The sequence below is a fragment of the Bacillus sp. FSL W8-1143 genome (assembly GCF_037965155.1).
GTDB classification, from domain to species: Bacteria; Bacillota; Bacilli; order Bacillales; family Bacillaceae; genus Bacillus; species Bacillus pumilus.
This window is the reverse complement of the sequence record NZ_CP150182.1, coordinates 1-230,686: the sequence shown is the minus strand read 5'-3', so window position 1 is coordinate 230,686 and position 230,686 is coordinate 1. Positions and strand designations below refer to the sequence as shown.

The window sequence follows — 230,686 nt, the reverse complement described above, 5'->3', positions numbered from 1 at the left end:
AATGCGCTGGTAGCACAATCAATTCTTTCGAAAGTGCTCTATACCGGTCATAAAGTGTTTCTCTCAAATCACCTACCCAGTCCTCCGCCATTCCAGCAAGGTCAGGTCTTCCAATCGAATCCACGAACAAAATATCACCTGAAAGAAGATATTGCTGATCCACGATAAAAGATGTTGAACCAATCGTATGCCCCGGCGAGTAAAGGGGGTGAATATCAATGGAAGCCGCTCCAATCGTCATCCGCTTTCCTTCTTCTAGCCGTTTATATTCAAAGGTCACCTCTTCTGCATCTTTTGGTGGCAGCCAGTAGTTGGCACCAGTCTGTTCAGCCAGTTTTTTCCCACCAGAAATATGATCTGCATGAAGATGAGTATCGAGCACATGCGTCACAGTGACATCGAGCTTTTTAGCAAAATGGATATAGACATCCGTCATTCTAGCTGCATCTACAATTGCGGCTTCTCCATTTGACATGATCATATAGGACAGGCAGCCTTTGCCCATCCGCACAAATTGATACAACTCTCCACCGCCGCTTAAATCCCCTATCTTCACTGGCTCTAGATGCTCACTCCACGCCTTCATGCCGCCTTCTAAATAATGGACCGTTCTACCCGCCTCTGACAGCATCTCCGCGATCATAATAGAGGAGCCTTCCTTGGCACAAACCACCAACACTTCACGATCATGAGGAATGTCATGCAAAATGCCCTCTACTCCTTCAAGGAGATCAAAATAAGGCACATTCATATGAACGATTGCTTCCCCTTCGATCTTCCAATCCTGAACATCCGCTTGATTTCGCACATCTAGCAAAAAGAGCGGTTCCTTGCTCACGATCTTTTTTGTTAACTGCTCTGCGTTCATCGCTGTTACCGTCATGTCTCATTCAGCTCCTATTTTTCAATCGCTCCTGTCCAGCTATTCATGCCTGGCACGATATTCATCAATTGATGAAATCCTTGTTCTTTTAACTTTTGCGCAGCTAATTCACTTCTTCTGCCTGAATGACAGATCAGGTAAATGTCCGTCTCCCGGCTCAATTCCTCCGCACGTTGTTCAACCTCACCAAGAGGAATATGAACAGCTCCTGGAATATGCCCCGCCTCGTATTCATCCAGCTCTCGCACATCTAAAATAAACAAAGATGGATCTTCTTTTACTTTCTGTTGAAAAGTCTCCAAAGACATTTCCGAAATCATGGACTTCCCTTCTTTCTCTTGTTCTCCGCCCTTACGAATCAAATGATGAAGCACCTGGCCTTCTACTTTTGTTCCTAAAAATTCGTGACCGGCACTTTTTGACCATGCCGCTAGATCCGCTGATGATCCTTTATCAGTAGCCTGCACTTCAAGTACGTCTCCTGGTAAGAGCTCATTCATTTGTTTTTTTGTTTTCACAATCGGCATCGGGCATGCCAGTCCTTTTGCATCTAAAATGACAGTTGGTTGCTGCATGTCATGTCCTCCTTCATATAGGGGTGGGGGTATATTTTGTTGCGCATTTAATACCAAGCATTCATGCCACCCTTGATGTTTGTAATCTGAGTAAATCCTTGCTTCTTCAATATTTTCGCTGCCTGCATACTTCTCATCCCGCTTTGACATATCACATAAACCTCTTCATTTTTCTCAAGCTGAGAAGCTCGATTCTTCAAATGAGGCAACGGAATGTTTTGAAAGCCTTTGATATGATTTGTTTGAAATTCACTAGGAGAGCGCACATCAATGAGCTGTTGACCTCTGCTTTTCAGCTTCTTTTTCATATGAGCTGCATCCATTTGCTTCACACCTCGAACCGGCAGAAAGCGGCTCACGAGTAATCCAATTACGATGATGAGTAAAATCGTCTGCACCATCCTGCTTCACCTCACTAGATAAATAAATTCACACGTCCAATTTCAGCCTCTGCTAAATATGCCGCTACACCAGCATATTGAATGTCATCTAATAATTCTTTCTCCTGTAATCCTAAAAGATCCATCGTCATTGTACATGCCACGAGGTTAATATCCTGCTCCTTCGCCATCTCAATGAGCTGCGGCAAGGTCATGGCATTGTGCTTTTTGATCACATGCTTAATCATTTTCGGTCCCATTCCCGCAAAATTCATCTTGGAAATCCCCATGCGATCAGCCCCGCGCGGCATCATCTTGCCGAACATTTTTTCTAAAAATCCTTTTTTCATCGGTACCATCTCATCCTTACGCAAGGCATTCAGTCCCCAAAACGTATGGAAAATGGTCACCTCATGATCATAAGCTGCTGCACCATTGGCAATAATGTAAGCTGCCATCGCTTTATCATAATCTCCACTGAATAACACAATCGTCGTGCGTTTTTTCTGTTCTTCCATTCTGCTCCTCCTTCAACAATTACCTATGGGGGTATATAAAAATAAAAAATATATACATATACCGGTAATGGTATATTACATTAAGTAAAAAAATCCGTCAACCTCCAAAGGCTGAGGAATTTCTTACCGGCTTTTCACCAATAGCTCAACTGCCTCTTTCACAAGACCTTCCGTATCTTTGCCTTGTTCAAGACTTTCACGAACACATTGCTCAAGGTTTGTACTCACAATCACACCCATTGCCCGATCAATGGCATTACGTGATGCAGACAGCTGCGTGACCACCTCGCGGCAATCCTTGCCTTGCTCCATCATCGCAAGAACCCCTTTAATCTGCCCTTCAATCCGGCGAAGACGATTCTTCATCTGCTGATTATACTCCATGAATAAGGACTCCTTTCTATTCTTTCTAGATAGTATACCCTAAGAGGTATTTAGTCAAACATGATGATATTAAAAAAGAAGAACTACTGATATAAATGTCACAGTAGCTCCTCATTTTTAAGTACTTTAACTCTCCTTAGAACGGGTAAATGTAGATTTCAAGTCTACAGGATAATATATTGTTATAAAATATCATTCCATTTCGGTATCACTTATTAAATCATACTTAGTTAGATAAATTCCTCCAACTACTGAAAGAACAATACAAAGAATAGGTACTATAATTAGTGTAATACTAATAGAGACAACTGGAGATAAACCAAACATAGGGTGCCTAATCAGCATAAATTCATTTCCAAGCAGCAGTGGGTTGTCTGAGAAAATTGAAAGGAATAAAATACAGATACAAACTATGAAACTATAAATTGTTTTAACAATTAATGATAATAAGGCATAGATAAAGGTGAAAAGAAATGTCCCAGCTATATTTAAGAGAATTGAATAAACAATAATTTGACTATAAGAGAATTGGAATGAGGAATATCTTAAAATACTTTCACCGTAATCTGTCAAGTTATTTACTGTACCTCCACTCAATTTCCATACAACCCAGGTTAGGGAAAATATTAATATGTAAAAGAACAATATTGCAGTACAACAAAATAATAGTTTGCTTACCCACAATTTAAATATTGACTTTGTTCTAACTCTAATAAATGCACTATGGGCAAATAAATCTTCTTTTATAAAAGTATTGACCAATATTGCACCACTTAATTGAAATATAATCCATCCAAAGGGAAATTCAATTGTTTGTTGTTGAACAAGTTCAAAGGGAACTCCCGCAAAGGTTTTACCAATAACATCCCAAAACGCAACATTACTTTTGGATAAACTAATATGCAGAAAGTAAAGGTAGTATAGAAAATTAAATAAGCCTAGAATAACTATAATGATAAAGATCTTTGCAGTTCTATGAAACCCAAGAATCATATCTCTTTTAAAAAGTAATAATAAACCAATCATGCATAAAACCCTCTCTTATCAACTAACTAGAACATAGCATAACATAACGTTTAAGTTAAAAAAATGCAAAAAAAGGTGTATTTTTCTTTATTTTATTGTATAATCTTCACGTGCCGGTACAAATTATGGTTTTAGTGGGGAAAAATAGTGAAAAAGATATTTACATTTTTTTTAATTTTATTAATGATATCTTTGATTAGTGCTTGTCAATCAAATAAGTTCAATAACACAATAAAAGACAAAGCTCCAGATCCTTCTGTAAGTATAAAAGATTTGGATAATAGTACAAAGGATGAACCAAAACTATTCTATTTTGATACTGAACAAAAGCAAAGTCTTTTCAAAGTTATATTTTGGGAAAACCTGAAAGAGGACCGTTATTATCAAGGTCAGATTAAGAATAATGATGTCGCAATTGAGAATGTTTTCAAAGGAGAGGACCTCGAAGTTGGACCACTTCCTAAAAATTATGAATTAGCGATGACCTTTAGTCAAAAAGAACCTACCCCAACAAAAATTTTAGGAAAATTGAAAGATGATAGGGGTATTACACATCAATGGGAGCAATCTTATGATATCCCAGATGCTGATCACGATTTTTTAATTAATTTACCAAAATTCAAAGGTCAGAAAGCAGAAATAGCATTAAGAATGATTTGGCTAAATAAAGATAATAATTGCATAGGTGTTGCAGATAAATATTTTGTTGTAAGTAAACAGTGAGGAGAAGACCGTTGAAAAATAAAATAATCATTACCCTAACTTTAATTCTAGGAGTAACCTTTTCTACTATAGGAATTGTGCATGTCTATGCAGGAGAACCAAGTGGCAACTATAAAGATACTAATTATAATTTTAGATTTCTAAAAGGAAATCCATATGATGAGACAACATCTAGAACAAAATTTACTAAATCCTGGTATTATATGAACAGTGAAAAGAATAATACTTCTTATGTAGCCTGGGCCAGATCTAAAGGAAAAGATGTTTCAGATGGCCACTATTATACAATTAAGAAAAATTATAAAGGAGTACAACTCCTATACAATTTGGCAGTTGAAAAAACATTCTTGGGAATAGGATATCCGCCTGTTTCGATTGGTGCTAAGAAGAATGCAGCTGGTTATGCTAATGGCGTATGGAGTCCCGATTACGATCGAAACAGCCCTTGATTCTATTAGGCTCTTTAAATTCAAAAGAGAGCTATATGACACAGCGACTCAGAATTAACTGAGTCGCTTCTACATTTATTTTTAAATAAACGAAATGGAGAGATACATGTTTTATTTGCTTATATTACGATTAATAAAACGCCCATCTTTTTACATATCATTAGCCATAGGTGCAATTCTAGCAATTGCATATTTTTGGACAGAAGAAATGCCACTAAAAGAACATTTAGAACTTACTGGAGGAATTTCTTTTACCCCTTATACAAAATGGATGGGGATTGGTGGAATATCAGATTATCCAGCACTTTACATGTTCTTATTACCAATTTTAGCAACACTTCCATTTTCAGATCTGTACTCAAGAGATCGATCAACTGGTTTTATTCGCTTTTTAATTATTAGAGGAAAACAAAAACAATATTTCTTTAGTTTGTTTCTTATAAACTTTTTAGCAGGTATGCTCACAGCTGTCTTTCCTCTATTATTAAATATTTATTTGTCTTTCATGAGACTTCCAAATATAAAACCTGATAGAGCGATTAACAATGAGATGCCTTTAGACTCTGATAATACTTTCTTACCAGATCTATATTATACACATCCCTTTGTTCATATGCTTTTATATGTAATATTGATTGGTATTTTCTCTGGTATGTTCGCAAGTATAGCTTTGGGATTTGGAATGTTTATTAAAAAATCATTTGTTGTTCTAATTACACCTTTTGCAAGTTTATATGTCATAAACATGGTACTTTCAACACTAGGGCATCAGGAAATGATATCAACAAGCTTCTTGCAACAACAGGCTACAGATGGTGTGAGTCTAGCAAGTCTTGTTTTACACTTGTTTATCGGATTTATGTTAAGTTTTTCATTATACATTCTAGGGGTTAAAAAGAATGTTATTCATTAAAGAACTACATATCGTTTTACTCGACATATACCGTTATAAAGTGCGATTATTCATTTGGTTTTTTTGTTATTTGCTCTGTATTTTATATTTAGTCAAAGAAAGTTTACCGCAACATGGAATAATGGGAATACCACAATCTTTAAATTTATTTTTCTCTTCCTATACATTTATTTTTCCCGTATTACCCCTTTTTCTAATGTTTTTTTCATTTGGAATCGTACCTTTTTTTGACTCTTCTCGTTTTGTTCGTTATCAAAAAAGAGAAAAAGTATTTTTATCGTTATTATTACGTGTCTTTTGGATCTGTCTAATATTCACTCTCATATACCTAATCGGTGGTTTCCTTCTGGGTGGCTTCCTGTCAGGAAGGTGGGACAACGTTTGGCTGTCTACAAAAGGAGCTCCGTACTTAATATATGGCGATCAACTACCTTTAGATGAATACTTTTCATCTAATATCATGTTAATTAGATATCTGATTACAAGTTTATTGGTATTCTATCTGATCGGATTATTTGTTGTGGTTTGCTATTTGTTAAGTAAAAATTATATATACAGCTTTATTATCATTTCATCTACTTTAATTCTTGATAAAATGCTTAATATTTATTTTGGTTTTTCTTTCATTAATGACTCTCTGTCATTAGAAATGACATCTTGGCTTATACCAGGTTTATTTTCTAGAATGATTTATTTATTTAGTGGTTTTGGATTACTTTTTACTTTTCTTGCATATAAAATTTTTATCAAACAAGATTTTTTAAATGAATACGGTATTGATCATGAAAAAGAATGTTAATCGAGGTGAAACTCATGTCAGAAGAATATATTAAAATTGAGGCATTAAACAAATTTATTAAAAAAAACCACGTCCTTAAGAATATTAACTTATCATTAAAAAAGGGGAATATTTATGGTTTTCGTGGACCTAATGGATCCGGAAAAACAATGTTGTTTCGTGTATTATCCGGATTAGTAAAACCAAGTGATGGAAAAGTAACTGTAGGTGGGAAACAATTACACAGAGACATCTCATTTCCCGAAAATGTTGGAATATTAATAGAGTATCCTGGTTTTATCCCAGAATATACTGGTTTTGCTAACCTAAAATTACTCTCTATGATTCAGAATAAAATTAACGATAACGAAATTTCTGCTGTCATTTCTCGTGTAGGGCTTGATCCAAATGACAAAAGAAAGTTTAAAAAGTATTCTCTTGGAATGAAACAACGTTTGGGAATAGCTCAAGCAATTATGGAAAAACCGGATTTGCTCATTTTAGATGAACCTACTAATGCTTTAGATGAGAAAGCAGTCGAAATAGTACATCAATTACTCGTAACATTAAAAAATGAAGGTAAAACAATTTTGATCGCTAGCCATGATAAAGAAACTCTTCAAAAGGTTTCAGATACGATTTATGATATTGAATCTGGTGAAATTATAAAAGAAACGATTGTTGATAGGGATAAAGAAAAATGAGAAAAAAAGTAATAGTAATTTCAGTAATGACTATAATTTTTATCTTAATCAGCATGTTCCGCTATCAACAAGTGAATAGTGAATACTCCAAATATAAAGTAACAGAAAAAAACCTTACGACAAATGAAACATTTGAATTTCTAAAAATAAGTCATACGTTTAAAAAAGCTAAGAAAATTAATACCATTGATGAAATGAGAAATAAAATAACTGAATACCGCATACCATTTACATTAAAAAATCAAACAAACGATAAACTACCCCTCCATCCTGAATTTTATAGAATGATGAGGGGAGAGGAAGAAACCCAGACAATAGATTTTATTAATAATAAAACAGGGAAAAGAATTAAAGATATAAATCCTCATCAATATATAAGCGGTACAGTCACCTTTACATTTGGAAATAATGGTGAGAAAAATTTAAAAACTCCTAAACTCCATATGATTGGGAGCGATGGAATATCAGTTGAAAAATTCATTGTGAAAATTGATTACTTCAAGTAACATATACTATTCATATTAAAAGAAATACGTCCTATTGTCCTCTTCTACTTTTAGAGGATTTTTTTATATAAAAAGACGAAGTTTCGCTAAAGGTAAAGTACGCAGGAAATTAATATATGAAAGCAGGTGAACTCATGACAAACAAAAAATGCTCAACCGATTAATCACTGAAAGTCGCCATATCTTCTCCAACAAGCCTATAATCGGGTCAACTGGTACACATGGTCAGACGAAGGATTCAAGAAAGCGAAACGCGAAAACAAACCAGTTTTCGTATCGATTGAGTATGGATAACCAAAGGAACTTGTCACTGATAGCATAGGATCTATTTTATATTAAATACACTCAATAACTTCATCCAAACGATAGCTAGCTTTCAATCAAACGTTTTAACTTAAGCTCAGTTTCAGTATCCTCAACTGGAGTATAGACACTGCATCTTAAATCAGTATCCCCATACACTTGTAATGAAGTGAGATTAAACAACATTTTACCTGCCTTAGCATGACGAAATTCAATTAATACTTCAGGCGCATAGCTGATCTCATTTTCATTCCATATTTTACGAAACTCAGGATATGCCTGCTCCATTTCTTCTATAAATTGCTCATACCAGTCATCAGCCACATACTGTCCATAATACGTTCTAAATATGGCGATATATCCTCTAACAAAATGCTCCCAATTCACGGCTAAACTTTTAAATTCCTTTCTTGCGAATAGTAAGCGTATGATATTCCTTTCTGCCGGGATGATCTGTTCAAAGTCCAAAAAGACATTAGCTGCTGCTTGATTCCACCCAACAATCTGACTTCTTCTATCAGATATAATTGTTGGACAATAACGAAGCTCCTGCAAAATTTTCACTAAAGCCGGACTGATTTCCTTCTCATCCTCAATGATAAAAGATTGTTTCACACCTTCCTCTAACGCTAAAGCGTACAAATATCTTCTTTCATCGTTATTTAATTGTAATGCTCGAGAAATAGCATCTAATACCGAAGTAGAAACTTTTATATCTCTGCCTTGTTCTAACCATGTATACCAAGTAAGACTCACACCGGCTAGTTGAGCTACTTCTTCTCTTCTAAGTCCTGGTGTTCTTCTTCGGGTTCCTACAGGTAAACCAACCATTTGGGGCGTAATTTTCGAACGCTGATTTTTGAGAAATTCTGATAATGCTTGAAGTCTTGTTTCAGGTTTCATAAAGAGCTCCCTTTAAAATATTATTAATTATACTAGGATAAACAACAACTTGTAATAGGATAACACAATGGCTAAAGTTAATAAAAACAAGGAGGGAATGATCATGAAAAGAGTTGTCATTACTGGAATGGGAGTTATTTCTCCACTAGGAAATGATATAGATAGCTTTTGGAATCAACTAGTGAAAGGACAATCGGGAATATCTCTCATTGATTCTTTTGATACGACTGATTATAAAACAAAAATAGCTGGAATCGTTCGTGATTTCGATGCAGATGAAATATTGGGGAGAAAAGAAGCAAAACGATTAGATCGTTTTAGTCAGTTTGCCTTAGCAGCAGCCGAACAAGCATTAAAAAATTCAAAATTACAGTTAGACCATGTTGATCTTGAACGTTTAGGCGTATATGTTGGTTCAGGAATCGGGGGCATCCAATCGCTTGTTGATAATGTGAATGTATTAGATAAACGAGGCCCCTCGAGAGTAAGCCCGAGTCTTGTACCCATGATGATTTCAAATGCAGCTGCGGCCCAAATCAGCATAAAATTAGGAGCACAAGGGCCATCAATGTCACCAGTCACTGCTTGTTCTATTGGGAACACCTCTATCGGTGAAGCTTTCAATGCGATCCGAAATGATGATGCAGATATTATATTTGCCGGTGGAGCAGAAGCTGCCGTCTCACAGATATCTTTAGCTAGTTTTGGAAACGCACATGCACTATCTACTAGAAACCAAGATCCAAGTCGAGCCAGCCGTCCATTTGATACAGATAGAGATGGATTTGTTATGAGTGAAGGTGCAGGTATCTTAGTATTAGAATCATTAGAAAACGCTATTCTTAGAGATGCGCCGATACTATGTGAAGTAGTGGGATACGGAGCTAGTTCAGATGCTCATCATATGGTAGCATCACACCCAGAAGGTAAGGGTGCCTACTTAGCCATGAAAAAAGCATTGAGAAGTGCAAATATATCAACAGATGAAATCGATGTTATTAGCGCTCATGCAACAAGTACTCAAGTAGGGGATCGTTCAGAAGTTCTAGCTATTAAGACATTATTTGGTGAACGTTCCCGTGAAATTCCAACAACGGCGAACAAGTCAATGACTGGGCATATGTTTGGTGCTGCCGGTGGAGTAGAAGCCATTGCTTTAGTGGAAAGTTTGAGACGAGGAATGATTCCACCCACTATTAATGTAGAGAAGCAAGATCCAGATTGCAACTTAGACGTTGTATTAGAAGCGAGACAGCTTCCTTTGAAATACGGGCTATCCAATTCTTTTGGTTTTGGAGGACATAATTCAGCCATCTTGTTAAAACATTACAATTGAAGTAGTTAAAGATGAAATAAAGAATCGATCAAGGGTTTATAGCCCTTGTTTTTTTCATTTTAGGAATACCTTACAGACAAGTTATGACGTGCCTCAGCAATCTGATATATTAAATGGAGAAAAGAAAATACGAAAAAACATTTAGAAAGCAGGTGACCCATGCCAAACAACCAAACATCCAACACACTCATCACTGAAAAATCACCATACCTCCTTCAACACGCTTACAACCCAGTTCACTGGTACCCGTGGGGGCAAGAAGCCTTCAACAAAGCCAAGCGTGAAAATAAACCCGTGCTTGTCAGTATTGGCTATGCCACTTGCCACTGGTGCCACGTCATGGCGCACGAAAGCTTCGAAGATCAGCAAGTTGCTGACATCTTAAATGAGCATTTCATTTCAATCAAAGTCGATCGTGAGGAGCGTCCAGATATCGACTCGATGTATATGTCTGTTTGTCAGATGATGACGGGGCAAGGCGGCTGGCCGCTCAACGTGTTTGTCACGCCTGATCAAAAGCCTTTTTATGCGGGGACGTACTTTCCAAAGAGAAGTGCTTACGGGCGTCCTGGCTTCATCGAGGCACTGACACAATTGCTGGATGCGTACCATAACGATCGCGATCATATCGAATCATTGGCAGAGAAGGCGACAAATAATCTGCGGATCAAAGCAGCAGGGCAGACGGAAAATACGCTCACCCAAGAGGCGATCCACAAAGCCTATTATCAGCTCATGAGTAGCTTTGATACGCTGCACGGCGGATTCGGCTCTGCGCCAAAATTTCCTGCACCTCATATGCTTTCATTCTTGATGCGCTATTACGAATGGACTGGGCAGGAAAATGCGCTCTATGCAGTCACAAAAACGTTAGATGGAATGGCAAATGGCGGTATATACGACCATGTCGGTTCAGGCTTTTCTCGTTATTCAACAGACGAAAAATGGCTTGTGCCTCATTTTGAAAAAATGCTGTATGATAACGCCTTACTGATGGAAGCCTACACAGAAGCGTATCAGCTCACTCAACAACCTGAATATGAAAAGCTTGTCCACCGCCTGATCCACTTTATCAAGCGAGATATGATGAATCCGAGTAGCTCCTTTTATTCAGCGATAGATGCAGATTCTGAAGGGAAAGAAGGACAATATTACGTTTGGTCAAAAAATGAGATCATGACTCATTTAGGCGAGGATCTCGGCGCATTATTCTGCGCTGTCTATCACATCACAGAAGAGGGGAACTTTGAAGGGGCGAACATCCCTCATACCATTTCAACCTCTTTTGATGACATTAAAGCCTCTTTTTCGATTGATGACCATACGCTTCAATCTAATCTGCAAGAAGCTCGTCACATTTTACAATCTGTCAGACAGCAGCGACCCGCGCCGCTTGTCGATGACAAGGTACTCACATCATGGAATGCACTGATGACCTCTGCGCTCGCCAAAGCAGGAAGGGTATTTGGTGCAGAGGAAGCGATCCGTATGGCGAAACAGGCGATGTCTTTTCTAGAAACACACCTCGTCCAACATGAGCGGCTCATGGTCCGCTATAGAGAAGGAGACGTAAAGCATTTCGGCTTTATCGAGGATTATGCGCATATGCTAAAAGCGTATATGTCTTTATACGAAGCGACCTTTGAATTAGAATGGCTGGAAAAAGCGACAGCCATTGCTGAGAACATGTTTGAGCTGTTTTGGGACAAGGAAAAAGGGGGCTTTTTCTTCTCAGGATCAGATGCGGAAGCGCTCATCGTTCGAGAAAAAGAAGTATACGACGGCGCCATGCCTTCTGGTAACAGCACCGCACTCAAGCAGCTTCTCATGCTAAGCAGACTGACCGGACGTCAGGATTGGCTGGACACATTAGAGCAAATGTTCAAAGCCTTTTATGTCGATGTCTCTTCCTATCCAAGCGGGCACACAGCGTTTCTGCAAGGGCTCCTCGGTCAATATGCAACGAAAAGAGAAATCATCATTCTCGGGAAAAACGGCGACTCTCAAAAAGAACAGCTTTTACAGGCGCTTCAAAAACGCTTCATGCCCTTTGATATCATATTGACTGCCGAAACAGGGGAGGAATTAGCAAAACTCGCGTCCTTTACAAAAGATTACAAAACGATCGATGGCAAAACCACCGTGTATATTTGTGAAAACTACAGCTGCCGCCAGCCAATCACCAATATCGACGAAGCGATGGAACAATTATTCCGCGATTGAGTCTGTCATAAGATGACTATGAGAAGACAAAATGAGGACAAACAGATAAAAAACATGTCAATCCGCTAACAAATTGTCTGTACGGTTTTATTTTTCATAAAAAACGGTTAGAATGCGCACTAGATGTTCTCATACCGAAGGGAGAGAAAATGATGAAAAAGGTATCATACACACTCATCGCTTGTTTGTTATCTGTTGGGCTTGCAGCCTGCTCGTCAAACGATGCCAAACAAGATAAGCAAAACGACTCAGCCAAAAACAAGGAAACAACACAGGCTGACCAAAAAGAACAGCAAAAGCAAATGGAAGAGATGCAAAAGAAATTAGACGCACAAAAAATCGATGATCAAAAGGTCGTTGCGACCGTCAACCAAGACAAAATCACAGGTAATGAATATAATAGCGCTCTATCAACCATTCAAGGACAGCTTCAGCAATCTGGGCAAGACCCAACATCTAAAGAAGGCGCAAAAGCAGTTAAGAAACAAACCATTGATGCGCTCGTAGGTCAAGAGCTTATCCTGCAAGATGCTGAGAAGAAAGGCATCAAAGCCTCTGACAAGCAGGTAGATAAACAGCTAAAAGAAGAAAAGAAACAATTCAAGGACAACGCTCAATTTGAAGAAGCCCTTAAGAAAAGTGGACTCACAATGGATCAGCTGAAAAGTGACATTGCCGACAGCATCAAATACAGCCAGTATGTCGACAAAGAAATCAAATCAGCCTCCGTCTCTGAAAAGGATGTTAAAGCGTACTATGATCAATACGCAGATGAAATGAAAAAACAAAAGCAAAAAGCACCAGAGTACAAAGAGGTTAAATCACAAATTAAAAAACAGCTAGAATCTCAAGAAAAACAGAAAGAAGTACAAAAAGAAATTGAAAAACTAAAGAAATCTGCGAAAATTAATGTGTCTCTGTAACAGCTAAGAAAAATCCGCCATTGTGCGGATTTTTTTCGTTACTTGATGAACTATTTTTCCAAAATAATGACAAAAGCCTCATCATAAACGTCTCTTCCATCCGATATGATGGGAGTACAAAAGAAAGCGTTATCAATTCTTTTGTCTCTTAAAAAGTACAAGATCAAACGCTGATCTCGTACTTTTGCTTCAGTCAATCGGACAACGACAAGAGGAGGATCTTTATGTTCAAATGGTTTAAACCCGCTCCGCATATCGACAGGCTCGATGATGCCAAGACAGATGAGACGTATAAGCGGCTGCGGCTGCAAGTCTTTTTAGGCATCTTTATCGGGTATGCGGGCTACTATTTGCTACGAAAAAATTTCGCTTTTGCTATTCCTTATCTACAGGAAGAAGGGTTCACGAAAAGTGAATTAGGCTTTGTACTCGCAGCTGTCTCTATCGCCTATGGCTTTAGTAAATTCATCATGGGGATGATCTCAGACCGCTGTAACCCAAGATACTTTTTAGCCACCGGACTCTTTCTATCAGCCCTTATCAATATCCTATTTGTCTCATTTCCATGGGTGACGTCAAGTGTATGGATCATGTTCTTATTCATGTTTTTAAACGGCTGGTTCCAGGGCATGGGATGGCCGCCATGCGGACGGACGATGGCGCATTGGTTTTCGGTTAGTGAACGTGGAACGAAAATGTCCATTTGGAACGTCGCTCACAATATTGGCGGGGGAATTCTTGCACCGCTCATCACCTTAGGGATCGTGCTGTTTGCGACGTGGAAAAGTATCTTTTTCTTCCCTGCCATCATTGCTATTATCGTCTCCTTCGTGATCATTCTTCTCGTCCGGGATACCCCGCAATCCGCTGGTCTTCCGCCAATTGAGGAATATCGCAATGACTATCCGGCACAACAATATGAAGATCAAGAAAAAGAATTAACAGTGAAAGAGATTTTATTTAAGTATGTACTCAACAATAAATTCCTTTGGTATATCGCCATTGCCAACGTCTTTGTGTACTTCGTCCGTTACGGTGTCGTGGACTGGGCGCCGACCTACTTAACAGAAGCAAAGGGCTTTTCACCAGAGCATTCGCGCTGGTCATATTTTCTTTATGAATATGCAGGCATTCCTGGCACATTATTGTGCGGCTGGATCAGTGACCGCTTCTTTAGAAGCCGCCGTGCACCAGCAGGCGTCCTCTTTATGGCTGGGGTGTTAATTGCGGTGCTTGTTTACTGGTTAAACCCTGCTGGCAATCCAATGGTCGATAACATCGCCCTCATCAGCATCGGCTTTTTAATTTACGGACCTGTCATGCTCATTGGACTTCAAGCCATTGACCTCGCTCCGAAAAAAGCGGCTGGCACTGCGGCTGGACTCACAGGCTTCTTCGGCTATATTGGCGGCTCTGCCTTCGCCAATGCGATGATGGGCGTCGTCGTGGACCATTACGACTGGACAGGAGGCTTTATTTTATTGGTTGGTTCTTGTGTGCTTGCGATTGTCTTCCTAGCGATGACATGGAATACAGGGAAGCGCGTAGAGCAAGCTTAATGAAAATCATATAAAAGATTCATATCCACCCAACATGCCCTTTACATCTATTTCTTATGATGAAGACAGTTACCGTTAAAGGAGGATAAAATATGAAGAAAAGTAGATTACTTGCTTTCGTGTTGCTCTCTTTTGCTTTACTGTCTATTGCGTGGGTGCCGGCCACCGTATCGGCACATGAACATCTTTTATCTCCAGATCGTATTCTAACCGTTGCACATCGCGGAGCATCAGGGTATGCACCAGAGCATACCCTGGCTTCTTACAAACTCGCCACAAAGATGAATGCGGATTACCTCGAACTCGACCTTCAAATGACAAAGGATGGACATCTCATCGTCATGCACGATGAAACCGTTGACCGCACCACAAACGGAACAGGCTGGGTCAAAGACCTCACACTTGCCGAAATCAAACAGCTTGATGCCGGTACTTGGTTTAATGAAGTCAATCCCGACAGACAAAATGCCAACTATATCGGACAGCGAGTCCTCACATTAGATGAAGTGCTGCGCTATTTCGGCAAACGAGAAAATTATTATATTGAAACAAAAAAACCAGACATCTATCCGCAAATGGAAGAAAAGCTATTGGCGACCCTAAAAAAACATCATCTTCTCGGGAAACACACAAGAAAAGGGCAGGTCATCATTCAATCCTTTAGCCAAGACAGCCTGCTAAAGCTACAGACATTAGCTCCACGCCTTCCAAAAGTACAGCTTTTAGACAGAACACAAATGACGTCCATCACAGATGATCAGCTCGATTTCATCAAATCTTATGCAGTGGGTGTCGGACCGAATTTTAGAGCATTGACACTTGAAAACGTACAACAGGTCAGAAGCCACGGACTCCTCCTCCACCCATATACGGTCAACAATGAAGCCGACATGACCCGTTTACTGCAATACGGCGTCACCGGTCTTTTCACCAACTTTCCAGATGTCTTTAACCGTGTAAAAGCTTCACTCTAAACAAAAAAAGCCTTGCGGTCTATCCCGCAAGGCCTTTGATTATTTTACCGTTTGATCAGAAGAAGCTGTTTCGATCGGCTTCCGTTTCCCGATCCCAAAAACATAGAAGCTAAGCGCTACTACAATTAAGAACCCAATTGCCACAATCAGAGAAATACGCGTATCCTGATTAATGAGCATAAATACAAGCACCATTAGTAAGAAACCGATTGTAAGATAATTAGAAAACGGCGCTAGCGGCATTTTGAATGGATGCTGATCAAGCGCAGCTCCCTTCGCCTTTCTAAAGCCGATATGACTAATCAAAATCACAAACCATGGCACCATACCAGGAAGTACACTCGCACTATACACATAGACGAAAATGTTTGGTGGCGCAACATAATTGAGGACAACTCCTACTGCTAGACCAATCAGCACAGCGAATGTCCCAAAATACGGTACACCATTCTTCGAAATTTTGGTGAAGAAAGCAGGCGCCTGCCCATTCACACCTAATGTATAAAGCATACGTCCCGCACTGAAAATCCCACTATTACAGCCGGACATCGCTGCTGTAATGACGACAAAGTTAATAATACCAGCGGCTGCTGTAATCCCAATTTTCGCAAACGTCGCCACAAATGGACTGCCAAGGGTATTCAGCTGATCCCAAGGATACACTGTCACAATGACAAAGATTGCACCGATATAGAAAATCAAAATACGCCAGATGATACTTTTGATGGCATTGGTCAGCGTCTTTTCTGGATTTTGTGCTTCACCTGCTGTAATCCCAATCAGCTCTACACCCTGATAGGCAGCAATGACGAGCGACAACGCAAACAAGAATCCGGTAAATCCACCTGTAAAGAACCCGCCGTGCGCCCACAGATTAGACAAGCCAATAGGCGTCCCGCCATTTCCAAATCCAAAGAAAATAATGCCTAGACCTGCAATGATCATTAAAATAATCGTCACAATCTTGATCATTGCAAACCAAAATTCGAACTCACCGAACGATTTAACCGAAATCAAGTTGGCCGCTCCCAAAATAATCATCGCAATTAATCCTGGAATCCACGCTGGCAGCTCCGGAAACCAATATTTCATATAAGCGCCTACGGCAATAATTTCCGACATCCCAACAATGACCCACTGGAACCAGTTACTCCAAGCTGTCATATACCCCGCAAGCGGATGAATATATTGATGACCAAATGTAGCAAATGAACCTGTACTCGGTTCAACGTACAACATTTCTCCCATCGCACGCATAATAAAAAAGATAAAGATACCACATACTGCGTACGCGAGAAGAACCGATGGACCTGTCCATTGAATGGCCTTGGCTGACCCCATAAATAAGCCAACACCAATCGTGCCGCCAAGTGCGATCATTTGAATATGGCGGGCACTTAACCCTCTCTTTAATTCCTTTTGAGCCACTTTTCTTCCCCCTCATCAACAAACAACATAAAAAATAAAAATCAGAATGTTCATTCTGATTGAGAAACATCAATCTTTCGATGTATATTATCATAATAAATCTACCCTTAAAAAACAATTGTTTTTTTGAGAGAAACACTATTATCAAAATATTCCGACATATAAAGAGATGCTCAAATTGTTTTATATTGATATATTGAATCAAGGGATGAAAGTCATTTCAAAGCTGATGACGTAATAAAAACTGACCGCCTCTTATATCAACCTCAAAGGATCGCAGTCCATTTTTATGCACCATTTTGTCCTTCTCTCGATGACAAGAAAAGTCATTCCGGAAAGCACCGGATCTTTTCTTTACATAACAAGTAAACCCATCATTTTCCGGTATCGTCACTTTAACATTTGCTCCAGTTGAAGTAGATTTAAGTGAATTTAGCATGTTTGTAGAATGAATCTGCATCCTTCTACCTGTTACATGCAGATCAACGTCAGAAAAGGCACCCGACAACTCAACTTTTGACGATGTGGCGTGCAGTAATAATCTTTTTGCGGTCAGTTGCCGACTAGAAATAAGCCCACCTACTGTCTCTAAATGAAGATGCTTGATTTCACCTGATAGCATTGCTTTTCCAGACGTTAAATGACAAGAGGCATTTTCCACCTTCAATCTCTCTGCCTGAAGATTTGCTCCTTTACAACGAATGGAAATGGACTGTAATTGTTGTTTAGGGAGAAAAATAGCGACATCAGTTTTATAAAGTTGAAGCCCAAAGCTGAGTATTTTTTTTCGTCTATCTTGAATGAACAGTCGTCCATCTTTTACCTGATGATGCATCAAATAACGCTTTGGAAACACTTGATTGGTCGTTTGACGAATGATGAGATAAGGATGATCATGGTGTTGAATACACACCTCTCCGAGCAACCAATCCAACGATAATTCTACGACCGATTCTTCAATTTGAATCGTATGCTCCATATGTCTCCCTCCTTGTATACTCGCTTATCTCGCTTGAAGCCGGGTCATGCGGCCCCATAACTCCAAGATCACAATGAGGACCGCTATCATCATGACTCCTGACAAAATGACATTCATTTGATCATTTCCATAAACAGCGATTAATACGTTTCCTAAAACAGCACATAGAACAATCGCAGTCAGAATGGTCATGAAAGTAGACCTCTTCATTACCCCCACTCTCATCGCAATCATGCCAATTCCATTGATACAGCAAGTAAACACTAGGTACGTTTTGATCACAGTGAACATCACATCAGCTGTCAGCGCATCTTGAACTATAGGGAAGAATGTTTCAGTGACACTAAACACAACAAATGAAGGAATGATACTACACAGCATGACAATTGTAGAAAAGCACAGCATCCAAACCATTCTCGAAAGGAGGGATGACTTCATACTTAATGAATGAGATTCATGTTCTTTCAATGCGGTCACTATTACTCGACAATACATCATGGCTGTGACGATCGAAAAAAAGATCATCCATACTATACTCGTCAACAAATAGATATTCGGATATTGCTGAAAACCTATTTCCTGTTCAACCTGTGCAACAAACGCGACAAAATAAATAAACACCAGCAGTACAATACTGATAATCATACTAGCTTGAATATAATGTTTCATATGACTTTTTCTTAGCTCAAGTTTTACGAAGTGAAGCATAAGGGATCCTCCTATGAAATGAATTTTGCTTTTGACTCTTTTCTGGCCATTTAGGTTCCAGGCTGATCATATCCACCAATCCCAGCATAATGCGCTGTGACCTTTTGAATAAATAGATCACTCACCACATCCACTCCGAGACCTTTCATCATCTGTTGTAAAAACAGTAAACGCTGACTAGTTTCCTGCTCATCACGAGCAAATAACGTTGGGTTCAGCCATATATTCACGAGAAGCATAAACACTTCTGCCACTTCACCAGGAAATGCAGTTGTCATCGAACCATCATCAATTCCTTCAAGAATCAGCTGTTTGATTTTAAGCGCATCCTGATTGACTCCTGCCTTCATCCCTTCAACCACAAATTGCGGGTTTTTGATCTGGTCAACCAAGATCCCATCAATCGAATGAGATTTTGGATCTGCCACTAGCTGCTCTAAAATACGCTGCAGCTTCTCTTTTGCATGCGCTGCTTCTGTATGCTTAATCAGATCTTCAAGCTTCTCAGTCGCATGACGAAATTGCCTCTCCATCACGGCACGTAATATTTCTTCCTTCGATTTGAAATGATGATAAATAGCCCCTTTAGACATGTTCAATTCTTGGATGATATCCTGCAAACTCGTCTTTTCGAATCCTTTTTCCTGAAACAGCTTTGTCGACACATCTAAAATTTGCTTGATTGTCTTTTCTGGATATTTATTTCTGGCCAAATGAAACGCCTCCTCTTACATACCGACCGTCGGTATGTATTTTAATCTACTTCATGATAAACTGTCAATATAGGTTCTTTATATAAAAAAAGACCGCTCACACGGTCTCTATTTTTTAACTTGGGTCACTAGATGATGCCGGGATGGTATATTACTAACGATGACTCTCGTTGTTAGATAGAAACTCTCTAAAATCATCTGCGATTTCCTTTGATTTCGTATGATGCAAATAATGGCCGCCTTTGAAAGTAACTACTTTGCCGTGATCTACATTTTTCAATAGCTCTTCATGCATTGGTTTCCAGTTTGGTGTTTCTTTCTCCGTTTGATCTGCTAGATAGAAAACTACAGGGAGCTTTTTAGGAAAATGTAGGCGTTGAGCGTTTTTAAAATTGTTTCTAAAGTTTTCTGCCTCACTAGCTTGGCTTTCATCCATGAAATTTCGGAAGGTCAGCATTTTAATCTGATCTTTCGTTTGATCATCTACTTTAGGCATCACCAGTTGATCTGGATTCACTTTCAATAACAATCTGTAAAGGCCAGATTGATTGAGCAGTTGCAAACTGGAAACCGGCAATTCATCCGTTTCCTGCTTAGGAACACTATTATCAATTCCAACAAATGCTTTCACTTCTTTTTCATATTGATTCACATATTCTAATCCATAAATGCCAAAAATCGAATGCCCCATCAACGTATACTCATTAATGTTGAGCTTCTGCAAACATTCATGAATCTCATCTACAATGTTTTGACTTGTCCGTGCTTTATCTGTATCGTCACTTAAACCATAGCCAAATGGTTCAATTACTACGACTCTATAATAAGGTGATAATTCATCTACTAGCGGCTTAAAATCTAGCACTGGCGAAGCAGTTCCATAGCCTGGCAGAAGTACAATCGTTTCTTTCCCATCGCCTTGAATGAGCACATTCATTTGCTTCCCATCCACCAAGACCTTTTGCCCATAAGCTTCTATTTTCCCCTTCTCCCGTTCATTACTAATGAGGTTTACAAAATAAACAGTAGCTAGAAAAACAACCATGACCGTGATAATGGTACATATAGATATCAGCATGATTCTCAATATTTTTTTCATTGGTTTTCTCTTCCCTTCATGATGAAGAACTCTAGCTTACATCCATCGATGAAAATTAATATTTTCTTTCACAATAGATGATACCGATTGTATTTGCGCAAACACTTGATACATACATAAAAGTAATCGCTATATAAAACCACTCTGTTGGAGATGAAAATTGATGGACTAAAGATTGAATGATAACAACTAATAGATAAGCTAAAGCAACACCTACAATAGAAAAACTTCCGGCTTTCGCTAAAATAAATTGACCCCGTTCATCCTGCTTATATTCACGGCTTTTCTTATATTGAAAGGCCGTACTTAAGATAGAAAGGATAATCAGAGAATAAAGTATGATCGTCGTCATCATCGTTGTTCCTCCTTGTCGACCTCTTGAAATACGTCATATAAATCAACTTCAAATGTTCTCGCAATTTGAAATGCTAGTTTTAAGGACAAAGAATATTTACCATTTTCAATCGCTGCCACAGTTTGACGAGTCACACCTAACTTCTCTGCCAAATCCTTTTGTGTCCAGTCTTTTTCTGCCCGTAATACCTTAATTCTATTTTTAATCTCCATTTCAAATTCCTTTCTTAAAGGATGATTTATTTAACAATATGTTAAAAATAATTAACATTATGTTAATTAACAATAACCTCTTTTCTTCTGTATGTCAATTTCACCGGATGCAAAAAAAAGAATCATCCATTTTGAAAGGCCTACCTCAAAATGAATGATTCTCTATAAATGATGTGATCATCTGATTTAAAACACTTTCCTCTGGTAAATCGCAGTAGAAAGCCCCCAAGACAGCAAGTAGATGAGCATAATCAGCACAGTTGACCCCGTATATACAATCGGGATCGATAAATTCATGATAAAATCAGTGATCCCACTGAATTGCTCTGCTAAATAGAGAAAAACAGGCGGTCCCATAGTAGATAATAGGATAAAGCCAATGAGCACTACCGTTGTGATATAACCAGGCTTTAAGATATAAAATAATGGAAACGTACACGCCGCAAACAATAAAAACAACCCGCTGCCAAGAGCAATATCCGTTATCGAAAACAGCTTCCCAAAACTAAAGAAAGCAGCACTTGTCAGCCCGATCGCAATGACCATATAAAAAACGGCACCAAGATAACGAGCTGCAATAATTTCATTCCGTGTATAAGGCAAAGAATTTAAGAGAATATTCGTTTCTGCCATTTCATCATAAGCATATGTGTTAAATGGAATGAAGACACTAGCGACTAGAAACGTTAATACTGGATGGACATCCATGAAAATAAAAAACAAGATAAACGGAATAAAAATAAGTAACTGCTTCTTTTGCAAAATCACATCACGCTTAATTAAATGAAACATGCGCAACCCCGCCTTTCAAATAAAACATGATATCCTCAAGCGACGCCGGTTCAATCACAACAGCATCCCCAAAAATAAGTTTCACCTCATCAATCCGATCTGTTAATGCTTCAAATCCGGCTGCCGTACGCTGAATATGGATAAACGCCTTTTCTGTGTCTCGATCCAACAAATCCAGACTCCCCTTCACAAGCGCATAATTCTCCGCTACCTCGTGAATCGACTGTTGAAAGACCAATCTTCCATTTTGTATAAACGCAATATAATCCGCGATGCGATCTAAATCAGTCGTCATATGCGTCGAGAAAAAAATCGTTCGATTTCCATCAATCAGCAATTCTTGTAACGTACCGAGCAGCTCTCTTCTAAAGACCGGATCCAACCCAGCAGTTGGTTCATCCATGATAATCAGCTCTGCATGATGCGACAGCGCAATCGCAAGTGACGCCTTCATCTGCATCCCTTTTGAAAATGTTTTGATCGCTTTATTCAGCGGCAGACCAAACTGTTCAATATATTGATAAAAAAGCTGGTCATCCCAGCGTTTATAGGCAGGTGCCACAATTCGTTTAATGTCTTTTAAATTCAATCCTGGGAAAAAAACGTTAGCATCGTAAACAAAGCCGATTCGTTCCTTAATCTCTTTTTCATGGGTGCGATAATCTAAACCGAAAATTTTAACCTCACCCGAATCTGGTTTTAACAAATTCATAATCATTTTAATCGTGGTCGACTTACCAGCGCCATTTTCTCCAATAAACCCTGTAACAAAGCCTTTTTTGACCTGTAAATCAAGATTCTGAACAGAAAAGTCCTTGAATCGTTTTGATACTCCTTTGAATTCAATCACGTGCTCCACTCATCTCACTCCTCATACAAGAACTTTAATAACTGCTGCAATTCATCAAAAGATAAGCCTAATTCCTTGCCGTTTGTGACAACTGCTCCAAGCTGTTCCTCAATCACCTTCAATTTTTTCTCTCTCATGACCTCTAGGTTTTGCTCCGCAACAAATGATCCCTTACCGACAATCGAATAAATAAATCCTGCCTTCTCTAACTCTTCATATGCTCGCTTTGTTGTGATGACGCTGATTTGTAAATCCTTCGCCAGCTTTCGAATAGACGGCAGTGCCGCGCCTTCCGCCAGCTCACTCGTTAAAATCATCGATTTGATTTGATTCGTAATTTGCTCATAGATGGGCTCCTTAGAGTAGTTTGAAATCGTAATTTGCATATAAAAACCTCTTTTTTCTGATAGTTGGAACAAAATATTGTATATACACTATATATACATTATATACACACTAAAATAATATTCAACCATTTTAAAAATGTTCTCCTCATTTTTTTAAAATAGAATGCAATTAAAAAACCGCACAGCCCTTAAGCAATGCGGTCCTTTTATCTTTTGCATTTGAATTCATTCGACGAGCAATGAGTGTAAATAAAGAGCATATTGTTATAAGTAATGTGGAATTCTCCACTTATCTTGAGTTGATAATAGGGCTTATCGCTGAACAATTATTCTTTTTTAACTTTGTTTTACCTTGGCATCACTTTATAAAATTAGTCTCTAAATTTTTCACTGTCTATGGTTTTTGTTGCTCTGTATTTGGCCTTGCTCCCCTTAGCGCTTACGATTACAAAAATTAACTCTGATGTTTGTATTAGGTAATTTTATATAAAAAAAGGGGGGAGTCATTAGAAAACTGAAAAATGGTGACTCCTCCTCTTATCATAACGTTGGGTCTCCATCAGCGTTTAATGAAGAAATATCAACTTGTACACACCTACCATTTGTCTAAGTTCCAAAGACTTGTTTAAACTTATTGCAATCATTAAAGAAAAGAAAGCTCGCTCGATTTATCGAATAAAAACCCTTATAGTCATTTTTTACTCACTGTCATGGCTGGTGTAAATCGATTGGAGTGAGATTACTCACATATCACGTTCAGCGCTTTATAAATCTATTGCACTTCATTTTGTGGAATTTCTATAAAAGGGTAATTATTAACTAGCGTTTACTTTTAAACTATCAAGATTGCGTAATAAAACTTCTCCTATAAATATTCCTATATTTTTTCACTGAAATTGTCTATAAACATTGAAAATACCAATAATTTAGAATAAAATATATTTGGGATTTATAGAAATAAATCCCTTTATACAAAATAACGGAAAGGTGCTTGGTAATTATGAACTCTTCTGTAATTAGTAAAGAAAATGCTGTTAACAAATCATTTATCTTCACTCTAAGTGATGAGGAACGAGACTTTTTATTTAACGAATTAAATCAGATTCAGTACGATCCAACAGGAAATACAGATTACATAACAGAAGTTCGAATGGCAGCAATGCGAGCTCTTCCGAAAGAAATTGTGAAATTTCTCAATCAACAGAAAACCTCATTGAAACCAGCTCCATATATTATTTTCGAAAATCTTCCAACAGATAAAGAAGTTAGATTCACACCAGATTCTCAAGATATCCCCCTAGAGGCTAAGTCAGGATTTATAAGTGAAAACCTCATAATTGCGATTGGATCACTAATTGGAGAACCTTATTCCATGTTTCATGAAGGCCAAAATATTGTTAATAACTTAATACCCAGCCTAAAAGCAAAAAAAGAATATACAGGACTTGGTTCTGAGTTTGAGTTGGATTTTCATATTGAAAATGCTGCATTAAAGTTTATGGGAAATAATAATTTTTCACCATCTGGATTACTTCTTACAGGTGTAAATAACGATCCAAAAAAGCCTCTTACACGTTTGTCTGACGCACGGGAAGCATTAAGACTTTTGTCCGAGCAAGATATTGAACAATTAAGTCAGCCTCTTTATCGAATTAAAGTCCCGTATCGCTGGAGAGTTTCAACGCCGGTCGAATTACAAGAGACAAGTCCTTCACCAATTATAAAAGGAACAATTGATTTACCAGAGGTTACAGCTGCATTTTATCCAGATATGGTAGCACCTATTAATAACTTAGCAGCTACATCATTAGAGAAATTTAGAAATGCGATTCGTAAAGTTTCATTTGGTATTGATGTTAATCCAGGTCGTCTAGTGTATATTAATAATCGATTTACATTTCATTCAAGAGATGCCTTCAAACCTACTTTGGATAAATCAGGTAACCCAATTCGGTGGTTGCAGCGGATTTTTATAGCACCTGATTTATGGAATCACCGTACTCTAGAACCTGTTAAAGATCGAGTTTTTAAACTTGCTTTAAATCACTAACGAGTGTGAAAACGCCATAGAATGAAAATTAGCATTCTATGGCGTTTTTTTCTATTTTAAAGGTTGTTTTCAGTTTCTTTTTGTGTTTGACATTTATTGTTTCTTTCCGATAAGTTAAGCCATATACCCCCTATTGATATAAACAATATTAATAGGAAGAACGGTAGTTTATATCCATTAAAATAGTCCACTGATAAGCCAAATAGGGAGGGTGCCAGCACAATAAAAATTTGATTTAAAGTTAAACCAAAGCTTACAGTTAATCCAATAAACTCTTTATCTGCTTTTTCAGATATTAGCACAATAAATAAACTGTACCATCCCACTCCTAAAAAACCTAAAATGAAACAAATTATATAAAGTCCCCATAGTGGAAGATAATTCAAAAAGTAGACTAGAACAATTAAAATAATGACAGTTAATAATATTGTAAGTTGTAATGGCTTACTTCTATCTCCATTAAACAAATTGTCACTCATCCATGCTAACAATATCCGTCCAATTGCACCGCCAATTAAAACCACACTTAACAACGTTCCAGAAATACTTAATGATATATGTAAGGTATTGCTTAGATAACTCATCAGGTGAGCTAATATGATTAATTGTAAAGAAATCATACTCATTCCAATAAAAAATACTGGATAAAGACTCGATTTTGCTTTGATCTTATTAATTTTCTCAAAAAAACGATCATTCTGTTGTCTTTGCGCAGTCATTCCATGATCTTTGTAGAAAATTGAAAAGATTATACCACCTGCAATTGCTACAATAGCTTGTGTTAATTTAACTGAAGATAAACCATAATTATAAAAGAAAAAAGGTAGGGATGTTGAAGCTAAAGCACCACCAAGTGGTATTCCAGTTTGACGAATCCCCATTGCAAGTCCTCTGTTTTTGTTTTTAGGGAACCAATTGATGATTGCACTGCTCCCCCCTGGTTGAGCCGTCCCATACCAAACCCCGACAAAAGCAAGAACAATCAAAAGGTATACATATTCATTAATAGGAATTGTTATTAACATGGTAAGTCCTAGTAAGATTGAGCCTATTCCTACAACCCACCGCTCACCGTATTTATCCATTATGTTACCGAATATTAGCATAGAAAATATAGGGCCAATATTTACAGCTGATACAATTAAACCTGTTTGAAATTGTGATAAGTTATATATTTCTTGACAAAATGTTGCTAAAGGACCTACTCCGTAATTTACAAATGTTGCACACGTTTGTGAAAAGGTAGCTATTATGAGTATAACCCATCTATAGCTCCCCTTTTCATGATTAGCTTTAATTTGTGACATGTAACCCACCTCTCTTTTTATTCTAAATATGTAAACTTTATGTCATTATCTCAAAAATAAAAAGAAGTTAGAATGGGATTTTTAAATTTTCTATCCGCTTTAAAATATACTGGATGAATGTTATATAACGGTGACCTGTATAAGTGTCAGAGAAAATCATAAAATTCAATCATCACCCTAGTAGGGATAGTTCTTAGATTCAATTAAAATGGAACCCGTATTTATACATATTTATTTTTTCCAATACTCATAATTAGTAAAAATTAATTTTAAGGATTTCTAAAAGAGTCATAGGAGATTACAGTCTTAAAGTGCTCTATTCTCAATAGTAAACTCCTTACCTGTTCACGTTTTAATAAAACATTTATCTCCAATACACCCATTTTCCCATCATCCACTCCACCGGACCTCTTCTCCATTTTTTCAAATAGAGATAGCTGATGAACAGCTGTGCTGTATACAGTCCGACAGCGAGCAGCAGTCCAAACATTGATCCCATTTGTCCAAATAGACCAAGTCCGTAAGAATAGAAAATCGTTGTACAAATGATTGACTGCGCCAAATAATTTGAAAGGGACAAACGGCCAAGCCCTGCAAGCAAACGTTTGAGACCTTCGGCTGCCTTCGAATAGTAGAAAACAATAAAAGCTTGAATATACCCGATCGCCAGTACATAGCCACCGAGAATCATAACGAATTCACTCCAAGGCGCATCAATGAACGTCGCACATTTTAGTGCAAGGCCGACGACAATGACCCAGACCCAGCCTTTGCGATAGGCCATCCCTCGATCTTCTTCTGTGAGATGCCCTCGTTTACCAATCACCATGCCTAGCAAGGCGAACGGCCCCACCGTCATCGTACCGAAAAGAAACCCTAGTATCGGCATAAGCGTAATGCTCACGATCGCCAAAATAATGGTCACAATCATCATATCGTCTTCAACCGTAATCCGGCTGAGCAAAATATCAGCATAATCACCCTTCGCATACACATCGGTTAATAATTCATCAGTCCCATGAACAAGTTTCATTATGTATGGGGAAACGACTAATGACAATGCACCTAACACACCCGACCAAATCAGCATTGTTTTGATCCGGCTGCTCATAAACATCATCAAGAAAAGCATACAAGCTCCATAATAAAGAAGAATGTCACCATTCCAAATAAAGATGTAATGCAGCATTCCAAGCACAATCAGACCAAAACCACGGCGGACGACAATGGCATTCGTATTTAGTCCCTTAGCTTTCGTAGATTCAATCAGCTTGATAAAAGAATACCCAAACAAAAAGGAGAAAATCGGATAAAACGACCCCTGGAACAAAATTTCCGTTACATAAACGCCAAATTCCTGCCCCCAAAAGCTCGAATCAAACATTTTCTCAAAATCATAATCATATTGAAAATTAAGCATATTCACGATCAAAATACCTAATAAACTAAAACCACGTAAACTATCAATAAATTCAACCCTAGATCCCTTCAACACGACAGCTCCTTCGGAAAATATAAAAGCATATTTATCCTACCACACTTTTAAAAAATTGGTCTCTACACCCATGTAAAAACATGCGTTTTAAGGTAAATTTAATAAAAAAACCTAGAATATACATTCTAGGTTTCATACGAATGAATTGATGAATGATGACTTTCTTCTTTCCGCGTCACACGTTTCAAATAAAACAAAATCCCCAATCCCCAAAAAATCAACGTCAGCTCCCAGTCTGCAGAAATCGAAAACCATTTCAATATCATTAAAATCAACAAAACCGCTCCAATCCCTGCGAAAAAAATGGCGTTTCTTTTTAATTCTTTGTTTGATTGAAACAACACTCTCTCCTCCCTGATACTTGCTAACTAATTGAATGTTTTTCTAACTTTTTCAATATTTTTTCCAAGCCGCTATCTCCCATTTTCCGATCTATTAAATTTCCCTCTTCATCTATAAGGCAAAAGCTAGGTAACCCTTGAATCTTATACTTTGCAACAATCTCATAATCCTGATCCAACACAATAGGAGCGGTCATATTTTTTTCCTCTGCATATTCTGAAACAACATCTACCGACTTTTCATCTTCTGTATATGGAACATGGACACAGGTTAAATGAATACCCAACTGATTTACACGATATAGAATGTGGTCGGTTAATTCTTCACAATGCGGACAGTTGACTGACCAAAAATATAGAAGTTGCTGTCCCTCAGATAAACTCCTTTGATCTGAAGGAAAAATCCAAGGGAGGTGCTCAGGCCAATTGAGTTTTTGCGTTTCCACTATTTATCCCCCTTTTCCTTTAGCTGAAAAGCAATAATCTTCCCTAATGCTTCCTCTGCAGCAAAAGGAGTGACGCTGCCTGTTGGATTTTCTTGTTCTTGTTTTAAGCACTCGTACATGTTTTTTTCAATTTTTGATGGATCAATCCAAGAGATACACCATGATGCCCAGAAACAAGTAGGTCCCTCATAACGTTTAGCCAGTGCCAGAAGGAATGGCAAGCTAGGCTGTCCAATCCTCATGAGTGACATGGCAGCGGCCATTCTTGTATCCTCTTCTTCACTTTCTAATAGCTGCGCTAGTGGCTCAGCTGCTTCTCCCGCATCTGCTCCAAATTCACCAAGTACAGCTGCTGCAATGTTCCGCAGAGATCCTTTTTCTTTTAAAGCCTCAACAAGGACTGGCACTGCATCTTTTCCGAACTTTCTCAATTCCCCTATTGCTTGAACGATCGTTACTTCATTTGTATTTGCCAATTGTTGAACTGATTGAGACAGCTTATTTTCTGGTTTCATTGACAATCAACTCCTCTTTTTAATGAACCGCACGGTATCGATAACAAAGCACATAAAATCCTGCTCCAGCCACTAGGGATACAATTGTTGTCAACAAGCCATCAGTGATTAGATGAATGCTAATCATAACCATAGCACTAATCACAGACGCAAATAGCAATGATCGATAATAGGCGGCCAAAGCAAAACTCCTTTCTCGTCTCAGGGGCTGCATAAAGGCAAAGAGCCGTATGGCCAAAAACCATATATAAACTCCTCCACCAAATAAGGTCCAATACAATACATCCTGAATCTCAATTAAATAAAGAGAAATCAAGTAGAACGCATACAGCCAAAAGGTTTGAAACACTTCTAACAGGATGATTTTTTGATATAAAGCACCTGGAAAAAGATAGAGCACTCCTGTTTGTGCGTGTCTTACAATCCCAGCATAATATGAACTAAAAAGAACGGATGAAGCGATGACGATTAAGAATAGATTCAGCCAATCAGAAAAATAAGTAAGGACGACATAGTAAGTACCAATTAACAGCATGGTAGATAACAAATGAAAGGCCGCATACTTTTTTAGCAGCAATAATTCAATCCAAAGAAAAGCCCAGCTACCCGTTAATGACGGAAGCCCCCACCATGTCTTGCCCTTTTTTTGAACGATTGGACTTGATTGAATGTGTTTCCCCTCAAATTCTTCCCAAAATACTGCCTCCTTGACTAAAGACTCCTTCATCTCTAAACGATGACTAGCCTTGTACATCATCATGAAAGATAGGAACATTACTCCAATAAAGATGAAGAAAGAAAGAATGGAGAACTCTTCAATCATACGTCCAGCTTGAAACATCAAAGAATCAGCCATTTTCATCAAGAAGAGCTGTTTCATCATGAATTGATTCAAAACAAGCAGTGCAAAGAAGCAAAACATCAATACAAAACTAAGTATGAACAGGCGCTTATATACTCGAATGGTTCTAGCACAAGACATCGCAATCATCCAAGTTTCAACCAAACATAACAGCCCTGTGAGAATGAGTGATCTTCCAAGGAGAAACGGGTACTGCTGCGTCATAAAAAACAGAAGTAAATCCGCAGCCACAGCAGAGACAATAAGAAGAGCCCCTCGCCAAAAAATGTGATATAACCATACACTGATGACAACTGTCCATAGAGAAGCGCCATTTCCATATAACCAAATGATATCGTTCATTTGACTAGGCAGACGATTTGTAAACAAGCCAAACCCCGTATAAAGAACAAACAAACAGACAATGATCCACCCAGCTGCAACCGCATTCCAATCACCCATACTTGAAACTGCGCTTAGCTGAAAACCAATTGCCGCAATGAAAAGAAGTAAGATCAGAAAAGGCATTTTCTTTTCTTGATTTTTACTGATCAAGCGCCTTTGAGATTTCATCCATAAAAGGGAGAGTGTGTTATTCACTTGACCACTCCCCCAGAAGTTGAATGACTTCTGCCCTCCACTCACTCTGTTCTTCCTTTAATTGAGGAACATCCATATTCTTCATGATGGCACCGTCTCGAATCAATACCACCCTACTGGCCGTATCGAGAACGAACTCCAGACTATGAGTCGACACAAAGACCGACCCACCTTGACTGCTTTTTTGTCTCAGCCAATCCGACAGCCACTGTTTTGATGGAATATCTAACCCGACAGTCGGTTCATCTAATATAAAAAGGGAGGCATCTTGAACAATGGCCCCTGCTAAGACGACACGCTGCTTTTGACCTCTTGACAGCCTTCCGCACAGTTCGTTCATCTTTTTTTCCATATGTACTTCTTTCAACGCCCCATATACCTTTTCCTTGATCTGTTTTAAGCCTTTATGATATCCTCGAGCACGGAATTGAACATGTTCAGCAGCCGTTAAGTCTGGATACAAATACGGCTGATCAGGAATAAGAGCTACTTGTTTTTGGACATGGGAATGACCAGGCGGGAAACCCTCAATGAGAATTTCCCCTCCATCTGGTTTATATAGCCCCGTTAAACACCGAATCGTTGTCGTCTTCCCGGCTCCATTAGGCCCGAGTAGCGCCACAACCTCACCTGCTTCGATGGAAAATGACAGACCCTCTATCCCATCACCATTGCTATATCGTTTGCTTATATTCTGAACCTCCATGAATGGCATCAAATCTCTCCCTTACTATTAGAGTGATGTATGCTGAGGCTTCTTGGTATGTATATATCTCTGAAATTTAAATTGCCACAAGGGCATACACACGAGCACCAAATTGTGAATGAAATGTGCCGCAAGTACACTAATAAATCCATAATTCACAAAAAGAAAACCAAGGAAACATCCAAAAGTGAAAAGGTGCGCCCAGCGGACCCATCTCGGATCATACCCTGTAACTTGATGCATGATTGCCCATAAAAAAGATGATAGTAAAATTGACAGCACAGTATTATTACTTAACCATAAAAATAAAGAAATCATTAAAAGTCGGTATATGACTTCTTCTCCTATAGAACTTTGCAGACTCATATTTAGCCCTTGCCTTAAAGTAAATCCAGACAAAAACATACTTCTATTTGATAATTCTGGAGATATACGTAATCGATTTATTTTCTCTAATAGATAAAAAATAAATGAAGTGATGCCTAGACTAATAAGTCCACCGCTAAGACCAATAAAAATCTGCTCACTAATTCGATCTAAAAATGCTAAACCTAATTTATTCGCAAGAGCCCCTCCTCCCAATGAACATATAAATACTACAAATCCTGTCAATAATCCTGCAAACATCGTGGAGAGTATTCCAAGTAATTTAACCGTATGAACACTCATCCTAGCATCATAAGCATTTACAATGGTTAACTGTATATCTTCTTTAATCGTGAGCGATTGTACTAAAACAATGATTAAACCTAGTAAAAGACTTAGTATGATTTGAGTTTGAACATCCATTAAGACTAAAACTAAAATAGCCACAACCATCGCAGCAGCTGATGCTAACATACCTGATATCCCAAAAGTAGATTCAACTTGTTCATCTCGTATTACTTTATTCATCTGATCTGTTAGAATCTCTGTATCTGTACCAATATAAGTAATTACACCTGATTGCATTTCAACTGTTATCTTAAGTCGAACATCTTCCTTTTCAGCAATATACCAATATGTTTTGACTTCACGAAAATCCTCTTCCTTTGAACCCGAACCAGTAGACTGTGTCTTAGCCCATAGTCCTGATGAAGAACAAGTTAGTTGATCCTTTAACCCTTCTGGTGATATTTTATTAGCTTTATTAGATAATGATGCTTGCCTAACATCTGCATAAAAAAATGTTACTTCATGCTTTGCGTTCACTCCTATTACAAAAGATTGATGTTCATGAACAAAGCGAACACGCCATGACTCTACCAAGCCCATTTCGTGAAGTATACGTCGATTTTTATTCAGTAAACCTAGATGATGTAGTTTATTCACGGTTTCATGGTCATACCAATAGACTGAATAAACATCCCATTCTTCTACATCCACGCCTACAAATTCTTTAATAAAGTCGATACTGACTTTTCTTGCCTCACTTTTATCTAAAAGATTTGATTCTATAGTTGATACTCTATACTTCATGAATAGGACAAGTCCTATCACTCCTAGAGCTGCCCACATAATGATAGTAAAACTATTCATGTACAGCTCCTGCTTTCATCTCATTTTCAAATGGAAGGTCTGGTTCTGAAAGTTCAACTTTCCCAATACATTTACAGTTTTTTGCTTCACATTTCAATTTCATTAGACGTGCTGGTGAGCCAATATCAGAAAATGAATCTGTTAGAATATGACCTAAAGAGATATCCTCTAATTGACAAGGTGTCACATACCCATCTGCCCTGATATACCAGGCCAGATAACCAGGCGTACAAAAATCAGTTGTAAAAGAACTTTCTTCGTGTTCCCAGTCTATGATATTCAGGTGTTGATCCCATTTATGACGTGCCTGCTGTAATTGACTTTGAACACGCTGTTCAAATGACTTCTCCAGTGCTTTAAAGTTCTTTGTAGCACGCCCAACGGATAAAGTCTTTCCAGCACGAAAAATGGCAGCATTTACTCTTGCACAATGATCTATAACCTCTGTAACTTGATCAACGTTTATTTCATTGATCGTCATTGCAACAATTACGTGGACATTCATTTCTGCTAAATGTTTGATGGTTTCCATACTCTCTTGAAAAGCACCTTTTCTTCCTCTTAAGGAATCGTGAGTTTCGCTCGTACCGTCAATACTAATTTGTACAGTTACATTGCCCAAATAACTAAGAAGTTCAACTTCTTCATGTCTCCAGTTTAGTCCATTGCTAAACACATTTACATTCGTAAATAATGAACTGGCTGCCATTACAATCTCTTTAAAACCTTTGATTAACTTTGCTTCTCCCCCCGTTAAAGTAACATCAGCTACTCCCTGGGCTGCTAACTTTTGCATCACTTCGATCCATTGAGAACATGTTAACTCATCGGGATAAGGCTTCCCAGAACTGGCATAGCAGAATGAACAACCTAAGTTACAGGCATTGGTTAATTGCAAAGTACAGCTAATAGGTAAATAAGACTGTAGCGATCCAGAAAACTGAATGGGCTGATCCAATAACCCCTGTGTCCAAGCCTCTGTAAAAGGGTGGGCACTCAACTCTTCACGCAACTGATCAGCTGTCAACTCTTCTTTTTTAACGATCTCCCAAATACGAGCAGTTTTGCTTAAATCTTTATTCTTAGATAATAAAAATGCAAGTTGAGCGCCTCTTCCGCTCAATCTAAAATAATACATTGATTTTCTATCTATCATGACGGCCCCATGAGGCTGTAAGTGGATGGCTAATTCAGGTAACTCATATTTTGCAATTTGATTATTCGACATAAAAACACCCCTTTTTATAGAATAAGGAGTTAGCAATGTATGCATAACTCCCTATGTTACTCATTAAAGAGCTCGCATTGCAGGATGTGGAAGTGCACAAACACGTGTCATCGGTATACTCTTCGAGGCCCAGCACCCCATACATCCAGCAGCCTTTACAATTGACGTACCACCTGGACGTTTAAGGTCTTTTTTACTCACAGATTCCCATTCTTTTTGGTTTCGTTTCATAAGTAAAACCTCCTCTTAATTGTTGCATAGTGTCAATAGACCCATCTACCATGCACCCTGATATTACCATATGAAAAATGTCGAAGTAAGGGGAATTGTGTAAATAATTCTAAAAATAAACTTAAAAGGGATTTATAGTATATTATTTAGATGAACAATAAAAAAAAGATTGGCTGCGATACTCCAATCTTTTAGACAAACTTTGTAGTTTTTGTACTATTTTAACTTAATAACAAGCCCCGTCACCAAAAACCATCTCCTGACACGCCCACGCATCCACCTCTACCTTTAATGCTGGTGAAGCCAATGCCACCACATAAATCATCGTCATACAAGGCAGATGCTCACCTAAAAACTGCCCCATGATTCGTTTTCTGCTCTCAGCATCGAACTCTCCTACGAGATAAAATACTAGTTTCGTTATGTCCTCTACCGCCATGTCTGCCGCTTCTACGTTTCGTTTCACATTTTCTAATGCTAATTCGAGCTGCTCCAACGGACTCTCTGGGATGGTTCCATCAGCCTCCATCCCCACTTGACCTGATAGGGTTAACCACCGCTGTGGTCCTGTTGTTTCTATTTGATGAGTGTAGGGTGCAACTGGCGGGTGAATGGCCTCCGGATTACGTGATGTTTTCATTGATAAAAACTCCTTTTCTGAAAATACAGTCAATTTTTATCATCATATCAAACTTTCAACGGTATTCAGATTTTTATGCTCATAGTAAACCTGAAGAAACAATCGCAACCGTCTGCTATAATTCTTGTTTTCTAAAAAGAAACCATCCGATGAGAAAAAAGAAACCAATCAATACCGATACACCTAGAAAGCTTGTAAGTGCCTGATCCGAATAAGTCCCTCTATGAATCATCTCCTCGGCCGCACTTGTCACGCCTTTAGGCGCAAACTTCCCTAATGTATCCTCATAAAATGAAGGAACGGTAAATAGAATAAGGTTGATCAAAAGCGATACACCGCCAGCTGTGACGGAACGCGTAAAGAATGCCGAAGCACAAATGGTCGACACGACAATCAGCAATAAATTGGGATAATAAAGAAGTGTTCCTTTTACGACATTGACCCAATCCAGATGCCCAAATTGGATGTCCACATAATAAACGGAAGCAAGCACCGCCACTACCAAACTAAACAAAGTTAAACAGGCATAGGCACATATTTTTGAGACATAATAACTCATTCGACTGATCGGTTTCACCATAATCATTGCTGTCACCCCAGAGGCACGCTCTCCTGCGATCGTCCCCATCACGATCATAATCAAGATAAACACGCCGAGTGAATCAAATTTACTCAATGCACTCGCTAAAGCCTCTCCAGCGCTTGGCTCTGGTATATAAAATGTGGAGCCTTCAGGTAAATTCGCTGATTTCGACAAAAGATCCGGCAGCATTTTGAGTGTAATAGGCTGTGTGATCATTAAAATCGTAAAAATAATCGGCACAAATAACATTTTATAACTAGTGAATAACTCCCTAAATTCCTTTTTCAACATCATCATGCCGTCACAACCTTCATGAAAATATCTTCAAGCGTCAGCTTAGATAGTCGATAATGGAGGAGAACACCGCCAGCTTCAGTAATGAGACGAGGCAGCTCCTTCAATGCCATTTGTTGATCGTTGACTCGCACCTGATAAGCGTCTCCTGTTTCAATGCATTCCTCCACCCAATCCCGTTCTTTTAACAAAGCCACTAGTTTCGTATTCTGTTGTTCTAATTGAAATTCAATCACTGGCTGAATATAGTCTTCTTTGATCTGTTTCATCGAAGAGGACATCTCAATTTCGCCGCTGTTGATCATGATAATATGATCCGCCACACGTTCAATATCATCTAAAATATGGGTCGACATAAAGATCAGCATCTCTTGTTTCAGACGCTCAATCAAAGTCAGGACATCTTTCCTTCCCATTGGATCAAGTGCAGACACAGGCTCATCTAGAATAAGAACCTTCGGGCTGTTGATGAGCGCTTGTGCAATGGCGAGCCTTTGCTTCATCCCTCCGCTATAGCTGCCAATGGCACGATCCTTCGCCTCATACACACGGCAAAGCTTCAACAATTCATCTGTTTTGGAACGAATGATGTTTTTCTCTAAATGAAATAACCCGCCAACCCAATGCATCCATTCCTGCCCCGTCATATCCTGATAAAATGCAGGATGCTGCGGACAGTACCCAATCACCTGACTGATTTGATCCATGTCCTTTTCGACATCAAAACCTGCCACCTTCACAACGCCAGACGTAGGACGAGCAAGCCCCGTCAAAATCCGGATCGTCGTTGTCTTCCCCGCTCCATTGGCTCCTAAAAAGCCAACACATCCAACCTCCCCAACAGAAAACGAAACGTTTTTTAAAATTTCATGCCGACCATACGATTTCGTCAGCCCATGACACTCCAACATATTCAAACGAACTCCCCCTTTTAAGAATGCTTACGACCAAAAATGAAATACGCAATAGGACCGACACTCGCCACAAACACAATCACCAAAGCCCAAACCCACTTCACTTCTCCCCTGATTCTCGATGGATCTCTTTTCAGCAAATCAAACAAACCAATCACCATTAAAATCGCTTGCAGCAAAATGAGAGGTAAAATCATCTTCATGTCCATCACGCCACTCCCTTTTCAAACGCCAATTTGTTTTGATATCACTTCTTATGACGACATCAAGAGGGAATTCGTTCAAATGGATTTTATTATTATCTATCTAATGGTCTATATGATATAAAAAAGCCCAGTGAAGGTTATTCACTGGGCTTGCTTGTGATGGTCATGAAGAATCCCGCAAAATCTTTTCCATCTTCTTTCCCTTCGCTAACTCATCAATCAGCTTATCTAGATACCGAATATTTTTCATGGTTTCTTCCTCAATGTCTTCTACTCGAACACCACAAATGACTCCTTTGATTAAACTGCGCGAAGGATGAAGCTCAGGAGCCTCCGCAAAGAAGTTTTCAACATCTATCTGTTGATCCACCCGTTCCTGCAGCTCTTCCGGACTGTACCCCGTTAACCAACAAATAATCGTATCGACTTCAGCCTTCGTTTTTCCCTTTCTTTCCACCTTTGCGATATAGAGAGGATAGACTTTTGCGAAGCTCATTGTATAGATTTTAGGTTTGTTCATGTGTTTTTCTCTCTTTCTTTGTTAAATATTCAACCTGTATTGCCTTCTCTACGTGCCGCTCTCTTAGTATGCCTATTCCCTTTTTATTACCCGCATCTTTTTTGAAAGACCTATATTTATGAAATTGAACGAAACAGAATCCTAGAAATACACAAATCGGTCCTTCGACGGTAGCAGGACCACCAATCAACAAATAAGAGCTAATAAACAATGCGATATAAACGATGAAGAAAAAAGCAATTCCCCACTTTTCCTTTTTTAAATATTTACTCATAATGACTCCGCTCCCTTGAAGATGTACGATCTTATCGAATCTATCTTTCATTTTAATTAGTTCTTTAGACACAAAAATACCCCTTTAGACAATTATATCTAAAGGGGTATCAAAAATCCGATTTTATTTAAACCTACTCCACCGTCACACTCTTCGCAAGGTTACGTGGTTTATCCACATCACACCCGCGGTGAAGGGCTGCGTAGTAAGCGATCAGCTGTAATGGGACAACAGATGCAAGTGGTGCAAGTGCTGGGTGTACAGCTGGAAGGACGAAACGGTCGCCTTCGTCTTCTAGGCCTTTTAGTGAGATGACACATGGGTTTGCACCACGTGCAACGACTTCTTTGACGTTCCCGCGAATGCTGAGGTTCACGTGCTCTTGCGTTGCAAGGGCAATGACCGGTGTGCCTTCTTCAATTAAAGCAATCGTGCCGTGTTTGAGTTCTCCACCAGCAAAGCCTTCTGCTTGGATGTAAGAGATCTCTTTTAGTTTGAGTGAACCTTCAAGGCACACATAGTAATCAAGTCCTCTTCCGATAAAGAATGCGTTACGTGTCACTGTGAAGAAGTCACGAGCGATTTGTTCCATTTCATCCTTTTGATCGACAAGGGCTTCCATTGCGTTTGCTACAATTCCAAGCTCTTTCACAAGGTCGAAGTCAAGAGATTGACCATTTAATTCAGCTGCAACGGATGCAAGGATTGCAAGAACAGCGATTTGCGCTGTGTAAGCTTTTGTTGAAGCCACTGCGATTTCTGGTCCTGCATGAAGAAGCAATGTGAAATCCGCTTCACGAGAAAGCGTAGATCCTGGTACGTTTGTGATTGTTAATGCTTTATGACCAAGCTCTTTGACTTGAACAAGTACAGCACGGCTGTCCGCAGTCTCCCCAGATTGAGAAAGGAAGATGAACAACGGCTTTTTCGATAGAAGCGGCATGTTGTAAGAGAATTCACTTGCTACATGGACTTCTACAGGTACTTTTGCCCAGTCTTCAATATATTGTTTACCAACAAGTCCTGCATGATAGCTCGTTCCACAAGCCACGATGTAAATGCGGTCTGCTTCTGCTACTGCGCTTGCGATATCGCCAGCGACTGACAGCTTGCCGTTTTCGTCTTGATATTCTTGGATGATTTTGCGCATGACAAGCGGCTGCTCATCCGTTTCTTTTAACATGTAGTGAGGATATGTGCCTTTCTCGATGTCGCTTGCATCTAGCTCAGCGATATAAGAAGGACGTGTCATGATATCACCGTCAAGGTTTTTGATGATCACCTCGTCTTTTGTGACAATGACCATTTCTTTATCCATTAATTCCGCATATTCGTTTGTTACTTGAAGCATCGCCATTGCGTCAGAAGCGACAACGTTGAAATCTTCTCCGAAACCAACCAATAATGGGCTTTTGTTTTTCGCCACATAGATTGTTTCTTTGTTTTCGTTATCGAAAAGAGCAATTGCGTAAGAGCCTTTTAGTTGAAGAAGCGTTTGACGGAAAGCTTCCTCTGTATCAAGACCTCTGTTCACAAATTGTTCGATGACTTGAACAACAACCTCTGTATCTGTGTCGCTTTTTAGTGTGACGTCTTGTAAATATTCGCGTGTCAATTGTACATAGTTCTCAATGACACCGTTATGAACAAGCGTAAAACGGCCAGAAGCACTTTGATGCGGATGCGCATTTAGATGGCTTGGTACACCGTGTGTTGCCCAGCGTGTATGTCCGATTCCAGCTGAAGATGCTACGTTTGCATCAACAACTTCACGAAGCTCAGCGATACGTCCTTTTTCTTTGAACACATGCACGCCTTCTTCGTTTGCCACAGCGATACCTGCAGAGTCATACCCACGGTACTCAAGCTTCTCTAAACCTTTTAATAAGATTTCCTTCGCATCATTCTGACCAATATAACCTACGATTCCACACATAAATATTCTTCCTCCCGATCATGTGAAAGGGACAAAGAAAGCCTACTACAATAGAAGGGACATTTCTTCGTCCCTCTCTACATGTTTAATTTGGGAGATCATGTGTATTCCCTTTGTACAAAGAGTCACCTCTTTGCTTTAAAGAAACACTTACGGCTGTGATCTCTTTTTTGATCAGCCGGGAGGCATCCGCCGAAAATTCGATAACCTCCATCCTCGTCAACTAAGCATCTTTCGTCCGATCGCTTAGTTCGGGCGCTATAATTATAAGAGAGTTTCTGAACATCTCCCCTGCCTTTCCTGATAGAATAAAAATCCAGTAACACAAGGATGATTGTACTATAAGGTCTGACCTCCGTCAATCACAATTTAGCGGGTGATCCCTTTCAAGAAAGTAAGACCTCCATACACTATATGCGATGAGGCTTGTCACGTTCTACCTTTGATGTGCTCTCCTATGTATGAAGACAACAGTTAATTGCCCTCGCGTATAAGATTCGTACAAATCCATCCATTTATGACGTTTATTCAAAAAAAAGCAAACCGCTGCTAGCGATTTGCTTTGCTATCTATTACTCAATACCCATTTCTTCCTTCACAACAGCGGTAATTCTAGTCACATATTCATCACATAGCTCTTTTGTTTTCGCCTCTGCCATGACACGTACAAGCGGCTCTGTTCCAGATGGACGAACAAGAATACGGCCGTCACCGTTCATCTCTTTTTCAACCTCTTGAATTACTGCTTTTACTTTTTCATTTTCTTCTACTTTATATTTATCAGACACTTTCACATTCACTAGAAGCTGCGGGAATTTCTCCATTTCAGCTGCAAGCTCTGACAATGTTTTTCCTGTTGCTTTGAGTGTGTTGACAAGCATGATTGCAGAAAGCATGCCATCACCTGTCGTATTGTAATCAAGGAAAATCAAGTGGCCTGATTGCTCACCGCCGACATTATACCCATCCTTTTTCATCGCTTCAACCACATAGCGGTCACCAACAGCGGTTTGGATGCTCTTAATGCCTTGTTTCTCAAGCGCTTTATAGAAACCTAGGTTACTCATGACCGTAGACACGACGGTGTCATCCTTTAATCGGCCTTCGCCCTTCAAATAACGTGCACATATGTACATAATTTGATCGCCGTCTACAATATCACCTTTTTCATCGACAGCAATCAGACGGTCACCGTCACCATCAAACGCAAGACCAATATCTGCACCCTTCTCCTTCATAAAAGCAGAAAGCGCCTCTGGATGAGTTGAGCCTACACCATCATTGATATTCAATCCGTTTGGTGATGTTCCCATTGTGGACACATCCGCATCTAAATCCGCAAATAAATGTGTCGCTAGAGAAGAGGTTGCACCGTGTGCACAGTCAAGCGCCACGTGAATACCTGTGAAATCCTCGTCTGCTGTCTGCTTCAAGAATTGCAAGTATTTCTGACCGCCTTCAAAGTAGTCATTTACTGTTCCAAGATCCGCTCCAACTGGGCGTGGCAATTGATCGACCGGCTGATCCATCAGCTGCTCAATTTCATTCTCCTGTTCATCAGACAGCTTAAAGCCGTCACCGCCGAAGAATTTAATTCCGTTATCTTGAACTGGATTGTGAGAAGCAGAGATCATGACACCCGCTTCTGCGTCCATTGCTTTTGTTAAATAAGACACTCCAGGTGTTGAGATCACACCCAGACGCATTACTTCAGCCCCAATTGAAAGTAAGCCTGCAACGAGCGCTCCTTCTAACATATGACCGGATACACGTGTGTCTCGCCCAACGAGTACCTTTGGACGTTCTTTATCCTTCGTGAGCACATAGCCGCCAAATCTCCCAATTTTAAATGCGAGCTCTGGCGTTAATTCGCTATTCGCCACACCCCTTACACCATCAGTTCCAAAGTACTTGCCCATGTTTCAATCGCTCCTTTTTTACCATTCAAGAGGACGCTTCGTCCTCTTTTTTATCTTCTTTGATCCGCTGTCTTTGACTTGATTCTTTCTTTGCTTTATCTTGCGTGGATTCTTCTTTGCTTTTCTCTTCCTGATCATCGTCATCAGAAGATGGCTTCTTCTGATCATTTGTAGACGCTGGCTGATCTTCTGTCTCAGTAGAAGTCAATTTCACTTTGACCTTTGATCTCGATAATGTCCACGTCACATTTTGAGGACCGTTCACTTGAATTGTGACCTCATGTGTTCCTTCGTTCAAGTCCCCGACATTGATATAGGCTTCAACATCTGAAGCCTTTAGTTTATCAATCGCACTCTTTGATCCCTTTGCTGTTAACGTAAGCCGTCCAGAAGATGGGCTCACAAAATCAGAGGTGAGATCCTTGCTCAGACCTACGACAGAAATTGGTACATTATCGATCTTTTTTTCTTGAGCTGTAGCAACCTTCACTTTGATCTTCACCGTTTCGGGTGATACCTTTTTCACACCATCTGGCAGGGGAATATCGGCATCAATCTCCGTATCATCTTTGATCTTGCTTAGGTCCAGCTTGACGCCATCAATAAAATCAAGCGAATCCAGCACTTTTTGAGAGCCGTACACTGTGACCTCACTCGGGCTTGTCTCAATACTTGAGATACTGATCCCATCCGGCAAACTGCCAGTCCGCTCTATTTTAAACGGAACCTTTTTGCTTGGACTTGAGATGGGAACTGTAATATTCACAACAGACGGACTCAATTCGACTGGCAGCTCATTCCCACTGCTATCATACACAGTGAGCTTCGCTTCCTTTTCAATTTGCTGATCGACATCCTCTAGGTTCACAAATGCTTTAATGACAGAAATTTTGTCGATCACGTCTTTTGAACCTGTGACTGTGACTTTTTTCGGATTCACAATAGGCTGTTCAGGTGAATAGCCGTCTTTGATTTTATTTTGATTATAAAATTCGGTTTCAACAGGAAATTCTGCTGTTGTTTTTTCTTGTATCGTCACCGTCGTCACAGATGGGTTGATCGATAGCGTGAGTCCCTTTGATACATCTCTTGCCTTCAGCTCCACTTTATGAGTACCTGTGGATAAATTCTGCATATCTGCATATATTTCAAAGTTCTTTGTTTGTCTTGCTGTTTTCACAGCACTCGTTGACCCTTTAATCGTCACATTGACTGTTTGCGGCACACCAGTGACGACGTACTTCTCGTCATCATAATACGCTTTAACAGGAATATCGGTTAAGGTCGCTTCATCTGTCGTCGATGTTGGGAAAAAGGATTCACCGATTTTTTTCGGCGTGGGCGCTTGCGCTGAATTGACTGCACCATACAGCAATAAAGCGAAGACCAATGCAAAAAGCTTTACGGCCCAGCGATTATTCAAAATCTTATCCATTTTTCTTGCCCCTCCAATACCATTTGGTCGAGGAAGCATCTTTGCTGTTCTTACTAAATTCAGCAATCAGCATTTCTTCAAGCGCTTCTTCTGTCAATTCTCGGTGGAGATCACCATTTCTCGCGACAGAAATGCCGCCTGTCTCCTCAGAAACGATGACGGTCAAGCTGTCTGTCACTTCGCTAATTCCGACTGCCGCCCGGTGACGCGTCCCTAGTTCCTTAGAGATAAAAGGACTTTCTGACAGCGGTAAATAACAAGCCGCAGCTGCAATCTCATCACGCTTCATAATGACAGCACCGTCATGAAGCGGTGTATTTGGAATGAAAATATTAATGAGCAGCTCTGAACTCACCTTTGCATTCAAAGGAATTCCAGTCTCTATGTAATCATTCATCCCAGTATCACGCTCAATTGTCAGCAGCGCGCCGATTCTGCGTTTTGCCATATAGTTAATTGCTTTTGTAATTGCCTCGATCGTTTTCTGCTGCTGTTCCTCTACAGGTGTCCCGCTTCTTGAGAAGAAACGGCCGCGCCCAAGCTGCTCAAGCGCTCTCCTTAGCTCTGGCTGAAAAATAATAATGATCGCAAGGAATCCCCACGTAATCGCTTGATCCATCAGCCATTGAAGTGTGTTAAGACCGAGATACGCACTTCCCATCCTGACGAGAACAATGACCACAATTCCCTTTAAAAGCTGAACCGCTTTTGTTCCGCGGATGACCATCATTAATTTATATATCACATACCAAACAACGAGAATATCAACAGCATTACCGAGGTACTGCAAAATAGGAATATCCCCTAAAGCCATTTCCTCGTCCTCCAGAATTTTCAGTTATTCTTCGTTTGATGCATTTTTGATAAAAAAAGAGCCTATGTGTAAATACATAGCGTGGCTATTATATCACATTTTGTTTCAGCAAGGAAAACAGTTGCCATATATGGCTGGCCTGCTAGCTCGCATACATTCTGACCTATAATATAGAAAAAGAGCAGCCCCTAAAGAGACTGCTCTCGACCCGTATAATTACTTTTGCTCCTCTGGTCCAATGACCCGCATCACATTTTGTGCTGTAGATTTCATTTTGTACCAAATCCAATCAAACACTTCATTAATTTCATTAATTTGACCAGTGACTTGTCCGGCAGAAGCAGTCAGCTGTTCCCCATTGACGACGGTGACATTTCCATCAACCTTGCCTTCTACAATCAGCTTGCCATTTTTGACAGTGACATCACCTTTTACGGTTTCCCCTTTAGGTACGGTCACTGTATCATTTACAACGACGAGATTCGGCTGCTTCGACACACTGAAATTATGATCCGTATTCCAGCTTGTAAACAGACTGCCTCCCATCAAAATGAGAAAGAGGGCAGCGGCCACCATCAGCGGATGAGCTTTGATCCATCTTTGAACCGACACACGCTTTTTTTCCTTTGGAAGACCTGCCATCACCTTTGCAGTGAAATCAGTCGGTGCTTCTATATGAGATGTACTCTGCACAAGCGCGATGGATTTCTCAATTTGTTGAAAATGAGTACGGCACTCCTCACACGATTGCAGATGGCTTTTTAATTCTTTTTCGTCTTGGGGCTCAATGTCCCCGTCTAAATACTGATGCATAAGCAGGACGATTTTTTCCTGACAACTCATCAAAATCACCTCACTCAAAGGTCTCTCAACTGTTTCCGGAGAGCCTCTCTACCCCTGTGTATTCTCGTTTTCACCGTACCAACAGGTATATTTAGAATCTCACTAATTTCTTTTAACGAGAGTTCATCAATATACTTTAATACGATGACCGAACGATATTTATCGGGTAATCTTAGAATTTTTTGCTGAATGGTACTCGATAATTCAAGAGACACCACCTCTTCCTCTGGCAAAATGCCATCAGCAGCAATTTGAGAATACATATTCAATCCTTCTGTTCCTGCCACCTCTGCATCTAAATAATAATCCGGCTTTTTTTTGCGAATACGATCGATGGTCAGGTTGGTTGCAATGCGGTACAGCCACGTAGAAAACTTACGATTCACATCAAAGCTTTCAATATTCACATAGGCACGAATAAACGCCTCCTGTGCAATATCCTCTGCTTCGTGTGCATTCCCAAGCATACGGTAGCACAGCTGATAAATTTTGTCTTTATACAGGTCTACGATGTCTGCAAATGCGTTCTGGTCGCCTTTTTTCACTTGCTTAATTCTCTTTTTAATCATTGTGTCCATAGTATATTCAACCTCTGCCTTCACCGGTCTTTATGTATACGAACCTCTTTCCAAAAGGTTTCATTCTCCTCTAAAAAATAGTGTAACAAATTTTTGACAGCGTGTTACGCATATCCACTGGTAAAAACCTTAATATATCCTTAAATTTTCCGAAAATAAAAAAGAACGGGAACAAATCCCGCTCTACAATAGCTTTTCGCCCATTAACGATCCAATTAATGCAACAGCTGCTTCGGCTGTTTTATTTTTTTCATCCAAAACCGGGTTCACCTCAACAAATTCAGCTGAAGTCAAAATACCGGCTTCTTCTAAAAGCTCCATAGCAAGATGACTCTCCCGGTAGCTAATGCCGCCTGCCACAGGAGTTCCTACACCAGGACACTCGGCTGGATCTAATCCATCTAAATCAAGAGACAGGTGGACACCATCTGTTCTTTCCTTTAAATATGCAATCGCTTCCTCCATCACCCTTGTCATCCCTAAACGATCTATTTCATGCATCGTATACACTTTAATGCCTTTATCTCTAATCAACGCCCGCTCTCCTTCATCTAAGGATCGAGCACCAATTAAAACAACATTCTCAGGCTTCAATTTTGGAGAATAGCCGCCAATATTCGTTAAATCCGCATGGCCAAGGCCAAGACTGACTGCAAGCGGCATACCATGTATATTTCCAGAAGGAGAGGTTTCCTCTGTATTTAAATCACCGTGTGCATCATACCAAATGACACCTAAGTTTTCATAGTGCTTCGATACACCAGCAAGTGTGCCAATGGCAATGCTATGATCACCGCCTAAAATGAGCGGGAATGAGCCTGATTGCACAATACTGTCAACCTTCTCAGCCAGCAGCTGATTCGCACCAGCATTCTCCGTTAAGTTTTTTAGCTTTTCACTTGTATATAAACCTTTTTCATCATCTCTTTGTTCAACCGGAATATCCCCGAGATCCTCCACATCAAATGAAAGCGATTCCAATTTTTCTTTTACGCCTGCACACCGAATCGCACTTGGTCCCATATCGACGCCCCTTCTCATTTGACCCAAATCCATCGGAACCCCGACAAGCGTGACCTTCTTTTGATCTCCCATATGTACATCCCCTTTCCGTTCATGCTTATATTTTACTTTCTCGGTGCCTTCTGACTCAACTCAACAATATTTTGAATAGTTATACATTCCGCCTGCCAACATAAAAAAAGACACCTTTTTGAAAAAGGTGTCTTAACTGGGCTAGCTGGATTCGAACCAACGCATGACGGAGTCAAAGTCCGTTGCCTTACCGCTTGGCTATAGCCCAAAAATGGTGGAGGGGGGCGGATTCGAACCGCCGAACCCGGAGGGAGCGGATTTACAGTCCGCCGCGTTTAGCCACTTCGCTACCCCTCCACATATGAAATTGATAAAGAAAAAACAGTGCCGGCAAGAGGACTTGAACCCCCAACCTACTGATTACAAGTCAGTTGCTCTACCAGTTGAGCTACACCGGCATATGGTGGAGGATGACGGGCTCGAACCGCCGACCCTCTGCTTGTAAGGCAGATGCTCTCCCAGCTGAGCTAATCCTCCAAATCAATGGTGACCCGTACGGGATTCGAACCCGTGTTACCGCCGTGAAAGGGCGGTGTCTTAACCGCTTGACCAACGGGCCAATTTGTCAAGTTTGACTGTTTCCGTGAAGCTGACAAAAGTTATTATATACAGGTTGTCCCCCTTTTGTAAAGGGGATTTTTATTTTTTTTATTTTCTAACTATTTACCTTTGATTAGCACCACTTTTTCACTGAAATATAATTTCAGTATTTAAATATAATGTTGAAATTTCATATCATACTGAATATACTGAAAATGAAGAAATAAGGAGGAATGTCGCATGCAGCCATCTCAATTGCGTTCTTTGACAACAGAATCAAGAAATCCTAACACAATGGGAATATCACAAGCAGATCCACTCGAAATGCTCCAAATGATTAATGAAGAAGATATGAAGGTCGCTCAAGCAGTCAACCGTGTCCTACCACATGTCAAAACAGCAAGTGACTTCGCCTATGAATCCATCTCAAATGGGGGCAGACTCGTTTATTTAGGAGCCGGGACAAGCGGCAGACTTGGCGTGATGGATGCTGTCGAATGTCCCCCTACCTATAGCGTCTCACCTGATGTGATTGTCGGCATCATGGCAGGCGGAGACACTGCTTTTTCACATGCTGCCGAAGATGTGGAAGACAGTGAAGAAGCCGGCAAACAGGATTTAGTACACATTCACCTGACATCAAAAGATACAGTCGTCGGTATCGCCGCCAGCGGTAGGACACCCTACATCATCGGCGCTTTAAACTACGCTAAATCCATCGGCGCAAAAACAGTAGCCCTCAGCTGTAATGAACAATCAAAAATTAGCGAACTGGCAGACTGCGCCATTGAAGTCATTGTAGGACCTGAAGCCATCACCGGGTCAACACGAATGAAAGCCGCATCCGCTCATAAAATGATTTTAAATATGCTTTCCACCTCTGTCATGATCAGACAAGGAAAAGTATATGAAAACCTGATGGTTGATGTAAAAGTCAGCAATCATAAATTAAAAGAACGCGCCATCACCATCATTCAACATGTGACAAACGCTCCCTACGAACAAGCCGTGAAAACGCTTGAAGCGGCAGACTTAGAAGTCAAAACTGCCATCGTCATGCTCCAAACAAACACAGATAAGAAAACAGCCAAGGATTTGCTCAACAAAACGAATGGTCATATCGACAAAGCCATCTCACACCATCAATCCTAAAGGAGGCAGAGCTCATGTCAGCAGGTGGACTCACCCTACTACACACAATGAAAGCAAAGCTCCCCCAATCTGAAAAAATCATTGCAGACTATATCCTTGCCCATCCTGACAAAGTCATTAAAAGCACAGTACATGAGATCAGTCAGGCAGCCGGTGCAAGCAGCTCTGCAGTCATCCGCCTTTGTAAATCTCTCGGTCTAGATGGCTATCACGATTTAAAAATGCGAATCGCTGGAGACTTGATGCATAGCGATAAACAAGGCTACCGTGATATCGAACAAGATGAACCAATTCAATCCATAATTCAAAAAACAGCAGGAAACTCGATTCAATCGATTAAGGATACTGCTTCTATTTTAAATGCAGATGCGTTAGAAAAGGCTGTTCAATTACTGCTGCATGCAAACCAAATCCATTTTATCGGCGTCGGTGCATCTGGCATCGTCGCAGCGGATGCCCAGCAGAAATTTCTCAGAATCAATTATGCAGCGACTGCCTTCACTGACATGCACATCGCATCAACGGTCATCGCAAATGCAGGAAAGAATGACATCGTGTTCGGTATATCCTTTTCAGGAGAAACGTTAGATATCATTCAAGCCCTTCAGCTCGCAAAAGACAATCAAGTCAAAACCATTGCCTTGACGCATCCAGGTCAAACAAGCGTTTCTGCCTTATGTGACGTTCACCTATCGACGTCCGGTTCCAATGAAGCACCTTTTCGCAGTGCAGCCACTTCCTCTAGAATGGCACAGCTCTACTTAATTGATGTCTTGTTCCTCAGCTTAGCTTCCCGTCAATATGAAGAGACAGCGCAATATATTGACAAAACAAGACATGCCATCCGCTCCATGAAACGAAAAACAAAGGGGGATTCAACATGAGTCATCAAACGAAATATCAGCAGTTGGCGAAAGACATTCTTTCTCTCTGTGGTGGTTCTGAAAACATTTCTTCCCATACACATTGTATGACGCGTCTCCGAATTACACCGATTGACAATGAACAAGTTCAGATCAATGCAATCAAAGAACTCGATGGCGTCATTGGAGTCGTCGAGGCAGAAACGCTGCAAATTATCTTAGGTACTGGTGTTGTCAACCAAGTATCAAGTGCGTTTGAACAACTGCTAAATGCCTCTGGCTCCTATGATTTAAACAACGAAGCACAAAAAAACAAGCAAGCCATTTCACAAAAGAACCGCACACCGTTCAAGCTGTTCTTACGACGAATTGCCAGCATTTTTATTCCTATCATTCCAGCACTCGTTGCATCAGGTCTTATTACAGGGATTACAAAAGCAATCGTGCAAGCGGGCTGGCTTGATGGAAAGTCTCAAGCAGCGATCATTTTAACCGTTATTGGTTCAGGCTTGTTCGCATATCTCGGTATATTAGTCGGAACAAATGCCGCAAAGGAGTTTGGGGGCTCTCCTGCATTAGGCGCATTAGCTGGTATCCTCATTATTAATCCAGCCTCCGCAGATATTATGCTATTTGGCACAAATATTCTACCAGGCAGAGGCGGTCTCATCGGTGTTCTTCTAGCTGCCATCTTTATGGCGCTTGTGGAAACAAGAATCAGACGCTTCGTCCCGCAATCACTTGATATCATCGTCACACCAACCATCACACTACTCATTACAGGCATTTTTACGTACGTTGTCTTCATGCCAGTCGGCGGATTTATATCTGATGCCATTACCTCAGGATTAACTTATCTATTAAATATGGGCGGAATCTTCGCTGGATTTATTCTTGGTGCGACCTTCCTTCCACTTGTTGTAACAGGACTTCACCAAGGACTGACACCGATTCATATGGAACTCATTAATTCCATAGGAGATGACCCGCTTTTGCCGATTCTCGCTATGGGCGGTGCAGGACAGGTAGGTGCGGCATTCGCCATTTATATGAAGACAAAAAAGAAAAAACTCAAAAGGGCCATCGCAGGTGGACTTCCTTCAGGGATGCTTGGCATTGGTGAACCACTCATTTTCGGTGTCACACTCCCGCTGGGACGACCATTTCTCACCGCTTGTCTTGGCGCTGGAATCGGCGGAGCATTTCAAGCCTACTTCCAAATTGCAACGAAGGCGATTGGTGTATCAGGTCTCCCATTAACCTTTATTGTTCACGCACATCAAATGCTTCTTTACTTAATCGGACTCTTTATTGCATATGTCGCTGGATTTATTTTCACATACTTATTTGGTTTTCATGATGATATGGCTGTTGAATTTGAGGAAAAATAAGCAATAGGAGGTCTAACTCTTGAAGAAATACTTTCTCTTAATGACAAGTCTGCTCATGCTCCTTGGATTACCAGCACAAACATTTGCAACTAGCTCCCATCCTGTATCGTCTTTGTCTAAAACAGCACCTGAAGAATACCCCGTCTTAAAAAAGGCAAAACGACCGGAACAAGTTGGTTTTTCTTCTAGGCAGCTTAGGAAGGTTGATCACATGATTCAAAACGATATCAAAGCAGGATTTCCAGGAGCCGCACTCATCATCATCAAAGACGGAAAAATCGTCCATCAAAAAGCCTATGGCTACAGGCAAAAATACGAAGGCACAACGGAACTCAAATCCTATAAGAAAATGAAAAAGAACACTCTGTTCGACTTAGCATCCAACACCAAAATGTATGCGACCAACTATGCCCTGCAAAAGCTTGTCTACGAGAAAAAACTGAATGTGAATGAAAAAATACAAGCCATCCTGCCAGATTTTAAAGATGAACCAGATGCAAAGGTAACCGGCAAAGATCAGCTCCGTGTAAAAGATCTTCTGACCCATTCTGCCGGACTCCCTTCCAGTGTTTTATTTTATAGCAAAGAAGCAGCCGGCACCTTTTTCTCTCAAGATAGAAAGACAACGATGAAATGGCTGCCGAAGGTGCCTCTGCAATACAAACCAGGTACCCAGCACATTTATAGTGACATTGATTACATGCTGTTAGGCATGATCATTGAGAAAAAAACAGGCATGCCTCTTGATCAATATGTAGAGTCGACAATCTATCGGCCGCTAGGTCTCAAACACACAATGTTCAATCCACTGCAAAAAGGATTCAAACCGAAGCATTTTGCAGCAACCGAACGTTTAGGTAATTCGCGAGATGGTGTCATTGATTTTGAAAACATTCGCAGATACACCTTGCTAGGGGAAGTCCATGATGAAAAAGCATATTACTCAATGGCAGGAATTTCTGGTCATGCTGGACTTTTCTCTAACATATCAGACATGGCCGTGCTGCTCCAGCTCATGCTGAACAAAGGAGGCTATGGAAAAACAACCATCTTTGATCAAGCTTCTATCGATCTCTTTACAGCCTCTTCTGATACAAACCCAACATACGGGCTAGGCTGGCGAAAAAACGGTCATACTGACATGGAATGGATGTTTGGAAAATATGCAAGTAACGAAGCCTATGGACATACTGGCTGGACCGGAACGATGACATTGATTGATCCAAAACATAATCTAGGTATCGTCTTGCTGACAAATAAGAAACATTCGCCTGTCGTTTCACCTGAAACCAACCCAAATCAATTTGAAGGTGACCTTTTCCCAACTGGCACTTATGGAAGCATCATGACCGCAATCTACGAATCTTTTAAGTAAAAGGAGGAATTCGATGTTAAAAGCACTTTTCCCCGCTGCTTTGGTTTTAGCTCTGCTAACCTCTTCCATTCCAACGGAAAAGGTTAGCTCTGCCCCTCTTTCAACCGCAAAACAAATGGTACAAAACATGTCTTTGGATGAAAAGATAGGTCAAATGCTTATGCCAGACTTTCGTAATTGGCAAACAAAAGATGAATCCGCACCTACAGGCTTAACAAAGATGAATAAAGAAGTATCCCATCTTGTAGAAAAATATCATCTAGGCGGTGTCATCTTATTTGCGGAGAATGTCGTTGATACGAAACAAACCGTCAAACTCACCCATGAATTTCAAAAAGCATCACCAAAGATTCCATTACTCATTTCAATTGATCAAGAAGGTGGAATCGTCACAAGATTACAAAAGGGAACACATTTCCCAGGAAATATGTCGATTGGTGCCTCTAGAAGCACGAAAAATGCATACGACACAGGGAAAATCATCGGTAAGGAATTAAACGCACTAGGGATCAATACAAACTTCTCTCCTGTGCTAGATGTGAATAATAACCCAAACAACCCCGTCATTGGTGTCCGTTCCTTTAGCTCTGACCCTGCCCTTGTCACAAGGCTTGGCCTTCAAACCATGAAGGGACTTCAAAAGGAGAAGACGATTTCGACACTAAAGCATTTCCCGGGACATGGTGATACAGCCGTCGATAGTCACTACGGCTTGCCGCTCGTAGAACATGATCTAGATCGTTTAAAAAAAGTTGAACTCTATCCATTTCAACAAGCCATCAACGCTGGTGCGGATATGGTCATGACCGCTCATGTTCAATTTCCCGCCATTGATGATACAACATATAAAAGCAAAAAAGATGGCGAGGACATTATGGTTCCAGCAACCTTATCGAAAAAAGTCATCACACACTTATTAAAAGAAGAGATGGGCTTTCAAGGTGTTGTCGTAACAGACGCCCTAAATATGAAAGCGATTGCAGATAACTTCGGACAGGAAGAAGCCGTAGTGATGGCCATTAAGGCTGGCGTCGACATCGCCCTCATGCCAGCACCAGTCACCTCTCTTAAAACTGAGAAAAACCTTGAGAATGTGTTCAATGCTGTAAAACAGGCAATTGTAAAGAAAGAAATTCCGATGTCTCAAATCAACGAATCTGTTGAAAAAATTCTTCAATTGAAGATCAAACGAGGCATCATTTCTTCCAAAAAACCTATCACCCTTGAGAAAAAAATCAAAAAAGCCACTCAAGTCGTTGGGAAAAAATCGCACCGGAAAGCAGAACAAAAAATGGCGCGTGAAGGGATCACCCTGCTTAAAAACAACGATAAGACCCTACCCTTCAAGCCTAAAAAGAATGATAAAATCTTGGTCATGGCACCTTACGAAGATCAAACAAAAGCCATGTCTGTCACAATTGACTCTCTGATCAAACAAAAAAAGATTAAACCTGTACGTATCCAATCATATGCTTTTGCGGATAAGACCTTCAACAAAGAAACAGCCAGACTCATACAAGATGCTGACTATGTGATTACCGGCTCATACGTTGTCCAAAATGATCCAGCTGTGAATGATGGTGTGATTGATGACAATGTACAGGACCCGAAAAAATGGGCTACTGCTTTCCCGCGTGCTGTCATGAAAGAAGCTGCAGCACAAAACAAAAAAATGGTCATCATGAGCCTAAGAAACCCTTACGATGCTGCAAATTTTGAGGAGGCGGATGCCTTACTAGCTGTTTACGGTTTTAAGGGTTACTCAAACGGACAATTCAACCAGCCAAATATTCCTGCTGGGTTAGAAGTTATATTTGGCACTGCATCACCTAAAGGCAAACTGCCTGTAGATATCCCATCTGTCACTCATCAAAATCAAACCCTATATCCATTCGGCTATGGACTCAACTTGAAAGGGAAACAGATCAAATAGGAGGGATTCTCTTGAAAAAAACAGCAAGCTTCATACTCGCAAGCATTCTCATTATGAGCACATTGACCGCCGCCTCCCCCGCAAGCCAAGAACGAACAGATACAAAAGGAAAAAAAGCAACAGTCAAAACAGGGATTGAAACACTACTCTCAGGCAACCTTTCATGGTTAAAAGGGAAAAGGGTCGGCCTCATTACGAACCCAACTGGTATTGATGCAAATATGAAAAGCAGTGTCGATCTCCTATTTGAGCATCCAAATATTAAGCTTACTGCTCTATATGGACCTGAACATGGTGTGCGCGGCGATGCACAAGCAGGAGAAGGCGTCGAATCCTATACCGATGAAAAAACAGGTCTTCCTGTTTACTCCCTCTATGGAAAAACAAGAAAACCAACGCCTGACATGCTCAAAAATGTAGATGTCTTGCTGTTTGATATCCAAGATGTTGGCACTCGTTATTACACCTATATTTACACGATGGCCTATGCGATGGAGGCCGCTAAAGAAAACAACATTCCCTTTGTTGTCCTAGACCGTCCAAACCCTATTGGCGGACTAAAAGTAGAAGGCCCTGTATTAGAACCTGAGCACGCTTCATTTGTAGGGCTCTATCCAATACCATTAAGACATGGGATGACCACTGGTGAACTAGCAACATTCTTTAACAAAGAGTTTCATATCAATGCTGATGTCACAGTCATCAAAATGAAAAATTGGAAGCGTTCCTTGACGTTTGATGACACGAAGCTACCGTTCGTCCTTCCTTCACCTAACATGCCGACAGTGGATAGTACCTTTGTATATCCCGCCACAGGATTAATTGAAGGCACAAATGTCTCTGAAGGCAGAGGAACAACAAAACCGTTCGAGCTCATTGGCGCTCCGTATATCAATAGCAATGAGCTAGCAGATCATCTAAATCAATTAAAACTAAAGGGTGTGAAATTTAGACCCGTATCATTCACCCCCACTTTTTCTAAACATGCAGGGAAGCTATCACACGGTGTGCAGCTATACGTCACAGACCGCTCTTCATTCGAAGCGGTAAAAACAGGGTTATCCATCATTAAAGCCATACATGATTTATATCCAAAAGACTTTGAGTTCCTTCAAACAGGCAGCTTTGATAAACTCATCGGGAATGATTGGATCAAAGAAGAAATCAACCAAGGTACTTCTGTCAAACACCTCATGAAGCGTTATCATCACGACCTCAAATCGTTCGAAAAGAAACGGAAGAAATATCTCATCTATTAATTCGCAAAAAGACCTCCATCTCATAGGATGGAGGTCTTTTCATGATAAAGATTTAGTCACAGCAGGTGCCTTCAGCTCAAATCGATTGAGTAAAAAACCAAACAAGGCAGCAAGTACTTGCTGAAACAGCATGCCAATCACAACAGGGACAGCAACAGCAGGCGGGAAAAAGCTAATAGCAAGCACAGCCCCAGCACTAATATTTCTCATGCCGCCTGTATACACAATGGCCACAATTTCCCCTTGAGTACATTTCATCACCTTTCCAATCAACCACGCAAAAGCATACCCACTCATCGCAATGAAAAAGACAGTCGCTGCTTTGCTAAAAAATGCAGCATCCAGTTCACGCAAATATGGGGCGACAACAGAACTGTTAATCGATACGACAACAAACAAGCCTAATTTTGAAAAAGGAGCCAGGGTCTGACTCATTGTTTTCGTCACCGATGGCTTTGCATACTGACGAACAAGCATCCCTAAAATAGAGGGCAGCACCACCATACCGAACAGCCCTTTCATGATCGCCACCATGTCCATATGGACCTGTGTACCGACGAAAAGTGACAAGCTTACTGGAACAATCAATGGCGAAAGCAATGTATCAATTAAAATGATAGATAGCGTTAACCCGACATTCCCTTTATACATCGCCGCCCATATTAAACTAGACACACCTGTTGGAATCACCATCGCAAGAGTCAAACCGGTGATCGTCATAGAATCGCCCGCAAATATCAAATGCCCCGCTGACCAAGCATAAAGAGGCATCAGCACATGCAAAATCATAAACGATAAAATCAAAGGCAATGGGTGCATTACCGTATGCTTTAAAGCCGAAAAAGTAGAAGACAAACTCCCTGCAAAGGTCATAACAGCAAATACCCATGGCACCAAAAACGTAAAATCCCTTAAATAGGCCGCCAATAAAACACCGAATAACACACTAATAGGCGTAATAAGCGGCATCATCCGGCCGAGCACTTGGTTCAAACGCACAAGCATGCCGGCCACCTCCATCCTTCACTTTCTTACCTTTTCTATTGTAACAAACAGAAAGAACTTATTAAGAACCATTCGCCTGTTTCACAAGATTTCGACTTTGTGTATCCATTCCAACTACGTCTACTTGTACGCCAGCTGCTTGAAACTTTTCCTTTACACGTTCTATCGCTGGAGATCTTTCCCTGATGAACACTTGGATGAAGCGTCTTTTAGAACGATCAATAAAATGAAACATCGAACTGAATAAAGACAAACAAAAAAACCCTATATAAAGGGGCTTTTAGATTGTTGACAAAGTGCTAAAATGATTTTGATTTTAGCACTTTGTCTTCTTTTTTTCAGCGTGATAGAAAACCTTTGAAGTCTAGGAAGGACAGCTACTTTTGCGGAGCGAATTGAACATTCGTGAGCACCAGCGCGCAGACCTGACAACGAATGCGAGGGTTTGTCTACACGCTGAAAGCCCCTATATAAAGGGGCTTTTGGTTTATTAACGTAATAATTGAAGTACGTTTTGTGGCTGTTGATTCGCTTGTGCAAGCATAGCTTGAGAAGCTTGAGAAAGAATGTTGTTCTTAGTGAATTCACTCATTTCTTTAGCCATGTCAACGTCACGAATACGAGACTCAGCAGCAGTTAAGTTTTCAGCAGATGCACCCAAGTTGTTAATAGTGTGCTCTAGACGGTTTTGTACTGCACCAAGTTTTCCACGTTGAGCAGATACTTGGTTAATAGCTGCATCAACAATACTTAGTTGAGTATCAAAACCAACATCAGTAGCATCTGCTGCATTATCAGCAAACTTTCTTACATCGATGTCTTTAATAGCTTGATTCGCTACAATCCCATTAGCATCTTTAACTCCCAATGCATCTGTACTCATTTTATCAATATGAACTGAAATTTGTTGAGTTGCGTTAGCACCGATTTGGAACACTAAAGCATTACCACTTGCTGGGACTACAGGTGTACCGTTATCATCTGGATCATCTGGATCTCCCGGAATTGCCGGTGTTCCTGGGGTTCCTTTAAACGTACCATCTAATAATTTTTTACCATTAAACTCTGTACGATTTGAGATACCATCTACTTCTTCTTGTAAAGCTTCAATTTCATCTTGGATAGATTGAAGGTCAGACTCTTTATCCTGCGTACCAGTGTTTCCAGCTTGAACCACTAGTTCACGTACACGTTGAAGGATCGAGTGAGTTTCAGTCAATGCACCCTCAGCTGTTTGGATAAGAGAGATACCGTCCTGTGCGTTTTTAGAAGCCATTTCTAATCCGCGGATTTGTCCACGCATTTTTTCAGAGATGGCAAGACCTGCTGCGTCATCTCCTGCACGGTTGATTTTAAGACCAGAAGAAAGCTTCTCCATGTTCTTTTGGCTCGCACCGTTGTTTGCAGATAAACGGTTTAAAGTGTTAAGTGCTGCGATGTTGTGGTTAATTCTCATTTCTTATTACCTCCATGTAATTTTTTTCGAGAGCTTATCTGTTAAGTCCATTTGGATGAGAAGCTCTTCCTTAGAATTTCCGATTTCTAAGGCATGTGTATAGTAGTAACGCAGAGCACCTTTTGGCTCTCTAACTTTACTACCATATGTAACACCAGTTATGGCAATAATCATGAAATCTCCTTCTATTGATGCTCACCATAACAATGAGTATTGTGTTACCTACTATAGACAGACCTACCACATATTTTAGTTTGTGGAAATTATTAATTTCACAAATTCGACACATTTAACAAGCATATAAGGATGATAAAATTTAACCAACTGCGTTTTATGGAATATTAAGTAAAATGAAAATAATATATTACGAAAACAGGAGGAGAAACATGATTAGTGTAAAACCGTGTGGAAACAACACTTTTTCGTATACACTAGAATCACTCGATAAAGTAACAGAGAAAAGAAAAAGGATTTTAAGAGAAGGATTCACTTCAAAAGAAGAACAATGAAAGTTGCGAAAGCAAAAGAATTGCAACTCCACGGATTTTCAAACGATGAAAAATAAACATCAAAAAAGCCCCTATTCTCTATGGTCAGGGGCTTTACTTTTTTCATTTTTTCAATGCTTTTTGAAGAGCTGCTTTTGTTTTCGATCCGTTCCATCTCTTATGTGGCACAACGTTGGCCAATGAAATGCCTTGCTCTGTCATCAGCTGAACGAATTAGCATTATGCGTTCTCAACTACCTTTTCAAATTTAAATACATGGTGGGAGCGATTCGCAAAAAGGCACGATATAAGAAAATTCATTTGCATGATATGTGTCATACTCATGCTACTAAATCAAATCGGCATATACCTGGGTTTAATATCAAATCTGTCTCTCAGCGTTTAGGTCATGCGTATGTTAAAACAACTCTTGATACGTATACACATACGGTCTAGTGGCGGATGCTTTAACAAACTTATTGCAAATTCGATAATTGGTCCCCAATTTGTCCCCAAGCAATTAAAAAAGGACATAAAAAAAAGCCTTCTCATCATCGAGAAACCTTGTCAGATCAACATTTAGAGGAAAGCTTCCAAGCGGGCTCGAACCGCTGACCTCTTCCTTACCATGGAAGTGCTCTACCTACTGAGCTATGGAAGCATGGCTCCGCAGGTAGGACTCGAACCTACGACCGATCGGTTAACAGCCGATAGCTCTACCACTGAGCTACTGCGGAATGATAAAGTAACTTCTTCCATTGGAAGGATATAAACAAAAAGCTTGGCGGCGTCCTACTCTCACAGGGGGAGACCCCCAACTACCATCGGCGCTGAAGAGCTTAACTTCCGTGTTCGGTATGGGAACGGGTGTGACCTCTTCGCTATCGCCACCAAACCTGATGGAGAGAATGTTCTCTCAAAACTAGATAACAATGTTCAAGCTTCACATTAGAATATAGGTTAAGTCCTCGATCTATTAGTATCTGTCAGCTCCACGTGTCACCACGCTTCCACCTCAGACCTATCAACCTGATCATCTTTCAGGGATCTTACTTCCTTGCGGAATGGGAAATCTCATCTTGAGGGGGGCTTCATGCTTAGATGCTTTCAGCACTTATCCCGTCCGCACATAGCTACCCAGCGATGCCCTTGGCAGAACAACTGGTACACCAGCGGTGCGTCCATCCCGGTCCTCTCGTACTAAGGACAGCTCCTCTCAAATTTCCTGCGCCCGCGACGGATAGGGACCGAACTGTCTCACGACGTTCTGAACCCAGCTCGCGTACCGCTTTAATGGGCGAACAGCCCAACCCTTGGGACCGACTACAGCCCCAGGATGCGATGAGCCGACATCGAGGTGCCAAACCTCCCCGTCGATGTGGACTCTTGGGGGAGATAAGCCTGTTATCCCCGGGGTAGCTTTTATCCGTTGAGCGATGGCCCTTCCATGCGGAACCACCGGATCACTAAGCCCGACTTTCGTCCCTGCTCGACTTGTAGGTCTCGCAGTCAAGCTCCCTTGTGCCTTTACACTCTGCGAATGATTTCCAACCATTCTGAGGGAACCTTTGGGCGCCTCCGTTACATTTTAGGAGGCGACCGCCCCAGTCAAACTGCCCACCTGACACTGTCTCCCTGCCCGATAAGGGCAGCGGGTTAGAAGGTCAATACAGCCAGGGTAGTATCCCACCGATGCCTCCACCGAAGCTAGCGCTCCGGTTTCCAAGGCTCCTACCTATCCTGTACAAGCTGTACCAACATTCAATATCAGGCTGCAGTAAAGCTCCACGGGGTCTTTCCGTCCTGTCGCGGGTAACCTGCATCTTCACAGGTACTATAATTTCACCGAGTCTCTCGTTGAGACAGTGCCCAGATCGTTGCGCCTTTCGTGCGGGTCGGAACTTACCCGACAAGGAATTTCGCTACCTTAGGACCGTTATAGTTACGGCCGCCGTTTACTGGGGCTTCAATTCGCACCTTCGCTTACGCTAAGCGCTCCTCTTAACCTTCCAGCACCGGGCAGGCGTCAGCCCCTATACTTCGCCTTACGGCTTCGCAGAGACCTGTGTTTTTGCTAAACAGTCGCCTGGGCCTATTCACTGCGGCTTCTCGGGGCTTTAACACCCTAAGAAGCACCCCTTCTCCCGAAGTTACGGGGTCATTTTGCCGAGTTCCTTAACGAGAGTTCTCTCGATCACCTTAGGATTCTCTCCTCGCCTACCTGTGTCGGTTTGCGGTACGGGCACCTCTCACCTCGCTAGAGGCTTTTCTTGGCAGTGTGGAATCAGGAACTTCGCTACTAAATTTCGCTCGCCATCACAGCTCAGCCTTTACGGGAAACGGATTTGCCTATTTCCCAGCCTAACTGCTTGGACGCGGATATCCAATACCGCGCTTACCCTATCCTCCTGCGTCCCCCCATTGCTCAAATGGTGAGGAGGTGGTACAGGAATATCAACCTGTTGTCCATCGCCTACGCCTTTCGGCCTCGGCTTAGGTCCCGACTAACCCTGAGCGGACGAGCCTTCCTCAGGAAACCTTAGGCATTCGGTGGACGGGATTCTCACCCGTCTTTCGCTACTCATACCGGCATTCTCACTTCTAAGCGCTCCACCAGTCCTTCCGGTCTGACTTCACAGCACTTAGAACGCTCTCCTACCACTGTTCGTAAGAACAGTCCGCAGCTTCGGTGATACGTTTAGCCCCGGTACATTTTCGGCGCAGAGTCACTCGACCAGTGAGCTATTACGCACTCTTTAAATGGTGGCTGCTTCTAAGCCAACATCCTGGTTGTCTAAGCAACTCCACATCCTTTTCCACTTAACGTATACTTTGGGACCTTAGCTGGCGGTCTGGGCTGTTTCCCTTTCGACTACGGATCTTATCACTCGCAGTCTGACTCCCAAGGATAAGTCATCGGCATTCGGAGTTTGACTGAATTCGGTAACCCGGTAGGGGCCCCTAGTCCAATCAGTGCTCTACCTCCGAGACTCTTACCTTGAGGCTAGCCCTAAAGCTATTTCGGAGAGAACCAGCTATCTCCAGGTTCGATTGGCATTTCACCCCTACCCACACCTCATCCCCGCACTTTTCAACGTGCGTGGGTTCGGGCCTCCATTCAGTGTTACCTGAACTTCACCCTGGACATGGGTAGATCACCTGGTTTCGGGTCTACGACCACGTACTCATGCGCCCTATTCAGACTCGCTTTCGCTGCGGCTCCGCATCTTCTGCTTAACCTTGCACGGGATCGTAACTCGCCGGTTCATTCTACAAAAGGCACGCCATCACCCTTTAACGGGCTCTGACTACTTGTAGGCACACGGTTTCAGGATCTATTTCACTCCCCTTCCGGGGTGCTTTTCACCTTTCCCTCACGGTACTGGTTCACTATCGGTCACTAGGGAGTATTTAGCCTTGGGAGATGGTCCTCCCGGATTCCGACGGAATTTCACGTGTTCCGCCGTACTCAGGATCCACTCTGGAGAGAACAACATTTCAGTTACAGGGCTGTTACCTTCTTTGGCGGGCCTTTCCAGACCTCTTCGCTTATATCGTTCCTTTGTAACTCCGTATAGAGTGTCCTACAACCCCAAGAGGCAAGCCTCTTGGTTTGGGCTGTTCCCGTTTCGCTCGCCGCTACTCAGGGAATCGCATTTGCTTTCTCTTCCTCCGGGTACTTAGATGTTTCAGTTCCCCGGGTATGCCTTCTCATACTCTATGTATTCAAGTATGGATACTACTCCATTACGAGCAGTGGGTTTCCCCATTCGGAAATCTCCGGATCAAAGCTTGCTTACAGCTCCCCGAAGCATATCGGTGTTCGTCCCGTCCTTCATCGGCTCCTAGTGCCAAGGCATCCACCGTGCGCCCTTTCTAACTTAACCATTTCTTACTTTAGAAAGAATCACTATGTGTGATGAACTTTGCATTGCATTCAATGTGAATGTATTACTTATTGTTATCTAGTTTTCAAAGAACAATCCTGTCTCGCTAGAGACATGTCTTGAAGGAATGATCCTTCAAAACTAAACAAGACGAAAACGCACACTGCTCCATATATCCTTAGAAAGGAGGTGATCCAGCCGCACCTTCCGATACGGCTACCTTGTTACGACTTCACCCCAATCATCTGCCCCACCTTCGGCGGCTGGCTCCATAAAGGTTACCTCACCGACTTCGGGTGTTGCAAACTCTCGTGGTGTGACGGGCGGTGTGTACAAGGCCCGGGAACGTATTCACCGCGGCATGCTGATCCGCGATTACTAGCGATTCCAGCTTCACGCAGTCGAGTTGCAGACTGCGATCCGAACTGAGAACAGATTTATGGGATTGGCTAAACCTTGCGGTCTCGCAGCCCTTTGTTCTGTCCATTGTAGCACGTGTGTAGCCCAGGTCATAAGGGGCATGATGATTTGACGTCATCCCCACCTTCCTCCGGTTTGTCACCGGCAGTCACCTTAGAGTGCCCAACTAAATGCTGGCAACTAAGATCAAGGGTTGCGCTCGTTGCGGGACTTAACCCAACATCTCACGACACGAGCTGACGACAACCATGCACCACCTGTCACTCTGTCCCCGAAGGGAAAGCCCTATCTCTAGGGTTGTCAGAGGATGTCAAGACCTGGTAAGGTTCTTCGCGTTGCTTCGAATTAAACCACATGCTCCACCGCTTGTGCGGGCCCCCGTCAATTCCTTTGAGTTTCAGTCTTGCGACCGTACTCCCCAGGCGGAGTGCTTAATGCGTTAGCTGCAGCACTAAGGGGCGGAAACCCCCTAACACTTAGCACTCATCGTTTACGGCGTGGACTACCAGGGTATCTAATCCTGTTCGCTCCCCACGCTTTCGCTCCTCAGCGTCAGTTACAGACCAGAGAGTCGCCTTCGCCACTGGTGTTCCTCCACATCTCTACGCATTTCACCGCTACACGTGGAATTCCACTCTCCTCTTCTGCACTCAAGTTTCCCAGTTTCCAATGACCCTCCCCGGTTGAGCCGGGGGCTTTCACATCAGACTTAAGAAACCGCCTGCGAGCCCTTTACGCCCAATAATTCCGGACAACGCTTGCCACCTACGTATTACCGCGGCTGCTGGCACGTAGTTAGCCGTGGCTTTCTGGTTAGGTACCGTCAAGGTGCGAGCAGTTACTCTCGCACTTGTTCTTCCCTAACAACAGAGCTTTACGATCCGAAAACCTTCATCACTCACGCGGCGTTGCTCCGTCAGACTTTCGTCCATTGCGGAAGATTCCCTACTGCTGCCTCCCGTAGGAGTCTGGGCCGTGTCTCAGTCCCAGTGTGGCCGATCACCCTCTCAGGTCGGCTACGCATCGTCGCCTTGGTGAGCCATTACCCCACCAACTAGCTAATGCGCCGCGGGTCCATCTGTAAGTGACAGCCGAAACCGTCTTTCATCCTTGAACCATGCGGTTCAAGGAACTATCCGGTATTAGCTCCGGTTTCCCGGAGTTATCCCAGTCTTACAGGCAGGTTACCCACGTGTTACTCACCCGTCCGCCGCTAACATCCGGGAGCAAGCTCCCTTCTGTCCGCTCGACTTGCATGTATTAGGCACGCCGCCAGCGTTCGTCCTGAGCCAGGATCAAACTCTCCGAAAAAGTACAAAACCGAAGTTTTGTTTTTCGTCAGTGTTTGACTGACTACCTATGATATAACATAGGATTTTTTTATAAAAACTCGAATTAACAGGTACGTTTTGTCTTGTTTAGTTTTCAAAGATCATCTTCGCCGTTCTTAGCGGCTTTAATAATATAACATTTCGCTTCATCTTATGTCAATAACTTTTTTCAAGTTTATTTCCCGAAGCGTTTTGTGTTTGTCACTGTGTGTCAGCGACGATTAATAATATATCACGAAAACTTTCTATTGGTCAACGCCTTTTCAAAACTTTTTTTGAAATAGTTTTATCGTGCATCTCAAACCCTTGTCCTGCATACAATCAAGTAACAATCTCGGACAAGGCAGGAGTGTTTGAATTGAGTCGATTATATGTGTTGCCTATTAAACGGCTGAAGCAAATTGTCATTATTCTTGTAGCAGCCCTTGCAGCTGCAACCTTTTTTTATGTACAAAAGGCACCGCCGCTGTCGGTATTTAAAACAGAACACGGACCCCGAGCCATTTATAAAGGCGAGACTTCCTCAAAACATGTCTCCCTTACTTTTAATATCGGCTGGGGAGATGAGAAGGCAGTTCCTATTTTAAATGTCCTTCGAGAGTACGATATAAAGAACGCTACTTTCTTTCTGTCTGCTTCTTGGGCTGAACGTCATCCTGATATCGTCAAACAAATTAGAGAGGACGGTCACCAAATCGGCAGCCTTGGCTATGCTTATAAAAATTATAGCCAGCTTGAAGATAGTGAAATCAAGCAAGATCTTGTCCGGGCACAAAATTCATTTCAAAAGCTTGGACTAGATGACATTCAACTATTAAGACCGCCAACTGGGCAATTTAACGAAAAAGCTTTAAAAATTGCCACACAGTACGGTTATACCGTTGTCCATTACAGCGTCAATTCACAGGATTGGCTGAATCCAGGCGTCGATCAGATTGTTCAGAATGTAAATGATCGAATGAAAAGCGGAGACATTGTTCTCCTCCATGCCTCAGATTCAGCAACCCAAACCGCTCAAGCCTTACCAGCTATTTTGAAACAAATCAAAGAAAAGAATTTAAAGAATGTGACGGTTGGCGAACTGATCTCCAATACCAAAACAAGGTCATCGGAAGTTAAGTAGCTTTTGCCTTTGAAAACCGCGGCATAGCTAATAACTGAAACGCATTACAGCCTAATAGCGGTAATAGCATTAAATACAGCCAGTCCTCTTCATTGACTCTGAGCGCCGGGAACCATTCTAGCGACGTGATGACGACCATGAGAAACATTGCGGAAACAAATGTTTTCTTAGAGGACTGCTGCTGTTTAAAGTACGCCACGATCAATGCGAACACACCGATAAAGACAGGCAGCCATAGGTATGGAAGAAATGATTCATTCTCCCCGAAAAACAAAAATCGCAAGTAAGCTAAATCAAACAGCACAAAGATCACCAGAAACAGCTGAATGGTATTCCATAAAGAATGTGACCGGAATATCTCTAGCGCAAACCGGTGCACCGTCAAAAAGACAACAAACCCCATCTGACTAATGACACTAAAAATCATCCCCACACCAATGAACCAAAATAACACAGATGCGATTTCTAGTATTTCAAACGATATAAAAAGCTTCTGATATTTCCCCCACTCCAGCGCAAAGCCTACCACGCTTGTAATGACCGCTCCAACAGCTAGCACAGAGAAGAAGAAACGAACTAAATCCCGACTTTTCATTGAATTGACCCAACCCCTATTTTTGTTATGTATAAATTCACGTGAAACATTCATATTAAAAGTAAGACATGTAACGAAAGGAGCCACAGTATGTCAAAAGGCATCTTGCGTATAATGAGCTGTTTTCTCCTTTTATCTCTAACAGCTTGTGCTCCCAAAACCCAATCCTCATCTAATATGGACTATGACGAAACAAAGAAAATGGTCGTCGATATATTGAAGACAGATGACGGTAAAAAGGCCATTCAACAGTTATTAAATGACGAGGCAATGAATGAAGCTTTGGTAATGGATGAACAAACTGTGAAAAAAACGATAGAGAAAACACTGACTTCTGATAAAGGCAAAGAGTTCTGGAAGAAGGTCTTTGAGGATTCTAAATTTGCCGAGACTTTCGCAAAATCCATGCAGCAACAGCATGAAAAGATGTTAAAACAGTTAATGAAGGACCCTGACTATCAGCAATTGATGATGGATATTCTCAAGGATCCTGAAATGGAAAAGAAATACGGTGAACTGGTGAAAAGCAAAGAGTTCAGAAAGCATTTAGAAAAAGTTATTACGGAAACATTAAGCAGTCCTCTTTATAAGAAGAAATTCGAAGATGAGCTTAAAAAAGCAGCATCTGAAAGCAGTGATTCCGGATCAAAAGGCAGCGAAGAAAGCGGCAGTTAAACATCACCCGAGTGGACATACATCCACTCGGGCTTTCATTATGCTTTTACTGCTAATTGTTCAATGACTTTATTCGCAATGTGTTGATACACTTCTCCTGTCGGATGACTCGCATCATAGACGGATGGAGCAAAATCCTCTTCATTCCAATCAGGCTGTCTTAAAGGAATTTGGCCAAGGACCGATACACGCAGTTCTTCTGCCAGCTTGTCCCCGCCCCCTTTTCCAAAGACATGTTCTTTCTCACCTGTTTTTTTGCTTTCATAATAGCTCATATTCTCAACGACCCCTAGCACTTCGTGATCTGTTTGCAGTGCCATTGCGCCTGCTCTAGCAGCAACGAAGGCAGCTGTAGGATGCGGTGTTGTGACAATGATTTCTTTACAGCTTGGAAGCATTGTATGAATATCAAGCGCCACATCTCCCGTTCCAGGCGGAAGGTCTAATAGTAAGTAATCTAATTCTCCCCACTCGACTTCGTGGAAGAAGTTATTTAGCATTTTACCAAGCATCGGTCCTCTCCATATGACCGGTGCATTTTCTTCAACAAAAAAGCCCATTGAAATCACTTTGACACCAAAGCGTTCCACAGGAATAATTTTTTCCCCTTTAACCGTTGGTCTGACGGTGATTCCCATCATATCCGGTACACTAAAGCCATAAATATCTGCATCAATCAGTCCGACTTTTTTCCCTAGACGAGCCAGCGCTACAGCAAGGTTAACAGACACGGTGGATTTCCCAACGCCGCCCTTTCCGCTCGCTATCGCTAAGAACTCAGGCGGATTTTTAGAATTGAGCAGGTTTTCTTCCTCATCTTGTGAAGGCATAAACCTTTCAAGTGTTTCCTGAGGCAGTTCTTCAAAACGAAGTCCTACTGTGTTAGCACCCTCTGCTTTCAAGGCTTGTACGATGTCTTGCTGCAGCTTCATCTGCTCAGCAGTACCCGTTTTGGCAATGGCCACCTTTAAGCTCACATGCTCTTTTTCAGGCTTTAGGCTGATTTCCTTGATGGCATCCAGCTCACCAAGCGGTATATGAAGGAAAGGTTCGTCCATCTTCCCAACTAGTTTTCTCACATCATCTTGTCCGATCATAGCAGAACCTCACCCTTTATTGAATTCGTTTACAATCCAAGTATATCATACATATCCTTACAATGTCTGTCCTGTTTGCCTGCGTTCAAAAGGAAAAAGCCCCTTATTCAGGCGGCTCTTTTTGCTCTGTTAAATATCTTAAAATGCCTTTATAAATGGATGCGGCTATTTGATCTTGATATTTAGGTGTTGCCAGCTGACCGGCCTCTTTCGGATTGGAGAGAAACCCAATCTCCACAAGAGCTCCTGGCTTTGTCACATTTTGCATTAAATAAATGCCATTGATCCGCTTCGCCTTTCGATCTGTGTTTTCAAGATTATTGCGTAATTCATCTTGTATGAACTTCGCTGCCTTTTCATTCTCTTCATACTTTCCGTAAAAAAACGTCTGCGCGCCGCTCCATTTGTTCGATGGGATCGCATTTAAATGAATACTTAAATAGAGATCCGCTTCAGACTCATTGATGACTTTTACGCGGTTTCTTAAATCTTCCGCTTTCTTCCGGGCATATCCCTTTGTGTTCTTTGATGATAAATCAGAATCATCCTCGCGGGTCATGAGAACAAGCGCTCCCTGCTCCTGCAAATAGTCACGTATCTTCATGGATACATCCAGTGCAATCTCTTTTTCAAGCAGCTCTCCTCCTACAGCCCCGCCATCTGGACCGCCATGACCCGGATCTAAATAGATGATCTTGCCGCTCAGAGGCAAGTTCCACGATTTCCACGAATCATCATTTAGAAATTGAAACCTGAATAAGAATAAGAGGACAATAAACCCGATTAAAAACCCTGTCCATTTCAGCTTTCTTTTCATCCCTGTCCCTCCCATACACCATTATTTTATAGATATGGGACAAGGACTGGAAATATGCTTAATGCAGCCGAAGCTTATGCCTTTTTTCTGATTCCCGAAAGCCTTCCTGCCACCACATGCTTAAAAAATCCTTCGCAAATGAATACAGACACGACATCTTCCGCTCCATTCGGAACATATTCCCCCACGATTGCAAACACCCCGCTAGCTCCTCAACCAGCTCATCTTCTTCATGAACTGACCGCTTCTTTATATCATCGAACGATTCACCGTACTTGCTCGACTCACCGTATCTCCCACCTGCTAAAAAAGCTTCAATGGCGAAATCGATGCAGCCATCACTCATAATCCCAGCTGGATCATCTGCAAATGGGAACAGCTTCTTCGTGAATTTCTCGGAAGCGACCGTCACCTGTTGAAGAGACAATGTACGCAACAGCTTCTTTTCAAGCGTGACATCTCGTTTTGTTTTCAATTGATAAAATGAAAGAACCTCTGCCATGGACTGAACTCCTTTTTTCTTTGTATTGTTCGTTGGTTTGAACAAAACATGCAGTTCAGTAAATGGAAATCAATGAGCTAATGGATTGGAAAATTGTGATAAGATGAACACTTATATATAGAAAGAATGGAAAAGAGGCAAAATTCATGAAGAAGTGGATGTATATCCTACTGCTACTAACAGTCGTCTTATCTGGATGCAGCAGTCACGCGACCGAGCAGAAGAGCGACATAAAAGGAATAGAAGACATATCATTAAAACAGCTTTCTAAGCAAAAAAATTCTTATATTGGAGACAACGGAGCAATTGGCGCTATTTTATCAGATCTTCCAGGTAACGTGATTCGTGAGTATGAAATCGTAGATGAAAAAGAGCTAAAAGTGACATATGGCGTGAAAGAAAATGCCAATGATACAGAAGAACAATTTGATACATTTTGGTTTGACAAGAAGGATACCATTGAAAAAAACTACTTATATAACGCATTGGCACTTTTTATTCTTATCGATAATGCTGAGCAAGTGACACTCAAGATGAACTCTAACGACAAACAATCCGTCACGTTTAAAAGACAAGAGCTAGAAAAAAAGCTGCCTCACTCATTTAAAGAGTACCAAGACGATGTAGCGCTTTGGCAGAAGGAACTGGTTGTTGGAGTTGTGAAGTCAAAAGAGAAACGCCAAGATGTATACAAAGTGTTTCCAATGCAGAAATAATAAAACAGAGGGGTATCTCCCTCTGTTTTTTTGATGATTATGTAGTAAAAGCCTTAATTAAACGTTGTCTAAAGTTTTGATCCACTGCTGCAGTAAGCATAAATTCATTGAATACTTCCTCAATCCAGTGAGAATTGTTCGCTTTCGGATCATTGATAAAAAGAGAGATGGATATAGAGGATGTTTCTGTTCTTCGATATAAAGCAGCTGTGAAAACAAACAATGTTGCTCCGCCTTTATACCAAAGGTATTGATCTGTTTCCGCCTTGAATGTTTCTCCCAGCACAATTTGGCTAAAAAGACGCTTTTCTTCTGTTGTTAACAACTCATCCTGCAGACGTTTCATAAAATGTGCATATTGATTAGTTGTAGACTTTGTCATCTTTTGCGTCAGTAATGATTGAATACGCAAGCTTAACAAGTTCTTTTTCATTATTTTATCTTCTAACGCCTTTTTATGCTCTGAGTCATTTTTCATGATATTAAAAATCTCACTCATCAGAGATTTGTATTGTTCATCTGTTACACCGCTCATTTGCTTGAATGCATCCCGCTCATGATCAGATACATAAGCTGGCCACAACACCTTAGGTGTCAGTGGCATGACTTCACCATGTTCTGTAAGGTCCGCTTGTTTCATTCGATCATTGATCTTATCTAAGCCGAGGCGTTCAATCAAATAATCAGTACAAGCATTCGAACTGACTTGCATCATCCCTTTGGCAACATCTAATAAAGTTGCATGCTCAGAAAAATCGTTGACCTCCAGCCAGTATGTGTGAGCACCGCCATCTGTTCTATCAATATAAAACCGCTCTATGTCCGCCAATGCCACTTTTTCATCTAGCTTGATGTCACCGCTAGAGACGGTTTTAACAAAATGAAACAAAACCATTAATTTCACCGTACTTGCAAGTGGTGTTTTTTGATTACCATTCCAATCTAATACCACATCTTCATTTTCAATAATTGTCGCTGATACGTCCTTTTTGTTTTTCATGACAAATGTCAAAAGATCTTCCTTCGTTTTCTTCATATCTCTTTTATACAACAGGACATCAACCACCAAGTAAAGTATGACCACACCTAAGACAACTAGACCGATTTCGAGTAACATGTTTCTCCTTTCCAAATAACTAAGGATTTATATATTTAATATAACAAAAATTTCAAATAAAGTCACAAAAAAGCAAAGGCGAATGAACCCTTCGCTTCTTGGTGTTCTTATTCATGGGGAGAGATGCAGCTTCATCCCATCATGCGTAGCTTCAAAGCCCAACTTTTCGTAAAAACGGCGTGCATCTGGTCTCTGTTTGTCTGTTGTTAGCTGAATCATATGACAACCGCGGTCGCTTGCGTGCTGAATAGCCTTTTTTATCAACATCGTGCCAATTCCTTTCCCTCTATGAGACGAGGCCGTACGAACTCCTTCTATTGAAGCTCTCCATCCTCCTTGATGTGTAAGAAATGGCGTCATGGTCAATTGGAGAACACCTACAGCTTCTTCCTGATCACACGCAACAATGAGTTCAATATTTGGATCAGCATCTATTGAATGAAAGGCTTCGATATAGCTTTCTAATAATGGTTGCGTGTAACGCTCTCTTTTTTGACCTAACATATCATCCGCGAGCATGAAGACGATTTTATCGAGATCATCCAGCTTGGCTTCTCTGAATGTCAGTTGACTGAACCCCATTGAACACACCTCCTATGAACTGAAGTGGAACTTATTGACCAAAATACCATTGATGCGCGTTCTTATATAAGATGTGATCAGCTGCTTTTTCATCAAAGAGCTGTTGAATCAACTCAACATCACCGTATTCAAATGGACGCTTCGCCCTTGTGGATGGAAGGTCTGTACCAAACATCAGTGCATCAGGATTCGTTTGATAAATGGATGTCAACGCATGTTCAACGTTTAAATCGACACGTCCAAAACCTGTTGCTTTTACCCGAACTCCTTTATCAACCAGCTTGAGCAAATGTGGCAAACCTTCTTCCGATAAGCCTAAATGATCAATCGAAACGGCTGGTAGCTGTTCAAGCGTAGATGAGATGTCAGGGAGATGCTTAGCGTCTATGTAGAGCTCACTATGCCATCCCGCCAGCTCATACACCCTTCTCGCAAAATAATCGAGCTTCGAAATATCCTCCGAACCGCCACGCTTCACATTAAAACGTAAAGCATTCACCCCATGTTGATCCAAATGAACAATCTCATCATCAGTTGCCGTAAAAGGTAATTGAGTCACACCGCAAAAAGCTGGACCCAGTTCATCCAGCGCCTTCAACAAATAGCCTTGATCAAAGCCTTGAAATGACCCTGAGACGATGGCTCCACCTACAATCCCCAGATCAGCCGTCTCTCTCCTATAATCATTCACCACATAACTAGGGGGTGTATACCCTTGGTTTTCTTGAATGGGAAAATCAAAATCAATGATATGAAAATGTGCATCAAAGATCCTCATGCTTGGCGCCCCTCTTCTGCTTATTTGATCTGATTATATCAATAGCGAAAGCCAAGGGATATTTGGAATGACGAATTACTTCATATCATGAAAACTTATCAAGTTTTCCATTCCTCACTTAAGATGGCATAGTAAAACTCATCCCACCACTCATTTCCTTGCGGTATACATTTTTTAAAATATCCTTCTCTTCTCATCCCCATTTTCTCCATCACTCTCCACGATGGCACATTTTCAGGCTGACAAGTGGCAATGATCCGATGTAAATTCATTGTGTGAAAGCCATGATGCAGTACAGCATAGGCTGCTTCAGATGCATAGCCTTTGTTTTGATATACAGGATTGAAGACCCAGCCAATTTCATACGTGTGATCACCAAAGTAAGGATGAAATGCGATATGCCCGATGCATGTATGATCTTCTTTTAATAGGACAGCGACATACTTAGCATCTTCATGACGATTATTTTTGACAAATTCCTTCGCATCTACTTTAGAAAATACATCTTCCGGAATATACTTCATCACTACCGGATCAGATGTATAAGCATAGACATCCTGCCAATCATCATCAGCAAATGGACGAATGAGACATCTTTCTGTCGTTAGATTCATAGGACAACCTCCATCTTTTTTAACAGAAAACTTCTATACTCATATTTTATACGTATTCAAGAGGAAGAGACCAGTCATGATCTATCACATAAAAAGCACAAAAAAAAGCACCAGCACGAAGCTGATGCTTTTTTTATAAGGTTTGTTTGTAACAAACCTTTGTAAAACGTCCATACAATATAAAATTGATTAACGTTTTGAGAACTGAGGTGCGCGACGTGCGCCTTTAAGACCGTATTTCTTACGCTCTTTCATACGAGGGTCACGAGTAAGAAGTCCAGCACGTTTAAGTGATGTACGGTACTCAGGATCTACTTCTAGAAGAGCACGAGAGATACCGTGACGAATTGCTCCAGCTTGACCAGAGAATCCACCACCGTGAACAGTTACAAGAACATCGTAGCTGTTAGCTGTTTCTGTGATGTTCAAAGGCTGTTTCACGTCTTCGATTAAAGCAGCGAATGGAATGTATTCAGTAATTTCACGATTATTAACGACGATACGGCCTTCACCTGGAACTAAGCGAACGCGCGCTACAGAACTTTTACGACGACCTGTACCGTAATATTGAACCTGTGCCAAATTGTTAACCTCCCTTATAATTAACCGCGAAGTTCGTAAACTTCAGGTTGTTGTGCTTGATGTGGATGCTCAGAACCACGGTACACATTTAATTTTTTGAACATTTGACGGCCTAATGGACCCTTTGGAAGCATACCTTTGATAGCAAGCTCCAACATTTTTTCAGGGTAGTTTGTACGCATCTCAAGAGCAGTTCTTTGTTTCAAACCACCTGGGTGCATTGTGTGACGGTAGTAAATTTTGTCCGTCAATTTCTTACCTGTTAATTCGATTTTCTCAGCATTGATGATGATGACGTGATCACCTGTATCAACGTGTGGTGTATAAGTTGGTTTGTGCTTACCGCGCAAAAGTGATGCTACTTCAGTAGAAAGACGACCTAGAGTCTTGCCTGCCGCATCAACAACTAGCCATTTGCGCTCAATTGTGCTTGCGTTCGCCATTGGTGTTGTACGCATGAGTTTCCCTCCTAAATAAATCAATGATTTTTCCTTGAATCAAATGCTACGTTCTATTTCAAAACACAAGATAAGTCTTCCGGGGCTTATTTGTGGGGTTGAAATACATACCATATGATATCTTATAACTTTCTGCTTCCTGTGTCAAGAACATGTTACACCTGGTTTAGTTGTCATAGAAAACTTCCCATAAATACAGTCCGTGACTAGGCGCAGTCTTGCCTGCCGCTTCGCGATTTCGGGCGGCAAGCATGGCTTTTATCTCATCAGGGTGAAATTTACCAGATCCGATTTCAAGTAACGTTCCAGCGAAAATTCGCACCATGTTGTATAAAAATCCATTTCCTCTCACACGCATTTCAAGCCCGTCTGAGACGTTTTTCCACTCGAGGGTGTAAATCTCTCTCACCTTGTCCTGGACCTCTGTATTGGCCGCACAAAAGCTTGTGAAGTCGTGTGTGCCAATGAGGTGCCCAGCAGCTTCTCTCATTTTGTCTGCATCCAGCCGGTAAGGAAAGTGGCAGGCATACTGTCTCGTGAACACATTTTGGTGCGTTTCCGTTGAGACCTTATAACGGTACTCCTTCGAAACGACACTAAAACGTGCATGAAACGACTCATCCACTTCCTCAGCCTTTAGAACCCGGATGTCATCCGGCAGGAGACTGTTGAGGGCAAAAGGCCATCTTTCCATCGGAATCGAGAGCGGCGTGTCGAAATGGATGACCTGCCCCTTCGCATGAACGCCGCTGTCCGTCCGGCCAGAAGCCACAATCGGAATCAGTTCATCCTGTTTATGCATTCTTGCAAGAGCAGACTCGATCTCCGTCTGAACAGTCCGCTGCCCAGGCTGCACCTGATAGCCTTTAAAATGTGTCCCATCGTAGGATACGGTACATTTGACCTTCATCTAGGAATCACCTAATTTCTCAGAAATACAAGGAGTGCTGTTAACAGGATGAATAGGAGCAGTGTGAACGTGTCTTTCATGCCCCAGACAAGCTGACGGTATTTCGTCCGCCCTTCTCCTCCGCGGTAGCCTCTCGCTTCCATAGCGGTCGCCAGTTCCTCTGCACGCTTAAACGCACTGACGAAAAGCGGGACAAGTAAAGGAACGATGGCTTTCATGCGATCTTTAAGAGGTCCGCTTGTAAAATCAACACCTCTTGCCATTTGCGCCTTCATGATTTTGTCCGTCTCTTCTAGTAAAGTTGGAATGAACCGAAGAGAGATGGACATCATGAGAGCAAGCTCATGAACGGGCAGTTTGATTTTACGGAATGGGTGAAGCAGCTTTTCCATACCGTCTGTCACTTCTATAGGCGTTGTGGTTAACGTCAGAAGTGTCGTCATCATGATGAGATAGACAAAACGGAGAGAAATGAAAATCCCCTGCTTTAGACCTTCTTCATAAATATTTAAAAAACCAAAGTGAAATAGCAAGGCGCCATCCTTTGTCATGAAGATATGCAGTATGAAGGTAAACAGGACAATCCATAGGATCGGCTTCATTCCTTTGAGAATAAAGTATAGCGGCACCTGAGAAACCATCACCACAAGGAGGGTAAAGACACCTAAAAGCCCGTAAGTGATGTAATTATTAGCAAAAAAGACAATAAAGACAAAAAAGAAAATTGATAACAGCTTTGTCCTTGGATCAAGACGATGGACAAAGGATGAACCTGGCACATACTTGCCGATAATCATACTATCCATCATGATGTCGTGTCCTCCTGATAAAGAGCTGTTAAGGCTTCTGCCATTTCATCCATGGTCAGAAGCGGCCTTGGAAACGTAATGCCCAGCTTTTTTTCTACAGTCTGCTGGAATTTAATCGTTTCTGGGAGGTCGAGACCAAACGAAGACATGTCTGTACGATTGGCAAACAATTCTCTCGGCGTACCTGTCGCCTTCACCGTTCCTTTATGCATCACAATCATTTGATCCGCATAATGAGCGGCGTCCTCCATACTGTGTGTAACCAGAATCGTGGTGAGGTTTGCCTTTTGATGAAGCTCATAGAACATGTCCATGATTTCCTTACGTCCGCGTGGATCTAATCCTGCAGTCGGCTCATCCAGCACAAGCACTTCTGGCTCCATCGCTAGAACACCCGCAATCGCCACACGTCTCATTTGACCGCCACTTAGTTCAAAGGGAGATCGAGATAATAAGGATTCAGGAAGACCAACTAGCTTCAGCATTTCCTTCGCCTTTGCTTCTGCCTTCTCCTGAGGAACACCGAAATTCATCGGACCAAAGCAGATATCCTTAAGGATCGTTTCTTCAAAGAGCTGATGCTCAGGAAACTGAAACACGATGCCTACTTTTTTCCGAAGTGACTTTAAATCCTTCTGCTTTTTATTGGCTTGTAAGATGGTATCCCCAAGCGCAATGCTCCCCTTCGTTGGTTTGAGCAAGCCATTTAAATGCTGCAGCAACGTGGACTTGCCAGAGCCCGTATGACCAATGACAGCGACATAGCTGCCCTCTTGAATGGAAGCATTGACATCATACAAAGCGAGACGCTCAAACGGCGTTTTCATTTGATAACGATGCTCTAATTCTTTGATCGTAATGTCCATAGCTCTTTCACCAATCCTTCTTGTGTCAAATGGGCATTTGCAAGCGGTACACCTTGCTGCTTCAATTGTTTGCTCAGCCGATAGGAGAATGGCAGATCAAGTCCAATTTGAACTAGCTCTTCGTCTAGTTCAAATACTTCCTCTGGGGTTCCCTCGGCAAATTTTTTCCCGCCATTCATGACAATGACCCGGTCTGCCTTGGCGGCCTCGTCTAAATCATGTGTAATGGAAATGACTGTGACCGTCCCTTGTTCCTTCAATAGTCTAACAGTCTCTAACACTTCTTCACGGCCAATCGGATCAAGCATCGATGTTGCTTCATCCAAGATCATGATGTCAGGGCTTGCGGCAAGTACACCTGCAATAGCGACTCTCTGCTTTTGCCCGCCTGATAGATGGTGCGGCTCTTGATCAAGAAACTCCTGCATATTGACCTGTTTGACAGCCCAATCTACACGTTCTATCATCAATTCCCGCTCAACCCCGTTATTTTCTAAACCAAAAGCCACATCATCACGAACCGTTGAGCCAACGAATTGGTTATCTGGGTTTTGAAAGACCATTCCGACCTTTTTGCGAATATCCCAGACACTCTCTTCTTTCAGCTCAATCTCTCCAACCTTGACCGTTCCAGCATCCGGTAAAATGAGCCCATTCAGTACACGGGCAAGTGTGGATTTACCTGAACCGTTATGACCAACAATGGCGAGCCATTCATTTTGATTCACATGCAATGACACTTGATCTAAAGCGGGCTTGTCCGCATCCTTGTGATAACGAAATACAATGTCCTTTACGTCAATTAATGTCTTCCCCATCTCTACCGGACCTCCTCTCAGCTCAACCTCTTCTTTGCTTCTTGCTAAAAAGCCGTAGTATCTAAAAAAGGGCATAGATCCAGTTATGAACTGTCCCGCCCTTTCTTAGATACACGCTATGTGATTAAACTAATTCAATGACAGCCATTGGTGCGCCATCGCCGCGACGAGGTCCAAGCTTCATGATACGAGTGTATCCACCTTGGCGATCTTCGTAGCGAGTTGCAACGTCAGCGAATAATTTTTGAAGTGCATCTTGGTTTGTTTCAGCGTTAGCTACTTCATTACGAATGTAAGCTGCAGCTTGACGGCGAGCATGAAGATCTCCGCGTTTGCCAAGAGTGATCATTTTTTCAACTACAGAGCGAAGTTCTTTCGCACGTGTTTCAGTTGTTTCGATGCGTTCGTTGATGATCAAATCAGTCGTTAGGTCACGAAGCATTGCTTTACGTTGTGCACTAGTGCGTCCTAGCTTTCTGTATGCCATGTGATGTCCCCTCCTTAGTTAGAGAATGCTGTATGAATAAAAAACACACGAAAATCCTAGTTCACAATGAAACTAGTCAATCGTCTTTACGAAGACCCAGTCCAAGTTCTTCTAGTTTCGCTTTCACTTCTTCAAGAGATTTACGTCCAAGGTTACGAACTTTCATCATATCCTCTTCTGTCTTGTTAGCAAGCTCTTGAACAGTATTAATACCCGCACGCTTCAAACAGTTGTAAGAACGAACAGAAAGATCAAGCTCTTCAATTGTCATTTCAAGCACTTTTTCTTTTTGGTCTTCTTCTTTCTCAACCATAATCTCAGCATGCTGAGCTTCGTCAGTTAACCCAACGAAAATATTCAGGTGTTCAGTTAAAATCTTAGAACCTAGAGCGATCGCTTCTTTCGGTCCTGTGCTCCCATCAGTCCATACATCTAGTGTTAATTTATCATAGTTTGTGATTTGCCCAACACGGGTGTTCTCCACTTGATAAGTCACACGAGAGACAGGTGTATAGATTGAGTCGATCGGAATCACACCGATTGGCTGATCGTCTCTTTTGTTTGCATCAGCAGGATTATACCCGCGACCTCTTTGTGCAGTTAAGCGAACACGGAAGCTCGCATTCTTGCCAAGAGTTGCGATGTGGAGATCTGGATTTAAGATTTCAATATCGCTGTCGTGTGTAATATCAGCAGCTGTTACAGTACCTTCATCTTGTACATCAATTTCAAGCGTCTTCTCTTCTTCAGAGTAGATTTTGAGTGCAAGCTTTTTAATGTTTAAGATAATCGTTGTAACATCTTCAACCACGCCTTCGATCGTTGAGAATTCGTGTAAGACACCATCTATCTGGATCGATGTTACAGCTGCACCAGGAAGTGAGGATAAAAGGATACGACGAAGGGAGTTCCCTAAAGTGGTACCATATCCACGCTCAAGTGGCTCTACGACAAACTTGCCATACTTGGCATCGTCGCTGATTTCAACCGTTTCGATTTTTGGTTTTTCAATTTCGATCATCTAATAAAACCCTCCTTCAAAACGTCGAAACCTCGAATAGAATCATATGAGATTCCATCCGAAATTCCTCATTGTTTAGTCCCGTATGTGCTCAGGCAACGAGTCGTGTATTCGTCTCATAAATAACTGTATCATAACCCATTATTGACAGGGACACAAAATCTATACAAACAAATTACACGCGGCGACGTTTTGGTGGACGGCATCCGTTATGAGGAACTGGAGTTACGTCTCTGATTGCAGTAACTTCAAGACCTGCAGCTTGAAGTGCACGAATTGCAGCTTCACGACCAGAACCAGGACCTTTAACAGTTACTTCAAGTGTTTTAAGACCATGTTCGATAGAACCTTTAGCAGCAGTTTCAGCAGCCATTTGTGCAGCGAAAGGAGTAGATTTACGAGAACCTCTGAATCCTAATGCACCAGCACTTGACCAAGAAATTGCGTTTCCATGAACATCAGTAATCGTTACAATCGTGTTGTTGAAAGTGGAACGAATATGAGCGATTCCAGCTTCAATATTCTTTTTCACGCGACGTTTACGCGTATTTTGTTTACGAGCAGCAGCCATTCTTTAACTACCTCCTTTACTTATTTTTTCTTGTTAGCTACAGTACGACGCGGACCTTTACGAGTACGCGCGTTGTTTTTTGTGTTTTGTCCACGAACAGGAAGTCCTCTACGATGACGGATTCCGCGGTAGCTTCCGATTTCAATTAGACGCTTAATGTTAAGTGAAACTTCACGACGAAGGTCACCTTCTACTTTAAGTTTGTCAATGATATCACGGATTTTACCAAGTTCGTCTTCAGTTAGATCGCGAACGCGAGTGTCTTCAGAAACACCTGCTTCTTTAAGGACTTGTTGCGCAGTCGTACGACCAATTCCAAAAACATATGTTAAAGAAATGACAACACGTTTATCACGTGGAATATCTACACCAGCAATACGAGCCATGATTTGGGCACCTCCTTGTTATTAGCCTTGTTTTTGTTTATGTTTTGGGTTTTCACAGATCACCATTACTTTTCCTTTTCTGCGAATAACTTTACATTTTTCACAGATAGGTTTAACAGATGGTCTCACTTTCATGTGTTTCCAACCTCCTTCTTCCGGAGTTGCTTTATTTGTAACGGTACGTAATTCTACCACGAGTTAAGTCATATGGAGATAATTCTACCGTAACTTTGTCTCCAGGTAAAATGCGAATGAAGTGCATACGGATTTTTCCTGATACATGAGCCAAAACTGTATGACCATTCTCTAGTTCAACTTTGAACATTGCATTTGGCAAAGTTTCTGCTACAGTACCTTCCACTTCAATTACATCGTCTTTCGCCATTCAAGTGTTCTCCCTTCTTCAAATCAGTAACTTGCTCTCTGACAAATGTCCAAATGAGTTTATCTCAATTGTCCATCTATCACCCGACCTGTTTTGAATATACTGTTCTGAACTTCCGGAGATACGCAACCATAAAAGGTTATATGATTGATATTTTTTCTTAGGAGAATGAAATTTACGCTTTTCTCCGTCTGCGATTAGTACATGGCAGCCACCGAACATGCCGATGACACCTGTATACTGATCTTGTTCTTTCCTTTGGACTATACAGACAACCTGCCCGATTTGGGCCTGAAAGGCTTCAGTGAAGACCTAAATCTTAGTCAGTATATCAAAACCTGTATCTGTAATCGCAATCGTATGCTCAAAGTGAGCACACTTTTTCCCATCAACCGTTACAACCGTCCAGTTATCAGCCAATGTTTTCACATATCGGCTGCCTGCGTTCACCATCGGTTCGATGGCCAACACCATTCCAGGTTTTAGCCGCGGGCCTTTGTTGGGCGGACCATAATGAGGAATTTGAGGGTCCTCATGAAGATCCTGTCCGACCCCATGTCCAACATATTCTCTAACAACTGAGAAATTCTCGTTTTCTACATACGTTTGTATGGCATGGGAAATGTTCGACAGACGTTCGCCTGGCTTTGCTTCCTGTAAGCCTTTATATAGAGATTCCTCTGTGACTTCCAGTAGTTTGCGGTCTTCATCACTGATTACCCCAACTGGATAAGTCCAAGCAGAGTCACCATGATAGCCATTTAACTTTGCGCCAATATCGATACTAATGATGTCACCATCACGTAAAACCCGTTTACCAGGAATACCGTGAACGAGTTCTTCATTCACCGAAACGCAAATGCTCCCGCGAAAACCATTATACCCTTTAAAAGATGGGATTGCACCCTGCTTTGTAATAAAACGTTCGGCAATTTGATCCAATTCTTTTGTCGAAATACCTGGTTTTATGTGTTTCTTCAGCTCTTCATGAGTCAGTGCGACAATGCGTCCAGCTTCTCTCATAATCTCAAGCTCGCGAGGAGTTTTACAGATAATCATTTATTTAATCCCCCAAGCAGGTCCTTGATATCTGCATATACATCGTTAATGTGTTTTGCACCATCAATGTTTGCAAGATATCCTTTTTCTGAATAGAAGTTCAGTAAAGGTTCAGTCTGCTTTAAGTTTACTTCAAGTCTAGTCGAAACGGTTTCTGCATTATCATCTGCACGTTGATAAAGCTCGCCTCCACACTTATCGCAAACATTTTCTTTCGCAGGTGGATTGAATACTAAATGATAGGTTGCTCCGCAATTTTTGCAAATTCTTCGGCCAGTCAGACGCTCCATCAATGCATCTTTATCGACTTTAATATTAATGACATAATCAATCGTTCTGCCAAGGTCCTTTAGAATGTCTTCTAAAGCTTCAGCCTGAGCGACTGTTCGCGGAAATCCGTCCAGAAGAAAACCTTGTTCACAATCATTTTTGCCAAGTCTTTCTCTAACAATACCGATTGTGACCTCATCAGGAACAAGCTCTCCTTTATCGATAAAGGATTTTGCTTCGAGCCCAAGTTGTGTCTCCTCTTTCATAGCAGCGCGGAACATATCTCCTGTTGAGATATGAGGGATCCCATAATCATCAACAATTCGTTCTGCCTGAGTGCCTTTACCAGCACCCGGAAGCCCCATTAAGACTAAGTTCATTTCGGATTTCCCCTTCCTTACTTAGAGAGGTTGGGCAGGAGCCCAGCCCTCTGTTTTATTTCATAAATCCACGGTAGTTTCGTTTCACTAATTGGCTTTCAAGCTGTTTCATTGTTTCAAGTGCAACACCTACAACAATGAGAAGACTTGTGCCGCCAATTTGTGCAGCGGAAGGTAATCCAGCGAATTGAATGAAAAAGATAGGAAGTATTGAAATCACGGCTAAGAAAATGGCGCCCACAAACGTGAGTCGGTACAAAATGCTCGTAATTCTATCTTGAGTCATTTTCCCTGGACGAACTCCCGGGATATAGCCACCCTGCTTTTGCAGATTTTCAGCCATTTGTTCAGGATTCACTTGGACAAAGGCATAAAAATATGTGAAAGCAACAATCAGTGCTACATAAATCGTCATACCGATTGGCTTAGTATAGTCAAAGTTGTTGGTTATCCAAGTTGTCACATTATTGGTTCCGAAGAACGATGCGACCGTCTGCGGAGTAATAATGAAAGAAACGGCAAAGATGACTGGAATCACCCCTGCTGGATTCACTTTCAATGGAAGATGCGTTGCTTGACTAGCAGACATTTGTGCACGGCCAGTTCCTTTTGAATATTGAATCGCAATCTTTCTCACTGCCATTTGAATGTAAATAACACCAATAACAATGACAAGAATAGCAATGACAATAAGGGCAATTTTCAGGATTTGCATGAACAGCTGTCCATCTCCACCTACAAACTGCTGAGCGTACACTTGTTTTAATGTTTGAGGGATACCTGCGATGATCCCGGCAAAGATAATAATCGAAATACCGTTACCAACACCGTGAGCAGTAATCTGCTCTCCCAGCCACATTAAAAATGCTGTTCCCGCAGTGAGTACGACCGCAATTAAGAGGTACGTTGAAACACCTGGGTTTTCAATCAGCATGCCTCCTGCCATATTGTTGAATCCATATGACATTCCTAACGCCTGGATAAAACCTAGAACAATTGTAAAATACCTTGTGAATTGTGCTAATTTTCGGCGGCCAACCTCTCCTTGCTTTGACCACTCAGTGAACTTCGGAACAACATCCATCTGCAAGAGCTGAATGATGATCGAAGCGGTGATATACGGCATAATCCCCATTGCAAGAATGGAGAATTGGAAAAGTGCCCCGCCCCCAAACGTGTTGAGGATCCCGAAAACACTCATTTGATCCTGTGCCTGGAGAACTTCGGCGTTCACATTAGGCACAGGGATGAAAGCACCTATACGAAAGACGATTAACATTAAAAGAGTGAATATAATCTTATTCCGTATATCTTTCACGCGCATAAAATTGGAGATTGTCTTAAACAAGTTAGATCACCTCGGCTGTACCGCCAGCAGCTTCAATAGCTTCTTTCGCAGAAGCAGAGAATTTATTGGCTTTTACAGTTAATTTTTTTTCTAATTTACCGTTGCCAAGAATTTTTACTCCTGCTTTTAACTTGCTTATTGCACCAGTCTCTAGAAGAAGTTCAGGAGTTACTTCCGTTCCTTCGTCAAAACTGTTTAATCTGTCTAAGTTGATTACCGCGTAATCTTTACGGTTGATGTTTGTAAAACCACGTTTTGGAAGACGTTGGAATAAAGGCATCTGACCACCTTCGAAACCAGGGCGTACACCGCCGCCAGAACGAGCGTTTTGACCTTTATGACCTTTACCAGAAGTTTTACCGTTACCTGATCCAATACCACGACCAACACGGTTGCGTACTTTACGTGAACCTTCTGAAGGCTTCAATTCATGAAGTTTCATTTGGGCACCTCCTTATCGATTAAAAATGTTTTATTGTTCTTTAACAGAAACTAAATGAGACACCTTGTTAATCATGCCGCGGATCGCTGCATTGTCTTCATGTACGACTGTTTGGTTTGTTTTCTTAAGACCAAGAGTACGAACAGTGACACGCTGATCTTCTGGGCGACCGATTACACTGCGTTTGAGGGTAATTTCTAATTTATTTGCCATTAATGTTCCCTCCTTATCCTAACAGGTCTTCTACAGATTTTCCACGAAGCTTCGCAACGTCTTCAGCACGTTTAAGTTCACTTAAACCCTGAAGTGTTGCGCGGATCATGTTGATCGGTGTATTAGAACCTAGAGATTTAGAAAGGATATCAGCTAGACCAGCAAGCTCAAGAACCGCACGCACTGGGCCTCCAGCGATAACTCCTGTACCTTCTGAAGCAGGCTTCAATAGAACGTTTCCTGCACCGAATCGACCGATGATTTCATGTGGAATTGTAGTTCCAACCATTGGTACTTCAATTAAATTCTTTTTCGCATCTTCAACAGCTTTGCGGATCGCTTCTGGTACTTCTTGTGCTTTACCAGTACCGAAACCTACATGACCGTTTTTGTCACCGACAACAACTAAAGCTGCAAAACGGAAACGACGTCCACCTTTAACAACTTTCGCTACGCGGTTAACCGTAACTAAGCGTTCTTCTAACTCTAATTTGCTTTGGTCAATACGACTCATTCGGATGTGTCCCTCCTTCTTTTATTAAAATTTAAGTCCAGCCTCACGAGCAGCTTCAGCTAGAGCTTTTACACGTCCATGATATAAGTATCCTCCGCGGTCAAATACCACGTTAGAGATTCCTTTTTCAACAGCACGTTTTGCAACAAGTTCGCCAACTTTAGTAGCAGCTGCAGCGTCAGAACTATTCTCGATCTTTAACTCTTTATCAAGAGTAGAAGCACTTACAAGTGTTACACCGTTAACATCATCAATTACTTGAGCGTAGATGTTCTTGTTAGAACGGAAAACGTTAAGGCGAGGTCTTTCAGCAGTACCTGAAAGTTTCGCACGAACACGAGCGTGTCTTTTAAGACGAGTAGCGTTTTTGCTAGTTTTCGTAATCATCCGAGTCACTCCTTTCTTCACATTAAGCGATCTTACTTACCAGTTTTTCCTTCTTTACGGCGAACGAATTCACCTTCGTAACGAATTCCTTTACCTTTGTAAGGCTCTGGAGAACGGACAGCGCGGATGTTAGAAGCTAGAGCTCCCACACGCTCTTTATCGATACCTTTAATGACTACTTTCGTTTGAGATGGAACTTCGACTTCAACTCCAGCCTCAGGAACGATTTCAACTGGATGAGAGTATCCAACGTTAAGAACAAGTTTGTTTCCAGATTTAGCTGCACGGTAACCGACACCGATAAGTTCTAAACCTCTTTCGAAACCTTTAGATACACCTTCAACCATGTTTGCAATTAAGCTACGTGTTGTACCATGTAATGCACGGTGTTCTTTATGATCAGACGGACGGCTTACAGTTAAGACGCTGTCCTCAATTTTAATTTCCATATCAGGGTGAAATGTACGAGTTAGTTCACCTTTTGGTCCCTTTACTGTCACTGTGTTATCGTTGTTTGTCACAGTAACTCCTGAAGGGATCTCGATTAGTTTTTTACCTATACGAGACATACCAAGCACCTCCATTCATCTTAAACTTTTTTTACCATACGTAAGCAAGTACTTCTCCACCAGCTTGTTTAGCACGGGCTTCTTTGTCCGATAAAACACCTTGTGATGTAGAAATAATTGCGATTCCAAGTCCGTTAAGTACACGTGGTACTTCATTTGATTTCGCATATACACGTAAACCAGGTTTACTGATTCTTTTAAGACCAGTGATAACACGTTCGTTGTTTTGGCCATATTTAAGGAACATACGGATAATTCCTTGTTTGCTGTCTTCTACATATTCAACGTCACGGATAAAACCTTCACGCTTTAAGATTTCAGCAATTTCTCTTTTGATTTTTGAAGCCGGTACTTCTAGCTTCTCATGACGTACCATGTTCGCATTGCGAATACGAGTCAGCAAATCTGCAATCGGATCTGTCATAACCATTATTTAATAACCTCCTTCCCATTTATGGGGATTACCAGCTGGCTTTTTTAACGCCAGGAATTTGTCCTTTATATGCAAGTTCGCGGAAACAAATACGGCAAAGTTTAAACTTGCGAATTACTGAATGTGGACGTCCACAACGTTCGCAGCGCGTATACTCTTGAACTTTAAACTTTTGTTTGCGTTGTTGTTTCGCAATCATAGACTTTTTAGCCACGATTTCGCCTCCCTTTCATTGATTATTTCTGGAACGGCATACCTACTTGAGTTAATAACTCACGTGCTTCTTCGTCCGTATTGGCAGTCGTAACGATAACGATATCCATACCGCGGACTTTTGTTACTTTATCGTAATCAATTTCTGGGAAGATTAACTGTTCTTTAATACCAAGCGTGTAGTTTCCACGACCGTCGAAAGATTTCTTAGAAATCCCGCGGAAGTCACGTACACGTGGTAAAGATACAGAAATAAGTTTATCAAGGAAATCGTACATGCGCTCTCCGCGAAGTGTTACTTTCGCACCGATTGGCATTCCTTCACGTAGACGGAATCCAGCAATAGATTTCTTCGCACGAGTAACGACAGGTTTTTGACCAGCGATAAACGTTAATTCTTCAACAGCAGTATCGATTGCTTTAGCGTTTTGAACGGCGTCACCAACACCCATGTTGATCACGATTTTTTCGATTTTTGGCACTTGCATTACTGATTTGTATTCAAACTTAGAAACTAATGCAGGTGTAATTTCTTTTACATACTTTTCTTTAAGGCGGTTCATGAGAAAGACCTCCCTTCCTTATTTACTATTTATCTAGAACTTGCCCAGATTTTTTCGCTACACGGACTTTCTTTCCGTCCTCAACTTTATACCCAACACGTGTCACTTCACCCGTTTTAGGATCAAGCGGCATTACGTTTGATACGTGGATCGGCGCTTCTTGTTCAGAAATTCCGCCCTGAGGGTTAGCTTGGGTTGGTTTAGAGTGTTTTTTCACAAGGTTAATACCTTCTACTAAAACACGGTCATTCTTAGGGAAAGCAGCAAGGATGACTCCTTGTTTACCTTTATCTTTACCAGAGATAACCACTACTTTATCGCCCTTTTTAACATGCATTTAATCGCACCTCCTTGAGTCGCGGATTGTATTCATTAAAGTACTTCTGGTGCTAGAGAAACAATTTTCATATAGTTGTTTTCACGAAGTTCACGTGCTACTGGTCCGAAGATACGAGTTCCACGTGGGCTCTTGTCGTCACGGATAATGACACATGCATTTTCATCGAAGCTGATGTAAGATCCATCGTTTCTGCGAGCTCCGCTCTTTGTACGAACGATAACTGCTTTCACAACTTCACCTTTTTTGACAACGCCTCCTGGTGTTGCTTGTTTAACCGTACAAACAATGACATCACCGATGTTAGCCGTCTTACGTCCAGAGCCACCAAGAACTTTAATCGTTAGTACTTCGCGTGCGCCAGAGTTGTCAGCTACTTTTAAACGAGTCTCCTGTTGAATCATTAATGTTACCTCCTTTCGGAAAAAGAAATCCGAACTTTATTAGATAATAACGGCTTCTTCGACAACTTCAACTAGACGAAAGCGTTTAGTCGCAGATAAAGGACGAGTTTCCATGACCTTTACGATGTCTCCGATTTTTGCTTGGTTGTTTTCATCATGTGCTTTGAACTTTTTAGAGTATCTTACACGTTTGCCATAAAGTGAATGCTTTTTGTATGTCTCAACTACAACAGTGATGGTTTTATCCATTTTGTCAGAAACAACACGACCTTGATACACTTTACGTTGGTTACGTTCGCTCATGTTTGCGGGGCCTCCCCTCTAATTATTATTTATTAGCAGCGATTTCTCTTTGACGAATCACAGTTTTCATGCGTGCGATTGATTTACGCACTTCACGAATGCGAGCAGTGTTTTCAAGCTGCCCAGTCGCTAATTGGAAACGAAGATTGAAAAGTTCTTCTTTAAGAGACTTTACTTTTTGTTCAATTTCAGCAGTGGTAAGGTCACGAATTTCATTAGCTTTCATTTGATTCACCACCAATTTCTTCACGTTTTACGAACTTCGTTTTAATTGGCAATTTGTGAGATGCAAGACGAAGAGCTTCACGAGCAACTTCTTCAGACACACCAGAAATTTCAAATAAAACTTTGCCTGGTTTTACTACAGCCACCCATCCTTCTGGAGCACCTTTACCGGAACCCATGCGGACCTCTAGAGGTTTAGCTGTGTATGGCTTAGAAGGGAAAATTTTAATCCAAACTTTACCGCCACGTTTCATGTAACGAGTCATAGCAATACGAGCAGCTTCGATTTGACGGTTCGTGATCCAAGAAGCTTCTTGAGCTTGGATACCGTACTCACCGAAATGTACTTCAGTACCACCTTTTGCACGTCCACGCATTTTTCCACGATGTTCTCTGCGATACTTCACGCGTTTTGGCAATAACATATTATTTTCCTCCTTCCGCAGTATTCTTCTTAGTTGGAAGGACTTCTCCACGATAGATCCATACTTTTACGCCAAGCTTACCATAAGTAGTGTCAGCTTCAGCAGTAGCATAGTCGATGTCAGCACGAAGTGTGTGCAACGGAACAGTACCTTCACTGTAATATTCAGAACGAGCAATATCTGCACCGCCAAGACGACCAGAAACCATTGTTTTGATTCCTTGTGCTCCAGCACGCATTGTGCGTTGGATTGTTTGTTTTTGTGCACGACGGAATGAAATACGATTTTCAAGTTGACGAGCGATGTTTTCAGCAACTAGCTGAGCATCAAGATCTGCTCTTTTGATTTCAAGGATGTTGATGTGTACACGTTTGCCAGTTAGGCTGTTAAGAGCTTTACGAAGTGCTTCAACTTCAGATCCGCCTTTACCAATTACCATACCTGGTTTAGCCGTGTGGATTGTGATATTTACGCGGTTTGCAGCACGTTCGATTTCTACTTTAGAAACAGACGCGTCAGACAAACGCTTGCTGATGAATTCACGGATTTTCAAGTCTTCATGTAAGAAGTCAGCGTAATCTTTTCCTGCGAACCATTTAGATTCCCAATCACGAATGACGCCAATACGAAGACCTACTGGATTTACCTTTTGACCCACGGATTATCCCTCCTTCTTTTCTGATACAACGATTGTAATGTGGCTAGTACGTTTGTTAATTGCGCTCGCACGACCCATAGCACGTGGACGGAATCTCTTAAGTGTTGGACCTTCGTCAACGAATGCTTGAGTAATCACTAGGCTGTTAGCGTCCAACTCGTAGTTGTGCTCAGCGTTTGCGATAGCAGATTTTAATACTTTTTCAATAATTGGTGAAGCAGCCTTAGGTGTAAGGTTTAAGATAGAAACTGCTTCTCCTACTTGCTTACCTCGGATCAGGTCCATTACTAGACGTGCTTTACGAGGAGCAATACGGACTGTTCTTGCGACAGCTTTAGCTTGCATTTAAAAGCCTCCTCTCATTAGCGTCTTGTTTTTTTATCGTCACTAGCATGACCTTTGTAAGTACGGCTTGGTGCGAATTCGCCCAATTTGTGACCTACCATATCTTCAGAAATGAAAACAGGTACATGTTTGCGTCCGTCATAGACAGCGATTGTGTGACCGATGAATTGTGGGAAAATTGTAGAACGACGAGACCAAGTTTTTACGACTTGCTTTTTGTCAGTTTCATTCAATTTCTCGACTTTAGCCATCAAATGATCATCAACAAATGGTCCTTTTTTTAAGCTGCGAGCCATTGTGGAACCTCCCTTCGTGATTGAACTACGGTCCTAAATGAACCGTAGACAACCCCGTTACTTGTTTTTACGACGACGTACAATGAATTTATCAGACTTGTTGGTTTTCTTACGAGTCTTGAATCCAAGAGTCGGTTTGCCCCATGGAGACATTGGTGATTTACGTCCGATTGGAGCACGTCCTTCACCACCACCGTGTGGGTGATCGTTAGGGTTCATTACAGAACCACGAACTGTTGGGCGTACGCCTTTCCAGCGTGAACGTCCAGCTTTACCGATGTTAATTAATTCGTGTTGCTCGTTTCCAACTTGACCGATAGTCGCACGGCAAGCAGAAAGAATCATACGAACTTCTCCTGAGTTCAAACGTACAAGAACGTATTTACCTTCTTTACCAAGAACTTGAGCAGAAGTACCAGCAGAACGAACTAATTGTCCACCTTTACCTGGTTTTAATTCAATGTTATGCACAACTGTACCAACTGGGATGTTGATAAGTGGAAGAGCATTACCTGGTTTGATGTCAGATTCTGGTCCAGAAGTAACTTCAGTACCAACTTGGATTCCTTTCGGAGCAAGAATGTAACGTTTCTCACCATCTGCATAGTTTACAAGAGCGATGTTCGCTGAACGGTTTGGATCATACTCGATTGTAGCAACGCGTCCAGGTATACCGTCTTTATCACGTTTAAAGTCGATGATACGGTATTGACGTTTATGACCGCCACCTTGATGACGAACAGTCATTCTACCTTGGTTGTTACGTCCGCCTTTTCTGTGAAGCGGCGCAAGCAACGATTTTTCTGGTTTGTCAGTCGTGATTTCAGCAAAATCTGAAGTAGTCATGCCACGACGACCATTACTGGTTGGTTTATACTTTTTAATCGCCATTTTGAATTTCCCTCCTTCTTTTTAAGATTTACGCTTCAAAAATTTCGATTTCTTTGCTGTCAGCTGTTAATTTCACGATCGCTTTTCTGCGACGGCTAGTCATACCAGTGTAGCGTCCAACGCGTTTAGATTTCCCTTTGTAATTTTGAACGTTGACTTTCTCAACTTTCACTCCAAAGATTTCTTCAACAGCGTCTTTCACTTCTGTTTTGTTAGCTCTGACATCAACTTCGAACGTGTACTTCTTCTCTGTCATTAGATCAGCAGAACGTTCAGTAATGATAGGGCGCTTTAGAACATCACGAGGATCTTTCATTATGCAAGTCCCTCCTCTACTTTTTCAACCGCTGCTTTAGTGATCAGAAGTTTCTCGTGGTTGACAACGTCAAGAACGTTGATACCGTTAGCTTCAACAACTGTTACTCCAGGGATGTTACGAGCAGATAAAGCAACTGTTTCGTTTGCATCCGCAGTGACGATCAACGCTTTCTTCTCGACAGATAATCCTTTAAGGATGCCTGCGAATTCTTTCGTTTTCACTGCATCAAGAGTCAGATCTTCAAGAACGATGATGTTGTTGTCGATTACTTTAGAAGACAATACTGACTTGATAGCCAAGCGGCGAACTTTTTTAGGTAATTTATAAGAATAGCTGCGTGGTGTTGGACCGAATACGATACCGCCTCCGCGCCATTGTGGTGAACGGATAGAACCTTGACGAGCACGACCAGTACCCTTCTGTCTCCAAGGCTTACGACCTCCGCCACGTACTTCAGAACGAGTTTTTACTTTGTGAGTTCCTTGACGTAAGGAAGCTCTTTGCATAAGAATAGCATCGAATACTACGCTTTCGTTTGGCTCGATTCCAAACACAGAAGCGTTTAATTCGATTTCACCGTTAGTAGAACCGTTTTGGTTAAATAATGCTACTTTTGGCATGACTTGTTTCCTCCTTTCCTAAGAGAGTTATTTAGATTTAACTGCACTCTTTACAGTTACTAGAGATTTTTTAGCTCCTGGTACATTTCCTTTGATCAATAGAAGATTGCGTTCTGCATCAACTTTAACGATCTCAAGGTTTTGGACAGTGATTTGCTCTCCGCCCATACGACCTGGAAGAAGTTTACCTTTGAATACTCGGTTTGGATCAACAGGCCCCATTGAACCAGGACGACGGTGGTAACGTGAACCGTGAGTCATTGGTCCGCGTGATTGTCCGTGGCGCTTGATAGCCCCTTGGAATCCTTTACCTTTTGATGTTCCTGTTACATCTACGATATCTCCATTTGCGAAAATATCAACTTTGACTTCCTGACCAACTTCATACGCATCTAACTCCGCACCGCGTAATTCTTTTACGAAGCGCTTAGGAGCAGTTTCCGCTTTAGCAACGTGGCCCTTCTCTGGTTTGTTAGAAAGCTTTTCACGTTTGTCGTCAAAACCGATTTGGATTGCTTCATAGCCATCCGTGTCAGCAGTCTTCTTTTGAAGAACAACGTTAGCAGCAGCCTCAACAACAGTTACAGGGATAAGATCACCGTTTTCTGCGAATACTTGCGTCATACCAATTTTTCTACCTAAGATTCCTTTGGTCATTAGTCACACCTCCTATAATATGTGTTTTCTATTTGAATTAAAGTTTGATTTCGATATCTACACCAGATGGTAAATCTAAACGCATAAGTGCATCAACTGTTTGTGGAGTTGGATTCACGATGTCGATTAGACGTTTGTGAGTACGCATCTCAAATTGCTCACGAGAATCTTTGTACTTATGCACCGCACGAAGGATTGTGTAAACTGATTTTTCAGTTGGAAGCGGAATTGGACCAGATACACTAGCACCAGAACGCTTAGCCGTTTCAACAATCTTCTCAGCAGATTGATCAAGAATTCTATGATCATATGCTTTTAAACGAATACGAATTTTTTGTTTTGCCATTATTTTCCCTCCTTTTCGCCTACTTACGTTAGACAGTTCTCCGTGAGAAAAACCTGATCACCTTGCCATGGCAAAGCGGCCGGGTGTGTCAGCAACCTCTCACTTCATCGCAGTCAAAGACCAACATGCACTATTGTACCAAATTGGCCTGCGTGTTGCAATAATAAATCGGATAAATTTATGATTTGCACACTTTTCATATTATACAGGGGTTGAGCCTATAAATCAAGCTTTCCCTGAAGATGATGTACAGCCGTCTTTTTTATGGTACGAATAAATTCTTCTGGCTCTTCTAGATGCGGGGAATGTGCAGATTCTTTAAAAGTGAACCATTCTTTGACTGGTGCTGTTAATTGCTCAACATAAGGTTTTGATACAGCAGCTGGTGTAATCATGTCATATTCACCAATGATAAAGTAACAAGGTATTAATATAGTAGAAACTCGGTATTCAATGCTCTCATTCATCAATTCATTCCATAGCATGTCCTGACTAAGCTTCTGTCCTTTAAGGAAATTCCACTTATCTTTGAGCTGATATTCCTTACTAAAAAGAAACCCGCGTAGCATTTGAATCAGCGGCTTCCACCTATGTGTGAGACCTACGCTTCCGAGCTCTTTATATAGAGAGAACAGAGCATGAGCTGATATTCGTTTCCACGGAGGAGGCGTCAGTAATCGCAGGCAACAAGTAAACAACCGATTTCGTTCGCATTTCTCCAAAAGAAGCTTGTATGACACAATATCTTCTTTTATTACATCTACTACCTGACTAATTCCATAATAAGCGTGATATAGATCTGGGCGCTTATGTACTGCTTGTATGGCGATTAATGACCCCCATGAATATCCGGCGATGTACAATTTTGATTGACCTAGATATGAAAGGACTTTCTCTGTCAGTTCAATCGTATCTTCAATAAATTGCTGAATGGTCATAGAAGTATTGGGGAGGTTCTTTTGATAGGAAAGTCCCGCACCTCGCTGATCCCAATGAACAACTGTAAAATCGTGATTAAGTTCCTCATGAAATGAGTCGATATAGCTGATTTGAGCGGAGCCGGGCCCACCGTGTAAAAATAATAGAACAGGCTTCGCTTCACTTGTGTGATCTTCTTTGATCATAATCCATTGGTCAACCCCGCCGATTAACCATTTCTTCAAATATGTCTTCGCCATTCCAGTGATCCTCTCGGTTCCATTTAGATTCTATAGCTTATAGTAGCCGTTCTGATCTGGAAAAGCAAAAAAAGAGACCCTTTTGCAAGGAGTCTCTTTTAAATGTTTATTACTTAATGATATTTGAAACGACGCCAGAACCTACAGTACGTCCACCCTCACGGATAGAGAAACGAGTTCCTTCTTCGATAGCGATAGTAGAGATAAGTTCAACTTCCATCTCAGTGTTATCGCCAGGCATAACCATTTCAGTACCTTCTGGAAGATGTACGATACCAGTTACGTCAGTTGTACGGAAGTAGAACTGCGGACGGTAGTTAGCGAAGAATGGAGTATGACGTCCACCCTCTTCTTTAGAAAGTACATAAACTTCAGCTTTGAAACGGCTATGTGGAGTGATTGTACCTGGTTTAGCAAGTACTTGACCACGTTGGATATCTTCACGAGATACACCACGAAGTAGTGCACCGATGTTGTCACCAGCTTCAGCATAGTCAAGAAGTTTACGGAACATTTCAACACCTGTAACAGTTGTTTTACCATTGTCTTCTTGAAGACCGATGATTTCAACTTCGTCACCGACTTTAACTTGTCCACGCTCAACACGACCAGTAGCAACAGTTCCACGACCAGTGATTGAGAATACATCCTCAACTGGCATCATGAATGGCTTCTCAATGTCACGTTCTGGAGTTGGGATGTACTCATCAACCGCATCCATAAGTTCAAAGATTTTTGCTTCGTAATCAGCATCTCCTTCAAGAGCTTTAAGAGCAGAACCTTTGATAACTGGAACATCATCACCAGGGAAGTCATAGTCAGAAAGAAGGTCACGAACTTCCATTTCAACAAGTTCAAGTAACTCTTCATCGTCAACCATGTCACATTTGTTAAGGAATACTACGATGTATGGTACACCTACGTTACGAGAAAGTAGGATGTGCTCACGTGTTTGTGGCATTGGACCATCAGCAGCAGATACTACTAAGATCGCGCCGTCCATTTGAGCAGCACCAGTGATCATGTTTTTAACGTAGTCAGCGTGTCCTGGGCAGTCTACGTGTGCATAGTGACGAGTGTCTGTTTCATACTCGACGTGTGAAGTTGAGATTGTGATTCCACGCTCGCGCTCTTCTGGAGCACCATCGATTTGGTCATATCCCATAGCTGATCCTTTACCAGACTTCTTATGAAGAACTGTTGAGATAGCAGCAGTTAGAGTTGTTTTACCATGGTCAACGTGTCCAATTGTACCAATGTTAGCATGCGATTTGGAACGGTCGAATTTTTCTTTAGCCATTCTAAAAATCCTCCTTAAAGGTTCATTGTATTTGGTATAGAGTGATAGAAAGTGAAGAGTTACCCCTCACTTTCTGATCTTCAATAGTAGTTATACTTTAGTTTAAAGGCAAAATCAATTATTCACCTTTATTTTTTTTGATGATTTCTTCACTGATGCTCTTAGGCACTTCTTCGTAGTGATCCATGTGCATAGTGAAAGTACCGCGTCCTTGTGTGTTAGAACGGAGTGAAGTTGCATATCCGAACATTTCAGAAAGTGGAACCATTGCGCGAACAACTTGAGCGTTACCGCGAGCTTCCATACCTTCTACACGTCCACGACGAGATGTGATATCACCCATGATGTCTCCCATGTATTCTTCAGGGATAACGACTTCCACTTTCATCATTGGCTCAAGTAGAACTGGGTTACATTTGCTGACAGCATTTTTCAATGCCATAGATGCAGCAATTTTAAACGCCATTTCGTTCGAGTCAACATCGTGGTATGATCCATCAAATAATTTAGCTTTGATGTCGATTAATGGGAATCCAGCTAATACACCATTTTCAAGTGAATCTTCAAGACCTGCTTGAATAGCTGGAATGTATTCACGAGGAACAACCCCACCGACGATTGCATTTTGGAATTCGAAGCCTGCGCCTTCTTCGTTTGGTTCGAATTCGATCCAAACGTGTCCGAACTGACCACGTCCACCAGACTGACGTACGAATTTACCTTCAACTTTTGCACCAGAACGGAATGTTTCACGGTACGCAACTTGAGGAGCACCTACGTTAGCTTCAACCTTGAACTCACGCTTCATACGGTCAACAATGATATCAAGGTGAAGCTCACCCATACCAGAGATGATCGTTTGACCAGTTTCAGGGTTTGTTTGTGTACGGAATGTTGGATCCTCTTCAGCTAGTTTAGCTAAAGCGATACCCATTTTATCTTGGTCAGCTTTTGATTTAGGCTCGATTGCTACATCGATAACTGGCTCTGGGAATTCCATAGACTCAAGGATAACAGTATCTTTCTCGTCACAAAGAGTGTCACCAGTAGATGTATCTTTAAGACCAACAGCTGCTGCGATATCCCCTGCATATACAGTAGAGATTTCTTCACGGCTGTTTGCGTGCATTTGAAGGATACGTCCAACACGCTCACGCTTGTTCTTAGAAGAGTTCTTCACGTATGAACCTGAAGCAAGTGTTCCAGAGTATACGCGGAAGAAAGTAAGTTTCCCAACATAAGGGTCAGTCATAACTTTAAATGCAAGAGCTGCGAATGGTGCGTCATCAGTAGACTCACGAACAACCTCTTCATTTGAATCTGGCAGGATACCTTTGATTGCAGCAACATCAGTTGGTGCAGGAAGGTAATCAAGCACAGCATCAAGTACAAGCTGAACACCTTTGTTTTTGAAAGCAGATCCAACAAGAACTGGGTAGAATTCAACATTCAACGTTCCTTTACGGATTGCAGCTTTCAATTCAGGAATTGTAATTTCTTCACCCTCAAGGTATTTTTCCATAAGCTCTTCATCAAGCTCAGCGACAGCTTCAATAAGGCTGTTGCGAAGCTCTTCAGCTTTGTCTTTATACTCAGCAGGGATTTCTTGTGCATCAGAGCGAGTTCCAAGGTCATCTTCGTAGAAGTATGCTACGTTATCTACAAGGTCGATGATTCCTTCGAATTGATCTTCAGCGCCGATCGGCAATTGAATTGCATGAGCGTTCGCTTGAAGACGATCTCTTAATGTGCCTACAGAGTAAAGGAAGTCCGCACCGGTTTTATCCATTTTGTTAACGAATACGATACGAGGTACTCCGTAAGTTGTTGCTTGGCGCCAAACTGTTTCAGTTTGTGGCTCTACACCTGATTGTGCATCAAGAACTGCTACCGCACCATCAAGTACACGTAAAGAACGTTCAACTTCAACAGTGAAGTCTACGTGTCCTGGTGTATCGATGATGTTTACACGGTAACCTTTCCATTGTGCTGTAGTAGCAGCAGAAGTGATTGTAATACCACGTTCTTGCTCCTGCTCCATCCAGTCCATTTGGGAAGCTCCTTCGTGAGTTTCACCAATTTTATGGATACGACCAGTGTAGTATAAGATACGCTCAGTCGTTGTCGTTTTACCAGCATCGATGTGAGCCATGATACCAATATTACGAGTTTTGTCTAAGGAGAACTCTCTTGCCATTGGGTAATTTCTCCTTCCTTATTAGGGAATAGTTTTTTTAGTTTGGTATAAATCCTACCAGCGGTAGTGAGCGAATGCTTTGTTCGCTTCTGCCATTTTGTGTGTATCTTCACGTTTCTTAACAGCAGCACCAGTGTTGTTAGCTGCGTCAAGGATTTCGTTAGCAAGACGCTCTTCCATCGTTTTTTCTCCACGAAGACGAGCGTAGTTTACTAACCAGCGAAGACCTAAAGTAGTACGACGGTCTGGGCGAACTTCTACAGGAACTTGGTAGTTAGCTCCACCTACACGACGTGCTTTAACTTCAAGAACTGGCATGATGTTTTTCAAGGCTTGTTCGAAAACCTCCATCGCTTCATTACCAGTACGTTCTTTGATGATATCAAATGACTTGTAGAGAATTGTTTGTGACTTTCCTCTTTTACCGTCGATCATCATTTTGTTGATCAAACGAGATACAAGTTTAGAATTGTAAATTGGATCTGGCAATACGTCTCTTTTTGCTACAGGACCTTTACGTGGCATCTGATAGCCTCCCTTCTCATTTAAAAGGATTTCTATCTGTCTCTCATCTCAATATCATTGTCAGTTGCCTGACTCCACTGATCTGATATCAACTTCTAAAAACCCTTATGTTTGTTTGTATTATTTACTTTGTTTAGGGCGTTTTGTTCCGTATTTAGAACGTCCTTGCATACGACCGTCAACTCCGGCAGTATCAAGCGCACCACGAACGATGTGGTAACGTACACCCGGTAAGTCTTTTACACGTCCGCCACGGATAAGTACTACACTGTGCTCTTGTAGATTATGACCGATACCAGGAATGTAAGCTGTTACCTCAATCAGGTTAGACAAACGTACACGAGCATATTTACGTAGTGCTGAGTTTGGTTTTTTCGGTGTCATTGTGCCGACACGAGTACAAACCCCGCGCTTCTGTGGAGATGTTACGTTAGTGTGCTCTTTTTTGAAACTGTTGTATCCTTTGTTAAGTGCAGGAGACTTTGAGTTTTCAACTTTACTCACGCGTCCTTTGCGTATTAGCTGATTAATTGTAGGCATGTTGTTATTCCTCCCTTCGTTGCTTTTTTTATAACCCACATACCCAGGTGGTTCATTAAAAGGCAAAAAACAATGCTTTTGCATTTACACATGCAAAAACAAAACAAGTACGCTATAACATAATGGCAACAGCTGCTGCCCCAACTTCAATTCCGCAGGCTTTGCCGAGCTTTTTCATGGAATCTACCACTAAAATGTCTACACCCTTCTCTTGCGCTAGTTTTGTTACACTAGCTGTTAAAGCAGGATCAGCATCTTTCGCTACGACGATTTCCTTTACTGAATCTCGTTTCAGAGCTTTTACTGTTTGCTTCGTACCAATAATAATGGATTGAGCCTGTGATACTTTATCATAAGACATCGAATATCCTCCAAAGTAACAGGTTTTATTTTGAGCACCTTGGTTATATTATCATCATGGCAGAAGGATGTCAATATCATATGACAGATTATCTTGACATCCTTCACCATTTTTTGATGATTTTATAGGAATCTCACGAGAAAGATTACTCTACAGGCACCATATCGTCAGACGGTTGCACTTGTGAAACCGGCTTAACTTTACGGTAGTTTGGCATTCCTGTTCCAGCTGGAACAAGTTTACCGATGATAACATTCTCTTTCAAGCCAAGCAGTTCATCACGTTTTCCTTTGATCGCCGCATCTGTTAGGACACGAGTCGTTTCTTGGAAGGATGCTGCAGACAAGAATGAGTCTGTTTCAAGCGATGCTTTTGTAATACCAAGAAGAACTGGGCGGCCTGTTGCAGGGCGCTTGCCTTCGAATAGTACTTTTTTGTTCGCTTCAGTGAATTGATGTACATCAAGAAGTGTGCCTGGTAATACATCTGTATCCCCTGCATCAGCGACACGCACTTTACGAAGCATTTGGCGAACCATTACCTCAACGTGCTTATCTCCGATTTCTACCCCTTGCATACGGTATACTTTTTGTACTTCATGAAGCAGATATTCTTGAACAGCTGTCATGTCAGTCACTTTAAGAAGTTCTTTCGGATCGATCGAACCTTCTGTCAGTACTTGACCACGAGTAACTTTGTCACCTTCAACAACTTTCAGACGTGCATTGTAAGGAGCTGTGTAAGAGCGAGTTTCAACGTCGCCTTGAACCACAATTTCCTGCTGCTTGTCACGAACATCGTTAATTTCAGCAACGACACCATCAATTTCAGAAATCGTCGCTTGCCCTTTCGGATTACGCGCTTCAAATAGCTCTTGGATACGAGGTAAACCTTGTGTGATATCGTCTCCTGCTACCCCACCGGTGTGGAACGTACGCATTGTAAGCTGTGTTCCTGGCTCACCGATTGATTGAGCAGCGATGATTCCAACTGCTTCACCGACTTCAACGTCAGTACCAGTTGCAAGGTTACGGCCGTAGCATCGTTTACATACACCATGAGGCGTGTTACATGTAAATGCAGAACGGATCCATACTTCCTCAATTCCTGCTTCAACTACTTCAAGTGCTTTATCTTCATCAATTAGTTCGTTTTCGCCAACAATGACTTCGCCCGTTTCAGGATGAACAATTGGTTTTCTTGCAAAACGTCCAATTAGACGTTCTTCAAGTTTCTCAATAATTTCATTTCCTTCTCTAATGGACTTTGCCAAGATACCACGGTCTGTACCGCAATCTGTTTCACGGATGATAACATCCTGTGCAACGTCGACGAGACGACGCGTGAGGTAACCTGAGTCAGCTGTTTTAAGGGCTGTATCGGCAAGACCTTTACGCGCTCCGTGAGTGGAAATAAAGTATTCCAATACGGTTAAACCTTCACGGAAACTAGATTTGATCGGAAGTTCAATGATACGTCCAGCCGGGTTGGCCATCAGACCACGCATACCAGCCAGCTGAGTGAAGTTAGATGCGTTACCACGCGCCCCAGAGTCACTCATCATGTAGATTGGGTTGACTTCATCAAGGGACTTCATCAGTTTACCTTGGATGACATCTTTAGAAGAACTCCAGATCGAAATGACTCTCTCGTAACGCTCTTCTTCAGTAATCAAACCACGTCTGAATTGCTTCATGACGTTATCTACTTTTGCTTGCGCTTCTTCGAGGATCTTCTGTTTATCATCTAATACGACGATATCAGACACCCCAACCGTAATACCCGCTTTAGTAGAGTATTTGAAACCAAGATTTTTCATGCGGTCAAGCATTTTAGATGTCTCAGTGATATGGAATCTCTTAAAGATTTCCGCAATGATTTTACCTAAAATACCTTTTTTGAACGGCGCATTGATTTCTTGTTTCTCAATCGCAGCTTTGACATCTTCACCTTTTTCAAGGAAGAAGCGGTCAGGCGTTTTTTCTTCAATATTGCTCTTTGTCGGCTCATTCATGTAAGGGAATGATTCCGGTAAGATTTCGTTAAAGATTAGTTTTCCAACTGTTGTAATCAACAATTTAGAACGCTGTTCATCAGTGAATGTCACATTCTTCAACGAGTTAGCTGCAACAGCTACACGTGTATGAAGATGCACATACCCATTTTGATAAGCTAGAAGGGCTTCGTTCGTATCTTTGAAGATCATACCTTCTCCGATAGCACCTTTACGCTCAAGTGTAAGGTAGTAGTTACCAAGCACCATATCCTGAGATGGCGTAACAACAGGTTTTCCATCTTTCGGGTTCAAAATGTTTTGAGCAGCAAGCATTAAGATACGAGCTTCAGCTTGAGCCTCAGCAGATAATGGTACGTGAACCGCCATTTGGTCACCGTCAAAGTCAGCGTTGTAGGCTGTACATACAAGTGGATGCAGACGAATTGCGCGTCCTTCCACAAGTGTAGGTTCAAACGCTTGAATACCAAGTCTGTGAAGAGTCGGTGCACGGTTTAGTAAGACTGGATGCTCACGAATCACTGATTCTAAAACATCCCATACTTCCGGCTGCACGCGCTCAATTTTACGCTTCGCACTCTTGATGTTGTGAGCTAAACCTTTTTCAACAAGCTCCTTCATCACGAATGGTTTGAATAATTCAAGAGCCATTTCTTTCGGAAGTCCACACTGATACATTTTCAAATGTGGTCCTACGACGATAACGGAACGTCCAGAATAGTCAACACGTTTACCAAGCAAGTTTTGACGGAAACGTCCTTGTTTCCCTTTCAGCATATGAGAAAGAGATTTCAATGGTCTGTTTCCTGGTCCTGTTACTGGTCGGCCTCTACGTCCATTATCAATCAAGGCATCGACAGCTTCTTGAAGCATACGCTTCTCGTTCTGAACGATGATGCTTGGCGCGCCAAGATCTAATAAACGTTTCAGACGATTGTTACGGTTGATGACACGACGATAAAGGTCGTTTAAGTCAGAAGTAGCAAAACGTCCACCATCAAGCTGAACCATTGGACGTAATTCTGGCGGAATAACCGGAAGTACATCAAGAATCATCCATGATGGTTTGTTTCCTGAGTTACGGAAGGCTTCTAGCACTTCAAGGCGTTTAATCGCACGAGTACGACGCTGTCCTTGAGCAGTTTTCAGCTCTTCTTTCAGTGCATCTACTTCTTTTACAAGATCGATATCTTGAAGAAGTTTATTGATTGCTTCTGCACCCATAGCTGCTTGGAATGTATTACCGTATTTATCTAAATAAGCACGGAATTCCTTCTCAGAAAGAAGTTGTTTCTTCTCAAGCGGTGTGTTGCCAGGATCTGTCACGACGTATGAAGCGAAGTAAATCACTTCTTCTAACGCACGTGGTGACATATCAAGAACAAGACCCATACGGCTTGGGATACCTTTGAAATACCAAATGTGGGAAACTGGGGCAGCCAGTTCGATATGCCCCATTCTCTCACGACGGACTTTTGCCCGTGTTACTTCTACACCACAACGGTCACATACAACACCCTTATAACGAACGCGTTTATACTTTCCACAATGACATTCCCAGTCTTTTTGTGGTCCGAAGATACGTTCACAAAAGAGACCATCTTTTTCAGGTTTCAGTGTACGATAGTTAATCGTTTCAGGCTTTTTCACTTCACCAAAAGACCAAGAACGGATTTTATCAGGTGATGCGAGACCGATGTTCATATACTCAAAATTGTTCACATCTAGCAAGGGGCCTACCTCCCTTTTAATCTTCGGGTTATACCCTAGTCACTTGCTCTAATCGTTTCTGCTATTCTTTTGTGACTGCGTCACGTTCAAGATCGACAGGTGCGAGGTCTGCAGCATCTTCGTCATTAGATAACGCTAATCCGTCTGCTTTCTTCGTTTCCTCATCGTCTTCTAAATCTCTCATTTCTATCTCTTCTTCATCGCCAGATAGGATTTTGACATCCATACCTAAACTTTGAAGTTCTTTAATTAACACTTTGAATGATTCAGGGACACCTGGTTCAGGGACGTTATCCCCTTTGACGATGGCTTCGTATGTTTTCACACGACCCACAACGTCATCCGATTTAACTGTTAAGATCTCTTGAAGTGTGTATGCTGCACCGTAAGCTTCAAGTGCCCATACTTCCATCTCTCCGAAACGCTGACCACCAAACTGTGCTTTACCGCCAAGTGGCTGCTGCGTAACAAGTGAGTATGGTCCAGTTGAACGAGCGTGAAGTTTGTCGTCAACCATGTGAGCCAGTTTGATCATGTACATGATTCCGACTGATACACGGTTATCGAATGGTTCACCAGTTCGACCGTCATAAAGGACTGTTTTCGCATCACGGGACATACCTGCTTCTTCAAGCGTTTCCCAAACATCTTCCTCACGCGCACCATCAAATACTGGTGACGCAATGTGGATGCCAAGGTAACGTGCAGCCATACCCATATGAAGCTCAAGTACCTGACCGATGTTCATACGAGATGGTACCCCTAGAGGGTTTAACATGATATCAATCGGTGTTCCATCTGGAAGATACGGCATATCTTCTTCTGGAAGGATTTTAGAGATAACCCCTTTGTTACCATGTCGTCCAGCCATTTTGTCACCTTCAGAAATTTTACGCTTCTGAACGATGTATACGCGGACTAATTGGTTAACACCTGGAGGTAATTCATCTCCATCTTCACGGTTAAAGACTTTGACATCGTGGATAATTCCGCCGCCGCCGTGTGGAACACGTAGAGATGTATCACGTACTTCACGAGCCTTTTCACCGAAGATTGCATGTAATAGACGTTCTTCAGCTGTTAGTTCTGTTACACCTTTAGGCGTTACTTTCCCTACAAGAAGGTCTCCGTCTTTTACTTCTGCACCGATACGGATGATTCCACGCTCGTCAAGGTTGCGCAAAGCATCTTCCCCAACGTTTGGAATATCACGAGTGATTTCTTCCGGTCCAAGCTTTGTATCACGAGCTTCTGATTCATATTCTTCAATATGAATAGACGTGTAGACGTCATCTTTTACAAGGCGCTCACTCATGATGATCGCATCCTCGTAGTTATAACCGTCCCAAGTCATGAAGCCGACCATGACGTTACGTCCTAGAGCCAATTCACCTTTTTCCATTGAAGGACCGTCTGCAAGGATTTCTCCTTTTACGACTTCATCTCCAACACTTACGATTGGACGCTGGTTGTAGCAAGTCCCTTGGTTAGAGCGGACAAATTTCAGCAAGCTGTATTTGTCTAGGTTTCCTTTGACTTGTTGTCCGTCGACATCTTCATAGCGGCGAACCCAAATATTTTTTGCTTCAACACGTTCTACAACACCTGGGTAACGGCAGATGACAGCAGCACCAGAGTCTTTACCCGATACATACTCCATACCTGTACCAACAATCGGTGATTCCGGCTGCATCAAAGGCACAGCCTGACGTTGCATGTTTGCTCCCATTAGAGCACGGTTAGAGTCATCGTTTTCTAGGAATGGGATACATGCTGTCGCTGCAGAAACAACCTGCTTTGGCGAAACGTCCATGTAGTCAACGCGGTTTCGAGGAACAACGGTGTTTTCTCCTCTGAAACGAGCAATGATATTATCATCGATAAACGAACCATCTTCACCTAATATAGCGTTCGCTTGTGCTACTACGTAGTTATCCTCTTCATCCGCAGTTAAGTAATCGATTCTTGGTGTCACTTTACCTGTTTCAGGATCAACCCGGCGGTAAGGTGTTTCAATAAAGCCGAAGCGATTCACTTTTGCAAATGAAGATAGAGAGTTGATCAAACCAATGTTTGGACCCTCTGGTGTTTCAATCGGACACATACGACCATAGTGAGAGTAGTGAACGTCACGAACTTCCATTCCTGCACGCTCACGTGTCAAACCACCAGGCCCAAGCGCTGACAGACGACGTTTGTGCGTCAATTCAGCAAGCGGGTTTGTTTGATCCATGAACTGAGAAAGCTGAGAGCTACCAAAGAACTCTTTGATAGAAGCGATCACAGGACGGATGTTGATCAGTTGCTGAGGTGTGATCGTGTTTGTGTCTTGGATCGACATTCTTTCACGAACAACACGCTCCATTCTGCTTAAACCAATACGGAATTGGTTTTGCAGAAGCTCACCTACAGAACGCAGGCGACGGTTACCAAGGTGATCGATATCATCTGTGTCACCTACACCATGAAGAAGGTTGAAGAAGTAACTGATCGATGCAATGATGTCAGAAGGCGTGATGTTTTTCACAGCTTCCTCTACGTATGCATTCCCGATCACGTTGATCACTTGCTCGCCTTCTTGATCAGACGGTGCATAAATCTTAATAGATTGAAGTTCTACTTCATCTTCTACTACGCCACCATTTGGATAAAGCTTTCTAAATCCGATGCCGTTTTCTAAGTATGGAAGAACTTTATCAAGAACTCTTCTGTCTAAAATTTGACCTTTTTCTGCTAGAATTTCACCTGTTTCAGGGTCAACTAACGTTTCAGCCAATTTTTGATTGAACAGTCTATTTTTAATATGAAGCTTTTTATTAATCTTGTAGCGTCCAACATTTGCTAGGTCATATCTCTTCGGATCGAAGAAGCGAGAGTCTAGCAGGCTTTTCGCATTTTCAACAGTTGGCGGCTCTCCAGGACGGAGGCGCTCGTAGATTTCGAGAAGTGCTTTATCCGCATTCTCTGTATTGTCTTTTTCCAGCGTGTTGCGTAAGTATTCATTCTCGCCAATGAGGTCAAGAATCTCTTGATCAGAGCTGAAGCCGAGAGCACGCAAAAGAACCGTAACCGGCAACTTACGTGTGCGATCGATGCGTACATAGACTACATCCTTCGCATCAGTTTCGTATTCTAACCATGCGCCACGGTTTGGAATGACAGTCGCAGTAAAACCTTTTTTACCGTTTTTGTCTACTTTACCACTGAAATATACACTTGGAGAACGTACTAATTGAGAAACGATTACACGTTCCGCACCGTTAATGATAAAAGTACCTGTGTCTGTCATGATTGGGAAATCACCCATGAACACATCTTGGTCTTTTACTTCTCCAGTTTCTTTGTTAATTAAACGAACTTTTACTCTTAGTGGAGCAGAGTAAGTTACATCACGTTCTTTTGATTCTGCTACAGGATACTTAGGATCCCCTAGGCTGTAATCAATGAATTCAAGAGAAAGGTTACCAGTAAAATCCTCAATTGGGGATATATCTTGAAACATCTCTCTAAGACCCTCATCAAGAAACCACTGATAAGAAGAGGTTTGAATTTCAATGAGATTTGGTAATTCTAACACTTCGCTTATGCGTGCGTAGCTTCTGCGCTGGCGGTGTCGTCCATACTGAACTAGTTGACCTGTCAACTGATTCACCCCTCAAATCATGCGTATTATATGTGTAAAAAGTATTTCAGCCTTTCAAATGTCAGTAAAGAAATACTTTTACAAGACAAAAGAAAAAAGGGTTTCTAAAATAAGAAAACCACATCCAAAAACAAATACCGATTTTATTAGTTTTCCCAAATATGCATAATTTATACAAAACAGTTGTTTTTTAAGCCTATTAAGCAAAATATACACATTGGCATTTTATAATGTTAACACAGCTAGGAAACTGCGTCAAACTTTTTTAGCTTTGATAATATAGTAGCCCTTTTTTTTCAATACAACTTCGACTTCTCCAAAGAGCTGTTCTAATTTCTCAATCGCAGATGGTCCGCCCTGCTTTTTCTGAATAACCACCCACAACTCACCTTCCGGCAATAAATGATCAGCACTTTTTTCAAAGATCGCATGTACAACTTTCTTCCCTGCCCGTATTGGGGGATTGGTCAGTATAGAGGCAAAAGCAGCTGATGAATGAACATTCGAGAACAAATCACTTTGATAGATGCGGACATTATCAACGCGATTATGTTTAGCGTTTTCCTTTGAAAGTTCGACTGCTCTTTCGTTCACATCAATCATATGAATGGTGCGGCTCGTCATTTCGTTTGCTAACGATAAGCCAATCGGTCCATAACCGCAACCGACATCTAAGACATCGCCATCCACATCAGGTTCTTCAAAAGCTTCAATTAAAAGCCTTGAACCAAAGTCGACTTCTTTCTTAGAAAACACTCCACTGTCACTTGTAAAAGTAAAGGTACGGTTTCTCAAGGTGAAGTCCCATGTCTGTTTATTGCTTTTCACTGATGGCTTTTCCGTATAATAGTGGTCACTCATGGTGAATGGACCTCCTCTGGATTCAATCGTTTCAGGAGAATAGAAAAGAAAAAGCCCGCCAGTAAAAGCGAGCTTTCCCAAAAGATTAGGCGAAGATTACTTAACTTCTACAGAAGCGCCAACTTCTTCAAGCTTAGCTTTAAGTTCTTCAGCTTCTTCTTTAGCAATACCTTCTTTAAGTGGTTTTGGAGTGTTGTCAACAAGTTCTTTAGCTTCTTTCAAGCCAAGACCAGTGATTTCACGAACCACTTTGATAACTTTGATTTTTTGGTCTCCAGCACCAGCAAGTACTAGATCAAAATCAGTTTTCTCTTCAGCAGCGGCACCACCAGCTGCAGCTACAGCTACAGGAGCAGCAGCAGTTACGCCAAATTCTTCTTCGATTGCTTTTACTAAGTCGTTTAACTCAAGTACAGTTGCTTCTTTAACTGAAGCAATGATTTCTTCGATATTTAAAGCCATTTGTAATTCCTCCATTTTAAGTTTTTTACGTTAAGTACGCATTAAGCGCCTTGTTCTTCTTTTTGATCTGCAACTGCTTTAGTAGCAAGAGCAAGGTTACGAACTGGAGCTTGAAGAACGCTAAGCAACATAGATAGTAAGCCTTCGCGAGACGGAAGTTCCGCAAGAGCCTTCACTTCTTCTACAGTCGCTACGTTTCCTTCGATGACACCAGCTTTGATTTCTAAAGCTTCGTGGCTTTTCGCAAATTCGTTGATGATTTTCGCAGGTGCGATAACATCTTCGTTACTGAATGCGATAGCGTTTGGACCTGTTAAGAAATCGTTTAAACCTGTTAGTTCAACTTGTTCAACTGCACGGCGAGTCAAAGTGTTTTTGTAAACTTTGAATTCTACGCCAGCGTCACGAAGCTGTTTACGAAGTTCAGTCACTTCAGAAACTGAAAGACCGCGGTAATCTACAATTACAGTAGACATACTATCTTTAAATTTAGAAGTAATTTCATCAACGACAACTTTTTTTGTATCGATTGCATTGCTCATGGTTACACCTCCTGTACATTGTTTGTGTAACACTTATACCGATCAGGCCATCACGTTCCTAACGAACGGTTCTCCATATAAAAAGCCTCCATTAAGACATGGAGGCTGTATATACAAGCATACGTTAACGTAAGACTGTGACATATACACCTCGGCGGGTTAATTAAGCCATAAGGCCCCTGCTGTCTACGGTATAAATGGACATATTCTATTTTACAACATTTTGATATTATCAAAATGATTGTGATAAGTCAAGATTTATTTTGCAGAGAAAGAAGATGGATCCACTTTCACACCAGGGCCCATAGTAGATGTAACAGAAACGTTTTTCACGTATACACCTTTAGCCGCTGCAGGTTTTGCTTTAAGGATTGTGTCATAGATTGTTGCAAAGTTCTCAACAAGCTTTTCGTCCTCGAAAGAAACCTTTCCGATTGGCGCGTGGATGTTACCAGCTTTATCAACGCGGTATTCTACTTTACCAGCTTTGATTTCATTGATTGCTTTTTCTACTTCGAATGTAACAGTTCCTGTTTTAGGGTTTGGCATAAGACCTTTTGGTCCAAGTACACGACCGATCTTACCAACTTCACCCATCATGTCAGGTGTTGCAACGATTACATCGAAATCGAACCAGCCTTGTTGGATTTTAGTGATGTAATCAGAATCTCCAACGTAGTCTGCTCCAGCAGCTTCTGCTTCTTTTGCTTTTTCGCCTTTAGCGAACACAAGAACGCGTTGAGTTTTACCAGTTCCGTTAGGAAGTACAACTGCACCGCGGATTTGTTGGTCGTTTTTACGAGGGTCTACGCCCAAACGAAAAGCAACTTCTACAGTCGCATCAAATTTCGCTGTATTTGCTTTTTTTGTAAGAGAAACAGCTTCAGCTACATCATACGCTTTAGTACGTTCGATTAGCTTAGCAGCTTCTACATACTTTTTACCTTTTTTAGCCATTATAAAAATCCTCCTTATGTGGTTTTAGCGGAATAACCTCCCACGAATAAGGGTTGCGAACTTGTCAAAACCAAACTCGCAACCCAACAAGACAATAAATTAATCTTCGATGACAATACCCATACTGCGTGCAGTACCTTCAACCATGCGCATAGCTGATTCAACGCTAGCAGCGTTTAAGTCAGGCATTTTTGTTTCCGCGATTTCGCGTACTTTATCACGCTTAACAGTTGCCACTTTATTACGGTTAGGTTCACCAGAACCAGACTCAATACCAGCTGCTTTTTTAAGTAAAACTGCAGCAGGTGGAGTTTTAGTAATAAATGTAAATGAACGGTCTTCAAAAACCGAAATTTCAACAGGAATGATAAGACCAGCTTGGTCAGCTGTACGAGCATTAAACTCCTTACAGAATCCCATGATATTAACACCGGCTTGACCTAGTGCAGGTCCAACTGGTGGAGCTGGGTTAGCTTTTCCAGCAGGAATTTGCAATTTAACAACTTTAACTACTTTTTTAGCCACGAGACACACCTCCTTAAAGTCCGTGATGTGGTAATAGGGGAATCCCCCTCCCACTCAACAACTTCATTCTTTATATGAATGACGAAATAACTAGCTAGCGATCTTGAGCGAACTCAAGACGTACCTTTGCTATATTACCACTTCTATACACTCATTTCAAGCTCTTTTGAATTACAATTTATCGATCTGCGTGAACTCAAGTTCCACGGGTGTTTCTCTACCAAACATATTAACGAATACTTTGACTTTGCTTTTATCGTAATCAATCTCTTCGATAGAGCCTGTGAAGTTCGCAAATGGTCCGTCGATGACCTTGACCGTTTCTTTCAATTCAAAGTCGATTTCTGTTTTGCGTTCTTCAAGACCCATTCTCTTCAGAATGGTTTCAGCTTCGCCTGGCAAAAGCGCTGTCGGCTTTGAGCCTGATCCAGCTGATCCAACGAATCCTGTGACACCTGGTGTATTACGAACAACATACCAAGAGTCGTCAGTCATCACGATTTCCACTAGGACATAGCCAGGGAATACTTTCTTTTTGACAACTTTTTTCTTACCATTTTTAATATCTGTTTCTTCTTCTTCTGGTACAACAACGCGGAAGATCTTATCTTGCATGCCCATTGATTCAACACGCTTTTCCAAGTTCGCTTTTACTTTGTTTTCATAGCCAGAGTACGTATGCACAACATACCAATTCTTTTCCATTTCGTTCAGGACTATTTAGTCCTTCCCTCCCCACATTTCGTAATGTCTATTTGACGAATCTCGAGTACCGGTAAATATTTTCAAGCAATTGAAAAAACCCGTAAAACGGGTTTTTTGGCAAGTCATATTATGATCTATTATAGCACGTTCAGCAGACCATTATTCAAGTATTAATGAATTAATTCGATTAATTGTGAGATTCCTATATCAAGAAAAGAGAAAAAGATTGCAAAGAATACGACTGTTAAAATAACAGTGATTGTGTAACGAATCATTTCGTTTTTCTTTGGCCAGCTGACCTTCTTCATTTCTTTCCCGACACTTTTTAAGAAACTGATAATACGCATTGTAAAAGACCTCCACAGATTAAAGAACGCAAATCTTACTTCGTTTCTAAATGTGTTTTATGTGAATTACAAGTCTTGCAATATTTCTTAACTTCTAATCTTTCAGCTGCTGAAGCATCACTTTTCATTGTCGTATAATTGCGGCTTCCGCAGTCTTTACAGGCTAGAGTAATCTTTTTCCTCATATTTACACCTATTTTCTCGACATCATTTCCTTAGTACCTTATCACAGTGTCGAAAAAGCTGTCAATATAGGTTTGATTAGAGACTAATCTCGCGAAGCTCTAAATATTTCTCTAATTTTCTCTTTACTCTTTGGAGTGCGTTATCAATTGATTTCACATGACGGTTTAAATCTTCAGAAATCTCTTGATAGGATCTGCCATCAAGGTAAAGCACAAGAACCTTTCTTTCCAGCTCGCTTAGTAGTTCACCCATCTTCATTTCGATATCATCAAATTCTTCTTTGCTAATGATTAAATCTTCTGGGTTAAGCGCTTTAGCACCGGAAATGACGTCCAATAATGTTCTGTCTGATTCTTCATCATATATTGGCTTATCTAATGATACATAGGAATTTAACGGGATATGTTTTTGGCGAGTAGCTGTTTTAATTGCGGTGATAATTTGGCGGGTAATACATAATTCTGCAAAAGCCTTAAATGAAGTAAGCTTGTCCTCTCTGAAATCGCGGATAGACTTATAAAGTCCGATCATCCCCTCTTGAACAATGTCCTCTCGATCCGCTCCAATCAAGAAATAAGATCTTGCTTTTGCACGTACAAAATTGCGGTATTTCGTTATTAAGTAATCTAGCGCATCACTATCTCCGACATGAACCCTTTCAATGACTTGTTCATCTTCCAACTGGCAAAATTGCTCTCTGATGGATTTATCCTTGCTGTTGTTTAGATTCACTTCGATCCCCCCGACCGCACCTAGATAGAAATATTATACATTAATGGTTGAAATATCGTCAAGCTATTCTAGATTCCCACGCCGCCATTTTTCAAACGTTTTCAATACATCTTCTGACAATTCAATCTTAGATGCTGGTTTATCAGAAGTAATCTTTTTGACTCTCGTTTCAATCTTTCGTTCGATCACTTCAATCTCTCTTAAAAGCTCTCGAGCCGACTTTCGAAGAGCTCCTTGTCCAAAGATTGCCCATTGTTCTGTAAAGTCTGAGGTCGCCACATGAATCTGCGTCCGAATATTATTCAAATCCTGGGCAAGCTTTTCAATCCGCTCATCAGCTGTTTCATTCTCTCTCGTAAAGATGACCTCTACTCGGTGATTGATCCGCTTTTTTTCGATTCCTTTGACCATATGGGCATCGAATACGACAATGACTCGATACCCTGTGTATGCTTGATATTCTGCTAAATTTTGAATCAGTATGTCTCTGGCTTCTTCAAAGCTGTTTTCCTTTAAGTGCTGCAGCCGTGGCCAAGCACCTATCATGTTGTATCCATCGACTAAGAGGATGTCCATCTCTATTCTCCTAACGGATAACGTTTTCGATACACTTCATACATCAATAGACTAGCGGCAACTGATGCGTTTAACGAAGTGACCTTCCCGGCCATAGGCAGCTTAATCAGAAAATCACACTTTTCTTTGATCAATCGGCCAATCCCTTTTCCTTCACTGCCAATCACGAGAGCAAGCGGCATCGTGCCATCAAATTGTCTGTAATCCTGTTTGGCAGACGCATCTGTTCCCGCAACCCAGATTCCTCTTTCTTTCATCTCATCAAGAGCTCTTGAAAGGTTGGTGACTTTGGCAACAGGAATATGTTCAATTGCCCCAGTGGATGCTTTGGCAACGGTTGTCGTTAAGCCGACCGCTCTCCTTTTCGGAATCACAATCCCGTGTGCACCTACAGCATCTGCTGTACGCATAATGGAACCTAAATTATGCGGGTCTTCAATTTCATCTAAGATAAGAAAAAATGGCTGTTCATTCCGCTGTTCAGCGATTTGATATAGATCGTCCAATTCTGCATATTCATATGCTGCTACTTGTGCAACGATTCCCTGGTGCTGACCTGTTACCATTTGATCAAGCTTTTTCCTCGGAACATACTGAATGGTGATATTTTGTTTTTTTGCGAGTTCAATGACCTGCTGGGCTTGTCCTTTTACAGTGTTTTCTGCCATCCAGAGCTTGTATAACTCCCGATCTGACTTCAGTGTTTCAATCACTGCATTTTTCCCAATCACATAATCATGTTGCTGACTCATTTGGCTTCCTCCCTGACGTTCCGATTTCAATCGCCTGACTAATCAGCTCTTCTAAGCGTTCGTCCTGCTTTTCAATAAATAAATAACCCATGAGCGCTTCAAACGCCGTACTATAACGATACGTTTGAACGTCTGTGTTTTTAGGCACTGTGCCTGATTTTGCATTTCTTCCTCTTTTCAGCACCGCTTCTTCTGCTTCAGTGAAAAAGCCTTGCTGCTGTAGCGTAAATAAAATAGCTGCCTGAGATTTAGCTGAAACAATTTTGCTTGCTCGTTTGTGCAGCTCATTTGGTTTTGTCGCCCCCGTTTGGAGGAGGTGATGCCTCACATAGACTTCAAAAATGGCATCACCCATGTAAGCAAGCGCAAGTCCGTTTAACTGTTTACCGTCTTTCAGCTTTTCAAAATTCAACATGACCTATTCTCCTCTTTTCCAGCGAGTACCTTGAGGAGTGTCCTCCAATACAATATTCATGCTCTTTAACTGGTCACGAATTTGATCAGATAGCGCAAAATCACGATTTCTTCTAGCCTCATTGCGTTTTTCAATTAACGCTTCTACTTCTTCATCGAGCGTATGCTTTTCTTCTAAAGAGAATCCAAGAACAGACGTGATTTCTTGGAACAAGCCGATAAATGCCTTGATCACTTCCTCCGAAGTATGATCATTTTCCATATAATAATTCGCCTGTTTCGCAAGTTCGAATAAAACAGAGATCGCATTTGCCGTATTGAAGTCATCATTCATTTCAGAAATAAATGTCGCTCGCTGCTCTTCAACCTTCGCCAGCCATTCAGCATTGTCTTCTGTGATATTCGTGCTGCTCTCGAGGCGATGATGTAAATTGGCATACGACGTTTTGAGTCGGTTAAACGCACTCTTAGTACTTTCTAGTAAATCCATTGAGTAGTTAATTGGATGACGGTAGTGAACCGACAACATAAAGAAGCGAAGCACGTCAGGATCTTGTTCTTTCACAATGTCATGCACAAGCACAAAGTTGCCTAGTGATTTTGACATTTTTTCGTTCTCAATATTAATATATCCGTTATGCATCCAATACTTTGCAAAAGGTTTCCCTGTCAAAGCCTCAGATTGAGCGATTTCATTTTCATGGTGAGGGAAGGTTAAATCCTGTCCGCCAGCATGAATGTCGATCGTATCACCTAAATATTTTTTAACCATGGCCGAGCATTCGATGTGCCAGCCTGGTCGTCCTTCGCCCCACGGGCTATCCCATGAGATTTCTTGATCCTTTGCAGCCTTCCATAAAGCAAAGTCCAGCGCATCTCGTTTCTTCTCACCTACACGAATACGGGCACCTGTCTTCAGTTCATCAATCGACTGGTGAGAAAGCTTTCCGTAGCCTTCAAATGAGCGTGTGCTGTAATACACGTCGCCATCCGCTTCATAGGCGTAGCCCTTTTCAATCAATGTCGCAATAAATGCAATGATATCATCCATATTTTCCGTCACTCGCGGGTGAAGGTCAGCTTTTTTGCAGCCTAGTGCACTGACGTCTTCAAAGTAGGCTTGAATAAAGCGGTCAGCAATCGTCGGGACATCTTCCCCGAGTTCATTGGCTGCTTTGATGAGCTTATCATCCACATCTGTAAAGTTTGAGACAAAGTTCACATCATAGCCGCTGTATTCTAAATACTTACGTACAGTGTCATAAACAATAGCAGGCCTTGCATTCCCGATATGAATGTAGTTATAAACGGTTGGTCCGCACACATACATCTTGACCTTTCCTGGCTCAAGCGGGACGAATTCTTCCTTCTTACGTGTCAATGTATTATAAATATTGATTGTCATGATTGTTCTTCCTTTCTGCTCAATGAAGCTAGCTCACCTTTTAGCTTTTCCATTTCTCGTTCCAATTCTTTGAAACGATCGGAAATTGGATCTGGCAAATCTTGATGATTGAGATCACGATTGATTTTCTTACCATTTTGAACGACGACTCGCCCAGGTATACCGACAACAGTAGAATGGTCGGGTACGTCCTTTAACACGACCGACCCCGCTCCAATCTTGGCTCCTTTTCCGACTGTAATGGAACCAAGCACCTTTGCACCTGTCGCAATGAGCGCATCGTCTAAAATGGTCGGGTGCCGCTTTCCCTTTTCTTTCCCTGTTCCCCCTAATGTCACGCCTTGGAAAACAGTGACGTTGTCTCCAATTTCACATGTTTCCCCAATCACCACTCCCATACCGTGGTCAATGAAGAAGCGCCTGCCAATGGTTGCCGCAGGGTGAATTTCAACCCCTGTGAAAAACCGGCTGACCTGAGAAATGATCCGCGCAAGAAAGTACAGCTTCCGCTTATAAAATGCATGCGCGATACGATGAGCCCAAATCGCATGAAGCCCTGAATAGGTTAGCACTACTTCAATATAGCTTCTAGCAGCAGGATCTTGATCAAACACAGTATCAATATCTTCTTTCAGCATTTTGAAAAACACATGCTCCCCCCGTTCTTCCCCATCAATCTCTCTTCGGACTTGCTCTCTTTTTTGGACAAATAAAAAACGCCTCTGCCATATGACAGAGACGTTTTGAAAACGCGGTTCCACTCTGTTTAGAAAGCCCTCATTTCGCAGCCTTCTCAACTTAATCCCATAACGGAGGGTACCGCCCTTGCATACTAACGTACTCGTGTTCCTCAAGGGTCTTGAGGGTGCATTTCCAACGTCTGCCCATAAGTCTCTTTCAGCCGGTGAAGACTCTTTCTGTGATGGACGAAAACATTGTACTTCTCCCTCGCAACGATTTCCTTATATTTGTTTAATGCGGTTTAATACCGTTTCTTTACCTAGTAGTTCAATACTTTGCGGAAGTTCTGGGCCATGCGTTTGTCCTGTGACAGCCACACGAATTGGCATGAATAGTTTCTTGCCTTTATGCCCTGTTTCTTTTTGTACCGCTTTAATAGCAGCCTTGATTTCATCAGGTGTGAAAGATTCAAGTCGTTCAAGCTGACCAGCAAAAGATGCCATAACTTCTGGTACTTGCTCCTCTGCTAGAACTTCCTTTGCCTCTTGATTATACTCAATTTGCTCCTTAAAGAACAACTCTGTTAACTCAACAATTTCTGCTCCATAGCTTAATTGTTCGTGATACAGAGCAATCAGCTTGCGTACCCACGTGTTTTCTTCGTCTGACAGCTGCTCGCTTACCTTGCCTGCCTTTTGAAGATGCGGAAGCGTTAACGCAACAACCTGATCAAGATCAAGTGCCTTCACGTATTGGTTATTCACCCATTTTAGTTTATGCATATCGAATAGAGCTGGTGACTTAGAAAGTCGGTTTACATCGAAAATGTCGATGAATTGCTCTTTTGTAAACAGTTCTTCTTCGCCCACTGGAGACCATCCAAGTAGTGCAATGAAGTTGAATAGGGCTTCTGGTAAATAGCCCAAGTTTTTATATTGCTCGATGAATTGAATAATGGATTCATCACGCTTGCTTAATTTCTTGCGGTTCTCGTTCACAATCAGCGTCATATGTCCGAATAGCGGAACATCCCAGCCGAATGCATTGAAGATCATGATTTGTTTAGGCGTATTCGAAATGTGATCCTCTCCGCGGAGAACGTGAGTCATTTTCATCAAATAATCATCCACTGCTACAGCGAAGTTATAAGTTGGCGTACCATCTTTCTTCACAATGACAAAGTCACCGATGCCGTCTGTCTCAAATGAAATATCGCCTTTGACCATGTCGTCAAATTTGATAATTTCTCCTTTTGGCACTCGGAAGCGGATGCTTGGCTCTCTTCCTTCAGCAATCAGCTTGTCCTCTTCTTCTTTTGATAAATGACTGCATTTACCAGAATATCGAGGCATTTCACTGCGGGCGATTTGTGCTTCACGCTCTTCCTCTAGCTCTTCAGCCGTACAATAGCACTTATACGCCAAGTCCTTCTCTAGCAGCTCATCATAATACTTTTTATAAATATCATTACGCTCTGATTGTCTGTAAGGGCCGTAGCCGCCATCTTTATCAATGCTCTCATCCCAATCAATACCGAGCCATTGCAGGTGGCGAAGCTGGCTTTCTTCTCCGCCCTCTACATTACGCTTTTGATCCGTATCTTCGATTCGAATAATAAATTTGCCGCCTTGACTGCGTGCGAACAAATAGTTGAAAAGAGCCGTTCTAGCATTCCCAATATGTAAATGACCAGTTGGACTCGGTGCATAACGAACACGCACTTCATTTCCCATGAGTTTAACTTCCTTTCATCTGCATCATGTTGTCTGACACCAATTTTTTATAAACGTATTTTATCATCAAATCCCATTCTCATCAAAATGAGTTTTACTTTTTCTGAAGAAGCACAGTTGCCTGAGAGGCAATTCCTTCGCCTCTTCCTGTAAATCCGAGTTTCTCTGTCGTTGTTGCTTTCACATTCACCTGTGTGACATCTGCCTCAAGCGCTTCTGCAATCTTCTCACACATCGGTTGAATGTAAGGTGCCATTTTGGGCTTTTGCGCCATGATGGTGCAATCAATATTCACAAGTGTGTAGCCTTTTTCCTTTACTAGTGCCCACACATGTTGCAGTAATTTAAAAGAATCCGCATCCTTAAACTCAGGATCTGTGTCTGGGAAATGTCTGCCGATATCTCCTTCAGCAATCGCACCTAGGCAGGCATCTGCCACTGTGTGAAGCAGTACATCAGCGTCTGAATGCCCAAGCAGCCCCTTTTCATAAGGGATGGTGACCCCGCCAATAATCAAAGGTCTTCCCTCTGTTAATTGATGTACATCAAAGCCTTGTCCTATTCTCAACATGATCTAGTACCCTCTTTCCGCATCCATAATTGCCTTGGCAACCAATAAATCATCCGGTGTCGTCAGCTTAATATTGGTGTAATCTCCTTGGACAATATACACGTTTTCACCATGTAATTGTTCCACAAGACTGGCGTCGTCTGTTCCAAGGAAACCGGTCCGCTCTGCATATTCATGCGCCTCTTTTAAAATAGAATGACGAAAAGCTTGTGGGGTCTGGACTGCCCACAAGCTTTGACGTTCAATGGTTTGTTCGACTTTGCCTTCTTGAACGCGTTTGATTGTGTCTTTCACTGGTACCGCTACAACTGCGGAGCCTTTTTCAATCGCTGCTTTAACGAGCAAGTCAATCTGTGTATGCTTAATAAAAGGCCTTGCCCCATCATGAACAAGCACGATGTCCGCATCTTTCACAGCCTTTAATCCTTCGTATACACTTTGCTGACGTTCTTCACCGCCAGTGACAAGTGAAACAGGCGTTTGAAAAGCGTGTACCTTGAGTAGCCTTTCAAAGTCTTGACGCTCCTCCTCATTGATCGCTAGGATCATGCGTTTGCATTGAGCATGAGCGTCAAACACCTTTAGTGTATGAATAATGACCGGCATTCTTTTCAGCTCAATAAAAAGCTTATTGCGGCCGGCCTTCATTCGTTTCCCCTGCCCCGCAGCCGGAATAACTACTTCATAATACATGTTCGTTCTCCCTTTAGAGCGCCTTCTCCAGAAGTTTTGGCTTCGCAAAAATCATTCTTCCAGCAGCAGTCTGCAGCACACTTGTGACGAGCACATCGATGTCTTTTCCAATGTAATTGCGTCCTTCTTCGACCACAATCATCGTACCGTCATCTAAGTACGCAACACCTTGGTTATGCTCTTTCCCATCTTTAATGACCTGTACCTTCATTTCTTCCCCAGGCAGCACAACCGGTTTCACCGCATTGGCTAGATCATTGATGTTTAACACTGCTACTTTTTGAAGTTCGCATACTTTATTTAAATTAAAATCATTTGTCACAACAACACCTGAAGTTAATTTAGCGAGCTTCACAAGCTTGCTATCAACCTCTTGAATGTCTTCAAAGTCACCTTCGTAAATTTCAACTTTGATATCTAATTCTTTTTGAATACGATTTAAAATATCAAGACCTCTTCGACCTCTATTTCTCTTTAATACATCAGAAGAGTCTGCAATATGCTGTAATTCCTCGAGCACAAATTGAGGAATGACCATGACGCCTTCTAAGAATCCAGTTTGACAAATATCTGCGATTCTTCCATCAATGATAACACTTGTGTCTAAAATTTTCAGCTTTTTATCTTCTATTTCAGGTTCATCATCGGCTGCTCCTTTTTTCTTGGTGACCTTTGCAGATCGGGAGAACAGCCCCATCATTTCATCCTTCTTCTTAAAGCCTACCTGAAATCCAAGGTATCCTAAAAAGAAAGCCAGGAAAATCGGAATAATGGTACCAAAAATATGATATGGGATATTGTTTAGCGGGATCACGTTTACAATAAGATATGCTAGAATAAGTCCAAATACTAATCCGAAACTTCCAGAAATAAGATCAGGAAGAGGCGCCTTTAATAGAGAATCCTCGATCCATTTCACCCAATTAACCACATAGCCTGTGCACCATTTGCCGATGATAAAGAACACAGCGGCTCCTATTAGTGCTGAAGAGTAAGCATTTGTTATGAAAGGTATGTCCTTTACATTTAACAGCAGAAATAACTCTGGAATGATAAAAATCCCTACAACTGCACCAAAAATGATAAAAAACGCCTGAACGATTCTTTTTAACATACCTTCACCTCCTTTATTTTTCATCTGTCAATCCACCCTCACCTGACATTGATATATGTTTAAGTTTCCTATCATAATCAATAGAAAACAAAAGCATCATTAATATACCCATATTCATCCATTTTTAACCGTGTTTAAGAAAAATTTCTCTTCTTACAGCTGTCGGTCGATATAATGTTTTTCTTGCAGCCTTTTTAATCCTTTTTTTATCTTTTTCGCTCTTACTTCTCCAATTCCTTCTACTTCATCCAAATCTTGTACATCCGCTTCCATAATTCGATCTAACACACCGAACGCTTCAACCACGTTTTCGACGATTGGCATAGGCAGTCTAGGGATTTTGTGAAGCAGTCTGTAACCTCTTGTGTACACATATTCGTCAATATTTGTAGAAACTGGATAGCCAAGTAACTTGTACAGAATGGAATCATCTAAAAGCTCAAAGCTCGACATATCTTGGAGCTGCTTAAGCAGAACATATGGATCTTTAATCTTTTCTTTCACATAATCTTTAATAAATAAAGCCGCTTCCTGCTCCATATCTGTAATCAATTCATTGACTTGCAGACGGATCAAATGCCCTTCTGTTCCGAGCTCTTTGATATACATATTGATTTCATTTTTGATTCTGAGCACCATCTCGTAACGATGGAGCACGGATAATACATCACCAAAGGTCACAAGCTCTTCAAATTCTAGGGCGCTTAGCGTAGAAATGGCGTGATCTAAAATGGTTTTATATTTCTCAAGTGTTTGTATCGCTTGGTTGGCCTTCGTTAAAATAAAGCCAATATCTTTCAGCGTATAACGACGATTCCCTTGGTATAAGGTAATGACGTTCCTCCGTTCAGATATCGCAATGATTAAGCAGCCTGTCTGCTTCGCTACACGTTCAGCTGTACGGTGCCTCATGCCCGTTTCCGATGAATGGATCGTTGCATCTGGCATGAGCTGTGTATTCGCATACAAGATCTTTTGACCAGAATCGCTTAAAATAATGGCCCCATCCATCTTAGCCAATTCATATAAATGTGCTGGAGAGAAGGCAGAGTTAATATGAAACCCTCCATCTACAACACTCTTTACTTTGTCGTTATAACCAACAACAATAAGCCCGCCAGTATTTGCCCTCAGGACATTTTCAATCCCAGCCCGAAGAGGTGTCCCTGGTGCCACAAACTGTACGATATCTAAGAGATCGAGTTCTTTCGCTCCTTTTTTCTCTTTTTCCATTTCTATGATCCCCCTAGTGAAATTCGAAGTGCCTCCGCTACATTTTCTACACCGACTAACTCAATCCCTCTCGGCTTTTTCCATCCATCTATATTCGCCTGAGGAATAAACATTCGCTTAAATCCAAGTTTCGCAGCTTCCTGCACACGCTGTTCAATTCTTGATACTCTTCTGACTTCTCCCGTCAGACCGACCTCTCCTATAAAACAATCCGCTTGATGCGGCGCTGCGTCTTTAAAGCTTGATGCAATACTGACCGCAATGGCCAAGTCAATCGCCGGTTCGTCAAGCTTCACACCGCCTGCGACCTTTAAATACGCATCCTGGTTTTGCAGCAGCAGTCCGACACGTTTTTCTAAAACCGCCATGAGCAGTGACACTCGATTATGATCAAGACCAGTGGCCATTCTGCGCGGATTCCCAAAGCTTGTCGGTGAAATTAATGCTTGTATCTCGACAAGAACAGGTCTTGTTCCTTCCATTGAGGCAACAACACACGAACCAGATACACCTGCCGAACGTTCTTCTAAGAAAATTTCGGATGGGTTTAATACTTCCGTGAGCCCTTCCTCTCTCATTTCAAAAATCCCTAGTTCATTCGTTGAACCAAATCGGTTTTTCACCGCACGCAAGATACGAAACGTATGATGACGCTCGCCTTCAAAATAAAGAACCGTGTCCACCATATGCTCTAAAAGGCGTGGACCTGCGATCGAGCCTTCTTTGGTCACGTGACCAACGATAAATATTGGAATCCCATTTGTCTTGGCAATTTTCATCAGCTGTGCTGTACATTCTCTCACTTGAGATACAGACCCAGGAGCTGACGTAATATCGCTTTGATAAACGGTTTGAATCGAATCCACCACGACAAAAGCGGGTTTCATCTCTTGTATAGCAGACGTTATATACTCCATATCGGTTTCAGCCAAAACATGTAAAGAGGTGCTTTTTATGCCAAGGCGGTCCGCTCTTAGCTTCGTTTGTTTAATGGACTCCTCACCCGATATGTATAATACATTCTGATTTTTGTCTGAAAGCTGTGCTGATACTTGTAATAATAATGTGGACTTCCCAATCCCAGGATCTCCGCCAATGAGAACAAGAGAGCCTTTGACAATTCCACTTCCTAATACTCGGTTAAATTCTTCTAAATTCGTTTTGATTCGGGGTTCATCAGATGTTTCAATTGCAGATATAGGTGAAGGTTTTTGAATGGTTTGAACAGAATGATTAAAAGCACTTCGACGGTTTGCCGGCTCTTTGCGAACGACCTCTTCTGTCATACTGTTCCACGTGCCGCAGCCTGGACATTTCCCCATCCATTTGGCTGACTCATAACCGCACGATTGGCATATAAATTTTGATTTTGTCTTAGCCATAGATTGAAGAATACAACTCCTTATACTGGTCAGAAATAAGTAAAGGGAGGCATACACCTGACTGGTATGCCTCACACTTTTTTCTTACTATATTAGTTCGTAGCAGCCGTCGTTTTTACGACAATTTCTCCATCTTCCACATCTAATACGATTTGTTGACCTTTTTCAATATTGCCCTTCAGAAGCTCCTCAGAAAGTCGATCCTCCACATGCTTTTGAATCGCTCTTCTTAACGGACGCGCACCGTACTCAAGATCTACACCTTCGTCGGCAATCTTCGCTTTTGCTGCTTCTGTCAATTCGATTGAAAGGTCTTGTTCTTTTAATCGTTTCGTCAATTGATCAGACATGAGAGACACGATCTCTTTTAGATGTTTCTTTTCAAGTGAATGGAAGACAATGATTTCATCAATACGGTTGATGAATTCTGGTCTAAACGCACGTTTCAACTCGCCCATCACTTTGCCTTTCATATCCTTGTAATTTTGACCTTCATCCTGCACATTAAAGCCAACATATTTATTTCGCTTCAGTTCACTAGCTCCAACGTTGGATGTCATGATTAAAATCGTGTTTCTAAAGTCAACAGTACGCCCTTTAGAATCAGTCAGACGACCATCCTCTAACACTTGCAGTAAGATGTTGAATACATCTGGATGCGCCTTTTCAATCTCATCTAAAAGCACAACAGAATAAGGTTTTCTTCTCACTTTTTCAGTCAGTTGTCCGCCTTCTTCATAGCCAACATAGCCTGGAGGTGACCCAACAAGTCTAGATGTAGAGTGTTTTTCCATGTATTCAGACATATCGATACGAATCATCGCTTCTTCATCACCGAAAATAGACTCTGCGAGTGCTCTTGCAAGCTCCGTTTTACCAACTCCTGTTGGGCCTAAGAAGATAAATGAGCCGATTGGACGTTTTGGATCTTTTAAGCCAGCACGCGCACGTCTCACAGCTTTTGCTACAGCGACAACCGCTTCATCCTGCCCAATTACACGAGAATGGAGTAATTGTTCCATATTTAGAAGCTTATCTGTTTCGGTTTGGGCAATTTTTGAAACAGGCACTCCCGTCCAGCTAGAGACAACCATTGCGATATCATCCACTGATACCTCTGAATTCTCCTGACCTTGCTTTTCTTTCCAAGATTTCTTTGTGACTTCTACTTTTTCACGCAAACGCTGCTCTGTATCGCGAAGAGAAGCTGCTTTTTCAAATTCCTGACTTTGAACAGCCGCATCCTTTTCCTTGCGTACTTCATCTAGCTTTTGCTCTAGTTCTTTTAGGTTAGGCGGTGTTGTGAAAGAACGTAAGCGGACTTTCGACCCTGCCTCATCAATTAAATCAATCGCCTTATCTGGAAGGAAACGATCAGATATATAACGGTCAGATAACTTCACCGCCGCCTCAATCGCTTCATCTGTAATGGACACACGGTGATGTGCCTCATAACGATCTCGAAGTCCTCTTAAAATTTGAATACTTTCATCAACAGATGGCTGATCTACTTGAATTGGCTGGAAACGTCGTTCAAGCGCAGCATCCTTTTCAATATATTTACGGTACTCATCTAACGTTGTCGCCCCAATACATTGAAGCTCTCCACGTGCTAAGGATGGTTTGAGAATATTAGATGCGTCAATCGCACCCTCTGCTCCACCAGCACCAATCAATGTATGAAGCTCATCAATGAAGAGAATGATATTTCCTGCCTGACGAATTTCGTCCATGACTTTTTTCAAGCGATCCTCAAATTCACCACGATATTTCGTTCCCGCTACAACAGTTCCCATATCAAGCGTCATCACTCGTTTATCGCGCAGGATTTCAGGCACTTCATTATGAATAATTTGCTGTGCCAGACCTTCAGCAATGGCTGTTTTACCAACACCAGGCTCACCAATCAGCACAGGGTTATTCTTTGTTCTTCTGCTTAAAACCTCGATGACACGCTGAATTTCTTTGCTTCGTCCAATGACAGGGTCCAGACTGTCTTCTTTCGCAATAGCTGTTAAATCTCTTGCCAAGCTATCTAATGTTGGTGTATTTGCATTGCTGTTAGAGCCAGCGGCAGATGCACCTGTTTCATTGCTGCCAAGCAGCTGCAGGACTTGCTGACGTGCTTTATTTAAGCTCACTCCGAGGTTATTTAACACGCGGGCAGCTACACCCTCTCCCTCGCGAATAAGACCTAATAGAATATGTTCTGTCCCTACATAGGAATGACCTAGCTTTCTTGCTTCATCCATTGAAAGCTCAGTGACCTTCTTCGCTCTAGGCGTATAATGAGGAATAGCTTGAGACACCTCTTGCCCTCTTCCAATCAAGCTTTCGACTTCTTTTTGGATTTTATCTGAAACAAGGCCCAGTGCTTCTAACGCTTTTGCGGCGATGCCCTCACCCTCACGAACTAGACCAAGTAAAATGTGTTCAGTACCAATGTTCTTATGGCCTAGGCGAATGGCTTCTTCTTGTGCAAGTGCTAATACCTTTTGAGCTCTTTCAGTGAATCTTCCAAACATCATATCGTTTCATCCTCCTGTCCATTCCTATGCATTTCTAAACGCAGCCTTTCTCTAATAATCGCTGCTCGTTTTATATCTCGTTCATTTGGCTCCAGAGCTCCTCCTGAATATTGTTGAAGAAAGCCAGGCTGTGTCAAAATCATGAGTTCATTCAGTATATTACTTGAAAGCCCCTTAATGATACCTAAATCAATTCCAAGGCGCACATCTGACAAACACTTTGCTGTTTCCTTTGATTCAATCATACGACAATTGGACAAAATCCCTAACGAACGGTACACTCTGTCCTCAAGTTCAATTTTAGATGTTTGATATAACGCTTTTCGTGCAGATCGCTCTTGTTCAATGAGCTGAGCGGTCACACTATTTAAATCATCTACAATGTCTTCTTCTGATTGACCAAGTGTCATTTGATTTGAAATTTGAAAGATGTTCCCTATTGCTTCGCTACCTTCACCATAAATTCCTCTGACTACAAGACCTAATTGATTAATCGCCGGAATAATCCGATTCATTTGTCTTGTGAGGGCTAAAGCTGGTAAATGCATCATGACCGAAGCCCTAATACCTGTACCTACATTGGTTGGACAGCTAGTTAAGTATCCTCGCTTTTCAGAAAACGCATAATCCACTTGCTCTTCAATCCAGTCATCTATCTGGTTAGCCGCTTTCAGTGCATTGGCTAGTTGGAATCCTGGGAATAAGCATTGGATCCGAATATGGTCTTCTTCATTCAGCATCACACTGATTTCTTCATTTTCAGAAAGCAAACAACCGCCAAATCTTGATTCTGCTAAGTTTGGGCTAATCAAATGCTTTTCAACAAGTACCCTCTTTGCTAAAGGCTGTGTTTCATTCATTCGAATTAGAACAAAGTTTCCGATGTCCTTCACTTCCTGGCTAGCAAACTTTTGCTCGAATTGCTGGAGAACAGCTTCAGCCTCTTCCTGAGAAAACTGAGTTGGGAAACGGACATGCTCTAGATTGCGCGCTAGCCTGATTCGACTGCTTAGAACAATGTCACTTTCTGGTCCTTTTTGTTTCATCCATTGACTTAAAGCGTCTTGAATAAAATGCTGGAGCGACATGTTGTTAATCTCCCTCCCTCTGCTGAGATTGCTCATGCTCTAAAGCACGAATTTGATCTCGAACTTCCGCTGCTTTTTCAAACTCTTCTTGTTCAATTAACTGCTTCAGCTCTTGCTGCATCAACTCAAGTTTCCGGCGCACATGAAGACTGCCGGCAATCCGTTTAGGCACTTTTCCATGATGGACTGTATTTCCACTATGGACTTTCCGTAAAACAGGGTTTAGATACTGATCAAATGAACGATAGCATTCTGCACAGCCAAAACGGCCTGTTTTTCTGAATTGTTGAAAGGTTAAGCCACATTTAGGACATTGATCCACTTCTCTCGCTTCTTGAAAAATGGATGATCCCTTATTCGCACTTGTGGTAAAGCTAGGATCAATATTCAGTAAGCCTGATAATAGGTTGTGAATCGAGAAACCTTGGTTTCCACTCATAGCATATGAATCACTGTTTTCTTTTGCACATTGTTCACATATGTGCATTTCCTGTTTTTCTCCATTTATAACTTTCGTAAAGTGAAAAGTGGCTGGTCTCTCATTGCATTCTTGACAAATCAATCTTTTCACCCGCTTTACTTTAATTTCAAAGCATTTAACATCGCTTTCATCATCCGAGCCCGTAATTCATCCCGTTCAGGTAAATCAATGTGCAAAACAGAACGGTCCATGACACTGATCATCATCTTTGCTTCTCTTTCAGATAAAATGTTATTTTCGACAAGACGCATGATGATATGATCAGAGGCAGCCTGTGATAAACGATGATATATTTGGGAAATAATATTGTTCAATAAGTCGACTTCATCATTCATTTTGACTTTAATGATGCGGATATAGCCACCGCCGCCACGCTTACTTTCAACGATATAGCCTCTCTCGCTCGTAAAGCGTGTATTGATAACATAGTTAATTTGTGAAGGTACGCATTGAAACTTATCTGCAATTTCATTGCGCTTAATTTCTAATATTTCTCGACCATTCTGATCCAAGACTTCTTTCAAATACTGCTCGATGATATCAGAAATATTTTGTGCCACTCCGCCTCCTCCTCCATTGACTTTGACTATATTTGACTTTAATCTTACTATAAATTTTTTCGGTCGATTTTTCAAGATAATCGCTCAACTAAGAATATTATTTCCACATTTATATGGTGTCAAACCTCTCAAAAACACAAAAAAGACCAGTTCCGTATGGAACTGATCCTTATACAAGCTTGGCGGCGTCCTACTCTCACAGGGGGAGACCCCCAACTACCATCGGCGCTGAAGAGCTTAACTTCCGTGTTCGGTATGGGAACGGGTGTGACCTCTTCGCTATCGCCACCAAACCTGATGGAGAGAATGTTCTCTCAAAACTAGATAACAATGTTCAAACTTCACATTAGAATATAGGTTAAGTCCTCGATCTATTAGTATCTGTCAGCTCCACGTGTCACCACGCTTCCACCTCAGACCTATCAACCTGATCATCTTTCAGGGATCTTACTTCCTTGCGGAATGGGAAATCTCATCTTGAGGGGGGCTTCATGCTTAGATGCTTTCAGCACTTATCCCGTCCGCACATAGCTACCCAGCGATGCCCTTGGCAGAACAACTGGTACACCAGCGGTGCGTCCATCCCGGTCCTCTCGTACTAAGGACAGCTCCTCTCAAATTTCCTGCGCCCGCGACGGATAGGGACCGAACTGTCTCACGACGTTCTGAACCCAGCTCGCGTACCGCTTTAATGGGCGAACAGCCCAACCCTTGGGACCGACTACAGCCCCAGGATGCGATGAGCCGACATCGAGGTGCCAAACCTCCCCGTCGATGTGGACTCTTGGGGGAGATAAGCCTGTTATCCCCGGGGTAGCTTTTATCCGTTGAGCGATGGCCCTTCCATGCGGAACCACCGGATCACTAAGCCCGACTTTCGTCCCTGCTCGACTTGTAGGTCTCGCAGTCAAGCTCCCTTGTGCCTTTACACTCTGCGAATGATTTCCAACCATTCTGAGGGAACCTTTGGGCGCCTCCGTTACATTTTAGGAGGCGACCGCCCCAGTCAAACTGCCCACCTGACACTGTCTCCCTGCCCGATAAGGGCAGCGGGTTAGAAGGTCAATACAGCCAGGGTAGTATCCCACCGATGCCTCCACCGAAGCTAGCGCTCCGGTTTCCAAGGCTCCTACCTATCCTGTACAAGCTGTACCAACATTCAATATCAGGCTGCAGTAAAGCTCCACGGGGTCTTTCCGTCCTGTCGCGGGTAACCTGCATCTTCACAGGTACTATAATTTCACCGAGTCTCTCGTTGAGACAGTGCCCAGATCGTTGCGCCTTTCGTGCGGGTCGGAACTTACCCGACAAGGAATTTCGCTACCTTAGGACCGTTATAGTTACGGCCGCCGTTTACTGGGGCTTCAATTCGCACCTTCGCTTACGCTAAGCGCTCCTCTTAACCTTCCAGCACCGGGCAGGCGTCAGCCCCTATACTTCGCCTTACGGCTTCGCAGAGACCTGTGTTTTTGCTAAACAGTCGCCTGGGCCTATTCACTGCGGCTTCTCGGGGCTTTAACACCCTAAGAAGCACCCCTTCTCCCGAAGTTACGGGGTCATTTTGCCGAGTTCCTTAACGAGAGTTCTCTCGATCACCTTAGGATTCTCTCCTCGCCTACCTGTGTCGGTTTGCGGTACGGGCACCTCTCACCTCGCTAGAGGCTTTTCTTGGCAGTGTGGAATCAGGAACTTCGCTACTAAATTTCGCTCGCCATCACAGCTCAGCCTTCACGGGAAACGGATTTGCCTATTTCCCAGCCTAACTGCTTGGACGCGGATATCCAATACCGCGCTTACCCTATCCTCCTGCGTCCCCCCATTGCTCAAATGGTGAGGAGGTGGTACAGGAATATCAACCTGTTGTCCATCGCCTACGCCTTTCGGCCTCGGCTTAGGTCCCGACTAACCCTGAGCGGACGAGCCTTCCTCAGGAAACCTTAGGCATTCGGTGGACGGGATTCTCACCCGTCTTTCGCTACTCATACCGGCATTCTCACTTCTAAGCGCTCCACCAGTCCTTCCGGTCTGACTTCACAGCACTTAGAACGCTCTCCTACCACTGTTCGTAAGAACAGTCCGCAGCTTCGGTGATACGTTTAGCCCCGGTACATTTTCGGCGCAGAGTCACTCGACCAGTGAGCTATTACGCACTCTTTAAATGGTGGCTGCTTCTAAGCCAACATCCTGGTTGTCTAAGCAACTCCACATCCTTTTCCACTTAACGTATACTTTGGGACCTTAGCTGGCGGTCTGGGCTGTTTCCCTTTCGACTACGGATCTTATCACTCGCAGTCTGACTCCCAAGGATAAGTCATCGGCATTCGGAGTTTGACTGAATTCGGTAACCCGGTAGGGGCCCCTAGTCCAATCAGTGCTCTACCTCCGAGACTCTTACCTTGAGGCTAGCCCTAAAGCTATTTCGGAGAGAACCAGCTATCTCCAGGTTCGATTGGCATTTCACCCCTACCCACACCTCATCCCCGCACTTTTCAACGTGCGTGGGTTCGGGCCTCCATTCAGTGTTACCTGAACTTCACCCTGGACATGGGTAGATCACCTGGTTTCGGGTCTACGACCACGTACTCATGCGCCCTATTCAGACTCGCTTTCGCTGCGGCTCCGCATCTTCTGCTTAACCTTGCACGGGATCGTAACTCGCCGGTTCATTCTACAAAAGGCACGCCATCACCCTTTAACGGGCTCTGACTACTTGTAGGCACACGGTTTCAGGATCTATTTCACTCCCCTTCCGGGGTGCTTTTCACCTTTCCCTCACGGTACTGGTTCACTATCGGTCACTAGGGAGTATTTAGCCTTGGGAGATGGTCCTCCCGGATTCCGACGGAATTTCACGTGTTCCGCCGTACTCAGGATCCACTCTGGAGAGAACAACATTTCAGTTACAGGGCTGTTACCTTCTTTGGCGGGCCTTTCCAGACCTCTTCGCTTATATCGTTCCTTTGTAACTCCGTATAGAGTGTCCTACAACCCCAAGAGGCAAGCCTCTTGGTTTGGGCTGTTCCCGTTTCGCTCGCCGCTACTCAGGGAATCGCATTTGCTTTCTCTTCCTCCGGGTACTTAGATGTTTCAGTTCCCCGGGTATGCCTTCTCATACTCTATGTATTCAAGTATGGATACTACTCCATTACGAGCAGTGGGTTTCCCCATTCGGAAATCTCCGGATCAAAGCTTGCTTACAGCTCCCCGAAGCATATCGGTGTTCGTCCCGTCCTTCATCGGCTCCTAGTGCCAAGGCATCCACCGTGCGCCCTTTCTAACTTAACCATTTCTTACTTTAGAAAGAATCACTATGTGTGATGAACTTTGCATTGCATTCAATGTGAATGTATTACTTATTGTTATCTAGTTTTCAAAGAACAATCCTGTCTCGCTAGAGACATGTTTTGAAGGAATGATCCTTCAAAACTAAACAAGACGAAAACGCACACTGCTCCATATATCCTTAGAAAGGAGGTGATCCAGCCGCACCTTCCGATACGGCTACCTTGTTACGACTTCACCCCAATCATCTGCCCCACCTTCGGCGGCTGGCTCCATAAAGGTTACCTCACCGACTTCGGGTGTTGCAAACTCTCGTGGTGTGACGGGCGGTGTGTACAAGGCCCGGGAACGTATTCACCGCGGCATGCTGATCCGCGATTACTAGCGATTCCAGCTTCACGCAGTCGAGTTGCAGACTGCGATCCGAACTGAGAACAGATTTATGGGATTGGCTAAACCTTGCGGTCTCGCAGCCCTTTGTTCTGTCCATTGTAGCACGTGTGTAGCCCAGGTCATAAGGGGCATGATGATTTGACGTCATCCCCACCTTCCTCCGGTTTGTCACCGGCAGTCACCTTAGAGTGCCCAACTAAATGCTGGCAACTAAGATCAAGGGTTGCGCTCGTTGCGGGACTTAACCCAACATCTCACGACACGAGCTGACGACAACCATGCACCACCTGTCACTCTGTCCCCGAAGGGAAAGCCCTATCTCTAGGGTTGTCAGAGGATGTCAAGACCTGGTAAGGTTCTTCGCGTTGCTTCGAATTAAACCACATGCTCCACCGCTTGTGCGGGCCCCCGTCAATTCCTTTGAGTTTCAGTCTTGCGACCGTACTCCCCAGGCGGAGTGCTTAATGCGTTAGCTGCAGCACTAAGGGGCGGAAACCCCCTAACACTTAGCACTCATCGTTTACGGCGTGGACTACCAGGGTATCTAATCCTGTTCGCTCCCCACGCTTTCGCTCCTCAGCGTCAGTTACAGACCAGAGAGTCGCCTTCGCCACTGGTGTTCCTCCACATCTCTACGCATTTCACCGCTACACGTGGAATTCCACTCTCCTCTTCTGCACTCAAGTTTCCCAGTTTCCAATGACCCTCCCCGGTTGAGCCGGGGGCTTTCACATCAGACTTAAGAAACCGCCTGCGAGCCCTTTACGCCCAATAATTCCGGACAACGCTTGCCACCTACGTATTACCGCGGCTGCTGGCACGTAGTTAGCCGTGGCTTTCTGGTTAGGTACCGTCAAGGTGCGAGCAGTTACTCTCGCACTTGTTCTTCCCTAACAACAGAGCTTTACGATCCGAAAACCTTCATCACTCACGCGGCGTTGCTCCGTCAGACTTTCGTCCATTGCGGAAGATTCCCTACTGCTGCCTCCCGTAGGAGTCTGGGCCGTGTCTCAGTCCCAGTGTGGCCGATCACCCTCTCAGGTCGGCTACGCATCGTCGCCTTGGTGAGCCATTACCCCACCAACTAGCTAATGCGCCGCGGGTCCATCTGTAAGTGACAGCCGAAACCGTCTTTCATCCTTGAACCATGCGGTTCAAGGAACTATCCGGTATTAGCTCCGGTTTCCCGGAGTTATCCCAGTCTTACAGGCAGGTTACCCACGTGTTACTCACCCGTCCGCCGCTAACATCCGGGAGCAAGCTCCCTTCTGTCCGCTCGACTTGCATGTATTAGGCACGCCGCCAGCGTTCGTCCTGAGCCAGGATCAAACTCTCCGAAAAAGTACAAAACCGAAGTTTTGTTTTTCGTCAGTGTTTGACTGACTACCTATGATGTTTCATAGGATTTTTTTATAAAAACTCGAATTAACAGGTACGTTTTGTCTTGTTTAGTTTTCAAAGATCATATTGGTGGAGCCTAGCGGGATCGAACCGCTGACCTCCTGCGTGCAAGGCAGGCGCTCTCCCAGCTGAGCTAAGGCCCCATAAAAGATGGTCGGGAAGACAGGATTCGAACCTGCGACCCCTTGGTCCCAAACCAAGTGCTCTACCAAGCTGAGCTACTTCCCGATCTTAATGGCGCGCCCGAGAGGAGTCGAACCCCTAACCTTTTGATCCGTAGTCAAACGCTCTATCCAATTGAGCTACGGGCGCTTATTGTATAATGCCGAGGGCCGGACTTGAACCGGCACGGTAGTCACCTACCGCAGGATTTTAAGTCCTGTGTGTCTGCCAATTCCACCACCCCGGCGTGGATGGTATAAGCGGAAGACGGGATTCGAACCCGCGACCCCCACCTTGGCAAGGTGGTGTTCTACCACTGAACTACTTCCGCATTACAGGATTTCTTTATTTTATTTGGCAATGCGGGTGAAGGGACTTGAACCCCCACGTCATAAAGACACTAGATCCTAAGTCTAGCGCGTCTGCCAATTCCGCCACACCCGCATGAAACATGGTGAGCCATGAAGGACTCGAACCTTCGACCCTCTGATTAAAAGTCAGATGCTCTACCAACTGAGCTAATGGCTCGCTTTAAAAGCGACTTGTCTATCTTACCATATGAAACTGGTGCCGGCAAGAGGACTTGAACCCCCAACCTACTGATTACAAGTCAGTTGCTCTACCAGTTGAGCTACACCGGCTTTATCTATCCTAACATTATGTAAGAATAAATATGGTGGAGGATGACGGGCTCGAACCGCCGACCCTCTGCTTGTAAGGCAGATGCTCTCCCAGCTGAGCTAATCCTCCATATTGTGTTGTCATTTCGAATGTCTCTCGATCCGACAAGTAGTATTATATAACGATAAGATATTGTTTGTAAAGACTTTTTTAAAATAATTTTTGAATTTATTTTAACGTTGTTTTTTTCATCTTTTCGTTAAGGCACCTAAAGAAGTTTACCACTTGTCTCATCATTTTAAAAGTCTTTTTTTCATTTTTTTATGTTTTTTTGTTAAAAAGCGCTCTAATAAAGCTTTATTAGTGTGAAATGACCCTTTTCATGCTTTTTATATGCTTGTTTTCTTCAATATATCTTCTCATACAAATCATCTAGAGAAGGGATTCTTTTATTATTTTATTTTTCTGAGAAATCATTTTCATGCAAAAATATCCGTAAATGATGCTGTTCTTTACCATCTTCAATATTAAAGTGTTATCTTGGTTAACAAGTTAGTTATTGATTCTTTCTTGTTCTTACTTAGAGCGGGCGAAAAAATTGACTGAAGGTGCTATATGTTCTTTGGCAATACTCAGTTATCTAGTGTGTCTCTAAACAGCCCTCTGTATCTGGTTGCCAAAGAAAATGCTTATTGGCTGCTTTCTATGCTTTTGATCTTCATCCTAAACAAATTGAACGACCGATCCACACAACAGCTGCGTTGTTCAATGAGAATACATGAAAGTGAGACGAACAGAAAAATTAATTGATCGATGAGGCTTACTACATCATCACTTCTCACTTTACAAAGTGATTTAATAGAAGTAATTTTTTCAAAAACACAAAAAAGACCAGTTCCGTATGGAACTGATCCTTATACAAGCTTGGCGGCGTCCTACTCTCACAGGGGGAGACCCCCAACTACCATCGGCGCTGAAGAGCTTAACTTCCGTGTTCGGTATGGGAACGGGTGTGACCTCTTCGCTATCGCCACCAAACCTGATGGAGAGAATGTTCTCTCAAAACTAGATAACAATGTTCAAACTTCACATTAGAATATAGGTTAAGTCCTCGATCTATTAGTATCTGTCAGCTCCACGTGTCACCACGCTTCCACCTCAGACCTATCAACCTGATCATCTTTCAGGGATCTTACTTCCTTGCGGAATGGGAAATCTCATCTTGAGGGGGGCTTCATGCTTAGATGCTTTCAGCACTTATCCCGTCCGCACATAGCTACCCAGCGATGCCCTTGGCAGAACAACTGGTACACCAGCGGTGCGTCCATCCCGGTCCTCTCGTACTAAGGACAGCTCCTCTCAAATTTCCTGCGCCCGCGACGGATAGGGACCGAACTGTCTCACGACGTTCTGAACCCAGCTCGCGTACCGCTTTAATGGGCGAACAGCCCAACCCTTGGGACCGACTACAGCCCCAGGATGCGATGAGCCGACATCGAGGTGCCAAACCTCCCCGTCGATGTGGACTCTTGGGGGAGATAAGCCTGTTATCCCCGGGGTAGCTTTTATCCGTTGAGCGATGGCCCTTCCATGCGGAACCACCGGATCACTAAGCCCGACTTTCGTCCCTGCTCGACTTGTAGGTCTCGCAGTCAAGCTCCCTTGTGCCTTTACACTCTGCGAATGATTTCCAACCATTCTGAGGGAACCTTTGGGCGCCTCCGTTACATTTTAGGAGGCGACCGCCCCAGTCAAACTGCCCACCTGACACTGTCTCCCTGCCCGATAAGGGCAGCGGGTTAGAAGGTCAATACAGCCAGGGTAGTATCCCACCGATGCCTCCACCGAAGCTAGCGCTCCGGTTTCCAAGGCTCCTACCTATCCTGTACAAGCTGTACCAACATTCAATATCAGGCTGCAGTAAAGCTCCACGGGGTCTTTCCGTCCTGTCGCGGGTAACCTGCATCTTCACAGGTACTATAATTTCACCGAGTCTCTCGTTGAGACAGTGCCCAGATCGTTGCGCCTTTCGTGCGGGTCGGAACTTACCCGACAAGGAATTTCGCTACCTTAGGACCGTTATAGTTACGGCCGCCGTTTACTGGGGCTTCAATTCGCACCTTCGCTTACGCTAAGCGCTCCTCTTAACCTTCCAGCACCGGGCAGGCGTCAGCCCCTATACTTCGCCTTACGGCTTCGCAGAGACCTGTGTTTTTGCTAAACAGTCGCCTGGGCCTATTCACTGCGGCTTCTCGGGGCTTTAACACCCTAAGAAGCACCCCTTCTCCCGAAGTTACGGGGTCATTTTGCCGAGTTCCTTAACGAGAGTTCTCTCGATCACCTTAGGATTCTCTCCTCGCCTACCTGTGTCGGTTTGCGGTACGGGCACCTCTCACCTCGCTAGAGGCTTTTCTTGGCAGTGTGGAATCAGGAACTTCGCTACTAAATTTCGCTCGCCATCACAGCTCAGCCTTCACGGGAAACGGATTTGCCTATTTCCCAGCCTAACTGCTTGGACGCGGATATCCAATACCGCGCTTACCCTATCCTCCTGCGTCCCCCCATTGCTCAAATGGTGAGGAGGTGGTACAGGAATATCAACCTGTTGTCCATCGCCTACGCCTTTCGGCCTCGGCTTAGGTCCCGACTAACCCTGAGCGGACGAGCCTTCCTCAGGAAACCTTAGGCATTCGGTGGACGGGATTCTCACCCGTCTTTCGCTACTCATACCGGCATTCTCACTTCTAAGCGCTCCACCAGTCCTTCCGGTCTGACTTCACAGCACTTAGAACGCTCTCCTACCACTGTTCGTAAGAACAGTCCGCAGCTTCGGTGATACGTTTAGCCCCGGTACATTTTCGGCGCAGAGTCACTCGACCAGTGAGCTATTACGCACTCTTTAAATGGTGGCTGCTTCTAAGCCAACATCCTGGTTGTCTAAGCAACTCCACATCCTTTTCCACTTAACGTATACTTTGGGACCTTAGCTGGCGGTCTGGGCTGTTTCCCTTTCGACTACGGATCTTATCACTCGCAGTCTGACTCCCAAGGATAAGTCATCGGCATTCGGAGTTTGACTGAATTCGGTAACCCGGTAGGGGCCCCTAGTCCAATCAGTGCTCTACCTCCGAGACTCTTACCTTGAGGCTAGCCCTAAAGCTATTTCGGAGAGAACCAGCTATCTCCAGGTTCGATTGGCATTTCACCCCTACCCACACCTCATCCCCGCACTTTTCAACGTGCGTGGGTTCGGGCCTCCATTCAGTGTTACCTGAACTTCACCCTGGACATGGGTAGATCACCTGGTTTCGGGTCTACGACCACGTACTCATGCGCCCTATTCAGACTCGCTTTCGCTGCGGCTCCGCATCTTCTGCTTAACCTTGCACGGGATCGTAACTCGCCGGTTCATTCTACAAAAGGCACGCCATCACCCTTTAACGGGCTCTGACTACTTGTAGGCACACGGTTTCAGGATCTATTTCACTCCCCTTCCGGGGTGCTTTTCACCTTTCCCTCACGGTACTGGTTCACTATCGGTCACTAGGGAGTATTTAGCCTTGGGAGATGGTCCTCCCGGATTCCGACGGAATTTCACGTGTTCCGCCGTACTCAGGATCCACTCTGGAGAGAACAACATTTCAGTTACAGGGCTGTTACCTTCTTTGGCGGGCCTTTCCAGACCTCTTCGCTTATATCGTTCCTTTGTAACTCCGTATAGAGTGTCCTACAACCCCAAGAGGCAAGCCTCTTGGTTTGGGCTGTTCCCGTTTCGCTCGCCGCTACTCAGGGAATCGCATTTGCTTTCTCTTCCTCCGGGTACTTAGATGTTTCAGTTCCCCGGGTATGCCTTCTCATACTCTATGTATTCAAGTATGGATACTACTCCATTACGAGCAGTGGGTTTCCCCATTCGGAAATCTCCGGATCAAAGCTTGCTTACAGCTCCCCGAAGCATATCGGTGTTCGTCCCGTCCTTCATCGGCTCCTAGTGCCAAGGCATCCACCGTGCGCCCTTTCTAACTTAACCATTTCTTACTTTAGAAAGAATCACTATGTGTGATGAACTTTGCATTGCATTCAATGTGAATGTATTACTTATTGTTATCTAGTTTTCAAAGAACAATCCTGTCTCGCTAGAGACATGTTTTGAAGGAATGATCCTTCAAAACTAAACAAGACGAAAACGCACACTGCTCCATATATCCTTAGAAAGGAGGTGATCCAGCCGCACCTTCCGATACGGCTACCTTGTTACGACTTCACCCCAATCATCTGCCCCACCTTCGGCGGCTGGCTCCATAAAGGTTACCTCACCGACTTCGGGTGTTGCAAACTCTCGTGGTGTGACGGGCGGTGTGTACAAGGCCCGGGAACGTATTCACCGCGGCATGCTGATCCGCGATTACTAGCGATTCCAGCTTCACGCAGTCGAGTTGCAGACTGCGATCCGAACTGAGAACAGATTTATGGGATTGGCTAAACCTTGCGGTCTCGCAGCCCTTTGTTCTGTCCATTGTAGCACGTGTGTAGCCCAGGTCATAAGGGGCATGATGATTTGACGTCATCCCCACCTTCCTCCGGTTTGTCACCGGCAGTCACCTTAGAGTGCCCAACTAAATGCTGGCAACTAAGATCAAGGGTTGCGCTCGTTGCGGGACTTAACCCAACATCTCACGACACGAGCTGACGACAACCATGCACCACCTGTCACTCTGTCCCCGAAGGGAAAGCCCTATCTCTAGGGTTGTCAGAGGATGTCAAGACCTGGTAAGGTTCTTCGCGTTGCTTCGAATTAAACCACATGCTCCACCGCTTGTGCGGGCCCCCGTCAATTCCTTTGAGTTTCAGTCTTGCGACCGTACTCCCCAGGCGGAGTGCTTAATGCGTTAGCTGCAGCACTAAGGGGCGGAAACCCCCTAACACTTAGCACTCATCGTTTACGGCGTGGACTACCAGGGTATCTAATCCTGTTCGCTCCCCACGCTTTCGCTCCTCAGCGTCAGTTACAGACCAGAGAGTCGCCTTCGCCACTGGTGTTCCTCCACATCTCTACGCATTTCACCGCTACACGTGGAATTCCACTCTCCTCTTCTGCACTCAAGTTTCCCAGTTTCCAATGACCCTCCCCGGTTGAGCCGGGGGCTTTCACATCAGACTTAAGAAACCGCCTGCGAGCCCTTTACGCCCAATAATTCCGGACAACGCTTGCCACCTACGTATTACCGCGGCTGCTGGCACGTAGTTAGCCGTGGCTTTCTGGTTAGGTACCGTCAAGGTGCGAGCAGTTACTCTCGCACTTGTTCTTCCCTAACAACAGAGCTTTACGATCCGAAAACCTTCATCACTCACGCGGCGTTGCTCCGTCAGACTTTCGTCCATTGCGGAAGATTCCCTACTGCTGCCTCCCGTAGGAGTCTGGGCCGTGTCTCAGTCCCAGTGTGGCCGATCACCCTCTCAGGTCGGCTACGCATCGTCGCCTTGGTGAGCCATTACCCCACCAACTAGCTAATGCGCCGCGGGTCCATCTGTAAGTGACAGCCGAAACCGTCTTTCATCCTTGAACCATGCGGTTCAAGGAACTATCCGGTATTAGCTCCGGTTTCCCGGAGTTATCCCAGTCTTACAGGCAGGTTACCCACGTGTTACTCACCCGTCCGCCGCTAACATCCGGGAGCAAGCTCCCTTCTGTCCGCTCGACTTGCATGTATTAGGCACGCCGCCAGCGTTCGTCCTGAGCCAGGATCAAACTCTCCGAAAAAGTACAAAACCGAAGTTTTGTTTTTCGTCAGCGTTTGACTGACTACCTATGATGTTTCATAGGATTTTTTTATAAAAACTCGAATTAACAGGTACGTTTTGTCTTGTTTAGTTTTCAAAGATCATTTTCGTTATCGCTTGTAAGCGACTTTAATATCTTAACATTTCGTATTGGTTAAAGTCAAGAAGTTTTTTCAATTTCTTTTTTTAACCTTGTTGCTGTTTTGCGGCAACGAATAATAATATACCACCTTGATTCTTTCCTTGCAATAGTTTTTTTAAAAAAAGTTTCATTTTATGAAAAATAAAAAGCGCCATAGTTAAAATGGCGCTTTAATTGATGTATTAGCGGTTTCTCATTTGTGGGAAAAGCAGTACATCTCTGATTGATGGAGAATTTGTTAATAGCATGATTAACCGGTCGATACCGATTCCTAGTCCGCCTGTTGGAGGCATACCATATTCTAATGCTTCAACAAAATCGTCATCCATTAGATGCGCTTCGTCATTTCCTTCTTCACGTTCTTTTAATTGAGCTTCGAATCGTTCTCGTTGATCGATTGGATCGTTTAGCTCTGTGAATGCATTAGCATGTTCACGGCGTACGATAAATAGCTCAAAGCGATCAGTGAAGCGAGGATCTTCAGGATTTTTCTTAGCTAATGGAGAAATCTCCACTGGGTGTCCGTAAATAAAGGTAGGCTGCACCAATGTTTCCTCAACTTTTTGCTCGAAGAACTCATTGATGATATGACCTACTGTCATGTTTTTCGTAATTTCAATTCCGTGATCAGCTGCATGCTGTTTCGCTTCTTCTATAGACATCTCCTGCCAGAAGTCTACACCAGTTGCTTCTTTGACCGCTTCAACCATATGGAGTCTTTTCCATTCAGGCTTGAGATCAATTTCATCTTCTCCATATTGAATCGTGGTTGTCCCTAGTACCTCTTCGGCAATATGAGCAATCAGGTTTTCAGTTAGGTTCATGATGTCTTTGTAATCTGCGTAAGCTTCGTACAGCTCGATCATAGTGAATTCTGGGTTATGACGAGTTGATACACCTTCGTTACGGAATACACGGCCAATCTCGTATACTTTCTCTAGACCACCGACAATGAGGCGTTTTAAGTGCAATTCAATCGCAATACGCATATAGAGCGGCATATCCAGTGCATTATGATGAGTAATGAAAGGACGTGCTGATGCACCACCAGGGATGCTGTGCATAGTTGGTGTTTCAACTTCTAGGTATCCTTTAGAATCTAAGTATCTTCTCATAGATTGAATGATCTTGCTTCGCATGATGAACGTCTGCTTACTTTCTGGATTTACAATCAGGTCAAGGTAACGCTGACGATAACGTTGTTCAACATCTTTAAGTCCATGATATTTATCAGGAAGTGGGCGAAGTGCTTTTGTGAGAACCTCAAAGCTAGTCGCTTTAATAGAAAGTTCTCCTACATTCGTTTTAAATACCGCTCCTGTTACACCGATAATATCACCTAGGTCTGAGCTTTTGAATAATTCGTAAGCTTCTTCTCCTACACTATCTTTACGAACGTAGATTTGAATTTGTCCTTCTAAGTCTTGTATATGCGCAAAGCCAGCTTTCCCTTTTCCACGCTTTGTCATCATACGTCCAGCGATTGTCACTTGGGCAGACTTTTCTTCTAAGTCTTCTTTAGAAAACTCATCGTATTCTGCAATAATTTGTGCAGATTGATGAGAACGGTCATATCGTTCACCGAATGGATCGATACCCTCTTCTCTCATTTTATTCATTTTGTCACGTCTGACCTGGAATTGGTCATTTAATTCTTCGTTATTAAGCCCTTCATTACTCATTTATATCACTCCAATAATGTATTTTGCAGAGAAAAGCAGAAAAACTGCCAGTACATGCACTAGCAGTGAGCTACAAAAAGAAAGATAGTCTTATCCTACTTTTATACTTTGAAGCTCTTTTGCCTCGGCTTCGATCGTAAAGTCATCAAGAACTTGTACAAGCTCCGCTCTCGTTTCGCTTTGATTGATTTGATTTCTCACGTCCGCATTGCCTCGGACACCTTTTAAGTACCATGCTGCGTGCTTTCTCATTTCTCTGACAGCCACATGCTCGCCTTTTAGATCAATGAGTCTGTCTAAGTGAAGCTTGCACACTGACATCTTCTCACGTACATTTGGCTCTTTTTTCAGTTCACCCGTTTCTAAATAATGAACCGTTCGATAGATCATCCACGGGTTTCCTAGTGCGGCTCTTCCGATCATGACAGCATCTACACCCGTTTCATCAAGCATACGTTTTGCATCTTGAGGGGTTTTAACATCTCCATTGCCGATGACAGGAATGGAAACAGATTGTTTGACCTCTTTTATAATATCCCAATTCGCTGTTCCTTCGTACATCTGCACACGTGTCCGTCCGTGAAGCGCAACCGCTTGTCCACCTGCTCGTTCAACAGCACGGGCATTGTCAATAGCGAAGATATGATCTTCGTCCCAGCCCATTCTCATTTTCACCGTAACAGGTTTATCTACAGCATCTACAACAGCAGAGACCATTTCATAAATCTTGTTTGGATCAAGCAGCCATTTCGCTCCTGCATCACATTTCGTAATCTTCGGTACAGGACAGCCCATGTTGATATCAATAATGTCCGCTGTGGTATTCTGGTCTACAAACTTTGCTGCTTCAACGAGAGTGTCTTTTTCACCTCCAAATATCTGAAGGCTCAAAGGCTTTTCCCGTTCATCAATGTATAGCATACCCATTGTTCTTGCATTGTTGATCAGGATCGCCTTGTCACTGATCATTTCAGCGCAGACTAAACCTGCTCCAAACTCTTTCACTGTCAGTCTGAAGGCAGAGTTGCACACACCAGCCATAGGTGCGAGCACCACTTTGTTTTTAATGTCGATATCTCCGATTTTAAACATCATTTCCCCTCCTTTCTTCTTCAAGAATTGGCGAAAGTTCTTCCACCGTTATATTTAAAGCATCTGCTATTTGATCAACCAATTGGTTTGTTGGTAATCGATTGCCTCGCTCAATTTCTCCTAAGACAGAGACAGAGATGCCCAGTCTTTTCGCGAACCCTTCCTGAGTATACCCTTTTAGCTTTCGGTATGCACGAATTCTTCTACCCCACATATCTTTTTCCATATGCTTACACCTTCTTGGTCTGTTACGGCATTTATTTGTACTTCGCCGATTTCAGGGCAAATCTCACTCATCGGAACGAGAACGAATAAACGTTCGTACATTCTAGGATGTGGCACTACAAGCTGTTCTGTTTCAATATTTTCACGATTATAAAGTAAAATGTCAAGGTCAGCCGTTCGCGGTCCCCATCTCACTTCTCTTGTTCTGCCTAACTCTTGCTCGATTTTCTGAGTAAGTGTCAGTAGTTCATGCGGACGAAGCGAGGTGGAAATTTTCACAGCCATATTTAAAAAGTCATCTTGGTTTTCGTAACCTACAGGTGTTGTTTCATATATAGATGAGATTGATTCTACTTGAACCTCTGGATGTTCGTGCAGTTTTTTGACGGCTTCTTTTAAATAGGTTTCCTTTTTCCCTATGTTCGAACCTAAAGCGATGTATGCGGTATTGTTCATGCGCGCGATCTCGTCATTTCAATGGCAACGGACTGATAGTGTCCTGGAATTGGCGGATCTGGTTTGATCACCTTCACTGTACATTCCTGAACTGTCGGGAAGTCCTTTAACACTTGGCTCGCAATTCTTTCTGTCAGTGTTTCAACGAGGTTGACTGATTCACCCTCTACAATGCTTTTGCAGATATGGTAGAGCTCTGCATAATTGATCGTCTCATTGAGGTCATCCGTTTGTCCGGCTTTACTTAAATCAAGTGAAGCTGTTAAATCCACACGGAACCGCTGTCCTAATTTATTTTCTTCTGCAAATACGCCATGGTAGCCGTAAAATTCCATTCCATTTACATATACTTTATCGATGATAAGCGCCTCCTTTATTCAACATGGCATCCATCATTTTTGCCATTCTTGCGATTTCTTTTACATCATGTACACGAACCATCGCACTGCCTTTTTGAATCCCAAGGCAGACCGTAGCCCCCGTTCCTTCAGTACGTTCTTCCGGTGGCAGGTCTAAGACAGCTCCGATGAATCGTTTTCGAGATGTAGCTAAGAGCAGTGGATACCCAAGGTGACAAAAATGTTCGAGTTCATTCATGACCATCAGGTTGTCCTCTTTATTTTTCGCAAACCCTACACCTGGGTCTAATATGATCATGTCATCACGGACACCCGCTTGTTTCGCAATTTGAACACTTTCTTTCAAATCTGCGATCATATCTGAAATTAGATGTGTATAGTTTCGCTCTGGCCGATTGTGCATTAAAATAATCGGCACATTGTGCTTCGCTGCCACATGCGCCATTTGAGGATCTGCCTTCGCTCCCCATACATCATTGATGATGGAAGCTCCGGCTTTCACTGCTTCATCTGCCACATGGGCTTTATACGTATCAATGGAAATCGGTACATCCAATTCTTTTGTGATCTTTTCAATGACGGGAATGACTCTTGAAAGCTCCTCTTGTTCTGAGACAAACGCCGCTCCAGGACGAGTCGATTCTCCGCCTATATCAATGATATGTGCCCCGTCCTCTATCAGCTGCGCTGCATGAGCCAGCGCTTTATCCACTTGATTAAACTTTCCTCCATCTGAAAAAGAGTCAGGTGTAACATTTAAAATGCCCATGACCAATGTCTTTTCTTCATAACTAAGGGTGTGGTGCTTGGCTTGTATGATTTTAGGCTGTTTTATCACTTGTTGTGTCATTGTGTCCACCTACTCTTTATGTTCTAGACGTTCTTTAGTATATTGTGTTCTCAATTTCGTTGAGATGATCCGGCTGTTTTGGTGCAAGGAGATTTCCCCTATACTTCCGAAAGGCACAATCCCTTGAACAGAATTGGTCATCCATGCCTCATCAGCTGATAGTAAATGCGAGACTGGGTATCGCCCTACTTTTAGTGAAGCCTCCATCGCTTGGAGTGTTTCGATACAATATCGACGAGTGACTCCATTTAAAATGCCTGTATCAAGTGACGGTGTATAAATCACATCGCCTTTTCGCCAAAATACATTGGAGGTAATGCCTTCTGCCACATCATTTTCTTTTGTTAAAAAGATGCCTTCTAACGACGGATCATTCCCCACTTCTCTTTTAGCCAGCAGGTTGTTCATATAATGATGAGACTTGAGGCGCCTTGAACCTTCCGGCGTATTTCTTCTCGTTTGAAGAATGACTCCCTGCTTCTCATCTAAAATAGATTCGGGCCGGAATGGAGAGATCATGACAAACACGACAGGCTCTTCATAAGGATCTGCAGAAAATCCATTGCCTCTGCCTGCAGAAACATTGAAGCGAATTCTCGCATGACCACCGGCTATTTCGTTTTTATTTAGTAAGGTATGAATGATGTCGAGTACAAATGGTTTCTCTATTGTGGATTCGATGCAAAGGTCACGCAATGATTGATTGAGCCTTTCAAGGTGCCAATCTAACAGAAAGACTTGTCCTGCCAGGCTGGTAAATGTTTCGAATACACCGATGCCATATAGAAAACCATGATCAAAAGGAGAAAGAGTCGCGTCTTTCTCCTCTATATACTGACCGTTCAGATAAATGATCATGCGTTTACTTCATGCCCCTTTTTACGATAGGTTTCAATGAAATTTTTCAGCATTTCTTTTCCGAAGGACGTCATAATCGATTCAGGATGAAACTGTACACTTTCAATTGGTAGCTCTTTATGGCGAATGGCCATGAGCTCGCCTTCCTTTGTACTAGCTGTTGCGTCAAAGCACTCCGGCAGCGTTTCATTTTTGACAATTAACGAATGATATCTCGTTGCGACGAGCGGATTTTGGAGTCCAGTGAAGACACCTTTTCCGTCATGAGCAATCTCTGACGTTTTACCATGCATTAAGCGTTCAGCACGAACGACATCCCCTCCAAAGACTTGCGCAATGGATTGATGCCCCAGGCACACACCGAAGATCGGAATACTTCCCGCAAAGTGCTTGATTGCCTCCATACTAATTCCCGCTTCATCAGGACTGCATGGCCCTGGAGAAATCATGAGAAAATCTGGCTGAAGCTTTTCAATTTCTTGAATGGTTACTTGATCATTCCGTTTCACAATCAATTCTTCTCCAAGCTCACCTAAATACTGGACCAGGTTGTACGTAAATGAATCATAATTATCAATCATTAATATCATGCTCTGCTCACCTCTAACTCAAAATAGTCTCTTCTTTGCTCAACTGTAATGCTTTTTTTACTGCATAGGCTTTTTTAATCGACTCTTTGTATTCGTGCTTTGGTACAGAATCGATGACGATCCCAGCACCCGATTGCATAAAGGCTTTGCCTTCAGTGCAGTACGCCGTACGAATGACGATGTTAAAGTGCATATCTTGATTGAATCCAAACCAGCCTATAGATCCAGTATAAAGCCCACGCCTTGTCGGCTCAAGCTCTTCTATGATTTCCATTGTTCTCACCTTTGGAGCACCTGTAATTGTGCCGCCTGGGAATACAGCTCTCATGACATCTACTGCATCACAATCATCACGCAGTTCCCCTTGTACGTTGGATACAATGTGCATCACGTGTGAATATTTCTCAATCGCCATAAATTCGTTCACTCTTACTGAGCCATAAGTGGACACGCGTCCAAGGTCATTCCGCTCAAGATCCACGAGCATCACATGCTCCGCGCGTTCTTTTTCATTTTCAATGAGCTCTTTTGCCAGCGCTTGATCCTCAGCATCGTCTTTGCCTCTTGATCTTGTACCCGCAATCGGTCTTGTTTCTAATTGAGTCCCCTTTTTCTTAATCAGCAGCTCTGGAGATCCACAAACAATTTGGAAATCAGGCGTGTGCAGATAAGACATATAAGGAGATGGATTGACTTGACGTAACGTTTTGTATAAATCATAAGGGTGGGTGTGGAGCTGTTCATCTTGTCTGATGGACAAATTCACTTGGAACACATCACCGCTTGCGATATATTGCTTAATCTTCTCTACTGCTTCTCCAAAGGTTTCTTCGGTAAAAGGTGCTGCTGGTACACATTCTACAGAAGGTTCATGAACAGGTGATTGCGCTGATTCTTTTGCAGAGCTTGTCCACTTTTGCTTCAAATCTTCAAGTCTTTGATGAGTGACACTCACAGATTCCGCTCCCTCTGTGTGAGTGATCAGCCACAGCACGTTTTCTTCATGATCAAAGACTGCAACATCATTAAACACGAGAAAATAAAGGTCAGGTGTTTTCAGGTCATCAATGGACAGCATCTTAAAATGCTCGATATATCTAGCATAATCATAGCTTAAAAATCCAATCGCCCCACCTTGAAAATCAGGGTATTCCTCATTCGTTTCGGTTCGAAGGGTTTGGAACCAATCCGTAAACGCTCTAAATGGATCGCCTTCTTTGAACAGCACCTCATCTTGATAATGGATGGTTGTCATCCCGTCTTTTCCCTTCGCTTTAGCGATTGGGTGAATGCCAGCAATGCTGTATGAACCGCCGCGAGCACTTTCAAGCAGAACATGGTGTGTTTCGCCAGCAGTTAATTGTTCGTATCTTTTCAAGAATGCATCTTTCGTAAAAGGAATTTTGATGCCCATCGGCCTGCGTTGTGTCATGTTATCATCCTTTTTCATTTTCATTAATCTTATTGTAATGCAATCCAATTTATTTAGAAAATAGTATTTGCTTTCCATCTACAGATTTCATAAAAAAACCCCAGCAAATGCTGGGGTAATCGGTTTAATCGAATTGATAAAGAGGTGTGCTGAGATAACGCTCCCCATTACTTGGGATAATTGCGAGAACCTTTTTCCCTTTACCAAGCTTCTTCGCTGTTTGAAGTGCTGCGTAAATAGCTGCTCCTGAAGAAATACCGCCAAGGATTCCTTCCTCTTTCGCTGCTTTTCTTGCAAGCTCAAATGCATCTTCGTTTTTCACTTGGATAATGCCATCATATACTTCCGTGTTCAAGATGGAAGGGATAAAACCTGCCCCAATCCCTTGGATTTTATGTGGGCCTGGCTTTCCTCCTGATAGTACAGGAGAATCTGTCGGCTCTACCGCATAAAGCTGAATCGACGGGATGGCTTCTTTGAGGACTTCACCAGCACCCGTAATTGTGCCGCCCGTACCAACACCTGCAATAAATGCATCAAGCTCGCCGTCAAACTGTTCAAGAATTTCTTTTCCTGTAGTACGACGGTGAATCTCCGCATTGGCTTCGTTGTTAAATTGCTGAGGCATGAAGTAACCGTGCTCTTCTGCCAATTCTTCTGCCTTTTTGATGGCACCTTTCATTCCTTCTGCACCTGGTGTTAATACAAGCTCTGCACCATAAGCGCGTAAAAGGTTGCGACGCTCCTGACTCATTGTGTCTGGCATCACTAGAATTGCGTTAATTCCTTTAGCTGCCGCTACCATTGCAAGACCGATCCCTGTGTTTCCGCTTGTTGGTTCGATGAGCGTGTCGCCGGCTTTTAAAGTACCTTTCGCTTCAGCATCTTCGATCATCGCTAACGCAATACGATCTTTTACACTGCTGCCCGGGTTCATATATTCAAGTTTCAAGTAGACATCCGCACTGTCTTCATCTACTAAACGGTTTAATTTAACGACTGGTGTATTTCCTATTAGTTCAAAAACTGAATTTGCAATACGAGCCATCACTAACACCTCTATCTCCGAGTAATTTTATTGTATTAATATTAAATTATCAATTTCAAAAAATTTTGTCAATGCTTTTAGTCCTGCTCGCCATCGTAAAACCATGTGACTTTTGCTTCTTTCCACAGGGTTTTAACATTCGCCTTTTCACCTAGATCTTCCATGGCAATCTGCCTTTTGATCTGATTTTTGACTTCTTCATACGAGAAGGAGCGACCATCTAATTTTTCTTTCAATTGAATAATGGCATACCCGTTTTTGGTCTCGATCGGTTCTTTTGTCCATTGATCTGGCTGAAGCTTTTGAGCTTCCTGTATGTATAGGGCTGGGATACTTTCTTGTTCTTCTGTGACAAACCCAAGATCTCCGCCATATGGAGAGGTGTAGCGGTCAATGGAGCGTTCAGCTGCCACCGCTTCGAAGCTAGATCCGCCTTTTAGATCCTTCAATACATTTTCAGCTTCGCCCTTTGTCTTCACGACGATATGACGAATACGGTATGAATCATCATATTGATATAAGTCCTTGTTTTTTTCATAAAAGGATTTCGCTTCTTTTTCGGAAACGACAGCATCTCTCGTTAAAAGCTGCTCTAATAATATTTGATAACGAATCTGTTCTGTCCAGTCCTTTTCACTCGTATGTCCATCTTCGTAGAAATTATTTGATACCGCTTTAAGCATCAACAATTCACGATTGATTTCTTTTGAGGACACCTCAAGCTTGTTTTCTTTCGCAAGCTGATCGACCACCTTCTGATTAATCATTTGCTCAAGTGTTGCCTTTCCATAGCGGTCTTCCATCTTCTTTAACCATTCTTGACGTGTCACCTTCTCTTTTCCAATCGACGCAATTTCTTCACCGCTCTTCCCGTTTGAAGAAGCCTGTGACATTTGCGACTTTGTTAATACATATGCAATGACAACGGCATTGATCATAAGCAACACGAGAATAAATGTCCATACTACTCTTGCTTTTAGTCTCATCTTTCGTCTCCTTTCCATTCTAAAAAGAAAACCCGCTGCTTAGAGCTTAGCGGGTTATTTCTTCACGTAGCTCTTCTAGCTCTTCTTTTGTAAATACATACGTTTCGTTACAAAAATGGCATTGAGCTTCTGCTTGTCCGTCTTGTTCAATCATGTCTTCAATTTCGGCTTTTCCTAGGCTGATAATGCCATTAGAAAAACGTTCTTTTGAGCAGTTACAAGAGAATTCGACAGGTACAGTTTCTAAAATTTGAGGTTTTTCTCCGAGTACTTCTTCTAAGATTTCTTCTGGTGTCATCCCTTTTTCAATGAGTTTAGAAATGGGTTCAATGGTTGAGAGCCGCTTTTCTAATCTTTCAATGACAGCATCTTCTGTTCCAGGCAGCAATTGAATGATGAAACCGCCTGCTGCAAGGATCGAGTTATCTGGATTGACCAAAACCCCTACACCTACAGAGGAAGGCACTTGCTCAGAAGAGACAAGGTAATAAGTGAAGTCATCTCCAATTTCACCTGAAACGATCTCCGTTTGTCCTGTAAAGTGATCTTTCAGCCCGATATCTTTAACAACACTTAACGTTCCAGATGTCCCGACTGCACGTCTAACATCCAGCTTGCCATGTTCATTTAAGTCAAAATGGACTTGTGGGTTTGAGACATATCCGCGCACCTGGCCCTTTGCGTTTCCATCAGCAATGATGGCACCGATTGGTCCACCGCCTTCAATTTTGACCGTTAGCTTATTTTCACCTTTCAGCATAGCACCCATCATGACTGTAGCTGTCATTGTTCTGCCAATCGCTGCTGATGCTGTTGGCCATGTATGGTGTCTTCTTTGTGCTTCGTTGATTGTATCTGTTGTGTTTGCAGCATATGCTCGGACTTTTCCGTCATATGCTAACGCTTTAACTAAGTAGTCCATTCGATTTTAAACCTCCTATAGTACACCGACACGATTACGTTCATAAATGAGTTGAAGTCCTTTTAATGTTAAGAACGGATCAACAATATCAATGCAGTCTGATTCATTTCCAATCAATGTGGACAAACCGCCTGTTGCAATGACTTTCGGTGTTTGTTTCGCTTGCTGCTTCATCCGTTTCACTATTCCCTCGACTTGCCCAACATATCCATAAAGGATGCCGGATTGCATGGCACTGATGGTGTTTTTTCCAACAATGTGATCTGGACGGACAATTTCAATTCTCGGCAGTTTCGCCGCTCTTGTATATAAAGCTTCTGTTGAGATGGTAATACCAGGTGCAATTGCCCCACCCATGTATTGTTTTTGTTCATTGATATAGCAGTAGGTTGTCGCTGTGCCAAAGTCTACGACAATGAGAGGTGCCCCATATAGATGAATCGCCGCTACTGCATTCACAATTCGATCAGCCCCGACTTCCTTTGGATTGTCACACATAATGTTTAATCCAGTCTTCATTCCAGGCCCTACAATTTGGGGAGTTATGTGAAAGTACTTCTCGCACATTCTTTCTAATGCAAACATCATTGGCGGGACAACAGACGAGATGATAATTCCTTCTATTTGGTCAAACATCAGCCCGACATAATCAAATAAAGACCTGATGGCCATACCAAATTCATCTTCTGTTTTATGACGGCTTGTTTCAATTCGCCAATGGTAGTTTAGATCGCCATTATGATAAACACCTAAAACGGTATTTGTGTTCCCTACATCTATCACGAGTAACAACTTCATCACCACTTTGAATAGTTTCTCAAAAAGAGCATTTTTCGACTTTCTATCATACCATACACGAATTGAGTTCCATTTGTAAACAATTCGAAACCGATCCATTCAGGAATCGAAATAAAAAAAGCTGCCGATGATCCCGGCAGCTTTCACAGAAGGAGATTAGATCTCCTCATCTTCTTCTTTTTTCTTGATGTTCACTTTCACATCATCGTTTTTCTCTTCGTCATCTGCGTATACACGCTCTGGAAGCTTTCCAGTTTCGTAAAGAGATTTAATTTGCTCAGCATCTAATGTTTCAACTTCTAGAAGAGCTTGTGCGATGATTTCTAGCTTATCTTTATTCTCAGTGAGAATTTGTTTCGCACGTTCATAGCTGTCCTTGATGAAACGCTGAATTTCTTGGTCAATTTCGTAAGCGATCGCTTCACTATAATTCGGCTCGTTGTTAAAGTCACGGCCAAGGAATACTTGACCTCCTTGTGCTTGACCGAATTGAAGTGGACCAAGTTTATCAGACATACCGAACTCTGTAACCATTTTTCTTGCAATGCCAGTTGCACGCTGGAAGTCGTTGTGAGCACCTGTACTTACTTCACCAAACGTAATTTCCTCTGCAACACGACCGCCGAGCAAGCCGACAATTTTATCAAGAAGCTCTGGCTTCGTTTGGAAATAACGGTCTTCTCTTGGAAGCATGACCGCATATCCGCCTGCCTGACCACGAGGAACGATCGTTACTTTATGCACCATGTCCGCTTCGTCTAGGATAAGACCAATGACGGTATGACCTGCTTCATGGTAAGCCACGATATTACGTTCTTTCTTCGAAATGACACGGCTTTTCTTCGCCGGCCCAGCGATGACACGGTCAGTCGCTTCGTCGATATCACGCATATCAATTTTCTTTTTGTTATGACGGGCAGCAACAAGTGCTGCTTCGTTTAGTAAGTTCTCAAGATCTGCTCCAGAGAACCCAGGTGTTCTGCTTGCAATGGCTTTCAAATTCACTGTATCATCAAGCGGTTTGTTTTTCGCATGAACCTTCAGCACTTCTTCACGGCCAATGACATCTGGGCGGTCAACCGTAATTTGACGGTCAAAACGTCCCGGACGCAGCAATGCAGGATCTAGGATATCTGCACGGTTCGTTGCAGCGATGATAATAATACCTTCGTTCGCACTAAAACCATCCATTTCAACAAGAAGCTGGTTAAGCGTTTGTTCACGCTCGTCATGACCACCGCCAAGACCGGCTCCACGCTGACGACCCACTGCATCAATCTCATCAATAAAGATTAAGCATGGTGCATTCTTTTTCGCATTTTCGAATAAATCACGTACACGTGATGCACCGACACCGACGAACATCTCGACGAAGTCAGAACCACTGATGCTGAAGAAAGGAACGCCTGCTTCTCCTGCAGATGCTCTCGCAAGCAATGTTTTACCTGTACCTGGAGGTCCTACTAGTAAAACCCCTTTAGGAATTCTTGCGCCAAGCTCTGCGAATTTACGTGGGTCCTTCAGGAACTCTACCACTTCTACAAGCTCTTGCTTTTCTTCATCTGCACCGGCAACATCTTTAAATTTCACACGTTTCTTCTCTTCTGTGTAAAGCTTCGCCTTACTCTTACCAAAGTTCATAACACGGCTTCCACCGCCCTGAGCTTGGTTCAGTAAGAAGAAGAACAGGATAAAGATGATGATGAACGGAATGATGGTTGTCAGAACTTGCAGCCATCCATTTGTTTCAGGTGCTGGTTCTACTTTTACATCTGTATTCTTTAGTGCACTGTAAATCTGGTCAACACCTTGACCATCTGGAACATGGGTAATGAAGTATTCATCTTTCTTCGCGCCATCTAATTGACCACGAATTTCATAAACCCCTCTTACAGGCTGAATGGAGATACTCTCCACTTTTCCCGCACTTAGATTTTGCGAAAATTTGCTGTAAGACATGTTCTCAGGCTTTTGATTAGGGGATCCTAACCAACTGACTACCCCTATCACAAGTAATAAAATAAGTATATAAAAAATCGTATTACGAAAAACCCGATTCATTCCTTACCTCCTCCCACAGTAAGCACAACTATGTTCAATAGTATCATAGAAAATCATTCCAATACAACCAATAACCTCATGTATACGTATGCTGATTAGCCTTCGTAAACAGATGGTTTTAACACTCCAATATACGGGAGGTTTCGGTAACGTTCAGCGAAATCCAATCCATAGCCGACAACAAATGCATCTGGCACTTCAAATCCAACATAATCTGCTTTGATGTCTGCTTTACGACCGCTTGGTTTATCAAGCAATGTCACAATTTTTATGGAGTTTGCTTTACGGTATCGGAAAAGCTCTACCAGATAGCTCAAAGTTAACCCACTGTCGATGATATCTTCCATAATTAAAATATCTCTTCCTTCAACAGAAGTATCTAGATCTTTTATGATCTTTACTTCTCCTGAAGATACGGTAGATTTTCCGTAGCTAGATACATCCATAAAATCAAGTTCTAAATATGTATCAATGTGTTTGATTAGGTCTGCCATGAATGGAAGAGCCCCTTTCAAAACACCAATAGCCAGGGGAAATTTACCATCATAATCGCTGGTTAATGTTGCACCCAGTTCCTTCACTTTTTGCTGGATCTCTTCTTCTGAGATCAAAACCTTTTCAATATCTTGTTTCATGCTTTTGCTTGCCCCCTACAAATTTTCATGCTGTCTATATTGTAATACAATGAGATCGCTGTTTGTCATATCAATTTCTTCAAAAACGGATTTTTTCAGACCTGGGATCCAGATGATTTGATGATCCGAGTCAGTGACGATCGGCCAGCTGTCTCTTTCTGCAAGAGGCACTTTTTTATCAATAAATATATCCTTCACCTTTTTTGATCCATTCATCCCTTTAAGTTTCATTCGATCACCATTTTTTCGTGAGCGAATGATCAAAGGGAAACGAACTTGATCTTTTTGAAGCAAGAAAAAATGGTTTCCGTTCCGTGCATCCTTCGGAACATGATTTGATACCACGATAGACTGCCCATTTGGAAGGAAAAGCTTCTCTCCAAGCTCACCCTTCAAGTGAAGAGCATAAGTCTGGTCTAGTACAAGCGATCGTTCAAAGGTAAACATACAGTAATCATAAGACTTGACAGCTTGTAAACCTTTTGGCAAATCTAATGATCCAGACGGTTGTTCGGTATGAGATAACCAGTCCAAAGTCCCTAGAATATGCTGGTTTGAAAACGCTGATTGAGTGTTTTCATAAAGATAGTTTAATATTAGTTGAATGCCTCTTCTTTGTAAAGGCAAAGGCAGGTCAAGCAAAGGCTTCGTTTTGATCTTAATTTGCTTAGGCGATTGATTCGTTATCACTTGGTTCATTTGTTCCTTTGTTAATGCCTGCAAATATTGCTCATCTTCAGTCAGCATGTCACTTACAAACTGAAAGCTTTCATGTACATGAGGTGCCTCTTCTTTTAACACAGGAAGAATGTGTCTTCTTATCCGGTTTCTCAAGTAGTCATCTGTGTGATTGCTTTGATCAATGACATAGGGAATATGTTCTTTTTCACAAGCGGTCAGCACGTCATCCTTGGAATATCCAATGAGCGGCCGAATCAGCCATCCATCTTGATAAGGACGTTTTGCTTGGATACCTGCGAGTCCTATTCCAACTGTCCCTCTCACAAGCCTCATCATCATTGTTTCTACTTGGTCGTCTCCATGATGTGCAAGCGCTAGAAATTGAGCGTTGTATTGCTCCATCAATTGACGAAAGAAAGCATATCTGCACTCTCTTGCAGCTGCCTGTTTGTTTAAGTGGTTTTCTTTTGCATATTGGGCAACTTGTATGCGGGCCGATTCAAAAGGAATTCCTTGCTCCTTGCAGTATGCCTCAACAAATGCCAAATCAGCAAAGGATTCTTCTCCTCTGAACATGTGATCTACATGGGCTGCAATCAGCTGAAAGGAACCTTTTCGACGTTTGTTTAGTTCGTGCAGTAAAAGCATGGAATCTGGTCCGCCAGAAACCCCGACAATGACTGTCGTATTTTCAAGGTAAACATCATGTTTTTTCAAAAATGATTCAATTCTATTCACAACTTCCTCCTCACAAAGAGCAGGTAATTTAAAGATATACATATCCTATCACTTTCAGTAGCTCCAAGCAAAGATGAAGCCTGCTTTTTTACAGGTCTATAGCAGGAACAAAACTACATATGCACAGTAAAGAGCAAGTACACTGCACACGATAAGAACAGTTTCAAAAAGCCCGCCTGATTTTTTGCGTACTGGTGTTCTTTTTGCTGCTGCAACTCTCGATCGTGAAGTCACCTGTTGATTTTGTTGAACAGCGGGCTTTTGCCCGTTTTTTTGCTGCTTCTTTTGACTCGCTTTTCTTGAAGCGATCAGCTGTCCTTCTTTCAGCATTGCACTCTTCATAGCCGCCGCTGATTGATATTTACCTTGTAGAGCAGCCTTTAACACCCGCTCATAACGCTTTAATAAAGGATGTCCTTCAATGGCTCTGTAAAGCTGCTTTTCCGGTTCTGCTCCTTTTTTGAATTCTTTCTTATACGCACAGTTCACCATCACCATACTTAAGGCAAACAGATCATAAGATGGCTCTGCCTTTCTTGTGCCGAATCCCCAATAGCCTCGATCAAAAAACTCGGTATACTCCTTGATTGCCCTGCCTGCTTTTGTCGTTCCCCCTACATCAATGCACCGGATCGCTGCCGGGGGACCTGACACGATGAGATTATCTGGCTTCAAGTCACCAAAAATCCAGCCTTCTTGATGTAAATGAGCCAGGTTAGATAAAAGTTGAACCATTAAAACAACGATCCACTCATCACCTTTTTGTTTTACAAATTCAAGTAGTAATGGGCCTCTGACATACTCCATCACATAAAAGGAACGCTTTTGAAGCATGCCGGGATAAATCGCATCATCCATATCATAAAAAGAAGGCCCCATGGTTTTCACAGGAGCCTTAGAAAAGGATTTTAACACATTGACTTCAGATGCAATGAGCATACTGTCATCACTCACTTTAAGGGCTACTTGACCATTTGGCGATTCGGCTAGATAGACAATACCGTTCGCCCCTTTTCCTAGCTCTTTTACGATGCGGTAATGATGGTGATGCCATTTCCCTTGAATCACCGTGCCTAACGGAATGTTAGAAGCCGAATTCATCATGCTCTTCCTTTGCTTCAAGCAGCCCTTTACGTGAACGAACTGATTTGAAATGCTGGAGTGCTTCTCGAAGCGCTGGTCCAGTTGGAGTAATTCCTCCCGTGGTCAGTTTCGGGAAAATAGATGACAGTGAATCGAATCGAGGCGTCCAATTCAACACAATTTCAGCATCTGAGTTTTTCCCGGGAAATATACACATTCCAAACTGATTTTCACCAATTCTTGAATTTAAACTAATGGAGAGGTCAATGAGTGCTTCTTTAACGGTCGGCAGCTTCGGTTTCATACTTGCACTTGTATCAACAAGCACAAGTACTTGAAGGTGAACCGTCTCTCCTAACTCATCGACTACTTCCATCACTTCCCCGCGCTTATCAGGCGGAAGCTCTTCAATTTCAGTGTCCTTACCAAGGATTTGCTGCAATTCTTTATTCACAACACCTTGCAAGGTTTGTGTCATCGCTTTTTTTGTAACCATTTGTACCGTTTGAGATAACTGCTGGACGTAGACAACTTGATGAATGCCTCCGCCTGCTAGAGCAATCCCCTCAACTTCTTTCATTGCTTCATGATCGTGTCTGTTTTCCTCCATAATGCCAATGACATTGACTGTAATCCCTTGTTCCTTTGCCAATGAGGCAATCGCAAGTGGATCTTCCCCGTGATTTGAGCAGCCATCTGTAATCAATAAGATTTGGTTTACGTGACCTTTTCGCATCTTCATTCCTCCTGGGATCGTAACTGAATGCTTTATATCCCCATCATCGCCAGAAGAAATTCATATTATACGATATTTCAAGAAATCTCTTGTTTCTCAAGATAGAATGTACCAGTCGGAATGGATGCCCATTTAGGCGTATTGTGATCAAGCCTGATGACAACAACCGTCATATCGTCATCAATTTGACCCGATCTTGTTCGAATGACCTCTTCCATTAATAAATCAGCAATCTCTTGCGGATCTTCTGTTTTAAAGCTTTTCATTTTGCGTTTCACCCAGAGATCATGATTTTCAATATGCTTTGGTCCTTCGAAAATGCCATCACTCATCATAATCAGCAGATCTCCTGCCTTCATCTGTTCACTCACAACCTCCACTTCAAATTCATCAATAATCCCAATCGGTAAGTTGCTCGCTTGTACCTTCATCACCTGATCACCCCGTTTAATAAAGCTGGGTGTTGAACCGATCTTAAGGAATTTACAGCTCGCATCCTGTAAATCAATAATGGACAAATCTAACGTTGAATAGATTTCATCTGTCGTTCGTAAAGATAAAATACTATTAATGGTTTTAATCGCCACTTTTTCATTGATGCCTGATGCCAATATTTTTTCTAACAGCTTAATCGTTTCATTGCTTTCAAAATGAGCCCTTGCTCCATTGCCCATTCCATCACTAATAGCCGCGGCATATTTGCCCGCACCCAGCTCCATCATGCTGTAGCTGTCTCCAGACACTAATCCTCCGCCTTTTGCTGCATGCGCTACGCCTGTAGCCACTCGATATGATTTTGCAGAGCCAAATACAACGTGGCAATAGCCTGTTGGGTGCTCTGCACACTGCTCTGCTTTGACTAAAATCTGTTCTTCTAAAATATCTGAGAGCATAGGGGCGATGATTTTTTCACATTCACCATGGCCCTGGCAATATGGGATTCTCATTTCAATATCGACATTCCCCTGCTCCAAGCTATAAATTTCTACTTGCTGAATTTCAATTCCAAAGTGCTGAAGTGCTTCTATCATCTGCTCTTCTTGAATAAAATGCTGTTCTCTTTCCCGTTTTATTTCCCGGGAAAAATCCTCCATCACTTGTGAGACACCCATCAGTTGTTCAGCTACAAGGCGTCTGCTGTCTTGGACTTTTTTCTTCAGAGTCTGGTTGGCTTTATAGTAAGCGATCTCCTCTTCAATCAATTCCTCGACATGTTTTGATTTTGAGCAGTGCTGGCTAAATTTCTTCTTCAATTTCCGGTTTTGCTCGTAGGTTTTTTCATCAGATTCATGCATAACTTGTTTCATCAGTTCATAGGTTGTATCAAAGTTCTGCACCCAGCATTTATTTTTCTTATAGCACGTTTGACAGGATCGTTCTGTGATCGTACTTAAAAAAAGATCTACATCCTCTTCCTGTTTCTTTTCTTCAGGAATAGAATCGTAAAATGTCGCAAAACTCTCAGACAGCGCATGAAATACGTTAGAAAATTGGTCTACCTTTTTTGCTGTCACATCTCGTACTTTCCGGGCGTATTGCTGCTGTTCCTGTACATGCTCTACCGTACCAGGAATATATTTCGCTACCTTAGAGGTCACTGATTGCGGCGTGAGCAAGAAGAGCGCAACCGCAATCAATGATTCATATAGCGTGGTTATGAGTCCTGCTGATCCTTCTCCGTACAAGGAAATAAGTAAGGAACCCACAATTAAGCCAATGGCTGCACCTGCTTTCTTCCCCTCTTTCAGCAATCCCCCTAATAAACCTGAAAAGGCAAGAAGACTCATCTGATAAAGGTTTCCGATGTTAGCGAGACCGAGAATTAATCCAGTCACGACACCCACTGTACAACCAATACTCGCTCCTCCAATAAAGGCAAAGCTCAGCACTACATATCGTGACAAAATATGCTCTGCCTGCATTCCTTGAAATGTGATGCCTGCCAGACCTGTTAAAACTGAGGCAATCAAAATCATAAAGCAAATAATTTCTTCAACCTTTAAGGAGTGTTTGATTTTCCTGACTGTAAAAATCGGCAGGCTTTGAAGGAAAATCAGTGTCAAAATGAAGGCAAGTCCTGCTTCGACACCCGCCATGACGTAATCGTAGCTTTGCACAGCACCTTGCTCTAGGTAAACAAACGCTCCTCTGGTGATCAGCATTGACAGCACAATGACAACCGGCAATGTTTTCACTGGGTCTTTGATGATGAAAGAAACCACCTTGGACATAAGAAGGAATACGATCAGCGACGCAAACACAAACAATGCATTTTGAGGTGATATCGTCATGGCTCCAGCAAGTAAAGCGAGACAAGCAAGCATGGACTTATCTCTTTTGATAAGTAGCATCGAGCCAAAGAAAGGCAGAGCAAACGGCATAATTTCAGATAATATAAAGGCTCGTCCTAATAAAAAACCAAGAACGACATAAATAAACCCTTTATAGAAAAAAAGAGAATGCGTATGATGAAGAAACAGGTTTTTCATCTTTTTTAACCCTGCACTGATTCTTTCAAACCCCGCTCCTGTTAAATCAGTTCTTCTTTCTAGTTTTTCCATCTTTTCATCCCCCACCTGATATTCGTTGCTTGTCATTATAGCGAAGGTGAAAAAGAAATTTTGTCAAAAGAAGTTGTCGTTTCCATAAAACGTTCGACGCTTTATTCGTCAAAAAGGCATACTTTCATGAAAGTCGATGTCTTTCATCAGAATTTTACGAAGACACAAAAAAAACAGCTTTCCTAAAGAAAGCTGTTTTCGAAGATGACCCGTACGGGATTCGAACCCGTGTTACCGCCGTGAAAGGGCGGTGTCTTAACCGCTTGACCAACGGGCCTTGCTTTTATGTTCTAATAAAAAGGATAGCGGCGGAGGGGATCGAACCCCCGACCTCACGGGTATGAACCGTACGCTCTAGCCAGCTGAGCTACACCGCCATAATAAAAATGCGCTAAGAAGCACAAGATCTATAATACAAAGGAATCGCTTGTCCGTCAATAGGAAGTTTTAAATTAAATGACGAAATCTCAAAAAATGTCGTATGGATCAAGAAAAAAAGCACCTGCGGACAGCAGGTGCTTTGTTGTGAAAGATATATAGAAAGCAGCAACAAGTTAACCTCTTCTTGCTCCGCGTCCCCCACGTTTTGATTCCGTGTTACGTTTTAAAGATGTTAAGCGGTCTTCACTATCTTTTAAGAATTTGTTCATTTTTTGCTCAAACGATTCCTTCGGACGGAAATCATTTCTGCTCGGTCTTGATTGTTGTTGTTGAGGACGATCTTTTGCTTTTTTAATGGACAAGCCGATTTTACCGTCTTTTTCAACGTTAATCACTTTCACTTCAACTTGTTCACCGACTTTTAAATGCTCATTAATATCTTTTACATAGTTATCGGCTACCTCACTGATATGAACGAGACCAGTTGAACCGCCTGGCAACTCCACAAAAGCTCCAAAATTTGTAATGCCCGTAACTTTCCCTTGTAACTTGCTGCCAACTTCAATCGACATAAAAAAAGTGCTCCTCCTTAGACTTATAAAAAAATCTCATTTGTTCAATTATACATAAACTGAATTTTAAGTGTCAACAAGGCTAATCGCTCTTATTGCCCACATCAAAGATTTTTTCGCCTTTTTTGGACATATAATAGTCTCGTCGTGCCAGTTCGAGTACGTATTCCTTGCTTTTCAGCTTTTTAATTTCATCAGAAATATCTTCCTGCTTTGTTTGTAATTGCTTTAATTCTTTTTCGAGCGCAACCTTCTTCTCTTCTTTTTCCTTTAATGAGGACGATTGCGACCAGAGGGCACTTGTCACCAAGACAGCAAACATGAGCACGATCACACCAAACACGGTAAGCCTTCTAAGGAGTCCACGGCGTTTGCGTTTTAAGCGTTGTGCTTGCTGTTCCATTTGTTTTTGGTAATCATTTTGAATTTGTGCGATATTTCTTTTTCTCTTGTTCAAGGTTGAAGGCCTCCTCTCTTACTTTGTCCAGAATTGTTTCCATTTCGTTTTGATGGTACCAGATAATTTCTTGGTCCCTTGTAAAATTCCTGCTCCTTTAGAGAAAAACAATCTCATTGATGTTCGCCATTTTTCGGGAATCCGATGAATAATGGTCACATTAAGTAACCAGATGAGCGGATAACAAACAATGGACAGCACCTTCCACACGAGCCGAAACGTAAAACGAACAAGACGTAAGAGCGAGTGGAACAAGAACAGTATAACACTTATGACCATTGTGACAATCCAACGGATCGGCTGGAAGACGATCGACATGACCAGCCTTTTAAGGATGAGAACGGTTTGATAAATACACATCGTGATAAATTTGAGAATGTTCATATACAGCTGTTTCATCAATGCCTGATACATCGAGAAACCTAGTGCAACGGCTAGAAAGATATAAAGCCTGAATTCTCCCTCATTTGTCAGCAGCAGAACATAAAAGAATAAGAGACCCTGTACCAGCCAAAAAAGGAGATCGTGTATAATCAAAAGCCATTTTGCTGTCTTTTTCCGATTCACAAACAGCTTGTACGTATCAAGCGATGCGCCCAGCCAGATGCCCATCGCTACCATCGAAAGCATCGTATAAAACTGGACTGTCAGCGTCATTTAAACAGCTTGCTAAAAAATCCTTTAGCTTTCTCCCCGTGCTGCTCATCTACATAAATTAAGTCAAAGACACGTCCTTTAATCGACACAACGCCTTTTTCGACGTCTAGGTTTTTCATTTGCAGATTTTCTCCACGGATAGCGAGAATCCCCATGACCGTCTCAAGCAGAAATTCTTCATTATCAAAGCTTTCCACCTGTTTGACGCCGGTAATATCTAAATGCTTTCTGTTTCGCATTGTGATATTGTGTTCCGCTTCTGATGACAGCTTCGTGCCTTGAGGTTGATTATAATATTGATTCATTTATACATCCCCCATATCTCATACTTGCATTGTTACTGCATTGTATGTGACAGGGGGATCATTTAGAACAAGCCCTATTCTGCTGTTTTTTCTTCTTTTAGCACAGTATACATGCCAGCGGCTTCTTCTTTTTTCGTTGTGTCCTTTAACTCGTTGACTTGAACCGTCACTAGTTTTTGACCAAAACGGATTTTAAGCTCGTCTCCTTCTTTCACATCAGAGCTGGCTTTCGCCTGTGTGCCGTTAATCGAAATTCTGCCTTGATCAGCGACTTCTTTTGCCAATGTTCTTCTTTTGATTAAACGGGACACTTTTAAAAATTTATCTAATCTCATGTATGCTCACCTCTTTCTATACGTTTGGCATCGTTCCATAGATCGTCCATTTCCTCTAGCGTTAAGTCCTCTAATGAACGTCCCATGTCCTTTGCTTTTTGTTCGATATGCTGAAAGCGACGCATGAATTTTGTGTTGGCGGAAGCGAGCGCCGTTTCAGGCTCTAGCTGATAGAACCTTCCAATGTTGACGAGAACAAACAAAAGATCTCCAAATTCATCTTTCATCTGCTTCGTTGCACTTTCGTCCGGCTTCTCTGCCACTTCAACGAGAAATTCCTGCTTTTCTTCTTCGTATTTGTTCCAAATATCTTTCACATCTGTCCAATCAAAGCCTACTTTGGCGGCTTTCTTTTGGAGCTTATATGCCTTTGTTAGTGATGGAAGCGTCGCCGGGATGGATTGCAACATAGAGGCTGCCCGCTCCGGCTTCTCCTGCTGCTTGATTTTTTCCCAGTTGACGACCACTTCTTCTGCTTCAGAAACATTTGTGTCGCCAAACACATGGGGATGTCTACGAATCATTTTTTCTGTGACATGCTGGATGACGTCATCAATTGAGAAAAAGCCGTCATCTTCACCAATTTGAGCATGAAGTAACACCTGCAGCATCACATCTCCGAGCTCTTCCACCATATGGTCTGGATCATCTTCATCTATCGCTTCAAGCAGTTCATAGCATTCTTCAATTAAATAGGGTTTAAGTGACTCATTGGTTTGTTTTTGATCCCATGGACAGCCGCCCGGACCTCTTAATGTACGGATGACGTCACGGAAGGTGTCAAATTGTTGGTAAAGCAGCTTTTCATCTTGAATCGGAGGCACATAAACACTCGTTAAGTTATTTATCGACACATCTCGATCAAGTTCAAATAAAGGAACGGCAGTAATCTGTTCCAGGCTGCTTCCAGCCGCAGTCACAATACAGACTTCATAATCGTCTGGAAGCTTTTCCATCAGCGTGAGTTTCACATTTGAAGCGGTGAGCTGATCATATACCTGACAAATGAGGACATGCTGGGTCAATTTCAGATCGTCCGCTCTCATATCTCCTGCATCAACGAATTGGAATCCCTCGATGGGGTCGATCTGCAGGGAGTTAAACGTCGCATCCAAAAAGCTTTGTCCACCAGCAACGGACACCTCAATCCCGCGCTCTTGCTGCTGAGAAACTAATAGCTGGACGGTCTTTTCAGCGACAAATGGGTGACCTGGTACTGCGTACACAATCTCCTTTTCCGCAGCCTCTGCAAATAAAATTTCCGTGATTTCCTGATAGACCGAATCAAACTGATCGTGCTTTTCATAAATCTCATCAAAAAAGGTCAGCGATGGAACCTCCTGCATCAACTCTGCGGTAAGCGGGTGGTCCTGCGTTCTCATAAATACTTCTTTCGCCTGCTTCAGCTGCTTGTATACACCGAGCGTCAGCTGATCCATGTCGCCTGCCCCAAGACCGACGACGGTAATCTTACCTGCCATTTTGATTCCCTCTCATCTGTTTAAAATATAAAATCTTTTCTCCTAATGGAATGAGTCTCCATTCCTCGTCCGTAAATACTTCTAGCTTAAGAATACTATATAAAAAGGCGAAACCACCAATAAAAACTGACGTCAGGCTCTCTAAAACGGAAAAAGGACGTTTTTCAAAGGGAATGACCCAAGAAAACAGTGCCTGATACCCTATTAAGACAATGGCCATGAAAGCGGCCGATAAAAGAATTTTCACTGGAAACAGCTCTCTCAACGAAATCCATCCTTTATGCCTCAAATAAACGGCATTGAGCAGAGCGGCAGCGAGAAAACCGCACACGGTTGACCATGCGGCACCGTAGATGCCAAATAGCGGCACAAGTGCAAGCGTGAGTATCCATTTCACCAGCACACTGAGAATCACCACAACAGCCGGATACACAGTATGCCCGAGCCCTTGAAGTAAAGCTGCTTGCGTAATCGCAATCGATGTAAATGCGATGGAAATACAGAATATTTGCAACGCATCGGTACCTAAATCATTACGAAAAAGCATGGTATTGACTGACGAAAGAATACAAATCAGCCCAACTGCGGAACCAATCCCTAAAACCGACGTGGTCTTAAACGATGTACGTACTTTTTGCCTGATCGCTTCATGCTCTCCATTCCTCATGGCAGCAGATAAAAATGGCACAAGAGAGGTCCCGATGCTAATGGCAAACACTGTCCCTAGCTGTAAAAACGGCTGCCCTCGGTCATACACACCTTTTGCCGCCTTTGCCGCGGCTTCACTCAGTCCCTCACTGCGCAGCAACGCATACAGATGAAAGGCATCAATCATTTGCATCCATAAAATGAGCAATCCGCTGACACAAATCGTGAATGTATACAGCACCAAACTCTTCAAAACATCCTTTTTCCGAAGTGTCGCCCGCTTGACTGTCATAGGTGCAGAAGACTGTTTTCGGTAAGTCAGCCAAAGGAAAAGAAGCAGTATAAGCGAGGCCGCGCTTCCCGCTATGGAGGAGAAGACTGCACCCGCCCCTGTTTCATAAAGCGAATAGCCGTGCCTGACGAAATAGAAGGATAAAACAAGCAGGACGCCTACCCTGATGAGCTGCTCAACCAATTGAGAAACAGCCGTTGGAAGCATCATACCGTCACTCTGAAAAACGCCTCTCAGCATCACGGTAAGCGGCAGAAATAAAAACACGAAAGCACTCATTTGGATGAGCAGGATTAATTGACTGTCCGCCATAAGGCTCGCAATACTGCCTGCTCCTATGTAAAGACAAAGAAATAAGACCAGGCTCAGTAAAGTGATATAGACCAAGGATACCCTTGTAATAATTCGTCGATTCTCTTCCCCATGCTCACTCAAAAGCTTGGACACCATGACAGGAAACCCTGTGGTGCCGAGCATGATCGCAATACCTAGGAAGGGGTACACTTGCTGATAAATATAAAACCCTGTGTCTCCTACGATGTTCTGGAACGGAACACGATAAACGGCACTTAGTACCTTTGATAACAAGCCTGCGATGGTCAAAATCACCGCACCCTGGAAAAGCCAATGCGGCTGATTCACAGCATTTTTCATGGATGACTCCTTTAAAAATAGATCTACAGTTAAACGCACTCATTATATCATACGTGAATGAAAAGCCGTTTCTTTCTAAGGAGTAGACGGCACATTTCTCGTTTTGTTTCATTCCATATAAAAAACGCCGACAAAATCAAATGATTTCATCGGCATTCTTTCGTTTCATCAAAATGATATAGAATTATTAGACCTAGTGTTCCATTTGACGGGCTAGGAAGCCAGCTGCTGTTTCTGCCGCTTTATGCTCCACTTCCCCCATTGAACGCTCTTTAGAAAATAAGACGACGGCGCCAATCGGATCTCCGTTTGCAACAATAGGTGCAATGGTATAAGCAGATACGTCATCATCAATACCATCGACAAGTTGAATTTCTTTTTTGCTTTCTTCTAATACAGAATTGCGCTGGTCCATTGTTCGTTCAAGTAAATCACTGATGGATTTGTTTAAGTACTCTTTTTTCGAACTGCCGGATACAGCAATATACGTATCTCGATCACAAATCAGGATGGAATGACCCAAACTGTCGAATAATGCATCAGCATATTCCTTCGCAAAGTCTCCTAGCTCACTAATCGGCGAATACTTCTTCAAAATGACTTCTCCATCGCGGTCGACGAAAATCTCAAGCGGATCTCCTTCCCGGATGCGCAATGTTCTGCGAATCTCCTTCGGAATAACCACTCTACCTAGATCATCGATGCGGCGTACAATTCCAGTTGCTTTCATTCACTGCTGCCTCTCTTTCGTTTGATGATGTGTTGGGTGAATGGAGCAAAAGCGTCCACTTTATGCAACATTCACCACTTGACCCTGAGATTAGTATCCGTCACATCAACCGTAATATACACGAGAGACAAACAAATTTTTATGAAGATGGAATGGTTTCTTTTTTCACATCTTGAAGACCCCGAAGCATATTCAGAACGATTTCAAGCCATTCCCCTGTCTTCTTGCCTTTCGTTTGGACAGAAATAATTAGCTTGCTGCCTTCCATTCCTAAGCCAATATCACGGCCATATTTACTGCCGAGGGCAAATAATTTTTGACCGTCGATTTCACTGCTTGATTGCTCTTCAAGGGTGAGCCTGACAATGCCTTTCTCCATCTTGATCAGTTCGACACGTTCCTGCACTGCGTATACTTTCATCGTCGCAATCGTGAACAAGTCCGCCACTTCTTGCGGATATTCACCGAATCGGTCGATCATCTCATCTTGAAGCTCTTTTCGCTCTTCAATTGATCCAATCGCTCTGAACTGTTTATACATCTCGATCTTTTGCTTCCCATCCGAAATGTAAGTGTCCGGGATGTAAGCATCGATTTGCAGATCGATTTCCGGTTCGAATTTATCTTGAGCCGTTGTATCGCCTCTTCTTTCCTCAATGGCTTCTTTCAGCATTTGAGAATAGAGGTCGAATCCAACAGAATCAATGAATCCATGCTGCTGTGCACCAAGTAAATTTCCTGCTCCTCGAATCGTTAAATCACGCATCGCAATTTTAAATCCTGATCCGAGCTCTGTGAATTCTTTAATAGCTTGAAGTCTCTTCTCTGCTACTTCAGAAAGAACTTTATCTTTTCGATACGTGAAATAAGCATATGCGACCCGATTCGAGCGTCCTACTCGTCCTCTTAGCTGGTACAGCTGAGAAAGCCCCATTTTATCCGCATCGTGGACGATGAGCGTGTTCACATTTGGAATGTCGACTCCCGTTTCAATGATGGTGGTACTGACCAATACATCTGATTCACCTTCAAGGAAATTGATCATCACTGATTCCAGCTCGTTCTCACTCATTTTCCCATGTGCATAGCTGACTTTCGCATCTGGAACTAACATAGAGATTTCATCTGCTTTTCGTTCAATATCCTCGACACGGTTGTACAGGAAGTACACTTGACCACCGCGTGCTAGTTCTCGCTCAATCGCTTCTCTGACTAAAGCGCCATTGTACTCGACCACATAGGTTTGAACAGGGAAACGGTTTTCAGGCGGTGTTTCAATAACCGATAAATCCCGTACGCCAAGCATAGACATATGCAGCGTACGCGGAATTGGCGTAGCCGTTAATGTCAGTACATCGATATTGGCTTTCATCTGTTTAATTTTCTCTTTATGGGTCACACCAAAACGCTGCTCTTCATCAATAATCAACAAACCTAAGTCTTTATAGACAATATCTTTAGAAAGCAAACGGTGTGTACCAATAACCATATCAATCGTTCCATTTTTCAACCCTTTTAACGTTTCGGTTGTTTCTTTTCTTGTACGGAAACGGCTCAGCTGAGCAATTTTGACCGGATAGTCTTGGAATCGGTCCATAATCGTGTCAAAATGCTGCTGCGCTAAGATGGTTGTCGGCACGAGTAGAGCAACTTGCTTCCCGTCAGCAATCGCTTTGAAGGCGGCTCGAATCGCCACTTCTGTTTTTCCGTATCCCACATCTCCACAAAGCAGGCGGTCCATTGGACGCTCCCGCTCCATGTCTTGTTTGATTTCATGAATCGAACGGATTTGATCATCTGTTTCCTGGTAAGGGAACGCTGATTCAAACTGGTGCTGCATCTCATGATCAGGCGAGAAGGCATACCCTTTGCTTGCCTCACGCTCTGCGTACAGCTTAATGAGATCATCTGCGATGTCCTGTACAGAGGACTCTACTTTTTTCTTCACACGTTTCCAATCGCTGCCGCCTAGTTTGTACAGCTTTGGCTCTTTACCTTCTGATCCCACATATTTCTGTACCTGATCAATTTGTTCAACCGGTACATAAAGCTTGTCGCTTCCTTGATAATGAATATTTAAATAATCTTTATGAATGCCGCCGATTTCAAGCGTTTCAATTCCTAAATACTTACCGATCCCGTGGTTAATGTGCACCACGTAATCGCCGACTTGAAGCTCTGAATAGCTCTTAATTCGCTCTGCATTGGTCAGCTTTTGCTTACGCGCCTGCTTCTTCACACGTTTCTTGAAGAGCTCGCCTTCTGTGATCACGGCAATTTTCGATAACGGCAGTTCAAAGCCTGTTTGCAGCTCACCTTGTAAAATATACACCTGCCCGCTTACAAGCTCTGCGTCCGGCTTGGCAAGAGCGGCTTCAATGTCGTAATCATGTAAGACAGAAGACAGTTTGTCTGTCCGCTCTTCATCCGCACCTAAGAAAACAACTGTGTATTGTTGTTTTTTGTAGCGTTCAATTTCACTTGCAAGCACATTCATCTGACCGTGGAAATTCTGCATTTGCTTACTAGATACATTGACGATATTTTGCGGATTTGTCTGCTGGACATGTCTCAGGAACAAGGAGTAGTACAGAATCGACCGCGATTGCTGATTGATCAGTTGTTGGAACGGGAAAGAAAGGGATAAATCATGAAGAATATTGCCTTCTTCAAGCAGGCTAATTGTCCAATCGGCTTCTTCCTGCTCAAGCTGTTCTTCCATCTCCTGAATCCTGCTAATTTCATCTAAAATAATAATCGTATCCTGTGAAGTGTAATCTAGCAAACTAGCAGGTTTTTCATAGAAATAGGACAGGTACTTCGTCATTTCCTGTGTCACGATACCTTCTAGCAGCTTCTCTCGATCAGCAGAAATATGTTGATGCAACAATTCTTTTTGCTGGTCCGAGTTGAATTTCTTTAAGCTCTTCGCAAGTCCTTGATCAAGCTGTTCAATGGCTCTCACTCGTTCAGGCCCTCTCACAATCAGCTCTTTTGCGGGACCGATTTTAATTTCTTGAAGTGTTTCTAATGAACGCTGTGTATCCGAGTGGAACGTTCGAATTGAGTCTACTTCTGTATCAAACAGCTCAATACGAATTGGGTGATCTTCCGTTAACGAATAAATATCAATGATTCCTCCGCGCACACTAAAATCTCCGGGCGCAGCAACCATTGACGTCCGGTCATAACCGATTTGTACAAGCTGTTTTGAAAACGCCTCCAAATCAATTTCTTCACCAAGCTTTAAATGGATCTGACTCTCCTTCCAGAGCTCAACTGGCGGAAGCATTCGACGCACCGCAGCAGCCGGGGTGACGATAATGGGGTTTTCTCCATTCGCCAGCCGGTTCAGAACATCTAGACGCTGTGCTCTGAGCTCAGGGCTTGCAACGGCAATTTCTGAAGCAATGAGTTCATTCACAGGATAAAGAAGGACCGAGCGATCTGACATCACACTGGCAAGATCATCTGTTACCTTCTGCGCTTGATACAAGTTGTGAGTCACAATAAACATTGGCCGCTTAAGTTCGTCTGATATAGCGGCTGTAAATAAAGATCTGACGGAGCCTGATAGTCCGGCGAGCAGCTGTTCTTTTAACCCTTCCTTTAGCCCATTAAAAATGGACTGAAAATCATCACTTTGTTTGATAAATGATTGTATATTTTTCATTTGGCTCCTCCTCCCTGCTTGTTTAAAACAGAAAAACGCTTTGGTCTATTATCTACACCAAAGCTTTTTATTGAATAAAGGTATGATACTGATGGTAATTAGGATTTCTTTCGAGCGCCTCTTGGCAATCCTCACAAATGGTTTGTACATGTAAATCACCATTTTCCCTATAAGAAATCATATCGTTTCTTTCCTCATTTGTTAAGTGATGAAATCCAAGTGCTTCACTTTGAACAGCGGATTCATCTAGACTGCCAACCTTTACACCACAGTGCCGGCAGTAATAATGCAAAGCCATACGTGATCCTCCCATGCTGAGATTTTATGATCAGTATGTGCTTTGCTTATCATTCTTATACCTTTTTGTTAAAATCATTCATCACTTCTAAAAATGGCTTAGTTAAAGCCGCCTCACAAGCTTCGACAGACGCCTGAATGGCTGATGCAATGTCAGGCTGCTCCTCTTCTGAAAAGCGTCCTAGCACGTAATCGACGACCTTCATGCCATTTTGAGGGCGTCCAATGCCAATACGGAATCGATCAAACTCAGGTGACCCTAAATGCTGAATCAACGATTTGATTCCATTATGCCCGCCAGCACTTCCTTTTGTACGCAAACGAATCCGGCCAGTTGGCAAATCAAGATCATCATAGATGACTTTCAAATGTTCAAGAGGAATATCATAGTAATCCATTAGCGGACGCACGCATTCTCCTGATAAGTTCATATATGTAAGCGGCTTTACAAGTAGAACCTTTTGCCCTGAAACAAACCCTGTTCCAAACAGTCCATTGAATTTTGACTGATTTAAAGGGATGTCCCATTTTTTCGATAATTCATCTATTGTCATAAACCCGACATTATGTCTTGTTTTTTCATATTCTTTTCCTGGATTACCTAATCCAACGAATGCAAGCATGAAACCAATAACCTCCTTTGTCACAAAGCACACGCCTAAAAAATGAGCCAATAGGATTGCCTCATGTAAAACGTATGAATTCTTTTCATTCTAGCACAAAAGACGCAACCGCGGGAGGGTTACGTCTCTAAATGACCAGTTATTCTCCAGTTATTCTCCATCGTTATCCTTTTCTTTAATGGCCTCAGGTTCTTTTGGTTCCTCTGCGCTATCTGGTTCAGGAACCTCTGATTGCTGAGGCGGTAAAATGGATGCCACGACTTCTTCTGGATCGTTATTCACTTGATATGATGACTGAACAGACAAATCAGCGACTGTTAGGACATCATTCACTTCTAAGTTTGTAATATCTGCTTCTATATGCTGAGGGATATCTTTTGGTTTCGCTGTAATGGATAGTTCAAATAGTGGCTGCTGAAGCACACCGCCATCTTTAACTCCTTTAGATTCGCCAATCAGTTGAACAGGTACATCCGCTTCAATTTCACGCTGTAAATCGACCACTTGGAAATCTGCATGGACAAGCTCATTTTTCAGCGGGTCTGTTTGTAATTCTGTGACCATCACAGATTTTGTTTCACCATTCACGTCTAGTGTGATGATTGTATTCTTCCCTTCATCACGTAAGGTCTTTAATAAATCGATGCTGTCTAGTGAAACAGCCAGGTTGTCTGTATTTTTTCCGTATATGACACCAGGAACGTGTCCTGAATGACGGATTTTTTGCAGTGTGGAACGTTTGAAATCAGTTCTTTTATTTGCTTTTAAAGTTGCCATATTCAGCACCATCCTATTTCATTTTTGTCACTACTCTCATAATTACCCATAACCGAATCATTTTAAACCTATTTGCTGTGAATGATGATAGCAAAAAGACCCTAAGCGGATGCCTAGGGCCTTTTTTAATCAGAAAATTAGCTGAAAAGGTAGCTCACAGATTCTTCTTCATGTACACGGATGATGGCTTCTGCAAGCAAAGGCCCAACTGAAAGTGGAATGAATTTCCCAACTTTCTTGTCATCTGTTAAGTGAATACTGTTTGTCACAACTAATTCTTTAATTTTAGAATTTGTGATACGTTCTACTGCTGGTCCAGACAATACTGGGTGAGTACAGCAAGCATATACTTCAGCCGCTCCATTTTCCACAAGTGCATTTGCAGCAAGTGTAATGGTACCAGCTGTATCAATGATATCATCGATGAGAATCGCCGTTTTGCCTTCAATGTTACCAATGATGTTCATCACTTCAGCAACGTTTGGCTTTGGACGACGTTTGTCGATAATTGCGATTGGCGCTTTCAGGCGATCTGCCATTTTACGCGCACGTGTTACACCACCGTGGTCAGGAGACACAACGACGATATCATTCAAGTTTTTCTGTTCGAAATAGTTTGTTAAGATTGGCACAGCCATTAAGTTATCGATTGGAATATCAAAGAAACCTTGGATTTGCGGCGCATGAAGATCAAGTGCAATGACACGTGTAGCACCCGCTGTTTCAAGTAAGTTCGCAAATAGCTTCGCAGTGATTGGCTCACGAGGTTTTGCCTTACGATCTTGACGTGCATATCCGTAATAAGGGATCACAATATTGACCGTTTTCGCAGAAGCGCGTTTTAGTGCATCTACCATAATGAGCAGCTCCATAATGTGCTCATTCACTGGCGCACTAGTGGATTGAATGACATAACAATCACAGCCGCGGATACTTTCTTCAATATTGATTTGGACTTCACCGTCACTAAAGCGTTTAACAGAGCTCTTTCCTACATCAACTCCGATACGATCGGCAATTTCTTTCGCAAGTTCAGGGTTTGAATTCAAAGAGAATATCTTTAAATTCGCATCAGCATAACGATTAGACATGGTAAACCTCCGGGTATTTGGATTATTTTTTATGAATATTTTTCACATAATCTTCTTTATTGACTTGTCTTGCTCTAGCAATAGACAATGCATCCTGCGGTACATCTTCTGTAACCGTTGAACCAGCTGCAACATATGCCCCTTTTCCGACAGTGACTGGTGCCACGAGATTAGAATTACAGCCAATAAAAGCGCCATCTTCAATCTTCGTTAAGAATTTGTTCTTCCCATCATAGTTGACTGTAATAGATCCACAGCCAAGGTTTACATCAGTTCCGACCTCTGCATCTCCAATATAGCTTAGATGAGATGCTTTGCTGCGGTCACCGAAAACCGTTTTCTTGATTTCGACAAAATTCCCGATTTTCACTTCATCGCCAATTTTCGACAACGGGCGAATATGAGCAAACGGCCCAATTGTCACATCGACTCCAACCTCACTATCGCAGACGACAGATTGCTTAATCACTGTGCGGTCTCCGATGATGCTGTCAACAATTTCAGTGTTTGGCCCAATAGTGGCGTCTGCACCGATTTTCACATTCCCTTTGATGACCGTCCCAGGATAAATCATTGTATCTTCACCGATCACTGCATCAGGTGAAATATACGTGTTCTCAGGATCAATCAAGGTCACACCATTCTTCATATGCTGATGATTAATACGTCGCTTCATGAATTGCTCTGCTTGTGATAGAGCGATACGATCATTGACTCCAAGTGTTTCTTCAAAATGCGGTGTTTGATATGCTGCAACCGTTTGTCCTTCATTCTTTAAAATTTCAATGACATCTGGCAAATAGTATTCGCCCTGTGCATTTTCATTCGACACTTGCTCAATCACACGGAAGAGATCTTCATTTGAAAAACAATAAGTCCCTGTATTAATTTCATTCACTTGACGTTCCGCATCATTCGCATCTTTATGCTCCACAATTTTCACGACAGCACCGGTTTCGTCACGAATAATACGACCATAACCTGTCGGGTCATCCGCATGTGCTGTTAAAATAGTGACTTTCGCTTGATGTTTTTGATGCTCGCTCAACATAGCTTCCATTGTTTCCGCTGTCAATAATGGCGTATCACCACAAATGACAATGGTTGTTCCCTTTTCCTGCGCAAGGAACGACTTTGCTTGCTTGACGGCATGTGCTGTTCCCAGCTGTTCTTCTTGAAGTGCATACTCACTTCTGTCTCCAAGCTGCTCTTTGACGTTCTCTGCTCCATGACCGACAATCGCCACTAGCTTGGCTAAAGAAAGCTTTAACGCTTCATCTGCCACATGCTCGACCATTGGCTTTCCGCAAACTGGATGAAGTACTTTGTATAGCTTTGACTTCATTCTCGTTCCTTTTCCCGCTGCTAAAATCACTGCGAACCGCTTATCCATTGATTGGCCTCCAATATCCCTATTATCCATAGAAAAATATATCCTAAATAAGGACTGATTTCAAGGATACATGAGGAAGTACAATATTTTTCTAACGAATGAAACATATAAGACACATGAGGAAAAACGCAAAAAAGACAGCATTTAAAAGAAAACATCCATTTTCTCTTAAAGCTGCCTTTTTAGGTTAACGTATCATTAAGAAGCTCCAGCTTCTTCATATTCAATTGTCTCTTCCTCTTCGCCTAAGCGATGATATTCATTTAATACAGCATCTTGGATTTTTCCCCGAGTACCTGAATTAATTGGATGTGCAATGTCGCGAAACTCTCCATCAGGCGTGCGTTTGCTAGGCATTGCAACAAACAAGCCATTGTTTCCATCAATCACACGAATATCATGAACAACAAATTCGTGGTCCAGCGTGATGGATGCAATCGCCCTCATGCGACCATCGGTATTCACGCGGCGTAATCTTACGTCAGTAACTTCCACAGTAGTTCACCACCTTTTCCCAATATAAAAGCATTACTTAGGTATTCAACGATTGTGGTGATTCTCCTGCTCTTTTTTTAAACTTTTTTTGAAATATCGGGATATTTATACATTTTTTGTCATTTTAGTGACGACGCTTACATTCTCTGCGCGAAAAAAAGACATCATGATGATGTCTTTTCCTGCATATGATGAAACCAAACGGCTTTCGTTACGATTGCCTGTTTACTTTACTAATGCAATCACTTCAATTTCTACGAGTGCATCCTTAGGAAGTCTTGCCACTTCCACACAAGAACGAGCTGGCTTATGTGTATGGAAATACTCACCATACACTTCATTTACTTCTGCGAATTGTTCCATATCTTTGATAAAAACTGTTGCTTTCACGACTGTTTCAAAGGAAGCACCTGCTGCTTCAAGTACGGCCTTAAGATTACGGAACACTTGATGAGTTTGTTCTTTAATATCTCCATTTACAAAGTCTCCAGCTGCCGTTAATGGAATCTGCCCGGAGCTGTAAAACATGTTATTGACAATAATCCCTTGAGAGTAAGGTCCAATGGCTGCTGGTGCATGTTTGGTTTGAACAACTTTTGTCATATCAATCTCTCCCATTCAACTACATGTTTATCAATGCTTAAGCTTTCGAATGAAAAAACTCGTGGAAATTGCCTTCATTGATCTCAATGATCTTCTGCTTCATATCAATGGTTGAAAGCTTTAAAAGCGATACATACTCATCAACGAGACGTTCATCTACGCCTTCATCTTCTAAAAGAACACCGATCCCTGCAACATTTGCATTAAATTCCTCAAGCAAATTCACCATGCCGTTAATGGTTCCGCCAGCTTTCATAAAGTCATCAATGATCAGGACATTGGATCCTTTATCTAAGCTCCGCTTTGCAAGTGACATGGTTTGAATTCGATTAGACGAACCTGACGCGTAGTTAATACTTACAGTTGATCCCTCAGTTACTTTATTATCTTTTCTAACGATCACAACCGGCACATTTAAATAACCCGCAACAGAATAGGCAATAGGAATACCCTTTGTCGCAACAGTCATGACGACATCAATCGCACGATCTGCAAAGATGGTCGCAAATAGCTTACCGATTTTCGCAAGGATTGAAGGATTCCCTAAAACATCGGTTAAATATAAATAACCGCCAGGAAGTACACGTTCAGGAGTCGATAGAGCTTCTCCGATATCGTTTACCACGTCGTCTGCTTCTTTTAGGTGAATCTTTGGAATATATTTCACTCCGCCAGCAGCACCAGGTACAGTAAGCAACGTGCCTATTCCCTGCTGTTCGAAGGTCTGTTTGATAATCGTTAAGTCTTCACTAATGGAGGACTTCGCAGATTGATATCTTTCTGCAAAAAAAGTTAACGGTACTAGTACGTGCGGGTGGGCTAACAAATAATTTGTTAAGTCCACCAATCTGCCGCTTCGACGAAACTTCATGAACTTACCCCCAGAACCCGAATAATTTATGATAAATATAACTTAATATACGGATTTAATCAAGGGCATTTTGTTCGCCGATCATGCGGACAGCGTATACTTGATCACAAAACCCTCTCAGTCCGTTATATATTCTTTGTACCTTCGATTCATATTGAATCAAGCCAAATACTGTAGGGCCGCTTCCACTCATTAAAACAGCGTCAGCACCGAAACGCTTCATCTGTCTTTTGATCATATCTACTTCTGGATACATCTTTAATGTCACAGACTCTAGAACATTTCCGAGTGAGCCGCACATCTCTTTATAATCTTTCGCTTCAATCGCTTCAATCATACGCTTTACATTCGGGTGTTCTACTTTGCTTGCGTCATATTGTCTATAGACTTCAGCTGTAGATACCCCAATCACCGGCTTCGCTAAAATCACCCAGCAATGCGGCGGTGTTGCAATATGCTGCAGCTTTTCTCCACGTCCTGTCGCTAGTGCTGTGCCTCCGTGTACACAAAAGGACACATCTGAGCCGATCTCCGCTCCAAGCTCAGCTAGTTCATCTAACGTGAGGTTCAGCTTCCACAAACGATTTAAGCCGCGAAGTGCTGCTGCTGCATCACTGCTGCCTCCAGCTAACCCTGCTGCGACTGGAATTGTTTTTGTGATGACAATGGATACACCTTTTTGAATACCGAACCTTGTTTTAAGTAATTTAGCCGCCTGATAAGCCAAATTACGCTGATCATCTGGCACGAATCGATTATGAGATGATACACGGATTTCATCCTTGTCCAGCTCCGTCAGCTCAAGTCGATCTGCAAGGTCTATTGTTGTCATCACCATCTCCACTTCGTGATATCCATCCGGTCTTTTTCCATGAACATCAAGTGAGAGATTAATTTTCGCCGGTGCTTTTTCTAAAATACGCAAACATTTCACCTACTTCTCCATCTAAACATAAGTATCAATATTGTATCACATTTGATCGATCTGATGAATATAGGCTTTTACGCTGAGCACACTGACTTTTTCATCAAAAAAAGCCAGAGACACCCGAGGTATCCCTGACCGTTTTTCTATCGTTGATTCTCATCCTGAGCCATGTGCTGTTGAGCTAATTCAATGGCACGTTTGACCATATTACCTGCGTCACGCGCACGAATCTCTCCCCAGCCTCCATTTTTGACGGTATCATAAAATCCAAGATCCTTCGCCAGCTCGTATTTGAACTCATCTGACATAATGCCTCGGCGTCTACCCAAACGAAACAGCCCCTTTAGTCGAGAATTCGAATCAGTGCCACCGCTTGTGTGGCTTTCTTATTTTGTATCGAATCCTTTCTTTTACCCCTTTCAAAAAATGGACAGACTCCCATTCAGAAAAAAAGGCAAAACAAAAAGCAGTAAACAAAAAGTTCACTGCCCATTAATAGGCGACTGAGCTAGCGGTATCATCGAACGTTAATTCGACCGTCTCAGTCAGTATATCTGCATAACTATAAGAAACTCTTTCAAACGAATTCTCATCTTGATCTAATTGAATCACAAATACAGAAGGGTACGTTTCAGCTAAAATGCCCGAACGCTCAATTGTTTTACGGCGGCCCCCGTTAGCCTTTAACGTCAAACGTTTACCTAAGTTACCATCAAGCGATCTTTTGATGTCGGACAAAGTCTTCGCCATTGCATCCACCTCACTGAGATAATTATACAACAACGGCCCGTTTTTGTCAAATAAAAATTAAATTATATCAACGAACACGAGCCATTGTCAACAAAATAATTTTGACAAACTTCTACCTTTTCTCCTCCCTATTTTTCTCAATTTCCGGTGAATTATGTATCCTTTTGCAATTTCTTTTTGAACATAAAAAAAACCAGACTGAAATCAGTCGGGTTATGTCGATTCATGATCTCTTTTATATGGCATACCTACCCTTAGAACACCCTTCGTCTCGATGCCTCCGAGCCCTTTTTCTCTTGTTAATGTATTTCGGAGCACATCCCACACGTTGATTCGATCTACAAATGGAGTAAAGCTGATCTTCGCAACGATATAGACGGGGTCGAGCGCATGGATATTCACACGGGAAGGCGAGCTCGCAAAATTGGCACCTGCTTGGATCAATGATTCGAAATGAGATTGACAGGCACCAGCAAAGATCACAAGCTGATCTAAATGAGGGATTTTCCGTCTGGCTTTTTGAACCGTTTCAACGAAATGCCGAGAATGACGATATGCACTGATATCATGTACGCCGCCCTTTTGCTTGGAATACGCATCATGTCCTGTGATAACCAATATATCTGGCCGATATTGATCAATTAACGAGTCAATCATGCTTGGCATTTTCTTCTCATGGCAATGCACCCCATACACAGGTACACCAATTCGTTCATATACATCTAAGCATTTCTTTAAGTATGAAGCATCTCCATCTAAATGAAGGACCTTTCCAGGCATGTGAAAATACTGCTCCTGATGCTGATATTGTCCAGAAGTATAATACTCTTGTTTTTCCCGCAGCAGCTGATAATCCTGTCTTAGTAAATCGAGCGATTCATTGATTTTTCTTTCGTCATTTTTCTCTCTAGTCAGCTGTTCCTCTTTTTGAACCTTGACGAGATCTGACAACTTGGCATCAGCAATCAGCCTCACTTCATTCCCATGCAATATGGCGGTGGCTTCGTGCTGATCGGTCTCATCAATTCGAATAATTCGAAACAAAATATCCATTTGATAGGATGCCCTTGTCACCATATCTCCTATTTGAAATTGCATGCTTTTCACTCCACAATCAGGCTCATATCCTGTTGGTATCGTCTTGCGCTAAATATGTTCGCTTTCATGGTGCTGTTCTTTCTAGCCTATGCCCGAACAAACGAAGTGGTGAAAAACAAAAGAAAAAAGCCCTTAAGACAGGGCTTTTTGTAAAACATTCGCCAAACGGGCAAATTCCTCAATGGATAATGACTCGCCGCGGCGCTTTCCATCAATGTCTGCTGTTTGAAGTGCTTCTTCAATGATCACTTTATGTTGCTTTCCATCAGGTAAGTTGTTCATGAGATTATTCATCAATGTTTTTCGGCGCTGACCAAAGCTCGCACGGATCAATTGAAAGAAAAACTCATCATTTTCTACTGAGACAGCAGGCGTTTCACGAACGGTCAGCTTGATTACAGCCGAATCGACATTTGGCTGTGGAACGAAAACCGTTTTAGGCACAACCATCACCGTTTTCGCTTCCGTATAGTATTGAACTGCGATAGACAGCGAATTGTATTCCTTTGATGAAGGGACAGCGGCCATACGATCTGCTACTTCTTTTTGCAGCATGACTACAATCCCTTTCAATGGAAGGTTTTCTTCAAGCAGCTTCATAATAATCGGTGTCGTCACGTAATACGGAAGGTTGGCGACAACCATCACTTCTTTACAGTCAGCAAAGTTTTCCTCGATGACCTTTCCCACATCTGCCTTTAATACGTCTTGATGAATGATCGTAACATTATCATATGGAGAAAGTGTATCGTTTAAAATGGGCAATAACCGCTGATCGATTTCAAACGCGGTGACTTTCTTTGCACGCTTAGCGAGCTGCTCGGTCAATGCACCGATACCAGGCCCAATCTCAATCACGCCGGTCTCATCCGTCACCTCTGCGTGATCGACAATACGATCGAGTATATTTGTATCAATTAAAAAGTTCTGCCCTAAGCTCTTTTTAAAAGAGAAACCGTATTTCTTCAGTATTTCCTTCGTTCTGATGGGTGTCGCTATATCTTTATTCATCGGCTTCCTCCTGCATGACGGTCTTTAAGGCCGCAATAAAATCATGTTTGGTTATTTGGAACATGTGAAGGCGCTTATGCAGCTGCTTCGCATTGGTATATCCTATATTTAATAGCACACCTAGTCGTTCTCGGCGGCGTTTCGATGATTCGCCTCCGATTAGGCCTGCGTCAAATAAGTCATCTAATGTAATGTCACTTTCCGTTACTTCCATTTCCTCATGGACATGGGCAAGGCATTCCCGAATACTGTCCAAGGAAGCATGCTCGACACCAATTCCTTTGTCCCGCTTCGCCTTCGCAAGATGTTTTGGCAAAAATGCGTGCTTACAGCCAGGAACCGCTTCTGCGATGGTTTTCCGGATCTTCTCCCCAGGGAAATCAGGATCAGTTAAAATAATGACCCCTCTCGTTTCCTGAGCAAGACGCACTTGTTGAATAACTGTATCGCCAATGGCTGATCCGTTTGTTTCGATCGTATCTGCATCAACTGCCATCTTCACTCTCGCAGTGTCGTCACGACCTTCCACCACAATGATTTCTTTGATTTTCATGTATTCCTCCGCTTGCAAAAACAATAAACAATTTTTGGTTAAAAAATGAAACCTTTCTTGCTGTTTTTGCGTCTAATTAATTAGAAAACAGTGCTTCTATTATAACCAAAAAAACAGAGGGTGCGCAAAGCCCTCTGTTCATATAAATGATTTGATGTGTTTATTTGAGTACTCTAATTTTCACTCGTTTATTTCCCCATTGATAAGCTGCCGACTTATTTGGGACGAACACATCAATTTTATTCCCTTTTATAGCAGATCCAGTGTCTGATGCAACGGCATATCCATAGCCTTCCACATACACTTTAGAGCCTAGCGGAATGACACTCGGATCAACTGCTATGACCTTTGCACCTGGATTTGATTTTAAATTATAGCCAGTTGACGTTCTGCCCGTACATCCAGCACAGCTCGCTGTATAGGCTGTCGACGTCACATAAAATTCTTTTCCTGACGATTCATTGCTTCTTGAAACGGCAGGTGTCGCTTTAGGCTCTTTTTGGGACTCTTGTGTACCAATGGCCACTAAACGATCCTTGCTATCTTTTTCAGTCACTTCTTTAATCAATTCTTTAGACACCACTTTGCCGTTTTCTTTCACAATGGCATAGTGCTTCTTCAATTTACCTTCTTCACCTTTTTTAAGCACCTTCTCTTTTCCTTTTTCAAGAGAACGATCCTTTTTATGTTTGGTATCAAAAGCAATTTTCTCTTCCACTACATCGGTGACTTTTTCCACCCGAGTGATCTGGATATCTGCGCTTTTATTAGAAATGTGACTATGTAACGCAGGTTTGATCTTATCGTGCTTCTTGAGCTTCAGCTCTTGTTGCTTTAAAAAGTCAGCGACCGTAGTCGAAGTGGTCCACACTTTTTTCTCTTTTCCTCCATCATTTACGCTGACCTGGAAGGCCTGCTGAACCACAAGATCCATATCCTTTTTAATCTTGTTATTCTTTCCTGGAGTTACTTGATCGTGCTTCCCAATATCTATCTTCTCATTCTTCAATAATGCTCCAACCGTCTGATCTGTTGTCCATATCGTTTTCTCTTTCCCATCTAGGGTCAGATGAACCGGTATAGCCGCATCATACACAATGTTCATGTTGTCTTCAATCTCTGTATTTAGACTTGGAGAGATATGATCCTCCGCCTTGGTCTTTATTCCAAGGTCTGAAAACAGCTGTGCTACTGTCTCTTCATGTGTACGAATTGTCTTCTCTTTACCATTGATTGAAATGGTAATAGACTGCTTAGTGAGCTCATGCGCACCGTAAGCCGTCCCAGTTCCAGCTAAAAGCAAGCAAACAACTAGTAATAAAACCTTGCCTTTTCCTAGCTTAACAGAAAACAGATTTTTCATTTTTTGTACGATGAAAAACGCCTCCTTCTCCTCGGAGAGATTATATAGAGTATCTCAAAACCTGTCAACCCTTCCACCCACTGTACAAAAATGCTCGATTGTAACCCTATTATGGGAGATTAATGGAAGGAAGGGAAGAAAGACTTATCGACAACTTATCCTATGAAGAGGCGTAAACGTGTAGAACATTTTCGTTATGTTTCACAAATGGACAAGCTTAAACAAGGATTGACATCATATACTGTCAGTTTATACCGAAAACTTTTTTCGCATTTTTTGTGGTCAATTCAGCAAGCTCTTCAAAGCTTATTTCTCGTAACTCCGCAATTTGTTCTGCGATATATTTCACATAACTTGGCTCGTTGCGTTTTCCTCTAAATGGCGCTGGTGTTAAGTATGGGCAGTCTGTTTCAATCAAAAGTCGGTCACTTGGTATGTCTTTGACAACTTCCTTCGGTTTTTTGGCATTTTTAAATGTCACGGGTCCACCGAATGAAATATAAAAGTTCATATCCATACACGCTTTTGCGATTTCTAGGCTGCCAGTAAAGCAATGCATAATCCCTCCAACTTCAGCCGCTCCCTCTTCCTTTAAGATCGTCACGACATCTTCCGTTGCGTCACGATTATGAATAATGATCGGAAGATTCACTTCCTTCGCAAGAGCAATTTGACGTCTAAAGACTTCTTTTTGCACATCTTTTGGCGACTTGTCCCAATAGTAATCGAGACCCATTTCTCCAATTGCAACGACTTTTTCATGTTGAGATAATTCTTTGATCCACAGCAAATCCTCATCTGTCATATCGATGGCGTCGACTGGGTGCCAGCCAATGGCTGCATAGATGAAATCATACTCTTCAATTAATTCCATTGCTCTCGTAATTGTCGGGCGGTCAAACCCTACCACTACGATTTTTTCGACTTTTTCACTCTTCGCTCTTTCGATCACCTGCTCTAAGTCTTCATTATATTGTTCCGCATTTAAGTGGGCATGTGTATCAAATAACATCGTTGATTGCTCCTTTCGACAATTCTTCTAAAAAACAAAAGGTGTTCGACGAAATGTTACACGTGGAACACCTTTGTTGATTTATAAAATTTTTGTTCCATTTGCTAGAGATTGATCCACTTCAAGAACCTGCAATTTCCCGCTAGTTTCTCCAGTTAAAATCATTCCCTGGGAAATTTCCCCTCTGAGTTTAACTGGTGTGAGATTTGCTACACAGACGAGCTTCTTCCCTACTAATTCCTCAGGTTGATAATGCTTGGCTATCCCTGAAACAATTTGTCTCTTTTCAAATCCAAAATCAAGCTGCAGCTTTAAGAGACGATCTGCTTTTTTCACTGGGGCTGCTTCCAGTACCTGTGCGACTCGAAGATCAACTTTTGAGAAATCATCAAAAGCAATTTCTGCTCCTAGCTCAGGTAATTCTGTTTCTTCTATTTCTACTTTCTCTTCTTCTACCTTTGGTGCACTTCCCTGCATTTTCTCTTTAATATATGCTACTTCTTCTTCAACCTCTAAACGCGGGAACAAAGGTTCGCCTTTTTGTACCGTCGCTTGTTGAATCGCACCGAAAGATAGAATGCTATCCCAGCTTTTAAGCTTCTCTTCTTCAATGCCAAGCTGGAAGAAAATTTTCTCAGGTGTTTTCGTTAGGAAAGGCGTTAAGAGCACTGCTGTGATGCGGAGTGATTCTGCTAAATGATACATGACAGAATGCAGCTCTTTTCGTTTTGTTTCATCCTTTGCCAGCACCCAAGGAGCTGTCTGGTCAATATATTTATTGGTTCTGCTGATTAATGTCCAAACATTTGAAAGAGCCACAGAGAATTCAAGGTTTTCCATCGCTTCTTCATAGGCTTTGACTGTTTGCTCAGCTACTGCTTTAAGCTCCTCATCAAACTCATTAACTGGACCCTTATAGCTGCTTAATGTACCGTCAAAATATTTTTGAACCATCGCAACTGTACGGTTAAGCAAGTTACCTAAGTCATTGGCAAGGTCATAGTTTACACGTTCCACGAATCCTTCTGGTGTAAACACACCATCCGCACCAAATGGTACTTCACGAAGGAGGTAATAACGAAGGGCATCAAGACCGTAGCGATCTATTAATGTGACCGGATCTACTACGTTCCCTTTTGATTTAGACATCTTACCATCTTTCATCAACAGCCAGCCGTGTGCGAAAATTTGTTTCGGCAGCGGCAGATCGAGTGCCATCAGCATAATTGGCCAATAAATCGTATGAAAACGAACAATTTCTTTCCCTACGAGGTGCACGTTGGCAGGCCAATATTTTTTATATTTTTCATCCTGATCAGTACCGTAACCAATCGCAGTTAAATAGTTGAACAACGCATCAATCCATACATAGATGACGTGCTTTGGATTGTTTGGAACTTTAATTCCCCAGTCAAAGGTTGTTCTTGATACAGCTAGATCCTCTAAACCTGGTTTGATGAAGTTATTGATCATTTCATTCTTTCTTGATTCAGGCTGAATGAACGTTGGATTCTTTTCGTAATAGTCTAGTAAACGATCCGCATACTTACTCATACGGAAGAAATATGATTCCTCTTTAATTAATTCGACAGGATGTCCGCTGTCAGGGCTTTTCCCGCCAGTGACTTCTCCTTTTTCATTCCGCTCAACATCCACAAGCTGTGTTTCCGTATAGAATGTCTCATCAGGAATACTGTACCAGCCTTCATATTGGTCTAAATAAATATCGCCTTGATCAAGCAGCTTTTGAAATACTTGCTCAATGATTTTCGTATGTCTTTTTTCTGTTGTACGGATGAAATCATCATTGGAAATGTCGAGTTTCTTCCATAGTGATTGAATGTCTGCTACGACAGGATCTAAATATTCGATCGGTGTGATGTTTTGTTCTTCAGCTTTTTGCTGAATTTTTTGTCCGTGCTCATCTGTACCCGTTAAATACATCACATCATAGCCTTGAAGACGTTTATAACGAGCCATAGCATCCCCTGCTACTGTCGTATAAGCATGTCCAATATGTAATTTTCCGCTCGGATAGTAAATAGGTGTTGTCAGATAGAACGTTTTTTTCTTTTCCGGCATGTTGGAACCTCCTGCGTGTGTGTAAATGTCAAAAACTCCCGCCCAATGGACGAGAGCGGTTATCATCATTACATGAAAATGTGTTAGATCCATTTATTAAATTTTGCACTTGTGCTTTCTCTATGATACCATCTTAGCCTTTAAGATCAAGCATATATACATAGAACAAGATGAAATGATCGAAAAAGATGAGTTTTTCGAAAAAAACGACAAACCTGTCGACATTTTGTCGAATATTGTCGTATGAAATCTATCTCCAGATTTACAATTGTCTAATTTAGGGCAAAAGTCTTGTTAATCTGAACTCGTCATTTCTCATATTTTCATAGAAAAAACCCGCAAAATCCTTATAAATCAGTAGTTTCAAGGTCTTTTGACTTTAAGAGTCATATTTTACAAACAATAGTAAACAAAATGATTGACGATTTATGGAAACCTTGTTATGCTATGAATGTAAGGAATTTGTCGAATAATGACGAAGATAATATTATATTAAGAATAAGAACTCTTTGGGAGGAGAATGAAGATGAAATCTACAGGTATTGTACGTAAAGTTGACGAATTAGGGCGCGTGGTGATTCCAATCGAACTTCGCCGTACTCTAGGAATCGCTGAAAAAGACGCTTTGGAAATTTATGTTGATGATGAAAAAATTATCCTAAAAAAATATAAACCAAACATGACTTGCCAAGTTACAGGTGAAGTATCAGACGATAACCTTAAACTTGCTAATGGTAAATTAGTTCTTAGCCGTGAAGGTGCAGAGCAAATCATTAACGAAATTCAAAACCAACTTCAATCACAAAAATAAGTTTGATATAAAAAAGGTTCTTGCACCGTTTGCAAGAACCTTTCTTTATTGTTCAATATGATAGGCATCGTATATGGTGCGCTTTGGTACACCGCGTTCGACGGCTGCATGTTTAATGGCTTCCTTCGACGTTAATCCTTCCCCTATGTAATGGATTACGTGTTCCTTTTCAGATAAGGACTTCCACCAGACATCTTCATTTAGCTCTTCTTCATCTTGATCGTTACCTTGTACGACAAGACAGAATTCACCTCGGATTTGATTCTCTACCGCCCATGTCAGCACAGACTCTAAATCTCCACGAATAAACTCTTCAAATTTTTTCGTTAGTTCTCTCGTAATGGCGATATTCCGGTTGCCCCATACTTCCTTCATCAAAGTCAGCGTTTCTTTTAACCGATGAGGCGCTTCATAGAAAATGATTGTTTCTTGACGCTTCTTCAATGCTTCGAGCTGTTTTTTCTTTTCCTTTTTTTGTCGGTCGAGAAATCCATAAAAGAAAAATGGCTGCGGCGTGATCCCTGAGGCAATGAGTGCTGTAAGTGCAGCATTTGCTCCAGGTAACGGAACGACATAACCGCCGATATTCGTAAAGTCACGGACCACTTCAGCACCTGGATCAGAGATCGTCGGTAAACCAGCATCACTCACGAGTGCGATGTTTTTTCCTTCTTTTAACCATTCGATCAACTTGTGACCGCTGCTGTCTTTGTTATGCTCATGATAACTCGTTAATGGCGTATCAATTTCATAGACATGACAAAGTTTTTTCGTTTGTCTTGTATCCTCTGCGGCAATATAGTCTACATCTTTTAATGTTTGTATGGCTCGAAACGTCATATCTTCTAAATTGCCAATTGGGGTTGGGACGAGATATAGAATGCCCATATCTGATTGACCATCAAAGCTTTTCTGTGTTTTCATGTGCCGCCTCCTTTTCAATACGCATTTCTTCTATATAAAGATCTTTCTTTTTCCGTGTCCACGTTTTGAAACGATATTCTTGCTGCATGGCTTCTCTTTTGGTTGCAAAACATTCATGATAATACAGCTCAACTGGCCGTCTTGCTCTTGTATACTTTGCTCCCTTTCCACTATTGTGGGTCGTCAGTCTTTTTTGTAAATCATTTGTATAACCTGCATATAGGCTGCCGTCTGCACATTTCAATACATAGAAATAATGATTATGCTTCTCCATACAGTATCGTCCTGATTTCCTCAGTATACTCTTGATCATCTCCATAAACAAAAAGAGGCGGGAGAATTTTCAGATCTGGTTTTCCATCTTTTATCCCCTCTACTAAGATGGTATTGGCTTCTTTCCCCTGTTTGGGATAAACAAATTGAATTCGTTTTGGCTCAATTCGGTACTTCTTCATCAATTCCACAATCTCAAGCAGCCGTCCCGGCCGATGAACCATCGCCAGTTTCCCTCCTTGCTTCAGCAGCGTGGAAGAAACACGAATGACATCTTCTAATGTACAATGGATTTCATGCCGAGCAATGGCCAAGTATTCATTCTCATTGATTTCTTCTTTAGAAGGTGTCTTAAAATATGGTGGATTACATGTGATGACATCTACTTTGTGATTGCCGTAGCGTGCTGGCATATCATTCAGATCGCCATGAATCAGTCCTATCTGCTTTTCAAGTTGATTATACGCCACACTTCTTTTTGCCATATCAAACAGCCGTTCTTGAATTTCGACCCCAGTAATGGAAGCCTTAGATCGAGTCGAAAGCAGCAATGGCACAATGCCATTTCCCGTGCAAAGATCAATGATCTCTCCTTTTTGGATGGGCACATACGCAAATTTTGCTAATAACACTGCGTCCAATGAAAAGGCGAAAACCGTTCTACTTTGAATAATTTTCATATCTTCGGCGAGCAAATAATCTAATCGTTCATCTTCTCTTAACGAAACCATGATGTATCCTTTCTTTTCCTGTGAAAAAGGCTTCCGATTCAGCGGAAGCCTTTTCTCATTTTTTATTTAAAAATGACAGACAGAACAAACAGTCTCCCTCTTTACGTATGCTTCCATAATGTACATTGCAAATATGGAAGCCCTCCTGATATAACCGAGCCAGGTTATCATGACCTTCTCCTATATCAGAATGACCTGGTTTCTGAGCAGAATCATTCTCTGTCTCAGACGATTTGTCCCGATCGGACTGATCCAGACGTTCACGCAAGTGCTGATTCTCCATCTGCAGCTGATGATTTTCTTCAATCACTTCACCGATATGATTTTTCAAATCACCTAACTGGCGATAAAGAGAACCAATTTGTTCTTCTAAATTGATCACCGTATCAAATAGTTCCTTTTTATCCAAGGTGGCACACCTCGTTACTCAGTTGTTTGTGCAGATACAACGCCTTCTTGTAATAATTCTTCCCAAGTATATTCTACCACTTTTTCTTGCCCGGTTAATTCAACTTGCAAAATTCGTTCTAAAATGTTGAGCCCTACTACCTTTGCAGAGCCACTAGATGTTTGAATCGTTTCACCGATATCCGGCAATTGTTCTTTCGCTGTTTCATACTCATCATTCTCATATTTCAAGCAGCACATCAAACGACCGCAAAGCCCTGAAATTTTTGTGGGATTTAGCGACAGGTTTTGATCTTTTGCCATCTTAATGGATACTGGTTCAAAGTCTCCTAAGAATGTCGAACAGCAAAGCATTCGCCCGCAAGGTCCTATGCCACCCAGCATTTTTGCCTCGTCTCTTACACCAATCTGGCGAAGTTCAATTCTCGTTTTGAAGATCGATGCAAGATCCTTCACTAGCTCACGGAAATCTACTCTGCCATCCGCTGTGAAGTAGAAAATGACCTTGTTTCGGTCAAATGTAAATTCAACATCAACCAGTTTCATTTCAAGACCGTGTTCACTTACCTTCTGAAGACATGTATCAAAGGCTGTCATCGCTGCTTCTTTGTTTTCCTCAACGATGAGTCGGTCTCGTTCGTCTGCTACACGAATCACCTTACGCAGAGGAAGAACGACATCGTGTTCATCTACTTTTTTATTAGCGATGACCACTTGTCCGTACTCAACTCCTCTGACCGTCTCTACAATGACACAACTATCATTTTCTATATGAAATCCATTAGGATCGAAATAATAGATTTTGCCCGCTTTTTTAAAGCGAACACCAATTACGTTGTACAAGCTTATCCCTCCTGCAACATCAACACCAATTGCTCCATCAGCCCTTGGGCATTCACGTTGGATTGAAGTCTCTTTTTCGCTTCTAATACAGCAAGGATCTGGTTCGTCACCATCTGCTGTGTGGAATGCAGCGCGTGCTGCTTCATTGTCTGGAATAAGTCTTGATAAATGACTTTATCTTCATTTCCTATTTGAATCGACAATACATCACGATATATAAATAAAAGCATATCCAGACCTGTTTCTTGAAGGTCTTTCTCTTTGAAAAAAGGCATCCATTGATCCTGTATATAAAAAAATGCATGTTCTTTTCGCTGGTGTAAGACTTCATACAATTTTATCACTTTCGCTCTAGACTCTGCAAACTGATCATTTCGACTTAATTCGAGTGCTTCTGCTAAATTGTTGGTTAAATTCGACAAAAGCCTTGCAAGATGCTGAGATACGCCTTCTTGTAATAGCTGCTGCTCCAAGGATTGTGGCTGCAGCGGCTGAAAGCTGAGCATCTGACATCTTGAAATAATCGTATCCAACATTTTATGCGATTGCTCAGTGATTAAAATTGCCATCGTTTCCCGGTTAGGCTCCTCTAGGAACTTTAATAAACTGTTCGCGGCATTAACCGTCATTTTGTCCGCATGAAGAATGATATACATTTTTCGGTGAGATTCCACACCTGCTTTTGTAAATTCCTCTTGCAATGCCTGTACTTGCGCTTTCTTAATTGATTGACCATCAGGCTGCACGAGATGTAAATCGGGATGGTTACCTGACTCAATCCTCTTGCAGTTTTGACAGGATTCACACGGTTTCACTCCTGATTCCAAGCAAAAAAAACTCTTAGCCAAAAGCATCGCAGCTTCCCGCTTACCAGTACCCTTTTTTCCTTCAAATAAGTAGGCATGCGCAAGTCGATCTTTATCAATACTATTAAAAATCAGCCGCATGACGCGCGGCTGCAACTCATTCATGTCATCCCAGCTAATTGCCATGTTATCACTCTCTATGTGTAAAGGTTAATCAATAAACCTTTTATTTCTCCAATACGTTCAAGCAAATCAATAGATGGCTTCTCTTGGTCCATCATATCCTCTGTTAATTCAATCAGCTTTTCATCTAATGCTTTGACTAAAGCGAGTGTACGCGTGTTGCCATAAATGTCAAAGCTTCTTGATGTTTCTATATTTAATCCATTATCGACTGTCTCTTTCACAAAGCGCTTCACAAGACCTTTAAACCTAGCCAAGTCCTTTAAGTTTCGTGACTTTGTCAGCTTTTTACCGAACACTTCGATATCACTCAGCATAACCGTCAGCTGCTCTAAGCGCATTTTGCCGCTTTGCGTCTCCATCGATGCTTTAAAAGAGGCAGATGTGTGGCTTCCTTTCATGCCTTGGAGTTCACGCTTTTCTAAAAGCAGCCGCATATCTTGATTAATTTTCACAGCAACCCATCCTTAGAATTGATGAAATTGTTCAACTGGCAGAATAAAGACAGTAGCTCCACCAACTTCAACCTCAACAGGGTATGGTACATATGAATCTGCGTTACCACCCATTGGAGATACAGGTGCAATCATTTGATCACGTTTACGGCAATTTTCTTTTATAAGCTGTAACGCTTTATCCACTCGGACATCATCACAACCAATGATAAAAGTCGTATTCCCAGACTTTAAAAACCCACCAGTTGAAGCTAATTTTGTCACGCCGAATTGATGTTCAGTCAATATTTTCAACAACTTGCTGCTATCTTGGTCCTGTACAACGGCAACAATTAATTTCATTTGATTGGCCTCCTTTGTTTTAGGCACAGGTGACATGCCGATGTCTTCCTCTATATTATAACAACGATTGGGAATGAGGTCATTTTTGATTTTTCTTTAATGTGTCCTGAATCACTCGAAGTACTTCTTCATAGACATCTTGCATCGGCTGAGAAGCATCCACTACATGGAATCGTTCTGGTGATTGCGCAATAAGTAGTTCATAGCCTTCTCTGACCAACTGGTGGAAATTCAGCGTCTCCATGTCTAATCGATTCTTTTCTCTTCCTTGATTGGCGTGAATTCGCTTTAGCCCTTCCTCAGGTGTAATAGAAAAGTAAATCGTCATTTGCGGCATCGTGCCATCAATAGCAAAGTCGTTAATTGATCTGACTTGGTCAATTCCAAGCCCTCTCGCATAACCTTGATAAGCAAGAGAGCTATCAACAAAACGATCACACAAGACTGTCTCTCCGCGCTGCAATGCCGGTTCTACCTTTTCAGCCAAATGCTGCCTTCTTGCTGCTGCATACAGCAATGCCTCTGTTTTCGCATCCATTTTTGTATTTTTTTCATTTAAAATGACTTCACGGATCTGCTCAGCAATGTCAATGCCGCCCGGCTCGCGTGTCGCCATCACTGCATATCCTTGACGTTCCATTTCTTCGTACACTTTTCGTATCACTGTCGTTTTTCCGGCACCCTCTGGCCCTTCAAACGTAATAAACATACCACTCATAGTGTCTCCTCTTCTATATAAACATATAATTTTCTCTGATGAATGACCTGACTTGCTTGAATATGAACCTCGTGACCAAGCAAACGGCTTAACGCCTCAATTTGTTCTTTTTCAATACGCTCTCCCTTAATCATCAAAGGAATTCCAGGTGGATAGGGAATAATGGATTCTGCACTCATCCGGCCTGCTGCATGTTCAAATGGGACAGCCTCTATGTCTTGATTTTGTACATCAGTCTCAATAGATATCGTCTCATTTTGGATATGTTTTTTTCTTTTGAGCAATGAATCACTTTGCTTAAGAGCCTGCTCAATCCGCTTGAAAGGAACGTTCTGCCTCTTTTCTAAGCTAAGTACAAGTAAAACCTGATGTTCGTCCGCAAGCTCTGGATGAACATCCACTGATTCAAGCACCTGCTTTAGTTCGTAACCAGTCAGTCCTTTTGTTGATCGAATGACGCATTTTAAAGGATCGGAATGTAGCGAGTCAGGTTCAACCACTTCAAGATGGGTCAGACGGTTGAACTGATCTTTCAGCTCTGTCAGTTCTTTCATGATTACATCCAATGTCCCTTTTCCTTTGATCTCCTCGACATAAGCTCTTGCTACATCTAATGAGGCCATAATTGGATAAGAGGGCGAACTACTTTGAAGCATCGTGAGCAAGGTTTTCAAACGCTTCGCATCGATTCGGTCCCCTTGAAGATGAAGATAGGAACCCATCGTCATTGCCGGAAGGGTTTTATGTGCTGATTGTACCACCACGTCCGCTCCATAGGAAAGAGCAGATGGAGGAAAGGCACCGGCTAAGACAAAATGCGCACCATGTGCCTCATCAACCAAAACAACCATACCTGCTTCATGACACATGTGAATCAGCTTTGATAAATCAGCTGCGTGTCCGTAGTAGTTCGGATAAGTCAAAACGATTGCCCGGCAATGAGGATGTTTTGCTATGGCTTTTCTCACTGTATCATCCGTCACATGTGTTGGAACGTGCAAGTGTGCGTCTATCTCAGCGTCTATCAAAATAGGCGTTGCCCCTGCAAGCTCGATCGCATGAAAGACAGACTTATGGCAATTACGCTGGACAAAAATCTCGTCTCCCGTGCGGCATGCTGTCATCACCATCGCCAAATTTCCGACTGTTGTGCCATTCACAAGGAAGAAGCTTTGACCTGAACCATATAGCTTAGTCAATAAATGTTCTGCCTCTTGGATGACCCCAGTCGGGTGATGAAGATCATCTAGGCCTTCAAGCTCCGTCACATCCAATTGAAGGATTGAAGCATAGTGAGACCGTGCCTCATCAAAAAAGACATCTCCATTGTGATGTCCTGGAACGTGAAAAGAATAAGGCTTCTTTTCCGCATGCTGTGCTAATGCTGTATATAAAGGTGTTCTCAAACAAATCGACCCTTTTCACTTTAACGATATCTTAAGTCTATTATAACGTTCAAACAAGTGAACCGAAAGATGGTTTCTCATTCCTTTATTGGATTCGCCAACTGCTGCTCTGCCTCATACATACTGCTTTTCAATTGAGCTCGCTCTTGGCTTCCATGCTCTTTCACCTGTAATGTTTCCTGTAATGTTTCAGCTAATTGACGTTGAACCTTTTTCAACGTATCTATAGGGGCTAAAGATGCCTCTTCAAGAATCTGCCCCTGCTGTTTCGATACATTTTCATATGTTTTTTGGATTCGGTTCTCAAGAGCTGAATTGGCCCGCTGCTGAATATGTGTTAATGCAATCGACATTTGGTTGATCCATAGAGGAATAGATGCTGAAACAGTTGATTGAATGTGATTGGCCAATGTATGATTCGTATGCTGGATCATCCGAATTTGAGCATTACATTGCAATGCAATTTGCCGGCTTAACAGCAAATCATACTTTCGTTCCTTTAGTCTCTCCACATACTCTTCTTCATTGACTTCTTGACTCATCAATTGCTCCTCTAACGTCCGTTCAACAGAAAGTTGCGTTTCTGAAAGAGGCTGCTGCTCTAACGTTGTCATTTTCGCTTCAACCGCGGCAACCTGCATCGTCATCTCTTGAAAATAAGTTTGATTTTCTTCAAATAAACGCTCTAATAACATATGGTCCGAGATTAATACACCTCTTGCATAACGAAGCCTTGCTGACAATCTCTCGATCTGTGATTTTGCATGTTGAAATCGTGATATGATTTCCTGAATAGATCGCTTATCCCGTTGAAACCATTTCAAAAAAAAGCCCTGTTTCTTTGGCACTAAATCCTCAGGCTCCACTACTTGCAGCTGCTGCAAAAAGGCTTCAAGCACGTCTCCTATTTGATCGATATCTTTTTTCTCAACATATTTCATCATCTGTTGTGATTGTTCCAATAGTCGTTCCTGCACACGTGTACCATAGAAAAGGAGCTTTTGCGGATTTTCAGGGATCTGCTGAGCTCGCTGCACAGCTTCTTTTTTCTCTTCATCAGATAAGGTATCAAACACCCGAAACTGAAGATCTGTATTGGAGGCAAGTGATGTTGTGGCGCGATCTTCAGGTTTCATCGAGTTTGACTCCTTTCATCTATTTCTTCATCATTTTATCAGCTACTTCAAGCTCAATATGAAGAGCCTCTATATCTCTTCCTAACACTTGCTGCAAATCATTCGTCAATTGCTTTTGCAGCTCTGTCAATGTCACTCGGGTTTGGCTCAATGTCATTTCCAGCTCATGACTACGATTAGGCTGATTATACAAGAGTGCATATTTCTCAGTTAGTTCAACGACAGAATCCAAGCTTTCAAAATAAAAACGCTGTGCATCATAAAATCGATTAGGCTCTTTTTTTGTTATTGTATAGATTCGTCGTGCAAGCCGAAAAACTTCATAATTATGTTTGATCGTTTGTACGTTTTTCACAGCAAATAAAGCTTTTTTTAAACGCACAAGCTTTTGTCCTGCTTCTTTTAAATGCTGTTTGATATATACATAATCACTACGAGACAGTCCATGTTTCTTTAAAAACAATTGGAAAACAGTCCATCTGCTCCCCACAAACATCACGCCCCACCCAATCATCGCATACAGTATCGATAATCCAGCATGATGATGGAAAACCCCTATACTGACGGTTAAAATCACAAGCGAAAAAAAAGTAGAGAGGATGGCCCATATAAATGTATAAAAGATTGATTTCATGTTCATCGACTCCTATGAATAATCAGGCTCTCTGTTTATCTTATTATGAATTACGGATGATGTCCAAACTAAGTTCCAAAAAACAAGCCCAATCCTTCATAGCTCATAAAAAAAGACCATCTAGTGGTCTATGAATACAAAGGCGGCGTATGAAGATTTTTAAGCTTTCTCACATAATCGGAATAGCTAGGATCCGAGGTCGATGTAGAAATTAACTTTCGCTCACAGTCGCGGCACAAAAACTGATGATATAAATAAATTCCCTTTGTCTTTTTCTCTTCACAAATCAAACAAATCGCTTCTCGCTCTTTTTTGCTCATTGTGACACCTCCACTTATAGCTTCAGTATGCCCTAGCGCTTTCAATTGTATACAAAATTAAGAATGTTTCAGATGGTAGTTTAGTATATGTATCCATGTCAGATCGGGTGTTTGTTCCTTTTCTTAAAAAACAAAAAAGACCAGTTCCGTATGGAACTGACCCTTATACAAGCTTGGCGGCGTCCTACTCTCACAGGGGGAGACCCCCAACTACCATCGGCGCTGAAGAGCTTAACTTCCGTGTTCGGTATGGGAACGGGTGTGACCTCTTCGCTATCGCCACCAAACCTGATGGAGAGAATGTTCTCTCAAAACTAGATAACAATGTTCAAGCTTCACATTAGAATATAGGTTAAGTCCTCGATCTATTAGTATCTGTCAGCTCCACGTGTCACCACGCTTCCACCTCAGACCTATCAACCTGATCATCTTTCAGGGATCTTACTTCCTTGCGGAATGGGAAATCTCATCTTGAGGGGGGCTTCATGCTTAGATGCTTTCAGCACTTATCCCGTCCGCACATAGCTACCCAGCGATGCCCTTGGCAGAACAACTGGTACACCAGCGGTGCGTCCATCCCGGTCCTCTCGTACTAAGGACAGCTCCTCTCAAATTTCCTGCGCCCGCGACGGATAGGGACCGAACTGTCTCACGACGTTCTGAACCCAGCTCGCGTACCGCTTTAATGGGCGAACAGCCCAACCCTTGGGACCGACTACAGCCCCAGGATGCGATGAGCCGACATCGAGGTGCCAAACCTCCCCGTCGATGTGGACTCTTGGGGGAGATAAGCCTGTTATCCCCGGGGTAGCTTTTATCCGTTGAGCGATGGCCCTTCCATGCGGAACCACCGGATCACTAAGCCCGACTTTCGTCCCTGCTCGACTTGTAGGTCTCGCAGTCAAGCTCCCTTGTGCCTTTACACTCTGCGAATGATTTCCAACCATTCTGAGGGAACCTTTGGGCGCCTCCGTTACATTTTAGGAGGCGACCGCCCCAGTCAAACTGCCCACCTGACACTGTCTCCCTGCCCGATAAGGGCAGCGGGTTAGAAGGTCAATACAGCCAGGGTAGTATCCCACCGATGCCTCCACCGAAGCTAGCGCTCCGGTTTCCAAGGCTCCTACCTATCCTGTACAAGCTGTACCAACATTCAATATCAGGCTGCAGTAAAGCTCCACGGGGTCTTTCCGTCCTGTCGCGGGTAACCTGCATCTTCACAGGTACTATAATTTCACCGAGTCTCTCGTTGAGACAGTGCCCAGATCGTTGCGCCTTTCGTGCGGGTCGGAACTTACCCGACAAGGAATTTCGCTACCTTAGGACCGTTATAGTTACGGCCGCCGTTTACTGGGGCTTCAATTCGCACCTTCGCTTACGCTAAGCGCTCCTCTTAACCTTCCAGCACCGGGCAGGCGTCAGCCCCTATACTTCGCCTTACGGCTTCGCAGAGACCTGTGTTTTTGCTAAACAGTCGCCTGGGCCTATTCACTGCGGCTTCTCGGGGCTTTAACACCCTAAGAAGCACCCCTTCTCCCGAAGTTACGGGGTCATTTTGCCGAGTTCCTTAACGAGAGTTCTCTCGATCACCTTAGGATTCTCTCCTCGCCTACCTGTGTCGGTTTGCGGTACGGGCACCTCTCACCTCGCTAGAGGCTTTTCTTGGCAGTGTGGAATCAGGAACTTCGCTACTAAATTTCGCTCGCCATCACAGCTCAGCCTTCACGGGAAACGGATTTGCCTATTTCCCAGCCTAACTGCTTGGACGCGGATATCCAATACCGCGCTTACCCTATCCTCCTGCGTCCCCCCATTGCTCAAATGGTGAGGAGGTGGTACAGGAATATCAACCTGTTGTCCATCGCCTACGCCTTTCGGCCTCGGCTTAGGTCCCGACTAACCCTGAGCGGACGAGCCTTCCTCAGGAAACCTTAGGCATTCGGTGGACGGGATTCTCACCCGTCTTTCGCTACTCATACCGGCATTCTCACTTCTAAGCGCTCCACCAGTCCTTCCGGTCTGACTTCACAGCACTTAGAACGCTCTCCTACCACTGTTCGTAAGAACAGTCCGCAGCTTCGGTGATACGTTTAGCCCCGGTACATTTTCGGCGCAGAGTCACTCGACCAGTGAGCTATTACGCACTCTTTAAATGGTGGCTGCTTCTAAGCCAACATCCTGGTTGTCTAAGCAACTCCACATCCTTTTCCACTTAACGTATACTTTGGGACCTTAGCTGGCGGTCTGGGCTGTTTCCCTTTCGACTACGGATCTTATCACTCGCAGTCTGACTCCCAAGGATAAGTCATCGGCATTCGGAGTTTGACTGAATTCGGTAACCCGGTAGGGGCCCCTAGTCCAATCAGTGCTCTACCTCCGAGACTCTTACCTTGAGGCTAGCCCTAAAGCTATTTCGGAGAGAACCAGCTATCTCCAGGTTCGATTGGCATTTCACCCCTACCCACACCTCATCCCCGCACTTTTCAACGTGCGTGGGTTCGGGCCTCCATTCAGTGTTACCTGAACTTCACCCTGGACATGGGTAGATCACCTGGTTTCGGGTCTACGACCACGTACTCATGCGCCCTATTCAGACTCGCTTTCGCTGCGGCTCCGCATCTTCTGCTTAACCTTGCACGGGATCGTAACTCGCCGGTTCATTCTACAAAAGGCACGCCATCACCCTTTAACGGGCTCTGACTACTTGTAGGCACACGGTTTCAGGATCTATTTCACTCCCCTTCCGGGGTGCTTTTCACCTTTCCCTCACGGTACTGGTTCACTATCGGTCACTAGGGAGTATTTAGCCTTGGGAGATGGTCCTCCCGGATTCCGACGGAATTTCACGTGTTCCGCCGTACTCAGGATCCACTCTGGAGAGAACAACATTTCAGTTACAGGGCTGTTACCTTCTTTGGCGGGCCTTTCCAGACCTCTTCGCTTATATCGTTCCTTTGTAACTCCGTATAGAGTGTCCTACAACCCCAAGAGGCAAGCCTCTTGGTTTGGGCTGTTCCCGTTTCGCTCGCCGCTACTCAGGGAATCGCATTTGCTTTCTCTTCCTCCGGGTACTTAGATGTTTCAGTTCCCCGGGTATGCCTTCTCATACTCTATGTATTCAAGTATGGATACTACTCCATTACGAGCAGTGGGTTTCCCCATTCGGAAATCTCCGGATCAAAGCTTGCTTACAGCTCCCCGAAGCATATCGGTGTTCGTCCCGTCCTTCATCGGCTCCTAGTGCCAAGGCATCCACCGTGCGCCCTTTCTAACTTAACCATTTCTTACTTTAGAAAGAATCACTATGTGTGATGAACTTTGCATTGCATTCAATGTGAATGTATTACTTATTGTTATCTAGTTTTCAAAGAACACGTTGGTGGAGCCTAGCGGGATCGAACCGCTGACCTCCTGCGTGCAAGGCAGGCGCTCTCCCAGCTGAGCTAAGGCCCCGATTTAATAGAAGATGGTGGGCCTGAGTGGACTCGAACCACCGACCTCACGCTTATCAGGCGTGCGCTCTAACCAGCTGAGCTACAGGCCCATCTTTCATATCGAAGATATGATGTTGTAGGATCTTTTGCAAGTTCCTTCAAAACTAAACAAGACGAAAACGCACACTGCTCCATATATCCTTAGAAAGGAGGTGATCCAGCCGCACCTTCCGATACGGCTACCTTGTTACGACTTCACCCCAATCATCTGCCCCACCTTCGGCGGCTGGCTCCATAAAGGTTACCTCACCGACTTCGGGTGTTGCAAACTCTCGTGGTGTGACGGGCGGTGTGTACAAGGCCCGGGAACGTATTCACCGCGGCATGCTGATCCGCGATTACTAGCGATTCCAGCTTCACGCAGTCGAGTTGCAGACTGCGATCCGAACTGAGAACAGATTTATGGGATTGGCTAAACCTTGCGGTCTCGCAGCCCTTTGTTCTGTCCATTGTAGCACGTGTGTAGCCCAGGTCATAAGGGGCATGATGATTTGACGTCATCCCCACCTTCCTCCGGTTTGTCACCGGCAGTCACCTTAGAGTGCCCAACTAAATGCTGGCAACTAAGATCAAGGGTTGCGCTCGTTGCGGGACTTAACCCAACATCTCACGACACGAGCTGACGACAACCATGCACCACCTGTCACTCTGTCCCCGAAGGGAAAGCCCTATCTCTAGGGTTGTCAGAGGATGTCAAGACCTGGTAAGGTTCTTCGCGTTGCTTCGAATTAAACCACATGCTCCACCGCTTGTGCGGGCCCCCGTCAATTCCTTTGAGTTTCAGTCTTGCGACCGTACTCCCCAGGCGGAGTGCTTAATGCGTTAGCTGCAGCACTAAGGGGCGGAAACCCCCTAACACTTAGCACTCATCGTTTACGGCGTGGACTACCAGGGTATCTAATCCTGTTCGCTCCCCACGCTTTCGCTCCTCAGCGTCAGTTACAGACCAGAGAGTCGCCTTCGCCACTGGTGTTCCTCCACATCTCTACGCATTTCACCGCTACACGTGGAATTCCACTCTCCTCTTCTGCACTCAAGTTTCCCAGTTTCCAATGACCCTCCCCGGTTGAGCCGGGGGCTTTCACATCAGACTTAAGAAACCGCCTGCGAGCCCTTTACGCCCAATAATTCCGGACAACGCTTGCCACCTACGTATTACCGCGGCTGCTGGCACGTAGTTAGCCGTGGCTTTCTGGTTAGGTACCGTCAAGGTGCGAGCAGTTACTCTCGCACTTGTTCTTCCCTAACAACAGAGCTTTACGATCCGAAAACCTTCATCACTCACGCGGCGTTGCTCCGTCAGACTTTCGTCCATTGCGGAAGATTCCCTACTGCTGCCTCCCGTAGGAGTCTGGGCCGTGTCTCAGTCCCAGTGTGGCCGATCACCCTCTCAGGTCGGCTACGCATCGTCGCCTTGGTGAGCCATTACCCCACCAACTAGCTAATGCGCCGCGGGTCCATCTGTAAGTGACAGCCGAAACCGTCTTTCATCCTTGAACCATGCGGTTCAAGGAACTATCCGGTATTAGCTCCGGTTTCCCGGAGTTATCCCAGTCTTACAGGCAGGTTACCCACGTGTTACTCACCCGTCCGCCGCTAACATCCGGGAGCAAGCTCCCTTCTGTCCGCTCGACTTGCATGTATTAGGCACGCCGCCAGCGTTCGTCCTGAGCCAGGATCAAACTCTCCGAAAAAGTACAAAACCGAAGTTTTGTTTTTCGTCAGCGTTTGACTGACTACCTATGATGTTTCATAGGGTTTTTTTATAAAAACTCGAATTAACAGGTACGTTTTGTCTTGTTTAGTTTTCAAAGAACTTGTTTACCGCTTCAGAAGCGACTAGAACATCATACCATATTTAAATTGTTGATGTCAACAACTTTTTTGTTATCATGTTATTTCGTTTCTTCGTCATCAGCGACGTATATTAATTTACCACCATAAGGGATCAAAGTCAACAATATTTCTCATTAAATAATAAATTTTTCAATTACGACTAAAGCTGCTACGCCTGGGATGCCCAATAGACCACTGATTCCACTTGTTACAGGGTTAATAGAGACATGTAATCCTAGACTCTCACCAAATAGATTGAGGCAAAATAAAAAAAGAGCACCTGCCACAAACTTTATTCCGATCAGCCCTAACCATTTGATGGGGTTCGCTTGAACACCTGACATAAACAACAATAATACAGCAAGCAAAATTGACCCGATCACAATAACAGGTTCCATAATCCTCTCATCTCCTCTTCATATGAATAGTACAAGCATATGAGAGGACTATGTAAAATAGACCTGCTATCTCCAGTTGTTTAAACGTAAATTCCTCTTTTTCGCTTCTCTTAGATAGAAAAAGTACTTCGCTTGAGCAAGCTTTAATTCGAATAGAATGTCCGGTGAAGGCTCAACGCTATTTGCGACAAGCTTTTTTTGTCTGTTCCATTCTTCCTTTTGCTTAAAAAGCTGTTGAATTAATTTCTCATCGAATTCTTTTCGAATTGATTTTCTGCGAAGAAAACCCATGTACCGTACTTCTCCTTCCTACATCTCACGTCTGCCCTCTAGAGCTTTAGACAGTGTGACTTCATCCGCATACTCTAAGTCTCCACCTACTGGTAGTCCGTGAGCAATACGAGAGAGTTTAATTCCTGATGGTTTCAACAATCTAGAGATATACATGGCTGTAGCCTCTCCTTCAATGTTTGGATTCGTTGCAAGGATTACCTCTGTCACTTGATCGTCTTGCAATCTTTTTAACAGGTCAGGAATTTTAATGTCCTCTGGGCCAATGCCATCCATTGGCGAAATGGCACCATGAAGCACATGATATAAGCCGTTGTATTCTTTCATCTTTTCCATTGCGATCACATCTTTTGGATCTTGTACTACACAGATAACAGATTGATCTCTTCTTGTATCTTCACAAATATAGCAAGGATCTTGATCTGTGATATGGCCGCATACCGAGCAATTAGTTAAATTACGCTTTGCGTTAACAAGCGCCTTCGCGAAATCTAGTACGACATCTTCCTGCATACTAAGAACAAAAAAAGCCAGACGGACCGCGGTTTTCGGTCCGATTCCTGGCAATTTCATAAAGCTGTCTATCAGCTTTGATATTGGTTCAGGATATTGCATCTTCAGTTATTCCTCCTAGAATAAACCTGGCATGTTCATTCCTTTTGTGAATTGACCCATTGTTTCATTTGTTAACTCATCAACTTTTTTCAATGCATCGTTTGTCGCTGCAAGTACAAGATCTTGAAGCATATCGATATCTTCTGGATCAACAACTTCTTCATTGATTGCTACATCAACAACTTCTTTTTGTCCATTTACTTTTACAGTGACCATACCGCCACCTGCTGTACCTTCAAGGACTTTTTCTGCAAGCTCTTCTTGAGCCTTAGCCATATCCTTTTGCATTTTTTGCATTTGTTTCATCATTTTTTGCATATTTCCCATTCCACCGCGCATATGAACACCACTCTCTTTCATTTTTATTAATCTTTAATTTCTATTAAATCGGTTCCTACTAACTTCTTTGCTTCTGCAATCAATGGATCCTCTTCAGCAGAAGTCCCCTGACCATCTGCCTGTTCATCCGGCTGATGATCTCTTAAAAATTCTTCTCTTATTTTACCCCATTGAGCGTCAGGAACGCCAACTAATTCCACTCTTTTCCCTAACATAGACTCTAATAGCTGCTCAAGGTTGGTTCGAACACCACTTTTATCTTCAGCAACCATTTTACAGTGTATTTCAAACTTGAATTTTAAAACAAAGGCATGAGTAGCAGCAGCAACTGGTTCACTATCCGTTAATAGTGCAGCGTGAGACACCTTATTCTGCTGTTTCAAGTGGGCAAGGAGTTCTCCCCACTTACCTTTAATTTTTTCTAGCTCTGGACGTTTTGCCTCTTTTAGAATTTCGTGAATTCGACCGACAGGTGCACGGTATCCATTTTTGTTACTCGTTTGTGGTCGAGGTGCTTCCTTTTTTTCTTGAGGATGATGAGAATGAGACATTGGCACACCCTCAGCTCTTATCCTAGATAGCTCCTGTTCCAACCTGTCTATTTTATCCGTTAGCGTCGTTAAATCAGCGTTAGCATGAGCTTGTGGTATTCCAGCCGTTGACTGACATAGCTTGACAACAGCTACCTCAAAGAAAATCCTTGGATGATTCGTCCATTTCATTTCTTGGTGACTTTTATTCAGCACTTCAATTGTTTCATATAGAAATTGAGGTGTCACACGATCCGAAAGCGTACCGAAATTTTCATCGACCTTTACCTTTTCAAGGACCCCTTCCAGATCTGGTGCTGTTTTATAAAGCAGCATATCTCTAAAGTAAAAAATCATGTCCTCTATTAATTTAGCAGCATCTTTCCCCTGCTGAAGTAATTCATTTAAGGTATCTAACGCCACGGCAATATTTTGATCAAAAATTGCTTCGGCTAGCTGACTAATGAATTGCTGAGAAACAGCTCCTGTAATGAGCAGCGCATCATCAATTGTCAGTTGCTCACCACTAAATGAAATTGCTTGATCTAAGAGGCTTAGTGCATCACGCATACCACCATCAGCTGCACTAGCGATAATCTCGAGCGAGCCCTCTTGGACATTTAGGCTTTCTGCATCTACAATTTTCTGCATTCTTCCAACAATATCTTTTGTCGTGATTCGTTTAAAATCAAATCTCTGACAACGAGATATGATGGTAAGAGGAATCTTATGAGGCTCTGTGGTAGCCAAAATAAAGATACAATGAGCGGGCGGCTCCTCTAACGTTTTAAGGAGGGCATTAAACGCCCCGATAGAGAGCATATGTACTTCATCTATAATATAAACCTTATATGTAACCGCCGAAGGAGCAAATTTCACTTTATCACGTATATCACGGATTTCATCTACTCCGTTGTTTGAGGCAGCATCTATTTCGATCACATCTGAAATCGAGCCGTTTGTAATCCCTTTACAGGCATCACATTCATTACAAGGTTCACTCACAGGTGACTTTTCACAGTTCACTGCCTTCGCAAAGATTTTAGCAGCGCTTGTTTTACCTGTTCCTCTAGGACCTGAAAATAAGTAAGCATGAGAAAACTTCTTCTGCAAAAGGGCATTTTGCAACGTTTTTGTGATGTGTTCTTGTCCAACAACATCCTCAAAAACTTGAGGTCTGAACACTCGATACAAAGCTTGATAACTCACAAATACGCCCTCCTCCATTTATCATCTTTTTTATTATACATGATGCACCGATCAATTCAAAAGCACACCTTTATTTTCTAATAAACGAAAATGATGATTTCAACTATAGTTTTTCTACTTCTATGAACCCAAAACCTGTTTTCTAGATTTTCGAATTGATCTGCCACACCACGAGGAACACTAGTTCCCGCTGCGATTAATAAAAAACAAAAAAACTCTAAAAAGATTTTTTGGCTATTTGTATAAACAAAGCAGCTGAACTATTCTTTAAACAGCAACAAAAAACTCACCTAGATTAACTAGATGAGTTACATTTAATATTGATTTACCGTGCACCTTCTTTCGATTCGCTACCCCAAGCGTTACTTAAACAGTTAGCTCGGCCCAGGCAACCCTGCGGCACATGAGAGGTTTCACTTAATGCTGCTTCCTTCCGGACCTGACATGGTTCATGAATTCCCATTGCGCAGGACCCAGACGTCAACACCACTTATTTAAGGCAGACCTTGAAGTAAACGAACCTTGAGAAGGGATTCGGCCTCGCTAGAGCGGATTGCGAGTACAGGGCACCGCTACCTCCCCGCTTAGCACGGCAAAATGAATATTAAATTGTTAGTGACGCAGACATAAGTATACCTTCTTATAGCCGAAATTGCAAACGACATCCATTCATTTACTTTTGGCTTGTTTCTTTCGCTGACGGAGATTTCGGAAGAACTGACTTAACAGCTCACCACACTCATTTTCAAGTACACCACCAATGACTTCAGACTGATGATTGAACCGTTCATCATCCAGTAAATTCATTAAAGTACCTGCACATCCACCTTTTGGATCGTATGCACCAAAAACGACCTTTTTCACTCTAGAAAGGACAATCGCTCCCGCACACATAGGACATGGTTCAAGCGTCACATAAAGTACAGCATCCTCTAAACGCCAGCTTCCAGTCGTTTTACACGCTTCATCAATGGCAAGTAATTCTGCATGTGCAATTGAACGCTGCTCTGTTTCCCTTAAATTATGAGCTCGGCTCACAATTTGGTCATCAACAACGATGATGGCACCGATTGGTACTTCTCCTATTTGTTCTGCTTTTAAGGCTTCAGAAATAGCTTCTTGCATAAACTGTTCATCTCTCGTCATAGCTCGGCTCTCTTTTCATGTTTTTTAAAAGGATATTGAGGTTAACATATTAGCACAATCTTTTAAAGGGGGTCTTACTTTGTCAAAGCACCAAAAGGCACTGCTTATTATCGACATGATTAATAATTTTGATTTTGAAATGGGACATGTGCTCGCTGATAAAACAGAGCAAATGACCAATAAGATTTTAGCTCTTAAAGATCATGCTTTCAAGGAAAATTGGCCGATCATCTATATCAACGACCACTATGGTCTCTGGAAGGCTGATATTCAAGCTGTGATGGAAACATGCAAAAGTGAAAGAAGCGCCCCTATTTTAGAGAAAATGGCACCATCTAAAGATGATTACTTCTTAATTAAACCGAAGCATTCTGCCTTCTATGGAACTGCATTAGAGACACTCTTAAATGAATTAGGTGTACAAGACATCATTTTGACCGGAATTGCAGGAAACATTTGCGTTCTGTTCACTGCAAATGACGCATACATGCGAGAATACAACTTAATTGTACCTGAAGATTGTATCGCATCAAATGACGACAGAGACAACGAATATGCTTTAACGATGATGGAGAACGTTCTACTAGCAAAAATCACCACTGCTAAAGAGATCACGAATGAAAATCAAACATGATTTATCCATAACCCTCATAAATTGTTAGCAATAACAAAGGGGGCGTTGACTATTCAAATTTATGTTGTCAAAAGAGGAGATACTTTAAACGAAATTGCCATGCGTTTTAAAACAACAGTCAATGAAATCATCCGTACCAACGATATTGAAACACCAAATCAACTCGTCATTGGACAAACAATTGTCATTCCAATTAGAGGTCAATTTTATGAGGTCAAACAAAATGACACACTTTATCAAATTGGAAGACGATTTCGAATTTCAGTGGAAGAGTTGGCACGTGTGAATAGAATACGGCCTGAAGCGATACTTCCTATTCGCTTCTTGCTCTATATTCCTCAAAGACCGAAAAGGAACATTAACTCGAATGCTTACATTGAACCACGGGGAAATCAAGTCAGTGAAAACTTAAAACAAGCAGCTAGAGAGGCCTCTCCATATTTAACGCATTTAGGCGCCTTTAGTTTTCAAGCGCAAAGAGATGGAACACTGAAAGAACCACCGTTAGATCAGCTACCTCAAATAGCCGCTCAGAGCAGAACCGTTTTATCCATGGTGGTGACTAACCTAGAGAATGATAAATTCAGTGATGAACTTGGGCAAATTCTTTTGAATAACCAATCTGTCAAAGCCACATTTTTAAATGAAATCGTTCGTGTTGCAAAAAAGTATCAATTAAAAGAAATCCATTTTGATTTTGAATATTTACGTCCCGCTGATAAAGATGCCTACATTCAATTTTTAAGAGAGGCAACAACCCGCTTCCATCAAGAAGGATGGACAATATCTGTTGCACTTGCCCCTAAAACAAGTAGTCAGCAAAAGGGAAAATGGTATGAAGCTCATGACTATGAAGCCATTGGGAAGATCGTCGATCATGTTGTATTAATGACCTACGAATGGGGATACAGCGGCGGCCCTGCGCAAGCAGTCTCTCCCATTGGACCTGTCCGCCAAGTCATTGAATATGCACTGACCGTTATTCCAGCAAATAAAATTGTTATGGGCCAGAACTTATACGGCTATGATTGGACGCTTCCTTACGTTCAAGGCGGCCCTATTGCTAAAGCTGTCAGTCCCCAACAAGCGATTGCAATTGCTAGAAATAATAATGCCTCCATTCTATATGACGAAACAGCACAAGCACCTTATTTTCGTTATACAGATGTCAATAATAAAGAGCATGAGGTATGGTTCGAAGACGCTAGATCAATTCAAGCAAAGTTCAACCTCATCAAAGAGTTAAACTTGAACGGAATTGCTTATTGGAAATTAGGTCTATCCTTCCCTCAAAATTGGCTCTTATTATCAGATCAATTCAATATTGAAAAAAGAACGACATCGTAATCCGTTCGCTCTATCTCTCGGCAGGGGTATGGTACAATATACATTGGTTTGACAACTTTATAGATAGAGGAGAACGCCTATGTATCCTGCCCCTTTTATTGCAGTGGAAGGCCCAATTGGAGCCGGAAAAACAACTTTGGCTACAATGCTTGCGAAGGAATTTCAATTTCCTTTAGTAAAAGAGATTGTAGAAGAAAATCCATTCTTAGATAAATTTTATGAAGATATGGAACAATGGAGCTTTCAGCTTGAGATGTTCTTTTTATGCAATCGGTTCAAACAATTAGAATCTATTCAAGAAACCTATGTGAATCAACAGCAGCCGATTGTCACTGATTATCATGTCTATAAAAATATGATATTTGCAGAAAGAACATTATCAAAAAAGCACATGGACAAATACAGAAAGATCTATCACCTGCTAACAGATGATCTTCCTAAACCAAATGCCATCATCTATATAAAAGCGAGCCTTCCTACCTTACTTGAAAGAATACAGATGAGAGGACGCTCTTTTGAAGAAGACATTGACCCGGCTTATTTAAAAACACTCATTGAAGATTATGAGCTGGCCATTGAACATTTAAAACAGACTGACCCAGAGCTTCCTATCATTACAATTGAAGGAGATCATACAGACTTCGTTTCCTCACAGCAAGATTACCAGCAAATTGTACAGAACATAAAGGAGCAAGTGCTATGAACAATATCGAAATACCAAAGGATGCAGTGATCACAATCGCCGGGACTGTTGGTGTCGGAAAATCAACTATGACTAAAACAATAGCGGACAAGCTCGGCTTTCAAACCTCTCTTGAAAAAGTAGATGATAACCCATACTTAGAGCCCTTTTATTCAGATTTCCAAAGATGGAGCTTCCATTTACAGGTCTATTTCCTAGCTGAGCGTTTTAAGGAGCAAAAGCGGATTTTTGAATCTGGTGGAGGGTATGTGCAAGATCGTTCAATTTATGAGGACACTGGCATTTTCGCAAAAATGCATGCGGACAAAGGTACGATGTCTGAAGTAGATTATGAAACGTATACAAGTCTATTCGAGGCGATGGTGATGACACCTTACTTCCCTCACCCTGATGTTCTCATCTATTTGCACGGGGATTTAAATCACATTTTACATCGTATTGAGGAACGCGGCAGAGAGATGGAAACTCAAACGGATCGAGCCTATTGGGAAGAAATGTATACTCGATACACGGAATGGATTGAACAATTCGATTTATGCCCAGTGATTAAAATTAACATTGAAGATTACGACTTACTTCATGATGAAAGCTCACTTGATCCAATTCTTCATGAAATTGCTTCTGTTATTCAAAAAAATCGCTCTAAAACAAAATAAAAAAAACCGCTGCATTTCGCGAATGCAGCGGTTTGACAATTCCAATTTTTATGCTTGCGTTTCAATTCAACTAAGGTAAAAAATCAATATGGCGGAGGAAGAGGGATTCGAACCCCCGCGGGCTTTGACACCCCTGTCGGTTTTCAAGACCGATCCCTTCAGCCGGACTTGGGTATTCCTCCGTATCGACAAGAATTAATATACCATATCGATTTATTTCAAGTCAACATCTTTTCGAAAAAAATTTCATTAAGTTATTTTGGCATGAGAATCTGCCCATAAAAAAGCAGCCATCGACGGCTGCTCTTGATCTATTTTGTATCCTGTCTAATCTCTTCAATAAAATGATTCATCTCTTCTTTAAACTCATTTAATGATTCAATAATTTTCGTAAAGTCTGTCACTTGTTTTGCTTGTTCATTTGTTGAACTGCTGATTTGTGAGATGTTTTCAGACAAAGTGCCAATGCTGTCTTGGATCTCTTTTAAGAAGGTATTAATGGTTTCAGCCGCTTCCTTTGAGCCATCTGATAATTTACGAACTTCATCAGCTACGACAGCAAACCCTTTTCCATTCTCTCCTGCTCTTGCTGCTTCAATTGCAGCATTTAGGCCTAGCAAATTGGTTTGTCTAGCAATCCCGCCAATGGTTTTGACGACTTCTTCAATATTTGCAGATTTCTCTTCCGCTCTTCCTGCCTGTTCGCTTATTTCTAAACTTGTGGCAGCCAGCTCTTGTGAATGCGCAGCAATTTGCTCAATTCCACTTTGAAGTTCTTTCGCTACATCATTGATATGCTCCATGTAACCACTTAATTTCTTTTCACGATGATGTGAAAATGCCACTAAAAAAGAGCCAATTACTTTTCTATTTTCATCAAAAATCGGGTAACCTTTTACTGCAATTTCATAACCATATAAAGACTCTGGTAAATGACCGTCATATTCTTGTCCTCTTAATGTCGTCGCCACGTTTTGGTCTTCTGGGTTCAATGGGTCCCCAACCTTCATGCCAAAATCTATTGTTTTAGACGGATAGTAACAAAGCACCTTCTCTGTATCAGTGATGCCGAAAAGGATACTTTCATCTAGAACTTTTCTAATTAATTGAGCCATTTCAACATAATAGTCAAGCCTATTCAAGGTTATTCCTTCTTTCCTAGAAGCTTTTAGTATTTCTATCGGCTAAATTTAGGAAAACTGTAGAACTTTTGGGAAAAAGAAATAAGATGCCATAGCGGCATCTTATTTCATGACTTCTTTATTTCCCATATAAGGACGCAGTACTTCAGGGATGATCACAGTGCCGTCCTCTTGTTGATAGTTTTCTAAAATGGCCGCCACGGTTCTTCCTACTGCTAAACCAGATCCATTTAATGTGTGCACATGCTCTAGCTTGGCTTTAGGCTCTGGACGGAATCGAATATTTGCACGTCTTGCTTGGAATGCTTCAAAGTTACTGCAAGAAGAAATTTCACGATACGTATCTTGGCTCGGAATCCATACTTCGATGTCGTATTTCTTCGCAGCCGTGAATCCTAAATCTCCCGTACACATGCTCATGACACGGTAGGGCAGGTTTAATAGCTGTAGGACTTTTTCTGCTTGATTTGTTAGTTTCTCTAATTCTTCATAAGAATCTTCAGGTCTTACAAATTTCACAAGCTCTACCTTATTAAATTGATGTTGACGGATGAGTCCGCGTGTATCTCTGCCGGCAGAACCAGCCTCCGATCTAAAGCAAGCACTGAACGCTGCATAATTGATTGGCAGCTGTTCCCCTTCAATTATTTCATCACGGTGCATGTTAGTAATAGGTACTTCAGCTGTTGGAATGAGGAAATAATCTTCTTCACGGATTTTAAAAGCATCCTCTTCGAATTTTGGAAGCTGCCCAGTTCCTGTCATGCTCGCTCTATTGACCATGTAAGGTGGAAGCACTTCAGTAAAACCAAACTCATCTACGTGCAAATCGAGCATAAAGTTATATAGTGCGCGCTCTAAGCGTGCGCCAAGCCCTTTATAAAAAACGAAACGGCTTCCTGTGACTTTTCCTGCACGTTCAAAATCGAGAATGTTTAGTTCATCCGCTACGTCCCAATGTGGCTTTGGCTCAAATGAGAATGCCGGCTGTTCGCCCCATTTTCTCACTTCCACGTTGTCATCTTCTGTTTCCCCAACTGGTACAGTGTCATGAGGGATATTCGGAATAGAGAATAAGATGTGCTGCAAGCTTTCTTCTACTGTTCTTAGCTCATCATCCAGCTTCTTAATCTCATCTCCTACCTCACGCATTTCTTGAATAATGTGATCGGCGTCTTTCTTTTCTCTTTTTAGAACAGCCACTTGCTGTGATACTTCATTTCTTCGGCCCTTTAATTCTTCTGTTTTTCCGATTAGTTCTCTTCTTTTTTGATCCAACTCACCAAACTTATCAAAATCCGCTAAATCTTCGCCTCGGTGTGCTAATTTTTCTTTGATTTGATCAAAGTCCGTGCGCAGTTGTTTAATATCCAGCATGTATAACACTCCTTTTTTTATCGAAAAATAAAAAGAGCCCTCATCCCATGAAAGGGACGAGAGCTCTCGCGTTGCCACCCTGATTGAAAACATGCAGAAGCATGCTTTCCTCTTTCCTCTGTAACGGTATCACCGTAAATGCTTACTTCACGTGTTTCAGCATTTCGCTCAAGGATGGATTCAGACTGCATCTTTCACCGATTCGCACCAACCATCGGCTCTCTGAGAAAGAGGGGCTTCTTACTATTTCCCGTCAACGCTTTTTCGATCTTTGATTGTGATTTTAATGTACTATAAGTTTTATCTCTTTTCAACCGTTTTATACAGCGAGCTTCGTTTTATAGGACTTCACCATTTCAACAAACAGCTGTGTTAACCGGTGGTCGTCTGTCAGCTCTGGATGAAAAGAACAGCCTAAGATATTGTTTTTCTTCGCCATCACAATCCTGCCATCATATTCAGCCATGATGTCTACGCTCTCATCTGCGCTGATGATATGAGGCGCACGGATGAACACTCCTGTAAACGGCGCATCCAGTCCTTTTACTTCTAATTCTGCTTCAAAGCTGTCTACCTGTCTGCCAAATGAATTCCGTGCAACAGATACATTTAACAGTCCAAGATGAGCATCGTCTCGATCTTCTATATGCTTTGCCAGCATAATCAAACCGGCACATGTTCCGAAAATCGGTTTCCCTTCTGCAGCGAACGCTTTGATCGGTTCAATGAATTGGTACGTATCCATGAGTCTTCTCATCGTCGTGCTTTCTCCACCAGGGATAATAAGACCGTCCACAGATGCTAGCTCTTCTGCTCGTTTGATGATCTTCCCTTCTGCAGCGCAAGCTTCAATCGATTGAATATGCTCTCTCACGGCTCCTTGAAGCCCTAGTACACCAATTGTTAGCATGTTCGTTTGCGCTCCCTTAATTACCAGCCACGCTCTTGCATACGCTCTTCTGGCAGTAGATTTGATATTTCAATTCCTTTCATGGCTGTTCCAAGCTCTTTTGAAAGCTCTGCAATGAGACGGTAATCTGTGAAGTGAGTCGTTGCTTCAACAATTGCTTTTGCAAATTTCGCTGGATTGTCTGATTTAAAAATACCAGATCCAACAAATACACCGTCTGCTCCAAGCTGCATCATTAACGCAGCATCTGCTGGTGTCGCAACGCCTCCCGCTGCAAAGTTAACAACAGGGAGCTTGCCATCTTTTTTGATTTGAAGCAATAATTCATACGGTGCTCCTAGGTTCTTCGCTTCTGTCATCAGTTCATCTTCATTCATTGATGCTACTTTACGAATCTGAGCATTGACCTTTCTCATATGACGGACAGCTTCTACAATGTTGCCTGTTCCAGGCTCCCCTTTTGTACGAAGCATAGAAGCGCCTTCTGCGATACGACGGGTTGCTTCACCTAAATCACGGCAACCACAGACAAAAGGTACTGTGTATTCATTTTTATTTAAATGGAATTCCTCATCTGCGGGCGTCAGCACTTCACTCTCATCGATATAATCAACACCAAGTGCTTCAAGAACACGAGCCTCGACGATATGGCCGATACGTGCTTTTGCCATGACTGGAATCGTTACTGCATTTTGTACTTCTTCTACGATTCTTGGGTCTGCCATACGGGCAACACCGCCGGCTGCACGGATATCAGCTGGTACTCGTTCTAGTGCCATAACTGCCACCGCACCTGCTTCTTCTGCGATCTTCGCCTGTTCAGCATTGACGACATCCATAATGACGCCACCCTTTTGCATTTCTGCCATTCCACGTTTCACTCGTTCAGTTCCCTTATTGCTCACAATAGTTTCCTCCCATTTGTCAATTCGATTGATTTACCCCTTTATCATACAAGCGAGACAGTATAACAATAAAGAGAATAGTATAACAATTCAATCAGCCGAAAAAATAGCTTAAACCCTTGTATATAAACGATTACCTGCTAAAAATATGTCATTCTTTCTTTGAAGTGTCATTTACATGCTATAATGCAACTATAACAATTCAAATTCATGTATAACAATTTTGCACTCAATGGAGGTTTCTCATGCATATTGATATCCATCGACATTCTGATACATCGCTTTCAAATCAGATTTACTTTTCAATCATTGATCATATCCAATCGGGTTTGCTTCAACAGGGAGATAAGCTGCCAACTGTACGTGATTTGGCAAAGCAGTTGAATGTGAGTCTTGTCACGGCAGCAAAGGCATACACTCGGCTGAAGGACGACGGATATTTAACGACTGTGCAAGGAAAAGGAACGTTTGTGGATGAGTTGCAAAAGCAGTCAGAGATTCCGGTTCCGTCAGCTACCTCTTTTGATTGGCAGTTATCCATTCCGGATTATTTACCACGATCTCAATTTGCTCAGTATCACTATGTCGAAGAAGCGATCAACCTTTCTTCCTCTATGATCGATCCAGGGCTTTTGCCGAACCGTTATTTAGAAAAAGAAATGCAGCATGTCCTAGCCAGACATCCTCAAATCATGTCAAAGTATGGGGAAATTCAAGGGGATCTTCAGCTTCGGCAGGTCATTCAGTCTTTTTTAGAAAAGCTGGATGTGCCTTCAACTTCTGAGAATATCCTAGTAACTAGTGGTTCTCAGCAAGGGCTTGATCTGGTCGCACGTGCGTTTATCGGTCCTGATGATGTAGTTGTCATGGAAGCACCGACCTATCCAGGCGCCATTGATGTCTTTATGGGGAGAGGGGCAAGAATTATTACAGTCCCGGTTGATCATGAAGGAATGAACATGAAGCAGCTTCAAAGCATTTGTGATAAATATAAACCAAAGCTCATCTACACGATTCCTACTTTTCACAGTCCAACAGGCGCCAGTATGTCAATGAAACGCAGAAAACAACTTCTCTTACTGGCTCAAAGTATTGATTGTCTGATTGTAGAGGATGATCCTTATCGTGAGCTATATTTCGAAAAGAAGCCGCCTGCACCTATCAAAAGTCTGGATCATGATGGACACGTCATTTATTTACGAGGTTTAAGTAAAACACTTGCTCCAGGATGCAGAATTGGGATTATCACTGCTTCAGGCTCGATATTTAATCGTTTATTAGCTGCAAAGGCCAATAATGATTTAGGCAGCCCTCTTCTCACACAAAAAGCCATTCTGCCATTTCTGACTTCAAAGAAAATGATTGATCATACGAAAAAGCTGAGAACCGCCTTGAAGGTGAGACGTGATTTAATGATAGATGTGTTAACGAAGCACGCACCAAAAGATGTGACGTGGCAAATTCCTCAGGGTGGGCTCAATTTGTGGCTTAGCTTTCCTTCCTGGGTTGATACACGTGCACTGCTGCATGAGGCACGTAAACAGCAAATCACCTTTCTGCCTGGCTCTGTGTGCTATCCTGGAGAGCCGAAACAAAACTATATCCGCCTCAGCTTTTCTTATGTGAATGAAAAGGCACTGACCGAGGGAGTGGAAAAGTTATGTGGTATTTTTCAGCAAGCCTTGTCCACTCCTCAAAATCACAAACAATCGCTTTTCTTTTAACGATAAAAAAACTGCTCTCATGCATAGAGAGCAGTTTTTTATTAGAACCAACCTTTTACTGTGTCAACGATTCCGCCCCAAATGCCAGCGAAGAATCCACCTACACCACGCATTGCAAGGATGAACCAGTTTGCTTTTTCATCGCCTGTTTTCGTTATAAGCTCAACACCTGATTGATCTTTATTCAAATAGCCGTAATCCTTCTCATCACCAGAATAAGAAGTCGTCAGCATGCCTACCTTCGTTCCTTTTTTAATAGGAGCTTCGAGTTTTGTTTTCTCGATATTTACTTTTGCTTTAAAGCTCTTTTCGTCGCCATTTTTGACCGGCACAGAGAAAGCTTCTTTCGTAACGACGGGTACTTCTTTGTCTTTGCCTTTGTCGACTTCGATGTTTTCATGTCCTTTGATCTGTTGACCTTTTTTGTACATTTCTTTCATCGTGAAGTTTTTAAACGCATAATCGAACAGTTTTTTCGCCACGTCAAAACGTGCTGTATGAAGATTACCTTTTGCATTCAAGATCACTGCGATGACACGCATGTCACCTTGTTTAGCGGTACCTGTGAAGCTAGAACCAGCTGAATCTGTAGAACCTGTTTTCAGACCGTCTACACCTTTATATTCCTTCACAAGTCCTTTAAGCATGAAGTTCCAGTTAGGCATGTCCATTTCATCGTCTGTGCCTTCTCTGAACTTTGTTTTCGCAATACTTGATGTTTCAAGAATTTCTGGGTGGTCTTTGATGAGATGCTGTGCAAGCAATGCCATATCTTTCGCAGATACTTCACTTTCTTCATCAGGACCTGTACCTTTTGGCTGTTTGCCATGTAAGTCTTTATTTTCTAGTCCAGTTGCATTCACGAATTTGTAGTTTGTTAAACCTAATTCTTTTGCTTTTGCGTTCATTTTTTCAACGAACTTCGATTCTGATCCAGCAATCACTTCTGCTAAGCCAATTGCTGCTGCATTTGCCGAATAAATAGCCGTTGCTTGATAAAGTTCTTTCACTGTATACGAGCCATCTTTTCTCAAAGGAACGTTTGATAAACTGCGGTCCTGAGAAATTTCGTATACATAATCATCTGGCGTATACGTTTGATCCCATTTCACTTTGCCTTCAGCAATCGCTTCTAGTAAAAGATACTCTGTCATCATCTTTGCCATACTTGCAATAGGCAGTCTTTGCTCTGCGTTTTTACTATAAAGGATCTTACCTGTAGAAGCTTCAATTAGGATCGCTGCTTTCGCATTCACATTGAATGGATCTTCAGCTGCTTTTGCTTTGGACATTGGTGTAAATGCTGTCACAATCAATGCCAGTGCAAGGATAGAGACCATAAGCTGTTTCAATATCTTGCTGTTCAATCGTCATACCTCCGTTATCATCTTTTTTCGACATATTTCATATATATTTAATCCACAAGGGCTTATTTCAACACAACAGTATAAATTTTATCACAATAAAGACAAAAAAAATAGACAGAGTCATAGACCCTGTCAAATGTAATTTAACTGTCACAATTTATCAAGAAATTGTGTAGTTTGGTGATTCTTTTGTAATTTGTACATCATGTGGATGACTCTCACGAAGTCCTGCACCAGTCATGCGAATGAACTGTGCATCTTCTCTAAGAGAGCGTAAGTCCTGTGTTCCACAATAGCCCATACCAGAACGGATACCGCCAACGAGTTGATACACTGTATCAACGACTGGTCCTTTGTATGGTGTACGGCCTTCAATACCTTCTGGAACGAATTTTTTATTATCTTCTTGGAAGTAACGATCTTTACTTCCTTTTTCCATTGCAGCGACTGAACCCATACCGCGATAAACTTTGAAGCGTCTACCTTGGAAAATTTCTGTGTCTCCTGGGCTTTCAGATGTACCAGCTAGAAGGCTTCCAAGCATTACAGCATGTCCACCAGATGCTAGAGCTTTTACGATATCACCTGAATATTTAATTCCACCATCTGCAATAATAGCTTTACCATGTTTTCTTGCTTCTGTTGCACAGTCATAGATCGCTGTGATTTGTGGTACACCAACGCCTGCAACAACACGTGTTGTACAAATAGATCCTGGTCCGATACCGACTTTCACAATATCGGCTCCTGCTTCAAACAATGCTTTTGTTGCTTCGGCTGTTGCCACATTACCAGCAATGATATTAAGAGAAGGATACGTTTCACGGATTTTCGATACAGTGTTTAGAACACCTTGTGAATGACCATGTGCCGTATCAATGACAACGACATCCACATTGGCTTCGACTAATTTTCTCACACGAGTCATTGTATCGCCAGTGACACCAACAGCGGCACCAACAATTAAACGACCATGTGCATCTTTAGAGGAGTTAGGGAATTCGATCACTTTTTCAATATCTTTGATGGTGATGAGACCTTTTAACGTTCCTTCGTCATCTAAAAGAGGTAATTTTTCAATTTTGTATTGCTGTAGGATTTTTTCAGCTTCTTCTAACGTCGTACCGACAGAAGCTGTCACAAGTTCCTCTTTTGTCATCACATCGCTAATCTTCATTGAATAATCCGAAATAAATCGAAGGTCACGGTTCGTAATAATACCGACAAGCTTTTGATCTTCTATGTTATTTACAATCGGTACACCTGAAATACGGTACTTACCCATTAGGTGCTCTGCATCAAAGACTTGATGCTCAGGTGTTAAGAAGAATGGATTTGTAATAACGCCGCGCTCTGAACGTTTTACTTTATCCACTTGCTCTGCTTGTTGCTCAATAGACATGTTCTTATGAATGATACCAAGACCACCTTGACGTGCCATTGCAATCGCCATTTGTGATTCAGTCACCGTGTCCATTCCTGCACTGATAATTGGAATGTTTAGTTTTAATGTGCTTGTTAACTCAACTGATAAATCGACATCTCGCGGAAGTACTTCAGACTTAGCTGGAACAAGCAAAACATCGTCAAACGTCAAACCTTCTTTTGAAAATTTACTTTCCCACATTAGTAAATCCCCCTCTTTTCGGCAAAATATTATATGTAGATTATCAACTAGCAAACAGCATGTCAAGGAAGCAACAAACAGTTGCAATTTTTAGAAAATATAAAGAGAGTTGAGGAAGAAGATGAAAAGTTCAGGATGGAAGGATTTAAAACGTTTTTACTCACTCGAAACTTCCCAAAAGTTTCTATATCAACAATATGAGAAACGGAACATTCAAGATGCAAACCAGCAAGCCTATAAAAACTGTGAACGGTTTATTTATTTTTTAAAGCATGGCCATACGTTCTATGAACAGGCAGCTATCGCTCCACTCGAACTGAAGCCCATTTTATTATTTTATGGAATGGCTCAGTTACTAAAGGCCTGTTTACTGACAGTTGATCCTCACTATCCTTCTCAAACCTCTGTTTTGGCCCATGGTGTAACATCGAGAAAGAGAAAGAAGCAGCACTACCGTTTTAGTGAAGATGAGGTGAAAATTCAACGAAATGGACTATGCATGCATGTGTTAAAGCATCTATTTCATTTAAATGGACTTGAAGATGAGCGATTTACGATGATTCATCTCCTCTCAAAGGTACCGGAAATGAGTCATATTCTAGATTTTCAAAAACAGCCCTCAGCATTAGTCAAAGTGGAAAAGGCCAATGGGATGATGATTCAAGATCATATTCCATTGCTTTATAACATGTCTGCTGAACGCTTTATTGAATACTTTGAGTTTCATACAAGTTGGAAACTCAGACAGAGAGAAGCGAAAAAGCTGACGTTTGATGTATCTCTAGAAGAAAACCCAGCGCTCGCTACTCATCTTCATTATGATTTAGAAATGGATCAATGGTATATTCCGTCAACGCGTGATTCCTTTTTAGGGATTCCTGAGATCATCAGTCATTACTTATTAATGTATAACCTCAGTATGATTGCCCGCTACGAAACTGAATGGTGGTACGAGCTGCTGTCTCAATACATTAGTGATGATTACGTCATGATTGAACGCTACATGGAGATTGCCGAAGAGAAGTTCCCAGCTTATATCATGATGCTATTAGAAGAAAAAACAAAAAAGACCAGTTCCGTATGGAACTGATCCTTATACAAGCTTGGCGGCGTCCTACTCTCACAGGGGGAGACCCCCAACTACCATCGGCGCTGAAGAGCTTAACTTCCGTGTTCGGTATGGGAACGGGTGTGACCTCTTCGCTATCGCCACCAAACCTGATGGAGAGAATGTTCTCTCAAAACTAGATAACAATGTTCAAGCTTCACATTAGAATATAGGTTAAGTCCTCGATCTATTAGTATCTGTCAGCTCCACGTGTCACCACGCTTCCACCTCAGACCTATCAACCTGATCATCTTTCAGGGATCTTACTTCCTTGCGGAATGGGAAATCTCATCTTGAGGGGGGCTTCATGCTTAGATGCTTTCAGCACTTATCCCGTCCGCACATAGCTACCCAGCGATGCCCTTGGCAGAACAACTGGTACACCAGCGGTGCGTCCATCCCGGTCCTCTCGTACTAAGGACAGCTCCTCTCAAATTTCCTGCGCCCGCGACGGATAGGGACCGAACTGTCTCACGACGTTCTGAACCCAGCTCGCGTACCGCTTTAATGGGCGAACAGCCCAACCCTTGGGACCGACTACAGCCCCAGGATGCGATGAGCCGACATCGAGGTGCCAAACCTCCCCGTCGATGTGGACTCTTGGGGGAGATAAGCCTGTTATCCCCGGGGTAGCTTTTATCCGTTGAGCGATGGCCCTTCCATGCGGAACCACCGGATCACTAAGCCCGACTTTCGTCCCTGCTCGACTTGTAGGTCTCGCAGTCAAGCTCCCTTGTGCCTTTACACTCTGCGAATGATTTCCAACCATTCTGAGGGAACCTTTGGGCGCCTCCGTTACATTTTAGGAGGCGACCGCCCCAGTCAAACTGCCCACCTGACACTGTCTCCCTGCCCGATAAGGGCAGCGGGTTAGAAGGTCAATACAGCCAGGGTAGTATCCCACCGATGCCTCCACCGAAGCTAGCGCTCCGGTTTCCAAGGCTCCTACCTATCCTGTACAAGCTGTACCAACATTCAATATCAGGCTGCAGTAAAGCTCCACGGGGTCTTTCCGTCCTGTCGCGGGTAACCTGCATCTTCACAGGTACTATAATTTCACCGAGTCTCTCGTTGAGACAGTGCCCAGATCGTTGCGCCTTTCGTGCGGGTCGGAACTTACCCGACAAGGAATTTCGCTACCTTAGGACCGTTATAGTTACGGCCGCCGTTTACTGGGGCTTCAATTCGCACCTTCGCTTACGCTAAGCGCTCCTCTTAACCTTCCAGCACCGGGCAGGCGTCAGCCCCTATACTTCGCCTTACGGCTTCGCAGAGACCTGTGTTTTTGCTAAACAGTCGCCTGGGCCTATTCACTGCGGCTTCTCGGGGCTTTAACACCCTAAGAAGCACCCCTTCTCCCGAAGTTACGGGGTCATTTTGCCGAGTTCCTTAACGAGAGTTCTCTCGATCACCTTAGGATTCTCTCCTCGCCTACCTGTGTCGGTTTGCGGTACGGGCACCTCTCACCTCGCTAGAGGCTTTTCTTGGCAGTGTGGAATCAGGAACTTCGCTACTAAATTTCGCTCGCCATCACAGCTCAGCCTTTACGGGAAACGGATTTGCCTATTTCCCAGCCTAACTGCTTGGACGCGGATATCCAATACCGCGCTTACCCTATCCTCCTGCGTCCCCCCATTGCTCAAATGGTGAGGAGGTGGTACAGGAATATCAACCTGTTGTCCATCGCCTACGCCTTTCGGCCTCGGCTTAGGTCCCGACTAACCCTGAGCGGACGAGCCTTCCTCAGGAAACCTTAGGCATTCGGTGGACGGGATTCTCACCCGTCTTTCGCTACTCATACCGGCATTCTCACTTCTAAGCGCTCCACCAGTCCTTCCGGTCTGACTTCACAGCACTTAGAACGCTCTCCTACCACTGTTCGTAAGAACAGTCCGCAGCTTCGGTGATACGTTTAGCCCCGGTACATTTTCGGCGCAGAGTCACTCGACCAGTGAGCTATTACGCACTCTTTAAATGGTGGCTGCTTCTAAGCCAACATCCTGGTTGTCTAAGCAACTCCACATCCTTTTCCACTTAACGTATACTTTGGGACCTTAGCTGGCGGTCTGGGCTGTTTCCCTTTCGACTACGGATCTTATCACTCGCAGTCTGACTCCCAAGGATAAGTCATCGGCATTCGGAGTTTGACTGAATTCGGTAACCCGGTAGGGGCCCCTAGTCCAATCAGTGCTCTACCTCCGAGACTCTTACCTTGAGGCTAGCCCTAAAGCTATTTCGGAGAGAACCAGCTATCTCCAGGTTCGATTGGCATTTCACCCCTACCCACACCTCATCCCCGCACTTTTCAACGTGCGTGGGTTCGGGCCTCCATTCAGTGTTACCTGAACTTCACCCTGGACATGGGTAGATCACCTGGTTTCGGGTCTACGACCACGTACTCATGCGCCCTATTCAGACTCGCTTTCGCTGCGGCTCCGCATCTTCTGCTTAACCTTGCACGGGATCGTAACTCGCCGGTTCATTCTACAAAAGGCACGCCATCACCCTTTAACGGGCTCTGACTACTTGTAGGCACACGGTTTCAGGATCTATTTCACTCCCCTTCCGGGGTGCTTTTCACCTTTCCCTCACGGTACTGGTTCACTATCGGTCACTAGGGAGTATTTAGCCTTGGGAGATGGTCCTCCCGGATTCCGACGGAATTTCACGTGTTCCGCCGTACTCAGGATCCACTCTGGAGAGAACAACATTTCAGTTACAGGGCTGTTACCTTCTTTGGCGGGCCTTTCCAGACCTCTTCGCTTATATCGTTCCTTTGTAACTCCGTATAGAGTGTCCTACAACCCCAAGAGGCAAGCCTCTTGGTTTGGGCTGTTCCCGTTTCGCTCGCCGCTACTCAGGGAATCGCATTTGCTTTCTCTTCCTCCGGGTACTTAGATGTTTCAGTTCCCCGGGTATGCCTTCTCATACTCTATGTATTCAAGTATGGATACTACTCCATTACGAGCAGTGGGTTTCCCCATTCGGAAATCTCCGGATCAAAGCTTGCTTACAGCTCCCCGAAGCATATCGGTGTTCGTCCCGTCCTTCATCGGCTCCTAGTGCCAAGGCATCCACCGTGCGCCCTTTCTAACTTAACCATTTCTTACTTTAGAAAGAATCACTATGTGTGATGAACTTTGCATTGCATTCAATGTGAATGTATTACTTATTGTTATCTAGTTTTCAAAGAACACGTTGGTGGAGCCTAGCGGGATCGAACCGCTGACCTCCTGCGTGCAAGGCAGGCGCTCTCCCAGCTGAGCTAAGGCCCCGATTTAATAGAAGATGGTGGGCCTGAGTGGACTCGAACCACCGACCTCACGCTTATCAGGCGTGCGCTCTAACCAGCTGAGCTACAGGCCCATCTTTCATATCGAAGATATGATGTTGTAGGATCTTTTGCAAGTTCCTTCAAAACTAAACAAGACGAAAACGCACACTGCTCCATATATCCTTAGAAAGGAGGTGATCCAGCCGCACCTTCCGATACGGCTACCTTGTTACGACTTCACCCCAATCATCTGCCCCACCTTCGGCGGCTGGCTCCATAAAGGTTACCTCACCGACTTCGGGTGTTGCAAACTCTCGTGGTGTGACGGGCGGTGTGTACAAGGCCCGGGAACGTATTCACCGCGGCATGCTGATCCGCGATTACTAGCGATTCCAGCTTCACGCAGTCGAGTTGCAGACTGCGATCCGAACTGAGAACAGATTTATGGGATTGGCTAAACCTTGCGGTCTCGCAGCCCTTTGTTCTGTCCATTGTAGCACGTGTGTAGCCCAGGTCATAAGGGGCATGATGATTTGACGTCATCCCCACCTTCCTCCGGTTTGTCACCGGCAGTCACCTTAGAGTGCCCAACTAAATGCTGGCAACTAAGATCAAGGGTTGCGCTCGTTGCGGGACTTAACCCAACATCTCACGACACGAGCTGACGACAACCATGCACCACCTGTCACTCTGTCCCCGAAGGGAAAGCCCTATCTCTAGGGTTGTCAGAGGATGTCAAGACCTGGTAAGGTTCTTCGCGTTGCTTCGAATTAAACCACATGCTCCACCGCTTGTGCGGGCCCCCGTCAATTCCTTTGAGTTTCAGTCTTGCGACCGTACTCCCCAGGCGGAGTGCTTAATGCGTTAGCTGCAGCACTAAGGGGCGGAAACCCCCTAACACTTAGCACTCATCGTTTACGGCGTGGACTACCAGGGTATCTAATCCTGTTCGCTCCCCACGCTTTCGCTCCTCAGCGTCAGTTACAGACCAGAGAGTCGCCTTCGCCACTGGTGTTCCTCCACATCTCTACGCATTTCACCGCTACACGTGGAATTCCACTCTCCTCTTCTGCACTCAAGTTTCCCAGTTTCCAATGACCCTCCCCGGTTGAGCCGGGGGCTTTCACATCAGACTTAAGAAACCGCCTGCGAGCCCTTTACGCCCAATAATTCCGGACAACGCTTGCCACCTACGTATTACCGCGGCTGCTGGCACGTAGTTAGCCGTGGCTTTCTGGTTAGGTACCGTCAAGGTGCGAGCAGTTACTCTCGCACTTGTTCTTCCCTAACAACAGAGCTTTACGATCCGAAAACCTTCATCACTCACGCGGCGTTGCTCCGTCAGACTTTCGTCCATTGCGGAAGATTCCCTACTGCTGCCTCCCGTAGGAGTCTGGGCCGTGTCTCAGTCCCAGTGTGGCCGATCACCCTCTCAGGTCGGCTACGCATCGTCGCCTTGGTGAGCCATTACCCCACCAACTAGCTAATGCGCCGCGGGTCCATCTGTAAGTGACAGCCGAAACCGTCTTTCATCCTTGAACCATGCGGTTCAAGGAACTATCCGGTATTAGCTCCGGTTTCCCGGAGTTATCCCAGTCTTACAGGCAGGTTACCCACGTGTTACTCACCCGTCCGCCGCTAACATCCGGGAGCAAGCTCCCTTCTGTTCGCTCGACTTGCATGTATTAGGCACGCCGCCAGCGTTCGTCCTGAGCCAGGATCAAACTCTCCGAAAAAGTACAAAACCGAAGTTTTGTTTTTCGTCAGCGTTTGACTGACTACCTATGATATAACATAGGATTTTTTTATAAAAACTCGAATTAACAGGTACGTTTTGTCTTGTTTAGTTTTCAAAGAACTTGTGTGTCACTCTCTTAAAGCGACCAATTAAATATATCATATATCTCTATCAACAGTCAACATTTTTCTTAAAAAACATTTTGTTTTTCTAAGAAGTTTTTACTGGGGAATGAGATAAAAAATAGAGCCTCTTTTTGCTCCTTTGAAAGGTTAACACATATCTATGAAAAAAGCATTATAAATTTCAAAAAAAGTGATGTTTTTTCAAAAAAAATAAAGCCGGTGAAAAACCGGCTTTATTTTTACTCAGATTGCTCTTGATCTGACTCTATATTCTCTACGTTCTCTTCATTATCTTCATCGTCTTCTTGTGATTGTTCAACTAATGCCACTGTTGCGACATGTTCCTCATCACCAAGACGGATTAGGCGGACACCTTGAGTGACACGGCCTGTTGTCGAAATGTCTGAAACGGCCATACGAATGATGACACCGCTCCCTGTAATAATCATCAAGTCTTCTTCAGCTTCAGCATTGGTCGCCTTCACTGTGACAAGCGGACCATTGTTGTCAGTGATCTTGCATGTTTTAAGACCTTTGCCGCCTCGAGTTTGAACACGATATTCTTTTTCAGGCGTTAATTTACCATAACCTCTTTCGGTTACGATCAATACGTTTGCATCTGGCTCAAGGATTTCCATTCCAACGACGATGTCATCCTCAGAAAGTGTAATCCCTTTGACCCCAGCTGCCGTACGTCCCATTTCACGAACATCTGTCTCGGCGAAACGAATCAGCATCCCCTTTTTCGTTCCAATGATGATTTGTTTTTCTCCGTTGGTTAAACGAACAGCCATCAGTTCATCCTCGTCACGAAGGCTAAGTGCAATAAGACCATTGTTTCGAATGTTAGCGAACTGAGACAATGTCGTCCGTTTGGATACACCATGTCTTGTTGTAAAGAAGAGATACGAATTTTCATCAAATTCGCTTACTGGAATAATGGCGTTAATCCATTCTCCCTTTTCTACTTCAAGAAGGTTTATGATCGGAATCCCTTTCGCTGTCCGTCCGAATTCAGGAATCTCATACCCTTTCGCACGATAAACCTTCCCTTTATTAGAGAAGAAAAGAATCGTATCGTGGGTCGATGTTGAAATCAACTGTTCAACGAAATCATCTTCGTTGGTTCCCATTCCTTGGACACCTTTACCGCCTCTTTTTTGACTGCGGTATGTTGATGCAGGGAGACGCTTGATATAACCATTATGCGTCAGCGTAATCACGATGTTCTCAACAGGAATCAAATCTTCGTCTTCAATTGTTTCAATACCCGCTGTCACAATTTCAGTACGGCGCGTATCATTGAAGCGTTCTTTAATTTCTATTAATTCTTCTCTAATGATTTCAAGTACTTTCTCATTGTCTGCTAAAATGGCTTTTAATTCAGCAATCAAATCAACAAGTCCTTTATATTCATCTTCTATCTTTTCTCGTTCTAGACCAGTCAAACGCTGAAGTCGCATATCAAGAATGGCCTGTGCCTGTTTTTCAGACAAGCTATAGTTTTCCATCAAACCATTTCTCGCAATTTCCGCAGTTTGAGAGCCTCTAATTAAAGCAATGACTTCATCTAAGTGATCAAGTGCAATTCTCAGACCTTCTAAAATGTGTGCTCTTGCTTCTGCTTTACGTAGCTCATACGCTGTTCTTCTGCGAATGATCACTTTTTGATGCTCTAGATAGTACTCTAGACATTGTTTGAGGGACAAGACTTTCGGCTGTCCATCAACAAGTGCTAATAAGTTGATACCAAAAGACGTTTGAAGTGTCGTTTGTTTATAAAGATTGTTTAATAGAACATGAACGTTTGCATCTCTACGCAGTTCAATGACAATACGCATACCATTACGATCTGATTCATCACGCAAGTCTGTAATGCCATCAATCTTTTTATCACGCACAAGATCAGCAATTTTTTCAATTAAACGGGCTTTGTTGACTTGGTAAGGGATCTCATTGATAACAATGCGCTGTTTACCACTAGATGTTTCCTCAATATCCGATTTTGCTCTTAATGTAATAGAGCCGCGCCCTGTCTCATACGCCTTCCGAATACCACTTCGGCCAATGATTTGACCTGCTGTTGGGAAATCTGGGCCTGGGATGATGTCCATAAGTTCCTGTGTAGTCATTTCAGGGTTTTGACTGATAGCCAATACTCCATCAATCACTTCACCTAATTGGTGTGGCGGAATATTGGTCGCCATTCCTACAGCAATTCCTGTCGCTCCGTTTACCAATAAGTTCGGGAACCTTGCAGGCATCACCATTGGCTCTCTTTCACTGCCGTCATAGTTATCCTGATAATCAATGGTATCCTTAGTGATATCACGGAGGATTTCCATAGAAATCTTCGATAGACGTGCCTCGGTGTAACGCATCGCCGCTGCTCCGTCTCCATCGACTGAACCAAAGTTTCCATGACCATCTACTAACATATAACGATAGTTGAAGTCTTGCGCCATACGAACCATCGCTTCGTATACAGCACTGTCACCATGAGGGTGATACTTACCGATAACTTCCCCGACGATACGTGCAGATTTCTTAAATGGTTTATCACTTGTCATACCTAGGTCATTCATCGCATACAAAATTCTTCGATGCACGGGCTTTAATCCGTCACGCACATCTGGTAATGCACGCGACACAATCACACTCATTGCATAATCTAAAAAAGACGTACGCATTTCCTGACTAATATTCACTTCGCGTACATTTGGTGTATGTTGTTCACTCACTATAAGAACCTCCCTTTACGTATCACATGAAATAAATTATGTGGGAGTAAAATATGTATTTATCTTCACAAGACTATTCTCCATTATATCAATAATCTCGTCTTTATACACATTTATTTACTAGAAAATCAGCGAAAACACGGAAAAACAGGACATTGGTTACACGCCCCTATTTCTTGAAAAACAACCTTATTCCAAACAAGAAATAAGGTTGTTCTCAGTAGGGATCTATCTAAATATCGAGGTTTTTCACGTATTGCGCATTTTCTTCGATAAAGTTTCTTCTCGGCTCTACTTTATCTCCCATGAGCATTTCAAATGTCTCATCAGCATCGATCGCATCCTCAAGTGTGACTTGAAGAAGTGTTCTCGCATCAGGGTCCATTGTTGTTTCCCAAAGCTGAGTTGCGTTCATTTCTCCAAGACCTTTATAGCGCTGAAGTCCAGGTTTTGGTGTTTGAGGCAATGTCTTTAGCAGCTCATCTAGCTGTTTATCGTTATACACATACTCAACACGTTTACCTTGCTGCACTTTAAATAAAGGTGGCTGCGCAATATACACATAACCGTTTTCAATGATTTCACGCATGTAGCGATAGAAGAATGTTAAAAGCAGCGTTCGAATGTGCGCTCCATCGACATCCGCATCCGTCATGATCACAACTTTGTGATAGCGAGCTTTCTCTAAATTAAAGTCTTCTCCGATTCCAGTCCCTAACGCTGTAATCATTGACCGAACCTCGTTGTTCGATAGAATTTTATCTAGTCGCGCTTTTTCAACGTTTAGGATCTTCCCTCTTAACGGTAAGATTGCTTGGAAGTGACGATCACGACCTTGCTTAGCAGATCCACCCGCAGAATCTCCCTCTACGATATAAAGTTCAGAGATGGAAGGGTCTTTAGAAGAACAATCCGCCAGTTTCCCCGGTAAGCTGGAGACTTCCAGTGCACTTTTACGTCTTGTCAGTTCACGTGCCTTTTTGGCAGCCATTCTTGCACGAGCTGCCATCACGCCTTTCTCCACAATTTTCTTTGCAGCATCAGGGTTCTCTAAGAGGAATTTCTCAAGTGCTTCAGAGAAAAGGGAGTCGGTAATGGTTCTTGCTTCTGAGTTACCGAGCTTTGTCTTCGTTTGTCCTTCGAATTGAGGATCTGGATGTTTGATGGAGATAATGGCTGTTAAGCCTTCTCGCACATCTTCACCGCTCAAATTCGAGTCTCCATCTTTGAATACGCCATTTTTACGAGCATAATCATTGATGACACGTGTCAGACCTGTTTTAAAGCCTGCTTCGTGTGTTCCGCCTTCATACGTGTTGATATTGTTGGCGAAGGAATAGATGTTGCTTGTATAGGAATCGTTATATTGTAATGCCACTTCAACCGTGATTCCATCTTTTTCACCTTCGATGTAAACGGGTTCTTCATGAACGACTTCTTTTGAGCGATTTAAATGTTCTACATAGCTCTTAATACCGCCTTCATAGCAGTATTCATTTCGTCGTTCTTTCCCCTCGCGTAAATCTTCAATAACGATGTTGACACCTTTTGTTAAGAAAGCTAACTCACGTACACGGTTGGCAAGTGTGTCGTAATCAAATTCAATGGTTTCAGTAAAAATTTCTGTATCTGGCACAAAATGAGTGGTTGTCCCTGTAACATCTGTTTCACCAATGATCTCTAAATCTCCAACTGGAACACCACGTTTGAATTGTTGATAATGAATTTTCCCATCACGATATACAGTCACGTCTAAGGTCGTAGATAACGCATTAACAACAGATGCCCCTACGCCATGCAGACCGCCAGATACTTTATAACCGCTGCCGTCAAATTTACCGCCAGCGTGAAGAACAGTCATAATAACCTCTACAGCAGGACGTCCCATTTTCTCATGAATCCCAACAGGAATTCCGCGGCCATTATCTTTCACTGTAATGCTATTATCCTTTTCAATTTGCACCGTAATATCTGTGCAATATCCAGCTAAAGCCTCATCAATACTGTTGTCGACAATTTCCCATACAAGATGGTGAAGTCCTTTTGCACTGGTTGACCCAATGTACATTCCTGGACGTTTTCTAACAGCTTCTAGTCCTTCAAGCACCTGTATCTGATTTTCATCATAACTATTATGTTGCTGTTCCATTGCCACGTACATTCACCTACACTTTTCTTAAACGATATATTTATATGAATTGAGCTTTTAGACTTCAATTTCAATCACAAATGAAGCACGTTTTTTGAGCGTGCTTGAGGAAAGAGGAGAGTAATAAACAGATTTAGTTGTGACGACGATGGATTTGGGTGTCCCTTGTGATAACGAAATGATTTGTCTTTCGTGTTTTAGGAGAAACTCTTCCACAACAGAAGACGACCTCATTTTGTAATCAACAATTGCGACAATCTCTCGTGTAGAAACAACACAATCATCACCTAAATGAATATACAAGACCCACACCTCATTTATCAGTCAATTACTTTTCCACTGGCTACTCTGAAAATTTCCGCTTCTTTCAAGGTGGCGTGATCGATGCCTTCAACACTTGTTGTGGTGACGAAGGTCTGTACACGTCCCTGAATGGTATGGAGCAAATGAGACTGTCTGTAATCATCAAGTTCAGATAAAACATCATCGAGTAGAAGAATGGGATATTCTCCAATCTCTTCGTGTATCAAGTCGATTTCTGCCAGCTTTAGTGAAAGAGCTGTTGTTCTTTGCTGCCCTTGAGAGCCATATGTCTGAACATCCCGACCATTCACAAAGAAAAGAAGGTCATCTCTGTGAGGTCCCCACAGCGTCACTCCTCGGTCTATTTCTCTGTCTCTTAGTTTCTGAAACGATTCTTCATAGCTATTCTTTATTTTCGACAAGTCTGACGCTTCTGATACCTCTATCGCCGTGTGGTATTGGAGCGTGAGTGTTTCTAGCTCTCTAGAAATGCCAAAATGCAACGGCTGCGCCCATTTCTCGAGCTGTTTCGTAAAAGTCAGTCGTCTTTTGACAACTTTCGCTGCCGCATCAATCAACTGCTCTGTTAAAACCTCCAGCATCGCTTGATCCTTTTGCTTTCTTGTCTGCAATTGTTTCAAGTAATGATTCCGCTGAGAGAGAATTTTTTGATAGAGCGATAAATCATGCAAGTAGACAGCAGAAACTTGTCCAATCTCCATATCGAGAAATCTTCTGCGGATTTGCGGGCTGCCCTTCACAAGACTTAAGTCCTCTGGTGCAAACATGATGGTGTTTAACGCACCAACATAATGACTGAGCTTCTGTTGTTCAATGTGATTGACCTTGCCCTTTTTCCCTTTTTTTGAGATCACTAGCTGCATTGGGAGTGGACCATTTTTTTTGATGACTCTACCTTCTATTTTAGCATAGTCTTGGTCCCATCGGATAAGTTCTTTATCATTTGACGTACGATGCGACTTTGCCATCGACAATACATAGATCGCTTCCATCAAGTTCGTTTTACCTTGGGCATTCTCACCGATCATGACATTCACCTTGTTGTCGAATTGAAGCTCGGTGTGTTCATAGTTTCGGTATGAAGTTAACGCCAGACTTTGAATGTACATGTATTGTCACCCGTTTCTAATTCACAACTTGAAATGTGCCATAACCTTCTATCTCGACAACATCTCCTGGGTATAGTTTGCGTCCCCGTCTATTATCTGGCTCTTGATTAATGAACACCTCATGTTCACTTAAAAACCATTTCGCCATTCCGCCAGATTGGATGACTTCGGCTAATTTCAAAAACTGCCCTAATGTAATCATTTCTTTCTCAATGGTTATAAGATTAGGCATTGTATCGACCTCTTTCAATATCACTAATATCTAATTGTACTAAAAAACAAGACAAGAAGGAAAGGGGGAAAGCGAACTGGGATGAAAGAAAGCATGGTAAACGAGAAGAAAAGCTGCTGTGCACTCTCACAGCAGCTATTTTAGATTGAATTAATATGTTCTGACTGGAAGAATCAACTGCAAGATTGAATCATCATTTGGCGTGCGCAACAGGAAAGGTCTCATGGCACCAGTGAAGCTTACATGAATTTCAGTTCCCTCTAATACTTTTAACGCATCCAGCATATATTTTGGACTGAAGGAGATTTTAAGGTCCTCCCCTTTAATGTCATCTGCTTGAACCGTTTCGACTACTTTACCGATCTCAGGTGAATTAGAAGAAATCTCAAGGCTTTGTTCAGGATCAGCCGACAGCTTTACGACGTTATTGCGTCCTTCTCTTGCCAAAAGTGATGCACGATCAATAGCTTGAAGGAATTCCTTCGTGTTGACCACGACATCCGTTTTACTTTCCTGCGGGATCAGACGAGCTGTATCTGGATAATTACCATCCAGCAATCTTGAGAAGAACAACACGTTTTGTGCTTTAAAGAGAACTTGTGTTTCTGTAATTACGATGCTCACAAGATCTTGTCCGTCGTCAAGGATTCTACTTAACTCTGTTAAACTTTTCCCTGGAATCACGACATTGTATGAGCTTTCCTCGTCAATATCCAACTTTGCTTTTCTTAAAGCAAGACGGTGGCTATCCGTCGCTGTGCATATTAATTCACCTTTTTCTACCCTCCAGTTTACACCTGTCAAGATAGGTCGTGTTTCTGAGGTGGACACTGCAAAAACAGTTTGACGAATTAAGTTTTTAAGCAGGTCTGTCGGAATTTGAAATGCATGATGCTCTTCAATTTGCGGAAGATGCGGATATTCCTCAGCATCTAAGCCGTTTAAGTTAAATTCCGCTGAACCAGAACGGATGATGGTGAGGTGATTTTGTTCTACTTCAATTTCGACAGTAGTCATTGGCAGTTTCTTCACAATTTCACTAAAGAAGCGGGCCTGAAGCACAATACTCCCTGGACGATCAATCGTGATCACTTCTAAATCTCCATCTCTTTGAGAAATAAAGGATTCAATTGAGATATCAGAGTCGCTTCCTGTGAGAGAAACCCCCTCATCAGATGCAACAATTTTTATCCCTGTCAAAATAGGTATCGTTGTTCTAGAGGATACGGCCTTTAATACATCTTGGACACTTTCGACAAGACGATCTTTTTGAATCGTGAATTTCATAGTGGTCCTCCTAAATTTTCTTAATGACATGTATATATATTTTATTAATAAAAATCGTAGAAGTAATAGTAGGGCTTGTGAATATGTGGATAAGTCGGTAATAAGAAAGGAAAGACAGCCTATCCACATGTGGACAGACTGTGTATGACTATGCTCTAGTTATTCACATTTTCCCGTACTTATTATATCAGCTAGGTTATTTTAATTGTTCTTTGATTTCTTTCACATGCTGCTGAAGCTGTTCATCTTCAACGATTAATTTCGAAATCTTCTCATGAGCATGAATGACAGTCGTATGATCACGACCTCCAAATTCTTCTCCTATTTTAGGCAGAGAGGAATCAGTCATTTCTCTAGAGAGATACATGGCAATTTGTCTTGGATAAGCAACTGACTTCGTACGTTTCTTCGCTTTGAAATCCTCTAAGCGAATATTAAATTGCTGCCCTACAATTCTTTGAATATCTTTAATTGTAATGATCCTTGGCTTCGATGAAGGAATGATGTCCTTTAGCGCCTCAGCTGCTAGATCCGCATTGATATCTTTATTAATTAAAGAAGAATAAGCAACGACACGAATCAAAGCACCCTCCAGTTCACGAATGTTGCTGTCGATTTGATTGGCAATATAAAGCATGACTTCATTCGGAATGTCTAATCCCTCTGCTTTTGCCTTTTTTCGTAAAATCGCAATACGCGTTTCTAAATCTGGCGGGGTAATGTCTGTGATTAAGCCCCATTCGAATCGAGAGCGTAATCTGTCTTCAAGTGTCGGAATTTCTTTCGGCGGCCGATCACTAGAAATGACGATTTGCTTACTTTCTTCGTGAAGTGTGTTGAATGTATGGAAAAATTCTTCTTGTGTTTGTTCTTTTCCTGCTAAAAATTGAATATCATCTATCAAAAGCACATCGACATTCCGATAGCGATTACGGAAATCGACAGCTTTGTTGTCTCGGATTGAGTTGATAAATTCATTTGTAAATTTTTCAGATGATAGATAGACCACTTTGGCTGATGGATTATGGTCGATGACATAATGACCAATCGCATGCATCAAGTGAGTCTTTCCTAAACCAACGCCCCCATAAATAAAGAGCGGATTATATGCTTTTGCTGGTGCTTCCGCAACTGCAAGTGAAGCGGCATGCGCAAATCGGTTGCCTGAACCAATAACAAAAGTATCAAATGTATATTTTGGATTCAGCATATTTTGTGGAATATCGACGGGATCTTCTTTAGACATTTTTTTAATTGGAGACTTTGGCATAGCTTCCACTTCATCCTGATTTTGAGGAATAATAAATTTAATACTGAGCTCTTCACCTGTCAGTTCGTAGATGGTATCAGCAATTAAGTGAAGATATCTTGATTCCAGCCAGTCTCTAGCAAATTCATTTGGTGCAGTAATTGTAAGCGTATCGCCTTGAAGAGAATGGGCTTTTGTCGATTTCATCCATGTCTCAAAACTGGGCTTGCTCAACTTTGTCTCTATTTTTTGAAGTGCTTTATTCCACAGATCCAAAATATTTTCCAT

The 230,686-nt window shown here is 42.4% G+C and carries 226 protein-coding genes, 23 tRNA genes, 15 rRNA genes, 1 other RNA gene, 4 pseudogenes and 3 other annotated features (1 of these 272 cut by a window edge); of the genes and pseudogenes, 32 read left to right on the top strand and 237 right to left on the bottom strand.

Annotation, left to right across the window (positions count from 1 at the left end; translation table 11 throughout):
• The 6 genes from NSQ36_RS01345 to NSQ36_RS01320 all read right to left on the bottom strand — a co-directional run.
• Positions 1 to 883, bottom strand: partial view of an MBL fold metallo-hydrolase gene (locus NSQ36_RS01345; protein WP_251191204.1) — the 5' portion only. The gene continues 245 nt to the left of window position 1, outside the view; 883 of the gene's 1,128 nt are visible here — the first part of the coding sequence; it begins with the start codon at positions 881 to 883; its stop codon lies off the left edge, out of view.
• 14 nt (positions 884 to 897) lie between these two features.
• Positions 898 to 1,458: a sulfurtransferase TusA family protein gene (locus tag NSQ36_RS01340; RefSeq protein WP_137055166.1), complete on the bottom strand. Its 561-nt coding sequence runs from the start codon at positions 1,456 to 1,458 to the stop codon at positions 898 to 900.
• A gap of 47 nt (positions 1,459 to 1,505) precedes the next feature.
• Positions 1,506 to 1,859, bottom strand: a complete 354-nt coding sequence (locus tag NSQ36_RS01335) for a rhodanese-like domain-containing protein (RefSeq protein ID WP_050943388.1) — start codon at positions 1,857 to 1,859, stop codon at positions 1,506 to 1,508.
• Between the two features lie 14 nt (positions 1,860 to 1,873).
• A complete protein-coding gene (locus NSQ36_RS01330) occupies positions 1,874 to 2,356 on the bottom strand; it encodes a DsrE/DsrF/DrsH-like family protein (protein WP_012008766.1) in 483 nt (160 codons plus the stop codon).
• A gap of 123 nt (positions 2,357 to 2,479) precedes the next feature.
• Entirely contained in the window at positions 2,480 to 2,740 is a 261-nt protein-coding gene (locus NSQ36_RS01325) for a metal-sensitive transcriptional regulator (protein WP_003217059.1), read from the bottom strand.
• Between the two features lie 192 nt (positions 2,741 to 2,932).
• The gene (locus tag NSQ36_RS01320; protein WP_251191206.1) at positions 2,933 to 3,766 is read right to left on the bottom strand and encodes a hypothetical protein; all 834 of its coding nucleotides are present in this window, start codon (positions 3,764 to 3,766) and stop codon (positions 2,933 to 2,935) included.
• A 147-nt stretch (positions 3,767 to 3,913) separates the two neighbouring features.
• Between NSQ36_RS01320 and NSQ36_RS01315 the strand changes: the two genes are divergently transcribed.
• From NSQ36_RS01315 to NSQ36_RS01285, 7 genes and pseudogenes are all read left to right on the top strand, one after another.
• Complete coding sequence (locus NSQ36_RS01315; RefSeq protein WP_322000276.1) at positions 3,914 to 4,489, top strand: hypothetical protein; 576 nt, start codon at positions 3,914 to 3,916, stop codon at positions 4,487 to 4,489.
• Positions 4,490 to 4,500: 11 nt separating this feature from the next.
• Positions 4,501 to 4,938, top strand: a complete 438-nt coding sequence (locus NSQ36_RS01310; RefSeq protein WP_322000278.1) for a hypothetical protein — start codon at positions 4,501 to 4,503, stop codon at positions 4,936 to 4,938.
• 106 nt (positions 4,939 to 5,044) lie between these two features.
• Positions 5,045 to 5,851, top strand: a complete 807-nt coding sequence (locus tag NSQ36_RS01305) for a hypothetical protein (RefSeq protein WP_105927953.1) — start codon at positions 5,045 to 5,047, stop codon at positions 5,849 to 5,851.
• Positions 5,838 to 6,650: a hypothetical protein gene (locus NSQ36_RS01300; protein ID WP_339206529.1), complete on the top strand. Its 813-nt coding sequence runs from the start codon at positions 5,838 to 5,840 to the stop codon at positions 6,648 to 6,650. The genes NSQ36_RS01305 and NSQ36_RS01300 overlap by 14 nt, the downstream gene beginning before the upstream one ends.
• A gap of 14 nt (positions 6,651 to 6,664) precedes the next feature.
• Positions 6,665 to 7,333, top strand: coding sequence for an ATP-binding cassette domain-containing protein (locus NSQ36_RS01295; protein ID WP_099679424.1), 669 nt, complete (start codon positions 6,665 to 6,667; stop codon positions 7,331 to 7,333).
• On the top strand, positions 7,330 to 7,839 hold the full coding sequence (locus NSQ36_RS01290) for a hypothetical protein (protein WP_322000281.1): 510 nt from the start codon (positions 7,330 to 7,332) through the stop codon (positions 7,837 to 7,839). The genes NSQ36_RS01295 and NSQ36_RS01290 overlap by 4 nt, the downstream gene beginning before the upstream one ends.
• Before the next feature lie 183 nt (positions 7,840 to 8,022).
• Positions 8,023 to 8,133 (top strand): annotated as a pseudogene (locus tag NSQ36_RS01285) (DUF255 domain-containing protein); the annotation flags it as partial.
• A gap of 75 nt (positions 8,134 to 8,208) precedes the next feature.
• On the opposite strand, the gene NSQ36_RS01280 reads toward NSQ36_RS01285, so the two are convergent.
• Positions 8,209 to 9,045, bottom strand: a complete 837-nt coding sequence (locus NSQ36_RS01280) for a helix-turn-helix transcriptional regulator (RefSeq protein ID WP_251191211.1) — start codon at positions 9,043 to 9,045, stop codon at positions 8,209 to 8,211.
• 103 nt (positions 9,046 to 9,148) lie between these two features.
• Here NSQ36_RS01280 and fabF point away from each other — a divergent pair, with 103 nt between their 5' ends.
• The 6 genes and pseudogenes from fabF to NSQ36_RS01250 all read left to right on the top strand — a co-directional run bounded on the left by fabF (position 9,149) and on the right by NSQ36_RS01250 (position 16,060).
• Positions 9,149 to 10,381 carry a beta-ketoacyl-ACP synthase II gene (fabF, locus tag NSQ36_RS01275; protein ID WP_284905877.1) on the top strand — a complete coding sequence of 411 codons (1,233 nt, stop codon included), beginning with the start codon at positions 9,149 to 9,151 and terminating at the stop codon, positions 10,379 to 10,381.
• Positions 10,382 to 10,540: 159 nt separating this feature from the next.
• Positions 10,541 to 11,032: pseudogene (locus NSQ36_RS01270) on the top strand (thioredoxin domain-containing protein); the annotation flags it as partial.
• An 84-nt stretch (positions 11,033 to 11,116) separates the two neighbouring features.
• The gene (locus tag NSQ36_RS01265) at positions 11,117 to 12,604 is read left to right on the top strand and encodes a thioredoxin domain-containing protein (RefSeq protein WP_339207305.1); all 1,488 of its coding nucleotides are present in this window, start codon (positions 11,117 to 11,119) and stop codon (positions 12,602 to 12,604) included.
• A 152-nt stretch (positions 12,605 to 12,756) separates the two neighbouring features.
• Positions 12,757 to 13,527, top strand: coding sequence for a SurA N-terminal domain-containing protein (locus NSQ36_RS01260; RefSeq protein WP_061406581.1), 771 nt, complete (start codon positions 12,757 to 12,759; stop codon positions 13,525 to 13,527).
• A gap of 224 nt (positions 13,528 to 13,751) precedes the next feature.
• Positions 13,752 to 15,086 (top strand): glycerol-3-phosphate transporter, encoded by a 1,335-nt coding sequence (glpT, locus tag NSQ36_RS01255; RefSeq protein WP_050943401.1) that lies wholly within the window; start codon positions 13,752 to 13,754, stop codon positions 15,084 to 15,086.
• A 92-nt stretch (positions 15,087 to 15,178) separates the two neighbouring features.
• On the top strand, positions 15,179 to 16,060 hold the full coding sequence (locus NSQ36_RS01250) for a glycerophosphodiester phosphodiesterase (protein WP_106032883.1): 882 nt from the start codon (positions 15,179 to 15,181) through the stop codon (positions 16,058 to 16,060).
• A 39-nt stretch (positions 16,061 to 16,099) separates the two neighbouring features.
• Here NSQ36_RS01250 and NSQ36_RS01245 read toward each other — a convergent pair whose 3' ends face one another.
• The 10 genes from NSQ36_RS01245 to NSQ36_RS01200 all read right to left on the bottom strand — a co-directional run bounded on the left by NSQ36_RS01245 (position 16,100) and on the right by NSQ36_RS01200 (position 23,582).
• On the bottom strand, positions 16,100 to 17,488 hold the full coding sequence (locus NSQ36_RS01245) for an amino acid permease (RefSeq protein ID WP_113768615.1): 1,389 nt from the start codon (positions 17,486 to 17,488) through the stop codon (positions 16,100 to 16,102).
• Between the two features lie 220 nt (positions 17,489 to 17,708).
• Entirely contained in the window at positions 17,709 to 18,467 is a 759-nt protein-coding gene (locus NSQ36_RS01240; protein ID WP_137055158.1) for a DUF4097 family beta strand repeat-containing protein, read from the bottom strand.
• 24 nt (positions 18,468 to 18,491) lie between these two features.
• Positions 18,492 to 19,175: a bacitracin ABC transporter permease gene (locus tag NSQ36_RS01235; RefSeq protein WP_284905892.1), complete on the bottom strand. Its 684-nt coding sequence runs from the start codon at positions 19,173 to 19,175 to the stop codon at positions 18,492 to 18,494.
• A 50-nt stretch (positions 19,176 to 19,225) separates the two neighbouring features.
• Entirely contained in the window at positions 19,226 to 19,858 is a 633-nt protein-coding gene (locus tag NSQ36_RS01230; protein ID WP_251191239.1) for a TetR/AcrR family transcriptional regulator, read from the bottom strand.
• A 184-nt stretch (positions 19,859 to 20,042) separates the two neighbouring features.
• A complete protein-coding gene (locus tag NSQ36_RS01225) occupies positions 20,043 to 20,987 on the bottom strand; it encodes an alpha/beta hydrolase (RefSeq protein ID WP_251191217.1) in 945 nt (314 codons plus the stop codon).
• Between the two features lie 55 nt (positions 20,988 to 21,042).
• On the bottom strand, positions 21,043 to 21,339 hold the full coding sequence (locus tag NSQ36_RS01220) for a hypothetical protein (RefSeq protein ID WP_223249605.1): 297 nt from the start codon (positions 21,337 to 21,339) through the stop codon (positions 21,043 to 21,045).
• Complete coding sequence (locus NSQ36_RS01215) at positions 21,339 to 21,554, bottom strand: helix-turn-helix transcriptional regulator (protein WP_251191218.1); 216 nt, start codon at positions 21,552 to 21,554, stop codon at positions 21,339 to 21,341. Before NSQ36_RS01215 ends, NSQ36_RS01220 begins: the two co-directional genes overlap by 1 nt.
• Positions 21,555 to 21,740: 186 nt before the next feature.
• Positions 21,741 to 22,346 carry an ABC-2 transporter permease gene (locus NSQ36_RS01210; protein WP_050943417.1) on the bottom strand — a complete coding sequence of 202 codons (606 nt, stop codon included), beginning with the start codon at positions 22,344 to 22,346 and terminating at the stop codon, positions 21,741 to 21,743.
• Positions 22,330 to 23,205, bottom strand: coding sequence for an ABC transporter ATP-binding protein (locus tag NSQ36_RS01205; RefSeq protein ID WP_251191219.1), 876 nt, complete (start codon positions 23,203 to 23,205; stop codon positions 22,330 to 22,332). The genes NSQ36_RS01210 and NSQ36_RS01205 overlap by 17 nt, the downstream gene beginning before the upstream one ends.
• A 5-nt stretch (positions 23,206 to 23,210) precedes the next feature.
• Positions 23,211 to 23,582: a GntR family transcriptional regulator gene (locus NSQ36_RS01200; RefSeq protein ID WP_050943421.1), complete on the bottom strand. Its 372-nt coding sequence runs from the start codon at positions 23,580 to 23,582 to the stop codon at positions 23,211 to 23,213.
• 570 nt (positions 23,583 to 24,152) lie between these two features.
• On the opposite strand from NSQ36_RS01200, the pseudogene NSQ36_RS01195 reads away from it, so the two are divergent.
• Positions 24,153 to 24,277: pseudogene (locus NSQ36_RS01195) on the top strand (recombinase family protein); the annotation flags it as partial.
• Between the two features lie 266 nt (positions 24,278 to 24,543).
• A complete protein-coding gene (locus NSQ36_RS01190) occupies positions 24,544 to 25,593 on the top strand; it encodes a TauD/TfdA family dioxygenase (protein ID WP_251191220.1) in 1,050 nt (349 codons plus the stop codon).
• Positions 25,594 to 25,649: 56 nt separating this feature from the next.
• Here the strand turns inward: NSQ36_RS01190 and NSQ36_RS01185 are convergent, their stop codons facing one another.
• From NSQ36_RS01185 to NSQ36_RS01050, 28 genes are all read right to left on the bottom strand, one after another.
• The gene (locus tag NSQ36_RS01185) at positions 25,650 to 26,900 is read right to left on the bottom strand and encodes an MFS transporter (protein WP_050943423.1); all 1,251 of its coding nucleotides are present in this window, start codon (positions 26,898 to 26,900) and stop codon (positions 25,650 to 25,652) included.
• Between the two features lie 364 nt (positions 26,901 to 27,264).
• Positions 27,265 to 28,392 (bottom strand): DUF418 domain-containing protein, encoded by a 1,128-nt coding sequence (locus NSQ36_RS01180; RefSeq protein WP_285859847.1) that lies wholly within the window; start codon positions 28,390 to 28,392, stop codon positions 27,265 to 27,267.
• A gap of 128 nt (positions 28,393 to 28,520) precedes the next feature.
• Positions 28,521 to 28,736, bottom strand: a complete 216-nt coding sequence (locus tag NSQ36_RS01175) for a hypothetical protein (protein WP_251191222.1) — start codon at positions 28,734 to 28,736, stop codon at positions 28,521 to 28,523.
• 23 nt (positions 28,737 to 28,759) lie between these two features.
• Positions 28,760 to 29,182, bottom strand: a complete 423-nt coding sequence (locus tag NSQ36_RS01170) for a TlpA disulfide reductase family protein (RefSeq protein ID WP_251191223.1) — start codon at positions 29,180 to 29,182, stop codon at positions 28,760 to 28,762.
• Positions 29,182 to 29,697, bottom strand: a complete 516-nt coding sequence (locus NSQ36_RS01165; protein WP_106029700.1) for a HEAT repeat domain-containing protein — start codon at positions 29,695 to 29,697, stop codon at positions 29,182 to 29,184. The genes NSQ36_RS01170 and NSQ36_RS01165 overlap by 1 nt, the downstream gene beginning before the upstream one ends.
• 19 nt (positions 29,698 to 29,716) lie before the next feature.
• Positions 29,717 to 31,138, bottom strand: coding sequence for a sporulation killing factor system integral membrane protein (gene skfF, locus NSQ36_RS01160; protein ID WP_339206517.1), 1,422 nt, complete (start codon positions 31,136 to 31,138; stop codon positions 29,717 to 29,719).
• The gene (locus tag NSQ36_RS01155) at positions 31,131 to 31,853 is read right to left on the bottom strand and encodes an ABC transporter ATP-binding protein (protein ID WP_050943432.1); all 723 of its coding nucleotides are present in this window, start codon (positions 31,851 to 31,853) and stop codon (positions 31,131 to 31,133) included. Before NSQ36_RS01155 ends, skfF begins: the two co-directional genes overlap by 8 nt.
• Before the next feature lie 18 nt (positions 31,854 to 31,871).
• Positions 31,872 to 33,362, bottom strand: a complete 1,491-nt coding sequence (locus tag NSQ36_RS01150) for a type II CAAX endopeptidase family protein (RefSeq protein ID WP_113386649.1) — start codon at positions 33,360 to 33,362, stop codon at positions 31,872 to 31,874.
• A complete protein-coding gene (gene skfB, locus NSQ36_RS01145; RefSeq protein WP_339206515.1) occupies positions 33,355 to 34,590 on the bottom strand; it encodes a sporulation killing factor system radical SAM maturase in 1,236 nt (411 codons plus the stop codon). The genes NSQ36_RS01150 and skfB overlap by 8 nt, the downstream gene beginning before the upstream one ends.
• A gap of 63 nt (positions 34,591 to 34,653) precedes the next feature.
• A complete protein-coding gene (skfA, locus tag NSQ36_RS01140; protein ID WP_106029705.1) occupies positions 34,654 to 34,821 on the bottom strand; it encodes a sporulation killing factor in 168 nt (55 codons plus the stop codon).
• 226 nt (positions 34,822 to 35,047) lie between these two features.
• On the bottom strand, positions 35,048 to 35,461 hold the full coding sequence (locus NSQ36_RS01135) for a RidA family protein (protein WP_339206513.1): 414 nt from the start codon (positions 35,459 to 35,461) through the stop codon (positions 35,048 to 35,050).
• A gap of 115 nt (positions 35,462 to 35,576) precedes the next feature.
• Positions 35,577 to 36,341, bottom strand: a complete 765-nt coding sequence (locus NSQ36_RS01130; RefSeq protein ID WP_339206512.1) for an ABC transporter permease subunit — start codon at positions 36,339 to 36,341, stop codon at positions 35,577 to 35,579.
• A complete protein-coding gene (locus tag NSQ36_RS01125; RefSeq protein WP_339206510.1) occupies positions 36,338 to 37,255 on the bottom strand; it encodes an ABC transporter ATP-binding protein in 918 nt (305 codons plus the stop codon). The genes NSQ36_RS01130 and NSQ36_RS01125 overlap by 4 nt, the downstream gene beginning before the upstream one ends.
• A 14-nt stretch (positions 37,256 to 37,269) precedes the next feature.
• Positions 37,270 to 37,461 carry a PLD nuclease N-terminal domain-containing protein gene (locus NSQ36_RS01120; RefSeq protein WP_137055138.1) on the bottom strand — a complete coding sequence of 64 codons (192 nt, stop codon included), beginning with the start codon at positions 37,459 to 37,461 and terminating at the stop codon, positions 37,270 to 37,272.
• Positions 37,462 to 37,621: 160 nt separating this feature from the next.
• Positions 37,622 to 37,978 (bottom strand): DUF2200 domain-containing protein, encoded by a 357-nt coding sequence (locus tag NSQ36_RS01115; protein ID WP_339206508.1) that lies wholly within the window; start codon positions 37,976 to 37,978, stop codon positions 37,622 to 37,624.
• Positions 37,965 to 38,324 (bottom strand): hypothetical protein, encoded by a 360-nt coding sequence (locus NSQ36_RS01110; protein WP_050943441.1) that lies wholly within the window; start codon positions 38,322 to 38,324, stop codon positions 37,965 to 37,967. The genes NSQ36_RS01115 and NSQ36_RS01110 overlap by 14 nt, the downstream gene beginning before the upstream one ends.
• A 61-nt stretch (positions 38,325 to 38,385) precedes the next feature.
• Entirely contained in the window at positions 38,386 to 40,188 is a 1,803-nt protein-coding gene (glmS, locus tag NSQ36_RS01105) for a glutamine--fructose-6-phosphate transaminase (isomerizing) (protein WP_008360582.1), read from the bottom strand.
• Between the two features lie 572 nt (positions 40,189 to 40,760).
• Positions 40,761 to 42,107: a phosphoglucosamine mutase gene (gene glmM, locus NSQ36_RS01100; protein WP_044139154.1), complete on the bottom strand. Its 1,347-nt coding sequence runs from the start codon at positions 42,105 to 42,107 to the stop codon at positions 40,761 to 40,763.
• A gap of 25 nt (positions 42,108 to 42,132) precedes the next feature.
• Entirely contained in the window at positions 42,133 to 43,542 is a 1,410-nt protein-coding gene (locus NSQ36_RS01095) for a YbbR-like domain-containing protein (protein ID WP_137055135.1), read from the bottom strand.
• The gene (gene cdaA / locus NSQ36_RS01090; RefSeq protein ID WP_003217057.1) at positions 43,535 to 44,356 is read right to left on the bottom strand and encodes a diadenylate cyclase CdaA; all 822 of its coding nucleotides are present in this window, start codon (positions 44,354 to 44,356) and stop codon (positions 43,535 to 43,537) included. The genes NSQ36_RS01095 and cdaA overlap by 8 nt, the downstream gene beginning before the upstream one ends.
• A gap of 216 nt (positions 44,357 to 44,572) precedes the next feature.
• Positions 44,573 to 45,199, bottom strand: a complete 627-nt coding sequence (gene rsiW / locus NSQ36_RS01085; RefSeq protein ID WP_034664492.1) for an anti-sigma-W factor RsiW — start codon at positions 45,197 to 45,199, stop codon at positions 44,573 to 44,575.
• A gap of 14 nt (positions 45,200 to 45,213) precedes the next feature.
• A complete protein-coding gene (gene sigW / locus NSQ36_RS01080) occupies positions 45,214 to 45,777 on the bottom strand; it encodes an RNA polymerase sigma factor SigW (protein WP_034664426.1) in 564 nt (187 codons plus the stop codon).
• 183 nt (positions 45,778 to 45,960) lie between these two features.
• Positions 45,961 to 46,872 carry an arginase gene (rocF, locus tag NSQ36_RS01075; RefSeq protein ID WP_050943445.1) on the bottom strand — a complete coding sequence of 304 codons (912 nt, stop codon included), beginning with the start codon at positions 46,870 to 46,872 and terminating at the stop codon, positions 45,961 to 45,963.
• A gap of 136 nt (positions 46,873 to 47,008) precedes the next feature.
• A tRNA-Gln gene (locus NSQ36_RS01070) sits at positions 47,009 to 47,080 on the bottom strand.
• A gap of 4 nt (positions 47,081 to 47,084) precedes the next feature.
• Positions 47,085 to 47,169 (bottom strand) — tRNA-Tyr (locus NSQ36_RS01065).
• A gap of 28 nt (positions 47,170 to 47,197) precedes the next feature.
• Positions 47,198 to 47,270: transfer RNA gene (locus tag NSQ36_RS01060), tRNA-Thr, on the bottom strand.
• A 3-nt stretch (positions 47,271 to 47,273) separates the two neighbouring features.
• Positions 47,274 to 47,349: transfer RNA gene (locus NSQ36_RS01055), tRNA-Val, on the bottom strand.
• Positions 47,350 to 47,356: 7 nt separating this feature from the next.
• Positions 47,357 to 47,431, bottom strand: a tRNA-Glu gene (locus tag NSQ36_RS01050).
• 221 nt (positions 47,432 to 47,652) lie between these two features.
• Between NSQ36_RS01050 and murQ the strand changes: the two genes are divergently transcribed.
• The 6 genes from murQ to NSQ36_RS01020 are packed head-to-tail and all read left to right on the top strand — an operon-like array spanning position 47,653 to position 55,385.
• Complete coding sequence (murQ, locus tag NSQ36_RS01045) at positions 47,653 to 48,564, top strand: N-acetylmuramic acid 6-phosphate etherase (RefSeq protein WP_251191226.1); 912 nt, start codon at positions 47,653 to 47,655, stop codon at positions 48,562 to 48,564.
• Positions 48,565 to 48,578: 14 nt separating this feature from the next.
• On the top strand, positions 48,579 to 49,448 hold the full coding sequence (locus NSQ36_RS01040) for a MurR/RpiR family transcriptional regulator (RefSeq protein ID WP_061406532.1): 870 nt from the start codon (positions 48,579 to 48,581) through the stop codon (positions 49,446 to 49,448).
• The gene (locus NSQ36_RS01035) at positions 49,445 to 50,818 is read left to right on the top strand and encodes a PTS transporter subunit EIIC (protein WP_050943451.1); all 1,374 of its coding nucleotides are present in this window, start codon (positions 49,445 to 49,447) and stop codon (positions 50,816 to 50,818) included. The genes NSQ36_RS01040 and NSQ36_RS01035 overlap by 4 nt, the downstream gene beginning before the upstream one ends.
• A 19-nt stretch (positions 50,819 to 50,837) precedes the next feature.
• Positions 50,838 to 52,193 (top strand): penicillin binding protein PBP4B, encoded by a 1,356-nt coding sequence (gene pbp4b / locus NSQ36_RS01030; protein WP_226804579.1) that lies wholly within the window; start codon positions 50,838 to 50,840, stop codon positions 52,191 to 52,193.
• Between the two features lie 13 nt (positions 52,194 to 52,206).
• Positions 52,207 to 54,126 carry a glycoside hydrolase family 3 protein gene (locus NSQ36_RS01025; RefSeq protein WP_268459835.1) on the top strand — a complete coding sequence of 640 codons (1,920 nt, stop codon included), beginning with the start codon at positions 52,207 to 52,209 and terminating at the stop codon, positions 54,124 to 54,126.
• Positions 54,127 to 54,137: 11 nt separating this feature from the next.
• Positions 54,138 to 55,385, top strand: a complete 1,248-nt coding sequence (locus tag NSQ36_RS01020) for a DUF1343 domain-containing protein (RefSeq protein ID WP_251191228.1) — start codon at positions 54,138 to 54,140, stop codon at positions 55,383 to 55,385.
• Positions 55,386 to 55,424: 39 nt separating this feature from the next.
• Here NSQ36_RS01020 and NSQ36_RS01015 read toward each other — a convergent pair whose 3' ends face one another.
• From NSQ36_RS01015 to NSQ36_RS01000, 4 genes are all read right to left on the bottom strand, one after another.
• Positions 55,425 to 56,390 (bottom strand): bile acid:sodium symporter family protein, encoded by a 966-nt coding sequence (locus tag NSQ36_RS01015; protein WP_251191229.1) that lies wholly within the window; start codon positions 56,388 to 56,390, stop codon positions 55,425 to 55,427.
• Between the two features lie 61 nt (positions 56,391 to 56,451).
• Positions 56,452 to 56,643: a hypothetical protein gene (locus tag NSQ36_RS01010; RefSeq protein WP_251191230.1), complete on the bottom strand. Its 192-nt coding sequence runs from the start codon at positions 56,641 to 56,643 to the stop codon at positions 56,452 to 56,454.
• A gap of 237 nt (positions 56,644 to 56,880) precedes the next feature.
• Positions 56,881 to 57,846, bottom strand: a complete 966-nt coding sequence (hag, locus tag NSQ36_RS01005) for a flagellin Hag (RefSeq protein ID WP_339206502.1) — start codon at positions 57,844 to 57,846, stop codon at positions 56,881 to 56,883.
• 6 nt (positions 57,847 to 57,852) lie between these two features.
• On the bottom strand, positions 57,853 to 58,020 hold the full coding sequence (locus NSQ36_RS01000; RefSeq protein WP_212046752.1) for a hypothetical protein: 168 nt from the start codon (positions 58,018 to 58,020) through the stop codon (positions 57,853 to 57,855).
• A gap of 212 nt (positions 58,021 to 58,232) precedes the next feature.
• Between NSQ36_RS01000 and NSQ36_RS00995 the strand changes: the two genes are divergently transcribed.
• A complete protein-coding gene (locus NSQ36_RS00995) occupies positions 58,233 to 58,355 on the top strand; it encodes a hypothetical protein (RefSeq protein ID WP_267875493.1) in 123 nt (40 codons plus the stop codon).
• A gap of 567 nt (positions 58,356 to 58,922) precedes the next feature.
• On the opposite strand, the gene NSQ36_RS00990 is transcribed toward NSQ36_RS00995, so the two are convergent.
• From NSQ36_RS00990 to NSQ36_RS00970, 5 genes are all read right to left on the bottom strand, one after another.
• Positions 58,923 to 58,995: transfer RNA gene (locus NSQ36_RS00990), tRNA-Thr, on the bottom strand.
• A gap of 1 nt (position 58,996) precedes the next feature.
• A tRNA-Asn gene (locus tag NSQ36_RS00985) sits at positions 58,997 to 59,071 on the bottom strand.
• Between the two features lie 42 nt (positions 59,072 to 59,113).
• Positions 59,114 to 59,229, bottom strand: a 5S ribosomal RNA gene (rrf, locus tag NSQ36_RS00980).
• Between the two features lie 61 nt (positions 59,230 to 59,290).
• A 23S ribosomal RNA gene (locus NSQ36_RS00975) occupies positions 59,291 to 62,221 on the bottom strand.
• Positions 62,222 to 62,403: 182 nt separating this feature from the next.
• Positions 62,404 to 63,952: ribosomal RNA gene (locus NSQ36_RS00970) — 16S ribosomal RNA — on the bottom strand.
• Together the 16S, 23S and 5S rRNA genes with 2 tRNA genes alongside form the textbook arrangement of a ribosomal RNA operon.
• A gap of 378 nt (positions 63,953 to 64,330) precedes the next feature.
• Here NSQ36_RS00970 and pdaB point away from each other — a divergent pair.
• Entirely contained in the window at positions 64,331 to 65,095 is a 765-nt protein-coding gene (pdaB, locus tag NSQ36_RS00965; protein WP_050945808.1) for a polysaccharide deacetylase family sporulation protein PdaB, read from the top strand.
• Here pdaB and NSQ36_RS00960 read toward each other — a convergent pair.
• Entirely contained in the window at positions 65,088 to 65,690 is a 603-nt protein-coding gene (locus tag NSQ36_RS00960; RefSeq protein ID WP_106036292.1) for a KinB-signaling pathway activation protein, read from the bottom strand. The genes pdaB and NSQ36_RS00960 overlap by 8 nt on opposite strands.
• 90 nt (positions 65,691 to 65,780) lie before the next feature.
• Between NSQ36_RS00960 and gerD the strand changes: the two genes are divergently transcribed.
• Entirely contained in the window at positions 65,781 to 66,365 is a 585-nt protein-coding gene (gene gerD / locus NSQ36_RS00955) for a spore germination lipoprotein GerD (RefSeq protein WP_003217144.1), read from the top strand.
• A gap of 38 nt (positions 66,366 to 66,403) precedes the next feature.
• On the opposite strand, the gene NSQ36_RS00950 is transcribed toward gerD, so the two are convergent.
• The 3 genes from NSQ36_RS00950 to NSQ36_RS00940 form a co-directional block, all read right to left on the bottom strand.
• On the bottom strand, positions 66,404 to 67,462 hold the full coding sequence (locus NSQ36_RS00950; RefSeq protein ID WP_003217013.1) for an Mrp/NBP35 family ATP-binding protein: 1,059 nt from the start codon (positions 67,460 to 67,462) through the stop codon (positions 66,404 to 66,406).
• Positions 67,463 to 67,565: 103 nt separating this feature from the next.
• A complete protein-coding gene (gene cwlD / locus NSQ36_RS00945) occupies positions 67,566 to 68,279 on the bottom strand; it encodes an N-acetylmuramoyl-L-alanine amidase CwlD (RefSeq protein ID WP_017359175.1) in 714 nt (237 codons plus the stop codon).
• Between the two features lie 58 nt (positions 68,280 to 68,337).
• Positions 68,338 to 68,781 carry a YbaK family protein gene (locus NSQ36_RS00940; RefSeq protein ID WP_113386641.1) on the bottom strand — a complete coding sequence of 148 codons (444 nt, stop codon included), beginning with the start codon at positions 68,779 to 68,781 and terminating at the stop codon, positions 68,338 to 68,340.
• Positions 68,782 to 68,927: 146 nt separating this feature from the next.
• Between NSQ36_RS00940 and NSQ36_RS00935 the strand changes: the two genes are divergently transcribed.
• Positions 68,928 to 69,497, top strand: coding sequence for a DUF4825 domain-containing protein (locus NSQ36_RS00935; RefSeq protein WP_251191518.1), 570 nt, complete (start codon positions 68,928 to 68,930; stop codon positions 69,495 to 69,497).
• Between the two features lie 37 nt (positions 69,498 to 69,534).
• Here NSQ36_RS00935 and NSQ36_RS00930 read toward each other — a convergent pair whose 3' ends face one another.
• The 135 genes and pseudogenes from NSQ36_RS00930 to metG form a co-directional block, all read right to left on the bottom strand.
• A complete protein-coding gene (locus NSQ36_RS00930; protein ID WP_339206498.1) occupies positions 69,535 to 70,614 on the bottom strand; it encodes a serine hydrolase in 1,080 nt (359 codons plus the stop codon).
• 111 nt (positions 70,615 to 70,725) lie between these two features.
• Positions 70,726 to 71,196: a GNAT family N-acetyltransferase gene (locus NSQ36_RS00925; protein ID WP_113386640.1), complete on the bottom strand. Its 471-nt coding sequence runs from the start codon at positions 71,194 to 71,196 to the stop codon at positions 70,726 to 70,728.
• Positions 71,197 to 71,227: 31 nt separating this feature from the next.
• Entirely contained in the window at positions 71,228 to 71,974 is a 747-nt protein-coding gene (locus NSQ36_RS00920) for an amidohydrolase family protein (RefSeq protein ID WP_113386639.1), read from the bottom strand.
• A 98-nt stretch (positions 71,975 to 72,072) separates the two neighbouring features.
• Positions 72,073 to 72,588 carry a GNAT family protein gene (locus NSQ36_RS00915; protein WP_113386638.1) on the bottom strand — a complete coding sequence of 172 codons (516 nt, stop codon included), beginning with the start codon at positions 72,586 to 72,588 and terminating at the stop codon, positions 72,073 to 72,075.
• Positions 72,589 to 72,777: 189 nt separating this feature from the next.
• Positions 72,778 to 73,170, bottom strand: coding sequence for a 30S ribosomal protein S9 (gene rpsI, locus NSQ36_RS00910; protein WP_003217273.1), 393 nt, complete (start codon positions 73,168 to 73,170; stop codon positions 72,778 to 72,780).
• A 20-nt stretch (positions 73,171 to 73,190) separates the two neighbouring features.
• Positions 73,191 to 73,628, bottom strand: a complete 438-nt coding sequence (rplM, locus tag NSQ36_RS00905; RefSeq protein WP_003217042.1) for a 50S ribosomal protein L13 — start codon at positions 73,626 to 73,628, stop codon at positions 73,191 to 73,193.
• 166 nt (positions 73,629 to 73,794) lie between these two features.
• Positions 73,795 to 74,538, bottom strand: coding sequence for a tRNA pseudouridine(38-40) synthase TruA (gene truA, locus NSQ36_RS00900; RefSeq protein WP_113386637.1), 744 nt, complete (start codon positions 74,536 to 74,538; stop codon positions 73,795 to 73,797).
• An 11-nt stretch (positions 74,539 to 74,549) separates the two neighbouring features.
• A complete protein-coding gene (locus NSQ36_RS00895) occupies positions 74,550 to 75,347 on the bottom strand; it encodes an energy-coupling factor transporter transmembrane protein EcfT (protein ID WP_003217024.1) in 798 nt (265 codons plus the stop codon).
• Entirely contained in the window at positions 75,344 to 76,213 is an 870-nt protein-coding gene (locus tag NSQ36_RS00890) for an energy-coupling factor ABC transporter ATP-binding protein (protein ID WP_003216922.1), read from the bottom strand. The genes NSQ36_RS00895 and NSQ36_RS00890 overlap by 4 nt, the downstream gene beginning before the upstream one ends.
• Positions 76,189 to 77,031: an energy-coupling factor ABC transporter ATP-binding protein gene (locus NSQ36_RS00885; protein WP_050945818.1), complete on the bottom strand. Its 843-nt coding sequence runs from the start codon at positions 77,029 to 77,031 to the stop codon at positions 76,189 to 76,191. Before NSQ36_RS00885 ends, NSQ36_RS00890 begins: the two co-directional genes overlap by 25 nt.
• Positions 77,032 to 77,155: 124 nt before the next feature.
• Entirely contained in the window at positions 77,156 to 77,518 is a 363-nt protein-coding gene (rplQ, locus tag NSQ36_RS00880; RefSeq protein ID WP_003216944.1) for a 50S ribosomal protein L17, read from the bottom strand.
• 76 nt (positions 77,519 to 77,594) lie between these two features.
• The gene (locus NSQ36_RS00875; protein ID WP_003217009.1) at positions 77,595 to 78,539 is read right to left on the bottom strand and encodes a DNA-directed RNA polymerase subunit alpha; all 945 of its coding nucleotides are present in this window, start codon (positions 78,537 to 78,539) and stop codon (positions 77,595 to 77,597) included.
• 175 nt (positions 78,540 to 78,714) lie between these two features.
• Entirely contained in the window at positions 78,715 to 79,110 is a 396-nt protein-coding gene (rpsK, locus tag NSQ36_RS00870; RefSeq protein ID WP_003217231.1) for a 30S ribosomal protein S11, read from the bottom strand.
• 20 nt (positions 79,111 to 79,130) lie between these two features.
• Positions 79,131 to 79,496: a 30S ribosomal protein S13 gene (gene rpsM / locus NSQ36_RS00865; protein ID WP_003217023.1), complete on the bottom strand. Its 366-nt coding sequence runs from the start codon at positions 79,494 to 79,496 to the stop codon at positions 79,131 to 79,133.
• A gap of 21 nt (positions 79,497 to 79,517) precedes the next feature.
• On the bottom strand, positions 79,518 to 79,631 hold the full coding sequence (rpmJ, locus tag NSQ36_RS00860; RefSeq protein WP_003156543.1) for a 50S ribosomal protein L36: 114 nt from the start codon (positions 79,629 to 79,631) through the stop codon (positions 79,518 to 79,520).
• 31 nt (positions 79,632 to 79,662) lie between these two features.
• A complete protein-coding gene (gene infA / locus NSQ36_RS00855; RefSeq protein WP_003217190.1) occupies positions 79,663 to 79,881 on the bottom strand; it encodes a translation initiation factor IF-1 in 219 nt (72 codons plus the stop codon).
• Positions 79,859 to 80,166 (bottom strand): annotated as a pseudogene (locus NSQ36_RS00850) (RNA-binding protein). Before NSQ36_RS00850 ends, infA begins: the two are co-directional and overlap by 23 nt.
• Before the next feature lie 27 nt (positions 80,167 to 80,193).
• On the bottom strand, positions 80,194 to 80,940 hold the full coding sequence (gene map / locus NSQ36_RS00845) for a type I methionyl aminopeptidase (protein WP_003217210.1): 747 nt from the start codon (positions 80,938 to 80,940) through the stop codon (positions 80,194 to 80,196).
• A complete protein-coding gene (locus NSQ36_RS00840; RefSeq protein ID WP_012008711.1) occupies positions 80,937 to 81,590 on the bottom strand; it encodes an adenylate kinase in 654 nt (217 codons plus the stop codon). The genes map and NSQ36_RS00840 overlap by 4 nt, the downstream gene beginning before the upstream one ends.
• 55 nt (positions 81,591 to 81,645) lie before the next feature.
• The gene (gene secY / locus NSQ36_RS00835; protein ID WP_012008710.1) at positions 81,646 to 82,938 is read right to left on the bottom strand and encodes a preprotein translocase subunit SecY; all 1,293 of its coding nucleotides are present in this window, start codon (positions 82,936 to 82,938) and stop codon (positions 81,646 to 81,648) included.
• Position 82,939: 1 nt separating this feature from the next.
• Positions 82,940 to 83,380, bottom strand: a complete 441-nt coding sequence (rplO, locus tag NSQ36_RS00830; protein WP_003216888.1) for a 50S ribosomal protein L15 — start codon at positions 83,378 to 83,380, stop codon at positions 82,940 to 82,942.
• 30 nt (positions 83,381 to 83,410) lie between these two features.
• Positions 83,411 to 83,593, bottom strand: coding sequence for a 50S ribosomal protein L30 (gene rpmD, locus NSQ36_RS00825; RefSeq protein WP_003217067.1), 183 nt, complete (start codon positions 83,591 to 83,593; stop codon positions 83,411 to 83,413).
• 13 nt (positions 83,594 to 83,606) lie between these two features.
• The gene (rpsE, locus tag NSQ36_RS00820; protein WP_003217179.1) at positions 83,607 to 84,107 is read right to left on the bottom strand and encodes a 30S ribosomal protein S5; all 501 of its coding nucleotides are present in this window, start codon (positions 84,105 to 84,107) and stop codon (positions 83,607 to 83,609) included.
• A gap of 24 nt (positions 84,108 to 84,131) precedes the next feature.
• The gene (gene rplR / locus NSQ36_RS00815; protein ID WP_003216951.1) at positions 84,132 to 84,494 is read right to left on the bottom strand and encodes a 50S ribosomal protein L18; all 363 of its coding nucleotides are present in this window, start codon (positions 84,492 to 84,494) and stop codon (positions 84,132 to 84,134) included.
• A gap of 32 nt (positions 84,495 to 84,526) precedes the next feature.
• On the bottom strand, positions 84,527 to 85,063 hold the full coding sequence (gene rplF, locus NSQ36_RS00810; RefSeq protein WP_003217186.1) for a 50S ribosomal protein L6: 537 nt from the start codon (positions 85,061 to 85,063) through the stop codon (positions 84,527 to 84,529).
• A 31-nt stretch (positions 85,064 to 85,094) separates the two neighbouring features.
• A complete protein-coding gene (gene rpsH, locus NSQ36_RS00805; protein ID WP_003217040.1) occupies positions 85,095 to 85,493 on the bottom strand; it encodes a 30S ribosomal protein S8 in 399 nt (132 codons plus the stop codon).
• Between the two features lie 31 nt (positions 85,494 to 85,524).
• Complete coding sequence (gene rpsN, locus NSQ36_RS00800; protein ID WP_008356542.1) at positions 85,525 to 85,710, bottom strand: 30S ribosomal protein S14; 186 nt, start codon at positions 85,708 to 85,710, stop codon at positions 85,525 to 85,527.
• A 22-nt stretch (positions 85,711 to 85,732) separates the two neighbouring features.
• Positions 85,733 to 86,272 carry a 50S ribosomal protein L5 gene (gene rplE / locus NSQ36_RS00795; protein WP_003217159.1) on the bottom strand — a complete coding sequence of 180 codons (540 nt, stop codon included), beginning with the start codon at positions 86,270 to 86,272 and terminating at the stop codon, positions 85,733 to 85,735.
• A 25-nt stretch (positions 86,273 to 86,297) separates the two neighbouring features.
• Complete coding sequence (rplX, locus tag NSQ36_RS00790; protein ID WP_003217151.1) at positions 86,298 to 86,609, bottom strand: 50S ribosomal protein L24; 312 nt, start codon at positions 86,607 to 86,609, stop codon at positions 86,298 to 86,300.
• Positions 86,610 to 86,644: 35 nt separating this feature from the next.
• A complete protein-coding gene (gene rplN / locus NSQ36_RS00785) occupies positions 86,645 to 87,013 on the bottom strand; it encodes a 50S ribosomal protein L14 (RefSeq protein WP_003216882.1) in 369 nt (122 codons plus the stop codon).
• 39 nt (positions 87,014 to 87,052) lie between these two features.
• Entirely contained in the window at positions 87,053 to 87,316 is a 264-nt protein-coding gene (gene rpsQ / locus NSQ36_RS00780) for a 30S ribosomal protein S17 (RefSeq protein ID WP_003216906.1), read from the bottom strand.
• A 25-nt stretch (positions 87,317 to 87,341) separates the two neighbouring features.
• The gene (gene rpmC, locus NSQ36_RS00775) at positions 87,342 to 87,542 is read right to left on the bottom strand and encodes a 50S ribosomal protein L29 (RefSeq protein WP_003217155.1); all 201 of its coding nucleotides are present in this window, start codon (positions 87,540 to 87,542) and stop codon (positions 87,342 to 87,344) included.
• On the bottom strand, positions 87,532 to 87,966 hold the full coding sequence (gene rplP, locus NSQ36_RS00770; protein WP_003217039.1) for a 50S ribosomal protein L16: 435 nt from the start codon (positions 87,964 to 87,966) through the stop codon (positions 87,532 to 87,534). The genes rpmC and rplP overlap by 11 nt, the downstream gene beginning before the upstream one ends.
• 1 nt (position 87,967) lies before the next feature.
• Positions 87,968 to 88,624 (bottom strand): 30S ribosomal protein S3, encoded by a 657-nt coding sequence (gene rpsC, locus NSQ36_RS00765; RefSeq protein ID WP_003217241.1) that lies wholly within the window; start codon positions 88,622 to 88,624, stop codon positions 87,968 to 87,970.
• 3 nt (positions 88,625 to 88,627) lie between these two features.
• A complete protein-coding gene (gene rplV, locus NSQ36_RS00760) occupies positions 88,628 to 88,969 on the bottom strand; it encodes a 50S ribosomal protein L22 (protein WP_007496316.1) in 342 nt (113 codons plus the stop codon).
• A gap of 17 nt (positions 88,970 to 88,986) precedes the next feature.
• A complete protein-coding gene (rpsS, locus tag NSQ36_RS00755; RefSeq protein WP_003216920.1) occupies positions 88,987 to 89,265 on the bottom strand; it encodes a 30S ribosomal protein S19 in 279 nt (92 codons plus the stop codon).
• 57 nt (positions 89,266 to 89,322) lie between these two features.
• A complete protein-coding gene (gene rplB, locus NSQ36_RS00750) occupies positions 89,323 to 90,156 on the bottom strand; it encodes a 50S ribosomal protein L2 (protein ID WP_003217065.1) in 834 nt (277 codons plus the stop codon).
• A 28-nt stretch (positions 90,157 to 90,184) separates the two neighbouring features.
• Positions 90,185 to 90,472: a 50S ribosomal protein L23 gene (rplW, locus tag NSQ36_RS00745; RefSeq protein WP_003217016.1), complete on the bottom strand. Its 288-nt coding sequence runs from the start codon at positions 90,470 to 90,472 to the stop codon at positions 90,185 to 90,187.
• On the bottom strand, positions 90,472 to 91,095 hold the full coding sequence (gene rplD / locus NSQ36_RS00740) for a 50S ribosomal protein L4 (protein WP_003217216.1): 624 nt from the start codon (positions 91,093 to 91,095) through the stop codon (positions 90,472 to 90,474). The genes rplW and rplD overlap by 1 nt, the downstream gene beginning before the upstream one ends.
• A 27-nt stretch (positions 91,096 to 91,122) precedes the next feature.
• The gene (gene rplC, locus NSQ36_RS00735; protein WP_003217069.1) at positions 91,123 to 91,752 is read right to left on the bottom strand and encodes a 50S ribosomal protein L3; all 630 of its coding nucleotides are present in this window, start codon (positions 91,750 to 91,752) and stop codon (positions 91,123 to 91,125) included.
• A 37-nt stretch (positions 91,753 to 91,789) separates the two neighbouring features.
• On the bottom strand, positions 91,790 to 92,098 hold the full coding sequence (gene rpsJ / locus NSQ36_RS00730) for a 30S ribosomal protein S10 (protein ID WP_003156464.1): 309 nt from the start codon (positions 92,096 to 92,098) through the stop codon (positions 91,790 to 91,792).
• A gap of 218 nt (positions 92,099 to 92,316) precedes the next feature.
• On the bottom strand, positions 92,317 to 93,276 hold the full coding sequence (locus NSQ36_RS00725) for an alpha/beta hydrolase (RefSeq protein ID WP_327840894.1): 960 nt from the start codon (positions 93,274 to 93,276) through the stop codon (positions 92,317 to 92,319).
• Between the two features lie 109 nt (positions 93,277 to 93,385).
• Positions 93,386 to 94,576, bottom strand: coding sequence for an elongation factor Tu (gene tuf / locus NSQ36_RS00720; protein ID WP_003217109.1), 1,191 nt, complete (start codon positions 94,574 to 94,576; stop codon positions 93,386 to 93,388).
• Positions 94,577 to 94,694: 118 nt separating this feature from the next.
• Positions 94,695 to 96,773, bottom strand: coding sequence for an elongation factor G (gene fusA, locus NSQ36_RS00715; RefSeq protein WP_050945820.1), 2,079 nt, complete (start codon positions 96,771 to 96,773; stop codon positions 94,695 to 94,697).
• A gap of 54 nt (positions 96,774 to 96,827) precedes the next feature.
• A complete protein-coding gene (gene rpsG / locus NSQ36_RS00710; protein WP_003216884.1) occupies positions 96,828 to 97,298 on the bottom strand; it encodes a 30S ribosomal protein S7 in 471 nt (156 codons plus the stop codon).
• A 120-nt stretch (positions 97,299 to 97,418) separates the two neighbouring features.
• Positions 97,419 to 97,838, bottom strand: a complete 420-nt coding sequence (rpsL, locus tag NSQ36_RS00705; RefSeq protein ID WP_003216962.1) for a 30S ribosomal protein S12 — start codon at positions 97,836 to 97,838, stop codon at positions 97,419 to 97,421.
• Positions 97,839 to 97,950: 112 nt separating this feature from the next.
• On the bottom strand, positions 97,951 to 98,199 hold the full coding sequence (locus NSQ36_RS00700) for a 50S ribosomal protein L7ae-like protein (RefSeq protein ID WP_003216985.1): 249 nt from the start codon (positions 98,197 to 98,199) through the stop codon (positions 97,951 to 97,953).
• Positions 98,200 to 98,344: 145 nt separating this feature from the next.
• Positions 98,345 to 101,944 carry a DNA-directed RNA polymerase subunit beta' gene (gene rpoC / locus NSQ36_RS00695; RefSeq protein ID WP_050945821.1) on the bottom strand — a complete coding sequence of 1,200 codons (3,600 nt, stop codon included), beginning with the start codon at positions 101,942 to 101,944 and terminating at the stop codon, positions 98,345 to 98,347.
• Positions 101,945 to 102,005: 61 nt separating this feature from the next.
• On the bottom strand, positions 102,006 to 105,587 hold the full coding sequence (gene rpoB / locus NSQ36_RS00690) for a DNA-directed RNA polymerase subunit beta (protein ID WP_003217223.1): 3,582 nt from the start codon (positions 105,585 to 105,587) through the stop codon (positions 102,006 to 102,008).
• A gap of 255 nt (positions 105,588 to 105,842) precedes the next feature.
• Positions 105,843 to 106,448, bottom strand: a complete 606-nt coding sequence (locus tag NSQ36_RS00685; RefSeq protein ID WP_113386636.1) for a class I SAM-dependent methyltransferase — start codon at positions 106,446 to 106,448, stop codon at positions 105,843 to 105,845.
• A gap of 96 nt (positions 106,449 to 106,544) precedes the next feature.
• Complete coding sequence (rplL, locus tag NSQ36_RS00680; RefSeq protein ID WP_003216952.1) at positions 106,545 to 106,910, bottom strand: 50S ribosomal protein L7/L12; 366 nt, start codon at positions 106,908 to 106,910, stop codon at positions 106,545 to 106,547.
• A gap of 41 nt (positions 106,911 to 106,951) precedes the next feature.
• Positions 106,952 to 107,452 (bottom strand): 50S ribosomal protein L10, encoded by a 501-nt coding sequence (gene rplJ / locus NSQ36_RS00675; protein ID WP_003217048.1) that lies wholly within the window; start codon positions 107,450 to 107,452, stop codon positions 106,952 to 106,954.
• A gap of 69 nt (positions 107,453 to 107,521) precedes the next feature.
• Positions 107,522 to 107,662 (bottom strand) — a sequence feature (ribosomal protein L10 leader region).
• Positions 107,663 to 107,710: 48 nt separating this feature from the next.
• Positions 107,711 to 108,409 carry a 50S ribosomal protein L1 gene (gene rplA, locus NSQ36_RS00670; RefSeq protein ID WP_003217271.1) on the bottom strand — a complete coding sequence of 233 codons (699 nt, stop codon included), beginning with the start codon at positions 108,407 to 108,409 and terminating at the stop codon, positions 107,711 to 107,713.
• Positions 108,410 to 108,508: 99 nt separating this feature from the next.
• Positions 108,509 to 108,934: a 50S ribosomal protein L11 gene (gene rplK, locus NSQ36_RS00665; RefSeq protein WP_003216956.1), complete on the bottom strand. Its 426-nt coding sequence runs from the start codon at positions 108,932 to 108,934 to the stop codon at positions 108,509 to 108,511.
• A 171-nt stretch (positions 108,935 to 109,105) separates the two neighbouring features.
• Positions 109,106 to 109,639: a transcription termination/antitermination protein NusG gene (gene nusG, locus NSQ36_RS00660; protein ID WP_003217197.1), complete on the bottom strand. Its 534-nt coding sequence runs from the start codon at positions 109,637 to 109,639 to the stop codon at positions 109,106 to 109,108.
• Between the two features lie 170 nt (positions 109,640 to 109,809).
• Positions 109,810 to 109,986 carry a preprotein translocase subunit SecE gene (gene secE / locus NSQ36_RS00655; RefSeq protein WP_003216942.1) on the bottom strand — a complete coding sequence of 59 codons (177 nt, stop codon included), beginning with the start codon at positions 109,984 to 109,986 and terminating at the stop codon, positions 109,810 to 109,812.
• Between the two features lie 35 nt (positions 109,987 to 110,021).
• The gene (gene rpmG, locus NSQ36_RS00650; protein ID WP_012008694.1) at positions 110,022 to 110,171 is read right to left on the bottom strand and encodes a 50S ribosomal protein L33; all 150 of its coding nucleotides are present in this window, start codon (positions 110,169 to 110,171) and stop codon (positions 110,022 to 110,024) included.
• Between the two features lie 76 nt (positions 110,172 to 110,247).
• Entirely contained in the window at positions 110,248 to 110,904 is a 657-nt protein-coding gene (gene sigH, locus NSQ36_RS00645; RefSeq protein WP_003217132.1) for an RNA polymerase sporulation sigma factor SigH, read from the bottom strand.
• 63 nt (positions 110,905 to 110,967) lie between these two features.
• Positions 110,968 to 111,480, bottom strand: coding sequence for a ribosome-dependent mRNA decay endonuclease Rae1/YacP (gene rae1, locus NSQ36_RS00640; protein WP_003216949.1), 513 nt, complete (start codon positions 111,478 to 111,480; stop codon positions 110,968 to 110,970).
• Between the two features lie 2 nt (positions 111,481 to 111,482).
• On the bottom strand, positions 111,483 to 112,232 hold the full coding sequence (rlmB, locus tag NSQ36_RS00635) for a 23S rRNA (guanosine(2251)-2'-O)-methyltransferase RlmB (RefSeq protein WP_003217141.1): 750 nt from the start codon (positions 112,230 to 112,232) through the stop codon (positions 111,483 to 111,485).
• Positions 112,216 to 112,647, bottom strand: coding sequence for a Mini-ribonuclease 3 (locus NSQ36_RS00630; protein ID WP_226804564.1), 432 nt, complete (start codon positions 112,645 to 112,647; stop codon positions 112,216 to 112,218). Before NSQ36_RS00630 ends, rlmB begins: the two co-directional genes overlap by 17 nt.
• 3 nt (positions 112,648 to 112,650) lie before the next feature.
• Positions 112,651 to 114,051 carry a cysteine--tRNA ligase gene (cysS, locus tag NSQ36_RS00625; RefSeq protein WP_003217177.1) on the bottom strand — a complete coding sequence of 467 codons (1,401 nt, stop codon included), beginning with the start codon at positions 114,049 to 114,051 and terminating at the stop codon, positions 112,651 to 112,653.
• Complete coding sequence (gene cysE / locus NSQ36_RS00620; RefSeq protein ID WP_012008691.1) at positions 114,048 to 114,701, bottom strand: serine O-acetyltransferase; 654 nt, start codon at positions 114,699 to 114,701, stop codon at positions 114,048 to 114,050. The genes cysS and cysE overlap by 4 nt, the downstream gene beginning before the upstream one ends.
• Positions 114,702 to 114,782: 81 nt before the next feature.
• Positions 114,783 to 115,014, bottom strand: a binding site (T-box leader).
• Positions 115,014 to 116,465 carry a glutamate--tRNA ligase gene (gene gltX, locus NSQ36_RS00615; protein ID WP_226804563.1) on the bottom strand — a complete coding sequence of 484 codons (1,452 nt, stop codon included), beginning with the start codon at positions 116,463 to 116,465 and terminating at the stop codon, positions 115,014 to 115,016. It overlaps the preceding feature by 1 nt.
• Positions 116,466 to 116,559: 94 nt before the next feature.
• Positions 116,560 to 117,036 carry a 2-C-methyl-D-erythritol 2,4-cyclodiphosphate synthase gene (gene ispF / locus NSQ36_RS00610; protein ID WP_003216928.1) on the bottom strand — a complete coding sequence of 159 codons (477 nt, stop codon included), beginning with the start codon at positions 117,034 to 117,036 and terminating at the stop codon, positions 116,560 to 116,562.
• 3 nt (positions 117,037 to 117,039) lie between these two features.
• Positions 117,040 to 117,729 (bottom strand): 2-C-methyl-D-erythritol 4-phosphate cytidylyltransferase, encoded by a 690-nt coding sequence (ispD, locus tag NSQ36_RS00605; RefSeq protein ID WP_003217158.1) that lies wholly within the window; start codon positions 117,727 to 117,729, stop codon positions 117,040 to 117,042.
• 13 nt (positions 117,730 to 117,742) lie between these two features.
• Complete coding sequence (locus NSQ36_RS00600; RefSeq protein WP_003217214.1) at positions 117,743 to 118,843, bottom strand: PIN/TRAM domain-containing protein; 1,101 nt, start codon at positions 118,841 to 118,843, stop codon at positions 117,743 to 117,745.
• Between the two features lie 153 nt (positions 118,844 to 118,996).
• On the bottom strand, positions 118,997 to 120,076 hold the full coding sequence (gene disA / locus NSQ36_RS00595) for a DNA integrity scanning diadenylate cyclase DisA (RefSeq protein WP_050945822.1): 1,080 nt from the start codon (positions 120,074 to 120,076) through the stop codon (positions 118,997 to 118,999).
• Positions 120,077 to 120,078: 2 nt separating this feature from the next.
• Positions 120,079 to 121,458 carry a DNA repair protein RadA gene (gene radA, locus NSQ36_RS00590; protein WP_034620767.1) on the bottom strand — a complete coding sequence of 460 codons (1,380 nt, stop codon included), beginning with the start codon at positions 121,456 to 121,458 and terminating at the stop codon, positions 120,079 to 120,081.
• A gap of 92 nt (positions 121,459 to 121,550) precedes the next feature.
• Entirely contained in the window at positions 121,551 to 123,986 is a 2,436-nt protein-coding gene (gene clpC, locus NSQ36_RS00585; RefSeq protein ID WP_003216969.1) for an ATP-dependent protease ATP-binding subunit ClpC, read from the bottom strand.
• Positions 123,983 to 125,074, bottom strand: coding sequence for a protein arginine kinase (locus NSQ36_RS00580; protein ID WP_003217181.1), 1,092 nt, complete (start codon positions 125,072 to 125,074; stop codon positions 123,983 to 123,985). The genes clpC and NSQ36_RS00580 overlap by 4 nt, the downstream gene beginning before the upstream one ends.
• Before the next feature lie 4 nt (positions 125,075 to 125,078).
• On the bottom strand, positions 125,079 to 125,636 hold the full coding sequence (locus tag NSQ36_RS00575) for a UvrB/UvrC motif-containing protein (protein WP_034620770.1): 558 nt from the start codon (positions 125,634 to 125,636) through the stop codon (positions 125,079 to 125,081).
• A gap of 14 nt (positions 125,637 to 125,650) precedes the next feature.
• A complete protein-coding gene (locus NSQ36_RS00570; protein WP_003217184.1) occupies positions 125,651 to 126,115 on the bottom strand; it encodes a CtsR family transcriptional regulator in 465 nt (154 codons plus the stop codon).
• A gap of 177 nt (positions 126,116 to 126,292) precedes the next feature.
• Positions 126,293 to 126,408: ribosomal RNA gene (rrf, locus tag NSQ36_RS00565) — 5S ribosomal RNA — on the bottom strand.
• A 61-nt stretch (positions 126,409 to 126,469) separates the two neighbouring features.
• Positions 126,470 to 129,400, bottom strand: a 23S ribosomal RNA gene (locus NSQ36_RS00560).
• A gap of 182 nt (positions 129,401 to 129,582) precedes the next feature.
• Positions 129,583 to 131,131: ribosomal RNA gene (locus tag NSQ36_RS00555) — 16S ribosomal RNA — on the bottom strand.
• A gap of 127 nt (positions 131,132 to 131,258) precedes the next feature.
• Positions 131,259 to 131,334 (bottom strand) — tRNA-Ala (locus NSQ36_RS00550).
• Between the two features lie 8 nt (positions 131,335 to 131,342).
• A tRNA-Pro gene (locus NSQ36_RS00545) sits at positions 131,343 to 131,419 on the bottom strand.
• A 7-nt stretch (positions 131,420 to 131,426) separates the two neighbouring features.
• Positions 131,427 to 131,503: transfer RNA gene (locus tag NSQ36_RS00540), tRNA-Arg, on the bottom strand.
• 11 nt (positions 131,504 to 131,514) lie between these two features.
• Positions 131,515 to 131,600, bottom strand: a tRNA-Leu gene (locus tag NSQ36_RS00535).
• Between the two features lie 12 nt (positions 131,601 to 131,612).
• A tRNA-Gly gene (locus NSQ36_RS00530) sits at positions 131,613 to 131,684 on the bottom strand.
• A gap of 30 nt (positions 131,685 to 131,714) precedes the next feature.
• A tRNA-Leu gene (locus NSQ36_RS00525) sits at positions 131,715 to 131,797 on the bottom strand.
• Between the two features lie 8 nt (positions 131,798 to 131,805).
• Positions 131,806 to 131,881, bottom strand: a tRNA-Lys gene (locus tag NSQ36_RS00520).
• A 37-nt stretch (positions 131,882 to 131,918) separates the two neighbouring features.
• Positions 131,919 to 131,994: transfer RNA gene (locus NSQ36_RS00515), tRNA-Thr, on the bottom strand.
• Positions 131,995 to 132,027: 33 nt separating this feature from the next.
• A tRNA-Val gene (locus tag NSQ36_RS00510) sits at positions 132,028 to 132,103 on the bottom strand.
• Positions 132,104 to 132,896: 793 nt separating this feature from the next.
• Positions 132,897 to 133,012, bottom strand: a 5S ribosomal RNA gene (rrf, locus tag NSQ36_RS00505).
• A 61-nt stretch (positions 133,013 to 133,073) separates the two neighbouring features.
• Positions 133,074 to 136,004, bottom strand: a 23S ribosomal RNA gene (locus tag NSQ36_RS00500).
• Between the two features lie 182 nt (positions 136,005 to 136,186).
• Positions 136,187 to 137,735 (bottom strand): 16S ribosomal RNA (locus tag NSQ36_RS00495).
• 344 nt (positions 137,736 to 138,079) lie between these two features.
• Positions 138,080 to 139,579 (bottom strand): lysine--tRNA ligase, encoded by a 1,500-nt coding sequence (gene lysS / locus NSQ36_RS00490; protein ID WP_003217915.1) that lies wholly within the window; start codon positions 139,577 to 139,579, stop codon positions 138,080 to 138,082.
• A 90-nt stretch (positions 139,580 to 139,669) separates the two neighbouring features.
• Positions 139,670 to 140,671 carry a tRNA dihydrouridine synthase DusB gene (dusB, locus tag NSQ36_RS00485; protein ID WP_339206493.1) on the bottom strand — a complete coding sequence of 334 codons (1,002 nt, stop codon included), beginning with the start codon at positions 140,669 to 140,671 and terminating at the stop codon, positions 139,670 to 139,672.
• The gene (locus NSQ36_RS00480; protein WP_212046553.1) at positions 140,664 to 140,897 is read right to left on the bottom strand and encodes a helix-turn-helix transcriptional regulator; all 234 of its coding nucleotides are present in this window, start codon (positions 140,895 to 140,897) and stop codon (positions 140,664 to 140,666) included. The genes dusB and NSQ36_RS00480 overlap by 8 nt, the downstream gene beginning before the upstream one ends.
• Positions 140,849 to 141,352, bottom strand: coding sequence for a 2-amino-4-hydroxy-6-hydroxymethyldihydropteridine diphosphokinase (folK, locus tag NSQ36_RS00475; protein WP_137055654.1), 504 nt, complete (start codon positions 141,350 to 141,352; stop codon positions 140,849 to 140,851). The genes NSQ36_RS00480 and folK overlap by 49 nt, the downstream gene beginning before the upstream one ends.
• Positions 141,349 to 141,711: a dihydroneopterin aldolase gene (gene folB, locus NSQ36_RS00470; RefSeq protein ID WP_034620891.1), complete on the bottom strand. Its 363-nt coding sequence runs from the start codon at positions 141,709 to 141,711 to the stop codon at positions 141,349 to 141,351. Before folB ends, folK begins: the two co-directional genes overlap by 4 nt.
• Positions 141,704 to 142,561 carry a dihydropteroate synthase gene (gene folP / locus NSQ36_RS00465; RefSeq protein ID WP_044140415.1) on the bottom strand — a complete coding sequence of 286 codons (858 nt, stop codon included), beginning with the start codon at positions 142,559 to 142,561 and terminating at the stop codon, positions 141,704 to 141,706. Before folP ends, folB begins: the two co-directional genes overlap by 8 nt.
• Positions 142,562 to 142,570: 9 nt before the next feature.
• Entirely contained in the window at positions 142,571 to 143,419 is an 849-nt protein-coding gene (gene pabC, locus NSQ36_RS00460; protein WP_251191522.1) for an aminodeoxychorismate lyase, read from the bottom strand.
• The gene (pabA, locus tag NSQ36_RS00455; RefSeq protein WP_251191523.1) at positions 143,416 to 144,009 is read right to left on the bottom strand and encodes an aminodeoxychorismate/anthranilate synthase component II; all 594 of its coding nucleotides are present in this window, start codon (positions 144,007 to 144,009) and stop codon (positions 143,416 to 143,418) included. Before pabA ends, pabC begins: the two co-directional genes overlap by 4 nt.
• A gap of 13 nt (positions 144,010 to 144,022) precedes the next feature.
• Positions 144,023 to 145,441: an aminodeoxychorismate synthase, component I gene (gene pabB / locus NSQ36_RS00450; RefSeq protein WP_106036311.1), complete on the bottom strand. Its 1,419-nt coding sequence runs from the start codon at positions 145,439 to 145,441 to the stop codon at positions 144,023 to 144,025.
• A 124-nt stretch (positions 145,442 to 145,565) separates the two neighbouring features.
• Positions 145,566 to 146,489: a cysteine synthase A gene (cysK, locus tag NSQ36_RS00445; protein ID WP_003217917.1), complete on the bottom strand. Its 924-nt coding sequence runs from the start codon at positions 146,487 to 146,489 to the stop codon at positions 145,566 to 145,568.
• 77 nt (positions 146,490 to 146,566) lie between these two features.
• Entirely contained in the window at positions 146,567 to 147,475 is a 909-nt protein-coding gene (locus NSQ36_RS00440; protein WP_003217972.1) for a peptidyl-prolyl cis-trans isomerase, read from the bottom strand.
• A 46-nt stretch (positions 147,476 to 147,521) separates the two neighbouring features.
• Entirely contained in the window at positions 147,522 to 148,397 is an 876-nt protein-coding gene (hslO, locus tag NSQ36_RS00435) for an Hsp33 family molecular chaperone HslO (protein WP_003217983.1), read from the bottom strand.
• Positions 148,398 to 148,412: 15 nt separating this feature from the next.
• Positions 148,413 to 149,189, bottom strand: coding sequence for a type III pantothenate kinase (locus tag NSQ36_RS00430; protein ID WP_008341820.1), 777 nt, complete (start codon positions 149,187 to 149,189; stop codon positions 148,413 to 148,415).
• A gap of 162 nt (positions 149,190 to 149,351) precedes the next feature.
• Positions 149,352 to 151,256, bottom strand: coding sequence for an ATP-dependent zinc metalloprotease FtsH (gene ftsH / locus NSQ36_RS00425; RefSeq protein ID WP_034620893.1), 1,905 nt, complete (start codon positions 151,254 to 151,256; stop codon positions 149,352 to 149,354).
• 95 nt (positions 151,257 to 151,351) lie between these two features.
• Entirely contained in the window at positions 151,352 to 151,891 is a 540-nt protein-coding gene (gene hpt, locus NSQ36_RS00420; protein WP_003217950.1) for a hypoxanthine phosphoribosyltransferase, read from the bottom strand.
• Between the two features lie 15 nt (positions 151,892 to 151,906).
• A complete protein-coding gene (gene tilS, locus NSQ36_RS00415) occupies positions 151,907 to 153,310 on the bottom strand; it encodes a tRNA lysidine(34) synthetase TilS (RefSeq protein ID WP_251191525.1) in 1,404 nt (467 codons plus the stop codon).
• Positions 153,311 to 153,406: 96 nt separating this feature from the next.
• Positions 153,407 to 154,411, bottom strand: a complete 1,005-nt coding sequence (locus NSQ36_RS00410) for a protein kinase family protein (protein ID WP_212046559.1) — start codon at positions 154,409 to 154,411, stop codon at positions 153,407 to 153,409.
• A complete protein-coding gene (locus NSQ36_RS00405) occupies positions 154,395 to 155,129 on the bottom strand; it encodes a VWA domain-containing protein (protein WP_003217969.1) in 735 nt (244 codons plus the stop codon). Before NSQ36_RS00405 ends, NSQ36_RS00410 begins: the two co-directional genes overlap by 17 nt.
• A 77-nt stretch (positions 155,130 to 155,206) precedes the next feature.
• Entirely contained in the window at positions 155,207 to 157,690 is a 2,484-nt protein-coding gene (spoIIE, locus tag NSQ36_RS00400) for a stage II sporulation protein E (protein WP_003217965.1), read from the bottom strand.
• A 205-nt stretch (positions 157,691 to 157,895) separates the two neighbouring features.
• Positions 157,896 to 157,967: transfer RNA gene (locus NSQ36_RS00395), tRNA-Glu, on the bottom strand.
• A gap of 26 nt (positions 157,968 to 157,993) precedes the next feature.
• Positions 157,994 to 158,067: transfer RNA gene (locus NSQ36_RS00390), tRNA-Met, on the bottom strand.
• 177 nt (positions 158,068 to 158,244) lie between these two features.
• Positions 158,245 to 158,643: a S1 domain-containing RNA-binding protein gene (locus NSQ36_RS00385; RefSeq protein ID WP_003217901.1), complete on the bottom strand. Its 399-nt coding sequence runs from the start codon at positions 158,641 to 158,643 to the stop codon at positions 158,245 to 158,247.
• Between the two features lie 82 nt (positions 158,644 to 158,725).
• On the bottom strand, positions 158,726 to 159,100 hold the full coding sequence (locus NSQ36_RS00380; protein WP_003217952.1) for a septum formation initiator family protein: 375 nt from the start codon (positions 159,098 to 159,100) through the stop codon (positions 158,726 to 158,728).
• A gap of 18 nt (positions 159,101 to 159,118) precedes the next feature.
• Positions 159,119 to 159,757 carry a spore cortex biosynthesis protein YabQ gene (gene yabQ / locus NSQ36_RS00375; protein ID WP_339206489.1) on the bottom strand — a complete coding sequence of 213 codons (639 nt, stop codon included), beginning with the start codon at positions 159,755 to 159,757 and terminating at the stop codon, positions 159,119 to 159,121.
• The gene (yabP, locus tag NSQ36_RS00370) at positions 159,754 to 160,062 is read right to left on the bottom strand and encodes a sporulation protein YabP (RefSeq protein WP_003217974.1); all 309 of its coding nucleotides are present in this window, start codon (positions 160,060 to 160,062) and stop codon (positions 159,754 to 159,756) included. The genes yabQ and yabP overlap by 4 nt, the downstream gene beginning before the upstream one ends.
• 74 nt (positions 160,063 to 160,136) lie before the next feature.
• On the bottom strand, positions 160,137 to 160,397 hold the full coding sequence (locus tag NSQ36_RS00365; RefSeq protein ID WP_003217975.1) for an RNA-binding S4 domain-containing protein: 261 nt from the start codon (positions 160,395 to 160,397) through the stop codon (positions 160,137 to 160,139).
• Positions 160,394 to 161,878: a nucleoside triphosphate pyrophosphohydrolase gene (mazG, locus tag NSQ36_RS00360; RefSeq protein ID WP_339206487.1), complete on the bottom strand. Its 1,485-nt coding sequence runs from the start codon at positions 161,876 to 161,878 to the stop codon at positions 160,394 to 160,396. The genes NSQ36_RS00365 and mazG overlap by 4 nt, the downstream gene beginning before the upstream one ends.
• Positions 161,868 to 163,472: a polysaccharide biosynthesis protein gene (locus NSQ36_RS00355; protein ID WP_251191527.1), complete on the bottom strand. Its 1,605-nt coding sequence runs from the start codon at positions 163,470 to 163,472 to the stop codon at positions 161,868 to 161,870. The genes mazG and NSQ36_RS00355 overlap by 11 nt, the downstream gene beginning before the upstream one ends.
• 193 nt (positions 163,473 to 163,665) lie before the next feature.
• Entirely contained in the window at positions 163,666 to 164,202 is a 537-nt protein-coding gene (gene spoVT, locus NSQ36_RS00350; protein WP_003217990.1) for a stage V sporulation protein T, read from the bottom strand.
• A 139-nt stretch (positions 164,203 to 164,341) separates the two neighbouring features.
• A complete protein-coding gene (mfd, locus tag NSQ36_RS00345; protein ID WP_050945793.1) occupies positions 164,342 to 167,875 on the bottom strand; it encodes a transcription-repair coupling factor in 3,534 nt (1,177 codons plus the stop codon).
• Between the two features lie 67 nt (positions 167,876 to 167,942).
• A complete protein-coding gene (locus NSQ36_RS00340) occupies positions 167,943 to 168,173 on the bottom strand; it encodes an anti-sigma-F factor Fin family protein (RefSeq protein ID WP_339206484.1) in 231 nt (76 codons plus the stop codon).
• Positions 168,174 to 168,228: 55 nt separating this feature from the next.
• Entirely contained in the window at positions 168,229 to 168,795 is a 567-nt protein-coding gene (gene pth, locus NSQ36_RS00335) for an aminoacyl-tRNA hydrolase (protein WP_212046561.1), read from the bottom strand.
• Between the two features lie 150 nt (positions 168,796 to 168,945).
• Positions 168,946 to 169,572, bottom strand: a complete 627-nt coding sequence (locus tag NSQ36_RS00330) for a 50S ribosomal protein L25/general stress protein Ctc (protein ID WP_003217956.1) — start codon at positions 169,570 to 169,572, stop codon at positions 168,946 to 168,948.
• Positions 169,573 to 169,709: 137 nt separating this feature from the next.
• Positions 169,710 to 170,663, bottom strand: coding sequence for a ribose-phosphate diphosphokinase (locus NSQ36_RS00325; protein ID WP_003217907.1), 954 nt, complete (start codon positions 170,661 to 170,663; stop codon positions 169,710 to 169,712).
• Between the two features lie 22 nt (positions 170,664 to 170,685).
• Positions 170,686 to 172,056, bottom strand: a complete 1,371-nt coding sequence (gene glmU, locus NSQ36_RS00320; RefSeq protein WP_339206482.1) for a bifunctional UDP-N-acetylglucosamine diphosphorylase/glucosamine-1-phosphate N-acetyltransferase GlmU — start codon at positions 172,054 to 172,056, stop codon at positions 170,686 to 170,688.
• Positions 172,057 to 172,254: 198 nt separating this feature from the next.
• Positions 172,255 to 172,551, bottom strand: a complete 297-nt coding sequence (gene spoVG, locus NSQ36_RS00315; RefSeq protein WP_034324487.1) for a septation regulator SpoVG — start codon at positions 172,549 to 172,551, stop codon at positions 172,255 to 172,257.
• Between the two features lie 225 nt (positions 172,552 to 172,776).
• Positions 172,777 to 173,154 (bottom strand): 2-iminobutanoate/2-iminopropanoate deaminase, encoded by a 378-nt coding sequence (gene ridA, locus NSQ36_RS00310; protein WP_003217959.1) that lies wholly within the window; start codon positions 173,152 to 173,154, stop codon positions 172,777 to 172,779.
• Positions 173,155 to 173,191: 37 nt separating this feature from the next.
• On the bottom strand, positions 173,192 to 174,025 hold the full coding sequence (gene purR, locus NSQ36_RS00305; protein ID WP_003217919.1) for a pur operon repressor: 834 nt from the start codon (positions 174,023 to 174,025) through the stop codon (positions 173,192 to 173,194).
• 55 nt (positions 174,026 to 174,080) lie between these two features.
• Positions 174,081 to 174,950, bottom strand: coding sequence for a 4-(cytidine 5'-diphospho)-2-C-methyl-D-erythritol kinase (gene ispE, locus NSQ36_RS00300; RefSeq protein WP_034620899.1), 870 nt, complete (start codon positions 174,948 to 174,950; stop codon positions 174,081 to 174,083).
• Between the two features lie 146 nt (positions 174,951 to 175,096).
• Entirely contained in the window at positions 175,097 to 175,282 is a 186-nt protein-coding gene (locus NSQ36_RS00295; protein WP_012008653.1) for a small, acid-soluble spore protein, alpha/beta type, read from the bottom strand.
• A gap of 163 nt (positions 175,283 to 175,445) precedes the next feature.
• On the bottom strand, positions 175,446 to 175,703 hold the full coding sequence (locus NSQ36_RS00290; protein WP_003217979.1) for a Veg family protein: 258 nt from the start codon (positions 175,701 to 175,703) through the stop codon (positions 175,446 to 175,448).
• 213 nt (positions 175,704 to 175,916) lie between these two features.
• Positions 175,917 to 176,801, bottom strand: a complete 885-nt coding sequence (gene yabG / locus NSQ36_RS00285) for a sporulation peptidase YabG (RefSeq protein WP_034620903.1) — start codon at positions 176,799 to 176,801, stop codon at positions 175,917 to 175,919.
• Positions 176,802 to 176,933: 132 nt separating this feature from the next.
• A complete protein-coding gene (rsmA, locus tag NSQ36_RS00280; protein ID WP_003217929.1) occupies positions 176,934 to 177,812 on the bottom strand; it encodes a 16S rRNA (adenine(1518)-N(6)/adenine(1519)-N(6))-dimethyltransferase RsmA in 879 nt (292 codons plus the stop codon).
• A complete protein-coding gene (gene rnmV / locus NSQ36_RS00275; protein WP_012008650.1) occupies positions 177,805 to 178,365 on the bottom strand; it encodes a ribonuclease M5 in 561 nt (186 codons plus the stop codon). Before rnmV ends, rsmA begins: the two co-directional genes overlap by 8 nt.
• 160 nt (positions 178,366 to 178,525) lie before the next feature.
• Complete coding sequence (locus NSQ36_RS00270; RefSeq protein ID WP_253621935.1) at positions 178,526 to 179,728, bottom strand: G5 and 3D domain-containing protein; 1,203 nt, start codon at positions 179,726 to 179,728, stop codon at positions 178,526 to 178,528.
• A 244-nt stretch (positions 179,729 to 179,972) separates the two neighbouring features.
• Positions 179,973 to 180,740 carry a TatD family hydrolase gene (locus NSQ36_RS00265; protein WP_050945797.1) on the bottom strand — a complete coding sequence of 256 codons (768 nt, stop codon included), beginning with the start codon at positions 180,738 to 180,740 and terminating at the stop codon, positions 179,973 to 179,975.
• An 81-nt stretch (positions 180,741 to 180,821) separates the two neighbouring features.
• A complete protein-coding gene (gene metG, locus NSQ36_RS00260; protein WP_065097666.1) occupies positions 180,822 to 182,822 on the bottom strand; it encodes a methionine--tRNA ligase in 2,001 nt (666 codons plus the stop codon).
• Between the two features lie 520 nt (positions 182,823 to 183,342).
• Here metG and NSQ36_RS00255 point away from each other — a divergent pair.
• Positions 183,343 to 183,633, top strand: coding sequence for an AbrB/MazE/SpoVT family DNA-binding domain-containing protein (locus NSQ36_RS00255; protein ID WP_087975202.1), 291 nt, complete (start codon positions 183,343 to 183,345; stop codon positions 183,631 to 183,633).
• 45 nt (positions 183,634 to 183,678) lie between these two features.
• Here NSQ36_RS00255 and rsmI read toward each other — a convergent pair whose 3' ends face one another.
• The 25 genes from rsmI to tadA form a co-directional block, all read right to left on the bottom strand.
• On the bottom strand, positions 183,679 to 184,557 hold the full coding sequence (gene rsmI, locus NSQ36_RS00250; RefSeq protein ID WP_106033207.1) for a 16S rRNA (cytidine(1402)-2'-O)-methyltransferase: 879 nt from the start codon (positions 184,555 to 184,557) through the stop codon (positions 183,679 to 183,681).
• Positions 184,535 to 184,831, bottom strand: coding sequence for a GIY-YIG nuclease family protein (locus NSQ36_RS00245; protein ID WP_003217970.1), 297 nt, complete (start codon positions 184,829 to 184,831; stop codon positions 184,535 to 184,537). The genes rsmI and NSQ36_RS00245 overlap by 23 nt, the downstream gene beginning before the upstream one ends.
• Positions 184,818 to 185,561: a tRNA1(Val) (adenine(37)-N6)-methyltransferase gene (locus NSQ36_RS00240; protein ID WP_339206479.1), complete on the bottom strand. Its 744-nt coding sequence runs from the start codon at positions 185,559 to 185,561 to the stop codon at positions 184,818 to 184,820. Before NSQ36_RS00240 ends, NSQ36_RS00245 begins: the two co-directional genes overlap by 14 nt.
• Before the next feature lie 55 nt (positions 185,562 to 185,616).
• Entirely contained in the window at positions 185,617 to 185,970 is a 354-nt protein-coding gene (yabA, locus tag NSQ36_RS00235; RefSeq protein WP_003217957.1) for a DNA replication initiation control protein YabA, read from the bottom strand.
• A 14-nt stretch (positions 185,971 to 185,984) separates the two neighbouring features.
• On the bottom strand, positions 185,985 to 186,812 hold the full coding sequence (locus tag NSQ36_RS00230) for a stage 0 sporulation family protein (RefSeq protein WP_003217932.1): 828 nt from the start codon (positions 186,810 to 186,812) through the stop codon (positions 185,985 to 185,987).
• Positions 186,813 to 186,814: 2 nt separating this feature from the next.
• A complete protein-coding gene (gene holB, locus NSQ36_RS00225; RefSeq protein WP_050945801.1) occupies positions 186,815 to 187,804 on the bottom strand; it encodes a DNA polymerase III subunit delta' in 990 nt (329 codons plus the stop codon).
• Positions 187,805 to 187,815: 11 nt separating this feature from the next.
• The gene (locus NSQ36_RS00220; protein ID WP_003217911.1) at positions 187,816 to 188,256 is read right to left on the bottom strand and encodes a DUF327 family protein; all 441 of its coding nucleotides are present in this window, start codon (positions 188,254 to 188,256) and stop codon (positions 187,816 to 187,818) included.
• Between the two features lie 12 nt (positions 188,257 to 188,268).
• The gene (locus tag NSQ36_RS00215; protein WP_012008640.1) at positions 188,269 to 188,598 is read right to left on the bottom strand and encodes a cyclic-di-AMP receptor; all 330 of its coding nucleotides are present in this window, start codon (positions 188,596 to 188,598) and stop codon (positions 188,269 to 188,271) included.
• 79 nt (positions 188,599 to 188,677) lie between these two features.
• Entirely contained in the window at positions 188,678 to 189,316 is a 639-nt protein-coding gene (gene tmk, locus NSQ36_RS00210; protein WP_003217977.1) for a dTMP kinase, read from the bottom strand.
• The gene (locus NSQ36_RS00205) at positions 189,313 to 190,722 is read right to left on the bottom strand and encodes an aminotransferase class I/II-fold pyridoxal phosphate-dependent enzyme (protein WP_212046566.1); all 1,410 of its coding nucleotides are present in this window, start codon (positions 190,720 to 190,722) and stop codon (positions 189,313 to 189,315) included. The genes tmk and NSQ36_RS00205 overlap by 4 nt, the downstream gene beginning before the upstream one ends.
• Before the next feature lie 77 nt (positions 190,723 to 190,799).
• Positions 190,800 to 191,858, bottom strand: a complete 1,059-nt coding sequence (locus NSQ36_RS00200) for a toxic anion resistance protein (protein WP_339206476.1) — start codon at positions 191,856 to 191,858, stop codon at positions 190,800 to 190,802.
• Between the two features lie 19 nt (positions 191,859 to 191,877).
• On the bottom strand, positions 191,878 to 192,492 hold the full coding sequence (locus tag NSQ36_RS00195; RefSeq protein ID WP_050945806.1) for a 5-bromo-4-chloroindolyl phosphate hydrolysis family protein: 615 nt from the start codon (positions 192,490 to 192,492) through the stop codon (positions 191,878 to 191,880).
• Between the two features lie 128 nt (positions 192,493 to 192,620).
• Positions 192,621 to 192,812 carry a sigma factor G inhibitor Gin gene (locus NSQ36_RS00190; protein WP_003217973.1) on the bottom strand — a complete coding sequence of 64 codons (192 nt, stop codon included), beginning with the start codon at positions 192,810 to 192,812 and terminating at the stop codon, positions 192,621 to 192,623.
• Positions 192,813 to 192,983: 171 nt separating this feature from the next.
• Positions 192,984 to 193,099 (bottom strand): 5S ribosomal RNA (rrf, locus tag NSQ36_RS00185).
• Positions 193,100 to 193,160: 61 nt separating this feature from the next.
• A 23S ribosomal RNA gene (locus NSQ36_RS00180) occupies positions 193,161 to 196,091 on the bottom strand.
• Positions 196,092 to 196,189: 98 nt separating this feature from the next.
• Positions 196,190 to 196,265 (bottom strand) — tRNA-Ala (locus NSQ36_RS00175).
• Between the two features lie 14 nt (positions 196,266 to 196,279).
• Positions 196,280 to 196,356 (bottom strand) — tRNA-Ile (locus NSQ36_RS00170).
• Positions 196,357 to 196,451: 95 nt separating this feature from the next.
• Positions 196,452 to 198,000 (bottom strand): 16S ribosomal RNA (locus tag NSQ36_RS00165).
• Between the two features lie 276 nt (positions 198,001 to 198,276).
• Positions 198,277 to 198,540: a pro-sigmaK processing inhibitor BofA family protein gene (locus NSQ36_RS00160; RefSeq protein WP_003218084.1), complete on the bottom strand. Its 264-nt coding sequence runs from the start codon at positions 198,538 to 198,540 to the stop codon at positions 198,277 to 198,279.
• Between the two features lie 66 nt (positions 198,541 to 198,606).
• Positions 198,607 to 198,831, bottom strand: a complete 225-nt coding sequence (locus NSQ36_RS00155; RefSeq protein WP_003218088.1) for a YaaL family protein — start codon at positions 198,829 to 198,831, stop codon at positions 198,607 to 198,609.
• Positions 198,832 to 198,849: 18 nt separating this feature from the next.
• Positions 198,850 to 199,446, bottom strand: a complete 597-nt coding sequence (recR, locus tag NSQ36_RS00150; protein ID WP_050945828.1) for a recombination protein RecR — start codon at positions 199,444 to 199,446, stop codon at positions 198,850 to 198,852.
• A 15-nt stretch (positions 199,447 to 199,461) separates the two neighbouring features.
• Complete coding sequence (locus NSQ36_RS00145; RefSeq protein ID WP_008342011.1) at positions 199,462 to 199,785, bottom strand: YbaB/EbfC family nucleoid-associated protein; 324 nt, start codon at positions 199,783 to 199,785, stop codon at positions 199,462 to 199,464.
• A gap of 26 nt (positions 199,786 to 199,811) precedes the next feature.
• Entirely contained in the window at positions 199,812 to 201,524 is a 1,713-nt protein-coding gene (gene dnaX, locus NSQ36_RS00140; protein WP_339206474.1) for a DNA polymerase III subunit gamma/tau, read from the bottom strand.
• Between the two features lie 328 nt (positions 201,525 to 201,852).
• Positions 201,853 to 202,117: signal recognition particle sRNA large type (gene ffs / locus NSQ36_RS00135), an RNA gene on the bottom strand.
• Between the two features lie 76 nt (positions 202,118 to 202,193).
• Entirely contained in the window at positions 202,194 to 202,670 is a 477-nt protein-coding gene (gene tadA / locus NSQ36_RS00130; RefSeq protein WP_003218102.1) for a tRNA adenosine(34) deaminase TadA, read from the bottom strand.
• A 79-nt stretch (positions 202,671 to 202,749) separates the two neighbouring features.
• Between tadA and NSQ36_RS00125 the strand changes: the two genes are divergently transcribed.
• From NSQ36_RS00125 to NSQ36_RS00110, 4 genes are all read left to right on the top strand, one after another.
• Entirely contained in the window at positions 202,750 to 203,304 is a 555-nt protein-coding gene (locus NSQ36_RS00125; protein ID WP_310428319.1) for an isochorismatase family cysteine hydrolase, read from the top strand.
• Positions 203,305 to 203,349: 45 nt separating this feature from the next.
• The gene (locus NSQ36_RS00120) at positions 203,350 to 204,651 is read left to right on the top strand and encodes a glycoside hydrolase family 18 protein (protein ID WP_339206471.1); all 1,302 of its coding nucleotides are present in this window, start codon (positions 203,350 to 203,352) and stop codon (positions 204,649 to 204,651) included.
• 79 nt (positions 204,652 to 204,730) lie between these two features.
• Positions 204,731 to 205,354, top strand: coding sequence for a deoxynucleoside kinase (locus NSQ36_RS00115; RefSeq protein WP_284907821.1), 624 nt, complete (start codon positions 204,731 to 204,733; stop codon positions 205,352 to 205,354).
• Positions 205,351 to 206,010, top strand: a complete 660-nt coding sequence (locus NSQ36_RS00110; protein WP_012009062.1) for a deoxynucleoside kinase — start codon at positions 205,351 to 205,353, stop codon at positions 206,008 to 206,010. Before NSQ36_RS00115 ends, NSQ36_RS00110 begins: the two co-directional genes overlap by 4 nt.
• An 89-nt stretch (positions 206,011 to 206,099) precedes the next feature.
• On the opposite strand, the gene NSQ36_RS00105 is transcribed toward NSQ36_RS00110, so the two are convergent.
• The 5 genes from NSQ36_RS00105 to pdxS all read right to left on the bottom strand — a co-directional run bounded on the left by NSQ36_RS00105 (position 206,100) and on the right by pdxS (position 210,344).
• Positions 206,100 to 206,192, bottom strand: a tRNA-Ser gene (locus NSQ36_RS00105).
• Positions 206,193 to 206,321: 129 nt separating this feature from the next.
• Positions 206,322 to 207,152 (bottom strand): methyl-accepting chemotaxis protein, encoded by an 831-nt coding sequence (locus NSQ36_RS00100; protein ID WP_003218096.1) that lies wholly within the window; start codon positions 207,150 to 207,152, stop codon positions 206,322 to 206,324.
• A 102-nt stretch (positions 207,153 to 207,254) separates the two neighbouring features.
• Entirely contained in the window at positions 207,255 to 208,529 is a 1,275-nt protein-coding gene (gene serS / locus NSQ36_RS00095) for a serine--tRNA ligase (protein WP_339206469.1), read from the bottom strand.
• 49 nt (positions 208,530 to 208,578) lie between these two features.
• Positions 208,579 to 208,795: a binding site (T-box leader), on the bottom strand.
• 53 nt (positions 208,796 to 208,848) lie between these two features.
• The gene (gene pdxT, locus NSQ36_RS00090; protein ID WP_106030392.1) at positions 208,849 to 209,439 is read right to left on the bottom strand and encodes a pyridoxal 5'-phosphate synthase glutaminase subunit PdxT; all 591 of its coding nucleotides are present in this window, start codon (positions 209,437 to 209,439) and stop codon (positions 208,849 to 208,851) included.
• A gap of 20 nt (positions 209,440 to 209,459) precedes the next feature.
• Positions 209,460 to 210,344 carry a pyridoxal 5'-phosphate synthase lyase subunit PdxS gene (pdxS, locus tag NSQ36_RS00085; RefSeq protein ID WP_003218112.1) on the bottom strand — a complete coding sequence of 295 codons (885 nt, stop codon included), beginning with the start codon at positions 210,342 to 210,344 and terminating at the stop codon, positions 209,460 to 209,462.
• 245 nt (positions 210,345 to 210,589) lie between these two features.
• Here pdxS and NSQ36_RS00080 point away from each other — a divergent pair, with 245 nt between their 5' ends.
• Positions 210,590 to 212,068, top strand: coding sequence for a PLP-dependent aminotransferase family protein (locus tag NSQ36_RS00080; protein ID WP_253621940.1), 1,479 nt, complete (start codon positions 210,590 to 210,592; stop codon positions 212,066 to 212,068).
• Between the two features lie 41 nt (positions 212,069 to 212,109).
• Here NSQ36_RS00080 and NSQ36_RS00075 read toward each other — a convergent pair whose 3' ends face one another.
• On the bottom strand, positions 212,110 to 213,435 hold the full coding sequence (locus tag NSQ36_RS00075; RefSeq protein WP_003218098.1) for a D-alanyl-D-alanine carboxypeptidase family protein: 1,326 nt from the start codon (positions 213,433 to 213,435) through the stop codon (positions 212,110 to 212,112).
• A gap of 160 nt (positions 213,436 to 213,595) precedes the next feature.
• Entirely contained in the window at positions 213,596 to 215,062 is a 1,467-nt protein-coding gene (guaB, locus tag NSQ36_RS00070) for an IMP dehydrogenase (RefSeq protein WP_003218109.1), read from the bottom strand.
• A gap of 121 nt (positions 215,063 to 215,183) precedes the next feature.
• Between guaB and NSQ36_RS00065 the strand changes: the two genes are divergently transcribed.
• Positions 215,184 to 216,152: a YaaC family protein gene (locus NSQ36_RS00065; RefSeq protein WP_253621941.1), complete on the top strand. Its 969-nt coding sequence runs from the start codon at positions 215,184 to 215,186 to the stop codon at positions 216,150 to 216,152.
• An 11-nt stretch (positions 216,153 to 216,163) separates the two neighbouring features.
• Here the strand turns inward: NSQ36_RS00065 and rrf (NSQ36_RS00060) are convergent.
• The 12 genes from rrf (NSQ36_RS00060) to dnaA form a co-directional block, all read right to left on the bottom strand.
• Positions 216,164 to 216,279 (bottom strand): 5S ribosomal RNA (gene rrf, locus NSQ36_RS00060).
• 61 nt (positions 216,280 to 216,340) lie between these two features.
• Positions 216,341 to 219,271 (bottom strand): 23S ribosomal RNA (locus NSQ36_RS00055).
• 98 nt (positions 219,272 to 219,369) lie between these two features.
• Positions 219,370 to 219,445: transfer RNA gene (locus NSQ36_RS00050), tRNA-Ala, on the bottom strand.
• Between the two features lie 14 nt (positions 219,446 to 219,459).
• A tRNA-Ile gene (locus NSQ36_RS00045) sits at positions 219,460 to 219,536 on the bottom strand.
• Positions 219,537 to 219,631: 95 nt separating this feature from the next.
• Positions 219,632 to 221,180, bottom strand: a 16S ribosomal RNA gene (locus NSQ36_RS00040).
• A 366-nt stretch (positions 221,181 to 221,546) separates the two neighbouring features.
• Positions 221,547 to 224,048 carry a DNA gyrase subunit A gene (gene gyrA / locus NSQ36_RS00035; RefSeq protein WP_003214767.1) on the bottom strand — a complete coding sequence of 834 codons (2,502 nt, stop codon included), beginning with the start codon at positions 224,046 to 224,048 and terminating at the stop codon, positions 221,547 to 221,549.
• A 232-nt stretch (positions 224,049 to 224,280) separates the two neighbouring features.
• Positions 224,281 to 226,197 carry a DNA topoisomerase (ATP-hydrolyzing) subunit B gene (gene gyrB / locus NSQ36_RS00030; protein ID WP_034620352.1) on the bottom strand — a complete coding sequence of 639 codons (1,917 nt, stop codon included), beginning with the start codon at positions 226,195 to 226,197 and terminating at the stop codon, positions 224,281 to 224,283.
• Between the two features lie 57 nt (positions 226,198 to 226,254).
• Positions 226,255 to 226,500, bottom strand: coding sequence for an extracellular matrix/biofilm biosynthesis regulator RemA family protein (locus tag NSQ36_RS00025; protein WP_212046499.1), 246 nt, complete (start codon positions 226,498 to 226,500; stop codon positions 226,255 to 226,257).
• Between the two features lie 17 nt (positions 226,501 to 226,517).
• Positions 226,518 to 227,630, bottom strand: coding sequence for a DNA replication/repair protein RecF (gene recF / locus NSQ36_RS00020; RefSeq protein ID WP_003215341.1), 1,113 nt, complete (start codon positions 227,628 to 227,630; stop codon positions 226,518 to 226,520).
• A gap of 16 nt (positions 227,631 to 227,646) precedes the next feature.
• Positions 227,647 to 227,862: a S4 domain-containing protein YaaA gene (yaaA, locus tag NSQ36_RS00015; RefSeq protein ID WP_003215257.1), complete on the bottom strand. Its 216-nt coding sequence runs from the start codon at positions 227,860 to 227,862 to the stop codon at positions 227,647 to 227,649.
• Positions 227,863 to 228,012: 150 nt separating this feature from the next.
• Positions 228,013 to 229,149 (bottom strand): DNA polymerase III subunit beta, encoded by a 1,137-nt coding sequence (gene dnaN / locus NSQ36_RS00010; protein ID WP_106033057.1) that lies wholly within the window; start codon positions 229,147 to 229,149, stop codon positions 228,013 to 228,015.
• 196 nt (positions 229,150 to 229,345) lie between these two features.
• Positions 229,346 to 230,686: a chromosomal replication initiator protein DnaA gene (gene dnaA, locus NSQ36_RS00005; RefSeq protein ID WP_003214781.1), complete on the bottom strand. Its 1,341-nt coding sequence runs from the start codon at positions 230,684 to 230,686 to the stop codon at positions 229,346 to 229,348.

What these genes read in the sequence shown, in the direction of transcription:
- map (WP_003217210.1), bottom strand. Translation starts at nt 80,940, where the DNA reads ATGATTATCTGTAAAACTCCTCGCGAGCTTGAGATTATGAGAGAAGCT.
- NSQ36_RS01120 (WP_137055138.1), bottom strand. Translation starts at nt 37,461, where the DNA reads ATGGACATGAAGATGATTTTACCTCTCATTTTGCTGCAAGCGATTTTA.
- NSQ36_RS01200 (WP_050943421.1), bottom strand. Translation starts at nt 23,582, where the DNA reads ATGCAAATTACGATTTCAAACTACTCTAAGGAGCCCATCTATGAGCAA.
- NSQ36_RS00925 (WP_113386640.1), bottom strand. Translation starts at nt 71,196, where the DNA reads ATGGGGTTCAGTCAACTGACATTCAGAGAAGCCAAGCTGGATGATCTC.
- NSQ36_RS00215 (WP_012008640.1), bottom strand. Translation starts at nt 188,598, where the DNA reads ATGAAATTAATTGTTGCCGTTGTACAGGACCAAGATAGCAGCAAGTTG.
- NSQ36_RS00065 (WP_253621941.1), top strand. Translation starts at nt 215,184, where the DNA reads ATGAAAAGTTCAGGATGGAAGGATTTAAAACGTTTTTACTCACTCGAA.
- NSQ36_RS01290 (WP_322000281.1), top strand. Translation starts at nt 7,330, where the DNA reads ATGAGAAAAAAAGTAATAGTAATTTCAGTAATGACTATAATTTTTATC.
- glmU (WP_339206482.1), bottom strand. Translation starts at nt 172,056, where the DNA reads ATGGATAAGCGGTTCGCAGTGATTTTAGCAGCGGGAAAAGGAACGAGA.
- rplL (WP_003216952.1), bottom strand. Translation starts at nt 106,910, where the DNA reads ATGGCTTTAAATATCGAAGAAATCATTGCTTCAGTTAAAGAAGCAACT.
- NSQ36_RS00930 (WP_339206498.1), bottom strand. Translation starts at nt 70,614, where the DNA reads ATGTTACTCGAAATCGGTCTAGTTGTCTTAGGTGTGGTCATACTTTAC.
- rpmD (WP_003217067.1), bottom strand. Translation starts at nt 83,593, where the DNA reads ATGGCAAATAAATTAGAAATTACCCTCAAACGCAGTGTAATCGGTCGC.
- NSQ36_RS00935 (WP_251191518.1), top strand. Translation starts at nt 68,928, where the DNA reads ATGAAGAAGTGGATGTATATCCTACTGCTACTAACAGTCGTCTTATCT.
- NSQ36_RS00330 (WP_003217956.1), bottom strand. Translation starts at nt 169,572, where the DNA reads ATGGCAACTTTAAAAGCAAATAAAAGAACTGATTTCAAACGTTCCACA.
- NSQ36_RS00875 (WP_003217009.1), bottom strand. Translation starts at nt 78,539, where the DNA reads ATGATCGAAATTGAAAAACCAAAAATCGAAACGGTTGAAATCAGCGAC.
- NSQ36_RS00385 (WP_003217901.1), bottom strand. Translation starts at nt 158,643, where the DNA reads ATGTCGATTGAAGTTGGCAGCAAGTTACAAGGGAAAGTTACGGGCATT.
- murQ (WP_251191226.1), top strand. Translation starts at nt 47,653, where the DNA reads ATGCAGCCATCTCAATTGCGTTCTTTGACAACAGAATCAAGAAATCCT.
- rpsE (WP_003217179.1), bottom strand. Translation starts at nt 84,107, where the DNA reads ATGAGTCGTATTGACCAAAGCAAATTAGAGTTAGAAGAACGCTTAGTT.
- rplE (WP_003217159.1), bottom strand. Translation starts at nt 86,272, where the DNA reads ATGAACCGCCTTAAAGAAAAGTATGTAAAAGAAATTACACCTGCATTA.
- rplB (WP_003217065.1), bottom strand. Translation starts at nt 90,156, where the DNA reads ATGGCGATTAAAAAGTATAAACCAACCAGTAATGGTCGTCGTGGCATG.
- NSQ36_RS01325 (WP_003217059.1), bottom strand. Translation starts at nt 2,740, where the DNA reads ATGGAGTATAATCAGCAGATGAAGAATCGTCTTCGCCGGATTGAAGGG.
- yabG (WP_034620903.1), bottom strand. Translation starts at nt 176,801, where the DNA reads ATGCAATTTCAAATAGGAGATATGGTGACAAGGGCATCCTATCAAATG.
- NSQ36_RS00725 (WP_327840894.1), bottom strand. Translation starts at nt 93,276, where the DNA reads ATGGCGAAGACATATTTGAAGAAATGGTTAATCGGCGGGGTTGACCAA.
- secE (WP_003216942.1), bottom strand. Translation starts at nt 109,986, where the DNA reads ATGCGTATTATCAGTTTCTTAAAAAGTGTCGGGAAAGAAATGAAGAAG.
- NSQ36_RS00405 (WP_003217969.1), bottom strand. Translation starts at nt 155,129, where the DNA reads ATGCGAAAAGGTCACGTAAACCAAATCTTATTGATTACAGATGGCTGC.
- NSQ36_RS01155 (WP_050943432.1), bottom strand. Translation starts at nt 31,853, where the DNA reads ATGCCATTCATGGAGGTTCAGAATATAAGCAAACGATATAGCAATGGT.
- NSQ36_RS01190 (WP_251191220.1), top strand. Translation starts at nt 24,544, where the DNA reads ATGAACTCTTCTGTAATTAGTAAAGAAAATGCTGTTAACAAATCATTT.
- rplW (WP_003217016.1), bottom strand. Translation starts at nt 90,472, where the DNA reads ATGAAAGATCCTCGTGATGTTCTAAAGCGCCCTATCATTACTGAACGT.
- NSQ36_RS01210 (WP_050943417.1), bottom strand. Translation starts at nt 22,346, where the DNA reads ATGTTTCATTTAATTAAGCGTGATGTGATTTTGCAAAAGAAGCAGTTA.
- tadA (WP_003218102.1), bottom strand. Translation starts at nt 202,670, where the DNA reads ATGACGAGAGATGAACAGTTTATGCAAGAAGCTATTTCTGAAGCCTTA.
- NSQ36_RS01340 (WP_137055166.1), bottom strand. Translation starts at nt 1,458, where the DNA reads ATGCAGCAACCAACTGTCATTTTAGATGCAAAAGGACTGGCATGCCCG.
- NSQ36_RS00920 (WP_113386639.1), bottom strand. Translation starts at nt 71,974, where the DNA reads ATGAGGATCTTTGATGCACATTTTCATATCATTGATTTTGATTTTCCC.
- NSQ36_RS01015 (WP_251191229.1), bottom strand. Translation starts at nt 56,390, where the DNA reads ATGCTTGTGCGTTTGAACCAAGTGCTCGGCCGGATGATGCCGCTTATT.
- NSQ36_RS01240 (WP_137055158.1), bottom strand. Translation starts at nt 18,467, where the DNA reads ATGGAGCATACGATTCAAATTGAAGAATCGGTCGTAGAATTATCGTTG.
- yabP (WP_003217974.1), bottom strand. Translation starts at nt 160,062, where the DNA reads ATGAATCAATATTATAATCAACCTCAAGGCACGAAGCTGTCATCAGAA.
- rpsJ (WP_003156464.1), bottom strand. Translation starts at nt 92,098, where the DNA reads ATGGCAAAACAAAAAATTCGTATTCGTTTAAAAGCATATGATCATAGA.
- hag (WP_339206502.1), bottom strand. Translation starts at nt 57,846, where the DNA reads ATGAGAATTAACCACAACATCGCAGCACTTAACACTTTAAACCGTTTA.
- rplV (WP_007496316.1), bottom strand. Translation starts at nt 88,969, where the DNA reads ATGCAAGCTAAAGCTGTCGCAAGAACAGTCCGTATTGCTCCTCGTAAA.
- NSQ36_RS01040 (WP_061406532.1), top strand. Translation starts at nt 48,579, where the DNA reads ATGTCAGCAGGTGGACTCACCCTACTACACACAATGAAAGCAAAGCTC.
- NSQ36_RS00290 (WP_003217979.1), bottom strand. Translation starts at nt 175,703, where the DNA reads ATGGCGAAGACTTTGTCCGACATCAAAAGATCGCTTGATGGTAACTTA.
- glmS (WP_008360582.1), bottom strand. Translation starts at nt 40,188, where the DNA reads ATGTGTGGAATCGTAGGTTATATTGGTCAGAATGATGCGAAGGAAATC.
- NSQ36_RS01300 (WP_339206529.1), top strand. Translation starts at nt 5,838, where the DNA reads ATGTTATTCATTAAAGAACTACATATCGTTTTACTCGACATATACCGT.
- NSQ36_RS00245 (WP_003217970.1), bottom strand. Translation starts at nt 184,831, where the DNA reads ATGGAGAAGCATAATCATTATTTCTATGTATTGAAATGTGCAGACGGC.
- NSQ36_RS01150 (WP_113386649.1), bottom strand. Translation starts at nt 33,362, where the DNA reads ATGAATAGTTTTACTATCATTATGTGGGCAGCTCTAGGAGTGATAGGA.
- rplJ (WP_003217048.1), bottom strand. Translation starts at nt 107,452, where the DNA reads ATGAGCAATGCAATCGATACAAAAAAAGTTGTCGTTGATGAAATTACT.
- mfd (WP_050945793.1), bottom strand. Translation starts at nt 167,875, where the DNA reads ATGAAAAATATACAATCATTTATCAAACAAAGTGATGATTTTCAGTCC.
- NSQ36_RS00190 (WP_003217973.1), bottom strand. Translation starts at nt 192,812, where the DNA reads ATGAGCAAAAAAGAGCGAGAAGCGATTTGTTTGATTTGTGAAGAGAAA.
- rpmG (WP_012008694.1), bottom strand. Translation starts at nt 110,171, where the DNA reads ATGAGGAAAAAGATTACTCTAGCCTGTAAAGACTGCGGAAGCCGCAAT.
- rplQ (WP_003216944.1), bottom strand. Translation starts at nt 77,518, where the DNA reads ATGGCATACAGAAAGCTAGGACGCACTAGTGCACAACGTAAAGCAATG.
- rplN (WP_003216882.1), bottom strand. Translation starts at nt 87,013, where the DNA reads ATGATTCAACAGGAGACTCGTTTAAAAGTAGCTGACAACTCTGGCGCA.
- skfA (WP_106029705.1), bottom strand. Translation starts at nt 34,821, where the DNA reads ATGAAACGAAACCAAAAAGAATGGGAATCTGTGAGTAAAAAAGACCTT.
- NSQ36_RS00580 (WP_003217181.1), bottom strand. Translation starts at nt 125,074, where the DNA reads ATGTCGCTCCAGCATTTTATTCAAGACGCTTTAAGTCAATGGATGAAA.
- NSQ36_RS01280 (WP_251191211.1), bottom strand. Translation starts at nt 9,045, where the DNA reads ATGAAACCTGAAACAAGACTTCAAGCATTATCAGAATTTCTCAAAAAT.
- spoIIE (WP_003217965.1), bottom strand. Translation starts at nt 157,690, where the DNA reads ATGGAAAAACTAGAAAGAAGAACTGATTTAACAGGAGCGGGGTTTGAA.
- dnaN (WP_106033057.1), bottom strand. Translation starts at nt 229,149, where the DNA reads ATGAAATTCACGATTCAAAAAGATCGTCTTGTCGAAAGTGTCCAAGAT.
- radA (WP_034620767.1), bottom strand. Translation starts at nt 121,458, where the DNA reads ATGGCTAAGACAAAATCAAAATTTATATGCCAATCGTGCGGTTATGAG.
- cwlD (WP_017359175.1), bottom strand. Translation starts at nt 68,279, where the DNA reads ATGAAAAGAAAGCTGAAATGGACAGGGTTTTTAATCGGGTTTATTGTC.
- fabF (WP_284905877.1), top strand. Translation starts at nt 9,149, where the DNA reads ATGAAAAGAGTTGTCATTACTGGAATGGGAGTTATTTCTCCACTAGGA.
- holB (WP_050945801.1), bottom strand. Translation starts at nt 187,804, where the DNA reads ATGGCAATTAGCTGGGATGACATGAATGAGTTGCAGCCGCGCGTCATG.
- NSQ36_RS00890 (WP_003216922.1), bottom strand. Translation starts at nt 76,213, where the DNA reads ATGGACATTACGATCAAAGAATTAGAGCATCGTTATCAAATGAAAACG.
- NSQ36_RS00240 (WP_339206479.1), bottom strand. Translation starts at nt 185,561, where the DNA reads ATGGTTTCGTTAAGAGAAGATGAACGATTAGATTATTTGCTCGCCGAA.
- cysK (WP_003217917.1), bottom strand. Translation starts at nt 146,489, where the DNA reads ATGGCTCGTATTGCAAATTCAGTTTTTGAACTAATAGGAAATACACCA.
- NSQ36_RS01000 (WP_212046752.1), bottom strand. Translation starts at nt 58,020, where the DNA reads ATGATTATTGCCATAACTGGTGTTACATATGGTAGTAAAGTTAGAGAG.
- NSQ36_RS00145 (WP_008342011.1), bottom strand. Translation starts at nt 199,785, where the DNA reads ATGCGCGGTGGAATGGGAAATATGCAAAAAATGATGAAACAAATGCAA.
- nusG (WP_003217197.1), bottom strand. Translation starts at nt 109,639, where the DNA reads ATGGAAAAGAATTGGTATGTTGTGCATACGTACTCTGGCTATGAAAAC.
- metG (WP_065097666.1), bottom strand. Translation starts at nt 182,822, where the DNA reads ATGCCGGAAAAGAAAAAAACGTTCTATCTGACAACACCTATTTACTAT.
- glpT (WP_050943401.1), top strand. Translation starts at nt 13,752, where the DNA reads ATGTTCAAATGGTTTAAACCCGCTCCGCATATCGACAGGCTCGATGAT.
- rplF (WP_003217186.1), bottom strand. Translation starts at nt 85,063, where the DNA reads ATGTCTCGTATAGGTAAAAAACTAATCGAGATCCCTTCAGGAGTTACT.
- rplO (WP_003216888.1), bottom strand. Translation starts at nt 83,380, where the DNA reads ATGAAACTTCATGAATTGAAGCCTTCAGAAGGTTCACGTAAAGTACGC.
- NSQ36_RS00265 (WP_050945797.1), bottom strand. Translation starts at nt 180,740, where the DNA reads ATGTTATTTGATACACATGCCCACTTAAATGCGGAACAATATAATGAA.
- NSQ36_RS01035 (WP_050943451.1), top strand. Translation starts at nt 49,445, where the DNA reads ATGAGTCATCAAACGAAATATCAGCAGTTGGCGAAAGACATTCTTTCT.
- pabA (WP_251191523.1), bottom strand. Translation starts at nt 144,009, where the DNA reads ATGATATTAATGATTGATAATTATGATTCATTTACGTACAACCTGGTC.
- ftsH (WP_034620893.1), bottom strand. Translation starts at nt 151,256, where the DNA reads ATGAATCGGGTTTTTCGTAATACGATTTTTTATATACTTATTTTATTA.
- spoVT (WP_003217990.1), bottom strand. Translation starts at nt 164,202, where the DNA reads ATGAAAGCAACTGGAATTGTACGCCGCATCGATGATCTAGGTAGAGTG.
- NSQ36_RS01260 (WP_061406581.1), top strand. Translation starts at nt 12,757, where the DNA reads ATGAAAAAGGTATCATACACACTCATCGCTTGTTTGTTATCTGTTGGG.
- NSQ36_RS00960 (WP_106036292.1), bottom strand. Translation starts at nt 65,690, where the DNA reads ATGAAAAGTCGGGATTTAGTTCGTTTCTTCTTCTCTGTGCTAGCTGTT.
- NSQ36_RS00940 (WP_113386641.1), bottom strand. Translation starts at nt 68,781, where the DNA reads ATGGCAGAGGTTCTTTCATTTTATCAATTGAAAACAAAACGAGATGTC.
- gerD (WP_003217144.1), top strand. Translation starts at nt 65,781, where the DNA reads ATGTCAAAAGGCATCTTGCGTATAATGAGCTGTTTTCTCCTTTTATCT.
- NSQ36_RS00155 (WP_003218088.1), bottom strand. Translation starts at nt 198,831, where the DNA reads ATGGGTTTTCTTCGCAGAAAATCAATTCGAAAAGAATTCGATGAGAAA.
- NSQ36_RS00080 (WP_253621940.1), top strand. Translation starts at nt 210,590, where the DNA reads ATGCATATTGATATCCATCGACATTCTGATACATCGCTTTCAAATCAG.
- NSQ36_RS00410 (WP_212046559.1), bottom strand. Translation starts at nt 154,411, where the DNA reads ATGAATTCGGCTTCTAACATTCCGTTAGGCACGGTGATTCAAGGGAAA.
- rsmI (WP_106033207.1), bottom strand. Translation starts at nt 184,557, where the DNA reads ATGAAAACACAGAAAAGCTTTGATGGTCAATCAGATATGGGCATTCTA.
- rplD (WP_003217216.1), bottom strand. Translation starts at nt 91,095, where the DNA reads ATGCCAAAAGTAGCATTATTTAACCAAAACGGTTCTACTAACGGTGAA.
- rpsL (WP_003216962.1), bottom strand. Translation starts at nt 97,838, where the DNA reads ATGCCTACAATTAATCAGCTAATACGCAAAGGACGCGTGAGTAAAGTT.
- rpsQ (WP_003216906.1), bottom strand. Translation starts at nt 87,316, where the DNA reads ATGAGCGAACGTAACCAACGTAAAGTGTATCAAGGTCGTGTTGTTTCT.
- NSQ36_RS01330 (WP_012008766.1), bottom strand. Translation starts at nt 2,356, where the DNA reads ATGGAAGAACAGAAAAAACGCACGACGATTGTGTTATTCAGTGGAGAT.
- gyrB (WP_034620352.1), bottom strand. Translation starts at nt 226,197, where the DNA reads ATGGAACAGCAACATAATAGTTATGATGAAAATCAGATACAGGTGCTT.
- NSQ36_RS00255 (WP_087975202.1), top strand. Translation starts at nt 183,343, where the DNA reads ATGAAGATGAAATCTACAGGTATTGTACGTAAAGTTGACGAATTAGGG.
- purR (WP_003217919.1), bottom strand. Translation starts at nt 174,025, where the DNA reads ATGAAGTTTCGTCGAAGCGGCAGATTGGTGGACTTAACAAATTATTTG.
- NSQ36_RS01295 (WP_099679424.1), top strand. Translation starts at nt 6,665, where the DNA reads ATGTCAGAAGAATATATTAAAATTGAGGCATTAAACAAATTTATTAAA.
- tmk (WP_003217977.1), bottom strand. Translation starts at nt 189,316, where the DNA reads ATGAGTGGTATGTTTATTACGTTTGAAGGGCCAGAGGGTGCCGGAAAA.
- NSQ36_RS00685 (WP_113386636.1), bottom strand. Translation starts at nt 106,448, where the DNA reads ATGAGTGACCACTATTATACGGAAAAGCCATCAGTGAAAAGCAATAAA.
- disA (WP_050945822.1), bottom strand. Translation starts at nt 120,076, where the DNA reads ATGGAAAAAGAGAAAAAAGGAGCGAAAGAACTCGATCTCTTAGATATC.
- rpmC (WP_003217155.1), bottom strand. Translation starts at nt 87,542, where the DNA reads ATGAAAGCTAATGAAATTCGTGACCTTACCACTGCTGAAATTGAACAA.
- NSQ36_RS00325 (WP_003217907.1), bottom strand. Translation starts at nt 170,663, where the DNA reads ATGTCTAATCGTTATGCTGATGCGAATTTAAAGATATTCTCTTTGAAT.
- folK (WP_137055654.1), bottom strand. Translation starts at nt 141,352, where the DNA reads ATGAACAATACCGCATACATCGCTTTAGGTTCGAACATAGGGAAAAAG.
- NSQ36_RS01235 (WP_284905892.1), bottom strand. Translation starts at nt 19,175, where the DNA reads ATGCTTCACTTCGTAAAACTTGAGCTAAGAAAAAGTCATATGAAACAT.
- NSQ36_RS00340 (WP_339206484.1), bottom strand. Translation starts at nt 168,173, where the DNA reads ATGGCTTTGCATTATTACTGCCGGCACTGTGGTGTAAAGGTTGGCAGT.
- rae1 (WP_003216949.1), bottom strand. Translation starts at nt 111,480, where the DNA reads ATGGACATCCTCTTAGTCGATGGATACAACATGATAGGTGCTTGGCCA.
- dnaA (WP_003214781.1), bottom strand. Translation starts at nt 230,686, where the DNA reads ATGGAAAATATTTTGGATCTGTGGAATAAAGCACTTCAAAAAATAGAG.
- dusB (WP_339206493.1), bottom strand. Translation starts at nt 140,671, where the DNA reads ATGTTTAAAATCGGAGATATCGACATTAAAAACAAAGTGGTGCTCGCA.
- NSQ36_RS00270 (WP_253621935.1), bottom strand. Translation starts at nt 179,728, where the DNA reads ATGAAAAATCTGTTTTCTGTTAAGCTAGGAAAAGGCAAGGTTTTATTA.
- NSQ36_RS00480 (WP_212046553.1), bottom strand. Translation starts at nt 140,897, where the DNA reads ATGGAAAAAGATATGTGGGGTAGAAGAATTCGTGCATACCGAAAGCTA.
- NSQ36_RS01115 (WP_339206508.1), bottom strand. Translation starts at nt 37,978, where the DNA reads ATGAACAAACCTAAAATCTATACAATGAGCTTCGCAAAAGTCTATCCT.
- pabB (WP_106036311.1), bottom strand. Translation starts at nt 145,441, where the DNA reads ATGACACAACGCAGGCCGATGGGCATCAAAATTCCTTTTACGAAAGAT.
- rplC (WP_003217069.1), bottom strand. Translation starts at nt 91,752, where the DNA reads ATGACCAAAGGAATCTTAGGTAGAAAAATTGGTATGACGCAAGTATTC.
- fusA (WP_050945820.1), bottom strand. Translation starts at nt 96,773, where the DNA reads ATGGCAAGAGAGTTCTCCTTAGACAAAACTCGTAATATTGGTATCATG.
- tuf (WP_003217109.1), bottom strand. Translation starts at nt 94,576, where the DNA reads ATGGCTAAAGAAAAATTCGACCGTTCCAAATCGCATGCTAACATTGGT.
- NSQ36_RS00160 (WP_003218084.1), bottom strand. Translation starts at nt 198,540, where the DNA reads ATGGAACCTGTTATTGTGATCGGGTCAATTTTGCTTGCTGTATTATTG.
- NSQ36_RS00195 (WP_050945806.1), bottom strand. Translation starts at nt 192,492, where the DNA reads ATGAAATCAATCTTTTATACATTTATATGGGCCATCCTCTCTACTTTT.
- NSQ36_RS01215 (WP_251191218.1), bottom strand. Translation starts at nt 21,554, where the DNA reads ATGGAGATTAAAAATAGAATTAAGGTATTACGGGCAGAAAAAGACTGG.
- infA (WP_003217190.1), bottom strand. Translation starts at nt 79,881, where the DNA reads ATGGCGAAAGACGATGTAATTGAAGTGGAAGGTACTGTAGCAGAAACT.
- recR (WP_050945828.1), bottom strand. Translation starts at nt 199,446, where the DNA reads ATGCAATATCCTGAACCAATATCAAAGCTGATAGACAGCTTTATGAAA.
- rsmA (WP_003217929.1), bottom strand. Translation starts at nt 177,812, where the DNA reads ATGAATAAAGATATAGCGACACCCATCAGAACGAAGGAAATACTGAAG.
- sigW (WP_034664426.1), bottom strand. Translation starts at nt 45,777, where the DNA reads ATGGACACAATGATTAAAAAGAGAATTAAGCAAGTGAAAAAAGGCGAC.
- pdxT (WP_106030392.1), bottom strand. Translation starts at nt 209,439, where the DNA reads ATGCTAACAATTGGTGTACTAGGGCTTCAAGGAGCCGTGAGAGAGCAT.
- NSQ36_RS01135 (WP_339206513.1), bottom strand. Translation starts at nt 35,461, where the DNA reads ATGAAAACATCACGTAATCCGGAGGCCATTCACCCGCCAGTTGCACCC.
- rsiW (WP_034664492.1), bottom strand. Translation starts at nt 45,199, where the DNA reads ATGAGTTGTCAGGAAAAAATCGTCCTGCTTATGCATCAGTATTTAGAC.
- NSQ36_RS01305 (WP_105927953.1), top strand. Translation starts at nt 5,045, where the DNA reads ATGTTTTATTTGCTTATATTACGATTAATAAAACGCCCATCTTTTTAC.
- NSQ36_RS00700 (WP_003216985.1), bottom strand. Translation starts at nt 98,199, where the DNA reads ATGTCTTATGATAAAGTATCACAGGCTCAATCCATTATTATTGGTACG.
- NSQ36_RS00950 (WP_003217013.1), bottom strand. Translation starts at nt 67,462, where the DNA reads ATGATCGGACAAGATGATGTGAGAAAACTAGTTGGGAAGATGGACGAA.
- rpsH (WP_003217040.1), bottom strand. Translation starts at nt 85,493, where the DNA reads ATGGTTATGACAGATCCGATTGCAGATTTGCTGACTCGTATTCGCAAT.
- cdaA (WP_003217057.1), bottom strand. Translation starts at nt 44,356, where the DNA reads ATGGCTTTAGGGGATATTCCTATTTTGCAGTACCTCGGTAATGCTGTT.
- rlmB (WP_003217141.1), bottom strand. Translation starts at nt 112,232, where the DNA reads ATGAGTCAGCAACATGATTATGTGATTGGGAAAAATGCAGTGATTGAA.
- yaaA (WP_003215257.1), bottom strand. Translation starts at nt 227,862, where the DNA reads ATGCCTAATCTTATAACCATTGAGAAAGAAATGATTACATTAGGGCAG.
- NSQ36_RS00355 (WP_251191527.1), bottom strand. Translation starts at nt 163,472, where the DNA reads ATGAAAAATGCTGTGAATCAGCCGCATTGGCTTTTCCAGGGTGCGGTG.
- rpsS (WP_003216920.1), bottom strand. Translation starts at nt 89,265, where the DNA reads ATGGCTCGCAGCTTAAAAAAAGGACCATTTGTTGATGATCATTTGATG.
- rplA (WP_003217271.1), bottom strand. Translation starts at nt 108,409, where the DNA reads ATGGCTAAAAAAGGTAAAAAGTATGTAGAAGCTGCTAAGCTAATCGAA.
- yabQ (WP_339206489.1), bottom strand. Translation starts at nt 159,757, where the DNA reads ATGACGCTGACAGTCCAGTTTTATACGATGCTTTCGATGGTAGCGATG.
- NSQ36_RS00630 (WP_226804564.1), bottom strand. Translation starts at nt 112,647, where the DNA reads ATGTTGAATTTTGAAAAGCTGAAAGACGGTAAACAGTTAAACGGACTT.
- NSQ36_RS01335 (WP_050943388.1), bottom strand. Translation starts at nt 1,859, where the DNA reads ATGGTGCAGACGATTTTACTCATCATCGTAATTGGATTACTCGTGAGC.
- NSQ36_RS00365 (WP_003217975.1), bottom strand. Translation starts at nt 160,397, where the DNA reads ATGAGATTAGATAAATTTTTAAAAGTGTCCCGTTTAATCAAAAGAAGA.
- NSQ36_RS01320 (WP_251191206.1), bottom strand. Translation starts at nt 3,766, where the DNA reads ATGATTGGTTTATTATTACTTTTTAAAAGAGATATGATTCTTGGGTTT.
- pabC (WP_251191522.1), bottom strand. Translation starts at nt 143,419, where the DNA reads ATGATCATTTATCTGAACGGTCAGTATATAGAGGAGAAAGACGCGACT.
- NSQ36_RS01130 (WP_339206512.1), bottom strand. Translation starts at nt 36,341, where the DNA reads ATGATGATGTTGAAAAAGGAATTTAGGGAGTTATTCACTAGTTATAAA.
- rnmV (WP_012008650.1), bottom strand. Translation starts at nt 178,365, where the DNA reads ATGAAAATCAAAGAAATCATTGTGGTGGAAGGTCGTGACGACACTGCG.
- NSQ36_RS01265 (WP_339207305.1), top strand. Translation starts at nt 11,117, where the DNA reads ATGAGTAGCTTTGATACGCTGCACGGCGGATTCGGCTCTGCGCCAAAA.
- NSQ36_RS01220 (WP_223249605.1), bottom strand. Translation starts at nt 21,339, where the DNA reads ATGACGACGATCATACTTTATTCTCTGATTATCCTTTCTATCTTAAGT.
- ridA (WP_003217959.1), bottom strand. Translation starts at nt 173,154, where the DNA reads ATGACAAAAGTTGTTCAAACCAAACATGCACCAGCAGCCATTGGACCT.
- rpmJ (WP_003156543.1), bottom strand. Translation starts at nt 79,631, where the DNA reads ATGAAAGTGAGACCATCTGTTAAACCTATCTGTGAAAAATGTAAAGTT.
- NSQ36_RS01025 (WP_268459835.1), top strand. Translation starts at nt 52,207, where the DNA reads ATGTTAAAAGCACTTTTCCCCGCTGCTTTGGTTTTAGCTCTGCTAACC.
- NSQ36_RS01095 (WP_137055135.1), bottom strand. Translation starts at nt 43,542, where the DNA reads ATGGATAAGATTTTGAATAATCGCTGGGCCGTAAAGCTTTTTGCATTG.
- glmM (WP_044139154.1), bottom strand. Translation starts at nt 42,107, where the DNA reads ATGGGCAAGTACTTTGGAACTGATGGTGTAAGGGGTGTGGCGAATAGC.
- hpt (WP_003217950.1), bottom strand. Translation starts at nt 151,891, where the DNA reads ATGAAACAAGATATTGAAAAGGTTTTGATCTCAGAAGAAGAGATCCAG.
- rpsK (WP_003217231.1), bottom strand. Translation starts at nt 79,110, where the DNA reads ATGGCTGCTGCTCGTAAACAAAATACGCGTAAACGTCGCGTGAAAAAG.
- guaB (WP_003218109.1), bottom strand. Translation starts at nt 215,062, where the DNA reads ATGTGGGAAAGTAAATTTTCAAAAGAAGGTTTGACGTTTGACGATGTT.
- rplM (WP_003217042.1), bottom strand. Translation starts at nt 73,628, where the DNA reads ATGCGTACAACACCAATGGCGAACGCAAGCACAATTGAGCGCAAATGG.
- serS (WP_339206469.1), bottom strand. Translation starts at nt 208,529, where the DNA reads ATGCTGGATATTAAACAACTGCGCACGGACTTTGATCAAATCAAAGAA.
- recF (WP_003215341.1), bottom strand. Translation starts at nt 227,630, where the DNA reads ATGTACATTCAAAGTCTGGCGTTAACTTCATACCGAAACTATGAACAC.
- rplR (WP_003216951.1), bottom strand. Translation starts at nt 84,494, where the DNA reads ATGATTACGAAAACTAGCAAAAACGCTACTCGTCTTAAAAGACACGCT.
- mazG (WP_339206487.1), bottom strand. Translation starts at nt 161,878, where the DNA reads ATGGCAGGTAAGATTACCGTCGTCGGTCTTGGGGCAGGCGACATGGAT.
- NSQ36_RS01165 (WP_106029700.1), bottom strand. Translation starts at nt 29,697, where the DNA reads ATGAAACCAGAAAATAAGCTGTCTCAATCAGTTCAACAATTGGCAAAT.
- rpsM (WP_003217023.1), bottom strand. Translation starts at nt 79,496, where the DNA reads ATGGCTCGTATTGCTGGTGTAGATATTCCACGTGATAAACGTGTTGTC.
- ispF (WP_003216928.1), bottom strand. Translation starts at nt 117,036, where the DNA reads ATGTTGAGAATAGGACAAGGCTTTGATGTACATCAATTAACAGAGGGA.
- gltX (WP_226804563.1), bottom strand. Translation starts at nt 116,465, where the DNA reads ATGGGAAATGAAGTGCGTGTTCGTTATGCACCGAGTCCAACTGGTCAT.
- NSQ36_RS00840 (WP_012008711.1), bottom strand. Translation starts at nt 81,590, where the DNA reads ATGAACTTAGTCTTAATGGGGCTTCCGGGTGCTGGTAAAGGCACTCAG.
- folP (WP_044140415.1), bottom strand. Translation starts at nt 142,561, where the DNA reads ATGACACAACAAGTGATAAAACAGCCTAAAATCATACAAGCCAAGCAC.
- truA (WP_113386637.1), bottom strand. Translation starts at nt 74,538, where the DNA reads ATGAAGGTCAAATGTACCGTATCCTACGATGGGACACATTTTAAAGGC.
- cysS (WP_003217177.1), bottom strand. Translation starts at nt 114,051, where the DNA reads ATGACAATCAATATTTATAATACATTGACACGTAAGAAGGAAGAATTC.
- NSQ36_RS00440 (WP_003217972.1), bottom strand. Translation starts at nt 147,475, where the DNA reads ATGAGACTAAAAGCAAGAGTAGTATGGACATTTATTCTCGTGTTGCTT.
- NSQ36_RS00115 (WP_284907821.1), top strand. Translation starts at nt 204,731, where the DNA reads ATGTATCCTGCCCCTTTTATTGCAGTGGAAGGCCCAATTGGAGCCGGA.
- NSQ36_RS00110 (WP_012009062.1), top strand. Translation starts at nt 205,351, where the DNA reads ATGAACAATATCGAAATACCAAAGGATGCAGTGATCACAATCGCCGGG.
- NSQ36_RS00995 (WP_267875493.1), top strand. Translation starts at nt 58,233, where the DNA reads ATGATTAGTGTAAAACCGTGTGGAAACAACACTTTTTCGTATACACTA.
- ispD (WP_003217158.1), bottom strand. Translation starts at nt 117,729, where the DNA reads ATGTATTATGAAGTAGTTATTCCGGCTGCGGGGCAGGGGAAACGAATG.
- pth (WP_212046561.1), bottom strand. Translation starts at nt 168,795, where the DNA reads ATGCTTGCATTCGTTGGATTAGGTAATCCAGGAAAAGAATATGAAAAA.
- skfB (WP_339206515.1), bottom strand. Translation starts at nt 34,590, where the DNA reads ATGTCGAATAATCAAATTGCAAAATATGAGTTACCTGAATTAGCCATC.
- rpsG (WP_003216884.1), bottom strand. Translation starts at nt 97,298, where the DNA reads ATGCCACGTAAAGGTCCTGTAGCAAAAAGAGACGTATTGCCAGATCCA.
- NSQ36_RS00915 (WP_113386638.1), bottom strand. Translation starts at nt 72,588, where the DNA reads ATGAATCTAACGACAGAAAGATGTCTCATTCGTCCATTTGCTGATGAT.
- rplP (WP_003217039.1), bottom strand. Translation starts at nt 87,966, where the DNA reads ATGTTATTGCCAAAACGCGTGAAGTATCGCAGAGAACATCGTGGAAAA.
- clpC (WP_003216969.1), bottom strand. Translation starts at nt 123,986, where the DNA reads ATGATGTTTGGAAGATTCACTGAAAGAGCTCAAAAGGTATTAGCACTT.
- rplX (WP_003217151.1), bottom strand. Translation starts at nt 86,609, where the DNA reads ATGCATGTTAAAAAGGGCGATAAAGTAGTGGTTATCTCTGGTAAAGAT.
- rocF (WP_050943445.1), bottom strand. Translation starts at nt 46,872, where the DNA reads ATGGGAGATCAAAAGAAGGTCACGCTTGTCGGGGTTCCGATGGATTTG.
- NSQ36_RS01185 (WP_050943423.1), bottom strand. Translation starts at nt 26,900, where the DNA reads ATGTCACAAATTAAAGCTAATCATGAAAAGGGGAGCTATAGATGGGTT.
- lysS (WP_003217915.1), bottom strand. Translation starts at nt 139,579, where the DNA reads ATGAGTAATGAAGGGCTTAATAACGAAGAATTAAATGACCAATTCCAG.
- NSQ36_RS00885 (WP_050945818.1), bottom strand. Translation starts at nt 77,031, where the DNA reads ATGGGGAAGACATTAATTGACGTAAAGGACATTGTATTTCGTTATCAC.
- NSQ36_RS00895 (WP_003217024.1), bottom strand. Translation starts at nt 75,347, where the DNA reads ATGATGGATAGTATGATTATCGGCAAGTATGTGCCAGGTTCATCCTTT.
- NSQ36_RS01225 (WP_251191217.1), bottom strand. Translation starts at nt 20,987, where the DNA reads ATGAAAAAAATATTGAGAATCATGCTGATATCTATATGTACCATTATC.
- NSQ36_RS00600 (WP_003217214.1), bottom strand. Translation starts at nt 118,843, where the DNA reads ATGTTAAAAAGAATCGTTCAGGCGTTTTTTATCATTTTTGGTGCAGTT.
- NSQ36_RS01250 (WP_106032883.1), top strand. Translation starts at nt 15,179, where the DNA reads ATGAAGAAAAGTAGATTACTTGCTTTCGTGTTGCTCTCTTTTGCTTTA.
- NSQ36_RS00200 (WP_339206476.1), bottom strand. Translation starts at nt 191,858, where the DNA reads ATGAAACCTGAAGATCGCGCCACAACATCACTTGCCTCCAATACAGAT.
- hslO (WP_003217983.1), bottom strand. Translation starts at nt 148,397, where the DNA reads ATGGACTACTTAGTTAAAGCGTTAGCATATGACGGAAAAGTCCGAGCA.